Raw genomic sequence first — 222371 nt, 5'->3', positions numbered from 1 at the left:
TCAGTGCCAGCACCGTGAGCAGCACGTTGAACGGGTTTTTGTAGCAGTGCCACAGGTGCAACCAGGCGGGCAGCGGCTTTTCGTGCTCCACCTCGTTGGGGCCGTGCTGGGCCAGGGCGGCAGCGGCCTGGGCGTCGCTCAGGCCTGCAGGGTCGGACTGCAGGCGCTCGATCAGTGCGGGCAGCTCATCGCTGGCGGCGCGCTGCAGTTCGCGGCTGAGCAGGTCGGGCGACGTGGCGGGGGTGGGCGCGCGGCCCAGCGTGAGCGTGTCCAGAATCAGCCGCCGCGCGAAGTGGCGGGTGACGTGGCGGGTGTGCAAAAAGCGGTCGAACAGGTGGTGCAGGAAGCTCATAGCGGTCTCCCTAGCAGCCAACGCTGACGGTATTGCGCGTCACGGGCTGTGGTGCCGTGTGCACAGAAATGTGGATGAAACGGAACATGGTGAGTCACTCCTTCTGGCCCGCAACGGCCAGAGGATGCGGCTCACGCGGTCACGCAAGCCATCGCCTCCGGCCCAGGGCCCGGTATGCAAAGTTCAAGGGGAATGTGGTGTGGGGTGGCGCTTCAGAGCGCCAGCGCGGGTCTGGATCCATGGGGCCTCCTGGGGGATGGTTGGGGTACAGGGCCGGTCGTGGCCGGGTTCAGAGGCTGAGGGTTTTTTGCCCGAGCCCGAAAGGTGCGTCAAAACGCCGCTGGTCGAGGCGCAAAGCACAGCCATAGCGCGGGCTATGGCGCGCATTTGCAACGATGGGCAGCGGTGTTTTGGCGTGCAAGGCGGGCATGGGCAAAAGACTCTCAGCCTCTCAGGACTGCCGCGCGCGGCGGTGCGATGCGCGCGCTGGCGGCTGGCTGTGCAGGTAGCAGCGAATGCGGTGCGTGGGCCACAGGGTGGCGCCATCCATGTCGGCCACGGTTTGCAGGCTGTCAGCCGCCGCACGGGCCGGGCCTTGTGCGCCAGGGGGCAGCTGTGCCCCCGCTTCAGCGCTGGCAGCGCCAGGCGCCACCGCACGCTGAAAAAGGCTGGGCAGATCTACAACAAAAAAACGCATGGCCGTCGTCCTTGGCAGGCAGGACGGAGCACACAGACGCAAACGAGTGCCAAGTGGCGCCGTCACGGCACGCGGGCAACGCCCCAGGGAAAGGGGGCATGGCCTGTGCGGACGGCACAGATGCAACGAAACGGCAAGACGGAAGAGCCACCCACACCACCACGGCCAAAAAGGCCAAAGCTGCCCCAATGGGCACACAGGTACAACAGGGGCTGGGAGGGACGAGGCCGGGGCTTGCACGAGGCAACCCACGGCCCGGGAGCGGGCGTCAGGAGGCCTGGCAGGCAGCAGCCGTCACGGCTTGCTGGGTTTCACTGCAACAACTGGCACTTTCCACGCTGGGGCTCCGGAAATGAAGGTGCGCGATTATTGCGCTGCAACATTGGTTGGTCAACGTGTTTTTTGGGCATCCTCGGCGATGAAGTCGCGGTCAGCCCTCAAACTGGGGATGCAGCTGCCGGATACGGTTCATGGCCATGGCGGCCGCTGCGGTGCGGGTTTCCACGCCCAGCTTGGCAAACACGCGTTCCAGGTGCTTTTTGACCGTGGCGGGGCTGGCCCCCAGGATGTCGCCGATGTCGCGGTTGATCTTGCCCTTGACCACCCAGTACAGCACCTCGGCCTCGCGCGCTGTGAGCTTGAAGGACAGACTCATGGATTCGATGATCTTCGCGTCGGACACCTCGCGCATCACGATGAGCCAGTCGCCACCGCCTGCGCTGTCGCCCGCCTGCTGGTGCAAGCGAAAGGTGAGGCGGCGTGCGCCCTGCTCCACCGCCAGGCGCGGCGGCTCGGCCAGCGAAGCCTCCAGCAGCTCGGCCGCGTTGTCGGCCAATACATGGCGGCGCAGCCAGGCCTGCACGGGCTCGGGTGCCCACTGGCCAAACGGGGTGGGCATACCATCGGGGCCGACCTCGCCAAAGTAGCTTTGCAGCAGCTCGCGCGCCAGCGGGGTCTGCCACACGATGCGCCCGTCCGATGCGCGCACGGTGATGCTGGCGTAGCCAAACGCATCGAGCGCGTTGCGCGCCTCGCGCGCCTGGCGCGCGTCCTGCCGGGCCTTGCGGGCTGCGCCCAGGTGCACGCCCATGCGGGCCATCACCTCGCGCGGCTTGATGGGCTTGGTCACGTAGTCCACGCCGCCCGCCTCCAGCGCGGCGACCAGGTGCTCGGTCTCGGTGAGGCCTGTCATGAAGATGATGGGGATGTGCGCCGTGGCAGGTGATGCCTTGAGGCGCCGGGCGACTTCAAAGCCGTCCATGCCCGGCATCATGGCGTCGAGCAACACAATGTCGGGCAGGGCCTGGGCCGCACGCTGCAGCGCCGCCTCGCCGTGCATGGCCACCAGCACGGTGTATCCCGATTCATCCAGCGCGTCGTGCAGTACGGCCAGGTTGTCGGGCACGTCGTCCACGATCAGCACCACGTCGCTGTCGCTGCGGTCCAGCGCGCTGGCGGGTGCTGTGGGCGGGGGAGAGGGAAAGGGGTTGGCAGTGGTCATCACGAAGGTGCCTGCTCGAGGATCTGACCCATGGCATCGAACTGGAATTGCTTGGCCAGTTGCCGCATGGTGCCGACAAAAGCGCTGTGCGCGGGCTGGCTGCGTTCAATGTCGTCCAGCGTGTTGAGAATGCCCCGGTAGTAGCCCAAGGACACCGCCTGCGCCAGAGCCAGCAGCGCAGCGGCATCGGGGTATGTGAGGGGTGCGGGCGCCGCAGACGCCACGGCGGGTTCAGCACCCGCGGGCGCTGTAGTGGCCTCGTCGTATTGCCACTGCAGGCCCAGGCGGCGCTCCAGCCAGTCCAGCAGCTCGCTGTGGCGCACGGGTTTGACGATGAAGTCTTCGGGGCGGATGTCCACGTCGTTGTCGAGCGCCTTGTCGAAAGCATTGGCGGAAACAATTGCACATTGCACATTGGGCAGGTGCATCTGCCGCACGCGCCGCAGCGTTTCCCAGCCATCGATCCCTGGCATGGCCAGGTCCATGAATATCACGTGCGGACGGTAGCCGGTGGCCAGCAGGTCCAGCGCGTCGTGGCCGCTGGCGGCCTGGCGCAGTTCAAAGCCCAGAGGCTCCAGCAGCTGCACCAGCAGCTCCCGGTCGGGCTCTTCGTTGTCCACCACCAGAATGCGGCGGCGCTCGCCCGCATAGCCCTTGCGCTGGCGCTGACCATGGGCAGCCAGTGCCGCCGGCGCGGCGGCCTTGCCCAGCGCATCGCCATGCACCTCGGGCAAGAACAGCTTGACATGGAATACCGAGCCCACGCCCGGGGTGCTGCTCACCGTCAGCTCACCGCCCATGAGCGCAGTGAGCATCTTGGCGATGGTCAGGCCCAGCCCTGCACCCGGCGCGGCAGCGGTGCTACCACCGCCCGATCCGCCGCGCGCAAAGGGCTCGAAGATGCGCTCGATCTCCTCGGCCGTGAGTCCCGGGCCCGTGTCCTGCACCTCGATACGGGCCATTTCGCGCGCGTAGCGCACGCGCAGGGTGACGGTGCCCTGCGCCGTGAACTTGACGGCATTGCCCAGCAGGTTGATGAGGATCTGGCGCAGCCGCTTGTCGTCCGCGCGCACCACCTCCGGAATCACCCCTTGCACGTCGAACGTGAACGCCAGGCCCTTGGCGGCGGCCTGCAGCTCGAACAGGCTGGCCATCTCGTGCAGACCGTCGGCAAAGCGCATGGGCGCTACATCCAGCGTGAGCTTGCCCGACTCGATGCGCGCGATGTCCAGCGTGCCCTCGATGAGCGACAACAAATGTTCACCCCCGCGCCGGATCACGTGCACTGCCTGCTTGCGGTGCGGCGGCACGCCCGCGTCTTCGCCCATGAGCTGCGCGTAGCCCAGGATGGAGTTGAGCGGCGTGCGGATCTCGTGGCTGATGGCGCTGATGTAGCGGCTCTTGGCCTGGTTGGCCTGGTCGGCCCGCAAGCGGGCTTCCTCAGCCTGTTGCTGGGCGGCCTCGGCCACGCTGCGCGCGGTCTGCAACGCTTCGTCGGTCTGGCGGTGCAGCTCGATCTCGCGCACCAGCAGGCCCGTCTGGCGGTTGGATTCTTCCTGCGCCACCTGGCGGCTCTTGTGCGCCAGCACCAGCCACCACGCCACGATGCCCGAGATGACCAGCAGCGCCAGATAGGCCTTGAGCAGACCCGAGCGCAGCGCCACTTCGGGCGCCGCCATCACCTCGGTGTCGGTGGCGGCCTGGGCAATGGTGTTGAGCTCCTGGTGGTACAGCAGCCCCATCACCGACGCCAGCAGCGGCGCAATCACCAGCATCAGCAGCAGGAAGTGGCCCAGGCCCGTGTCCAGATAGCGCCAGATGGCACGCGGCAGCACCCAGCGCAATGCCGCCGACCACTGCACCGCCATGCTCGCATGGGGCTTGCACAGGTCGCCGCAGCGCGCATCGAGCGTGCAGCACAGCGAGCAGATGGCGCCCCGGTAGGCGGGGCACTGGGCCATGTCGGGCGCTTCGTATTCGCGTTCGCAGATCACGCAACGCTGCACGGTGAAGCGCTGGTAGCTGCCCATGTCGGAAGCCCGCGCGCCGGGCACAGGTCCCACCACAGGCACAGCCACCGGCTCGCTCTGCCGTGCGATGTAGTACTTGCCGTGCGTGGCCCAGGCGATCAACGGCGCCGTCACAAAGGCCACGGCCATCGCAATGACGGCCGAGAACGCCTGCGGCAGCGGGCCGAACAACCCCAGGTGCGCACTGATGGACAGCACCGACGCCAGCGCCATCGATCCCACGCCCACCGGGTTGATGTCGTACAGGTGCGCACGCTTGAACTCGATGCCCTTGGGCGACAGGCCCAGCGGCTTGTTGATGACGAGGTCCGCCACCACCGACATGATCCAGGCGATGGCGATGTTGGAGTACAGCCCCAGCACCTCGCCCATGGCGCGGAACACGTTCATCTCCATCAGCATGAAGGCGATCAGCGTGTTGAACACCACCCACACCACACGCCCCGGGTGGCTGTGCGTGAGGCGCGAGAAGAAGTTGGACCACGCGAGCGACCCCGCATAGGCGTTGGTCACATTGATCTTCATCTGTGAGACGACCACAAACAGCGCCGTCGCGGCCACCGCCCACCCATAGTGCGGGAAGACGTATTCGTAGGCCACCAGGTACATCTGGTTCGGATCCACCGCGCGCTCGGCGGGCACCATGTGCGTGAGCGCCAGCCAGGCCAGCAGCGCGCCGCCCAGCATCTTGAGCACGCCCAGCACCACCCAGCCCGGCCCACCCACCAGCACCCCCAGCCACCAGCGGCCACGCGTGGTGGCGGTGCGGGCGGGCATGAAGCGCAGGTAGTCGGCCTGCTCCCCCATCTGGGTAATGAGCGCAATGCCCACGGTGAGCGCCGCACCAAACAAGGGCAGCTGGAACGTAGCACCCCGCGCCAATTCACCACCGTAGTGCACAACCCCAGAAAACGCACCAGGATCGCGCACCAGCACGTACACAAACGGCACCACCAGCATCAACAGCCACAGCGGCTGCGTCCACACCTGCAGGCGGCTGATGGCCGACACGCCGTGCGTGACCAGCGGAATCACCACAATGGCGCAGATCAGGTACCCCCAGGTGGGCGGAATGTCGAGCGCCAGCTCCAGCGCATAGGCCATCACGGCGGCTTCGAGCGCGAAGAAGATGAAAGTGAAGCTCGCGTAGATCAGCGAGGTGAGCGTGGAGCCGATGTAGCCAAAGCCTGCGCCGCGCGTGAGCAGGTCCATGTCCACCCCGTAGCGCGCCGCATACACGCTGATGGGCAGGCCTGCCAGAAAGATGATGAGCCCCGTGGCCACGATGGCCCAGAAGGCGTTGATGAAGCCGTACTGCACCAGCAGCGTGGCGCCCACGGCTTCAAGGATCAGGAAGGATGCCGCGCCGAAGGCCGTGTTGGCCACCCGCCATTCGGACCACTTGCGAAATCGCTGGGGCGTGTAGCGCAGCGCGTAGTCCTCCATGGTCTCGGTGGCCACCCAGCTGTTGTAGTCGCGCCGGACCTTGACCACCTGCTGCGGCGCCTGCGCGTCGGCATCCGGCCCCGATGCGGGGGGCGGGGCCGCGTCGGGCGGGGCAAAGGGGGTGTTGAAGGGAGGCATGGGCAAAGGGCGGCGACAGCCCCTGCAAGTGCAGTTTCCATGCCACGGGTTGCCTTTGTATGCGGTGCACCTTCGCCCTCTGGCGTATGGCGGGCACGGGGCTTGCTGCCTATGATGAATCCACTGCCCTTCGAACCACATGGCCATCGATGACGATTGCCCCGTGTGTCCGGCCTGAACAACCCGCTACACGAGCCCACCTCTCCTTACATTGAGCAGAACGACATGGAACTGACCCCTCGTGAGAAAGACAAGCTACTGATCTTCACCGCCGCCCTGCTGGCCGAGCGCCGCAAGGCTCGGGGGCTGAAGCTCAACTACCCCGAGGCGGTGGCCCTGATCAGCGCCGCCGTGATGGAAGGCGCGCGCGACGGCAAGACTGTGGCCCAGCTCATGAGCGAAGGCCGCACCGTGCTGACCCGCGCCGATGTGATGGAAGGCATCCCCGAGATGATTCCGGACATCCAGGTCGAGGCCACGTTCCCCGACGGCACCAAGCTGGTCACCGTGCACCAGCCGATCGTCTGAACCCCCTTCTACTTTCTATTCCCCCTCTTCTCTCTGTGGAGCCCCCATGCGCATCGCCCTCTCACACCGCCACACAGCCGCTCTTCTTTTCATAGCTGCCAGCGCAATTGGTACTAGCGCTAGCGCCCATACCGGCGCTGAGTCGCACATCCACAACAGTTTTCTGAGCGGCTTTGCCCACCCCCTGTTCGGTCTGGACCACCTGGCCGCCATGGTGGCCGTGGGCCTGTGGAGCGCCCTGGCCGCCCGCAACGCCGGGCGCGACCTGCTGTGGGGCCCCGTGGGCTTTGCGGCCATGCTGCTGGTGGGCGCCGTGCTTGGCCTGCAGGGTGTGGCGCTGCCAGCGGTGGAGCCCATGATTGCCGCGTCGCTGCTGGTCACCGGCCTGCTGGTCGTGTCGCGCCTGCGCGTGCCCGGGCTGGTGGCGGCGCTGGGTGTGGGCGTGTTTGCCGTCTTCCACGGCGTGGCCCATGGCTATGAGCTGGCAGGCAGCGACAGCGCCTGGTTGACCCTGGCAGGCATGCTCACGGCTACCGTGCTGCTGCACAGCGCAGGCCTGGCCGCTGGCTGGGCACTGCGCCACCGCCATGTGTGGCTGGCCCGCGCTGCAGGTGCTGGCGTGGCTGCGTTCGGTGGCGCGCTGCTGGCGCAGATGGCCTGAGCATTCCCTGCAAGGAGCTTTCATGATCCCCGGCGAACTTCTCACCGAACCCGGTGAACACCTGCTCAACACCGGCCGCCGCACCCTGACGCTGGTGGTGCGCAACACCGGCGACCGGCCCATCCAGGTCGGCTCGCACTACCACTTTGCCGAGACCAACAACGCCCTGGGCTTCGACAGGGCGGCCGCGCGCGGCATGCGGCTGAACATTGCCTCCGGCACCGCCGTGCGCTTTGAGCCCGGCCAGGAGCGCACTGTGGAGCTGGTGGACTACGCGGGCGAGCGCCGCGTGTTCGGCTTTCAGGGCCTGACGCAGGGCGCGCTGTAGCAATTTCAAGCCAAATTGGCAGATAGCGCAGGTATTTATTGCCCAAGCAGCTATCAAAAATAGAGTAAACCGTTCTCACGGAGCACCCCACCCATGGCAACCATTGGACGACGCGCCTACGCCGAGATGTTCGGCCCCACCGTTGGCGACCGCGTTCGGCTGGCCGACACCGAACTCCTCCTCGAAGTCGAGGCCGACTACACCCTGCGCGCGGGCAGCTACGGCGAAGAGGTGAAGTTTGGCGGCGGCAAGACCATCCGCGACGGCATGGCGCAAAGCCAGCGCAGCAATGCCCAGGGTGCGGTGGACACGGTGCTGACCAATGCGCTTGTTGTCGATCACACCGGCATCTTCAAGGCCGACATCGGCCTGCGCGCGGGCCGCATCGCCGCCATCGGCAAGGCGGGCAACCCCGACACGCAACCGGGTGTAGACATCATCATCGGCCCCGGCACCGAGGTCATCAGCTGCGAAGGCAACATCGTCACTGCAGGCGGCATCGACAGCCACATCCACTTCATCTGCCCGCAGCAGGTCGAAGAAGCCCTGGCCAGCGGTGTGACCACCATGCTGGGCGGCGGCACCGGCCCCGCCACCGGCACGCTGGCCACCACCTGCACGTCCGGCCCGTTCAACATGGAGCGCATGCTGCAGGCGGCCGACGCGTTCCCCATGAACCTGGGCTTCCTCGGCAAGGGCAACGCCAGCCTGCCCGATGCACTGCATGAGCAGATCAATGCGGGCGCCATTGGCCTCAAGCTGCACGAAGACTGGGGCACCACGCCCTCGGCCATCAGCAACTGCCTGGACGTGGCGGACGAGACCGACACGCAAGTCGCCATCCACAGCGATACGCTCAACGAATCGGGCTTTGTGGAGAACACCATCGCCGCCGTGGGCGGGCGCGGCATTTGCGCCTTCCACACCGAAGGCGCGGGCGGCGGGCACGCACCCGACATCCTGCGCGTGGTGGGCGAAGACAACTTCCTGCCCTCGTCCACCAACCCCACCATGCCCTACACCCAGAACACACTGGACGAGCATGTGGACATGCTCATGGTGTGCCACCACCTGGACGCCAGCATTGCCGAAGACCTGGCCTTTGCCGAAAGCCGCATCCGCAAAGAGACCATCGCCGCCGAAGACATCCTGCACGACCTGGGCGCGATCAGCATGATGAGCAGCGACAGCCAGGCCATGGGCCGCGTGGGCGAGGTCATCCTGCGCACCTGGCAGACGGCGCACAAGATGAAGGTGCAGCGCGGCTGGCTGGCCCCCACTGCAGGCCGCGATGAGCTGGCCGAAATCCTGCAGCGCAACGACAACTTCCGCATCAAGCGCTACGTGGCCAAGTACACCATCAACCCCGCCATTGCGCACGGCATTGCCCACGAGGTGGGCTCGCTGGAGGTGGGTAAGTGGGCCGACATCGTGATCTGGAAGCCCGCGTTCTTTGGCGTCAAACCTGCGCTCATCCTCAAGGGCGGGCTGATCGCCATGGCCGCCATGGGCGACCCCAATGCCTCCATCCCCACGCCCCAGCCCGTGCACTACCGGCCCATGTTCGGCGCGTTTGGCGGGGCCATTGCCAAGACCTCGCTCACCTTTGTGTCGCAGGCCGGGTTGAATGCAGGCGTTGGCGAACGCTTTGGTTTGCGCAAGCAGCTCAGCGCCGTGCGCAACATCCGTGGCGTGCGCAAGCAGCACATGGTGCACAACAGCTACACGCCCAAGATGGAGGTGGACGCGCAGACCTACACCGTGCGCGCCGACGGCCAGCTGCTCACCTGCGAGCCCGCCACCCTGCTGCCCATGGCGCAGCGCTACTTTTTGTTCTGACACTCCCCCACGATGAGCAGCTTGCTGGACAGCCTCTCCCTGCGCCTGGACGACCTGAGCGACCCGCGCATTGCCACCTTCATGGAAGAGCATCTGCAGGACATGCGCGCTACCTCGCCGCCCGAGAGCGTGCATGCGCTGGACATGGACCAGCTGCGCCGCCCCGATATCCGCTTCTGGACGGCATGGCTGCCGGACGCCACCGAACCCGCGCCCGGTCGGCTGGTGGGCACCGGCGCCCTCAAACACCTGAGCGCCGACCACGTCGAGCTCAAATCCATGCGTGCCGCAGAGTCCCTGCGCGGCCTCGGCGTGGGCCGAGCAATCCTTGAACACATCCTGGGCCAGGCCGTGGATCTGGGCTACCAGCGCATCAGCCTGGAAACGGGCACCCTGCCCTTCTTTGAACCCGCTCACCAGCTCTACCTGCGCTACGGCTTTACTGACTGCGCGCCGTTCGGCAGCTACCAGCTTGACCCCCACAGCCGGTACATGAGCCGCACGCTGTAGAGCCACCCGTGCCACCCCGCAGCCAAGGCCACAATGTGGACCTCGCCTTGCCGGCACCGAAATCCTCTCGCACCATGATCCAGGTCTCCAAACTCCTCCCCCAAGGCCAGGGCCTCGCGCCCGTCCTGCTCAAACGCGCCACCACCGTTGAACTGGACTGGGACGTGCGCCAGAAAAGCCGCTTTGCCGCTACCGACTCCGCCGGGCGCGAACTGGGCATCTTCCTGCCACGCGGCACGCTGGTGCGCGGTGGCGACGTGCTGGTGGCCGAAGACGGCTCCATGGTCCGCGTGATCGCTGCGCCGCAGCCTGTGCTGGTCATCACCCACTGCCAACACCACGGTACGCCGTTCGACCTGACCCGCGCCGCCTACCACCTGGGCAACCGCCATGTGCCCATCGAGCTGCAGCCCGACCACCTCAAGATCGAACCCGACCATGTGCTGGCCGACATGCTGCGCGCTATGCACCTGATCGTGACGGAACAGAACCTGGCGTTTGAGCCCGAAGGCGGCGCTTATGCCGCTGGGCATGGCGGCGGGCACAGCCATGGGGAACATGGACATGGAAAGGGGCACGACCATCACCATGGTCACGACCACTCCCATGACCATTCACATGGCCATACCCACGAACATGGGCATAGCCACGATCACAACCATGCAGTTGCCCCCGTTGCCCCCAGCGCAGTCCCTGCCCGTAGGCGCACCGTGTCCATCCCCGTGGTCGCCCAAGAGCATGTGCACGGCCCCGACTGCAACCACGACCACTGACTCCCCGCTCCATGCGCCTGGACCGCCCCACGCCCCTGCCCGCCGCCAGCTTCTTGCAGCTGATGTGGCTGGCCTCCCCCGCGCTGCCCGTGGGCGGGTTCTCGTATTCCGAAGGGCTGGAAAGCGCCATTGAAAACGCGAGCCTCGCCAGCGAAGCCGCCGTGGGCGACTGGCTGCTGGACCAGCTCCACATCACCCAGGCGCGTGGCGACATGGCCCTCATCGCCAAGGCCGTGGGTGCCTGGCGGCGCGGCGACATGGAGCATGTGAAAGAACTCAACGACTGGGTGCTGCACACCCGCGAGACGAGCGAGCTGCGCCTGCAGACCGAGCAAATGGGCCGCTCGCTGGCCGAATGGCTGCGCAACCAGTACCAGGGCGACGAAGCCCTGATGCCCGCCGTGCGCCACCTGGCCGCTCTGCCCCCCACCTACCCTGTGGCCTTCGCACTGGCCGCGTCGCCCACCCAGGCCAGCGTGCGCGAGGTGCTGCTGGCCTACGCCTTTGGCTGGGCCGAGAACATGGTGCAGGCCGCACTCAAATCCATGCAATTGGGCCAAAGCGCAGGCCAGCGCATCCTGGCCCGGCTGGCCGCCGCCATCCCGCTCGCCGCAGACCACGCCGCCAGCCTGATGGACAGCGAGCGCCAGGCGTTCTCGCCCATGCTCGCCATCCTCAGCGCGCAGCACGAAGTGCAATATTCAAGACTTTTCCGCTCCTAGCGCAAGCAATACAAGCGCAGGTAGCTATTTATTTAGTAGCAAATGACGCCACCACTAGCACCATGACCAACGCCCTGCACCACATCCCCAACCGCACCAAAAACCTGCCCCCCCTGCGCGTAGGCATCGGCGGCCCCGTAGGCTCCGGCAAAACCACGCTGCTGGAGATGCTGTGCAAGACCATGCGCGATGACTACGACCTCATCGCCATCACCAACGACATCTACACCAAGGAAGACCAGCGCCTGCTCACCGTCAGCGGCGCCCTGCCCGCCGAGCGCATCCTGGGCGTGGAAACCGGCGGCTGCCCCCACACCGCCATCCGCGAAGACTGCTCCATCAACCTCGAAGCCATCGACCGCATGCTGGGCGAGTTCCCCAACGCCGACATCGTGTTTGTGGAAAGCGGCGGCGACAACCTGGCCGCCACCTTCAGCCCCGAGCTGAGCGACCTCACCATCTACGTCATCGACGTGGCCGCTGGCGAAAAAATCCCCCGCAAGGGCGGCCCCGGCATCACCAAAAGCGACCTGTTCATCATCAACAAGACCGACCTGGCCCCCCACGTGGGCGCCAACCTGGATGTGATGCACGCCGACACCACCCGCATGCGCACCACCCCCCAGGGCCTCAAGCCGTTCGTGATGACCAACCTCAAGACCCTGACGGGCGTGGCCGACGTGGTGAAGTTCATCGAGACCCGGGGCATGCTGGAAAAGAAATCAGCCTCCGCAGTCAGCTAGAATTCGCGCCTTCCCTCCCGGAGACTTGGGTGAGTGGTTTAAACCAGCAGTCTTGAAAACTGCCGACGGGCAACCGTCCGTGAGTTCGAATCTCACAGTCTCCGCCATGCCTTGACGCGGCTTTTCAGCCGTGCAAGCAGCTCGCTTTCCTTCTCAGCCTCCATGGCCGCAATGGCCATCCAATGCTCGGGCTCTTCTCCCAATTCGATAGCAAAGTTTCCCGCAAGCACAGGGCTTAGACGGCCTTGCTTCTTAGCCTGCGAGAACGCGCTTGGCGTGATGTTGAACGTTCTTGCCCACGCTGCAGCGTTCTGACGTTCAAGTGCTTTCTCAAACAATTCCATGGTCTGGTTCATGTTCATAACCCCTCAACATTGAGAGGGTTTTAACAGATTCACATTGCCAGAGGGTTAACAGGGTCTCAACATTCAGACCGTCTCAACATTGAGTACTGAAGTTGGAGCCGCCATGACCTCAACCCCCCCAGTTTGTCCACCCCCAGCCACCAAAGGCGCTGCACGCGCTGTGGCGGCTCCTGCAGCGTCTGCGCTGGGGGTGTGCACCACCTACACCATCGACTGCCCTCCGGGCATGCTCCACGCCAGCAAGACCCGCAAGCGCTTCGCCAGCGTTTCCGCCTTCGATGGCTACATCGGTGAACTGCGGCGCGTCGGTCGGGTTGTTAATTTCCTTTCGCCTACTCACGCTGTCCTCGCACCTCTTGACTTCCCGAATGGCTCCGGGGTGCTGTTCATGTTCGCTGATGCAACGCCCACGGTGGGCGGCAAGCGAAGCGCCGCCGCCGGGGGTGTTGCATGAGCGATTTCATGGCCCCCCGTCCTGTAACACGGGGGGAAAGCCCGAAGGGCCAGCAGATGGCAAACATCGACTGGCTGAACTGCACATTTGCAGAGCCTGCAATGTCTGTCGAAGGCTTTGTGGCCTTGCTGGGCCGCATGCTGGGACGTCCAGTCTCTGGCATCGCTGATCGCGGCATGCTTGGGTTTGATAGCTCCGTAAAGCTGTTTGCGCGCCATGGCTCCCTGACCAGTCCCATCGGCTGCATTGCCTTCGGCGGTGAATCACAGCGCGGTCGCTGGCTGTTCCAGTTGACTGGCGGCGGCTGTCAATTCGTGCGCGATTGGGCGGGCCTTCGTGACTTGCTCGAAAGCCTCGATGCAAAGTTAACCCGCGTCGATTTGGCTGTCGATTTTCTCGAAGGCGAACACACCGTAGAGGAAGCCGTGACCCTGTATCAGACGGGCGGTTTTCAGCTGAGCGGGCGCCCACCGTCAAGCCGCCTTGATGGCGACTGGATCAACGGTTTGCAGGGGCGCACGCTGTACATCGGCAAAGCCCAAAACGGCAAGATGCTGCGCGTTTACGAAAAGGGCCGACAGCTTGGCGACCCCGATAGCCAATGGACCCGCTTTGAAGTCCAGCTAGGCAGCAGGGACCGCGTTATCCCCTTCGACGTTCTCACTGATCGAGACGCCTTTTTTGCTGGCTGCTATCCCGCCCTCGCCTCCTTCATTGATGAAGCTGCAGAGGTCATCCCAACGCTCACCAAGGGCGGCGAAGTCACTCTAGCCCATCTCGTCTATCACGCGAAGCGCTGCTACGGCAAGTTGTTTGGAACTCTGCTGGAACAGACCAACGCAACCAACGCCGATCTGGTCGAGGAAGTCCGCATTGTCGGTATCCCGCGCCGGGTCAATCTTTCCAGTCTGGCGGCTGGCGTTACGTGGGCCGACGTTCAGGCCCAACACCAAAGGGTATCGCTATGAGCAAAATGCAAATCGTAGGTTTCGAGGGTTCTTCTGGCGTTGGCAAGACCAGCGGCAAAGCCTATGCAATGGGCCAGATTCACACTCTGGCAACACTGGCCGAACCGTTCAGCGAGAACGGCATTTCCAAGGGTCAGATGGGCACCACCTACCGCTGCCCTCTCCCATTGGTCGAGAAGATCAAGCATCTGCAGCCACCCTTCGCCGCTGATGTGGACGTGCGCCCCGTCATGCGCTTTGGCAAGCGTGAAGACGAGGTCTTCGACATCCTGCCGCTCTCGACTGCTAAAGCCGCTGCGTGATGCCGCTCGATCTTTCAGCTATCAGCGATGTGCAGTTGCATCACTTCATGCTCGCAATTGCCACCATCGCGTTTCTCGCTGGCCTTGTTGGCGCATTCGTCCTGCACATCGCTCTAACCGCTGGCGAGTGGGTTGCCGCTCGCTTCATGGCCTGGGAGCAACGCGCAGAACGCATTGCCACTGCCCGCGCTCGCGCAGCGGCTCTTTCCAAGGCCATGCCACGTGGCTGACCCAACAGTCATCGAATGCACCACCGCCTGCACGGTCACGGTGGTGCATCAGATATCAGTCCCTCCCTTCAACCTCACGCTTGAAGAGGGGGCATCAATCGCCATTGCCATCGTGGCGGTATGGGCCGTTGGTCTTGCATTCCGCGAGTTCCACCGGGTCATCTTTGTCGATGGTTCTTCAACGAAAGAAAGTGAGTAACCCATGTCTCTGTTCCTCCGCGCAAAACAAGCCGGTGCCCGCTACGTCAAGAACAGCAAGCGCGTCGCTGCTGGTGCCGCAGTCATGGCGCTGGCGTCCGCGCCAGCCTTCGCGCAAACCGCACCCACTCAGCCCGATGTGACCGAAGCCGTGGCCTACATCCTCGGCACCATGGCCACGATCGCGCTGATCGGTAATGCCCGCCTGCTGGTCTCCGTGACCGTCAGCGTGTTCCGCTGGATTCGCGGCGCTGCGCGCTAACCGGCCTGTTCCGGTTCCCGGGGCTGCAGACCCGGGGCCTTTGCCAATAGGCGCGCGGTGTGCCTATCGTCAAGGGGTCTATATGGGCTTGTGGGTCATCGTCGCTGTGTTGGGGGCCGCATGGCTAATTTTTGCCGCCTGATCTTTGCGTTCCTTCTGGCGTTTCTCTCGTCCATGTCGCATGCGGCCTTCCCGATTCCTGCGGGTAGCACGGTCTACTATTTCCCGCCCCAGCAGACGACCGCTCAAGCGGGCACCCTTGCCGCAACGTGCCCCGCGTGGGTGGCCGTCATGGGCTCCAAGTATGTGTACGTGAACATCAGTCCGCCGGCTGGTTGCCTGTACACGCTTGAGGGTCGCGGCCCCTACACGCAGACGGCCTCCAGCTTCTATCAAGCAGGCACATGCCCCACTGGTTCTACGGCTCAGGGTGGGCAGTGTGTGTGCTCATCTGGATACGTGCAGTCTGGTAACTCATGCGTACCCTACGAGCCCGACAAAGACGCCTGCTTTAACTTCTCCGTCACTGGCACTCTCCCCGGTGGTGATTTGGTCATTGACTATCGCTATTCCGGTAACGTCCCTCACGGCAAACAGTTCTGTCTTCCTGTATCGGGCATGTCCAGCCCCAACAAAGGCTGCAAGGTCACATTTGATCGCGTCTTGTTTATGGACTATGGCAACGGCGTGTCTGTGTCCGAAGGGACGCTCTCAATGTCGCCAGATTCGAACCTCGTAGATCAAAGTTGCGACCTGTCGCCGTCCACAAATCCGCCACCCATAGAAAAATGCCCGAACGGGTACACCGGCAGCGTTAACGGCGTCGAGGTCTGCATAAACAAGGTGCCCGACTCCGGTGTCGGCGGCGAGACGGATTCCACCGAGGAAAACGACGGAACACAAACCCGTCGTGTAGAACGTGACAGCCGCACTGAGTGCAAGAACGGCAATTGCACCACCACGATAACGACCACCACCACCATCACCAACAACAGCACCGGGGCCAGCACCAGCAGCACAACGACCACCACCAGCACGAAACCCCAGGCAGGTTTCTGCCAGGAAAACCCTGGCTCCAAGCTCTGCAGCGATGGCAAAGATAAGGGTTCCTCGTTCGGTGGCACTTGTGCCAACGGCTTTACCTGCGAGGGCGACGCTATTCAGTGCGCCATGGCCCAAGAACAGCACCGCAGAGCCTGCAAGCTCTTTGACGATCAGACGCCAGAGTCACAGCTTTACAACGCGGAAAAGGGCAAAACAGGCAAGCGCACTGGCGATCTTCCCGGTAATGAGACTGTCGCGTTCGGTTCCAGCATGTACGACGCATCGAACATTCTCGGCCCTGGCACCTGCATATCTGATTTGCCGGTTGACGTTCTCGGCCAGACCGTTTCTCTGCCAATCAGTCAGATATGCCCACACCTTGCAACGCTTCGCCTCGCGCTGCTTGCTTTCGGTGCGCTCCTGTGGGTTCTCATCGTCTTTAGGGGGTAGGTCATGCCAGCATTTATCGCGGCGCTCATGGGAGCGCTCATCAACATCGCGGGCACGCTTGTAGGCCGCGTTCTGATCGCTCTTGGTATGAGCGTAGTAACGTTTACTGGCGTGTCCACAACGCTCGATTGGGCGAAGGGCAACGCAGTATCAGCGCTCTCTGCTCTTCCCGTTGAGGTCGTTGGCATGTTGTCGAGCATGGGCGTCGGTGAGTTCCTTTCCATCCTGCTGAGTGCTCTTGCCGCACGTATGACGCTGCAGGGCCTGACCGGTGGTACCGTCAAACGGTGGGTGCTCAAATGATGCGCTCCCTTCGTTTCCAGCGTGGCTACCTGTACCTGACGACAGGCGGTAACGGCGCGGGCAAAACGCTGATGACCATTTGGGATGTTCGTCAGCTCCAGGTGAAGACCGGACGGCCTGTGTTCTTCTGGGGCTTCGCTGCAAAGCAACCCCTACTCGATTTCGGTTGGAAGGAATTCGAACCAAGTGAGTGGGAGGCGTTGCCCGATGGCTCCATCTGTATCGTCGATGAGTGCCAAAAGGTCATGCCCACTCGGGCCACTGGTCAGCCCCCCGCTTGGATCGGAGCCCTGGCGCAGGACAACCGCAAACGCGGGTTTGACTTCTTCTTTATCACACAGCACCCGCTCAACATCGATAGCTTCGTCCGTCGCTTGATCGCTGCGCCTGCTTGGCATCGTCACTTCAAGGCGTCGATGCTGGGCGACGCGAGCAACGAATTGAAGTGGTCTGCGGTGAACGACCAGCCGCAAAAAGACGGCTCAGGCAAGAACGGCGAAGTAACCAGCCGCAAGTGGCCTCGCGAGGCTTTCGATTGGTACACCTCGACCAGCATGGATACCCGCAAAACCGGCATACCGCTCAAGGTCTGGAAGGGTGTCGGCGCGCTTGTGCTGGCGCTTGGCTGCGTTGGCTTCGTGGGCCATCAGCTCTACAGCATGACTACGAAGGGCGGCGGCTCTGGTGTCGCTTCGTCGCTCCCGTCCGTGCCTTCGGCCGCCGCACCCGCAAAGCAGGCCCCCAGTTCCAGCGGCCGCAACAGCGCAGAGCCTGCAAGCGTGGACGAATACCTAGCGGCTCGCACACCTCGCCTGAAAGACTTCCCGCACACTGCACCCGCCTACGATCAAGTCACTGCGCCCACTGTCGCGCCATATCCCGCCGCGTGTGTGCACATGGGCCCGCGATGTGAGTGCTACACCCAGCAGGCCACGCTGATGCAGGTCAGCATGCAAACCTGCCTGCAGGTGGTTAAGCGTGGCTTCTTCATGGACTGGAAGTCCGCACCACCTGCGGACACACAGCAGCCGCGCAACCCGCCCCAGATGGCCCAGCAAGTGGCACAAGCAGAGCCTGTTCGCACCGTGCCAGTGCCGATGCCTGCCGCTCCTACTGAGCCTCCGCAAAGCCAATACCTGCAGGGCCTGGCTGCCCGTAATGCTCAGGTGCGCTCCAGCTTGATGCAGTGAAGCCGCCTCTTCACTGTGAGACAACGGGGACCCAAACCGTAGACCTTGTGTCGCAGGTTTGGGGCGGGGGTATGGGGCCGCAGGGCACCATGGCAAACGGTCACATAACCCGTGCCCCTTGCCACTGCACACAGATACACTCATCGTAAGGAGGGAGAACATGAGCAGGCGTCCGTTTCAACCAGACGACGAAGACACCGGAACATTTTTGGTTGATGTATTCAAGATCGCCCTTGGCGTATTTATTGGCGGGCTTGCTGCTGCCTTCACCTACGAAGCAATACTGGCGTACCGTGCTGAGGAAGCAATCCGCAAAGCCTCTGCAGAGATAAAGGCCCAGAACGCACGCACCAACGCCGAAATCGCCAAGCAGAACGAACTTAACCAGCAGGCCAGAGAAGAACAGCGCCAGCGCGCCGAGAGTCTGCGCGCTGCTCAGGCCATGGAGGCTCGTCTAGAGTCCGAACGACGACAGCGGAAAGAAGACGCATGGGCCAAATTCCATCAGCCTTCTCCTAACTGCAAACTGGACTCAGGCACCGCCGCGTGCGCCAATGAATACATGGCCGCTCGCAAGCGCTTTGAGAGCCAGTACGTAGACCGTTGACCGTCTACGGATACGCGCGCGTTTCCACCACCGAGCAGAACACCGCTGTACAGCTCGCGGCATTCAAACGCGCAGGAATCAAACACGTTGTACAGGAAAAGCGCAGCGGCGTAGCGCGGCGCCCTGAGCTGCTGGCCCTTCTCGCAAAGCTCCGCCCAGGTGACGTGCTGGTGGTCTACAAGCTGGACCGCCTATCCCGCAGCCTGCGGGATCTACTGCGACTCTGCGAGTCCTTAGAACATGCCGGTGTCTCGTTCCGCAGCCTCACGGAATCAATCGACACCAGCTCTCCCGCAGGCCGCATGTTCTTCCACATGCTGGGCGCTTTCGCAGAGTTCGAAAGAGCCATGATCCGCGAGCGTTGCGCCGCAGGATTTGAGGCCGCAAGGGCCAGAGGTCAGAAGTTCGGGAGGGCACGCTCCATGCCCGAAAAAACCGAAGCGAAGCTGGTCCGCATGTACCTGTCAGGCAACTACACCATGCAGGCCCTTGCGGACCACTTCGATGTCCACACCTCCAGCGTAAAGCGCGCAATTTATCGCGTCACTAAGCCCGCTCACAGTAGCCTCAAGTAACTAGCTTATTTGGGCAAGCATGCCTGCCACAAGACCGATAACAAGGAATCCAATAAACGCTATTAATTGAGCTTTACCCCACACCAATTGATTCACTACATTGATAGCAGCATTTTTATAACTAGCACCGTTAACACTCTCGTTTTCCACAAAAGCTTTCCTCATAGATCGAGGAAAGATCGCCGCCATTTCTTTTACTATCCTTGACCTATCCGGGCGCATGTCGACAGCTATTCCGTATTTTTCGGAAAGCCTTTGGAGTTCTTGTTTTTCAGATTCATACTTTTCTTTCAGCTCTTTGCCTTTGGCAAACGCTTCAGAACCCGTCGCGTGTCCCGATCTCGCTGAGACACCATAAATTTTTGCCACGGCACCACAACAGACTGACAAAATTAGCGCTGCACTGCATCCCAGATATCCATTCACGCCTGTGTAGGGGACTATCTTCTCTGCATTCGTGACCATAAAGGCACCCGTCGCAGCCGTTCCTAAGAGAAGCCAAGTACTGAAGACATCAAAGGGTTCAGACGCTTTCACCACGGTCGAGAACATAGCTTCGACCGCATCCAATTCGATTCTTGATTTGAGCTCCTCGCTCAGCTTCTGCATTTCCTTTGTTACGTTCCAGTTTGTCATCGTCCGACCGCCTGTAAGTCATATTTTGCGGACTATAGCGAGAAGACCTTCTTTTTCCACGTCATCACACTGCACAACGCGCTTTTTTGTTGCTGGGTTTTTTGGTTCGAAAACCACAGTCTCCGCCAGTTCTTGGCCCGGCACAGTTCTAACCGCGAGATGTGCGCCCAGGCCCACACGGCAACATGTCTGTTGCCGAAAGCCCTCCCCCAACTCGGTTCACAAGAACACGTCTGCCCCCTAGACTGTGTTTCGCTGGGCATTGCCGCATCCATGGGCAGGATGGAGGAGTTGGTGTGAGCCAGCTGCCTGAAGTGGTCGGCTATTTCGAGGAGTGAAAGATGTTGTCGTCCGCCCTCTACGCCTCGTTCTTCTTCACGGTGGCGCTGCTGGTCACCACCGCCTACTTCTTGATGGGTGGCCTGCCGCTTCTCACGCTGAAACATGACACCCCACTGGACGCGCGTTTCGTTCGGGGGTTCTTCAACGTGTACTACCGTGCAGCGTTCTGGACGTCACTGGGGGCGTTTGTCAGCTACGCGCTTTGGGGCAGGTATCCCTTTGCCCTCGGCGTGGCGGCCAATGCCTGCGTCGTCTCGCTGCTGCGCAAGCACTTGCTGCAGGCCATGCAGCAGCTCGGCGCAAAGATCGAGGCCAGCAGCGACGGGGCGATTCAGCACTTTCGTCGTGTGCATACGGCAGCGCTCTGCGTCAATCTGGTTCAGCTGGTGGCCATCGTCTGGGGGCTGCTGTGGCTGTCCCGGCAGCTCAGATAAAAGTCTCGGTAGCGAGCCAGGCCACCCCTGCGCTCTGCGTGCAGCCTTCTTTCTACCTCGCCAGTCCCGCTCCCTGCGGTGCAATCGGGGTCAAATCTTCTGGGCGGCACACCTCTTCGCTGTGCGCCAACCGAATCCACAGACCGGTGCGTTTGATGATGACGTAGTCCACGCTCACCGTTCTGCCTTTGTAGAGAAATTGCGTGCCGGGTTTGTACAGAATCATTCTTGTGATGTAGCGCGCTGGGATGGCTGGGTGATGACGGCATCGCCCGTACCGCAATGGTGCCGACAGATGGACACGGAGGCTTTGCGGCTCGGCAAAAGGCCTACGGCGCAGTCGCTTTTTCATCCCTGTGTTGATGCCTTAGGGCGGGCAAAAAAAAGCCCGCAAATTGCGGGCTGAACACTTGCGCGATGCAAGCGGGAGGGATGTCGAGGGGATCGACGGACCAATGTTAGGACGGTGACTACTGAGGCCATGTAGGACAGGACCCATTCCTCCAAGCTCTGTCGATCAGCAGAAGGGAGGGGTATGGATTCAGTACCCGAGCTATCGGCGCTTATGTTCCGTAAATCCTTGCGCAGCCCCGCCCCGTGGCCTTGGCCAGGTACATCGCGGAATCGGCCTTGCGCAGGAGTTCTTCGGCCTCGGTGCCGTCGCCGGGCGACAGGACAATGCCGATGGACGCGCCGATTTGCAGCGCGTGCGCTTCGATCTCGGTGGGCTGGCCCAGGGCTTGCACCAGACGGTCGGCCAGGCGGTACGCGCTGTCACCGTCCGATACCCCCCGCTGCAGCAGCGCGAACTCATCACCGCCCAGGCGCGCCACCACATCGTCCTCGCGCGCGGCCTGCGTCAGTTGCCGGGCCACCCACACCAGCAACTGGTCACCCACGGCGTGCCCGTAGCGGTCATTGACGGGTTTGAACCCATCCAGATCCACGTACAAGACTGCGAAACCACGGCCCGACCGGTGCACGTCGGTGGCTGCGGCCTGCAATGCTTGCAAAAAGGCGGTGCGGTTGAGCAAGCCCGTCAGGCCGTCGTGCTCTGCCACATGGCGGATCTGCTGCTCGGCCTGCTTGCGCTGGGTGACGTCGGTGAAGGTGCGCAGCGCGCCGCCGCCTTTGATCGGCACGGTCTGGACCTCCAGGATGCGGCCGTCGGGCCGGGGACGGTCATACACCTGGGGCTGATCGACCCCGCCATTGCTGTGCCGCAGCAGGTCCTGCACTTCTTGCGATGCGCCCTGGAACTCGCCACGAGCCCGCAGGTAGGCCAGCACATTCACCAGCGTGGGCTTGGACGCCATCAGCTCGGCTGGCAGGTCCAGCAGTTCCATGGCCCGCCGGTTGCACAGCTCGACCACCCCCGTGGCGCTGATCTTCGCCACGCCCTGGTCCATGTGCTCCAGCGTGGCTTCGAGCAGGATGGATTTCTCCCGCAATTGCGCCTCGCTGTCGCGGGCGCTGCGTTCGGCCTGCGCCAGCAAGCGCTGCTGGCGCTTGAGCTCGGTGATGTCCACATGGGCGTAGAACACGGTGCCGTCGCTGCCCTGCTTGGCGATGACGCGGCTCCAGCGGCTGCGTGGCAAGGGCACTTCAAACGGTGCCCCCGCAAAACGCATGTGCTCCTGCAGGGTCGATAGCCCGTCGTAAAACGGTGCCATGTCGCCCTCGCCCCCGACGGACCATGCATGGCGGTACACCTCGTCAAACGCCAGGCCCACTGCGGCAGCGCGGTCCGGCAGGTGGTACATCTGCATGAAAGGCTGGTTGACCCACTGGATGCGCTGGTCTTCAGCGCAGATCATCAGCCCATCGGGAATGCGGTCAAACAGCTCGGTGCTTTCGATCAGTGGACTGCGCAGGTAGCCGGGTTCGTGGATGTCGCCGCTAGACTGCGCAGCCATGTCAGTGGATGCGCTCTGAGCCGTTAGCGCCTCGGCACGCCACACACGCACCCGCCCCACGCCATCGATGGGCAACGACGACACATGGACGCGCAGCCCCCGGTGCTCAAAGCTGTAAGGCCGGGTCTGTGCCCGGTGCCGCTCGACCCCGGCCGTGATGTAGCGCTCGATGTTGGGCAGCTCCTGGGCATCCAGCCGCTGGGTGTAGAAGCGGCGCAGATTGGCCTCGTAGGGCTCGCCTACGTACACATGCCCCGCGTGCTCTGGAAAGAACTTGAAGAAGGTGCTGTTCCAGGCCAGCGTGCGGTCGCTGTCGTCAAACGCACAGAGCGCCACGTCCAGACCATCCAGGGTGTCGCCCAGGGCACGGATGAGGCGAAGGCGGGAATCGTCAGGCATGGTCAGAAGGTTCGGTACGGCGACGTCGACACAGGCCCGCGCATCACGCAGCCCCAGATGGCACGGGCCCGCCGCTGCCAACACACAATGGCGGACGCTCCATTGTGCGGAACCGTACTTACGGCAACCCGTCGAGGAGTGGTGGCCCCGCGACCAGTTGGTGAGCATGTTGCCCTTACGCAACACATCTTGATACAAGTCCAGAATCCGCTACATGGAGGCGGATGCAGGCAACAGCCCGTTACGGCTGGAAACCGGCCCATGTTGCTACGGAAACCCCATGGCACCTGCATTCCGCTATGGTGGGTGTTTTGAACTCAGGAGCCCGCTGCCATGATGAAGAAGACCCGCACCCCTTTTGCCGTCGCCTGCTGCCTGGCCCTGGGAGCGGCCGTCACCGGTTGCGCGGGTTATGGGCAGACACCCGCGCTGTCGGCAGGCTCCGCTCCCGCAGGGTCTGGGTCACCCCCCGCCAGCGTGTGCAACGCCCAGCCCGCACAGTTCGTCGTGGGGCAAAACAGTACCGCATCGGTCGTAGAGTCTGCACGCCAGCGCTCCGGCGCGCAGACGGCGCGCATCCTGCGCCCCGGGCAGATCATCACCAAGGAATACGACACTCAGCGGCTGAACCTCGAAGTGGACGGCACCGGCCGCATCCTCGCTGCAAAGTGCGGCTGAGCGGAGGTTGCGCTGCCGATGAGGGGTGACTGAAACCCGCGCGGTCAGTCCGCCAGAAACAGTTCCTGCAGATCGCTCAGAAAGTCAAAACCCCGCTCGGTAGGCCGCACGCGCGCCATGTCGCGTTCGATCAGGCCCTTGCGCTCGGCTGCTTCGAGCCCCTTGGCGATCGCGGTCAGCGGCAGGCCTGTGCGGGCCATGAAGTCCTGCAGCGCAAAGCCCTCGCGCAGGCGCAGGGCGTTGAGCATGTACTCAAACGGCAGATCGGCGCGGCGCACCTCGTCGTCCTGGGCCACGGCATGGCCCGCCAGGGCGTTGTCCATGTAGCGCGCCGGGTCCCGAAAGCGCACCTGCCGTACCACGCGGTGGGCAAAGCTCAGCTTGCTGTGCGCGCCCGCGCCGATGCCCAGATAGTCGCCAAACTGCCAGTAGTTGGTGTTGTGAAAACACTGGTGGCCCGGCTGCGCGTAGGCCGAGATTTCGTAGCGGGTCATGCCCGCCTGGCCCGTCATCTCGGTGATGCGGTCGAGCATGGCGTAGGCCTGATCGTCCTCGGGGATGGCCGGGGGGAACTTGGCGAAGTAGGTGTTGGGCTCGATGGTGAGGTGGTAGATGGAGATGTGCGGCGGCTTGAAGGCCAGCGCGGTCTGCAGGTCCTGCTCCAGTTCTGGCAGCGTCTGGCCCGGCAGCGCATACATGATGTCGAGGTTGAAGGTGTCGAAGGCCGCAGCAGCCTCCTCCACCGCCGCCATCGCCTGGGCGCGGTCGTGCACGCGGCCCAGGGCCTTCAGGTGCTGGTCGTTGAAGCTCTGCACCCCCACCGACAGGCGGGTAACGCCCGCCGCACGGAAGGCGCGAAACCGGTCTGTCTCGAACGTGCCGGGGTTGGCCTCCATCGTGATCTCGCAATCGGGCTCCAGCCGCAGGCGGGCGCGGATGTCGCCGATCAGCCGGTCGATGGCTGCGGGCGAGAACAGGCTGGGCGTGCCGCCACCGATGAAGATGCTGTGCACGGACCGCCCCCAGACCAGGGGCAGCCCCGCCTCCAGGTCGGCCATCAGGGCGTCGATGTAGCGCTGCTCGGGCACCTCGCCGCCGGTGCTGGCACCCGCGCGGAATTCATGCGAGTTGAAGTCGCAGTACGGGCATTTTTTGAGGCACCAGGGCAGGTGCACGTACAGCGACAACGGTGGCAGGCTGGGCAGCTGCAGCAGGCCCGGGCGCATGTAGTGCTGGATGTCGCGCACCACCGCTGGCTCTGTGTCACCCTGGGGCGTGATCGGGATATGAACCACGGTCAGCGCCCTTCTACAACCAGCGCTCGCGCATCAATGCCAGCATCTGCGCGGCCGAGCGGCCCCGGTGGCTGTGTGCGTTTTTCACCTCCACGGGCAGCTCGGCAAAGGTCTTCCCGAACTCGGGGATGAACATCACGGGATCGAAGCCAAAGCCGTTGCTACCCCGGGGTTCGGTGGTGATCTCGCCCACCACGCGGCCCACGGCGATCAGCGGCTCGGGATCTTGCGGGCTGCGCACGGCGACCAGGGTGCTGACCATGGCGGCGCGGCGGTTGGTCACACCTTGCAGCTGCTCCAGCAAGGCACGCACGTTGTTGTCATCGCTTTTCTCGTAGCCGAACTGGGTGCAGTAATACGCCGTGTCCACACCGGGCAGGCCGCCAAAGGCATCCACGCACATGCCGGCATCGTCGGCCAGCGCGGGCAGGCCTGTGTGCTCCGACGCAAACCGTGCCTTGGCCAGGGCGTTTTCGACAAAGGTGCGGAAGGGCTCCTCGGCCTCGCCCACGCCCAGATCGGCTTGGCGCACCAGCTCCACGCCCAGGGGCGCAAACATGGCCTGCAACTCGGCCAGTTTGCCGCGGTTGTTGGATGCTAGAACAATTTTCATGGTCAAAATGGCCACAAGCGATAGTGGAATAAGCGCCAGCAGCTATCAATTAAGGAGTATTTTGCAACGCCTGCTGTTGCAGCTGCACCAGTTGGGCAATGCCCTGTTCGGCCAGGCCCAGCAGCTGGTCCATCTCGGCGCGGGTAAAGGCCACGCCCTCGGCCGTGCCCTGCACCTCCACATAGTGGCCCGCGCCGGTCATCACCACGTTCATGTCGGTGTCGCAATCCACGTCTTCCACATATTCCAGGTCCAGCAGCGGTGTGCCCTGCACGATGCCGACAGAGATCGCCGCCACGGGTTGCAGCAGGGGCGACTGGGTGATCTTGCCGCTGCCCAGCAGCTGGTTGACCGCATCCTGCGCAGCCACCCAAGCGCCGGTGATGGCGGCGGTGCGCGTGCCACCATCGGCCTGGATCACATCACAGTCGAGCTGGATGGTGCGCTCGCCCAGCAGCTTCAGATCAAACACGGCGCGCAGGCTGCGGCCAATCAGGCGCTGAATCTCTTGCGTGCGGCCTGTCTGCTTGCCCCGCGCGGCCTCGCGGTCGCTGCGGGTGTGGGTGGCGCGGGGCAGCATGCCGTATTCGGCCGTGACCCAGCCTTCGCCACTGCCGCGCTTGTGCGGGGGCACGCGCTCTTCCACCGAGGCGGTGCAAAGCACCTTGGTGTTGCCAAACTCGATCAGCACCGAACCCTCGGCGTGCATGGTGTAGTGGCGGGTGATGCGCACAGGACGCAGTTGGTTGGCGGCGCGGTTGCCGGTGCGAATGAAAGTGGTCATGGTTCGTGGGTGTTCAGAAAATGCCTTCCAAGCGTCGCCCAATGCGCACGCCAGAAAACGGAACGGTTCAACTGACAGGCATCAGCCCAATGCACGAGGCTGCGCAGCCTCAGCCGGGCCTATCACGTCCCTCAGGCTTTGCGGGCCGCAGAGCGGCGAATCGCCTCGTTGATTTCGGCAATCGAGCGCTCGATGGCCGCATCGTCCAGGTCATCCACCAGCCCATCGAGCGGACCGGCCTGGATGGTGGAGGCGAACACGTCGTCGCTGATGCTGTCGGTGGAAACGCCTTGGGTGGACTCGAACGCATCCGGCGTCTCCCACTCCAGGGCCACCACCGTCACGTTGTCGCTGCTGTCCCCGGCTTTGCGCAAGGCGTCTTCCACCAGCTCGGGCACGGCATGCGATACGGTGTTGCGGCCCAGCTGCTTGGCGATTTCGTCGTCGCTGAGCGTGCCCCAGAGGCCGTCAGAGCACAACAGGATGCGGTCGCCCTGCTCCAGGTACACCGGGCCAGTGATGTCGTAGATGGGCTTGGTGGGCGAGCCCAGGCAGGTGAACAACACATTGCGGTTGATGCGCTCCAGCCCGGGCGGCGGCGTGTTGCGCAGTTCCATGTACGAGTGGTCCCGCGTGCGGGTCAGCAGGTCGCCATCGCGCACCATGTACAGGCGCGAATCGCCGCAGTGGATCCAGGTGGCGGTACCGGCCTGCAACACCGCCGCAACCAGGGTGGTGCGCGGGGTGTCGAGCATGCCTTTCTCTGTGGCGTAGCGCAGGATCTGGTGGTGCGCCGCGAGCAGCGCACCGGACAGGAACTCCTGCACATCCTTGAGCTGGGGCTTGGCCTGGCGCTGGAACAACGCCGAGATGGTCTGCAGCGCGATCTGCGCAGCCACTTCGCCCTCGGGGTGGCCGCCCATGCCGTCGGCCAACACAAACAGACCCGATTCGCGCGTGTAGCAATAGCCCATGCGGTCTTCGTTCTTCTCGCGGCCGCCGCGGCGGCTGATCTGGAATACCGAGAACTTCATAAGGACTCACGCAAACAAGGATGCACCGGGGCGCCATCCATGGACACATGCCTCGCCCGAACCTGCATTGCGTGTGCCTGGTTCATTTGGGCTTGGCTCCGATTCCGGTGGCTTCACCCACCTTCTGCACATTCTTCTTGGTGTCAGACACCAGGGTGTCGAGCTGCAGCCGCATCTTCTCGGCCACGGTGAGCTTGGTGTAGCGGCGCTCCCCTTCGCGGCTGAGCTCCTTTTGCAAGGCAAACACCGACTGGGGGCGGGACAGAGGGTCGAGCGCCATGCACCACTCGACGACCTCGATCAGGTTGTCGGAATACACACCGCGCAGCTTGGTCAAGGCCAGCGACAGACGGTCCTTGTCCACCCGCTGCGGTGCCTCGTTGGGCGGGAAGCCCTGCATGCAGGCATAGATGCAGGCGCCGATGGCGTAGATATCCGTCCACGGCCCCATCTGCGAATCGCGCCGGTACATCTCGGGCGCTGCAAAGCCGGGGGTGTACATGGGGCGGATGAAATTGCCTTCCTTGCTCAGCACTTCACGCGCCGCGCCGAAGTCGATCATCACGGCCTTGTTGTCGTCGGTGATGAAGATGTTGGCGGGTTTGATGTCCAGGTGCAGCATCTTGTGCTGGTGCACGATGCGCAAACCGCGCAGCACCTCGTCGAACAGCGAGCGGATGGTGGACTCGCGGAACACCTTCTGGGTCTTGAGGTCGCGGGCGGTGATGATGAAGTCCTGCAGGGTCGCGCCCTCCAGGTAGTTCATCACCATGTAGACGGTTTCGTTCTCGCGGAAGAAATTGAGCACGCTCACCACCGAGGCGTGCGAGATCTGCGCCAGCGAGCGGCCCTCTTCAAAAAAGCTCTTGAGCCCCAGGCGGTACAGCGAGAGCTTTTCGGGCGGCACCTTGGGCAGAAGCTCGCCGGGAGCGCGGGTCGCGAGGGATGAGGGAAGGTATTCCTTGATGGCGACCTGCTGGCCTTCGGCGTCGAGGGCCAGATAGACCACTCCAAAACCACCGGAGGACAACCGGCGCACCACACGGTAGCCGCCAATTGCGGTATCGGGCGGCAAGGGGGCCGGTTTGATTTTTGACATATTTTGCGAAGATGATTCGGGGGTAAGGCGGAACCCGGATAATCGCCGGATCGCAAGCAACCATCAAAAAGTCCAATGGCAGTTTACAGCATGACCGGATACGCCAGCGCACAGCATGGCGCATCTGCCACTGGCGCTGAAACCGACGCCCGCGCCCCCCAGACGCGCAGGCTGGGACTGGAAATCCGATCCGTCAACAGCCGCTTTCTGGACCTGTCATTCCGTCTGCCCGACGAGCTGCGCGCCCTGGAGCCCACGCTGCGCGCCCTGCTCACAGCGCGCCTGAAGCGCGGCAAGGTCGAAGTGCGGGCGGCCCTCGACAGCGACGATGGCAACAGCCTGCAAGACCCACCCGCCAGGCTGCTGCAGCGCCTGAACTCTCTGCAAGACTCCGTGCGGGCCTGGCTGCCCAGCGCGGCGCCCCTCACTGTGGCGGACGCCTTGCGCCTGTGCGCCAACGCACACTCGGGCAGCGAAGACTGGAGCGAGGCCGTTCCAGCCCTGGCCGAAGAAGCCCTGACCGCCTTGCTGGCCGCACGGGAGCGCGAAGGCAAGCGCCTCGCGACCATGCTGCTGGATCGCGTCAAGCAGTTGCGGGCCTTGGCCGCACAGGCCGTCCCCATGGTTCCGCTGCTGGTGGAGCAGCAACGCCAGCGCTTCATGGAGCGCTGGAAAGAGGCGATGGCCCTCACCGATGGATCCACGCTGCCCGAGGCCGCCCGTGACCGCGCGTTGACCGAAGCCACCGCCTTTGCCATCCGCATCGACGTGGCCGAAGAGATCACGCGGCTGGATTCGCACCTGGACGAAATTGAGCGCCTGCTGAAAAAAGGCGGCGAAGTGGGCAAGCGCCTCGACTTCCTGATCCAGGAGCTGCACCGCGAAGCCAACACGCTGGGCTCCAAATCTGCCGCGCTCGACCTTACCCGCATCAGCGTGGACATGAAGGTGCTGATCGAGCAGATGCGCGAGCAAGTGCAAAATATCGAATAACACTCATTTTTTGATAGCGCCTGGCGCACATCAACCATGGACTATCCTGGAAATCTCATCGTAGTGGCAGCCCCCAGTGGTGCCGGCAAGTCCAGCCTGGTCAAGGCACTGCTGGAGCTGGATTCGCACGTTCACCTCTCGGTCTCACACACCACCCGCGCCCCGCGCGGCCAGGAGAAACACGGCCGCGACTACTACTTCGCGTCGCAATCTGAGTTTGACGCGATGGTGCAGAGCAATGCCTTCGTGGAGTGGGCGCATGTGCACGGCAACCGCTACGGCACCTCCAAGAAGGCCATCGAAGAGCGCATTGCCCAGGGCTCGGATGTGATCCTGGAAATCGACTTCCAGGGTGCACTGCAGATCAGGGAAGCCTTCGCCAACGCCGTGCTGGTCTTCATCCTGCCGCCCAGCTGGGAAGAGCTGCGCTCTCGCCTGGAGCGGCGCGGTGAGGACACGCCAGAGGTGATCGAAGTCCGCCTCAAGAATGCAGCCGAAGAGATGGCGCAGGTCAGCAAATTCGACTTCGTTATAATCAATGAATTGTTTGAGCGCGCGCTTTTCGACCTGAAAGCCGTAGTTCACGCCCAGCGACTCAAGTACGCCGCCCAGCGCCGCGCCCGTGCTGACACCTTCCAGTCGCTCAATATCACCTGAATCCCCGGAGTAAACGATGGCACGCATCACCGTAGAAGACTGTCTGGAAAAGATCCCCAACCGCTTCCAGCTCGTGCTGGCCGCCACGTACCGCGCTCGCATGCTGAGCCAGGGCCACGCTCCCCGCATTGAAAGCCGCAACAAGCCGGCGGTGACCGCCCTGCGTGAGATCGCCGAAGGCAAAGTGGGCCTGGAGATGCTCAAGAAGGTTCCCGGTTGAACGTTTTTCAGGGCAAAGCCCATCCAAAAGCACCGCGCCAGCGGTGCTTTTTTTTGCCCAAAAGTCCTCTGGCGCTGTCCCGCGCTACATTTAAGGCATGAACGCGGTGCTCAACTCACCTTCTGCAACGCAGCCCCGGCCCGGTGAACCGGCCCCGACAGGCAATCTTTCGGCAGCCGCTGCGGCCGCCAATGCGGCTGCGGCCAGCTTCGCCGCGCTGACCGACAGCCTGGACTACCTGGACGCCACCAGCATCGAACAGGTGCGCCAGGCGTACCGCTTCGCCGACGAAGCCCACCTGGGGCAATTGCGTAACAGTGGCGAGCCCTACATCACCCACCCCATTGCGGTCGCCGCACAGTGCGCGGCGTGGAAACTTGATGCCCAGGCGCTGATGGCGGCGCTGTTGCACGACGCCATGGAAGACTGCGGTGTGACCAAGGCCGACCTGATCGACCGGTTTGGTGCCCCCGTGGCCGAGCTGGTGGACGGCCTCACCAAGCTGGACAAGCTCCAGTTCAACACCCGCGAAGAGAACCAGGCCGAGTCGTTTCGCAAAATGCTGCTGGCCATGGCGCGGGATGTGCGCGTCATCCTCATCAAACTGGCCGACCGCACCCACAACATGCGTACGCTGTCGGACATGCCGCGCAGCAAATGGGGCCGCATCTCGTCCGAGACGTTGGAAATCTATGCCCCCATCGCCCACCGCCTCGGCCTGAACCAGACCTACCGCGAACTTCAGGACCTGGCCTTCCGGCACCTGCACCCCTGGCGCTACGCCACCCTGGCCAAAGCGGTCAACAAATCCCGCAACCGCCGGCGCGATCTGGTTCAAAAAGTGCAGGCGGAAGTGGATGCCGCCTTTTCCAAGATCGGTATGAAGGTGCGCTTGGCTGGGCGCGAGAAAACGCTGTACGCCATCTATCAAAAGATGGACCTCAAGCACCTGAGCTTTGCCCAGGTGACGGACATCTACGGCTTTCGGGTCATTGTGCCCACCGTGACCGATTGCTACACGGCCCTGGGTGTTTTGCACCAGATGTACAAGCCGGTGCCCGGCAAGTTCAAAGACCACATCGCGATTGCCAAGCTCAACGGCTACCAGTCGCTGCACACCACGCTGGTTGGCCCCTCGGGCGTGAACATCGAGTTTCAGATGCGCACCGACGAGATGCATGTGATTGCCGAAGCTGGCGTGGCAGCGCACTGGCTGTACAAGGCCCAGGACGGAGAAGGCACTGCCGCAGAACGCTTGGGAACCAAGTGGCTGCAGTCCTTGCTGGACATCCAGAACGAAACGCGGGATGCGGCGGAGTTCTGGGACCACGTCAAGGTGGACCTGTTTCCCGATGCGGTGTATGTCTTCACGCCCAAGAGCCAGATCATGGCCTTGCCGCGTGGTGCCACGGTCGTGGATTTCGCGTACGCGATTCACAGCAATGTGGGCGACCGTACCACCGCTGCAAAAATCAACAATGAGCAGGTTCCGCTGCGCACGGAACTGAAAAACGGTGATGTGGTCGAGATCATTACTGCCCCGGTCTCCACACCTAACCCTGCGTGGCTGGGTTTTGTGCGTACGGGCCGTGCGCGGTCTAAGATCCGTCACTACCTCAAGACCTTGGCCCAAACCGAGTCCGAAGGGCTGGGCGAAAAACTGTTGACCCAGGCGATTCGCGCGGAGGGCCTCGAACAACTGCCCCCCGTCAACGCCGAGACCCAACCGCTGTGGGACAAACTGCTGCGCTTTACCGGCAACCGCACGCGCAGCGAGCTGATGACCGATCTGGGTCTGGGCAAACGCATTGCCAGCATCGTCGCCAAACGGCTCATGGTGTTGATGTCAGAGCATGGCCACCGTCCGGACGCCCTGCTCATGACCCGTGAGCGCTACACATCCCACGAGAACCTGTCGCAAGGAGCCGTCACGCTGGACGGTAGCGAGAATGCTTCCGTGCAATACGCCACCTGCTGCCGCCCCGTGCCAGGCGACAGCATCGTCGGTTATCTGGGCCGCGGTGAGGGGCTGGTCGTGCACAACGCACATTGCAGTGTTGCCAAACGGCTTCAGCATAAAGACAGCGAACGGTTCATTGCCGTGGACTGGTCGGACGAGCCCACTCGCATGTTCGAAACGGGCGTGGTCGTCACTGTGAACAACGGCAAGGGGGTGCTGGCGCGCGTGGCGGCAGAGCTTGCCAATTCAGAGGCAGACATCACCCATGTGGATATGGACGATGAGGCAGCCCTGGACACCACGGATTTGCGGTTCATCGTGGCGGTTCGTGACCAAGCCCACCTTGAGCTGGCATTGCGCAACCTGCGGCGTACGCAGGCGGTGCTGCGGGCGGCAAGAATCACGCCGCAGCCCTGACACCGCAACACGGAGCATCAAGCTCCAAGTTCTCTGGAATTGGCACACGGACTGCCGCTTGTGCGCAAACAGGCTATGTGGCGGCGCTCCGAGGTGGGTACTGCACCTCCACCACCTCCAAATGGCGCACCCCGCCCGGCGTAGGCAGTTGCACCTCATCCCCAACGCGAGCCTTCAACAGAGCCCGCGCCACAGGCGAAATCCAGCTGACTTGACCCATACGACTGTCAGCCTCGTCGATGCCCATGATGGTGATCGTGCGCTCACCGTCCTCATCGTCGGAGTATGTGACGGTGGCCCCAAAGAACACCTGTTCACTGCCCGCATGCAACCTGGGGTCCACTACTTCGGCGATCTCGAGCCGCTTGGTCAAAAAACGGATGCGCCGATCAATTTCGCGCAGACGCTTCTTGCCATAGAGGTAGTCGCCGTTTTCAGACCGGTCTCCGTTGCTGGCCGCCCAGTGCACCACATCCACGATCTTCGGCCGCTCGTTGTCGATGAGATCCAAAAGCTCTGCCCTCAGGCGTGCATAGCCTGAAGGGGTGATGTAGTTTTTGCCACCCGGCGGCAAAGGAGGCAGTGCCAATCCTTCGTCATCGTCAGCGCTATCGGTTTCCTTGGTAAAAGCCTTGCTCATCGCCAGAACTCTCCAATCAGCGCAAAGCGCTTGGGCAAATGAAAAAGCCTGCAATCTTGCGATTGCAGGCTTTAAACATTGGTGCGGCTGGCAGGAATCGAACCCACGACCCCTTGGTTCGTAGCCAAGTACTCTATCCAGCTGAGCTACAGCCGCTAAGCTTTGAATTATAGCATGATTTCTTGGTGACCCTTGAAATTTGCTTTTTTCCGATTGCTTTCCTGAGTCAGGCACCGCAAACAGACAGTCAATTCAACGCAAGCCGAGATTGTAATGCACGATGAAGGCTCCAAAAACAAACTGAGCGATTTGGATCACAAAACACGTCATTTGTTGATGGGCCCGCCCTGCAAGCGAGGGTGGTAGGGCGTGTTGGACTTGAACCAACGACCAAAGGATTATGAGTCCTCTGCTCTAACCAACTGAGCTAACGCCCCCAGCCATGCTCCAGCGCTATACAACGGGGCAAGCGCCATATTGTAGGGGCTTACTTGCGGTGACTGAGTGCGTTGGACACCAGCTTGGAGGTAATGTCCACGATCTGGATCATGCGGTCGTATGGCATGCGCGTAGGACCAATCACACCCAAAGTCCCCACCACCTTGCCGTCCACCTCATAAGGGGAGCTGACGATCGAGAGCTCTTCAAAAGGCACGACCTGGCTCTCGCCGCCGATGTAGATGCGCACCCCTTCCGCTTGGCTTGAGATATCCAGAAGGCGAAGGATCTGCGTCTTCTGCTCGAACAAGTCGAATGCCCTGCGCAGGTTACCCATGTCGCTGGAGAAATCACTGACGGAGAGCAGGTTGCGCTCGCCAGAAATTACCACCTCGTCCTGCGCCTCGGAGAGTGCTTCCGAACCTACGTTGACTGCTGCTTGCATGAGCGATGCGATCTCTCCGCGCAGCACATCGACCTCGGACTTCAAACGCTCTCGCACCTGCTCCATTGCGAGCCCGGCGTAATGTGCATTCAGAAAGTTGGAGGCTTCGACCAGTTGCGACTGAGAGTGATCCACCTCGGTGAAGATCACACGATTCTGTACGTCACCTTCCGGCGACACGATGATGACGAGAAAGCGCTTTTCAGAGAGTCGCAGGAACTCTATGTGACGAAATACGGAAGTACGCCGAGGAGCCATCACCACACCGACGAACTGGGAGAGGTTGGACAGCAGCTGTGCGGCGTTGGCGATGACCTTTTGGGGCTGCTCCGGAGCCAACTGCGCTGGCATGACCGACTCACGCTGCACCGTCAGCATCGTGTCCACAAACAAACGGTATCCACGCGCGGTGGGAATGCGGCCTGCGGAGGTATGTGGACTCGCAATCAGGCCCAGTTCTTCCAGGTCCGCCATGACGTTCCGAATCGTAGCAGGCGACAAATCCAGGCCAGACGCACGAGAAAGCGTCCGCGATCCCACGGGTTGCCCATCAGCGATGTAACGCTCGACCAGGGCTTTCAGCAACAACTTGGCACGGTCATCGAGCATGGAATGATTTTAATGATGTAATTTCGTGATGACGTCCAATTTCCGCCATGTCGCACTTATAGGCAAGTACCAGACTTCAGCTACAGGCGCCTCTGGTGACGGCTCGCGCAGGGCTTTGGAAGACATTGCACATTTCTTGGAGCGTCAGGGATGTGAGGTTGCACTCGAAGCGGAAACCGCCAGCAATACCGGACTGACACACTATCCATCTTTGAATGTAGACCAGATCGGTGCGCGATGCGATCTGGGCCTGGTGGTCGGGGGTGATGGGACGATGCTGGGGATTGGTCGCCGCCTGGCCCGTTTTGGAACGCCATTGATCGGCATCAACCAGGGCCGACTGGGTTTCATCACCGACATTCCTTTCGACACCTATCAGACCACATTGCCGCCCATGCTGCGAGGGGCCTACGAAGAAGACCAGCGGCCACTGATGCACGCAACCGTGGTTCGCGATGAGCGTGTGGTGTTTGAAGCCCTGGCCATGAACGATGTGGTCGTCAACCGTGGGGCGACCTCGGGCATGGTGGAACTGCGCGTCGAAGTGGGTGGCCAGTTTGTGGCCAACCAAAGGGCCGACGGTCTCATCATTGCATCGCCTACCGGATCGACGGCCTATTCGCTGTCCGCAGGAGGTCCGATGCTGCATCCCTCCATCCCAGGCTGGGTGCTGGTTCCTATCGCACCGCATACGCTGTCCAACCGCCCCATCGTGCTTTCCGATGCGACGGAAGTAGCCGTTGAAGTGGTGAGCGGGCGCGATGTCAGCGCAAACTTCGACATGCAGTCTCTCGCATCCCTGCTGCATGGCGACCGCATCCTCGTCAAACGGTCGGAACACCGTGTACGTTTTCTACATCCGCAGGGCTGGAACTACTTCGCGACACTGCGCAAGAAGCTGCGCTGGAATGAAGGGGGCTCCTGACCATGGCGTTGCGGCAGATTACCCTGCGTGATTTCGTGATCGTACAAACCCTGGAACTGGATTTGCGCAATGGCTTCACCGTGTTAACCGGAGAGACCGGTGCAGGAAAGTCCATTCTGATCGACGCATTGCAACTGGCCTTGGGGGCACGTGCAGATGCAGGAGTGGTGCGAGAGGGATGCAGCAAGACCGACATTTGCGCGGAATTTGACTGCCCCGCACACGCCCGACCTTGGCTGGATGAGGGAGGGTTTGAAGCCGATGACCGGCTGTTGCTACGCCGTACTGTCGACGCGCAGGGCAAGAGCCGTGCGTGGATCAATGGCACCCCTGCTACGGCCTCCCAGTTGCGCTCGCTGGGCGAGATGCTTGTCGACATCCACGGTCAGCACGCGTGGCAAAGCCTGACCCGACCAGAATCGGTGCGAGGCTTGCTTGACGCTTTCGCCGGTGTGAACACCCGAGATACGGCATCTCGCTGGGCACAATGGCGCGCGGACCTCAAGGCATTGCAACAGGCGCGCGCCGCGCAAGCCACACTGCAGCAAGAGCGCGAGCGCCTGCAGTGGCAAATCAGCGAAGTGGACAAGCTGGGGCCCGGTGATGACGAGTGGGAGGAACTCGACGCCCAACACAAACGCCTGTCCCATGCACAGGCCCTGCTGGATGGAGCGCAGGGGACGCTTCAGGCCTTGCAGGAAGACGAAGGTGGAGCTGTTTCCGCACTGACCCGCGCGCATGCCCTTCTTCAAGCCCAGGAACATATTGAGCCAGAGTTCGCCAATCTGGCCGATATCTTGGCGTCGAGCCTGGCGCAGACGACCGATGTAGTGCACTCGCTGCACAGCTACCTGCGCCATGCAGACATCGACCCGCAACGGCTGACGGAGCTGGACGAGCGCATGTCCCAGTGGATGGGACTGGCACGCCGATACAAACGCCCTCCTGCAGAGCTACCTGCGCTACTCAAGGACTGGAAAGCATCCCTGCACGAGCTTGATGCTGCAACCGATCTTGACAGACTGCAAGCCAGCGAGTCGGCCAGCGCCAAGGCATACCAGGCAGCGGCACGCACGCTATCCATGGCCCGAGCCAAAGCGGCCCCCAAACTCTCCGCCTCCATCTCTCAGGCCATGCAGGGACTCGGCATGGAGGGTGGCAAATTTGAGGTATCGGTGGGCAAGGCGGCAGAGCCCTCACCCGATGGTATCGACGATGTCGTGTTCTTGGTCGCAGGGCACCCAGGCATGACACCCAAGCCCGTCGGCAAGGTCGCATCGGGTGGCGAGCTGTCTCGCATTTCGCTCGCCATTGCGGTCACAACCAGTGAATTGGGTGCCGCCCCTACGCTCATTTTTGACGAGGTGGACTCCGGGGTGGGTGGAGCAGTCGCCGAAACCGTAGGAAGGCTGATGCAACAGCTGGGGCGCGATCGGCAAGTGCTGGCAGTGACCCACCTGCCGCAAGTGGCGGCCTGTGCGCATCACCACCTCAAAGTGGCTAAAAACAAGAGCGCTCAAGGCACAACCAGCACGGTTCTGGTTGTGCAGCAAGATGAACGAGTGGCAGAAATCGCTCGCATGCTGGGTGGCGAGCGCTCTACCGAGACCACGCTGGCGCACGCGCGCGAAATGTTGGGCACTGCTGTGCCGGCGTTGGCCGAAGCGACTACCCCACCTTCGGATTCCTCTATCTCCTCCACTGCCGCTAGGAAACGCTGATGGCTCTTGAGATCGTTGTCATCACAGGCATGTCAGGGTCTGGAAAATCCGTCGCCTTGCATGCGCTGGAAGATGCTGGCTACTACTGCGTAGACAACCTGCCACCCGAACTGCTGCCAGCCTTCGTAGCGCTGGAACACAAACACCATGGCAACCGTGTAGCCATTGCAGTGGATGTTCGCAGCGCCACCTCGCTGCACCAAGTCCCTCAGGAATTGAGCCGTTTGCGCAGCCAGGGCGTGGCCGTGAAATCCCTTTTTCTGGACGCCACTATTGATACCCTGGTGCGGCGTTTCTCCGAAACGCGCCGCCGCCATCCCTTGTCGCACGACGATCTTCAACAAGGGCGCAGGGCGTTGGTCCAGATCATTGAGCTGGAGCGGGAGTTGCTGGCAGAGCTGCGCGAACAATCGCACGTGATCGACACCAGCACCATCCGCGCCTCCCAATTGCAAAGTTATGTCAAAGGTCTGATGTCCACGGCGCAAGGGCAATTGACCTTGGTATTCCAGTCCTTTGCGTTCAAACGCGGCATTCCCATGGATGCCGACTACGTCTTCGACGTGCGCATGCTGCCCAACCCGCACTATGAGGCGGCCCTTCGGGATCTCACAGGACTGGACCAGCCTGTGGCCGACTTTCTGAACCTGCAACCGGACGTGGCTCTGATGCGTGCGCACATTGAACAGTTTCTGGCGCACTGGCTGGATATGCTGGACCGCAACCACCGAAGCTACGTCACGGTAGCCATCGGTTGCACGGGCGGGCAACATCGCTCTGTCTATCTGGTCGAGAGACTGGCCCAGGCTTTCAGCGACCGGTGGACCGCGCTGAAGCGCCACCGCGAACTGGACGGGCGCTGACTCTTACGCTGGCGCCTGATTGCTACGCGCTAACCTGCGCGCAGCATGAGTAACGGGATCTCGGCGCTGGCGAAGGCGGCACAGACATTCGCTGGAGCGACATGCGCACCTACCAAAGGGTAGATTGCGTGGTGTCCAGCAACTTGCGAATAGGCGCCGGCAACCCCACCGAAGACCATTGGTCTGGCCCCAGCCACTCCCCCTCTTCTGCTAGGGCAATCATCCCGTTAGCCTGTATCAACAGGGGATGAAGGTGCAGGTCCCGGTGCGTCAGCACATGTACGAAGGGCTGCAGCTCTTGCTGCACCAATTGCTCATTGCCACCCAAGCTATTCACAAAAGTATCTCGGGACTCCAGGTCAGGGAAGACGGGTACGCAGTGCATTCCCGCCCAGATCCCTGTCGATGGGCGCCGTTGCAGCCAGATACGGCCTTGGCCATCACGCAAGATCACCAATTGCCAGGATTCGGCCCGGCGTGAGAGTGTCCGGGTTCTGACGGGATAGCGTTCAGGATTGCCTTCCTTGAAAGCGACGCAATCCGCCGCCAAAGGGCAATCGGAGCATTTTGGAGCGCGAGGCGTGCACAGGGATGCCCCCAAGTCCATCAAGCCCTGGGTGTAACGGGGCATCGCCACATCGAGATCGCGCACAGGCAACAGCGCATCGGCATGCTCCCATAGAAGGCGCTCGTTCTTGGCAGAGGCCAGATCTTTGTCGAAGCCCAGCAGACGCGTCAGGACCCTCCGCACATTGGCATCCAGAATGGGTACGCGCTCTGAAAAACAGAACGATGCAATGGCGCCGGCGGTCGAACGCCCGATGCCCGGCAAAGACGCTAGCACCGACGCCGTTCGCGGGAAGGCACCATCATGGTCAGTCATGATCTGCTGGGCGCAGCGATGGAGATTGCGTGCACGGCTGTAGTAACCCAAACCACTCCACAATCCCAGAACTTCGTCCTGAGGGGCTGCCGCCAGGGCGCTCACATCAGGAAACCGACCCAGAAAGCGCGTGTAGTAGTCCAGCACGGTGGCGACCTGGGTTTGCTGCAGCATGATCTCCGACAGCCACACCCGGTACGGGTCTCGGGTCTGCTGCCAGGGCAGATGGTTACGCCCGTGTACCGCCTGCCAAGCGACTACCCGCTCGGCCACACCCTCTCGGGATTCAGCACTCATGCAGAAACCGGATGCGCTTCAGTCACGGCCGGCAGAGCCACCAACTTGGAGGTGAGCTCGTGGAGCTTGCGCTCCAGCTGTCCCAACTCCTCTTCGCCAGCCTCGATTTCGGAGATTCTTTCCACCAACCCACTGGCAGCCTGTTGAATGCGATCTACCGCCTCCATGCGACGAGCGAAGCTGCGCCGCCGCTCCCGCAGCTGCGCGTCCAATTGCGCGGTGGCGGATTTGCTCCACAGTTCCAGGTCGTTGGCGGCCGACTCATAGACCGTACGCAAACGCATCGCCAAAGCGCGCACCAGACGCTCGGCAAACTCGGGTTGCGCCAGCTTGAGCGCATTGCTCATGCCCAGGTACTGCAAATGGCTCTGCTCGATTTGGTGCAGGTCTTGCGCAAAATGCTCCAGCTGTGGCGGCGTAGGCACCTGCAAGGAAAAACCGAACTCGGCATTGAGCTGCCGGAAGGTCCCGCTCAGCATGGCCTGGATCTCGGTTCCAGAGGCTTGCGCTTTGTCCAAGGTGCCTCGCAGCTTGTCAAAGGTCTGGACGTATATCTTCTTGACGCCGAGCTTGAGCCCTTTTTGCTGCAGCGTCTGGGCCAGCTCGGCCAGCTCTGCCTTGAGAGCCTTGGCGCCCAGCTGTTGGAACACATCACGCAGCAACTTGAGATGAACCGCGCGAACCGCCTGAATCTTGGCGGTACTGAGGTCGAATTCACGCTGCTCTTGCTCAATGCGATGGCGCATGGATTCGATCACTGATGCATTCTTGCCCCGCAGGCTGCGAAGCTCTGCCATCTGGTCATCGAGGTCCCGCCGCCGAATGTTGATGACCCGCGACGTTTCGGTGCGCAGGCTCGCCACGCCTGTAGCCACAGCAGCGCGCAATATGGACTGGCGCCTGCCCATGATGCCTTTGGCCAGGGCCTCTTCCAGCGCGGGGAGTCCACTGGTTTCCAGCAATACGTCATCCGCGGTGATCTTGGCGACCAAGCCCTTTTGGGCCGATACCGGCACCACACGATCCAGAGACACACCAAGCATCTCCGCCGAGGTAGCGCACTGCCGCTCCATCTGCGACTGGACTTGCTCGGCGGTGTTGAGCGTGTCCCAGAGCGTATCGATCTTGTTCAACACCACCAAACGCGCTTCCACGCTCTCTGGTGAGATGGCCAGGTGCTCACGCCAGATCGAGAGGTCCGAGCGCGTCACACCGGTATCAGCGCTCAGGATGAACACTACCGCGTGTGCCTGGGGAATGAGGTTGACGGTCAACTCCGGCTCCGCACCCACGGCGTTCAGGCCGGGCGTGTCCAGAATCACCAGCCCTTGCTTCAAAAGAGGGTGAGGGATATTGATGATGGCGTGGCGCCACATGGGCACCTCCACCATGCCCTGCGCATCGGGCACAGGATTCTCGTCCGTCAGATCGTCATGCCAGAAACCCAGCGCACGCGCATTGTCCAAACTGACCTTGCGCACCTCCGCCACTTTTTCGAGGGCTTTGGCAATCTGGTCCGCGTTGCCGACGTCCAGGGGAATCTCGTGCCAGCGGTCTGCCTTGACGCGCCACTCCGCCAGACTCTGCATCTGAAGCCGGGTTTCAATCGGTAGCAGCCGCAAGCTGGGCGCCACATTGGCGTCGTAACCCAGCTCGGTGGGGCACATGGTCGTGCGGCCAGCGCTGGCAGGCATGATGCGGCGGCCGTAGTCAGCAAAAAAGATCGCATTGATCAGCTCTGACTTGCCGCGCGAAAACTCCGCCACAAACGCCACCATGACCTTGTCGCTGCGCACCTGATCCTCCAGCCGCTGCAGGCGCTCTTGCACCGCTGCATCCATGAGGTCGTGCGTGGCCATCCAATCGGCCAGCCGCTTGAGCTGCTGGGCGAACTCCCGTCGCCAGACGCCATGCTGGTCAAACTGTTCGTTGAATGAAGGTCCCACTTTGCTCCCAGAGATCTATGGATGGCCCGCGAGGCAGGTATATACAAAATATAGCATCGACCGTCCGCCAGCTGTCACAAACCGCCGATCGGACTGTCGGCACCTAGGGGCGCTGACACTGCCGGCAGAAGTAAGTGCTTCTTTGTCCCTGGCGAATCAACTCGATGGCTGTACCACAGGCGTGGCATGGCTGACCATCGCGGCCATACACATTCGCGGCCGTCTGAAAGTGGCCCGCCATTCCATCGGCATTCGAAAAGTCGCGCAGTGTGCTCCCCCCCATTTCTACAGCGCGGGCCAGCACGGAACGAATGGCCTGATGCAACTTCTGGACCCGGGCAGCGCCGATGCGGGAAGCCACAGTAGTGGGACGGATGCCAGACAAGAAAAGCACCTCGGAGGCATAGATATTCCCCACTCCTACCACCAAGCGTCCCGCCAGAAGCAATTGCTTGATGGGCATCCGGCTTTTCTTGAGTCCCGCCTGAAAAGTCGGGAGCAGAAACTCTTCTGACAAGGGCTCCATGCCCAACCCACCCAGCAGCTTCGCGGCCACGGGTGAGTCCTCCGATGCCGCATAGACCACTGCCCCAAATCGGCGCGGATCATGCAGGCGCAGCGTGCCACGGTTGGTGACGAGGTCAAAATGGTCATGCGGGCCCGCTTCCGGCATATCAGTAGCAAACCTCAGGCTGCCGGACATGCCCAGATGCAGAAGAAGCAGGCCTTGCTCCATATCCAGCAACAGGTACTTGCCCCGCCGACGCAATCCGACCACTTGCTGACCCACCAGCAATTGCGGGTCGCAACCCAGAGGCCATCGCAAGGGCTTGCCCATCACCACCGCCTCGATCCGGGCTCCAGTGATCGCGTTAGCAAAACTGCGCCGCGTCACTTCCACTTCAGGCAACTCAGGCATACAAACAACCGGGCAACGGCTTAACAGGCATGGATTATTATGGCCCGATGGTGTTATCCCACAGCTTTCGTACCGTCGCCTTGGCCACTGTGATTGCGGCCGCCGCCCACTCTGCCTGGGCCCAAAAGCCCGCCGGCGAAAGCCCTCCCCCGAGCGAGTCCTCCTCTCCAGTGGCGTCCAACCCCGCGCTGGACGCAGAGCTGTTCTACGAAATCTTCCTGGGCGAGATCAGTGCGCGCACCGGGGACCCCGGTGCCGGCTACGCATTCATGCTGGAGGCCGCGCGCCGTAGTGCGGATGGTCAGCTTTACCAACGCGCCGCTGACATTGCCTTGCAGTCACGATCGGGCGAATACGCCCTGGCTGCCGCCAGAGCCTGGAAGGAAGCCTTGCCCCAGTCGCGCGAGGCCAATCAATATGTGCTGCAAATTCTGATCGCGTTGAACCGCATCGCCGAAACACCGGAATTGCTGCGCCAGGAACTCGCACAGGCCTCTCCCCGGTCCAAGGCTTCGGCGCTGGCCTCCCTGCCACAACTGTATGGACGTGCGAGCGACAAAGCGCTGGCCGCCAAAGTGGTGGAACAAGCCCTGGTCAACGAACTCACCAATCCGGCGACTGGGCCCGAGGCCTGGGTATCGCTGGGCCGCTTGAGGCTTGCTGCGGGTGACAAGGCCGGCGCGCTGGACGCGGCACGCAGGGCGCAGGGCTTGGACAATGCCAGTGAAAGTGCCGCCCGGCTGGCGCTGGAGCTGATGGACGAAGGTCTGCTGGACGCGGAGCCCATCGTGACGCAAACACTGTCCAAGCAGCCCATCCCAGACCTGCGCATGGCATATGCACGGGTATTGCTGGGCCTGCAGCGCTACCCAGAGGCCAGTCGCCAACTGGAAACCGTCACGAAGGAAAAGCCTGATCTGACGGAGGCCTGGCTGGTGGCGGCCACTCTGCAATACCAAGACAATCGGCTGCCCGCTGCTGAGGCGTCACTGCAGCGGTTCATGGAGCTTGCCTCTGCGTCCGCCGATGCCGACCTGCGGCGAAAGAGTCTCACGCAGGCGTACTTGCTGCACGCACAGATTGCCGAGAAAAAGAAAGACTTTGCGGGCGCAGAAGCCTGGCTTGCACGCATCGACAACGCAGAGGAAGTCTTTGGTGCACAGACGCGTCGCGCATCATTGCTGGCACGCCAGGGCAAGCTCGCCCAGGCACGTGCCTTGTTGCGCAGCTTGCCAGGCAATTCCCCAGAGAGCCACCGCCTGAAACTCATGGCCGAAGTACAGCTACTGCGCGACCAACGCCTGTACCAGGAAGCCTACAAAGTGCAAACGGAACTGGTGGCCATAGCTCCGGACGATGCGGAATTGGTCTACGACCAGGCCATGCTCGCCGAAAAGGCTGGCCAGCCCGACACCATGGAACAGCTGCTGCGCCAGGTGATCGCGCGCCAGCCCGACTACCACCACGCCTACAACGCCCTCGGCTATTCGCTCGCGGACCGGGGTGTGCGGCTGGATGAGGCCAAACAGCTCATCCTGAAGGCCCTGCAGTTTGCCCCGAACGACCCCTTCATCATGGACAGCCTGGGATGGGTGGAATTTCGCCTGGGCAACAAGGCCGATGCACGCAAGCACCTCGAAGCGGCCTTCAAGGCACGGCCCGATGTGGAGATAGCCGCACATCTGGGTGAGGTTCTCTGGAGCATGGGCGACAAGGACGGCGCAACGCGCGTCTGGAAAGAAGGACAGCGCGCCAGCCCCGACAACGACACCCTCAAAGAGACCCTGAAACGCCTCGGAGCCTCCCTCTGATGCCAGGCCTGTTTGGCAACATCGTCAGCCCACTGACCGGAACGCTTCGCCATCGATGGAGGGGCTGGCTGGTGTTGTGCGCCTTGTGGCTTGCGGGCTGTGCGCAGCCAATGCCATCAGCCCCTGCGGAGGAAAACAGCTGGAACGGTCGCATCGCACTTCAGATTGACGGGCAGGCTTCGCAGTCTTTTTCCGCCATGTTTGAGCTGCGCGGCACCGCACAGGCCGGCGGACTCGTTTTGCTCAGCCCTTTCGGCAATCGCATTGCGCAACTCGACTGGAAGGATGGGCATGCGCAACTGGTCAGCGGCCAGGACACCCGCACCTCTGATTCCCTCGACACGCTGATCCAGGATGTGACCGGTACGCGCATTCCTGTGACCGCCCTGTTTAGCTGGCTCAAGGGCACCCAGGCCAGTGCGACGGGGTGGCAAGCTGACCTCACCGGCATTGCCGACGGACGGCTGACGGCACGCCGTGACGATCCACAGCCCACCGCCACGCTGCGCATTGCACTGACTCCCTGACGGCCTGCCCTCTGCGACGGCCAGCAGCACCGTTCGCACGGCACCACCTCGTACCACCTCCCCATGCAAGCCTTGTATGACGTGCCGGCCCCGGCCAAGCTCAATCTCTTTCTGCACATTACCGGGCACCGTGCGGATGGCTACCACTTGCTGCAGTCCGTGTTCATGCTTGTGGACTGGTGCGACACCTTGCACTTCGAGCGCCGAGCCGATGGGTTAATTTCGCGGGAAGACCTGTCGATGGCACTGCCCGAAGTGGATCTCTCGGTTCGTGCAGCTCGCGCGCTGCAAGCCGCCACGGGCTGCAGCGAGGGTGCGCACATCAGCATCCTGAAACGCGTGCCCGCACAAGCGGGCATGGGAGGAGGCTCGTCTGATGCCGCAACCACGCTGCTCGCATTGAACCGGTTGTGGGGACTCAACCTGCCAAGACATGCGTTGGCCAAGATCGGTTTGCAACTGGGTGCAGATGTTCCGTTTTTTTTATGCGGTCACAACGCTTGGGTGGAGGGAATTGGTGAGACAATCATGCCGCTTGAGAAAGCGCACCAGCTGCCGCAAGCGAGCTTTGTGATCGTGAAGCCCGCTGCAGGTTTGGAGACAAAAGAAATTTTTTCGTCACCAAGTTTGAAACGCGATTCAGATAGTGCTACAATCTTAGGCTTTGCTGCAGCACACTTTGACTTCGGTCGAAACGACTTGCAGCCGGTTGCTCAGGCTCTTTGCCCGGATGTTTCGCAAGCCATTGAATGGCTCAACGATCGCGGTCTCAAAGGCAGAATGACAGGCTCAGGCAGTGCAGTGTTTGCGCAGATGTCACATGCAGTCGACCTGCGCGGAGCTCCAGAGGGCTGGCAAGTGAAGGCATGTGAAAATCTGATGATTCATCCTCTGGCAGGTTGGGCATCAAGAGAAATTTAAGGTTGGTTGCCTTCGGCAATTGACCTGTGTAGGGGAGTCGCCAAGCTGGTTAAGGCACCGGATTTTGATTCCGGCATGCGAAGGTTCGAATCCTTCTTCCCCTGCCAAACGCTTTCCGCGTACGGGCTTTTATTTCAGACTGCTGGGACGCTCATGCAAGCCAACCACCCCGACTTCATGGTTTTCACCGGCAATGCCAATCCTGGCATGGCAGCTGAAATTGCCCAACACCTCGGCACCACCCTCGGTGCGGCTGACGTGGGTCGCTTCTCTGACGGTGAAGTCACCGTCGAAATCAAGCAAAACGTGCGTGCACGTGACGTTTTCGTGGTGCAGTCTACCTGCGCGCCCACCAACGAAAACCTCATGGAACTGCTGATCATGGTCGATGCGCTCAAGCGTGCATCGGCTGAACGCATCAGCGCTGTGATTCCCTATTTCGGTTACGCCCGTCAAGACCGTCGCCCCCGCTCGACCCGTGTGCCCATCACGGCCAAGGTGGTGGCCAACATGCTGCAAGCCGTGGGCGTGGCCCGCGTGCTGACCATGGACCTGCACGCTGACCAGATCCAGGGTTTCTTCGATATCCCCGTGGACAACATCTACGCCTCCCCCGTTCTGCTGGGCGATCTGCGCCAGAAGAACTACGAAGACCTGATCGTTGTCTCCCCCGACGTGGGTGGCGTGGTGCGAGCCCGTGCACTGGCCAAGCAACTGGGTTGTGACCTGGCCATCATCGACAAGCGTCGCCCCAAGGCCAACGTGTCGGAAGTCATGCACGTGATCGGCGAAATCGAAGGCCGCAACTGCGTGATCATGGACGACATGATCGACACCGCCGGCACGCTGGTGAAGGCTGCCGAAGTGCTCAAGGAGCGCGGCGCCAAGAGCGTGTACGCCTACTGTACACACCCCATTTTTTCCGGTCCTGCCATCGAACGCATCGCCAAGGGCACAGCCCTCGATGAAGTCGTGGTGACCAACACCATTCCGCTGAGCGACAACGCCAAGGGATGTTCCAAGATTCGCCAACTCTCCGTGGCCCCGCTGATCGCCGAAACGATCCAGCGCATTGCCAAGGGTGAGTCGGTCATGAGTCTGTTCTCGGACCAGGACAACCTGTTCTGACGCGCTCCCCCGGGAGCGTTGCAGTCGGATTGCACGCAGGCCTCCTTCGGGAGGCTTGTCTGTTCGAGAGCAATGCGCAGGCCTGCCGCCACAGTGGCGTAACAGGTCTTTTTTAATCGGGATATGACTGGTCGCGGTCTGTCCTTTTCAGGAGCTAACTATGAACTTCGTCGCTTTTGAGCGCGCCAAGCAGGGTACGGGTGCGAGCCGCCGTCTGCGTAATTCGGGCAAGACGCCTGGCATCGTGTACGGTGGTGCTGCAGAGCCCCAACTGATCGAGGTGGACCACAACGCTCTGTGGCACGCCCTCAAGAAGGAAGCGTTCCACTCCAGCGTGCTGGACATGGAAGTGGCTGGCACTACGTCCAAGGTCGTGCTGCGTGACGTGCAATACCACCCCTACAAGCAACTGGTGCTGCACATCGACTTCCAGCGCGTGGATGACAAGACCAAGCTGCACCTGAAGGTGCCACTGCACTACAGCGGTGCTGAAGAGTCCAACGCCGTCAAGGTGGACAAGTGCATGGTCAACCCCGTCGTGAACGAACTGGACGTGACCTGCATGCCTTCGGACCTGCCCGAATTCATCGCTGTGGACCTGTCCAAGCTGGAAAAGGGTGCTTCCCTGCACCTGAAGGACATCAAGCTGCCCAAGGGCGTGGTGGCCAAGGTCCGTGGCGGCCAGAACAACAACCCCGTGCTGGTGTCTGTTGTGCCTCCCGTCGTGGTCGTTGAGACCCCTGCTGACGCCGCTCCTGCAGCCGATGCCAAGGGCAAGGGCAAGGGCAAGAAGTAATTCGTCGGTCCACGACCCCGATCACTTCGCCCGGTCAACCCGCGTTGCGGTGGTGACCACGAAACGGCCCACCTTGCGTGGGCCGTTTTCATTGGTGTAGCGCACTTTTCACGCCGCACCTCTATCTCGCCAACTGCATCCTCAGGCAGCCACAGCCCTCCCGACGGCCTGCCCCCCATCCCAGCCACCGATAATCCCGCACATGATCAAGCTGTTTGTAGGCCTGGGAAACCCCGGGCCGGACTACGAAGACACACGGCACAACGCCGGCTTCTGGTGGATTGATGCCCTGGCGCGCGAGCTCAAGACCACGTTGGTGCCCGAGCGCAGCTACCACGGGCTGGTGGCGCGCACCACGGTGCACGGCCAGAACGTGTGGCTGCTTGAGCCGCAGACCTTCATGAACCTCTCGGGCAAGTCCGTGGCCTCGCTGGCGCGCTTCTTCAAGATCCTGCCCGAGGAAATCCTGGTGGTGCACGATGAGCTGGACATTGCCCCCGGCCAGGTCAAGCTCAAGCGCGGCGGAAGCCATGCCGGGCACAACGGCCTGCGCGACATCCACGGACAATTGGGCTCGCCCGACTACTGGCGCCTGCGCATCGGCATCGGCCATCCGGGCGTCAAGAGCGAAGTGGCCAACTGGGTGCTCAAGAAACCGTCGCCAGACCAGCGCACGCTGATCGAGGACAGCATCGCCCACTCGCTCAAGGCCTATCCCGCTTTGTTGGCGGGCGACATGGAAAAGGCCACGCTGCTCATCCACACCACCAAACCGCCCCGCCCCAAGCCCCCTCGGCCCGTAGAGGACTGATGGGCGACCGGCACGCTCAGCCGTTACGCAGCGGAATTTGCTACTTATTCAATAGCGTTCCAGGCATGATCCACTAGCGCAAGCGGCCGATTGGATTCAAATTACGTTGACGCAGACGCCTGCAGCCGCTGGAACTTCTGCCACAGGGTTTCGCGGCTTTCCACGTGCTGCGGGTTCACGGGAATGCAGGCCACAGGGCAGACCTGCACACATTGGGGCTCGTCGAAATGCCCCACACATTCTGTGCACTTGTTCGGGTCGATTTCGTAGATCTCCTGCCCCAGGTAGATCGCCTGGTTGGGGCACTCGGGCTCGCACACATCGCAGTTGATGCACTCGTCCGTGATCATCAGCGCCATACAGCCTCCCAGTGCACAGGGCCAAAAACAGGGGCAACGGAGCGAGCGGCGCGATTCATGCTCCGTATTATCCCGCGCCGGTGGCATGTGCCTTGCGTGCCACACTGCAACCCACCACCGCTGACGGGGACGTTTTTACCGTTATGCTGTGTATACACATTAATTTTGACGCCCCTGCGTCTGACCCACCTGCCAACGCACCCGACCCATGGGCCTGTTTTTTCTCAAGCGGTTTGTCACCCTCCTGGCCACGTTGATTGGCGCCTCCATCGTCGTGTTTCTGGTGCTGGAAATCCTGCCGGGCAATGCCGCGCAGATCCTCATGGGCCCCGATGCCTCTCCCGATGCGGTCGCAGCTCTGGCCACCAAGCTGGGTCTGGACCAGCCCGCCACCCTGCGCTACTGGCAATGGGTGAGCGGCCTGGTGGTGGGCAACATGGGCGACAGCTACGCCTACAGCTCGCCTGTGCTCGACCTGGTGCTGGAGCGCCTGGCGCTCACCGTGCCGCTGGCCCTGATGGCGATGGTGATCACCACAGTGCTGGCCCTGGCCGCGGGTGTGTATGCCGCGGCGCGCCACAACAAACTGGGTGACGTGGGCGTGATGGGCCTGGCGCAGATCGGCATTGCCATCCCCAACTTCTGGTTTGCCATCCTGCTGATCCTGCTGTTCTCGGTGAAGTTGCAGTGGTTCTCGGCCGGTGGCTTTCCGGGCTGGACGGAAGACGCTGGCGGCAGCCCGCTCGAAGCCCTCAAGGCCCTGCTGCTGCCCGCCATTGCGCTGGCCGTGGTGCAGGCGGCCATCCTGGCGCGCATCACCCGCTCGGCCGTGCTGGAGGTGCTGCGTGAGGACTTTGTGCGCACCGCGCGTGCCAAGGGCCTGACGCAGCGCGCCGCGCTGTGGGGCCATGTGCTGCGCAACGCCATGATTCCGGTGGTCACGGTGATGGGGCTGCAATTCGCCAACCTGCTGGCAGGCACCATCGTGGTGGAAAACGTGTTTTACCTGCCGGGCCTTGGGCGCCTTATCTTCCAGTCCATCTCCAACCGCGACCTGATCGTGGTGCGCAACTGCGTGATGCTGCTCGCCGCCATGGTGGTCATCGTGAACTTCGTCGTGGACATCCTCTACGCCGTGATCGACCCCCGCGTAAAGGCTTCCGACATCTGATCCCCATGAGCGCTGCTGTGTCCCCCCCCTCCTCTTCCACGCCCTCCGCCCCCGGCTGGCTGCACCGCGCTCTGCGCCACCGCAGTTTTGTCATCGGCGCCGTGTTGTCGGCGCTGCTGATCCTGGCTGCTCTGCTCTCCTTCGTCTGGACGCCCTGGTCGCCCTACGAGATGGACTTGGCCAACAAGCTGGCGAGTCCATCCGGCACCCACTGGCTGGGCACCGATGCCTTTGGCCGTGACGTGGCCTCGCTGCTGCTGGTGGGCGCCCGCAACTCCATCCTGGTAGGCGTGATCGCGGTGGGCATTGGCCTCACCATCGGCACGGCCCTGGGCCTGCTGGCCGCCGCCAAGCGCGGCTGGGTGGAAGAACTCATCATGCGGCTGGCGGACTTTACCTTCGCCTTCCCCGCCATCCTCTCGGCCATCATGATGACGGCGGTGTTTGGCGCGGGCATCGTCAACTCCATCATCGCCATCGGCATCTTCAACATCCCGACGTTCGCACGCGTCACCCGTGCCTCGGCCAACGCCGTGTGGTCGCGCGAATACATCCTGGCCTCACGCGCCTGCGGCAAGGGCAGCTGGCGCATCACGCTGGAACACGTGCTGCCCAACATCCTGTCGGTGCTCATCGTGCAGGCCACCATCCAGTTCGCCATCGCCATCCTGGCTGAAGCCGCCCTTTCGTACCTGGGCCTGGGCACCCAGCCGCCCCAGCCCTCCTGGGGCCGCATGCTGAGCGAGGCGCAGACGCTGATGTTCCAGGCCCCGCTGCTGGCCGTGTGGCCCGGCGTGGCGATTGCGCTGGCCGTGCTGGGGCTGAACCTGCTGGGCGACGGGCTGCGCGATTTGCTCGACCCCCGCCTCTCTCGCAAGCGCTGATAGCCCGCACCGAAGACCACCAGCACTCCACGATGTCTCTGTTAGAAGTCTCCAACCTCCGCATCCGCCTCCAGACGCACCGGGGCCCCGCCGATGCCGTGCGCGGCGTGAGCTTTTCGCTGGCGCGCGGTGAAACCCTGGGCCTGATCGGTGAATCGGGCTGTGGCAAATCCATCACGGCCATGTCGCTCATGGGCCTGCTGCCCGAGAGTGCACAGGTCACTGGCAGCATCCGCTTTGACGGGCAAGAGCTGGTGGGCCGCACCGATGCACAGATGTGCAAGATGCGCGGCAACCGCATTGGCATGGTGTTCCAGGAGCCCATGACGGCCCTGAACCCCGTGCACACCATTGGCCGCCAGGTGGCCGAGCCGCTGCGCCTGCACCGGGGCATGAATTCAGCAGCCGCACGCACCGAAGCGATTGCCCTGCTGGACCGCGTGGGCATCCCCAATGCCGCGCAGCGTTTTGATGCCTACCCGCACCAGTTCTCGGGCGGGCAGCGCCAGCGCATCACCATTGCGATGGCGCTGGCCTGCGGGCCCGACCTGCTGATTGCCGACGAGCCCACCACGGCGCTGGACGTGACCATCCAGCAGCAGATCCTGGACCTCATCAGCGACCTGGTGGCCGAGCGCAACATGGCGCTGATCCTGATCTCGCACGACCTGGGCGTGATCTCTCAGAACGTGGACCGCATGATGGTGATGTACGGCGGCAGCGTGGTGGAAAGCGGCTCCACTGCGTCGGTCTTCTCGGCCATGGCACACCCCTACACACGCGGCCTGTTCGCCGCCCGGCCCCACCTGGGTGCCGTGCACGCGCCCGGGCAACGTCCTCGCCTGTCCACCATTCCGGGCACGGTGCCCGAGCTGGTGGACCTGCCCGCAGGCTGCCCCTTTGCGGGGCGCTGCAGCTACACGATGGATGACTGCCACCACAAACAACCCGAAGCCACCCTGGTGGCCACCGATGCCGACGGCGACCACTTGGTGCGCTGCCTGCGGCGCGAGGCCATTGCCGAGGCGCAGAGTGCGAACCTGGTGAACATCGTCGAAGTGGCTGCATGACCCACGCCGATCACACCGCCGTCGCCCCAACCGCCGCGCCGCTGCTCCAGGTGACCGACCTGGTACGCGAATACACCCTGCCCCGCGAGCACCTGTTCCGCCCGCCGGGGAAGGTGCATGCGCTCAACGGCGTGAACTTCTCGATTGCCGCAGGCCGCAGCCTGGGCATCGTCGGCGAATCAGGCTCGGGCAAGTCCACCCTGGCACGGCTGGTGATGGCGCTCGATGCGCCCACCTCCGGCACGGTGGAACTGCTGGGCCGCAACCTGCACCAGCTGCCCGCCGAACAGCTGCGCCAGGCGCGGCGCGACTTCCAGATGGTGTTCCAGGACCCTTACGGGTCGCTGGACCCGCGCCAGACCGTGGAGCGCATCGTGACCGAGCCGCTGCAGGCGCAAGGCCAGACCACGCGCGCCGAGCAGCGCGAGCAGGCCGCCCAGGTGCTATCGCAAGTGGGCCTGCGCACCAACGACCTGGGCAAGTACCCGCACGAATTTTCTGGCGGCCAGCGCCAGCGCATCGCCATTGCACGCGCCCTCATCACCCGGCCCCGCCTCATCGTGGCCGACGAACCCGTGAGTGCGCTTGATGTGTCGGTGCAGGCCCAGGTGCTGAACCTGATGCAGGACCTGCAGCAGCAGTTCGGCATCACCTACATGCTCATCAGCCATGACCTCGCGGTGGTCAACCACCTGTGCGACGAGGTGGTGGTGCTGTACCAGGGGCGCATCGTGGAGCGGGGATCGCCGGGCGAGCTGTTCCGCAACGCGCAGCACCCTTACACGCAGTCGCTGGTGGGCGCCGTGCCGCAGGTGCTGCCCGGCCGGGCACGGGCACGCCGTGCAGCTGCCGCCGCTGCAGCGACTGCGGCAACGGCAAAAACCGCATAACCACATGCAGGTGTGATGGTGTAAAAAGCTTCTTTCCTCCCCGGTAACAAATTGCACCGGGGTCTCTATGGTTGTTGTCTGGTTTTTTGTCTGGAGAGTCCGAACATGCTGAACCGCCGTACCGTCCTTGCCACTGGCGCCATCGCCGCTGTGCCCTTGACCACCTCGCTTGGCGCCCTGGCGCAAGGCCGCAAAGATGCGGTGACGCTGGCGATGACGCTGGAGCCCCCAGGCCTGGACCCCACCGCCGGTGCGGCATCTGCCATCGCCGAAATCGTTCAGTACAACATCTTCGAGACGCTCACCAAGATCAACCCCGACGGCAGCGTGTCGCCCCTGCTGGCCGAAAGCTGGGAGGTCTCGCCCGACCTCAAGACCTACACCTTCAAGCTGCGCCGTGGCGTGAAGTTCCAGAATGGCGAGCCCTTCACCGCTGCGGCCGTGAAGTTCTCGTACGACCGCGCAGGCGGCGAGAAGAGCACCAACAAGGACAAGCGCACCTTTGCCGGCATCACCACCCAGGTGGTGGACGACTACACCGTGGTGCTGCTCAACAAGGAGATCGACCCCGACCTGCTGTTCGTGCTGGGCCAGGCCACCTCCATCATCGTGGAGCCCAAGAGCGCCGACACCAACGCCAACAAGCCCGTGGGCACCGGCCCCTACCAGCTGCAGGCCTGGAACAAGGGCTCGTCGGTCGTGCTGACCGCCTGGGACGGCTACCGCGACGCCAAGGCCATCAAGATCAAGCGCGCGACCTTCCGCTTCATCTCCGACCCCGCAGCCCAGGTGGCTGCCCTGCTGGCGGGCGACGTGGACGCATTCCCCCGCGTCACGCCGCGCAGCGTGGCGCAGTTCAAGGCCAACCCCAAGTTCCAGGTGGTGGTCAGCGGCTCGCGCGCCAAAACCATCGTGGCCATCAACAACGGCAAGAAGCCGCTGGACGACGTGCGCGTGCGCCGCGCCATTGCCGCAGCCATTGACCGCAAGGCCGTGATCGAAGGCGCGGGCGACGGCTACGGCGCACCCATCGGCAGCCACTACGTGCCCGGCGCGTTTGGCTACGTGGACACCACGGGCGTGAACCCCTACGACCCTGAAAAGGCCAAGAAGCTGCTGGCCGAGGCCGGCATCAAGACACCGCTGGAGCTGACCATGACGCTGCCCCCCACGCCTTACGCCCGCCAGGGCGGCGAGGTGGTGGCTGCCCAGCTGGCCAAGGTCGGCATCATCGCCAAGATCCAGAACGTGGAATGGGCGCAGTGGCTCAGCGGCACCTACGGCAGCAAGAACTACGACCTGACCATCATCAGCCACGTGGAGCCCTTTGACCTGGGCAACTTTGCCAAGCCCGACTACTACTGGGCCTACAACTCGCCCAAGTTCAACGACCTGTTCACCCAGATCAAGAACGCCGCCCGCCCCGCCGACCGCGCCAAGCTGCTGGGCGATGCGCAGCGCCTGCTGGCCAACGATGCGGTACACGCCTTCCTGTACTCCAACCAGTGGATCACGGTGGCCAACAAGAACCTCAAGGGCCTGTGGAAAGACATGCCCGTGTTCGTGAACGACATCTCCGCGCTGTCCTGGTCCTGACCGCCACGCGCCGCAACGCGGCGCGTGCAGGAGCCAAGACTCCTAAAACAATAGCTGCCAGCGCTTGATCCACTAGCGCTTGCAGCCTTTTTTATTGATAAACGCCGCTACGGTGACCATCCACTCCACCATGACCGAACTGCACGACCTGCCCGCCCACGACCTGATTGCCGCCTACCGCCAGCGCAAGCTGTCACCGGTTGAGGTCACGCAGGCCGTGCTGGCCCACATCGAACGGTGGGAGCCCCACATCCAGGCCACCTACCTGCTGCGCCCCGAGGCCGCCCTGGCCCAGGCGCGTGCCTCCGAGGCCCGCTGGCTGCGCGGCGAGCCCAAGGGCGCGCTCGACGGCGTGCCCAGCACCATCAAGGAAAACATTGCCACCGAGGGCGACCCCACCCCGCTGGGCACGGCCGCCGTCGAGCTGGTGCCCGCTGCCGCCGACGCCCCCCCTGCCGCCCGCATGCGCGAGGCCGGTGCCGTCATCGTCGCCAAGACCACCATGCCCGACTACGGCATGTTGTCATCCGGCCTGTCCACCTTTCACCCGCTGTCGCGCAACCCCTGGGACCTGAGCAAGGGCCCCGGCGGCTCCAGCGCCGGTGGTGGCGCGGCCGCCGCTGCGGGCTACGGCCCACTGCACATCGGCACCGACATCGGTGGCTCGCTGCGGCTGCCCGCCAGCTGGTGCGGCATCTTCAGCCTCAAGCCCAGCCTGGGCCGCATTCCGATTGACCCGCCCTACACCGGGCGCGCCGCAGGGCCCATGACCCGCACCGTGGCAGACGCCGCGCTGATGATGCAGGTGCTGAGCCTGCCCGACGCACGCGACAGCATGAGCCTGCCCTACCAGGACATCGCGTGGAGCCAGTTCAACCAACTGGCCGAGCGCCCGCGCGGCCTGCAAGGTTTGAAGATAGGCCTGCTGCTGGATGCAGGCTGCGGCCTGCCCGTGGAGCCCGAAGTGAAGGCCGCCGTGGAGCGCGCCGCAAAACTCATGGAAGCCGCCGGCGCCACCATCGTGCCCATGGCGCCCTTCATGACGCAGGCCATGCTCGACGGCATGGACCACTTCTGGCGCATGCGTTCGCACATCGACCTGCAGGCCCTGCCCGCCGCCCGGCGCGACAAGGTGCTGCCCTACATCCGCACCTGGGCCGACAGTGCGGCCAGCATGAGCGGCACCGAAGTCTTCAACGCCAGCCACCAGTTCCACCTGACCCGGGTGAACACGGTCAAGGCCTGCAGTGCCTTCGACTACGTGATCTCGCCCGTGGCGCCCAACGTCGCCTTCCAGGCCGAGCTGCCCTCGCCCACCAACGACCCGCTGCGCCCACTGGAACACATCGGCTTTACCGTGCCGTTCAACATGTCCGAGCAGCCTGCGGCCTCGGTCAACTGCGGCTACACCCGCGCGGGTCTGCCCATCGGCCTGCAGATTGCGGGTGCGCGTTTTGACGACCTGGGCGTGCTGCAGGTCGCGCATGCCTTCGAGCTCATCCGCGAGCCCCAGCGCGCATGGCCCCAGCCGCCTGCGGCATAACCCTGCGTCTGTCGTGCGCTGTTGTTGGTAACCTTGGGGGAATACGCTCTGACGCTGACACCACCGCTGGAGCCCCCCGCCCTACCAACCACCACCCCACACCGCATGGATATCATCATCCTGGCGATCCTCATCGCCACCGGCACCTTCATGCTCAACGCCAAAGAGCAGCGCAAGCGCATTGCACTGCTGGGCAAACACCTGGCCAACTACCAGATCGAAAAGCTGATGGAGGCGCTGACCGACGGCTACCTGCGCGCCCTGGGTGAAAGCACCGACGAGCGCCGCAGCCAGATCTGGAGCCTGCTGAGCACCACCGAATCGCAGTTGAGCGAGCAGTTCAGCCGCTTTGCCGCCGACTTTGCCAAGGTGGACGAAGCCCACGCGCGCGTCAGCCGGCTCTCCGTGCCGATACCGTTTGCCGACAAGCTGCTGCCCGCCATGACCTTTGACGTGCGCCGAGCCCTGGCCATCCACGCGCGCGGCATTGCCCATGTGGTGCAGAACACCAGCCACCTGTCACCCAAGGACCGCGCCTACATGATGACAGCCGAGCTGTTTCTGATGCAGCACACCTGCCACTGGTACTGCAAGTCCAAAACCGTGGCCAGCGCCCGCATGCTGGCGCGGCACCAGACGCCGCACGAACAACTCGTGGCATCGGTGTCCGCCGAAACCCGCAACGCCTACCTGACCTTGATCAACGGCGGCTGAGCCCAGCGACCCAACAATGCCCCATGCCATCCTCCACGCACACCCGCATGACCGACAGCCTGGGCAACCCCATCACGCTGCACGACGCCACCAGCGCGACGGCGCTGAATGACTTTGTAGAAGGCTTCATCGCCTGCGAAGCCCGCGCGGTGAACGTGCTGAACGCGGCGGCCGACACCAGCCCCATCGTTCAGGCCAGTTGCGCCGCGCTGCACATGTTTGCCGAGTCGGCCGATGCCCCGCGCAACGCCCGCCCCTTCATCGACCAGGCCCTGGCCCGTGCCGCAGAGGCCAGCGAGCGCGAACAACGTTTTGTGGCCGCCATCGCCGCCTGGGTGGATGGCGACCTGCCCCGCGCCATTGCACTGCACGAGGAGCAAGCCCGCCTGCACCCGCGCGACCTCGCCTCCCTCAAGCTCGGCCAGTACCATCTGTTCAACCGCGGCGACTCGCCCGGCATGCTGCGCCTGGCGCTCCAGGCCCTGCCCGCAGCGGCCGAGGTGCCCTACCTGCACGGCATGCTGGCCTTTGGCTGGGAGCAATGCCACCGCCTGCCAGAGGCCGAAAGCGCCGCCCGCCACGCCATCGGCCTGTGCCGCAAAGAGCCCTGGGCCCATCACGCGCTGGCCCACGTCATGCTGACCCAGGGCCGCATCCGGGAAGGCACCGACTTCATGGCCAGCGTGAACGACACCTGGACGGGCCTGAACTCCTTCATGGTCACGCACAACTGGTGGCACCAGGCGCTGTTCCTTCTGGAACAAGACCGGCACGCCGAGGTGCTGGCACTCTACGACCAACAGGTCTGGGGCGTGGTCAAGGAATACACGCAAGACCAGATCAACGCCGTATCACTGCTCGCCCGGCTGGAGCTGGCGGGCGTAGAGGTGGGCGACCGCTGGACCGACGTGGCCGACCACCTGGCACTGCGCCTGGCCGACCACGTGCTGCCCTTCCTGGACCTGCAATACCTCTACGGCCTGGCCCGCGCAGGCCGCATGGAGGCCGCGCGCACGCTGCAAAACAACATCGCAGCCCACGCTGCCTCCCGCACCGAGGCGCATGAACGCACCGTGTGGCAGCAGGTGTGCGTGCCTGCCGCCCACGGCCTGCTGGCGCATGCGCAGGGCGACTGGGCCACGGCGGTGGAGAAGCTGGGCGTGGCCCTGCCCCGGCTGGTAGAGATTGGCGGCAGCCACGCGCAGCGGGATCTGTTCCACCAGATCTGGCTGGATGCGCTGCAGCGCAACGGGCAGTGGGCGGCGGTGCAGAACGTAGTGCAGCCGATGGTGAATGGGCAGCCGGAGTCGGTGCGGTTGGCAAGGCAGATCAGGGCGATAAACAGCGTGTTAGGGCTACCGTCGGCGACATAGCGGACTCAGCACCAAGACAGCCGAGCGGTCCTCCACAGAAGCCACCGACATTTTCATGACACAGGAATCTCAAATGAAGCGATTTGCACCAGCGATATTGATCATCCTTTCAGGCCTCGCAGCACAAGCGCATGCCATTGACTTCTGGCATTCCAACACGGTGTGGGCTGGTCAAGGTCAATGCTCTGCTGTGTTTTCTTTTGACAGCGGGATGGAAGAAGTCAAAAACCTGCAGGTAGCGGTGACCGTCTTGAACAAAGCAAGTAAACGGGTGGCGTCAGGTGTTCTGGAGATTCCTCGATTCGGGCAATCTGCTGCCGATCGGTATGCTGACGCGTTTCTGGAGAGCGAGGAACTCTGCTCGGATGATCTCGTCATTGTGGTGAACAAGGCGACTGCCGCTATCGATGGCAAACGGACTGACCTCTTAAAGTCAAAAGCACTCGTCATCCGCGACTTCAAGCCATTCAAGATTCGCATCGGCAAATAGCGCCACCCGCCTTCAGGCTGACCATCTAGCAAGTGACCTGCCTCTGCTCTATCGCGTGACCCCGGCACGGCGTATCACGGGTAGGTGGTGCAAGCCCAAGCTGCTGGCATTTCATTGCCAACAACAGATGCCACTGCCACTCACCGCACCACCAACTTCGTCTGGTCGTACACCGGCTGCTCCGGCAAATCCGCCAGGTGCCGCACATCGGCCCAGTCCAGCACTTCCACCGCTTCTCCACTCACCCGCACGCGGTTGAGACCCGCGTTGGGAATGTCGCTCTGGCGCGGGCCGTCCAGCCCCGTGCCGCGTGCAGTGCGCCAGATCATGTCGAGCACGCCGCCGTGGGTGACCACCATCACGGTCTGGCCGCTGTGCTGCTGGGCGATGCGGTAGACGGCGTCCATCACGCGGGTGTGGAACTGGCGGGTGGTCTCGCCGCCGGGCATGCCGTAGTCGGCTTCAAAGCGCAGCCACTGGTTCCATGCGTCGGCGTGTTCCAACTTGACGTCGTCCACGCGCTTGCCGTCCACCACGCCAAAGTTTTGCTCGCGCAGGGCGCTGTCGGTGAGGGTGTCGATGCGGGCATGAGGGAACAGCACCTGCAGGCTGGGAGTGGCGGTCTGCTGGGTGCGGATGAGGTCGCTGCAAATGAGGTGATGCACCACGGGGCGCTCTGCGGCCAGGCGCTCGGCCAAGCGGCGGGCCTGTTCGTGGCCGGTGGCGTTGAGGGGCACATCCACGTGGCCCTGGAAGCGCAGTTCGCGGTTCCAGTCGGTCTCGCCGTGGCGGATCAGGATGAGTTCGGTCATGCGTGCCATTATCGAATGCATGCACATGATTGCAAGCATTTTTGGCTGCTAGCGCTTATGCAATAAGCGCTGATAGCTATGTTTTTTATAACAACCGCAATCCACCGTCCACCGTGCGGCCTGTCACCGCATGGGCACGATGAGCACCTTGCGGCGCGGCTGGCAGCCAGGGCCTTCGTAGGCGGCGCTGTCCTGCTCCCAGCCCGCGCCGGGCGAGGTTTGCGCGCATACACGCTGGCCGTCGACCAGGCTGCGCCAGTAGTACCAGGGCGCGGGGGCGGCCTGCAGCAGCAGCGGGGTCAGCAACACCAGCGCGAACAGCGCGCACAGCACGCACGAAAGGCGGGGGGCGATAGGCATGGACAAACAAAGCATCCAACGTGTCCCGCCCATGCTACGCAGCCTGCGGCGGGCCGATGCCCGGAAAAGCGGCGGGATCGTCAGTCAGGGCTCAGGGCTTGTCAGCCGTGACGATCCAGCCTTCCAGCGGGTCGAGCCCCGGCGGCAGGCCATAGAGCGCGTCGCCCTCGGCATGGCGCTGCTCCGCCCAGGCGGCTTGCAGCAGGCACAGCACGGCGTCCAGGCTGTCGCCGCTGGCGTCTTGCACCAGCGCGTCGCGCTGGGCGTGGCTGAGCTTGAGGCGCAGGCCCAGGCGGGTCTGGCCCAGCTCCAGCGCGTTGACCAGGTCTTTGCGGGCGATGAGGCGGTCGGGCGTTTGCTTGGCGCGGTCGTCGCTTTTGTAGCTGCGGCGTTGCAGCACCTCGCGCGCGAGCAGGCCGGGATACGCCTCCAGCGCCACGCGGCGGGGGTCGCCAGCGTGCAGGCCGGGCAGGTGCACGCCCGCGTCCAGCAGCAGCGGCAGGCCCGCGTGCAGCATGTAGGCCACGGGCGGGTTCACCCATTTCATCGACGGGCTGGAGCCTGCGGGCCCGTCGGTGGCACGGTGGGCAAACTTGCCGCCCACGGGGCGGGCGTCGCAGAACGCCGCAAACTGCGCGCGGATCTGCTCGCGGCTGAGGCTGTGGTAGTGCTTGATGCAGGCGTGCCAGTCGGTGGGCCAGCCCAGCGCCTGCACCAGTTCGCGCGGCAGGCCAAAGGGCAGATCAAAGCCGCCCACCCAGTCGCCGGGCTGCGCCAGCCACTGGCCGAACGCAGCCAGGGTGTCGAACGGCTGCAGCGCGGTGAGCACCACGCGCGCGCCCTGGCGCTGGCCCAGCGCCAGCACGATGGGTTTGCGCCGCGTGGGGCTGCTGGAGAAGTCGCAGCCCAGCAGTAGGGGTGCGGGGGCCATGGCCGTCATCCCAGTGCCAACGCCGTGACACCGGCCGCAATGCACAGCGCGCCACAGATGCGCGCCACACGGTCACCCTCGCCCAGCAGGTGCCCGCCAATCAGCGCCGCAAACAGCATGGACACCTCGCGCGCCGGGGCCACGTGCGACAGGGGCGCCTGCTGCATGGCGTAAAGCACCAGCACATAGGCCACGGGGCTCACCACCGCCACGGCCAGCGCAAAACGCCACTGGGCCAGCCACAGCGTGCGGGCCGTGGGCAGGTCGCGCAGCACCACGGGCGCCAGCAGACCCACGCGCACAAAGTTGCCCATGTAGTCCACCAAGATGGGCGACATGAGCAGGAACTTGACCGCGTAGCCATCAACCACCGTGTAGCTGGCAATGAAAGCCCCCGTCAGAACCCCGTAGGCCATCCCCTTGTGCACCCGTGCCCGTGCGGCAGGGTCATGCGCGGCGCGCAGCAGGCCCGGGCCGCCCGCGATCAAAAAGACGCCACCGACCACGCCCACAATGCCCAGGGCGCCCAGCGCCGAGATCTGCTCACCCAGCAGCGTGATGGCCACCAGCGACGACAAGAGCGGCCCCGAGCCCCGCGCCAGCGGGTAGACCACGGTGAGGTCCGCCACGCGGTAGCCGCGCAGCAGGATGACGAAGTACGCCACATGCAGCAGCCCGCTGGCGACCACGAAGCTCCATTCCACCGCACCCCACAGCGGCACCGCGTCGCGCCCCAGATACCAGCCCAGCGGCGCCCAGACCACCATCATGATCACCGAGGTGAAGAACGCAAACCGCGAGTCCCCCCCGGCCTTCTTGGCCACGATGTTCCAGCACGCATGGATGAGGCCGGCGAGGATGATGAGCGCGAAAGCGGTGAAGGTCACAGGTCAGAAAGAGAGAGGGCTTGAATGCAAAAAGCCGCAGCCCCTGTGGGCTGCGGCTGCAATGACGAGTTCAGTACAACGACGAAAAGTGGGGTGATTGGCGTAGCGAGCGGCCTCAGCCTGGGTGGAGGAACGCAGCCGCACTCCCGTGCGGCGAGTACCGCAGGCCCGGGATCAGGCCGCGCAGTAGCCAAGCGCCCCGCTTTTCAGGCTCTTCCGATGATGGAGGCGGTGGCCATCAACTCTTCGAGCAGCGCAAACGACACCTTGCCCGACACGGAGTACGGGTCCAGCTCAGGCTTCTCGGAGTATTTCAGCAGGATGGAGTGGTTGATCTTGGACAGGTTGACCTGGCCCATGGTCCAGCCGCCAAAACGGCGCTCGGCGATCTCTTCGTAGTGCAACAGCACCACGTCCTTGTGGCGCGAGTCCTTCTGGATGTGGCCATACAGCTCGCTCACCGCAGAGCGGCCGCCCTCGATGGCTTGCAGGAACACGCCACCGCCGTAGCACAGCACGCCGGTGATGCCGGAGCCCGGGTTGTGCTGGCGCGACTGCGTCAGGATGGCTTCGATGGCGGCGGGCGAGGTATCGACCGCGCGACTGGCGTAAAGCAGGCGTACCAGCATGGTCAGTTCTTTCCAGGAATGAGGGACAAAAATTCACGGCGCAGGGCGCTGTCCTTGAGGAACACGCCACGCATGACCGAGTTGATCATGCGGCTGTCGTTGTCGCGCACGCCGCGCCAGGACATGCAGAAGTGGCTGGCTTCCATGACGATGGCGAGGCCGTCGGGCTGGGTCTTTTCCATGATCAGGTCGGCCAGCTGCACCACGGCTTCTTCCTGGATCTGGGGGCGGCCCATGATCCAGTCCACCAGGCGCGCGTATTTGGACAGGCCGATCACGTTGGTGTGCTCGTTGGGCATCACGCCGATCCAGATCTTGCCGATGACGGGGCAGAAGTGGTGGCTGCAGGCACTGCGCACGGTGAGCGGGCCCACGATCATCAGCTCGTTGAGGTGCTCGGCGTTCGGGAATTCGGTGATGGGCGGCTGCGCTACGTAGCGGCCACGGAACACCTCATTGAGGTACATCTTGGCCACGCGGCGCGCGGTGTTGTTGGTGTTGTGGTCGCCTTCGGTGTTGATCACCAGGCTGTCGAGCACGCCTTGCATCTTGACCTCAACCTCGTCGAGCAGCTTCTCCAGCTCGCCGGGCTCGATGAATTCGGCAATGTTGTCGTTGGCGTGAAAGCGCTTGCGCGCGGCGGCAAGGCGTTCTCGGATCTTGACGGAAACGGGCGTGCCTTCGTCCGGTGGGATGGGCGTCATATCGGCGGCAGGTTGGCTGGACATGGGTGGCATCGTACCAGCGAACACAGTTTGATCGATTACAAGGGTTTTAGGCAGCAAGCGCTAGTGCAATATGCCTGAGCAGCTATCAATAAAGTAGCGCACTCGACAAAGATGCCCTCAGTACCGCTTGCCCGTCACCCACAGCGCCAGGCGCATGAGACCAAACGCCACGCGGTCCAGCACCCGCTGGCGCAGCGGGCGGCCGGCATAGCGCGCAGGGTCCATGCGGCGGCCCGCGTGCTGCATGGCGTGCACCAGGCGCTGGCGCAGGTCGATGGCAAAGGCGGCGTCTTCCACCACCACATTGGCCTCGCGCGCCAGCAGCAGCGAGAGCGGGTCAAGGTTGGACGAACCCACCGTGGCCCAGGGCCGGTCGCCCTGCGCGTCGATGACAGCCACCTTGGCATGCAGAAAGCTGGGGGCGTACTCGTAGATCTCGACCCCGGCCTCCAGCAGCGCGCCATACACCGGGCGGGCCGCGTGGTACTGCATGAAGTATTCGTACCGCCCCTGCAGCAGCAGCCGCACGCGAACGCCCCGGCGCGCGGCCATCACCAGCGCGCGGCGCAGCTTGCCGCCGGGCATGAAGTAGGCGTTGGCGATGATGACCTCGTGCCGCGCCGCGCCGATGGCCTTGCGGTATGCCTTCTCGATGCGGCTGCGGTTGCGCACGTTGTCGCGCAGCACCAGGGTGGCGCGCACGGGGGGGCCAGCATCGGGGTCGCCGCCCTGCTCCGCGTGCCGTGCGGCGCTGGCCGCGCGCAGGGCCCGCAGGGCCTCCGGCAGGCGGCGCTGGCGCGCGTCGCGCACGGCCTGCATGCGCCACCAGAGCTGGTCCATGGTGTCGCTGGCCGAGGCCACCAGGCTGCCGGTGGCCCGCACCGCAAAGTCAAAACGGGGCGCATCCAGCGTGCCGTGATTAGGGTCGTGAAAGTCATCCAGCACGTTGATGCCGCCGCAGAACAGCACCCGCCCATCCACCACGCACAGCTTGCGGTGCAGGCGCCGCCAGCGGTGCGGCAGCAGCAGCCCCAGCGGCCCCAGCGGCGAATACACGCTGCACAGCACGCCGGCGGCCTGCAACTGCTCGGCCCAGGCCTTGGGCAGGGCACCGGTGCCCACGCCATCGACCACCAGATGGGTGCGCACGCCGCGCGCTGCAGCGCGCATCAGTGCCTGGGCCACCGAGGCTCCGGCGCCGGTGAAGTCAAAGATATAGGTCTCGAACTGGATGTCCGCCATGGCAGCATCCATGGCCTCGATGAGCGCCGGGAAGAACTCCTCGGCACCTTGCAGCAGGCGCACCTGGTGGTCGTCGGCGGGCCCGGTGCCCGGAGCCTGTGCAAAGGGCTTGCGCCTCATCCGGTCACCCCACCGCGCACACCATGGCGGTGCCTCACAGCCGGAACTCCGCAATCAAGGGCAGATGGTCCGACATGCGCCACCAGATACGGCCACGGGGCACCTGCAGCGACAGCGGCGTGAGCCCGCGCGCGTACACATGGTCCAGCTGCGCCAAGGGCAGGCGTGCGGGGTAGGTGAAAGTGCGGGGCGCATCCCATTCATACAGGCCAAAGCCCGCCAGCATGCGCTTGAGCAATTGCCCCCAGTCATTGAAATCGCCCGCCACGACCAGCGGCGTGCCGGGCGGCACCTCGCGCTCGATGAAGGCCTGCAGGCGCTCGATCTGGCGGATGCGGCTGCCCGGGATGAGGCCAAGGTGCACCACGATCACGTGCACATTGCGGCCCTGCACATCCACCTCTACATGCAGCAGGCCGCGCTGCTCGAAGCGGTGGTCCGAGATGTCTTCGTGCTGGTGCCCGATCACCGGCCAGCGGGTCAGCAGCGCATTGCCATGTTCGCCGTGTTTGGTGATGGCGTTGGTGCGGTACACCGCCTCGTAGCCTTCCGGCGCCAGAAACTCGGCCTGCGGCAGCTCAGGCCAGCGCTGGAAATACGCCGCCTCGCGCCGGTGCAGCTTGCGCACCTCCTGCAGGCAGACGATGTCGGCATCGAGCTGCTCCACCGCCAGACCCAGGTTGTGAATCTCCAGCCGCCGCGCGGGCCCGATGCCTTGCACCCCCTTGTGGATGTTGTAGGTGGCTACGCGCAGGATGTCGTCGTGTTGCATGGTCCTAGGAGGGGTAGTTGAACGCGCTCGCCAGCGCCGCGATGGGTGCGATAGGCAAGGCGCGAGGACGCGGCGGGCTCATGCCCGCAAGGAGGAGCAACGCCGCATGGCGCTCCCAGCGCGGTGCTGGCGAATGCGTAGCGTGCCCACTCGACAAGCGAACGTCAACGAAGCAGCGAGAGTCAGTATCCATGAGGCGCCCTTGAAAACGGCAAGCGGTCAATTGCCGCTCCTAGGACTGGAGATTGTGTCGCAAGCCGTGGTAGCAAGGGGTTTGCCCGACGCAGGCCGGGTGCTGCAGCGGCTTACACTGGGGGCTCCAACATTTTGAGCACGCAGGGACGGCCCCGACCCCCATGGCTACCGAGAGCGGCCCCAATCCCGCCCCACAGACACAGGCGCTGATCGTGGACAGCAATGCCACATCGCGCAGCATCCTGGTGGGACAGTTGCGCGAATACGGCGTGACCCGCATCGTGCAATGCTCCCGTGTGCAGGATGCGCGCGCCCGGCTGGAGCACACGGTGTTCGACTACGTGTTGTGCGACCAGTTTTTTGGTGAGTCCAACTACTCGGGCCAGACCCTGCTGGACGACCTGCGGCGCGCGCAGCTGCTGCCGTTTTCCACGGTGTTCTTCATGGTCACGGCCGAGGCGTCGTATGCCGCCGTGGCCGAGGCTGCCGAGTCGGCCCTGGACGGCTACCTGCTCAAGCCCTTCACGCCCAGCGCGCTGTTCGAGCGCCTGAGCCTGGCGCGCCTGCGCAAGATCCATCTCAAACCCATTTTCGACGCCATCGAGGCCGAGGACTTCGAGCAGGCCGCTGCGCTGTGCGTGGAGCGTTTCGAGGCCCGCAAACCCTACTGGCTCTACGCCGCCCGCATTGGGTCCGAGCTGCTGCTGCGCCTGGGCCGGCACGACGAGGCGCGCACCCTGTTCGAGGCCGTGATCGCCGCGCGTGCCCTCCCCTGGGCCAAGCTCGGCGTGGCCCGTGCGCAGATCGAATCAGGACATGCCGCGCGCGCCATCACCACCTTGCAGGAGCTGATTGGCGAGGACGCCTCGTTTGCCGACGCCTACGACGTGCTGGGCCGCGCGCAGGTGGAGATGGGCAACTTTGCGCAGGCCATCGAGACCTACCGAACGGCCAGCACCCTCACGCCCGACTCGGTCGTGCGGCTGCAGAAGCTGGGGATGATGTCGTATTACATGGGCGACCGCGCCACCGCCACCAAGGTGCTGGCGCGCGCCACGGTGCTGGGCATTGATTCCAAGCTGTTCGACTACCAGTCGCTGGTGCTGCTGACGTTTGCCTATTACGCCGAAAACGACCGCAAGGGCATTGAGCGTTGCATGGCCGACTTTGCCCGCATCCTGGAGCGCCATCACAGCAGCGCACGCATCCGTCGGTTTGCCGAGGTGGCGCGTGCGCTGCAGCTCATCCAGCAGCGGCAGTTCTCGCAAGCAGTCGAATCGGTGCGTGGCATGGCCCGCGAGATCACGTCCAGCACCTTTGACTTTGAAGCCGCCTGCAACCTGGGCAGCCTGCTGGCCGTGTTGGCTGTCACATCCATTGAACTGCCCGAGGGCGACAGCTGGGTGCGCGCCCTGGGCATGCGCTATGCCAACACACGGGGTCTGACCGAGCTGATGGCCAATGCCTGCAACCTGCATGAGCCCTACAGCGAGCTGGTGCGCGACTGCCTGCAACGGGTCAACAAGACGGCCGAAGTCGCGATGGCGCAGAGCCTGGGTGGCGACCCGGGCGGGGCTGTGCAAAACCTGCTGGCCGAGGCTGAGCGCACCCTCAACTCCAAACTGCTCGATATGGCCCAGCAAGTGCTGCTGCGCCACAGCGCGCGCATGGCCGCGCCCGAGCCGCTGCAGGCAGCCATCGACGCACTGCGCACCCGCATGGGTACGGCCCCGGCAAGGGCCATCCTGGGACAAGACAGCGAGCGACACCCCGGCGGCGTGGCACTGCGGGTGCGCAGCAGCGGCGACAACGCACCGGCACGCATCCCACCGCCTCCGCAAGACAGCCTGGCACTGAACCCAGCACCCACTGACGAGGCCGACGACCCTGCGGCAGCCCTGCGCCTGCGGCCGCCAGACTCTCCTTGAGACAACGGCGCCTGGCCCGAGGCCGTCCTCGACAACTGGCCAGCGGCCAGTGGCTCGCCGGATTTTCAGGGGCTCACGAACCGGGGCAGCAACAGGCAAGCCTCGGCATTGGAGGCAGAAAAACACCGGTCTGCTGCCTGCTGCCAGGGCAGCCATTCATAGGCATCGTGCTCGCGCGGGCTCAGCACCACGGGTGTCCCGGGGGGTACACGCAGACCAAACACGCGCTCGCGGTTGCGCACCACGCCAGGGGCATAACGGTGCAGCCATTGGGGCCAGATGTCGTACACGTTCTCCAGCGCCCAGTCGGTCAGCAGGCAACCCGGTGCCTGGGTGTCTATGCCGGTTTCTTCGGCAACTTCACGGCGGGCCGTCTCGGCAAAGGGCTCGTCCAGCGTGTCCTTGCTACCGGTGACCGACTGCCAATGCCCATCGCCCCCGGTGCGGCGGATCAGCAGCACGTCCAGCGCAGGCGTGTGGATCACAACCAGCACCGACTCCGGAAGCTTGTACGGCCGCTGCGGCCCGGCGGTTGCCATGGCTCGGCGCCCTTTGCCTTCAACCGCCCTTGGGGCGCTGGGCTGCCGTGGTGGTGGGCACGGGCGGGGGCAGCTCCTTGGCCTGCAACGCGCGCGCCTGCACCACCAGCTGGTTGTGCGCGTCCAGAAACGCCGCGGCGATGACCTTGCCCTCGTTGGTGTTGCTCCAGCCAGCGCCTGCAGCGCCGCCCAGCTTGCCGAACACCAGGCCGCCCACCCCGAGGTCGGTGGTGCGTGCGGAGCCGGTGGCCGCTGCCACCTGCTCGGTGGTTTCGTTGTCGGACAGCAGCAAGGCCGTCTGCGCTTCCTTGAACTTGACCTGCTCCACCAGCCCGGCCAGGCCTGCGATGTCGCGCAGCACCGGGATCATGGCGATCACCCCGGCCAGGCCCCGGCCCGCATCCTGCTCGCTGAACGTGAGGCTGGGCGTGAGCGTGTACTGCGCCTCGTAGCCCTTGCCCTTGGCCACGGTGGAGTTGTTCTTGCGCAGCACACCTGCGTCCTTCAGTTCCTGCTCCTGAATCGTCCCCTTCAGGCCGGCCGCCCGGTCCACCACCCGGAAGCACCCGCTCTGCTGAGCCAGCAGCTTGACCAGCGGCACCGGTGACGAAGGCAGCTGGTAGCCCGAACCCATGATGTAGCCGTTGGGGTTCTCGGCCAGCGCCAGGGTGGCCACGGGCGCATCACAACGCACCAGTTCGCGGGCCGCGTTCTGCGCGCCCTGCGGTCCGGCCGATCCCGTGACCACCGAGCCGCCCTGCCCCAGTTCGGTCTTCTTCTCGCCACATCCGGCCAGGGCGATGCAGGCGGCCGCTGCCAGCAGCCAATGGGAGCGTGTCAACAAACGCATGGAGGTACCTCTTTCAGTCCGTGCCCGGCGGTCAGTGCCTTGATGCGCCGCGCATGAAAAAAGCGGCCCGGGCACCAGGCCCGAGCCGCTTGTTGTGCGATGCATGGCTGCATACGCGAAGGACGTGATGCGTCCGAAATCAGGCCGCAGTCTTGACCGCGTCGGGGTTGCGCAGGCGGATGTGCAGCTCGCGCAGCTGCTTTTCGTCCACAGGGCTGGGTGCCTGCGTGAGCAGACACTGGGCGCGCTGGGTCTTGGGAAAGGCGATCACGTCGCGGATCGACTCGGCACCGGTCATCAGCGTCACGATGCGGTCCAGGCCAAAGGCCAGGCCACCGTGCGGGGGCGCGCCGTACTGCAGCGCGTCCAGCAGGAAGCCGAACTTGAGCTGGGCTTCTTCGGGCGTGATGTTGAGGGCGTCGAACACCTTCTGCTGCACATCGGCGCGGTGGATACGGACGGAGCCGCCACCCATTTCCCAGCCGTTGAGCACCATGTCGTAGCCCTTGGAGATGCACTTCTCGGGCGCGGTGACCATCCAGTCTTCGTGGCCGTCCTTGGGGCTGGTGAAGGGGTGGTGCACCGAGTTCCAGCGCTGGTTTTCCTCGTCGTACTCGAACATCGGGAAGTCCACCACCCACAGCGGCGCCCAGCGGTCTTCAAACAGGCCGTTCTTCTTGCCGAACTCGCTGTGGCCGATCTTGATGCGCAGCGCGCCAATGGCGTCGTTGACGATCTTTTCCTTGTCGGCGCCGAAGAAGATCAGGTCGCCGTCTTGTGCACCGGTGCGCTCCAGCACCGCTTGCAGGGCGGTGTCGTGGATGTTCTTCACGATGGGCGACTGCAGGCCGTCACGGCCCTTGGCCAGCTCGTTCACGCGGATGTAGGCCAGGCCCTTGGCGCCGTAGATCTTGACGAACTCGGTGTAGGCGTCGATCTCGCCGCGGCTGATGCCGCCGTTTTCCTTGGAGCCGCCGGGAATGCGCAGGGCCACGACGCGGCCGTTCTTCATGTTGGCGGCACCCGAGAACACCTTGAAGTCCACGTCCTTCATCACGTCGGTCAGCTCGGTGAATTCGAGCTTCACACGCAGGTCGGGCTTGTCGGAGCCATACAGGCGCGCAGCGTCCTGGTAGGTCATGACGGGGAACTCGCCCAGGTCCACGCCCAGCGTGTTCTGGAACACCGTCTTGATCATGCCCTGGAACATGTCGCGGATGTCCTGCTCTTCCATGAACGATGTTTCGATATCGATCTGGGTGAATTCAGGCTGGCGGTCAGCGCGCAGGTCTTCGTCGCGGAAGCACTTGGTGATCTGGTAATAACGGTCGAAGCCCGCCACCATCAGCAGCTGCTTGAACAGCTGGGGCGACTGGGGCAGCGCGAAGAACTGGCCGTCATGCACGCGGCTGGGCACGAGGTAGTCGCGCGCGCCTTCGGGCGTGCTCTTGGTGAGCATGGGGGTTTCGATGTCGATGAAGCCGTTGGCATCGAGGAACTTGCGCACCTCCATGGCCACCTTGTAGCGCAGCATCAGGTTGTTCTGCATGTACGGGCGGCGCAGGTCCAGCACGCGGTGCGTGAGGCGCGTGGTTTCGGACAGGTTGTCCTCGTCGATCTGGAACGGAGGCGTAACCGAAGGGTTGAGCACGTTCAGCTCATGGCACAGCACTTCGATCTGGCCGGTCTTGAGCTTGTCGTTGGTGGTGCCGGCGGGGCGAGCACGCACCACACCCTTGACCTGCACGCAGAACTCGTTGCGCACGTCTTCGGCGATCTTGAACATCTCGGCGCGGTCGGGGTCGCACACCACCTGCACGTAGCCTTCGCGGTCACGCAGGTCGATAAAGATCACGCCACCATGGTCACGGCGGCGGTTCACCCAGCCCGACAGGGTAACGGTTTGGCCCAACAGGGCTTCGGTCACAAGACCGCAATAGTGGGAACGCATGGCCATGACAAAACTTCCGGCGCCGCAGGGCGCGTTGACGTTGAAAGAGATTGCTTTTTTTTCTTACTTGGGCGGGGGCAGCGTGGGGTCCGCCGGAGCCACCACACCCATGGAGACGATGTACTTGAGGGCACTGTCCACGCTCATTTCGAGCTCGACACAGTCGCTCTTGCGCACCATCACAAAATACCCACCGGTGGGATTCGGGGTGGTGGGCACGTATACGCTGACGAACTCGTCGCGCAGGTAGGCAGCCACTTCACCATTGGGAGCACCCGTGACGAACGCCACGGTCCACACCCCTTCGCGGGGCCACTGCACGAGCACGGCCTTGCGAAAGGCATTGCCGCTCTCGGAAAACAGCGTGTCCGACACCTGCTTGACGCTGGAGTAGATGGACCGCACCACGGGAATGCGGTGCACCAGCGCATCGCCCCACTCCACAAGCTTGCGGCCCGCAAAATTGCTGGCAATGGCACCCACCACCAGCAAGATGGCCAGCGTGAGCACCACACCGAAGCCCGGGACATGCACCCCGAGCAGCTTGTCGGGCTGCCACGCGCCCGGCAGGATCTGCAGGGTCTGGTCGAGCGTGCTCACAATCCAGTTGAGCACCCAGGCCGTGATGACACCGGGCACGATGACCAGAAGGCCTGTCAACAGCCATTTGCGCAAGGCAGCCATGCAGGTCCTCAGCTCGAAGAGGAAGAAGTGCCGCCGGCACTTCCAGCGCTAGTGGTACTTGCGCTGGATGCTTCTTTTTTAGGCGCATCACCACCACTGGCAGATGCAGAAGACTCGGTCTTGGATTCCGACTTGGCTTCAGTTGCGGGAGCGGAGCTGCCCCCGCTGCCCCCCCGGAAATCCGTCACATACCAGCCCGAACCTTTGAGCTGGAATCCCGCCGCAGTGACCTGCTTGGAGAAGGCTTCAGCGCCGCAGGCGGGGCACACCGTCAGGGGTGCATCGGAGATTTTTTGCAGCACATCCTTGGCATGGCCGCAGGAGCCGCATTTGTAGGCGTAAATAGGCATGTCAGTGTGTTGAGGGAAAGTGCAAAACCCTCAATTATAGGCGGCATGCCCCTTCACCCCTGCGTTACTCGACCCCAACCATCTTATGGTGGGAGGCGTGGCTGTTGCGGATAGCCTGAGGGCCCAGAGAGCCGATCAGCATGCCCGCCAGTGCGGCCAGCAAGCCAGCAAGCTGCGCCGGGAAGGTTGCGCCGGCGGGCGTGGCCAGGAACAGCAGCCAGGTGACCAGACCCAGCACGATGGCGAAGATGGCACCCTGGGTGGTGGCACGCTTCCAGTACAGGCCAAACACCAGCGGCACAAAAGCCCCCACCAATGGCACCTGGTAGGCGCCCGAGACCAGCTCATAGATGGAAGTGCCCTGCATGTAGATGGCGTAGGCCAGCACACAGGCACTGAAAATGAGGGTGGTGATGCGCATGGTGCGCAGGTGCTGCTTGTCGGAGCTGTGCGGGCGGAACTGGCGCCAGATGTTCTCGGTGAAGGTGACGCTCGGCGCCAGCAGCGTGGCCGAGGCCGTGGACTTGAGCGCCGACAGCAGGGCCCCAAAGAACAGCACCTGCATCACGAAGGGCATCTTCTCCAGCACCAGCGTGGGCAGCACCTTTTGCGGGTCGTCCTTGAGCAGCGCCGCCGTTTCCGTGGGCATGATGATGAGCGCGCTGGCCACCAGGAACATGGGCACGAAGGCGAACAGGATGTAGCAGATGCCGCCGATCACGGGCCCCCGCGTGGCGGCCTGGATGTTGTTGGCCGACATCACGCGCTGAAACACGTCCTGCTGCGGGATGGAGCCGAACATCATGGTCAGGCCCGCCGCAATGAAGAACACCACGTCGTGGAACTTCGGCTCCGGCAAGAACCGGAACAGTTCACGGTTCGATGCGAACTCGATCACCTTGTCAGCGCCGCCGGCCATGTTGCCCGCAAACATGGCGATGACCGCCAGCCCCACCACCAGAATGATCATCTGGATGAAATCCGTGACCGCCACCGACCACATGCCGCCGAACAGCGTGTACGCCAGGATCGACACCACGCCAATCGTCATGCCCACCGGGATGCTGATGGCGCCACCGGACAGCAGGTTGAACACCAGGCCAAGCGCCGTGACCTGCGCGGAGACCCAGCCGAGGTAGCTCAGCATGATGATCAGCGAACAGACGATTTCCACCGTGCGGCCATAGCGTTCGCGGTAGTAGTCGCTGATGGTGAGCAACGTCATGCGGTACAGCTTGCCTGCAAAGAACAGGCCCACCAGGATCAGGCAGAAGCCCGCGCCGAAGGGGTCTTCCACCACATTGCCCAGACCTCCCTCGATGAACTTGGCGGGAATGCCCAGCACGGTCTCTGACCCGAACCACGTCGCGAACGTGGTGGTGATGATCATGTACAGCGGCAGGTGGCGCCCGGCGATGGCGAAGTCCGCAGCGTTCTTGACGCGCCGGGCTGCCAACAGGCCGATGCCGATGGTGATCAGCAGGTAAACGATAACCAGGGTCAGCAGCACAGCGCGCTCCTCTCTCTTTTTGTCTCGGTCGGTTGTGGTGAAGGAATCCGATCTGCGCTCCCGGCATTCCTCCCCAACGGGATGCCGGGCCTGCAGATCGTCAGAAAAGCCGGATTCTGATCAGCAGTTGGATGAGCAGCAAGCCCAGCACAAACCCCACCCCAGCAAAAATGATGCCTTGCAGCAGCCGGTTGGTGCGTTTTTGCGCCTCCAGCAGCTCGCGCAAGGCAGGCTGGTGGTCTGCGGGGCGCTGGCGCAGCGCGTCGTAGATCAGGCGCGGCAGCTCGGGCAGCAGCTTGGCGTAGTGCGGCGCTTCGGCGCGCAACTCGCGCCACAAGCGCTGGGGGCCCATCTGTTCCAGCATCCACTTTTCGAGGAACGGCTTGGCCGTGCTCCACAGGTCCAGGTCCGGGTCCAGCTCGCGGCCTAGGCCCTCGATATTGAGCAAGGTTTTTTGCAGCAGCACCAGCTGGGGCTGGATCTCGACGTGAAAGCGGCGCGAGGTCTGGAACAGGCGCATCAGCACCAGCCCGAGCGAGATTTCCTTGAGCGGGCGGTCAAAGTACGGCTCGCACACGGCGCGGATGGCCGATTCGAGATCGTTGACCCGCGTTTCGGGCGGTACCCAGCCGCTTTCGATGTGCAGCTCGGCCACGCGCTTGTAGTCGCGCCGGAAGAACGCCACAAAGTTCTGCGCCAGGTATTCCTTGTCCACTTCGGTCAGCGTGCCCACGATGCCGAAGTCCAGCGAGATGTAGCGGCCGAACGTAGCGGGCTCCAGGCTCACCTGGATGTTGCCCGGGTGCATGTCGGCGTGGAAGAACCCGTCGCGGAACACCTGGGTGAAGAAGATGGTCACGCCGTCGCGCGCCAGCTTGGGGATGTCCACCCCCGCCTCACGCAAGCGGTCGATCTGGCTGATGGGCACGCCCTTCATGCGCTGCATCACCATGACCTCGGGGTGGCAGAAGTCCCAGAAGATCTCGGGGATCAGCACCAGATCCAGCCCGGTCATGTTGCGGCGCAGTTGGGCCGCGTTGGAAGCCTCGCGCACCAGGTCCAGCTCGTCGTGCAGGTAGTTGTCGAACTCGGCCACCACCTCGCGGGGCTTGAGGCGCTTGCCGTCGGCCGACAGGCTCTCCACCCAGCCCGCCATCATGCGCATGAGGCTCAGGTCCTTCTCGATCACCGGCAGCATGCCGGGGCGCAGCACCTTGACGGCCACCTCGCGCTCAATGCCCTGGCGGTCACGCAGCGTAGCGAAATGCACCTGGGCGATGGACGCGCTGGCCACCGGTATGCGGTCGAAGGAGGTGAACACCTCGTCCACCGGGCGGCGGAACGCACGCTCGATAGTGGCGATGGCAATATCGGGGTCGAACGGCGGCACGCGGTCCTGCAGGCGGGCCAGTTCGTCGGCAATGTCGGGCGGCAACAGGTCGCGGCGGGTGGACAGCACCTGGCCGAACTTGACGAAGATGGGGCCCAGGCTCTCCAGTGCCTCCCGCAGGCGCTGGCCACGCGGCGCATCCAGATTGCGCCCGATGGACACGATGCGCGAAATCATGCGCAGCCAGGGCTTGTTGAAGCTGTCGAGCAGCAAGCCATCCAGGCCGAACCGGAACACCACCCACAGGATGGCAGCCCCCCGCAAGAAGCGCTTCATGCGTCGGCCCGGTCCGAACCACCCGAGGGTGACAGCGGTGCGGCCGCCGGAGCGCCGGGCGCCACCGGTGCCGTCGCAACCACCACCGAGGAAGACGCCGCGCTGGCGGCGGCCATGCGCGAACCCACAAACTGGCGCAATGTCTGTGCCGCCCGGCTGGCAAACTGCGCCAGCGTGTGTGCAGGGGCATCGCCGATCACGCGGGCCAGGTCTTCTTCCACATCCCAGCGCACATGGTCCACCAGCCAGTTGATCTCGGCCGCCAGTTGCACGTCACCTTCAATGCGGATGGACGGCTTATCGCCCCGCAACGCGGCCTGGGCCAGAGTGAAAGGAGAGGTGTCGGTCACTTCCAGCCGCAGGTCGGGCACCGCGGATTCGGGCGCCAGATTGAGCAGGCCGGCCGGGGTAATAACCAGCGACAGGGAATAGGCCCGCCACTGCACCCGCGCGATGCGGCCTTTTTGGCGCACCAGCCGGTCCGTGGCCTCTTTTTCCTGCATCAGCACATGGTTGAGAAACAGCACCAGGCGTTGCTGCACTTCGTGGACCAGCCATTGCGGGGGCTGCGGGCCAGCGGCCAGGCGCTCGAAGAGGCCGTCCAGAAAAGGAAAAGGGGACTGTGGTGTTGCCATAGTCCCCGATTATTCCCTGAACTGGAATGCCCCTGAACCGCAGGGGCCCCATGGGCTGCGTTTACTGCAGCGCTTGCACGCCAGCCACCAGCCAGCCGGTGTTGCCGGTCTTGGGCTTGGTCATGTTCCAGACCTCCCGGAACGGGCTGGGCCCGGCCGAGGGCTCCTCACGGATCATGCCGGAGAACTCGACGCTGGCCATGTAGCCATCGCCCAGGTCTTCGATGCCCAGCAGCTGCGCCTCGATCATCACCACATCGGTGTGGTTCGGCTGCGTGCCCCGGTGGGCTTCGCGCTCGGCCAGCTGGGTGCGGATTTCATCGAGCATGTTGTCCGTCATCATGGACCGCAGGGTTGCGATGTCCGACCGGTCCCACGCGCCTTGCAGGGTCACAAAGTTGCGCTTGGCGGCCGACAGGAAACCCTCGGTGTCGAAGTCTGCGGGCACACCCCAGTTCTGCGAGCCCGACAGGCCCGAGCCGATCACCACACCCGAGCCCACGCCCCCCTGACCAGCACGCGAGGCGTCAAACGCCATGCTGCTGCGCTCCCAGGGGCGGGCCGATGCGTCGTTGCCCACGTTGTTGGGGCTGTACTGCGGAGGCACCTGCGCAGCGGCAGGCATTGCGGCCCCCGCGCCCTGGAATGCGAACGGAGCACCACCCGCCGCGTTGCCTGAGCCATTTCCGCCACCGTTGCGCGACCGCATGACCATCTTGAAGATGGCAAACGCCGCCAGCGCCAGCAGCGCAATCATCAGGATGTTGGCAAAGCCTGCGCCCAGACCCAGCGAGTGCGCCAGCCAGGCCAGACCCAGCCCCGCTGCCAGGCCGCCCAGCATGGCGCCCCAGGGCTTCTTGGCCGGAGCGGCCGGGGCTGCTGCCGGCGTAGCGGTGGCAGGCTTGGCGGCCGCCGCCGTGTTGGTCGCACTCTGTGCGGGTGCGCCCGGTGCAGCGGGCGGCGTGGCCGCCTCGCGCTGCGTCACGTTGCTGGACTGCTTGCCCACCGATTTGCCACCACCCAGTCGCCGCGCGGCGTCGGCATCGGCGTGTGCAAACGCCAGCATCGCGACCAACACCACAGACCACAGTTTCATCATGACTTCTCCGTCTCCGTTATCGACCGAGCAAACCGCTCAGCACTTGATTCCAACATGGAGGGCGACAATTCCCCCCGTCATGTTGTGATAGTCCACATGCCCAAAACCATTTTTTTGCATGAGGCTTTTGAGTTCTTCCTGCCCCGGGTGCATGCGGATGGACTCGGCCAGGTAGCGGTAGCTGGCGTCGTCGCCCGCCACCAGCTTGCCCAGCTGGGGCAACACCTTGAACGAGTACCAGTCGTACACCTTCTCCAGAGGCTTGGCCACCTTGGAAAATTCCAGCACCAGCAGCTTGCCGCCGGGCTTGAGCACGCGGCACATCTCGGCAATCGCCTGGTCCTTGTGGGTCATGTTGCGCAGGCCAAAGGCCACGCTCACCACATCGAAATGCGCGTCGGGGAACGGCAGCTTTTCGGCGTCACAGACCAGCGTGGGCAGCACCACGCCCTCGTTGATGAGCCGGTCACGGCCCACGCGCAGCATGGCTTCGTTGATGTCGGTGTGCACCACACGGCCCGAGGCGCCCACCTTCTTGGAAAACGCCAGCGCCAGGTCACCCGTGCCACCGGCAATGTCCAGCACCTGGCTGCCTTCGCGTAGGTTGGCCACCATCACGGTGTAAGCCTTCCAGGCGCGGTGCAGGCCCGCCGACATGAGGTCGTTCATCACGTCGTATTTGGAGGCCACGGAATCGAACACACCGCGCACGCGGCGTGCCTTTTCCTGCTCGTCCACCGACTGAAAACCGAAATGCGTGGTGCTCATAAGAATCATGCTAGGCGCGTGAACGCCAGAGGTACAGCGACAACCCCGCACTGAATTGGGGCATCTGTCGCAATTTGGAGAACGCTATTGAAACAAAACCAGCCGCTAGCGCAAGCAAATATTGCGCTGACAGCTATATTTTCAATAGCACCTTGATGAACAGGGGCTTGTGCAGCTGAAGGTGCCTGGCACCCCGGCGCTTCTGCGCGCAGCTTCAGTGGCCGCCGCAGGCATGGCCCCCTGCACCACCCTTGGGCGCCATGGGCGCGTCGCGATCGGCCCCGGCCGCAGCCAGCCGCTCGGTGTACTGCGCCCACAGTGCGTCCTGCTTCTGGCCCAGCTCGTAGAGGTAGTCCCAGGTGAAGATGCCGCTGTCGTGCCCGTCAGAGAACGTGGGCTTGACGGCGTAGTTGCCCACGGGCTCCAGGTTGACCAGCGCCACATTGCGCTTGCCCGTCTGCAACACCTCTTGCCCCGGGCCGTGGCCCTGCACTTCGGCCGAGGGCGAGTACACGCGCATCAGCTCGAACGGAATGCGGAACGTGGCGCCATCCGAAAAGCCCACTTCCAGCACGCGCGACTGTTCATGCACCGTCAGGGCCTGCGGCGTGGGAGCGCCCGCTTTCAAACCTGCCATGGAATCACCTTGAGAAAACTGTTGTCAGAAACGACGGCTGCCATTGTCCCACCCGCCCCGGCACAAGCTGCCAGCAAGGTTACCGGGCGGCCCACTGCGCCAGCTGAGACTGCAGCTGAGCCTCCAGCGCGGGCAACAGGGCCCGCACGGCGGCCTCTTGCTCGGCCGGGCTGGGCCGCTGCGCAGCGGCCCATACCGGGGCCGGGAAGTGGCTGTCCCAGTCAAACCGCGCAATCACGTGCCAGTGCAGGTGCGGCACCATGTTGCCCAGGGCCGCGATGTTGACCTTGGTGGGCGCCAGGTGCTGGCGCAGGGCTTGCTCCACCAGCGTCACCGCCTCCATGCAGTGCACGCGGTCGGCGGCAGTCAGGTCCGAGAACTCAGCCACGTGCACGTTCCACACCACGCGGTAGAAGGCGGGGAAACCCACCTCCTGCGCGCGGATGACACGCAGGCGCTCGCCACGCCAGACCAATGCGCCGCCGTCTTCAGCGCACAAGGGGCAGGCCATCAGACCAGCACCCGCTCAATGCCGCCGTTGTTGGCACGGTGTACGTACTCGGGCATCCAGTTCTCGCCCAGAATCTCGCGCGCCATCTCGACCACGATGTAGTCGGCTTCGAGCAGGCCGTTGTTCAGGTCGCCTTCGTAGCGGTTCAGGCCCTGCAGGCAGCTAGGGCAGCTGGTGAGGATCTTCACGTTGTCCTGGGCACCCACTGCACCGCTCTCGCGCAGCTTGGCCTCGCCTTTGCGGATTTCTTCTTCCTTGCGGAAGCGCACCTGCGTGGACACGTCGGGCCGAGTCACACCCAGCGTGCCCGACTCGCCGCAGCAGCGGTCGCTCTTGAGCACCTGTTCACCCACCAGCGCCTTCACCGTCTTCATCGAGTCCTGCTGCTTCATGGGGTTGTGGCAGGGCTCGTGGTACAGGTAGGCGCCCTTGCCTTGCAGCTGGATGCCCTTTTCGAGCAGGTACTCGTGGATGTCGATGATGCGGCTGCCCGGGAAGATCTTGTCGAACTCGTAGCCCTGCAGCTGGTCGTAGCAGGTGCCGCAGCTCACCACCACGGTCTTGATGTCCAGGTAGTTGAGTGTGTTGGCCACGCGGTGGAAGAGCACGCGGTTGTCCGTGATCATCTTCTCGGCCTTGTCGAACTGGCCGGAGCCGCGCTGGGGGTAGCCGCAGCACAGGTAGCCCGGCGGCAACACCGTCTGCACGCCCGCGTGCCACAACATGGCCTGGGTTGCCAGGCCCACCTGCGAGAACAGGCGCTCTGACCCGCAGCCCGGGAAGTAGAACACCGCCTCCGTCTCGGCCGTGGTGGCCTGCGGGTTGCGGATGATCGGCACGTAGTCCTTGTCTTCGATGTCGAGCAGCGCACGCGCCGTCTTCTTGGGCAGGCCGCCGGGCAGCTTCTTGTTGATGAAGTGGATCACCTGCTCCTTGATCGGAGCCGTGCCCACCGTGGCCGGCGGCTTGGCCGTCTGCTTGCGGCCCACCTTGCGCAGCAGGTCCACCGCCATGCGCTGGACCTTGAAGCCCACGTCCACCATGGCCGAGCGCATCAGCTTGATGGTGTCGGGGTTGGTGGCGTTGAGCATGGTCATCGCCAACGCGTTGCCGGGGCGGAAGGTCTTCTTGCCCATCTTGCGCAGCAGGTTGCGCATGTTCATGGTGACGTCGCCGAAGTCGATCTTCACCGGGCAAGGGCTCTCGCACTTGTGGCACACCGTGCAGTGGTCGGCCACGTCCTCAAACTCCTGCCAGTGCTTGATGCTCACGCCCCGGCGGGTCTGCTCTTCGTACAAAAAAGCCTCGACCAGCAGCGAGGTGGCCAGGATCTTGTTGCGCGGGCTGTAGAGCAAATTGGCGCGCGGCACGTGCGTGGAGCACACGGGCTTGCACTTGCCGCAGCGCAGGCAGTCCTTGACCGAATCGGCAATGGCGCCGATGTCGCTCTGCTGCATGATCAGCGACTCGTGGCCCATCAGCCCGAAGCTGGGCGTGTAGGCGTTGGTCAGATCAGCATGCAGCGCAGGTTCTGAGGCCAAATCGGCACCAAGCGCCAGTGAAACATGCCCTGATTGCTCCTGATTTCGGAGCAATTTACCTTTATTGAAGCGGCCTTCCGGGTCCACCTTGCGCTTGTATTCGGCAAAGGGACGCAACTCGTCGTCGGTTAAGAACTCCAGCTTGGTGATGCCAATGCCGTGTTCGCCCGAGATCACGCCGTTGAGACTGCGCGCCAGCACCATGATGCGCGCCACGGCCTCGTGCGCCGTCTGCAGCATCTCGTAGTCGTCGCTGTTGACGGGGATGTTGGTGTGCACGTTGCCGTCGCCCGCATGCATGTGCAACGCCACCCACACGCGGCCCTTGAGCACGCGCTTGTGGATGGCCACGGCCTCGTCCAGGATGGGCTTGAACGCCGCACCGGTGAAGATGCCTTGCAGCGGCGCACGCAGCTGGGTCTTCCAGCTGGCACGCAGCGTGTGGTCCTGCAGCTGGGGGAACAGGGTTTCCACATCGTGCAGCCAGCCCTGCCACAGGGCGCGCACCTCTTCGACCAGGGCGATGGCCTGGGCCACGCGGTCTTGCAGAAGCTCGGGCGAAGGCACCTCGTCGTCGGCGTCGTGCTTGCCCAGGGGCAGGTTGCCACGCTCGAAGAACTCGGTCAGCGCGTCGCACAGCTTGAGCTTGTTGCGCAGGCTCAGTTCGATGTTGATGCGCTCGATGCCGTCGGTGTACTCGGCCATGCGTGGCAGCGGGATCACCACGTCTTCGTTGATCTTGAAGGCGTTGGTGTGGCGGCTGATGGCCGCCGTCTTCTTGCGGTCGGCCCAGAACTTCTTGCGCGCATCGGCTGTGATGGCCACGAAGCCTTCGCCGCTGCGGGTGTTGGCCAGGCGCACGACCTCGCTGGTCACGCGGGCCACGTCATCGGCGTTGTCACCGGCAATGTCGCCAATCAGCACCATCTTGGGCAGGCCGCCGTTGCCCTTCTTGCTCTTGGTGGCGTAGCCCACAGCCTTCAGGTAGCGGTCATCCAGATGCTCCAGGCCCGCCAGCAGCACGCCACTGCGCTTTTGCTCGGCGAACATGAAGTCCTTGATCTCGACGATGCTGGGCACGGCGTCCTTGGCGTTGCCGAAGAACTCCAGGCATACGGTGCGCGTGTGCTCGGGCATGCGGTGCACCACCCAGCGCGCGCTGGTGATGAGGCCGTCGCAGCCTTCCTTCTGGATGCCGGGCAGGCCCGCCAGGAACTTGTCCGTCACGTCCTTGCCCAGGCCTTCCTTGCGGAAGGTGCGGCCCGGAATTTCAAGCCGCTCGGTGCGCACGGGCGTCTTGCCATCGGCCTCGAAGTACTGCAGCTCGAAGGTGGCGACCTCTACGTCATGGATCTTGCCCATGTTGTGGTCCAGGCGGGTCACCTCCAGCCACTGGGCGTCGGGCGTGACCATGCGCCAACTGGCCAGGTTGTCCAGCGCAGTGCCCCACAGCACGGCCTTTTTGCCGCCTGCGTTCATGGCGATGTTGCCGCCAATGCACGATGCCTCGGCACTGGTCGGGTCCACCGCAAACACAAAGCCCGCGCGCTCAGCCGCATCGGCCACGCGCTGGGTGACCACACCGGCTTCAGTCCACACCGTGCCCACCTCGCGGTCCAGGCCCGGCAGGCGGCGCATCTCCACCTCGGTCATGGCTTCGAGCTTTTCGGTGTTGATGACCACGCTCTTCCACGTCAGCGGGATCGCGCCGCCGGTGTAGCCGGTGCCGCCCCCACGGGGAATGATGGTCAGGCCCAGTTCGATACAGCCCTTGACCAGGCCCGCCATCTCTGCCTCGGTGTCGGGCGTGAGCACCACAAAGGGGTACTCGACGCGCCAGTCGGTCGCATCGGTCACGTGGGACACGCGCGAGAGGCCGTCGAACTTGATGTTGTCCTTGGCCGTGAGGCGGCCCAGGGTTTTCTGGATCTGGCGGCGCAGCTGCGCGGCCTGCTCGAAGGTGGCGTTGAACTCGGCCACCGCACGGCGCGCGGCGACGACCAGCTCGCCCACGAGGCGGTCGCGGTCGGCGTCGTCGGCGGGGGTGCGGCGCTTTTCAATCTCGGCCAGCCGATGGTTCAGCGCATCGACCAGCAGCTTGCGGCGGCCGGGGTTGTCCAGCAGGTCGTCCTGCAGGTAGGGGTTGCGTTGCACCACCCAGATATCGCCCAGCACCTCATACAGCATGCGAGCCGAGCGGCCCGTGCGGCGCTCTTTGCGCAGTTGGTCCAGCACCTCCCAGGAGGCGGAGCCCAGCAGCCGGATCACGATCTCCCGGTCGGAGAACGAGGTGTAGTTATAGGGAATTTCTCGCAGTCGGGCAGGCTCAGCGGCCTGCGTCTGCAAGGCCGCCAGCGCGATCGGTACATTCATGGGGGTCTACCTGGGGTGGGGGCGCGATTTTAAGCCACCGGCCTATGGCTTGCCGTGCCAGGGCTGCCCGGCCGAGCCGAAGCAGCCCTGCCAGAGCCTCAGAACAGCACGCGGCTGCGCAGGGTGCCACTCACCCGGGCCAGCTTGTCCAGCGCCAGGTCGGACGAGGCAGCGTCGATGTCGATCACCACATAGCCGATCTTCTCGTTGGTCTGCAGGTACTGGGCCGAGACATTGATGGCGTTGTCCGAGAAGATGCGGTTGATCTCGGACAGCACGCCCGGCACGTTGCGGTGGATGTGCAGCAAACGGTGCTTGCCGGGGTGGGCCGGCAGCGCCACCTCGGGGAAGTTGACCGACGAGGTGCTGGTGCCGTTGTCGCTGTACTTCACCAGCTTCTCGGCCACTTCCAGGCCGATGTTGGCCTGCGCCTCCATGGTGGAGCCACCGATGTGCGGGGTCAGGATCACGTTGTCCAGCCCGCGCAGGGGCGATACAAACTCATCCTTGTTGGTGCGCGGCTCGACCGGGAATACGTCGATGGCAGCGCCCAGCAGCTTCTTGGCCTGGAGGGCCGCAGCCAGCGCCTCAATATCCACCACCGTGCCGCGCGCGGCGTTGATGAGGATGCCGCCGGGTTTCATGGCAGCGATCTCGGCGGCGCCGATCATGCCCTCGGTGGACGGCAGCTCGGGCACGTGCAGGCTCACGATGTCGCTCTGGCCCAGCAGGTCGTGCAGGTGCTGCACCTGCCGCGCATTGCCCAGGGGCAGCTTGTTGACCACATCAAAGAAGGCCACGTGCATGCCCAGCGCCTCGGCCAGCACCGACAGCTGCGTGCCAATGGAGCCATAACCCACGATGCCCAGGGTCTTGCCGCGGATCTCGTAGGCGTTGTCGGCGCTCTTGAGCCAGCCGCCCCGATGCGCCACGGCGTTCTTCTCGGGCACCCCGCGCAGCAGCAGGATGGCCTCGGCCAGCACCAGCTCGGCCACAGAGCGGGTGTTGGAGTAAGGCGCGTTGAACACCGCAATGCCCCGCTCACGCGCGGCGTTCAGGTCCACCTGATTGGTGCCAATACAAAAGCAGCCCACAGCCACCAGCTTGTGGGCCTGGGCCAACACCTCTTCCGTGAGCTGGGTGCGCGAACGGATGCCCACAAAGTGCACATCGGCGATCTTGCGCTTGAGTTCCTCGTCCGGCAGCGCACCGGACACCGTCTCGATCTGCGTATAGCCCGCCGCCCGGATCACATCCACTGCGGAGGAGTGGATGCCTTCGAGCAGCAGAAACTTGATCTTGTTCTTGTCGAGCGAATTGGTGGCCATGGCGATGAAGGAGAAGGGGTGAAAGAAGGAAACGTCCGGCGCGCGACGGCGCGAACGAACCGAGGGTGCCCACGCAGGTGAACAGTCACCAGCATGGTGCATTGCACAAAACCTTGCAAGCCTCGGCAAATGCGCCACACCTTGTCACAAAAAGGTCACAATCGCACCCCTCACGGGTAACCCAAGGGGTTTCCCCGGTTGATGCATGCCGCGAGGTCATGCGACAACGACATATCAATGTCACAAAGGCTGCATAGCATCCGGCCCTTGTGCTTTTCGTCATCCTCGGAGGAAATATTCATGAAAACGAAGCTTCTGGCGGTCTGTGCTGCTGTTGCCATGTCGGTCTGCGTGCCTGCACAAGCGCAGGCTCCCATTGAGATCCAATGGTGGCACTCGATGAGTGCAGCGCTGGGCGACTGGGTCAATGACCTGGCCAAGCAATACAACGCCAGCCAGACCCAGTACAAGGTGGTTCCCACGTACAAGGGCCAGTATGACGAATCGATGACCGGCGCCATCGCCGCCTTCCGCGCCGGCAATGCCCCCCACATCCTGCAGGTGTTTGAAGTGGGCACCGCCACCATGATGGCCAGCAAGGGCGCCATCGTGCCTGCGGCCAAGGTGCTGAACGACGCAGGCTTCAAGTTTGAGCCCACCGAATACGTGTCCGCAGTGGCCGGTTACTACACCGCCCCCAACGGCCAGATGCTGAGCTACCCGCTCAACAGCTCCACCACCATCTTCTATTACAACAAGGACGCCTTCAAGAAGGCCGGCCTGGACGCCGACAAGCCGCCCAAGACCTGGCCCGAAGTGTTCGCTGCTGCCTCCAAGCTGAAGGCCAGCGGCCACAGCTGCCCCTTCACCACCAGCTGGGTGAGCTGGACGCAGCTGGAGAGCTTCTCGCTGTGGCACAACACTCTGTTCGCATCGAAGAACAACGGCTTTGATGGCAACGACGCCCAGCTGCAGATCAACACCCCCCTGCACGTGCGCCACTTCGAGAACCTGGCCAAGGCCTCCAAGGAAGGCAGCTTCGTCTACAAGGGCCGCAACAACACCGCCGATGCATCCTTCCCCTCCGGTGAATGCGCCATGATCACCGGCTCGTCGGGCCTGTACGCCCGCGTGGCCAAGGAAGCCAAGTTTGCCTACGGCATCTCCACCCTGCCCTACTACCCTGACGTGAAGGGTGCCCCCCAGAACACCGCCATCGGTGGTGCCAGCCTGTGGGTGATGGCCGGCAAGAAGCCCGAGGAATACAAGGGCGTGGCCAGCTTCCTGAACTTCCTGAACGACACCAAGGTGCAGGCCGCCAGCCACCAGCGCACGGGCTACCTGCCTGTGACCATGGGCGCGTACAAGCTCACCGAAGCCTCCGGTTTCTATGACAAGAACCCCGGCACCGATGTGGCCGTGACGCAGATGATCCGCAAGGCCACCGACAAGTCGCGCGGCATCCGCCTGGGCAACTTCGTGCAGATCCGCACGATCATCGACGAGGAAACCGAACAAATTTGGTCGGGCAAGAAGTCGCCCAAGGAAGCCCTGGACACCGCTGTGACCCGTGGCAACGAACAACTGGCCCGCTTCGCACGCGCCAACAAGTAAGTACGGTCCACCATCTGTCGGTGTTACCCCGCCCCACAGCAGGGTGACATCGAAAGCCCGCCGCCCCGTCAACCAGCATGGTTCACGGGGCGGCGGGGTTTTCTTTTTGAGAGTTTCGTCATGGAAAAACGCGTACTTTTCCGCTCTGCATGGCTGCCCTGGGTGCTTCTGGCGCCGCAGCTTGTCATCATCAGCGTGTTCTTCTTCTGGCCCGCAGGCCAAGCCCTGGTGCAGTCGTTCCAGATGCAGGACAGCTTTGGCATGTCCACCGAATGGGTGGGGCTGGACAACTTCAAGGCCCTGTTCGAGGACCCAGGCTACCTGGCATCCTTCAAGACCACGGCCTTCTTTTCGATCCTGGTGGCAGTGGTGGGCATTGGCCTGTCGCTGATCCTCGCGATCTTTGCCGACCGCATCATCAAGGGCGCCATCGTCTACAAGACCGCCCTGCTGCTGCCCTACGCCGTGGCCCCTGCAGTGGCCGGTGTGCTGTGGATGTTCATGTTCTCCCCCTCGCTGGGTGTGGTGGCGTACATGCTGCGCCAGTCGGGCTTTGACTGGAACCACATGCTCAACTCCGACCACGCGATGACGCTGATCGTGATTGCTGCAGTGTGGAAGCAGATCTCCTACAACTTCCAGTTTTTCCTCGCAGGCCTGCAGTCCATCCCCAAGTCGCTGATCGAAGCTGCCGCCATCGACGGCGCCGGCCCCTGGCGCCGGTTCTGGAGCATCCAGTTCCCGCTGCTTTCGCCCACGACGTTCTTCCTGCTGGTGATCAACGTCGTGTATGCGTTCTTCGACACCTTTGCCATCGTGGACTCCACCACGCAAGGCGGCCCCGGGCGCGACACCTCCATCCTGGTCTACAAGGTCTACCACGACGGTTTCAAGGCCATGGACATGGGCGGCTCGGCCGCGCAGTCGGTGGTGCTGATGGCCATCGTCGTGGTGCTGACGGTCATCCAATTCCGCTACGTCGAGAAGAAAGTGCAGTACTGAAATGGTTGAACGCAGTCCCTACCTCACCGCGTTCTCGCACCTCATCATGGTGCTGGGCGTGATCATCGTCGGCTTCCCGCTGTACCTGGCCTTCGTGGCCTCCACGCACACGGCGCAGGACATCGTGCAGGTGCCCATGCCCATGGTGCCCGGCAGCAACTTCTGGCAGACCTACCACGATGCGCTGTTTGGCGGCGGCTCAGGCCCAGGCTCCAGCGCCCCCGTGGCCCGCATGATGTGGGTGAGTTTCATCACCGCCATCGTCATCACCCTGGGCAAGATCGCCATCTCGCTGCTGTCGGCGTTTGCCATCGTGTACTTCCGCTTCCCCTTCAAGGGCATATGCTTCTGGCTGATCTTCATCACACTGATGCTGCCGGTGGAAGTGCGCATCGGGCCCACCTACCAGGTCGTTTCCAACCTGGGCATGCTCAACACCTACGCGGGCCTGACCGTGCCGCTGATCGCCTCGGCCACTGCCACCTTCCTGTTCCGGCAGTTCTTCCTGACGGTGCCCGATGAGCTGGTGGAGGCCGCGCGGGTGGACGGCGCCGGCCCCATGCGCTTCTTCAAGGACATCCTGGTGCCGCTGTCGCGCACCTCGATTGCCGCGCTGTTCGTGATCCAGTTCATCTACGGCTGGAACCAGTATCTCTGGCCCCTGCTGGTGACCACCTCCGAGGACATGTACCCCGTGGTGATCGGCATCAAGCGCATGCTGGCCGGCGGCGACGCGGGCAACGAGTGGAACATCGTGATGGCCACGGCCCTGCTGGCCATGCTGCCGCCCGCCTTTGTGGTAGTGGTGATGCAGCGCTGGTTCGTCAAAGGCCTGGTGGATACCGAAAAATAAGAGAAAACCCCTGCAAGCGCTTGTTCAATAAGCCCCTGTAGCTATCAAATTCATTGCACATATGGCATCCCTCTCTCTTCGCAACATCGTCAAGCGCTACGGCGTGGGCCCCAAGGCCAACCAGGTCATCCACGGCGTGAACGCCGAGATCAAGGACGGCGAATTCGTCGTCATCGTCGGTCCCTCGGGCTGCGGCAAGTCCACCCTGCTGCGCATGGTGGCGGGCCTGGAAGAAATCTCCGGCGGCGAACTGCGCATCGGCGACCGCGTGGTCAACGACCTGGAACCCGCCCAGCGCGACATCGCCATGGTGTTCCAGAACTACGCGCTGTACCCGCACATGACGAACTACGAGAACATGGCCTACGGCCTGAAGATCGCCAAGGTGCCCAAGGAAGAAATCCAGCGCCGCGTGGACAAGGCCGCCAAGATCCTCGAACTCTCGCACCTGCTGGAGCGCAAGCCGCGCGAACTGTCGGGCGGCCAGCGCCAGCGCGTGGCCATGGGCCGCGCCATCGTGCGCCAGCCGCAAGTCTTCTTGTTTGACGAGCCGCTGTCCAACCTGGACGCCAAGCTGCGCGCCCAGACCCGCCTGGAGATCCAGAAGCTGCACCGCGAGCTGGGCATCACCAGCCTGTTCGTGACGCACGACCAGGTCGAGGCCATGACGTTGGCCCAGCGCATGATCGTGATGAACGCGGGCAACATGGAACAGTTCGGCACGCCCGAAGAGGTCTACCACACGCCCGCCTCCACCTTCGTGGCCAGCTTCATCGGCTCGCCTCCCATGAACCTGCTCAAGAACGCCCCGGGCGCCAAGCCGGGCACCATCCTCGGCATCCGCCCCGAGCATCTGGACGTGGGCAGCGAGGGCTGGGCGGTCACGGTCGAAACCGTGGAGCTGCTGGGCGCCGAGCGCCTGATCTACGGCCGCCTCAACGGCGAGCAGATCATCGTGCGCGTGGAGGAAGGCACCCACGCGCCGCAGCCCGACGCGGTGATCCATGTGCTGCCGCGCCCCGACCGCCTGCATGCGTTCGATGCCACCACGGGCAAACGCATCCCCGGCTGAGCCTGTGCAGCCGGGTGAAGCCGTCCGCGCCGGGCAAGGCATTCTCGCCACCGTGCCGGTGCTGGCCTCGCTGCACCTGGCGGAAACCCGGCAGTTCTACGTCGAACGGCTGGGCTTCACCGCGCTGCTGGAGATGGACCACTACCTGATCCTGCAGCGCGACGGGTGCGAACTGCACTTCTGGCACTGCACCGAGCGCCACATTGCAGAAAACACCTCGTGCTACGTGCGTGCAGACACTGACTTGCTGCACGCGGATTTCACGGCACGGGGCCTGCAACTGGCGCCCCCTACCGTCCAGCCCTGGGGCATGAAGGAGATGTTCGTCATCGACCCCCACGGCAACCTGCTGAAATTTGGTGAACCCGCATGAGCGCACCCTCGTCCCCCCTCGTCCCGTGGCCCTACCCCCGCTGGATCGCCCACCGCGGCGCTGGCAAGCTGGCCCCTGAAAACACCCTGGCCGCGTTCCGGCTGGGCGCCCAGTACGGCTACCGCATGTTCGAGTGCGACGCCAAGCTGAGTGCCGACGGCGTGCCCTTTCTGATGCACGACGCCACGCTGGAGCGCACGACCAACCGCCACGGCACCGGCGGCGACCGGCCCTGGGCCGAGCTCGCCCAGCTGGACGCCGGCGGCTGGCACTCTCGCAGCTACGCGGGCGAACCCCTGCCCACGCTGGAGAACCTGGCGCGCTACTGCATCGCCAACGGTTTTTTCCTGAACATCGAGATCAAGCCCACGCCGGGGCAGGAAGAAGTGACTGGCCGCGTGGTAGGTGAATACGCCGCACGGCTGTGGCAAGGCCAGCCTGTGCCGCCCCTGTTCTCGTCATTCAAGCCCGAGGCACTGGCCGGTGCCATGGCCACCGCCCCACAGATACCCCGCGCGCTGCTCATCGACGCGCTGTGGGACGGGTGTTTTGACAAAGCCCAGGCGCTCGGCTGCGTGGCCATCGTGTGCAACCACGCGCTGTGGGATCAGGCCCTGGTAGCCCAAGTGCACGGCATGGGCATGCGTACGCTGAGCTATACGGTGAATGACGACTGGGCAGCGCAGCGCCTCATCGCGCTGGGGACTGACGGCATCATCACCGACCGAGTGGATTTTTTCTCGCCTGCCAAGCCATAGGGCACCACTTCAGCAAAACACCCCCCCTCCCAATCCAGCGGCCACCGTGGGCCGGCCTCACCGGGCCACCGGTGGCGTCCCCCTTCAGGGGGAAGGCGCTTAGCGCCTCAGGGGGTCAATCCATCTTCGCGCCGGACTTCTTGACGGCATCCGCCCAGCGCGGCATCTCGGCGGCCAGGAACTTGGCAAAGTCGTCCGCGCCCAGAAACGCCGGGTCTGCGCCCTGGCTCACCATGCGGTTGCGCACGTCGGGCATCTGCAGCACCTGGCCAAAGGCGTCACTGAGCTTGTTGACCACGTCCTTGGGCGTGCCTGCAGGCGCCAGAAAACCGTAGAAGCCCACCACCTCAAAGCCTTTGATACCGCTCTCGATCACCGTGGGCACCTCGGGCAGCGCGGGGTTGCGCTCCTTGCTGGTCACGGCCAGGGCGCGCACCTTGCCTTGCTTGTGGTACGACGCAGCCTGCGGAATGCTCTCGGCCATGAACTGCACCTGCCCGCCCATGAGGTCGGTGAACGCGGGCGCGCTGCCCCGGTAGGGGATGTGCACCATGAATAGGCCCGTGGCCGTCTTGAACATCTCAGGCACCAGGTGGCTGATGCCGCCATTGCCCGCCGAGCCAAAGTTGACCTGACCGGGCCGCGACTTGGCATAGGCCATGAACTCCTGCAGGTTCTTCGCGGGCACGCTGGGGTTGACCAGCAAGGCCAGCGGCTGCATGGCCGTGCGCGCCACGGGCACAAAGTCCTTCAGGGTCGCGTAGGGCAGGCGGCTGTACAGGGCGGGGTTGATGACCATCACCCCCGTGTTGGCGAGCATGATGGTGTGGCCGTCCGGGGGCGCTCTCATGACCTCCTGTGCGCCTACGGTGCCACCGGCACCGGCCTTGTAATCCATCACCACGGGTTGGCCCAGCACGGTCTGCAGCTTGTCGGACAGTAGGCGCGCATGCTGGTCCAGCGGCCCGCCGGCGGGGAAGCCCACCACGATACGAACCGGCTTGGACGGAAACGCCTGCGCATGCACGGCGGCAGACAAGGCCAGGCCTGCGGCCAGGGTGATGCAGGTACGCAGCAGCTTCATGGGGTTGTCTCCAGCTTTGGTTATGGGTGTGAGGGATGCTTGCCGCCTCCGCCGACGCGGACCATGGCGGCCGCATGGGAAGATGCAAAGAGGCTATCAGACGCCAGGGCGCGGCAGCCCTCCAGAGCACCCCTCGAAAACCCTCAAAACATGTGAAGGCTTGCTGAAAGCTTCAGGCCTTCCAGCCCCGCACCAGCACCCACTGGCAGGTGGCGCAGGCCACGACCAGCGCGGCATAGGTGAGCATCTTGCCGTCGCGCCCCCACAGCACCAGCCCTGCAGCGAGCACCGCCACCCCCACGGCAAACAGAATCGCCCCACGCAGCCACACCGACATCGCAGAGGCGCTGCGCGAGCCCACCAGGCGGCCCGAAAGCACCAGCACGAGCGCCACAGCGGCAGCGGGTGCAACAAAGTTGAGGAGGTGGTTGGCGATGTCCAGCGGACCCATGGAATTGACCCAAATCAAGGCTTGAACAAGCAAGGCCGCCTGTTCGGGCCAACAATTTTATAATTGCAGCTTATGGCAGTCTGGGCCCTCGGCATCAACCACACCACCGCGCCGCTCGATCTGCGTGGCCGGTTTGCGTTTGCGCTCGACCAGATTGCGCCCACATTGCAGGGTTTGCGCCAGTCGCTGGGCAGTAACACCCGGCACCCCGGCGTGGAAACCGCCATCATTTCCACCTGCAACCGCACCGAGATTTACTGCGCGGCCGAGGCGCCGGCCATGGACCACACACTGGGCTGGTTGGCCCAAAGCGGTGGCGTGAGCCCCGCGCTACTGCGCTCGCACTCCTACACGCTGGAAGACAGCCTCGTCGCACGCCACGCATTCCGCGTGGCCAGCGGCCTCGATTCCATGGTGCTGGGCGAGGCCCAGATTCTGGGGCAGATGAAAGACGCGGTGCGCGCTGCGGAGACAGCTGGCGCCCTGGGCACCACGCTCAACCAGCTGTTCCAGCGCAGCTTTGCCGTGGCCAAGGAGGTGCGTACCAGCACCGAGATTGGCGCACACAGCATCAGCATGGCCGCCGCCGCCGTGCGCCTGGCCAGCCAGCTGTTTGAAGACCTCTCCAAGATCCGTGTGCTGTTTGTGGGCGCGGGCGAGATGATCCAGCTGTGCGCCACGCACTTCGCCGCCAAGAACCCCAAGGCCATCGCCATTGCCAACCGCACGCTGGAGCGTGGCGAAAAGCTCGCCACCCGCTTTGGCGGCGAAGTGATGCGCCTGGCCGATCTGCCCGAGCGCCTGCACGAGTTCGACGCCGTCATCAGCTGCACCGCCAGCAGCCTGCCCATCATCGGCCTGGGCGCTGTGGAGCGCGCGCTTAAGAAGCGCCGCCACCGCCCCATCTTCATGGTGGACCTGGCTGTGCCGCGTGACATCGAGCCCGAGGTGAAAGCCCTGGGCGACGTCTACCTGTACACCGTGGACGACCTGGCCACCGTAGTGCAGACCGCGCAGGCCAACCGTCAGGCCGCCGTGGCGCAGGCCGAGGCCATCATCGATGCCGGTGTGCAGAGCTTCATGCACTGGATGGAGTTGCGCAGCCCCGCGGCTGCCGAGGGCGGCGTGGTGCCGCTGATCCAGCAGCTCAACGCCCAGACGGACGAATGGCGCGCGCTGGAAATCGCCCGCGCCAAGAAGCTGCTGGCCAAGGGCGAGGACGTGGACGCCGTACTCGAAGCCCTCTCGCGCGGCCTCACACAAAAGATGCTGCACGGCACCCTGGCCGAGCTGCGCGCGGGCGATGCCGAGATGCGCGCCCAGACGGCCCAGACCGTCTCGCGCCTTTTCCTGCGCTCGCAAAGCAAGACCCCCCACAACAACGGCCTGTAGCGGCACTCGCCCGCTCCACAGCCGTTCCGATTTGAGTCAAATCGGCACCAAGCGCATGACATATATGCGCAACCAGCTACTAAATCTGTAGCGAATCATTTTCCCAGAATTCCATGAAACCCTTTCTCCGAAGCCAGCTGGAGCGCTACGCACAACGCCTGGGCGAACTCGACTTTCTGCTCTCGCGCGAAGACATCATGAGCGACATGGCGCAGTACCGGCGCATCTCCGTCGAACATGCCGAAGTCACGCAGGTCGCAGGCCGCTACGCCCGCTACCAGCAGCGCGAGGCCGACCTGGCGGGCGCGCGCGAGATGCTGGCCGACCCCGACATGGCCGAGATGGCACAGGAAGAAATCACCAGCGCCGAGGCCGAGCTGGTGCAGCTGGAGGATGAACTGCAGCGCCTGCTGCTGCCCAAGGACCCCGACGACGCGCGCAATGCCTTCGTCGAAATCCGCGCGGGCACGGGCGGTGACGAATCCGCCCTGTTCGCCGCCGACCTGACCCGCATGTACACCCGCTATGCCGCCACCCAGGGCTGGAAGGTGGAGGTGATGAGCGCCAACGAAAGCGAGCTGGGCGGCTACAAGGAAATCGTGCTGCGCGTGGAGGGCGACCACGTGTACGGCGCACTCAAGTTCGAATCCGGCGGCCACCGCGTGCAGCGTGTGCCCGCCACCGAAACGCAAGGCCGCATCCACACCAGCGCCTGCACCGTGGCCGTGATGCCCGAGCCCGACGAGCACCAGGCCATCACGCTGAACCCGGCGGACCTGCGCATCGACACCTTCCGCGCCAGCGGCGCGGGCGGCCAGCACATCAACAAGACCGACTCTGCCGTGCGCGTGGTGCACTTGCCCACCGGCATCGTGGCCGAATGCCAGGACGGCCGCAGCCAGCACAGCAACAAGGCCAAGGCGCTGCAGGTGCTGCAGGCCCGCATCCAGGAGAAAGAGCGCAGCGAACGCGCCGCCAAAGAAGCCGCGCTGCGCAAGGGCCTGATCGGCAGCGGCGACCGCAGCGACCGCATCCGCACCTACAACTTCCCGCAGGGGCGCCTGACCGACCACCGCATCAACCTCACGCTGTACAAGCTGCTGGCCGTGATGGAAGGCGACCTGGGCGATGTGCTGCAGGCCCTGCAGCATGCCCGCGAGGCCGAGCAGCTGGAAGAGCTGGAGATGGGCGCCACCGGGTGAGCCAGGCCAGAATTTGAGAAAAATTGGCTGGTAGCGCTAGATTCATATGCCTGAACAGCTATCAAAACAATAGTGAACCATACCACCTCTCCCACCCTCGCCCAGGCTTTGGCGCAGGCCCACACCCTGGGCCTGGCGCGCATCGACGCGCAACTGCTGCTGCTGCACGCCGTGGGTCGCCCGGACGCAGGCCGCGCCTGGCTGCTGGCGCACGACACCGACGCCATGGACGAAGCCGTGCACGCCCAGTTCATCGCCCTGTGTCAGCGCCGTTTGGCGGGCGAGCCGGTGGCCTACCTCACGGGCCTCAAGGAGTTCTACGGCCTGCCGCTGCAGGTGGACGCGCGCGTGCTGGACCCGCGCCCGGACACCGAAACCCTGGTGGACTGGGCGCTGGAGGTGATCGCCCCGCTGGCATCGCCCCGCGTGGTGGACCTGGGCACCGGCAGCGGTGCCATTGCCCTGGCGCTGCAAAGCCAGCGCACCGACGCCCAGGTGCTGGCGGTGGATGCCAGTACCGATGCGCTGGCCGTGGCGCAGGCGAATGCCGAGCGACTGGGCCTGCCCGTGCAGTTCCAGCCAGCCAACTGGCTGGCGGCCGTGGAGGGCCCCTTCGATGCCATCGTCTCCAACCCGCCCTACATCCCCAGCGCCGACCCGCACCTGGCCGCGCTGACGCACGAGCCACTGCAGGCCCTGGCCAGCGGCGCAGACGGCCTCGACGACATCCGCACCATCGTTGCCCAGGCGCCCGCCCACCTGCAGCACGGCGGCTGGCTGCTGCTGGAGCATGGCTATGACCAGGCACAAGCCGTGCAGGCGCTGCTGGCCGCCCAGGGCTTTGCCCAGGTACAAAGCCGCAATGACCTCGCTGGCATTGCGCGTTGCACGGGCGGGCAGTGGCCTGCGGCACAGACAGTGAAATAATCCCACCCATCGCGGGCTCCTAGCCTCTCCCTGCCCGCCAGCCCCTTTACCAGGAGTTTTCCCATGAGCGACACCCAACAACGCATCGACGCCCTCGTCAAATCCAGCGACATCTTGCTGTTCATGAAGGGCAGCGCCAGCTTCCCCATGTGCGGTTTCTCCGGCCGCGCCATCCAGATCCTGAAGGCCTGCGGCGTGGACCCCAAGAGCGTGGTCACCGTCAACGTGCTGGAAGACGACGCAATCCGCCAGGGCATCAAGGAATACAGCAACTGGCCCACCATCCCGCAGCTGTACGTGAAGGGCGAGTTCATCGGCGGCTCGGACATCATGATGGAGATGTACGAATCGGGCGAACTCAAGCAGGTGCTGGGCACCGAGGGCTGATCGACGCAGCCGTTGCGCCACCCGCCATCAGGCCGCCTTCGGGCGGCCTTTTTGTTTGCCCGCAACAGAGGCACCAATCAGGGGCTTTTCCGATGGAGCAGCGGGCATGTTGTGTGCTTGAATGATTGCGTGACGTAATCCTCACAGGAGCATGCAATGACCAGCCATAGCCTTGTTCCCCAGTCCCCCGCCCTGCGCCTGCCGGTGGCCCAGATGCGCAACGTGTTCCATCCGGGTGATGTGGAACGCAAGCTGGCCCGGTTGCAAGAGTCGGGCAACCAGCGCGAATACGAAACCCTGCGCACCGTGTACGAACGCATGCTGGAGCGTGGCCCGGAGCGTTTTCAGGTCAAGCCCTCGGGCGTGCCCGACATGGCCAGCCTGTACGAGCAGTTGCCCAACTTCACCGAGGTGCTGGACGACGTGAAGCGCCACGTGGCGCTGGCGCAGGACAGCAGCGACGGCCTGGAAGTCACGCCCATGCTGCTGCTGGGCCCGCCCGGCATCGGCAAGACCCACTTTGCACGCCATCTGGCCGAGCTGCTGGGCACGGGCATGAACCTGCTGCCGATGAGTTCCATGACCGCTGGCTGGCTGCTGTCGGGCTCGTCCGCACAATGGAAGGGCGCGCGGCCTGGCAAAGTGTTTGAAGCGCTTGTGGAGGGCGAATACGCCAACCCGGTCATCGTGGTGGACGAGATCGACAAGGCCAGCAGCGATGCGCAGTACGACCCACTGGGCGCGCTGTACAGCCTGCTCGAATACGACACTGCGCAGAGCTTTACCGACGAGTTTGCCGAGGTGGCCATCGACGCGAGCCAGGTGATCTGGATCACCACAGCCAACGACACACGCGGCATTCCCGACCCCATCCTGAACCGCATGAACGTGTTCGAGGTGGAGGCGCCCACGCTGGATCAGGCCCGCACCATCGCCCGCAACCTGTACCAGGGCATCCGCGCGGGGCATGACTGGGGCCGCCTGATCGACCCCGAACCGCTGGACGACGTGCTGGACCACCTGGCCCAGATGCCCCCGCGCGAGATGCGGCGGGCGCTGATGACCGGCTTTGGCAACGCGCGGCTGGACCGCCGGTCTACCGTGGAGATCACCGATCTGCCCAAGGCGGCCACGGGGCGCAGCCGCATCGGCTTTGTGCAGTAAGTAGCGCGGTCGCCTGCTGGTGTCGCCTCCCCCGCCACGCCAAGCAAAGGCCTGGCGCGGGGTTAGCACTATCCACCCAGGCAGCATCAGCAGGCCGGCGCACAAGGTGCGCAGATACACTTGGTGGCCCGTGGCACACACACCGTGCACCGGCTCCACCCTCGTCCCATGACCCTGTCCCAAAGCCTCTTCGTGATCGGGCTGCTGATTGCAGCCAGCGCCTTTTTCTCCATGGCCGAGATTTCGCTCGCGGCCGCCCGCCGCCTGCGCCTGCGCCAGATGGCCGACGAAGGCGACGCGCGCGCGGACCGGGTACTGCGCATGCAAGAGCAGCCAGGAGACTATTTCACGGTGGTGCAGGTGGGGCAAAACGCCGTGGCCATCCTGGGCGGTATCGTGGGCGAAGGGGCGCTGAGCCCGCATTTCAGCGAACTGTTTGCGCTGTGGATGTCAGGGCCCACGGCCGAGCGGGCGGGGTTTCTGGCGTCTTTCCTCATCATCACCTCGCTGTTCATCCTGTTTGCCGACCTGTTCCCCAAACGCCTGGGCATGGCCGAGCCCGAACGGCTGGTGATACGGCTGGCACAGCCCATGGCGTGGTGCATGACGCTGCTGCGGCCGCTGGTATGGTTCTACAGCCGGGGGGCGGATGCGCTGTTCCGCCTGTTGGGCTTGTCGTCACTGCGGGACGACCGCATCACATCCGACGACATCCTTGCCATGATGGAGGCCGGTGCCCGCGCCGGGGTGCTGGCAGCGCGCGAGCAACAGGTCATCACCAACGTGTTTGAGCTGGACACGCGCACTGTGTCCAGCGCCATGTCGCCGCGCGACCGGGTGGCGTTCTTCCTGCGCGACGAGCCCGACTCGGTGATCCGCCTGCGCATTGCGGCCGAGCCGTTTTCGACCTACCCGGTCTGCGAGGGCGACATCGACCATGTGGTCGGCTATGTGGATGCCAAGGACCTGTTTCAGCGCGTGCTGAACAACCAGCCGATTTCACTGGCCGACGACAGCTTGGTGCGCAAGGTGCTGATCGTGCCCGACCGGCTCACCTTGTCGGAAGTGCTGGAGCAGTTCCGCCAAGTGCACGAGGACTTTGCGGTCATCGTGAACGAATACAGCCTGGTGGTGGGCGTGGTCACGCTGAACGACGTGATGAGCACCGTGATGGGTGACCTGGTGGGCCCGGTGGATGAGGAGCAGATCGTGCGGCGGGACGAAAACTCCTGGCTCATCGACGGTGTGACGCCCATCGAGGATGTGCTGCACGCACTGTCGCTGGACGAGTTGCCGCACACCGGCGAATACGAAACCCTGGCGGGCTTTCTGATGGTGATGCTGCGCCGCGTGCCGCGCCGCACCGACAGCGTGAGCTGGGGCGGCTACAAGTTTGAGGTGCTGGACGTGGACAGCTACCGCATCGACCAGGTCATGGTGTCCCGGCTGGGCGCGGCCTCTGTCGGCACTGCGGCGAACCCGTCAGCCCCCGCAGCAACCACCGCGCAGTGACCGGGGCCCGGCCGGTGTCATGCCCAGTCCACTAATTTAAGCGGCGGGCGACTGCGGCCGGTCGGCAAACAGCCACTTGCGCTGGGCCGCAAACACGGCATCCGGGTAGGGCGACCGGCCTCGGCTCCCGTTGTAGCGGCCCAGGGCCATGAACAGGTCGCCCTGCTCTCGGTCAATGTAGTGACGCAGGATGACGCAGCCAAAACGCAGATTGGTCTGCATGTGAAACAGCTTGCCCGGGTCGCCGTCGCCAATCACGCGCGTCCAGAACGGCATGACCTGCATGTAGCCCCGCGCTCCGACGCTGGACACCGCAAACTTGCGGAATCCGCTTTCCACCTGGATCAGCCCCAGAACCAGGGACACATCCAGCCCCGCGCGCTTGGATTCGTACCAGACCGTCTGCAGGAAGTCGCGACGCACCTCCAGGTCCGGCTTGCGCGGGCGCAACCGATCGCTCTGCGTGCCCAGCCACCGCAGGTAGTGCAGGCGCGCTTCGGTGGTGAAAAACTCCGGCTCAGGCGGTGCCTGGTTGGCAATGGCCGAACTCAGTGCGGTACGCACCGAATCCATCAGGGGCTCCTCCAGCTGCCCGCCGGCGTGCGCCACCTGCGGAGCACCCAGCCAGGCAGCGGGCGCTGCCAGTGACGCCAGCGACACCAGGCAGCCGCGGCGCGACAGCCCCCCGGGGCCGCCAGCGGCAGCAACCCACGGAGCGTTCAAGGGGGCGCCGCTCTTGCTCATACGGCCATGCGGCCCTTCACGTGGGCCAGGATGTCGGCCACGGCCACCTTGGTGGCTGCGGTGTCACGGCGGTGCTGGTACTCGACCACACCTTCCTTCAGGCTCTTGTCGCCGATGGTCACGCGGTGGGGCACGCCGATCAGTTCCCAGTCGGCAAACATGGCGCCGGGACGCTCGCCACGGTCGTCCAGGATCACGTCCACGCCTGCGGCCAGCAGGTCGGCATACAGCTGCTCGGCCGTGGCCTTGACGGCCTCGCTGCGGTCCATGCCCACGGGGCAAACCACCACCGTGAACGGTGCAATGGCGTCCGGCCAAATGATGCCGCGCTCATCGTGGTTTTGCTCAATAGCGGCAGCGGGCAGGCGCGTCACGCCAATGCCGTAGCAACCCATCTCGAAGAACGCCGGCTTACCATCGTCGCCCAGGAAGGTTGCGTTCATGCCCTTGCTGTATTTGGTGCCCAGGTAGAACACATGGCCCACTTCGATGCCGCGCTCGATCGCCAGCTCGCCCTTGCCGTCCGGGGAGCGGTCGCCCGCTACTACGTTGCGCAGGTCAGCCACCATGTCGGGCTCGGGCAGGTCACGACCCCAGTTGACGCCGGTGATGTGAAAGTCCACTTCGTTGGCGCCGCAAATCCAGTCCGCCATCACAGCAACTTCGCGGTCCACCACGATCTTCAAAGGTTTCTTGAGGCCAATGGGGCCCAGGTACCCCGGCTTGCAGCCAAAGTGGTCCTCGATTTCGCCCAGCGTCGCAAAGCGGAAGCCCGCCAGTCCGGGCACCTTGCCCACCTTGATCTCGTTCATGTCATGATCGCCGCGCAGCAGCAGCAGCCAGACCTGGGTCTTGACAATCTCGCCGGCTTCGTTGGTTTCGTCCGTGGCCAGCACCAGCGACTTCACGGTGGTGTTGAGTGGAACACCCAGCAGTTCCGCCACATCGGCGCAGGTGCTCTTGCCCGGGGTCGCCGTCTTGGTCAGCGCCTGCGTGGCAGCGCCGCGTGGTCCGGCGGGGGCCAGGGCTTCGGCCTTTTCCATATTGGCGGCGTAGTCGCTCTGCGGACAGTAGACGATAGCGTCTTCACCGGTTGCAGCAATTACCTGAAACTCTTCCGACAGGTCGCCCCCGATGGCGCCACTGTCGGCGGCCACGGCGCGGTAGGTCAGGCCGAAGCGGTCAAAGATCCGCCGGTAGGCCTGCGCCATCACCTGGTAGCTGGCCTTGGCGGCAGCCTGGTCTCGGTCAAAGCTGTAGGCGTCCTTCATGATGAACTCTCGGCCGCGCATGAGGCCAAAGCGGGGACGGCGCTCGTCGCGGAACTTGGTCTGGATCTGGTAGAAGTTCTTCGGCAACTGCTTGTAGCTCTTGAGCTCCTGGCGTGCGATGTCAGTGATCACTTCTTCGCTGGTCGGCTGCACCACAAAGTCGCGCCCATGGCGGTCCTGGATGCGCAGCAGCTCAGGGCCCATTTTCTCAAAGCGGCCCGTTTCCTGCCAGAGCTCGGCGGGCTGCACTACCGGCATGGTCAGCTCCACGGCGCCAGCGCGGTTCATTTCTTCGCGCACGATGGCTTCCACCTTGCGGATCACGCGCAGGCCCAAGGGCATGTAGTTATAGATGCCAGCGCCCAGCTTCTTGATCAGCCCGGCCCGCGTCATGAGTTTGTGGCTGACCACTTCGGCATCCGCCGGAGCTTCCTTGAGGGTGGAAATGAAGAATTGGGAGGCTTTCATCGGGAATCGATTGCAGGCAGAACGGGGCCGTCCACTTGCTGCGCGCTAGGCGCCGTGCATAATGGACACAGTTTAAAAATTTGGGGTTTGATTATGCTTGACCGGGACGGCTTTCGGCCGAACGTCGGCATCATCCTGCTCAACCAGAAAAACCAGGTGTTTTGGGGCAAGCGCATACGCACCCACAGCTGGCAGTTCCCGCAGGGTGGCATTGACCGGGGCGAAACCCCCGAGCAGGCCATGTTCCGCGAGCTGCATGAGGAGGTGGGATTATTGCCCAACCACGTTCGCGTGGTGGCCCGCACCCGGGACTGGTTGCGTTATGAGGTGCCTGACCGGTACATCCGCCGCGATGCACGCGGCCACTACAAGGGCCAGAAGCAGATCTGGTACCTGCTGCAATTGATGGGGCACGACTGGGACCTGAACCTGCGCGCCACCAACCACCCGGAGTTTGACGCTTGGCGGTGGAACGACTACTGGGTTCCACTCGATGTGGTGGTCGAGTTCAAACGTGGCGTTTACGAGATGGCGCTCACCGAGCTGGCCCGCTATCTCCCGCGCCACGAGCAGCGCAACCGCTATTTGCGCAGTGGCTTGCGCACCAGAGAGGGCGAACACACCGGCGCGGCGAACATGTTTCGCACGGGCTCCATGCTCGTCAATCCGGGCATGGAACTCCCGCCAGGGGCCAGCTTCGACCCCGATCCGCAAAACAGCATGCCGGGGGAGCTTGACGGTATCCCATCGGTATCAGACACACCGCGCTGACCCAGGACCACTCCATGCAAAACGCCTGCAAATGCAGGCGTTTTGTTTTGGTAGATGGATCGTCCCTCAGCCCAGAACCGATGCACAAGCTGATCGATGCACGCTGTGAATCTCTAGGCGCCCTGCGCCAGGACGAGATTGTCGCGGTGAACCATCTCCGGCTCCGCCATGTAGCCCAGCAGTTTCTCAAACTCCGTTGAAGGCTTGCGGCACAGCAGGCGTGCTTCGGCAGCCGCATAGTTGGCCAAGCCACGTGCAATCTCGGCTCCCGACCCGTCGCGCACGGCAATGACATCGCCACGCGAGAAGTCGCCCTCCACCGCCGTCATGCCGATGGGCAGCAGGCTTTTGCCCTCATCGCGCACCTTGGCCGCCGCGCCCGCATCCACCACCACGGAGCCGCGCAGCTGCAGGTGGTCGGCCATCCACTGCTTGCGGGCCTGCTTTTTCTGTGTCTGGGCGACCAGGAGGGTGCCCAGTGCCTCGCCATTCACGAGACGAACCAGCACATCGGGCTCGCGCCCCCAGGCGATCACGGTCGATGCGCCAGAGCCCGCCGCACGCTTGGCCGCCAGGATCTTGGTGATCATGCCACCCTTGCCGATGCTGGAGCCCGCGCCGCCCGCCATCGCTTCCAGCGCCAGATCACCTGCCTTGGCCTCGTGCACAAATTGTGCGGATGGATCACGGCGCGGGTCAGCGGTGTACAGCCCCTTCTGGTCCGTGAGGATGATCAGGGCGTCGGCTTCCACGAGGTTGGCCACCAGCGCACCCAGCGTGTCGTTGTCGCCAAACTTGATCTCGTCATTGACCACCGTGTCGTTTTCGTTGATCACCGGCACCACACCTAAACGCAGCAGCGTGAGCAAGGTGGAACGTGCATTGAGATAACGCTCGCGGTCGGCCAGGTCGGCATGGGTGAGCAGCACCTGCGCGCTGCCCATGCCCTGCTCGCGCAGCTTGGTTTCGTACATCTGCGCCAGCCCCATCTGCCCCACCGCTGCAGCAGCCTGCAACTCGTGGACTTCCTGGGGTCGCGTGGTCCAGCCCAGACGCTTCATGCCTTCGGCAATGGCGCCACTGGACACCATCACCACCTCGCGCGGTGCGCCCCCGTCGCCGCGTACCAGAGCGGCCAGTTGGCGACTCCACTCGCCGATGGCAGTTTCATCCAGTCCACGCCCTTCATTGGTCACAAGGCTGGAGCCCACCTTCACCACGATGCGGCGGGCATCTCTCAATACGCTGGAAACCATTTTAATGTCTTTGATGCCGATAGCGCTACTGCTTCATACCTGAGTAGCTATTAAAAATATAGCAAATCTTTGCTCCGGACCTCAAGGCGTCAAGCCGGCGCGTCACCCGCAAAGCGAGGATCCACCTCCACCGGCTCGTTCTCCGTGCGCTGCTCGGACTGCACGTGGCGGAAGATGGCGTGGATCAGCGGCTCGCAGCCTTCACGGGTCAATGCGGAGATCTCGAACACCGGCCCCTTCCATTTGAAGCGTTTCACAAAGTCCTTCACACGCGCCTCGCGCTCCTCGGCGGGCACCATGTCCAGCTTGTTCAAAACCAGCCAGCGCGGCTTGTTGTAGAGCTGCTGGTCGTATTTCTTGAGCTCGTTCACGATAGCTTTGGCCTGGGCTACTGGGTCCACCGCCTCATCGAACGGCGCCACGTCAACGATATGCAGCAACAAGCGCGTGCGCTGCAGATGGCGCAGGAACTGGTGACCCAAACCGGCGCCTTCGGACGCACCCTCGATCAGACCGGGAATGTCGGCCACCACAAAACTCTGCTCAGGCCCCACCCGCACAACGCCCAGATTGGGATGCAATGTGGTGAACGGGTAGTCCGCAATCTTCGGCCGCGCGTTAGACACCGCAGTGATGAAGGTGGACTTGCCCGCGTTGGGCATGCCCAGCAGGCCCACATCGGCCAGCACCTTCAATTCCAGCTTCAGATTCTTTTTCTCTCCGGGCCAGCCGGGCGTTTTTTGGCGCGGAGCGCGGTTGATAGCGCTCTTGAAACGCAAGTTGCCAAAGCCGCCATCGCCGCCCTTGGCAATGGTGATGACCTCGCCCGGTGTCAGCAGCTCATATAGCACCTCACCCGTCTCGGCATCGCTGATGATGGTGCCAACCGGCATCTTGAGTGTGATGTCGGTACCTGCAGCACCGAACATGTCGGAGCCCATGCCATGCTCACCGCGTTTGGCCTCATGGCGGCGCGAGTAGCGATAGTCCACCAAGGTATTCAGATTGGGGTCAGCCACGGCGAACACATGCCCACCGCGCCCCCCATCGCCACCATTGGGGCCGCCGAACTCCTTGTATTTTTCGTGCCGGAACGACACGCAGCCATTGCCACCATCACCAGCGGCAATGTCAATAAAGGCTTCATCGACGAACTTCATGGGGTATCCAGTTTACAAAAGGGTCCGCAGCATCCGCTGGCAATCCATTGTGGCGGAATGGCGACACGTACTCCAGCCACCACACACCAACAACACATCAGTAACGCGTACAGACCAAACAACAAAGCCCCGACAAAGCGGGGCTTCGATGAGTGCCAGAGGAAAAATCCTCAGGCGGGTGTCACATTGACCGTGGACTTGGACAATGCACCCTTGGTACCAAATGACACGTGGCCGTCCACCAAGGCAAACAGCGTGTGATCCTTGCCCACGCCGACATTGGTGCCGGGGTGGAAGCGCGTGCCACGCTGGCGCACGATGATCGAACCTGCGCTGATCAATTCACCACCGAACGCCTTGACACCCAGCATCTTTGGCTTGGAGTCGCGCCCGTTTCGCGTAGAGCCGCCGCCTTTTTTCTGTGCCATGACTAGCTCCTTCGATTAAGCAGCAATCGCACCGATTTGCAGCTCAGTGAACTGCTGGCGATGGCCTTGGCGTTTTTGATAGTGCTTGCGACGGCGCATCTTGAAGATGTGCACTTTGTCGTGCTTGCCGTGGGCCACGACTGTGGCTTTCACGGTTGCGCCGGACACCAGGGGTGTACCAACCTTCAGCTCAGCGCCGTTGCCGACTGCCAGAACTTGGTCGATCACAATTTCCTGGCCTACGTCCGCAGCAATCTGTTCTACTTTAATTTTTTCGCCGGAAGCAACGCGATACTGCTTGCCGCCGGTTTTTATGACCGCGTACATGTTGACCTCTTGATTTGAGTTCTGCAGACGAATTTCCGCAGAGCCCGCGATTATAGCGCTTCTCCCGACGTTTGACCAGCCCTCGCCGCACCAGTCGGCAAGGCGGGCGCCAAATACCGACGGGCGTCCAGCCCGCACGGCGCGCCTTCCTATAATTCCGGCACTTTCTGTGACCACCATCTTGACTGACCATACCGCCCCCGCTGCTTCCCCCCTCGCGCTCGTTGCACAAGACATGCACGAGGTTGACAAGGTCATCGGTCAGCGCCTGACATCCAGCGTCCCCCTGGTGGCCCAGATTTCACAGTACATCATCGCCGCCGGTGGCAAACGCCTGCGCCCTGCCCTGTTACTGATGGTATGCGGAGCCCTGGGCTACCGCGGCACACATCGGCACAGCCTGGCTGCGGTGGTCGAGTTGATTCACACAGCAACCTTGCTGCATGACGATGTGGTGGATGCATCCACCTTGCGCCGCGGCCGCCCCACAGCGAACGAAACCTTCGGCAACCCTGCCAGCGTACTGGTGGGGGACTTTCTGCACACCCGGTCATTCCAGATGATGGTCGAGGCCGGAAGCATGCGCATCATGGAAATCCTCTCCGAAGCCACGAACGTGATTGCCGAAGGCGAAGTGCTCCAGCTCATGAACATGCACGATGCATCGCTGGACGAAGCAGGCTACCTGCGCGTCATCCGATCCAAAACGGCCAAGCTGTTCGAAGCCAGCGCCCGTCTGGGCGCCATCCTTGCCAACAGCCCACCCGACGTGGAAGAAGCATGTGCAACTTACGGACAGGCACTGGGCACCGCGTTCCAGATCATTGACGACGTGCTGGATTACGACGGCGACGCCGCAGAAATGGGCAAAAATCTCGGGGATGACTTGCGCGAAGGCAAATCCACACTCCCGCTGATCGCCGCCATGGAGCGGGGGACCCCTAGTCAAGCGGAAGTGGTTCGCAACGCCATCGAACAAGGCTCGACCGAACAACTGGCAGAGATCGTGAGCATTGTCCGCCAGACCGGCGCCTTGGACGTTACGCGCGCCGCAGCGTTCGCCGAAGCACGCCGCGCCATGGCCGCCGCCCGACGATTACCAGCCAATGCCCACTCGGAGGGTTTGTTAGAATTGGCCTCGCAATTGCTTGAGCGGCGGAATTGAAATAAGTATTCAATCCATTTGCAAACGCGACTGCAATATGCGGGGTGTAGCTTAGCCTGGTAGAGCGCTACGTTCGGGACGTAGAGGCCGGAGGTTCGAATCCTCTCACCCCGACCAAAAAAACACTGCGCGTTCACGAGCCCAAGCCTTGGTTTGTGGCGCCGTTGCCAATATGCGCCGCTGTACAGCCTGTGGTTGATCGGTGATGATAGGATGGTTTCTTTTCCACACCTAACTCATTTCCGGTTACATGGCCGCTGTTGATACTGCCCTCAAAGAAGCTTCCGCAGTCGCTCTGCCTGGGCTTGGCCGTGCCCTGATGTCTGCTGGCAAACTGACCCAGAAGTCAGCGGAAGACATTTACAAAAAATCACAAATCAGCCGGACCAGTTTCATTGCTGAACTGACGGGTTCGGGCGCTGTTTCTGCAGCGGATCTCGCGCATACGGTGTCGGCAGTCTTTGGCGCACCTTTGCTCGATCTGGACGCCATTGATCCGTTGCGCTTGCCAAAGGAACTGCTGGATAACAAGATATGCCAGGCATATCGCGTGGTGGTTCTGAGCAAACGAAATAACCGACTAATCGTTGCAACGGCCGACCCGACGGACCAAGAAGCCGCAGAAAAAATCAAGTTCACCACTCAAATGGGGGTGGACTGGATTATTGCGGAGTATGACAAGCTCAGCCGACTAGTAGAAGCGACCACTAAATCCACGAGCGAGTCTATGGACACGCTAATTAGTGGAGGAGGCGATTTCGCTTTTGATGACGTTACCATCGAAGACGCTCCCGAGGAAGCTGACACGGGGACAACGGAAGTAGAAGATGCACCGATTGTCAAGTTTCTGCACAAAATGCTGCTTGATGCGTTTAATATGCGCGCATCAGATTTGCATTTCGAACCTTACGAACACCAATACCGCGTTCGATTTCGCATTGATGGAGAACTTCGCGAAATAGCCTCCCCTCCGATTGCCATCAAGGATAAGCTGGCGTCGCGTATCAAAGTGATTTCGCGACTGGATATTTCTGAGAAGCGCGTGCCTCAAGATGGCCGCATGAAGCTCAAGGTTGGGCCGGATCGAGTGATCGACTTTCGGGTGAGTACTTTACCAACCTTGTTTGGCGAAAAAATCGTTATCCGTATTTTGGATCCTAGTAGTGCCAAACTTGGTATCGATGCCCTGGGCTACGAGCCCGTAGAAAAAGAGCGACTACTCCAAGCCATCGGCCGCCCTTATGGGATGATTTTGGTCACGGGCCCTACTGGTTCAGGTAAAACAGTGTCTCTCTACACTTGCTTGAATTTGTTGAACAAGCCTGGCGTCAATATCGCAACAGCCGAAGATCCTTCCGAAATCAACTTGCCTGGTGTTAACCAGGTCAATGTAAATGAGAAGGCCGGATTGACTTTTGCCGTAGCATTGAAATCATTTCTGCGCCAAGACCCCGACATCATCATGGTGGGTGAAATTCGAGATCTGGAGACTGCAGACATTTCCATCAAAGCAGCGCAGACCGGCCACTTGGTGCTTTCTACTCTGCATACCAATGACGCCCCTACCACGCTCACGCGCATGCGCAACATGGGGATAGCGCCATTCAATATCGCATCCAGCGTGATCCTCATTACCGCGCAGCGACTGGCCCGTCGGTTGTGTCCGGTGTGCAAGGTTCCTGCCGACATCCCGCACGAAGCTTTAGTGGACGCGGGGTACCAAGAGCATGAGATTGATGGTTCATGGGTTACCTACCGTCCCGTCGGTTGTTCGGCCTGTAATAACGGCTACAAAGGGCGACTCGGTATCTATCAGGTAATGCCAGTTTCCGAAGAGATTCAACGCATCATCCTTCGTGATGGGAGTGCATTGGAGATCGCGGAGCAGGCTCGCGCCGAGGGTGTTCGGTCTCTGCGCGAATCGGGGCTCTACAAGGCCAAATTAGGCCTCACTTCGCTGGAAGAAGTGCTGGCTGTGACCAACGAATAATATTCGAGGACGATGGCACTATGGCTACCGCAGCATCAGCTAAAGATATTAAAGATTTTGTCTTCGAGTGGGAGGGCAAGGATCGCAACGGAAAGATAGTGCGAGGAGAAATCCGCGCACTCGGAGAAAACCAAGTACAAGCGACCTTACGTCGGCAAGGGGTTTTCCCCACTAAAATTAAAAAACGACGCATGCGCTCGGGCAAAAAAATCAAGCCCAAAGATATTGCACTTTTTACGCGTCAGTTAGCGACCATGATGAAGGCCGGTGTGCCACTTTTGCAGGCTTTCGATATTGTAGGTCGTGGCAATACCAATGCCAGCGTCACCAAGCTATTGAACGACATTCGCTCCGATATTGAGACAGGGACATCGCTCAACGGGGCTTTCAGAAAGTACCCAATGTACTTTGACAGCCTCTATTGCAATCTGGTAGAGGCCGGCGAAGCTGCGGGTATTTTGGAAGCCCTCCTAGACCGACTTGCCACTTACATGGAAAAGACTGAAGCGATCAAATCGAAGATCAAATCGGCTCTTATGTATCCTATTTCTGTGGTCATCGTTGCCTTCGTGGTGGTAACAGTTATCATGATTTTCGTGATTCCTGCATTCAAGGAGGTTTTTACCTCTTTTGGCGCCGATCTTCCTGCGCCCACTTTGTTCGTTATGGCTATAAGTGAAATATTTGTCAAATGGTGGTGGCTCATTTTTGGTGTTATCGGTGGTGGCCTTTTCTTTTTTATGCAGGCATGGCGTCGCAATGAGAAAATGCAGATGTTCATGGACCGACTTTTGCTACGCCTCCCCGTGTTTGGTGCCTTGATTGACAAATCATGCGTCGCGCGCTGGACTCGGACTTTGTCCACCATGTTTGCCGCTGGTGTACCACTCGTAGAGGCCCTCGATTCGGTGGGGGGAGCTGCTGGCAATTCGGTCTACTCCATGGCCACGGACAAAATTCAACAAGAAGTCTCCACAGGCACTAGCCTCACCGCAGCCATGGGAAATGCAAATATTTTCCCGTCCATGGTGCTACAGATGTGCGCTATCGGTGAGGAATCCGGCTCCATCGACCACATGCTCGGCAAGGCCGCAGACTTCTACGAAGCCGAAGTGGACGACATGGTCGCAGGCCTCTCCAGCCTGATGGAACCCATCATCATCGTGTTTCTGGGCACACTCATCGGCGGTATCGTGGTGTCGATGTACCTCCCCATCTTCAAGCTCGGTCAGGTTGTGTAATGGTGCTGGAAGCATGGTTGGATGCCGCTATCGGCGGTGTGATTGGTTTGCTTTTCGGCAGTTTTCTCAATGTAGTCATCTACCGCCTTCCCAAAATGATGGAAAGGCAATGGGCGGCAGAGCTGGCGCAGGTCGAGGCATCCAACCAGGGCAAAGAGCCGCCAGAGGACACAGAGCCCACCTTCAATCTCATGACGCCACGGTCCCGCTGTCCGGCTTGCGGGCATGTGGTTCGGTGGCATGAAAACATTCCGGTTGTGAGTTACCTGTTCTTGCGTGGGCGCTGCTCGTCCTGCAAGACACGCATCAGCCCCCGCTACCCGCTTGTCGAGCTGGCGACGGGGGCGCTGTTCTTTTTCTGTATGCACCGCTGGGGTGCGACACCCACAGGGTTGGCATGGTGCGGCTTTTCGGCCGCCCTGGTGGCTTTGGCGTTCATTGACTGGGACACCACACTCTTGCCAGATGACATTACCTTGCCCTTGCTCTGGGCGGGACTGCTGGCGTCGGCCCTGCAATGGACGAATGTGCCGTTGTTTGCCTCGGTCATGGGTGCAGCAGCAGGATACCTATCGCTCTGGCTGGTGTATTGGGGATTCAAGCTAGCCACCGGCAAGGAAGGGATGGGCTACGGAGACTTCAAGCTGTTTGCGGCTTTGGGGGCCTGGTTCGGCTGGCAGGCCCTGGTGCCCATCATTCTGATGTCTTCGGTCATTGGCGCCATCATCGGGATCGCCATGAAGATTTTCAGTAGCTTGCGTGAAGGTGGCTACATCCCATTCGGCCCCTTTCTCGTCGGCGCAGGGCTCACCGCGATGGCGTTTGGGCCCAACGCCATTCTGGGCACGGTGCTCGGGCTTTTGGGACTCTGACAGACCTCCATGGCAACCTCCCGACAGCCCTTGCGCGTGGGACTGACAGGCGGCATTGGCAGTGGCAAGAGTACCGTGGGCCAGATGCTGGCAGCCCTTGGCGCTGTCCTGATTGATGCCGACCAGATTTCCCGGGAAGTGACCGGGCCCGGAGGCGCAGCCATGTCAGCCATCCAAAGTACCTTTGGTGACGCGTATGTCGATGCATCGGGCGCGTTGGACCGCGCGCGCATGCGGCAACTGGCCTTCAGCCAACCGGAGGCCCGCAGCCAGCTGGAGGCCATCGTGCACCCTTTGGTGGCCCTGCACAGCGAGCAACGGATTGAGCAGGCCTTGCAGGCTGGCGCCGGATTGATCGTGCACGACATTCCTCTGCTCACAGAGTCCGGGCGGTGGGCTCGCCAGCTTGACGCCGTGGTGGTGGTGGACTGCACAGAGCAGACCCAGATCGCGCGGGTCATGCAGCGCAGCGGCCTGTCCGCCGAAGCTGTACAGGGCATCATGGCCTCACAAGCCACGCGCTCAGTGCGCAGGGCAGTGGCCGATGTGGTGATTGCCAACGAAGCACACTGCACACTGGAGCAGTTGCAGGCCGAGGTACGGCAAGTGGCCGCACTGTTCGGGCTATGATGCGTACGAAACCGTTTGTGCTTTCGCCCCATGCCGTGCGCCACCGGCGTCAGAATACTGCCTGAGCCTCCAGGAACCCGCCAGCGTGATCCTTTACGAATACCCCTTTAACGAGCGTCTCAGAACCTACCTGCGGCTGGAGCAGCTGTTCCGCCGCTTGGGGGAATTGATCCCCCGGCCCCACGCGCTGGATCACCACTTCGCCCTGGTCACGATCTTCGAGATCATGGACGTGGCCGCCCGGGCCGATCTGAAGTCGGATGTGCTCAAGGACATTGAAAAGCACAAGCACCAGCTCGACGCCTACCGGGGCAACCCCTCCATTTCGGAAGCTGCGCTCGACGCAGTCATCAGCCAACTGGACCGGTGCTTCGTGGCGCTCAACACCCAAAGCGGCAAGTCGGGCCACGCGCTGACGGAAAACGACTGGCTGATGAGCATTCGCAGCCGCATCGGCATTCCGGGTGGGACCTGCGGCTTTGACCTGCCCGCCTATTACGCGTGGCAGCACCATACTCCCGCAGTGCGCCAGCAGGCGCTGGAAGAGTGGGCCTCCACCCTGGCCCCCCTTGCCGAGTCGATCTATGTGTTGCTCAAGCTCCTGCGCGATTCAGGCGTGCCCCAAAAGGTGGCTGCCGAACGTGGGCAGTTTCAGCAAAACCTGCCCCAGGGCCGCACGTTCCAGCTGCTGCGACTTCGCATCGACCCGGCGCTGAACCTGATCCCGGAAATCAGTGGCAACCGTTTGATTGTCTCGGTGCGGCTCATGCGGTTGGAAGCTGATGGGCGTTTGCACGCCTGCAACGAAGACGCGGCGTTTGAACTGACCCTGTGCGCATAGGCCTCAGCAACCCCAAGCCCAGAGACTGCATAGCGCCGAGGCCCGCAGAAGATCGGGCCGGCCAATTTGAGCAAGAGGATCACCCCAGGATGCCCCACTCCCCAGCCCCCTCCTCGCAGGCGCGCATCGTCACCTGCCCCAGCTGCGGCGGCGATAGCGTGTACAGCCCCGCGAACGTGTACCGCCCTTTCTGCAGTGAGCGCTGCAAACAGATAGACCTTGGTGCATGGGCCAGCGAAAGCTTTCGCATGCCCACCGAAGCACCGCCAGACGACGCTCCCCATGGCGACCCGCGCCAGCAGCATTGACCAAGATTACAGGCTCCGTTCAAGAGCCATCTCGTCCAAAACCAGCGGTAGCGCTAGTACTGCATGCCTGAGCAGCTACCAATTCAATAGCACATCAGTCCCATACAGGCGGAGATTTCACTCCACCGCAGACTGCAAACCCCGTTCCTCGGCCAGCCAGTGCAGCACCGGATAGGCACCGGGCAGCACGGGAGACACCGTGATCGGCATCTGCTGCCAAGCCATGGCCTGGCCTTCGCGCATCTCGAACTCGCCGGTCCATTCCCAGACCTTGCACCAGTGCAGGCGAACCAGCGCGTGGGGGTAATCGTGTTCGGTCACTTTCCAGACGCTGGCCGGGCCGATGGTCACGCCCAGCTCCTCGATCAGCTCGCGTCGCAGGGCCTGCTCCACCGTCTCACCCGCTTCGAGCTTGCCGCCCGGAAATTCCCAGTACCCTGCGTAGGGCTTGCCCGGCGGGCGGGTGGACAACAGCATCGCGCCATCAGCGCGCAGCAGGATGCCCACAGCCACTTCGGTGTGTTTGCGTTCGGTAACGGCTGGCGTGCCATTGGGGGCGATATTTTCAGCCACCATGACGCCCCGCATAGTCGCGCGCAAACTGGTACGCCACGCGGCCGCTGCGCGAGCCCCGCTCCAGCGCCCAGACCAACGCCTCAGGCCGCGCCTCCTCAATGGCCTGCGCGGGCACACCGAACGACGACAGCCACTGCCCCACGATGGTCAGGTACTCTTGTTGGCTGAACGGGTAGAAGCTGACCCACAGGCCGAAACGCTCAGACAGCGAAATCTTCTCTTCCACCACCTCGCCCGGGTGCACCTCACCGTCTTCGGTGTGGGTGTAGGTGAGGTTATCGGCCATGTACTCCGGCAGCAGGTGGCGCCGGTTGCTTGTGGCGTAGATCAGCACGTTGGGAGTGGCCGCCGCCACCGAGCCGTCCAAGATCGACTTGAGCGCCTTGTAGCCTGGCTCGCCGTCCTCAAAGCTCAGGTCGTCGCAGAAGACGATGAATTTCTCGGGCCGGTCAGACACTACATCCACGATGTCCGGCAGGTCGGTCAGGTCGGCCTTGTCCACCTCGATCAGGCGCAGGCCTTCGGCCGCATAGGCGTTCAGGCAGGCCTTGATGAGCGACGACTTGCCGGTGCCACGCGCGCCAGTCAGCAGCACGTTGTTGGCGGGCTTACCCTGCACAAACTGCTGGGTGTTGCGCTCAATCTTTTCCTTTTGCGGATCGATTTCCTTGAGGTCCGCCAGCCGCATCGCGCCCACGTGGCGCACGGGTTCCAGCGTGCCATGCCCACTGCTGCGCTTGCGGTAGCGCCAGGCAATAGATGTGGACCAGTCGGGAGCCCCCAGCGGCTGGGGCAGTACCGACTCGATGCGGGCGATGAGCTGCTCGGCACGCTCGACCAAGCGTTCAAATTTTTCGTTCATTGTGGCGAAATGCGCTAGTGGAATGTGCCTTAGCAGCTATCACAAAGATAGCAAACCCAGCTCACGAGCGGTAGTCTGCGTTGATGGTCACGTACTCGTGGCTGAAGTCGCAGGTCCACACCGTGTCTGCGGCGGTTCCCCGCCCCAGCAGCACCCTCACGGTGATCTCGCTCTGCTTCATCACGCGCTGGCCGTCTTCTTCGCGATAGGCGGGGTTGCGCCCTCCTTGCAGCGCCACATGCACATCGTCCAGGTACAGGTCTATGCCGGTCTGGTCCAGGTCATCAATACCAGCGTAGCCGACGGCGGCCAGGATGCGGCCCAGGTTGGGGTCGCTGGCAAAAAAGGCCGTCTTGACCAACGGCGAATGGGCAATGGCGTAGGCCACCTTGCGGCATTCCTCACCGGTCTTGCCGCCCTCAACCCGCACCGTGATGAACTTGGTCGCCCCCTCGCCGTCGCGCACGATGGCCTGCGCCAGCTTTTGCGACACCGAGAGCATTGCCGCCTTGAGGGCTTGGCCGTCCGCACTGTCCAGCGAGGTCACGGGCGCATGCGCTGCCTTGTTGGTGGCAACAACCACAAAGGAGTCATTCGTCGATGTGTCGCCGTCGATGGTGACGCGGTTGAAGGAGCCGTCAGCCAGTTCACGCGCCAGTTGCTGCATGACGGCTGGGACCACACAGGCGTCCGTGGCCAGGAAGCCCAGCATGGTGGCCATGTTGGGGCGGATCATGCCCGCGCCCTTGCTGATACCCGTGATGGACACCGTGGCGCCACCGATCTGCACCTGCGCAGAGAATGCCTTGGGCAGTGTGTCGGTGGTCATGATGCCCTCGGCGGCACGCGCCCAGTGGCCGGGCTGCGCGTCGGCGATGGCGGCGGGCAGTCCCGCTTCGATGCGGTCGTTGGGCAGCGGCTCCATGATCACGCCGGTCGAGAACGGCAGGATCTGCTCGGGCGCCACGCTCAGCTGGCGGGCGAGCGCAATGCAGGTGGAGCGCGCACGCGCCAGGCCGTCTGCCCCCGTGCCCGCATTGGCATTACCGGTGTTGATGACCATGGCGCGGATGGGCTGGCCGCTGGCCAGATGCTCGCGGCTGATCTGCACCGGCGCTGCGCAAAAGCGGTTCTGCGTGAACACGCCGGCCACGCTGGCGCCCTCGTCCAGCAGGAACACGGTGAGGTCCTTGCGGTGGGCCTTGCGGACACCGGCTTCGGCAACACCGATGCGCAGACCCGCGATGGGGTGCAGATCGGCAGCAACGGGGGCGACTAGATTGACGGGCATGGGGGTCTTTCTCAAAAAACTGCGGCCGATTATCCGGAAAACCGTGGCGCGCCAATGAAAACACGGGCCGAAGCCCGTGTTGTCTGGATCAGGAAATCAAGCCAGTTTGCCGTGGCACTGCTTGTACTTCTTGCCACTTCCACAAGGGCAGGGGTCGTTGCGGCCCACGCGCATGCCTTCAGGCACCGCTTGCTGGGCCACGGTCTGTGCATCCACCGTAGTTTCCACCTCGCCGGTTTCGGTGGGTGCGGTGTAGGTCACGTTGGCAATGCTTTCGGCGCGCTGCTCCATGTCCTGCGCAGCCTGGTCGAGTTGCGCCTGCGACTGCACCTGCACGGTCATAAGGATCTTGGTGACCTCGTTCTTGACCTGGTCGATCAGCTGGCGGAACAGCTCGAAGGCCTCGCGCTTGTACTCCTGTTTGGGCTGCTTTTGCGCGTAGCCGCGCAGGTGGATGCCCTGGCGCAGATAGTCGAGTGCGCTCAGGTGATCACGCCAGTTGGAGTCAAAGTTCTGCAGGAGCACCACACGCTCAAACTGCGTGAAGTTCTCGCGGCCGACCTGCTCGACCTTGGCATTGAAGGCCGCATGTGCTGCCTGCAAGACCTTGTCCAGGATTTCATCGTCGGTGATCGCATTGGCGCCCTGCACTTCCTGCTGCAGCGCAATCGATACCTGCCATTCTTCTGCAAGCGCCTTCTCCAGCGCGGCCAGATCCCACTGCTCCTCTACCGATTCGGCAGGCACATACTGGCGCACCAGATCGGTCATGCAGTCTTCGCGCATGGCAGCGATCACGTCCGAAAGGTCCGTCGCGTCCAGGATGTCGTTGCGCTGCTGGTAGATCACCTTGCGCTGGTCGTTGGCCACATCGTCGTATTCCAGCAATTGCTTGCGGATGTCGAAGTTGCGGGCCTCCACCTTGCGCTGGGCCGACTCGATGCTGCGGGTCACGATGCCCGCTTCAATGGCTTCGCCATCGGGCATCTTCAGGCGGTCCATGATCGCTTTCACGCGGTCGCCCGCGAAGATGCGCATCAGCGAGTCGTCCAGGCTCAGGTAGAAACGCGAGGAACCAGGGTCGCCCTGGCGGCCCGAACGGCCACGCAGCTGGTTGTCGATGCGGCGAGACTCATGGCGCTCGGTGGCGATGATGCGCAGGCCACCCAAGGCCTTGACCTTCTCGTGGTCCACCTTCCACTGCTCGCGCAGCGCGGCCACCTTGGCGGCGCGCTCGGACTCGGACAGGGATTCATCGGCCTCGATGGCCGCCACATCCTTCTCGATGTTGCCGCCCAGCACGATGTCGGTACCACGACCAGCCATGTTGGTGGCGATGGTGATCATGCCCTCGCGCCCCGCCTGGGCCACGATATCGGCCTCACGGGCGTGCTGCTTGGCGTTGAGCACCTGGTGGGGCAGACCTTCCTTGTTCAGCAGCTGGTCGATGATTTCGGAGTTCTCGATCGACGTGGTGCCCACCAGCACGGGCTGGCCGCGCTCGTGGCATTCGCGAATGTCCTTGATCGCGGCTTCATACTTCTCACGCGTGGTCTTGTACACGCGGTCTAGCTGGTCGTCGCGCTTGCTGGGGCGGTTGGGCGGGATGACCATGGTTTCCAGGCCATAGATTTCCTGGAACTCATAGGCCTCGGTATCGGCCGTGCCCGTCATACCGGCAAGCTTGTTGTACAGGCGGAAATAGTTCTGGAAGGTGATGGAGGCCAGCGTCTGGTTCTCGGCCTGGATGTTCACGCCTTCCTTGGCTTCCACAGCCTGGTGCAGACCTTCACTCCAGCGGCGGCCCGACATGAGGCGGCCGGTGAACTCGTCCACGATCACGATCTCGCCGTTTTGCACCACATAGTGCTGATCGCGGTGGTACAGGTGGTTGGCCCGCAGCGCCGCATACAGGTGGTGCATCAGCGTGATGTTGGCCGGGTCATACACCGATGCGCCTTCGGCGATCAGGCCATGCGAGGCCAGAATGCGTTCGGCCGTCTCGTGGCCTTGCTCGGTCAGGAACACCTGGTGGGTTTTTTCGTCCAGCGTGAAATCGCCGGGCTTGGTCACGCCTTCACCCGTGCGGGGGTCGGCTTCGCCCTCTTGGCGCACCAACAGGGGCACCACCTTGTTCATGGCGATGTACATCGCCGTGTGGTCTTCCGCCTGGCCGCTGATGATGAGCGGCGTGCGGGCCTCATCGATCAGGATGGAGTCCACCTCGTCCACGATGGCGAAGTTCAGGCCCTGCTGCACGCGGTCCTGCGCCTCGTAGACCATGTTGTCACGCAGGTAGTCAAAGCCGTATTCGTTGTTGGTGCCGTAGGTGATGTCGGCCCGGTACGCCGCCTGCTTTTCTTCACGGGGCATGTTGGGCAGGTTGATGCCCACCGTGAGGCCCAGGAAGTTGTACAGGCGCCCCATCCACTGCGCGTCGCGGTTGGCGAGATAGTCATTCACCGTCACCACGTGCACGCCCTTGCCCGAGAGGGCATTCAGATACACCGGCAGCGTGGCCGTCAGGGTCTTGCCTTCGCCGGTGCGCATTTCGGCGATCTTGCCGAAGTGCAGCGCCATGCCGCCCAGCAACTGCACATCAAAGTGCCGCATCTTCATGATGCGCTTGGAGCCCTCGCGCACCACGGCAAACGCTTCGGGAAGGATGCTGTCCAGAGACTCGCCTTTGGCCACGCGGTCCTTGAACTCCTGCGTCTTGGCCCGGAGCTGCTCGTCCGACAGCTTCTCGTACTCGGGCTCCATCGCATTGATGCGGTTCACCGTCTTGCGGTACTGCTTGAGAAGCCGGTCATTGCGGCTGCCGAATATTTTGGTGAGGAAGTTGGTGGCCATGCGAACAGGACCGCCTGTCCCGCTGCCATCAGCGCGCCAGGCGACCGAAATCCCTAAGATGAATTGAGTTCAGATGGGTCCTGCGACCGGTATTGCAAGCATTGCAACGGCGGGCAGAGAACGCCGGACCCGCGATTTTACCTGCCCGTTGCCGGGGCAGCCGACTGTCCCGCCAGCGGTGAGGGCTGAACGGCGGCGACCTGCGCCCCGGTGGCCGTACCCCCTGCGTTCAGAAACTTCTGTGGGTCCTGGAAAACCCCCTGCACCAGCACCTCAAAATGCAGATGGGGGCCCGTGGAGCGACCGGTGGTGCCAATCTCTGCAATCTTTTGCCCGCGACGCACGATATCGCCTTGTTTGACCAGGACGCGCGAGGCATGGGCATAGCGTGTCACCAGCTGGTTGCCATGGTCCACCTCGACCATGTTGCCGTAGGCGGGGTGGTATTCCTGGGTCACGACCACGCCCCCGGCGGCCGCCAAGATGGGCGTGCCGGTATCCGCCTGGAAATCCAGCCCCGTGTGCAAGGCCGACTGCCCCGTAATGGGGTCGACGCGCCAGCCAAATCCCGAACCTGCCACGCGCCCCGTGACGGGCGCATGGGTCGGGATCATCTTCTTGCGAATGTGCTGGTCAAACAGGCGGGACTCCAGCACCGTCATCAGATCCACACGCTGATTCGTCAGGCGCTCCAGATCATCCAGCGTGGCCTGCAGCTCTTCCATCGAGAGGTTGCGAGCGCTCACCAAGGCACCGCCGCGCGCATCCTGTTTCGGGAGGTCCGCAGGCGCCATGCCTGCCAAGCCCAGCACACGATCCCCCAGGGACTCCAGCTGCACCATGCGCGCCTGCATTTCACCCACACGCCGGGCCATGGCGTCCAGGTTGGCGCGCATGAAACGGTCACGCTCCGCGAACTCGTCCTTCACCACCAAACGCACCAGCGAGCCCACAATGGGCCAGCCCTCACGCGCGCCCTTCAGAAACACCCAGTGGTATAGCCCTGCCGCTACCACCATCAAGCACAGCGATACCGCAAGCCCGACCAGCACCAGGCGTGTGCCAGACAAATGAATGGCCCGGCTGCGCGCCAGCCTGGCGTCCGTGATAATCAAATGCACTGTCCATACTCCACGCCCGAAGACGCTACGCCATGAATCGCCGCCACTACGCCGTCACCCTGCAGCAGGCCAGCGAGGAATCCCCCACGCTGGCCAGGCTCACAGCGCTGACACGCGACTCCAGTGATCGGCTCAAGGCCATTGAATTGCTGATCCCCGCCGCGCTGCGCCCCGCAGTTCAGGCGGGTCCCATCGACGGGGACAGCTGGTGCCTGCTGGTGAAGAGCAACGCTGCGGCGGCAAAAATACGCCAGCTGCTGCCTGCTTTGCAGGCGCATCTGCGCAGTCGGGGGTGGGAGGTTAACGCGATTCGCCTGAAAGTTCAAACCTGACGGCAAGCGTCGGGGCCAGGGAATGCGAAAAAAAGAGAGATGGTGCCGGTTGTCGGAATCGAACTGACGACCTACCGCTTACAAGGCGGGTGCTCTACCAACTGAGCTAAACCGGCGAAGGCAGTATTTTATCCTGTAAAAACCGCCCAAAATTTGAAAACGCGTTATTTGATGCGCTTCAGCGAGGGACGCGCGCCACCCTGAGAAGGCGGAGGCCGGGGCGCATCGCCCCCATCGTCCTTGTGGCCGTCTTCCACACCCACCAGTTGCACAACGCGATCTTCAGCGGCACCGGCAGGCGCCTCCTCCGCCGGCATGGCAGCAGGAGCGCCCGCCGCAGACAGTGCTGCCGGGGCCCCTTCGGCAGAGGGCAGCAGATCCACCGGGGGCGGAAACGCCATGCCTTGACCGTTCTCGCGGGCATAGATGGCAATCACACGGCCCACGGGCACCAGGATTTCGCGGGGCTTGCCGCCAAATCGGGCTTTGAATTCGATGAATTCATTGCCCAGCTGCAACGCGCTGGTGGCATCAAAGCTGATGTTCAGAACGATTTCACCGTCCTTCACGTACTCGCGCGGAACCTGCACGGAATCGTCCACACGCACCGCCACATAAGGCGTCAGCCCGTTGTCGGTGCACCATTCGTAGAGTGCACGAATGAGATAGGGGCGCGTGGAGGTCGATTCCTGTGCGATCATGGATGGCGTTGTTACGGCTGCGATGGAAGAAGTGAAGTCTGCAGGCCGCTGCTTACTTGCGCATGACCTTTTCGGACGGCGTCAGCGCTTCGATGTAGGCCGGGCGCGAGAAGATGCGCTCTGCGTACTTGAGCAGCGGAGCCGCATTCTTGGACAGGTCAATGCCGTAGTAGTCGAGGCGCCACAGCAGTGGGGCAATGGCCACGTCCAGCATCGAGAAGTTGTCGCCCAGCATGTACTTGTTCTTGAGGAACACGGGGGCCAGCTGCGTCAGGCGGTCGCGAATGTGCGCGCGGGCCTTTTCCAGCGCCTTTTCATTGCCCTTGGTGGCGCGCGACTCGAGCGTGTTCACATGCACGAACAGTTCCTTCTCGAAGTTGAGCAGGAACAGGCGCACGCGGGCGCGATCCACCGGGTCACCAGGCATCAGTTGGGGGTGAGGAAAACGCTCATCGATGTACTCATTGATGATGTTCGACTCGTACAGGATCAGGTCGCGCTCGACCAGGATGGGCACCTGGCCGTACGGGTTCATCACGCTGATGTCTTCGGGCTTGTTGTACAGGTCCACATCGCGGATTTCAAAGTCCATGCCCTTTTCAAACAGGACAAAACGGCAGCGGTGGGAGAAGGGACAGGTCGTACCCGAATAAAGCACCATCATGGTGGGAGGCTCCTAAAAATCAAAAGAGTGGGACGCCAAAAGCGCCCACTCTGCAATAAATCCAATGGCACCCCGCAGGGTGCTGGGGATGGATCTGGCGTTTACTTCACGTCCTTCCAGAACGCGGCGTTCAGGCGCCAAGCGATGACGGTGAACACGCCCAGGAAAATCAGCACCCAGACGCCGACGCGCCACCGGATGTTTTGCGCGGGCTCACCCATCCACTGCAGGTAGTTCACCAAGTCGCCAATGTTCTGATCGAACTGCAGCGGCGTCATCGTGCCGGGAGTGATCTGCTCCCAGCCCTTGAACACCTGGGACTTGTGGCCATGGCTCTCGTGCTCTTCAAACACGGGACGACGCTCGCCCTGCATTTGCCACAGCACATGGGGCATGCCCACGCTGGGGAAAGCCAAGTTGTTCCAGCCCGTGGCCTTGGTGTCGTCGCGGTAGAAGGTACGCAGGAAGGTGTACAGATAGTCAGCCCCTGTACCGCCGTGGCCTGCACGCGAACGTGCGATCACGGTGAGGTCGGGCGGGTTGGCGCCAAACCATTCCTTGGCCTGCTTGGGGTCGATGGACGCCTTCATGGTTTCGCCCACCTTGTCGGTGGTGAACAGCAGGTTGTCCTTGATCTGCTGCTCCGTCAGGCCAATGTCGCGCAGGCGGTTGAACCGCATGAACGCAGCGGAGTGGCAGCTGAGGCAGTAGTTGACGAAGATCTTGGCGCCGTTTTGCAGCGAGGCCAGGTCGTTGGTCTTGTTGGGCGCCTTGTCCCAGGCGATGGTGTCAGCGCCTGCCGCATGGGCAGCACCAGTGACCAGACCCACAGCGGCGATCAACGTGAGGATGATTTTCTTCATTGTTGTTATCTCCAGGCTCAGTGCGCCACAAAGGTCACGCGGTCAGGCACGGGCTTGGTTTCACCGATGCGACTCCACCAGGGCATCAGCAGGAAGAAGCCGAAGTAGAACAGCGTTCCGACTTGCGACACCCGCTCGCCGATCGGCGATGGTGGCTGCACACCCAGGTAGCCCAGGATCAGGAAGATGATCACGAACACGCCGTAGAGGTACTTGTGCCAGTCAGGGCGGTAGCGGATCGACTTGACGGGGCTGTGATCCAGCCAGGGCAGGAAGAACAGGATGATCACAGCGCCACCCATCACCACCACACCCCAGAACTTGGCATCGATGGACAGCATCATGGCGATGACCACCACGGCCGCACCGGCGATACCCGCCTTCACAAAGCTGGGCAGCTTGGCCTTGAGAACGCCAAAACCGGCGCCAGCGACCACGCACAGCACGAGCACGTACATCATCTCGGTGGTGATGGCACGCAGCATCGAATAGAACGGCGTGAAGTACCAGACCGGGGCAATGTGGGCCGGGGTCTTGAGCGGATCCGCAGGGATGAAGTTGTTGTATTCGAGGAAGTAACCACCGAACTCGGGAGCAAAGAACACCACGGCTGTGAATGCCATCAGGAACATGCTCAGCGCGAAGATGTCGTGCACCGTGTAGTAAGGGTGGAAGGGCACGCCATCGAGCGGCTTGCCGTTGGCATCCTTGGGAGCTTTGGGGCCCTTGATTTCCACACCGTCGGGGTTGTTGGAGCCCACGTCGTGCAGCGCCAGCAAGTGCGCCACCACCAGGCCCAGCAGCACCAGGGGCACGGCAATCACGTGGAAGCTGAAGAAGCGGTTCAGCGTCGCGTCGCCCACGACGTAGTCGCCACGGATCAGCAGAGCCAGGTCCGGACCGATGAAGGGAATGGCGGCAAACAGGTTCACGATCACCTGGGCGCCCCAGTAGGACATTTGGCCCCAGGGCAGCAGGTAGCCCATGAAGGCTTCAGCCATGAGGCACAGGAAGATCGCGCAGCCGAAGATCCAGACCAGCTCGCGCGGCTTGCGGTAGCTGCCGTAGATGAGGCCACGGAACATGTGCAGATACACCACCACAAAGAACGCCGAGGCGCCTGTGGAGTGCATGTAGCGGATCAGCCAGCCCCAGGGCACATCGCGCATGATGTACTCGACCGAGGCAAACGCCAGGTTGGCGTCCGGCTTGTAGTGCATGACCAGGAAGATGCCGGTCACGATCTGGATCACCAGCACGACCAGCGCGAGCGAGCCGAAGATGTACCAGAAGTTGAAGTTCTTCGGAGCGTAGTACTCCGACATGTGAACCTTGTAGGCGTCAAAGGCCGTCGGGAACCGGTTCTCGAACCAGTTGGTGACCTTGGCGCCTGCGGAGGCGTTCGGCGAGATTTCTTTGAATTCGTGGGCCATGTCGTTCTCCGTCAAGCCTTCTTGTCTTCACCGATCAGCAGGCGCGTATCGGACAGGTACATGTGCGGAGGCACCTCGAGGTTGTCGGGTGCTGGCTTGTTCTTGAAGACGCGGCCCGCCATGTCGAACGTGGAGCCATGGCAGGGGCACAGGAAGCCGCCCTTCCAGTCATCGGGCAGCGAAGGCTGCGCACCGGGCTGGAACTTGTCGGAGGGCGAGCAACCCAAGTGCGAGCAGATACCCACACCCACAAAAATTTCTGGCTTGATCGAACGCGCCTCGTTGCGGGCGTACTCGGGCGTGAGTTCGGAGGGCTTGCGCTCCGACTTGGGATCGGCGAGCTGGCCGTCGAGCTTGGGCAGTTCTGCCAGTTGCTCGGGCGTGCGCTTGATGATCCAGACGGGCTTGCCGCGCCACTCCACAGTGACCTTTTCTCCAGGTTTGAGGGCGGAGATATCCACCTCGACTGCAGCACCAGCGGCCTTGGCACGCTCTGAGGGCTGGAAAGTACTCACGAAAGGAACGGCGGTTGCCACGCCGCCCACCGCACCAGCACATGCTGACGTGATGATCCACGTCCGCTTGCTGGAGTCGATTGGAGTGTCACTCATGGGGATCCTCGATGAACATCGCTAGATTGGGGTCAACCGCGAATTGTAGCGGAGTGAAAATGGTTATTTCCAAGTGGTTTGCTGCCTTGACAGAGGGGCGAACCGGGCAATACTCGCCTATCACCGTTTTACAAGGAGAAACTACATGGGGATGATGCAAGAGTTCAGGGAGTTCGCGGTCAAGGGCAACGTGATTGACCTCGCGGTGGGCGTCATCATTGGCGGTGCCTTTGGCAAGATCGTGGATTCGGTGGTAGCGGACCTGATCATGCCCGTGGTGGGGCTGGTCTTTGGCAAGCTCGATTTCTCCAACCTGTTCATCGTGCTGGGCAACGTGCCCCCGGGCACGGGCACCACGCTCGATGCCCTGAAAAAAGCGGGCGTACCCGTGTTTGCCTATGGCAACTTCCTGACTGTGGCGGTCAACTTTGTGATCCTGGCGTTCATCATCTTCATGATGATCAAGCAGATCAACCGCCTCAAGCGCGAAGTCCCTCCCGCCCCCGCCGCACCGGTGGCGCCCCCCGAAGACATCGTGCTGCTGCGCGAAATCCGCGACAGCCTGAAGAAGTAGACCCTTGGGCAAGCGGCCCTTGCGGCCGCACACCACGCCACCGCTGCGCTGTCACGACCAGCCACCGGTGGCGTTGGTTTTTCCGGATAGCTTGAGGCACTGCCGCGCCCGGGCAGGCACCCACTTTTTCAGCCGTTCGTTTGATTTCGATCAGCGCCGGGCTGAAAGGCCTCGGCGGCTGACATCACCCGCACAGCGCCCGCGCCATGCGCACCGCCTCGATCAGGCTGGAGGCGTCTGCAATGCCCTGCCCCGCAATATCAAACGCCGTGCCATGGTCGGGGCTGGTGCGCACCAGGGGCAGGCCCAGCGTCACGTTCACGCCCTTTTCCACCCCCAGGTACTTCACCGGGATCAGACCCTGGTCGTGGTACATGGCAATCACCACATCGAACTCACCCGCGCGCAGCGGCGTGCTGCGAGCGCGCATGAACACCGTGTCGGGCGCAAAGGGGCCGTGCACGTCCAGCCCCTCGCCACGAGCGGCTGCAATGGCCGGAGCGATCACCTCCAGCTCTTCGCGACCGAACAGCCCGCCCTCGCCCGCATGGGGATTGAGCCCCGCCACGCCGATGCGCGGCACGCGGCCCAGGCTGCGCTGCAGGGCCGCGTGGGTGATGCGCAGCGTCTGCAGCACGTTGTCCTGTGTCACGGCCGCAATCGCGTCGCGCAGCGACACATGGATGCTGACAAGCACGGTGCGCAGCTCGTCATTGGCCAGCATCATGCGCACGGGCATCTGGGCCAGCGGTACGCCCTGGTACGCGGCGGCCTCTGCCTGCAACAGCTCCGTGTGCCCCGGAAAATCCACCCCGGCTGCGGACAGCGCCTCCTTGTGCAACGGTGCCGTCACCAGCGCCCCCACCTCTCCACGCAGTGCGGCACGCGCGGCCCAGACCACGCTGTCCGCCGCAGCACGGCCGGCGGCGGCGCTGATCTCGCCCCAGGGCTGGGGCCCAGGGATACCGGGCAGTTGCAGCACAGGGATGCAGCGGGGCGGAGCGTCCGCCGCTTCGCCCGGCGCCGCGATCTGCGCCACGGGCACACCGGGCACGCCAGGGCGCGTGATGACACCTGCAGCGCGGCGCACAGTGGCCAGGTCACCGACGACAAAACAATGGCGCAGCGCATCGGGCGCATCCCGAAAAGCCTTGGCCACGATCTCGGGACCGATGCCGGCGGGGTCTCCCTGGGTGATGGCGATGGGTTGCATGGGTTTGAAGCCAAAAGTGCCTGTAGCGCTATTTGATCATGCGCTATTAGCTATTAATAAGTGAGCAAAAGAACCACTCAAACGGACGATGGGATGCCTGGTTTCGCGGTGTCTTGCCGTGGGCTAGGCGGGGTTGTCGATCTCGATGAACTGGTGGCTGAACCCGCACTGTTCTGCCACATGGGCCGCCACAGCGGGGGCGCCGTAGCGCTCCGTGGCATGGTGCCCGGCGGCTATGAAGCCCACGCCCATCTCGCGCGCCAGATGCGCCTGGGGCTCGGAGATTTCGCCGGTGATGAAAACATCCGCCCCTGCGGCAATGGCCGACTCGAAATACCCCTGAGCGCCGCCCGTGCACCACGCCACGCGGCGCACGGGGCGCAGCGGAGCGGCATCACCACCCACATCGCCCGGACACGCCAGGGTGACTGGTCGGCCGAGCGCCTGGGCCACATGGTCGGCCACAGCCTGGATATTTTCAAAGGCCGCGGGCGCCGCAAAGCCCAGGTCCTGCTCGCCAAACCGCGCATCGGCGGCAAAACCGAGCACCCGGCCCAGCTGTGCGTTGTTGCCCAGTTCGGCATGGGCATCGAGCGGCAGGTGGTAGGCAAACAGGTTGATGTCGTGTGCCAGCAGCAGCTGCAGCCGCTGCTTCATCCAGCCCGTGATGCGGCCATCCTGCCCGCGCCAGAACAGGCCGTGGTGCACAAAGATGGCGTCCGCGCGGGCAGCGATGGCGGCCTCGATCAGGGCACGGCTGGCGGTGACGCCGCTCACCACGCGGTGAATCTCGGCCTTGCCCTCGACCTGCAGGCCGTTGGGGCCGTAGTCCTTGAAGCGCTCGGGTTGCAGCAGGCGGTCAAACGCCTGCAAAAGTTGACTGCGATGAATGCTCATGCCGCTATTGTGGCGCGCCGTCTGCACCCCACATTGGGAGACAATCCCCCACTGGAGCAAGACACCGGGCCGCCGAGGCGAATCTGCGGCGCCCGCCTCCATCGCCCACCCTGTACCACCACCGGTAAGCACCTTTCATGAAGCGACTCTGGCTGCTGTTTTCCCAGTCCGTGACGGTCCTCGTTGCGGCCTACTTTGTTGTCGCCACGCTCCAGCCTGAATGGCTGGGCCGGGGCACCACGCGCTCCGGGGCGGGCATTGCGCTGCTGGAGGCTCCCGCCACGCCACCTTCCCAGCCGGCAGCGGGCAGCTTCAGCGGTGCGGCGCGCAAGGCGGCACCGGCCGTGGTCAGCATCAACACCAGCAAGGAAGTGCGCCACCCGCGCAGCAACGACCCCTGGTTCCAGTTCTTCTTTGGCGACCAGGGCAGCCAGGCGCAGGCGGGCCTGGGCAGCGGCGTGATCGTGAGCCCCGAGGGCTACATCCTCACCAACAACCATGTGGTGGAAGGCGCAGACGAGATCGAGGTCACCCTCACCGACAGCCGCCGCGCCCGTGCGCGCGTGATCGGCACCGACCCCGACACCGACCTGGCCATCCTCAAGATCGAACTCGACAAGCTGCCAGTCATCGTGCTGGGCAACTCCGACGCCCTGGACGTGGGCGACCAGGTGCTGGCCATCGGCAACCCCTTCGGCGTGGGGCAGACAGTGACCAGCGGCATCGTGAGCGCGCTGGGCCGCAGCCAGCTGGGCATCAACACCTTCGAGAACTTCATCCAGACCGACGCGGCCATCAACCCCGGCAATTCGGGCGGTGCACTGGTCGATGTGAACGGCAACCTCATGGGCATCAATACCGCGATCTACTCGCGCTCGGGCGGCAGCATGGGCATCGGCTTTGCCATCCCCGTGTCCACAGCGCGCATGGTGCTCGACGGCATCGTGAAGGACGGCCAGGTCACGCGCGGCTGGATCGGCGTGGAGCCCAACGAACTCTCGCCCGAACTGGCAGAAACCTTTGGCGTCAAAAAGGCCACCGAGGGCGTGATCATCACCGGCGTGCTGCAGGATGGCCCCGCCGCCCAGGCCGGCATGCGGCCCGGCGACGTGATCGTGCAGGTGGATGGCAAGGCTGTGAGCAACGTGTCGCAGCTGCTGACCGCTGTGGCAGCGCTCAAGCCCGGCCAGGCGGCGGCGTTTGATGTGCAGCGGGCCGACAAGCGGGTGGAGCTGAGCATCAACCCGGGCGTGCGCCCCCGGCCCCAGCGCAATGTGAGGCGCTGACGTCCTCGCAGGCCCAGATAGGAATCACCAACGCCGGGTACGGCCCGTCAACGCAGCGGAGCGTGGGACTGGGTCGGCGAAGGGCGACAGCCTCGATGGCCCTGGTGCAAGCTCAGGCGGGAATGAAGCACGGGCCGGCAGGAAGGGATTGGATGGCGCATGTCACGCCAACGCGTGTGCAGCCAACTCCACGCAGCACTATGAAAATGATAGCCACAAGCGCATATAGCACTGGCGCTTGCAGCTGTTTTTATTGAATATTCGCTTTCACAGCCTGGGCGAAGCCCCAGAGACGTGATCTGCGCATACCTTCGTCACGGCCCCGCCCCTTGCGAGGCCAGAGGGTCAGGATGCGGAAGCGGATTCGCCAGGCTCTTCGGGCGCCTGGGTGTGCTTGATGAAGATCTGCGCGGCCCAGATGCCCACTTCGTACAGCAGGCACATCGGCACGGCCAGCGACAGCTGCGACACCACATCGGGCGGGGTCACGACGGCGGCCACCACAAAGGCCAGCACGATGAAATAGCCGCGAAACTCGCGCAGCTTCTGCACGCTCACGATGCCCATGCGCGCCAGCACCACCACGGCAATCGGCACCTCAAAGGCCATGCCGAACGCCAGGAACATGGACAACACAAAACTCAGGTAGGCCTCGATATCAGGTGCGGCCGTTATGCTCTTGGGGGCAAAGCTCTGGATGAACGCGAACACCTGGCCAAACACCAGGTAGTAGCAGAACGCCACTCCCACGAAAAACAGCAGCGTGCTGGAAATCACCAGCGGCAGCACCAGCTTCTTCTCGTGCGAATACAGGCCGGGCGCCACAAAAGCCCAGATCTGCCACAGCACAAAGGGCAGCGCCAGCAGGAATGCCGACATCAGCAAGATCTTGAGCGGCACCATGAAGGGCGAGATCACCGAGGTGGCGATCAGCGTGGCTCCCTTGGGCAGATGGGCCACCAGGGGGGCGGCCAGAAAGTCGTACAGCGCGCCGGGGCCCGGGAAGAAGAACAGGATCGCTGCCGCGATGGCGATAGCGATCATGGCCTTGACCAGGCGGTCGCGCAGCTCCATGAGGTGCTGTACGAACGGCTGCTCGGTGCCGGCCAGTTCGTCTTCTTTGGAGGGGGTTTCGGACATGGTGGGTTTTCGTGGGCGTCAAGGCCGCCCATGCAGCGCAGGGGGCGCGGCAGGCTGCGTCAGTGGAATTTTTGGGGGCGGTAGCGTGCTACGCGGGCTGCGCCAGACTGTGCCTTGGTGCGCACACCGCTGCGCGCCTTGTACCACTGGGGCACCGCGCCGCGCTTGAGGCGCCAGTTCTTGCCAGGGTGCTTGTAGGCAGGCACCACGGCCGCCTGCTCGCGCAGATCAGCGTTGCTGCTCGAATCGATGGCCTCGTTCCAGTCCTTCTCGAACTCGCTGGCGCTGGTCTGGATGGTGTTGTGCACGTCGCGCGCGGCGTTCTCCACCGTGTCCTTCATCTTCTTGAGCTCATCGAGCTCCATGGACCGGTTGACCTCCGCCTTCACGTCGGAGACGTAGCGCTGCGCCTTGCCCAGCAAGGTGCCGACGGTGCGGGCCACGCGGGGCAGCTTCTCGGGGCCGATGACGATCAACGCCACGGCACCGATCAGCGCCATTTTGGACAGACCAATATCAATCATGGATCAAGCGCCCGTGCAAGGCAGGCAAAGGCTGCAGGTCAAAGGCACCCGCTCAGCTCTTTTGCTTGGCTTCGACATCGATGGTGGTCTTGTCGGCAGCCTGGCTGTTGGCCACCTGGCCAGCGGGGGGCGTGGCGGCAGCGGGAGCGTCCGAAGCGCCGTCCTTCATGCCGTCCTTGAAGCCCTTGACGGCGCCGCCCAGATCGGAGCCCATGTTCTTGAGCTTCTTGGTACCGAACACCATCACAACGATCAACAGCACGATCAGCCAGTGCCAGATGGAAAAAGAGCCCATGAAATATCTCCTAACGAATTGCAATCATTTTAGACGGGGGGCGTGACAGGAGTTCAATGCCGGAACATGCCGGCACCTCTGTATCTGCCCCGATCGTCAGCCTGGTTCAGCCTTTGAGCCACGGGCGGGGTCCGCCCATCACGTGGATATGCAGGTGGTGGATTTCCTGCCCACCTTCAAGCCCCGTGTTTACCACGACGCGAAAGCCACCATCCGGGTACGGGTTGCAGCCCTGCTCCAGCGCCAGCTTCGGCGCCAGCGCCATCATGCGCCCCAGCACGCCAGCGTGCTCCGGGGTGACCTGTGCCATGGAAGGGATATGCAGCTTGGGCACCATCAAAAAGTGCACTGGCGCCCACGGGTGGATGTCATGGAAGGCGAAGATTTCTTCGTCCTCATAGACCTTTTTGGAAGGAATCTGGCCCGCGATGATTTTGCAGAAAAGGCAGTTCGGATCGTGCATGGGAGGGATCGGAGCAAAGGGAATCAGGGGTACAGGCGCGGATCAACCCTGAGGGCGCCTCGCGCGCAAGCGAGGGATGTCCTGCATAACCCTCGCGAGTCGGTGTAGTGCGGATCGGGATGGGCCGCAAGGCGTCTTTTTGCAGCCAATAGCTGTGCTATTGGCCAAAAAAGCAACGCAGCGGACCGCCCGAGACCGCGCTATCACAGACCGCAGGGAGTTATGCAGGACATCCCTAGGCATTGTCAGCGATCTTGATGCTGGGGCGCACGCCCACATCCTTGCGGTGTGCGTGCAGCCACTCCTGTCCTGCTGTGCGGCCCAGCGCAAACAGCTTGCGCACAAAGGCCAGGTCCGCGCGCAGCTTGCTGTCGGCGCCGAAGGGCGCCAGCACCGAACCGCCATCGATGCGGTGCATGCGCACGCTTTTATAGCGGCGGGCATCGAGCTTGCCCTCGGCGAGCAGGCGGCGCACGAACTCGATGGCGCGCAGCTCGGCCAGCAGGCTGGCGTTGAAGGTGACTTCGTTCATGCGCTCCATGATCTCGGAGGCGCTGCTGGGCACGTCCAGGTGCTCCACGGGGTTGATCTGCACCAGCAGGATGTCCGAGGTATCGGTCTGGTAGATCAGCGGGTGCAGCGCGGGGTTGCCGGAATAGCCGCCGTCCCAGTACGCCTCGCCCTCGATCTCGACCGCCTTGAACAGCATGGGCAGGCAGGCCGATGCCATCACCGCATCGGCACTGAGCCGGGGCCCAAAAAAAATCTCGCCCCGGCCGGTGCGCACATTGGTGGCACACACAAACACCTTGGGGCCGACCACGCCGGTGCGGGTGGAGCACAGCAGGCTGAAGTCCACTTCGCGCTCCAGCAGCTTGCGCAGGGGGTTGATGCCCAGCGGATTGGTCTGGTAAGGCGAGAACCACTGCGACATCATGCCCACCAGCGGGTTGGCGGCGGACAGCGGCGTTCCCCAGGTCAGGCTGCCCAGCGCCCCAACCCCTTCCCACAGGCGGGTGAGCGATTCTCGCGCCAGGGCGCAGCCTGCGAGGTGGGCGTCTTCGGGGTCCTTGTGCTGCTGCGCGGCCTGCGCAAATCCGTGCGCCAGGGCCACCGCGTTCATGGCGCCTGCGCTGGTGCCACTGACACCATCAAACTGCCACTGGCCGTCCTCCAGCAACGCATCCAGCACGCCCCAGGTGAGCGCGCCGTGCGAGCCGCCGCCCTGCAGCGCCAGGTTCAGACGCGGGCGGGGACGAGCGGCCTCATGCATCCACGGCCTGGCTCTTGTTCATGGCGACCATGCCGCGCACGATGCGGTACAGGAACCAGATGGAGATCAGGCCCCAGGCGATCCAGCCGGGCAGGAAGAACAGCAGCCACAGCGGCGCCGTGACGATGTAGAGCACGCCGGCCCAGATCACGGTGCGGATGCGCCATGAGAAATGGTTGGCCTGCCAGGTGCCTTCGGCATCGCCTTTTTTCACCAGGTCGATCACCAGCGCCACGATCAGCAGCGCAGCGCCGGGCTGCGCGCCCGGGATGACCGCCCCCAGCGCCACGATCAGGTGCAGCACGTAGCTGACCCAGCCGATGGCCTTGAGGTCTTCGGCCTTCTGGTCGTTGGTCTGCACGTCGATGATGTCGCTCACGGTGTGCCTTCTTCGGCAGCGCGTTCCGCCACCTTGCGCAGGGCCTTTTCCTCGATGCCGCTGGTGCCTTCGCGGCGCTCCAGCTCGGCAACCACGTCGGCGGGCGTGAGGCCGTAGTGGGCCAGCGCCACCATGGTGTGGAACCACAGGTCGGCCACTTCGTAGACGATCTTGGACTTGTCGGCACCGTGGTCTACGTCCTTGGCGGCCATGACCACCTCGGTGGCTTCTTCACCGATCTTCTTCAGGAAGGAATCCGGCCCCTTGTGCAGCAGGCGCGACACGTAGCTGGTGGCCGGGTCGCCGCCGTTGGCGGGTTTGCGGCTTTCGATGACGGCGGCCAGGCGCGCCAGGGAATCATGGGAACTCATGGTCTTGTCGTCCATTGCCATTACTTGTAGATGGATTCGGGGTCTTTCAAGACCGGATCGACCGCATGCCAGACACCGTCCTTGAGCACGCTGAAAAAACAGCTGTGGCGGCCCGTATGGCAGGCAATGCCGGGCTCGTGGCCCTGCTGGGTGACCTTGAGCAGCACCACGTCGTTGTCGCAGTCCAGGCGGATTTCGTGCACGGTCTGCACGTGGCCGGACTCTTCGCCCTTGAACCACAGCTTCTTGCGCGAGCGGCTGAAGTACACGGCGCGGCCCAGTTCCGCGGTCCTCGCCAGGGCCTCGCGGTTCATCCACGCAAACATCAGCACGTCGCCCGTGCCCTGCTCTTGCGCAATCACGGGCACCAAGCCCTGCGCATCCCATTTCACTTCATTGAGCCAGTTCATGGGAGCCATTGTCGGTGATCCGGATGGCGCGCCCGTGCCCGCCAGGGCGTGCATCCACACTTTTCAGGTGTTTTTGGCCGCAAGCGCAGGTATTACATGCGCCAGAAGCTATCAAATCAGGAGTGAATAGTAATCACATCCGCACGGGGATGCCCCGCTCGGCCATGCGCTGCTTGGCCTGGCCCACGGTGTATTCGCCGTAGTGGAAGATGCTGGCGGCCAGCACCGCGTCGGCACCGCCGGTCTGGATGCCGTCGGCTAGGTGGTCGAGGTTGCCCACACCGCCCGAGGCGATCACAGGCACGCTGACCGCGTCGCTAACGGCGCGGGTCAGCTCCAGGTCAAAGCCCGCCTTGGTGCCGTCGCGGTCCATGCTGGTCAGCAGGATCTCGCCCGCACCGCGCTGCGCCATCTCCGTCGCCCAGGCGATGGCGTCCAGGCCCGTGTTCTTGCGGCCGCCGTGGCTGTAGACGTCCCAGCCCGCCCCCACGGGCTGGCCGTTGGCGCCCAGGCGTTGCGCGTCCTCGGCCGAGCGGCGCTTGGCGTCGATGGCCACCACGATGCACTGCGCGCCGTACTTGGCCGACACGGCGTTGATCACGTCGGGATTGGCAATGGCGGCCGAGTTGAAGCTGGTCTTGTCCGCACCGGCATTGAGCAGGCGGCGAACGTCGTCCACGGTGCGCACGCCCCCCCCCACGGTGAGCGGAATGAACACCTGGCTGGCCACGGCCTCGATGATGTGCAGGATGAGGTCACGGCCATCGCTGGTGGCCGTGATGTCCAGGAAGGTGAGCTCGTCAGCGCCCTGCGCGTTGTAGCGCGCGGCAATTTCGACCGGGTCGCCGGCGTCGCGCAGCTCGACGAAATTGACGCCCTTGACCACACGGCCTCCGGTGACGTCAAGACAAGGAATGATTCGTTTTGCGAGCATGTCAGTGAGCGATTCGTTGATTTGACGCTACCGAGGCCAGCAGACGCCGTGGAACTGGCTTCGCCAGGCCACTGGCGTCGTCCCCTGGGGGAAGCGGCGAAGCCGCTCAGGGGGTGATCGGTTTCAGCCGTTGAGTTCGTCGGCACGCGCCTGCGCCGCCGCAAAGTCCAGGTCGCCGCTGTAGATGGCGCGGCCGCAGATCACGCCTTCCACGCCCTCGTCTTCCACCGCGCACAGCTGCTCGATGTCGGCCATGTTGGACAGGCCGCCCGAGGCGATCACGGGAATGGTCAGCGCCTGGGCCAGTTTGACGGTGGCGTCGATGTTGATGCCCGACAGCATGCCGTCGCGGCCGATGTCGGTGTAGATGATGGATTCGACGCCCCAGTCCTCGAACTTCTTGGCCAGGTCCACGACCTCGTGGCCGGTGAGCTTGCTCCAGCCGTCGGTGGCCACCTTGCCGTCCTTGGCGTCGAGCCCCACGATGATGTGGCCGCCGAAGGCGCTGCAGGCGTCTTTGAGGAAGCCGGGGTTCTTCACGGCTGCCGTGCCGATGATCACGTAGCGCAGGCCGCCGTCGATGTATTTTTCGATGGTGTCCAGGTCGCGGATGCCGCCGCCCAGCTGCACGGGGATGTCATCGCCCACCTCTTTCAGGATGGACTTGATGGCGCTGTAGTTCTTCGGCACGCCCGCAAACGCACCGTTCAGGTCCACCAGGTGCAGGCGGCGTGCGCCAGCATCCACCCACTTGCGCGCCATGGCGGCGGGGTCTTCACCAAAGGTGGTGGATTGGTCCATATCGCCTTGCTTGAGGCGTACGCAGTGGCCGTCTTTGAGGTCGATGGCGGGAATGAGCAGCATGGTGGTGAAGTTCGGGTGAAAAAGGGCGAGACGCAGCTCGGCCCGAACGGGTGGGGGTTAAGGGATCAGGGATTCCAGTGCAGAAAATTGCGGTACAGGGCCAAGCCGTGCTCCGCGCTCTTCTCCGGGTGAAACTGGGTGGCAAAAATATTATCGCGCGCCACGGCGGCAGCAAACAAACCGCCGTAGTCGGCCTGCCCGGCGCAATGGGCGGGATTTTGCGGCACCGCGTAGAAACTGTGCACGAAGTAGAAATAACTGTTGTCCGGCACGCCCGCCCACACCGGGTGCACGCCGCCCCCGTGGTGCGCGTGGGGCATCTGCCGCACCTGGTTCCAGCCCATCTGGGGCACCTTGAAGCGGCTGCCGTCGGGCTGGGTGCGGCCTGCCAGGTCGAACTTGAGCACGTCGCCAGGGATCAGGCCCAGCCCAGGGGTGTCACCCTCGGCGCTGTGGTCCAGCAGCATCTGCATGCCCACGCACACGCCAAACATCGGTTTGGAGGCAGCGGCTTCGAGCACCGATTCCTGCAGGCCGGACTCGCGCAACTCGCGCATGCAGTCGGGCATGGCGCCCTGCCCTGGCAGCACGATGCGCTGGGCGGCGCGCACGTCTTCGGGGCGCTGGGTGACGACCACGGTCCAGCCCGTGCCCTCGGCGGCGGCCTGCACGGCCTGCGACACGGAGCGCAGGTTGCCCATGCCGTAGTCCACGACCGCCACTGTTTTTGCTTCCATATTCATAGCTGCTAGCGCATACAAATCAAGCGCTTACGCCCGATTTGACTGAAAAATTCACAGAGAGCCCTTGGTGGAGGGGATGACACCGGCCGAGCGCGGATCGCGCTCCAGCGCCGCACGCAGCGTGCGCCCGAACGCCTTGAAGATGGTCTCGCACTGGTGGTGTGCGTTGACGCCCTTGAGGTTGTCGATGTGCAGCGTCACGCCCGCGTGGTTCACAAAGCCCTGGAAGAATTCGAACACCAGTTGCGTGTCGAGCTGGCCGATGCTCCCGGCCGTGAACTTCACGTCCATGTGCAGCCCAGGGCGGCCCGAAAAATCGACCACGACGCGCGACAGCGCTTCATCCAGCGGCACGTAGGTATGGCCGTAGCGGCGAATGCCCTTCTTGTCGCCCACGGCACGCGCGAAGGCCTGGCCCAGGGTGATGCCCACGTCTTCCACCGTGTGGTGGCCGTCGATGTGCAGGTCGCCTTCGCAGTCGATGTCGAGGTCGATCAGCCCGTGGCGGGCGATCTGGTCGAGCATGTGGTCGAAGAAGCCGATGCCGGTGTGCAGCTTGGCCTGGCCGGTGCCGTCGAGGTTGATGCGCACGCTGATGCGAGTCTCGGCGGTGTTGCGGCTGACCTCGGCAATGCGGTCGGCCATCGGGTCGGCCGATGGGGCGGAGGGTACGAGTGCGGAGGAAGTCATAGGGAGGCTTGGAGTGCGGCCAGCATCTGCGCGTTGTCTTCGGCATTTCCTACCGTCAGGCGCAGGCAGTTGGCCAGCAATGGGTGCATTGTAGAAACGTTCTTGACCAGCACCTTGCGGTTTTTCATGCCCTCGTAGGCCTTGGCGGAATCCGCCACACGCAGGAGCACCATGTTGGCCTCGCTGTCCCAGCACTTTTCGACCCCGGGCATCTGGCGCAGCGCGGCGATGAGTGTGGTGCGCTCGGCACGGATTTCAGCGGCCTGGGCAGCGAAAACCTCGGCATGTTCCAGTGCAAACAGGGCCGCTTCGCAGTTGAGCACGCTCACGTTGTAGGGCGGGCGCACCTTGTCGATCTCGCTCACCAATGCGGCGGGCCCGATGAGGTAGCCCAGGCGCACACCCGCGAGGCCAAACTTGCTGAGCGTGCGCATGAGCAGCACGTGCGCATTGCGCGCGGGCTCGGCGCGCATGCGGTCGATCCAGGTGCGGCTGGCAAAGGGCTGGTAGGCCTCGTCCATCACCACAATGCCGCCCTGCGCGCCTGCGGCGTCGATGATGCGCTGCACCGCGCCCTCGTCCCACAGCGTGGCCGTGGGGTTGTTGGGGTAGGCGATGTAGGTGATGGCGGGCTGGTGCTGCGCGATGGCGGCCAGCATGGCGGGCTCGTCCAGTTCAAAGTCGGGCGTGAGCGGCACGCCGACAAAGTCCAGGCCCTGCAGCTGCGCCGACAGCGGGTACATCACAAAGCCGGGCATGGGCGCCAGCATGGTGGCGCGCTGGCCCGTGCCTGGCTGTGCGCAGGCCAGCGCCAGCAGGGTGATGAGCTCGTCCGAGCCATTGCCCAGCACGATGCCGTAGCCCTCGGGCATGCCCGCGTACTGGGCCAGGGCCGCCTTCAGGTCGGCAATGCGGTCGCCGGGGTAGCGGTTGAGTGCCACCGCGCCCAGGCGCTGGCCCAGCGCGGCCTGCAAATGTGCGGGCAGGCGGAAGGGGTTCTCCATCGCGTCCATCTTGAGCATGCCGGTAGAGGGCTGCACGACATAGGAGTGCATGGCACGCACGTCGGGGCGGATGCGGGCCAGGGCCTGGAGGGGAGACGACGCGGGAGTAGTCATTCGGTGGTGTCCAGTTCGTTGGGGGTGACAAGGAAAGGGTTGATGGGGCGCACGGCGTCCATGGGCTGGTCGTGCGGCAGCGCCTCGGTCAGCAGGTAGCGGCAGCCCTGCTGGTGGGCGGACGAGAGGATGAGTGCATCCCAGTAGCCCAGGCGGTAGCGGTCCTGCAGGTCCCAGGCGCCGTCCACCGTGTAGGAGTCCAGGTGCGGCGGCAGCCACACGCGCAGGCGGCGCACCTGGGCGCGCACCTGCTGCAGCACGTGGGGGCCGTCGAACCGCTGGATGGCCTGGTTGTACAGCTCGTTGAGCACTTGCGAGCTGATGCGGCCGCTGCGCGTTTGCCAGCAAAAGCTGATCCATTCACGCGCCCGCGCCTGGCGCTCGGCATCGCGGTCGTCCACGCTGGCGAGCAGGATTTCGGTATCGACAAAGATGGGGACGGTGGCCATGTGGTCTGCCCCGTTCAGCGCAGAAACAGGGTTTCGCGCGGCACATAGGGCCCGCTGGACGCCCCCCAGGATTCAAACCCCAGCGCCTCGCGCATGGCCTGGGCGTAGGCGTCTTCCTGGCGCATCTTTTCGGCCAGCCATTCACCGAGCAGGCGCGACACGCTGCTGCCGCGCTTGGCGGCTTCCACGCGCACCCATTCGGCAACGGTGTCGTCCATGGTCACGGTGATGTTTTTCATGGGTCAAATATTACACGAACTTCGTGCTCCACGAACTTCGTGTTGCTTTTGAATTCAGGCCGCCTTGCGCGGCGCCCCGCTCTGCAGCATCTGGCACGCCATGTCACCCACGGTGCGCAGCGCCTCCAGGTGGGCAGGCGTCCAGTCGCCTCCCACGCCGATGCGCAGGCAGTTGCGAAACCGTCCGCTGGCACTGAACACCGTGCCGGGTGCGATCAGGATCTGCCGGGCCAGGCAGGCCTCATGCAGTTGCACGGAATCGAGCGCGCGCGGCAGCTCCAGCCACAGCAGCAGGCCGCCGGGCGGGTCACTCACGCGCGTGCCCTGCGGGAAGTGCGCGGCAATCACATGGCGCACCTCGTCCATGCGCGCTGCCACGGCCGTGCGCAGCTGGCGCATGGCGGCGGCGTGGCCCGCCTGGGTGATGAGGTCGGCCAGGGCCAGTTCCAGTACGGCCGACTGGCCGCCAGCCTGCAGGTCCTTGATGGCGCGCAGCTTCTCGGCCCAGCGACCGGCCTCCAGCCACCCCAGGCGCAGGCCCGGCGCCAGCGTCTTGGAGAACGAGTCGCACAGCATCACATGGCCGGTGGTGTCGTACGACTTGACGGTGCGGCGCATATCGTCCACCTCGACCAGGTCGTTGTAGATCGCATCCTCGATCACCGCCATGTCGTGCCGCGTCGCCATCTGCGCCAGGCGCTTGCGCTCGGCCTGGGGCATGCAGCTGCCCAGCGGGTTGCTGAGCGTGGGCACCACCATCACCGCCTTGACGGGCTGGGTGTCCAACGCCAATTGCAGCGCATCGAGCGACAGGCCGTTGCGCGGGTGGGTGGGAATCTCCAGCGCCTTGAGGTGCAGGCCCTGCAGCACCTCCAGAAACGAAAAATGCGTGGGAGACTCCAGCGCCACCACGTCGCCCGGCTGCGTCACCGCGCGCAGGCACAGCGCAATGCTGTCCATGCAGCCGCCGGTGATCACGATGTTCTCGGGGTCCAGGCTGCACCCCAGGCTGACGGCATAGCGCGCCAGGGCGCGGCGCGCGTCCTCATGGCCCGACGAACCGGGGTAGGTGCAAAGCAGGTTGCGGTGGCGCTGCGCGGCGCGGACCACGGCGCGGCGCACGCGGTCGGGGTTGAACAGCTCGGGGCCAGGCGTGCCGCTGCTGTACGAAATGATGTCCACCGGCTGGTTGCGCCCCAGGATGCGCTGGCCCAGCCAGTCCACCGACACCTCGCGGGGGCGGCGCATCGGGCGCGGCGTGCTGGGCTCGGGCAGGCTCACCGGCCGCGCCGCCACAAAAAAGCCGGAGCGCGGGCGCGCGGTGATCAGGCGCGCATCTTCGAGCCAGTGGTAGGCCTGCACCACCGTGGTCTGCGCCACGCCGTGCTGGCGCGCCAGCTCACGCACCGAGGGCAGCTTTTCGCCGCGCGCCAGGGTGCCGTTGCGGATCAGCTGCGCAAGCTGTTCGGCGATTTGAAGGTACAGCGGGGGTGCGTCATCGGTGGCCATGCTGCATTCTGTACTGGCACTTTGGCCGGCAGACAGTACAGAGACTGCCCAGTGCGTACAGTACAGATGGGCCTGTTCGCTGTTCTGTACTGGGCCAGATCGTACGCGCCTGTGGCTGGTGGCCCACGGCAGCTGGCCGCACAGTGAAGGCATGAACACGCTGCACACCCCCACCCCACCGTCGCCCACGCTGCCCACCCAGCCTGCGGTGCCCCTCACCCTGCAATGGAAGCGCCAGCCCCTGCCGCCGCTGCAGGCCGTCCAGGTGCTGGACTTCCGCGCGGGCGAGATCGCCCTGCTTGAAGTCGAACAGGGCCGCGTCTGGGTGACCTGTGATGGTCTGCTGGAGGATTATTTTCTGGAGGCTGGACAGCGCCTGTCGTTCACCGGACCTGTGCGGCTGCGCGTCAGCGCCGAAGGCCACCGGCCTGCACGGCTCAACTGGGCGCAGCACCGGGCCGTGGAAGGCGCCGCGTATCCGCCAGCGCCCTCTACAACCGCAGCGCCGGCCGCAACCCCTCAGCCCAGGACAGCAGCCCCCACGCAGGGCGCCCTGCCCCGGGGTGCCATCAGCGCGGCTTGACGGGCGTTGTCAGCCGCATCTCTGCGGCTTGTGCGTGGGCCTGCAGGCCCTCGCCATAGGCCAGCTCGGCGGCAATGGTACCCAGCACCTGGGCGCCGGCCTCGCTCACCTCGATGAGGCTGCTGCGTTTCTGGAAGTCGTACACGCCCAGCGGCGACGAGAAGCGCGCCGTGCCGCTGGTGGGCAGCACGTGGTTGGGGCCTGCGCAGTAGTCGCCCAGGCTTTCGGAGGTGTAGGCCCCCAGGAAGATCGCGCCCGCGTGGCGCAGCAACGGCTCCCAGCGGTGTGGGTCGGTGCTGCTCACTTCCAGGTGTTCCGGTGCGATGCGGTTGCTGATCGCGCAGGCTTCTTCCATGTCCTTGGTGAGGATCAGCGCGCCGCGGCCGGTGAGGCTCTTGGCGATGATCTCGGCGCGCGGCATGGTAGGCAGCAGGCGGTCGATCTCGCGCTGCACGGCGTCGAGGTAGGCGGCGTCAGGGCACAGCAGGATGCTCTGCGCCAGCTCGTCATGCTCGGCCTGGCTGAAGAGATCCATCGCCACCCAATCGGGCGGCGTGGTGCCATCGGCCAGCACCAGGATTTCGCTCGGGCCCGCGATCATGTCGATGCCCACGGTGCCGAACACGCGCTTCTTGGCGCTGGCCACATAGGCGTTGCCGGGGCCGGTGATCTTGTCCACCTTGGGCACGGTCTCAGTTCCATACGCCAGCGCGGCCACGGCCTGGGCGCCGCCGATGGTGAAGGCGCGGGTCACACCGGCCACGTAAGCGGCTGCCAGCACCAGCTCGTTGCGCTCGCCCTTCGTCGAGGTGCCCTCGCCCGTTCCACCGGTTGCCACGCTGCCGCGCACGGGCGTGGGCACAACCATGATGATTTCCTGCACGCCCGCCACATGGGCCGGGATTGCGTTCATCAGCAGGCTCGACGGGTAGGCGGCCTTGCCGCCGGGCACGTAGATGCCCACACGGTCCAGCGGCGTGACCTTCTGGCCCAGCAGCGTGCCGTCTTCGTCGCGGTAGCTCCAGCTCTCGCCCGAGGCTTTTTTCTGCGCCTCGTGGTAGCTGCGCACGCGCTTCGCTGCAGCCTGCAGGGCGTCGCGCTGAGCCTGTGGAATGGCGTCGAACGCGGCCTTGAAGTCGGCCTGGGTCAGCTCCAGCGCGGCCATGTTGGGGGCGCTGAGGCCGTCGAAGCGGGCGGTGTACTCCAGCACCGCCGCGTCGCCGCGCTTTTGCACGTCGGCCAGGATGTCAGCCACGCGCTGCTCAATGGCCGCGTCGGTGTCGGCAGACCAATGCAGGCGGGCTGCAAAATCAGCCTCAAAAGTGGCCGCAGCGGTGGACAGACGGGCGGGAGCAGCTACCAAAGTCATAGTGTCAGTCGTTGGGTGGAGGTCAGTTCTTTTCGGCCGGTATGGCCGAGGCAAACGCATCGATGATGCGGCGCAGTGGCGCCTGCTTGAGCTTGAGCGCCGCCTGGTTCACGACCAGGTAGGAGCTGATGTCCATGATGCGCTCCACTTCGATGAGGTTGTTGGCCTTGAGGGTGTTGCCGGTGGAGACCAGGTCCACGATCGCATCGGCCAGGCCGGTGAGCGGCGCCAATTCCATGCTGCCGTAGAGCTTGACCATGTCCACGTGCACGCCCTTGCTGGCAAAGAAGTCGCGCGCAATGCCGGTGTACTTGGTGGCGACCTTGAGGCGCGAGCCCTGCTTGACGGCCTGGGCGTAGTCGAAGTCATTGCGCACGGCCACGCTCACGCGGCACTTGGCAATGCGCAGGTCCAGCGGCTGGTAGAGGCCCTGCCCACCGTGCTCGATCAGGGTGTCCTTGCCGGTCACGCCAATGTCGGCGCCGCCGTATTCCACATAAGTGGGCACGTCGGTGGCGCGCACCAGCACCACGCGCACGTTGGGCTGGTTGGTGGGCAGGATGAGCTTGCGCGATTTTTCGGGGTCTTCGAGCACCTCGATGCCTGCGGCGGCCAGCAGCGGCAGGGTTTCGTCAAAGATGCGGCCCTTGGAAAGCGCCAGGGTGATCATGTTGCTGCTCATGCTTTTACTCGTTCGATGTCGGCGCCAATGCCGCGCAGTTTGGCTTCCATGCAGTCGTAGCCGCGGTCCAGGTGGTAGATGCGGTCCACCACGGTTTCGCCGTCGGCCACCAGGCCCGCGATGACCAAGCTGGCCGAGGCGCGCAGGTCGGTGGCCATGACGGTGGCGCCGGACAGGCGGGGCACACCCTCAATCACCGCCACCTTGCCATCCACCTGGATTTTGGCTCCCAGGCGAACCAGCTCGTTGACGTGCATGAAACGGTTTTCAAAAATCGTCTCAGTCACCGTGGCCGTGCCCTGGGCAATGCAGTTGAGCGCCATGAACTGGGCCTGCATGTCGGTGGGGAAACCGGGGTACTCGGTGGTGCGAAAGCCCTGGGCCTTGAGCGTGGCGCCGCCCGCGCTTTGCACTCGGATGCCGCCGTCCACCGCTTGCACGGTGGCACCGGCTTCGCGCAGCTTTTCGATCACCGCATCCAGGTGGTCGGCACGGCCATGGCGCAGCAGCACATCACCGCCCGTGGCCGCCACGGCACACAGGAAGGTGCCGGCCTCGATGCGGTCGGCCACCACACGGTGGGTGCAGCCGTGCAGCTTGTCCACACCCTGGATGCGGATGCGGCTGGTGCCGTGGCCTTCGATCTGTGCGCCCATGGCGATCAGCATCTCGGCCAGGTCCGAAATCTCGGGTTCTTGGGCGGCGTTTTCGAGTACCGTTTCGCCCTCGGCCAGCGCGGCGGCCATGAGGAAGTTCTCGGTGCCTGTCACCGTGACCATGTCGGTGGTGATGCGCGCACCCTTCAGGCGCTTCCAGCCAGCGGGCAGCTTGGCGATCATGTAGCCGTGCTCGACCACGATCTCAGCGCCCATGGCGGCCAGGCCCTTGATGTGCTGGTCCACCGGGCGCGAACCGATGGCGCAGCCGCCGGGAAGAGACACCGTGGCCTCGCCAAAGCGCGCGAGCAGCGGGCCCAGCGCCAGCACCGAGGCACGCATGGTCTTGACCAGTTCGTACGGGGCTTCGGGCGTACTCAGCGCGCTGGCGTCGATGCGCACCGTGCCGTCGTCGGCGCGCTCGGCGGCCACGCCCATGTTGCGGATGAGCTTGAGCATGGTGCTCACATCCTGCAGCTGGGGCACGTTGAGCAGGGTCACGGGTTCGGCCGTGAGCAGGGCGGCGCACAACTCCGGCAAGGCGGCGTTCTTGGCGCCGGAGACCAGCACCTCGCCTTGCAAGCTGCGTCCGCCGCGAATCAGGAGTTTGTCCATCTCAAATCACCAAAATAGGGGTCAAAAGTGCTGCATGCGCTAGTGGAACATGCGCCAGCAGCTATCAAAAAGTGAGTTCTAGTGGCTGTGCAGGCGCTACTGCGCCTGGGCGGCCCATTCGGCCGGGGTGAATGTCTTCATCGACAGCGCATGCACCTCGTCGGTGTGCATTTTCGCGCCCAGCGTGGCGTACACGCGCTGGTGGCGCTGGATGGCGCGCTTGCCCTCGAACTCGGCCGAGACAATGGTCGCGTACCAGTGGCGGCCGTCGCCTTCGAGCGTGATGTGTTCGCAGGCAAGGCCAGCGGTGATGAGGTCTTTGAGTTGATCAGCGGTCATGTCAATTCCGAATTTTGTAGCCCGTGCGCAAGAGGTGCACGGCCAGCGCGCTCACGGCCAGCCAGGCGATGCCCACGATGCCCAGGCTGAGCCAGGGCGAGGTGTCGCTCTGGCCGAAGAAGCCGTAGCGAAAGCCGTCGATCATGTAGAAGAACGGGTTGAGGTGGCTCACGGCCTGCCAGAACGGAGGCAGCGACTGGATCGAATAGAACACGCCCGACAGGAAGGTCATCGGCACGATGATGAAGTTCTGGAACGCAGCCATCTGGTCGAACTTGTCGGCCCAGAGCCCCGCGATCAACCCCAGCGTGGCCAGCAGCGCCGCGCCCAGCAGCGCAAAGGCCAGAATCCACAGCGGCGCCGCAAACTCGGGCCGCGCAAACGCCAGCGTGACGATGAACACACCCAGGCCCACCACCAGCCCGCGCACGATGGACGAGCCCACGTACGCACAGAACCAAGCCCAGTGCGACAGCGGCGTGAGCAGCACAAACACCAGGCTGCCCATGATCTTGCTCTGGATGATGCTGGACGAGCTGTTGGCAAATGCGTTCTGCAGCACGCTCATCATCACCAGGCCCGGCACGAGGAACGCCGTGTAGCTGATGCGGTCGTAGACCTTGACGTGGTCTTCGAGCACGTGGCCAAAGATCAGCAGGTACAACACCGCCGTGAGCACGGGAGCTGCGACAGTCTGGAAGCTGACTTTCCAGAAGCGCAGAACCTCTTTGTAGAACAGGGTCTGCCAGCCGGTCATCGTTGTGCCCCCACGCTCGGCACTGCCGTGTCCTCGCTGCCCCCCAAGGGGGCCGCGCCTTGCTTGGGGCGGCCCGGCGCTGCGGCGGACGCGCCCCCCTCCAGCGGAATGTTCGACGCCGAAGTGCCGGACATCACCTGCAGGAACACATCCTCCAGATCGGGCCGGCGAATCTCCATGTCCTGCACCTCGACCCCGGCCACGCGCAAGGCAGCCAGGTGGCTTTCAATCTCGGCCGCGTCGTGGGCGGGCAACTGGACGATGCGACCGGTGACCCGCGCCACGGCAGCCAGCGCGAGCGGCAGGGCCGTGTCGGTCTTGAACTGCAGCACGCTGCCCGAGGCGGCCTTGAGCAGCTCGCTGGTGCGGTTGAGCGCCACCACCTGCCCGGCCTTGAGCATGGCGATGCGGCCGCACAGGGCCTCGGCTTCTTCCAGGTAGTGGGTGGTGAGCAGCACGGTGTGCCCTTCCTTGTTCAGGCGGGCGATAAAGTGCCACAGGGTCTGGCGCAGTTCCACATCCACGCCGGCCGTAGGCTCGTCGAGAACGATGATGGGCGGCTTGTGCACCAGGGCTTGTGCCACGAGCACGCGGCGCTTCATGCCGCCCGACAGCTGGCGCATGTTGGCGTTGGCCTTGTCGGCCAGGCCCAGGTTTTCGAGCAGCTCGTCGATCCACGCGTCGTCATTCTTCACGCCAAAGTAGCCCGACTGGATACGCAGCGCCTCGCGCACGTTGAAAAAGGGGTCGAACACCAGCTCTTGCGGCACGATGCCCAGCTTGCGGCGGGCGTCGGCGTACTGGGCCTGCACGTCGCTGCCCTGAACCAGCACGCGGCCGCTGGTGGCACGCGCCAGGCCGGCCAGGATGCTGATCAGGGTGGTTTTGCCGGCACCGTTGGGGCCGAGGAGCCCAAAGAACTCGCCCTCCTCAATGTCCAGGTTGACCTGGTTCAGTGCCTGAAAAGGGCCTTTGGGCGTGGCAAAGGTCTTGGAGATGGCTTGGAAGGAGACTGCGGGCATGAAGCCTTCGATTTTAAGGCCTCAGCCCTCTGCAGGCAGGGCGACCGCTTCAATGGCCCCTGTCGGGCGCTGTGGGCCCTCAGTTTCATGGCTTGGGTGGGCAAAGCCACCCGGGACCATGAAAGTTATTTCGTATCAAGGTGCGGCGACCAGCAGCGCATCCACCCCGTACAACCCCGCCATGCCCGCCAGACCAGTTGGCATGCCTTGCACGGCAAACTGCTTGCCCTCGGACAAGGCTTCGCGCCGGCATTCGAGCAGCACGGCGAGGGCCGAGGTATCGAACACCGTCAGCGCATGGGCATCCACCACCACCGTGCTGTCGCGGTGCACCCGCAGGCCCTGCTTGAGCATGTGCAGGCAGGCGGTGGCCTGACGGTGGGTGAGTTCGGGAGGCAGCACCAGCATGGCGAGGGGGCTGTCAGCCCTTGGCAGTGCCCGCATTGGTCTTGTTGCGGGCGGCCAGGGTGTCGATCAGGCCTTCAATGCCCTTGGCATTGATCTCCTGCGCGAACTGGCCACGGTAGGTTTCGACCAGCCAGACGCCCAGCACATTCAGGTTGTAGATCTTCCAGCCTGCACCATCGCCCGGGGTCTTTTCGAGGCGGTAGTCGAGCTGGATGGGGTCGCCGCGGCCCACGATTTCGGTGCGGACCAGCACGTCCTTGTCTTCGGCGGCTGCACGCAGGGGCTTGACCTGGATGGTCTGGTCATTGACCTGGGCCAGCGCCCCGGCATAGGTGCGCACCAGCAGGATCTTGAACTCGTCCTGCAGGCGCTTTTGCTGCTCGGGCGTGGCCTGGCGCCAGCCGGGGCCGACGGCGGCGGCCGTCATGCGGCGGAAGTTGACGTTGGGCATCACCGTTTTATCGACCAAGGCGATCACCTTGCTCAGGTCTCCGGCCTGGATGGCCTTGTCGGACTTCACCGTGTTGAGCACATCGGCGGACAGCCGCTTGATCAGCGCATCGGGTGCCTCATCGGCCGCCAAAGCGGACAGCGGCAGGCTGAACGCGGCACTGGCTGCAATGCAAAGGGCGGCACGGCCCAGGGAACGTCGATTCATCATCTTCTCGGCTTTCATCGGTGCGGGCTTGTGCCCGTCAAATCATTGTGGAGGTGCTGACCCACCAGCATGCGTCGCAGCGGTTGCGGGTTGCAAGCAAGTGCAACAGGGCCAGGCCCAGGGCGGAGCATGGTGCCCCGCCCGGCAGGCCATCAGCGGGGAGGCTCTTCCGGCAGTACGCCGTTGCTGGCGCCGCCGTCGTCCTTGCCGTCGGCATTCTGCGCCTCACCGGCATGGCTGCGCACTTGCAGGTACACGTCACGCGTAAAGCTGTACTTGTCCAGAGCAGCGCTGTCGAGCACCGAGCTGGCGCGCAGCAGGTTGGCCCGCGTGTCCACCACGCGCAGGGCATACAACGAGTTGCGGGCAGAGACCGGGTCCACGTAGCTCACCACATTGCCCTTCATGTCCACCGGCAGAGCGAACGTGTCGCGGATGGTGGAAGGCCCCAGGATGGGCAGCACCAGATACGGCCCCGTGCCCACGCCCCAGCGCCCCAGGGTCAGGCCAAAGTCCTGCTTGTAGCGGTCAATGCCCAGCTCGCTGGCGATGTCCAGCAAGCCACCCAGGCCCATGAAGGTGTTCACATTGACCCGCATGAAGCTGGACGCAGCGGCTTCGCCGCGCAGCTGCAGCACGTTGTTCACAAAGGACCAGACATCGCCCAGGTTTGCAAAGAAGTTGCTGACCCCGGTGCGCACGGGCGCGGGCGTGACCTCCTTATACGCCGTCGCCACGGGCTTGAGCACCATGGCATCGACCTGTTCATTGAAGTTGGTCATGCTGCGGTTGTAAGACTCCAGCGGGTCGCGGGGGTCAGGGTTGGCCACCGTGGCGCACCCGGTGAGCAGCACGCCCCCCAGCAGCAGCGCCAGGCCTGTCGCCAGGCGGGAAATCGACCACCTGTCACCAGCGATGCTGGCGCGGAATGTAAGAAGTGAATGCATCATTTTTTGCCACCTGTCCCTGCAGGTTTTGCGCCGTCTTCGGCTTTGCTGTAAAGAAATTGTCCGATAAGGTTCTCAAGCACCACTGCCGACTGGGTGGACGTGATTGTGTCGCCCGCTGCCAAGTTTTTTTCGTCGGCACCGGCCTCGATCCCGATGTACTGCTCGCCCAGCAGGCCGCTGGTCAGGATCTTGAGGGAGCTGTCCTTGGGGAACGCGTAGCGGTCTTCCATGGCCAGCGTGACGCGCGCCTGGAAGGTCTTGTCGTCAAAAGTGATGGACTCCACGCGCCCCACCACCACTCCGGCGCTGCGCACTGCTGCCTGGGGCTTGAGGCCACCGATGTTGTCGAACTTGGCAGTGATGCGGTAGCCCGAATGGAATTGCAGGCTCAGCAGATTGGCCGACTGCAGCGCCAGAAACACCAGTGCCACCGCGCCCAGCATCACGAAGAGCCCTACCCACAGATCGTTTTTGGAACGTTGCATACCTTTGATTCCTAGAACTGCCAGCACCGCCAGCGTCAGATACTGAACATCAGCGCAGTGAGCACGAAGTCCAGTGCCAGCACCGCCAAAGACGCCATGACCACGGTGCGCGTGGTGGCGCGCGACACCCCTTCGGGGGTGGGTTTGGCGGCGTAGCCCTGCAGCAGCGCCACAAAAGTTACCGTGAAGCCAAAGACCACACTTTTGAGCACGCCGTTGCCCAGGTCCTTCCAGACATCCACCCCGCCCTGCATCTGGCTCCAGAACGCGCCGGGGTCGATGCCGATCATGAGCACCCCGACGATCCAGCCGCCGATGATGCCCACCGCACTGAACACCGCCGCCAGCAGCGGCATGGTGATCACACCGGCCCAGAATCGTGGAGCCAGGATGCGCTGCACCGGGTCCACCGCCATCATCTCCATGGCGCTGAGCTGCTCACCCGCGCGCATCAGGCCGATTTCGGCCGTGAGCGATGTGCCAGCGCGTCCCGCAAACAACAGCGCCGTGACCACAGGCCCCAGCTCGCGCACCAGGCTCAAGGCCACCAGCAGGCCCAGCGCCTCGGACGAGCCGTAGCGCTGCAGCGTGTAGTAGCCCTGCAAGCCCAGCACAAACCCAACGAACAGGCCCGACACAGCGATGATGGCCAACGAATAGTTGCCCAGAAAATGCACTTGGTCGCGCACCAGCGCGGGCCGCAGAAACGTGGCACCCAGCAACCGCACCAGCCGCCCGAACAGCCGTGCGCCCATACCGATATCGGCGAGCTTGTGGCGCACCGCAAAACCAACGTCGGAGGGCTTGTACCAGCTCACAGCGCACGCCCTCCCACGGGTCCAAAATCCTCCGCCACGGCAGGGCCGGGGTAATGGAACGGCACAGGCCCTGCAGGCAGGGCATTCACAAACTGGTGCACCAGCGGATCACGGCTGGCAAGCACCTCTTCGGGCGTGCCTTGGGCTGCCACCACACCTTCGCCCAGGATGATCACGTGGTCCGCCAGGCGGAAGGTCTCTTCCAGGTCATGCGACACGACGATGCTGGTGAGCCCCATGGCGTCGTTGAGCTGGCGAATCAGCTGCGCCGCCGTGCCCAGTGAAATCGGGTCGAGGCCCGCAAAGGGCTCGTCGTACATGACCAGCTCCGGGTCCAGCACGATCGCACGGGCCAGCGCCACGCGGCGCGCCATGCCGCCCGAGATCTGGCTGGGCATTAGGTCACGGGCTCCACGCAGACCCACCGCGTGCAGCTTCATCAGCACGACATCGCGAATCAGGTCTTCGGACAAATCGGTGTGCTCACGCAGCGGAAACGCCACGTTCTCGAACACGCTGAGGTCGGTAAACAGCGCGCCGAACTGGAACAGCATGCCCATGCGCCGGCGCGCGGCATACAAAGCCTGCACGTCCATGCGCCCCACGTCCTGGCCGTTGACCAGCACCTGGCCGCTCTGGGCCTTGTGCTGCCCTCCGATCAAGCGCAGCACGGTGGTTTTGCCCCCCCCCGATGCCCCCATCAGCGCCGTGACCTTGCCGCGCGGAACCGCCAGCGTCACGTCGCGCAGGATCACGCGGTCACCGTACGAAAAGGTGACGTTGCGCAACTCGGCAAGAAAGGAGGACTCAGCCATGCAAGAAGGAGTGATCGGAATTCGGGCCTGCCAAAACACCACCCGCCCCCGAAAAACGGAGCGCAGATGGTAGCTGAAGACACAAACATACATTCACGTATGTTTGTAAAGAAAAGCACAACAGGCAGAGCCCCACCCCGTGGGACCGAGGCAAGCCCGGATTGACAGAACCCCTGATTGTGCCAACAAAGCCTCCAGAAGGCTGACGCCCGGTCATTGCCACAGCTTGAAGCCAAGCCCCACCAATACAAACGGCGCCCGAAGGCGCCGTGACCGTGAGGGCGCGCAATGCGCAGGATCAGCGTGGCAGGTCCGAGTAACCCATGAGGAACTCGTCCACGGCGCGCGCAGCCTGGCGGCCTTCGCGGATGGCCCAGACCACCAGAGACTGGCCGCGACGGATGTCGCCGGCCGCAAAGACCTTGGGCACGTTGGTGGCGTAGCCACCGTCAAAGTCGGTCGTGGCGCGGGCATTGCCGCGGGCGTCCTTCTCCACGCCAAACGCGTCCAGCACTGGGGCCACCGGGCTCACGAAGCCCATGGCCAGCAGCACCAGGTCGGCCTGGTAGTGCTTCTCGGTGCCGGGGATCTCGACCAGCTTGCCGTCCTTGAACTCGACCTGCACGGTGGTCAGGCCCTTGACCTTGCCCTTTTCGCCCGTGAACTCCTTGGTGGAGATCGCAAACTCACGCACGCAGCCTTCTTCGTGGCTGGAGCTGGTGCGCAGCTTCAGTGGCCAGTATGGCCAGGTCAGGGGGCGGTTTTCCACTTCGGGGGGCTGGGGCATCACCTCGAACTGGGTGACGCTGGCCGCACCATGGCGGTTGCTGGTGCCCACGCAGTCGCTGCCGGTGTCGCCGCCACCGATCACGATGACATGCTTACCCGTCGCCGTGATCTGGCCCTTGAGCTTGTCGCCCGCGTTGACCTTGTTCTGCTGGGGCAGGAACTCCATGGCGAAGTGAATGCCATCGAGCTCGCGGCCAGGCACGGGTAGATCGCGCGATTGCTCGGCGCCACCGGTCAGCAGCACGGCGTCGAACTCTTTGTTCAACTGCTCGGGCGTGATGGTTTCCTTGGCCCAGTTGGTGACCTTGGAGTCCTTGCCCAGACCGTCCTTGGCAGCGCCCACGAACACGCTGGTGCGGATGACTACGCCTTCGGCTTCGAGCTGCTTCACGCGGCGGTCAATGTGCGACTTCTCCATCTTGAAGTCGGGGATGCCGTAGCGCAGCAAGCCGCCCACGCGGTCGTTCTTTTCAAACAGCGTGACGCTGTGGCCTGCGCGGGCCAGTTGCTGGGCAGCGGCCAGGCCTGCGGGGCCAGAGCCCACCACGGCAACCTTCTTGCCCGTTTGGTGCTTGGCGGGACGGGGCTTCACCCAGCCCTCTTCCCAGGCGCGGTCGATGATCGCGTGCTCGATGGACTTGATGCCCACGGCGTCGTCGTTCACATTGAGCACGCAGGCTGCCTCGCAAGGCGCGGGGCAGATGCGGCCGGTGAACTCGGGGAAGTTGTTGGTGCTGTGCAGCACCTCGATCGCGCTCTTCCAGTCCGCGTGGTACACGAGGTCGTTGAAGTCCGGAATGATGTTGTTCACCGGGCAGCCGTTGTTGCAGAACGGCGTGCCGCAGTCCATGCAGCGCGCGCCTTGCACCTTGGCCTGGCTTTCGTCGAGGCCGATGACAAATTCCTTGTAGTGCTTCAGGCGCTCGGGCACGGGCTTGTAGCCCTCTTCGATGCGCTCGTATTCCATGAAGCCGGTAGTTTTTCCCATGACGATGTCCTTGTCTATGAATGCTGTGCGAAGGGGGATGGCGCCGCCTTACTTGGCGGGAGCCACTTCTTTTTTGGTAGCAGCTACCGCTGGTGTAGCGGACTCCTCCAGCACTTTTCGTTCATAAATTTCAGCCAACGCACGCTTGTACTCGGTCGGGAAGACCTTGACGAACTTGCTGCGCGAAGCGGCCCAGTTGTCCAGCAGCTCGCGGGCGCGCTTGCTGCCCGTCCAGCGGTTGTGGTCTTCCAACAGCTTCTTGAGCTGAGCCTCGTCCGTCTGGCCGTTGTGCCAGATCGAGCGGGGCACGGTGGCCTCCTGCTCAGTGGCGGGCAGGATGCGCTCCAGCGTCACCATCGACAGGTTGCAGCGCGTGTCGAACTGGCCATCTTCGTCATAGACGTAGGCCACGCCGCCGCTCATACCGGCCGCGAAGTTGCGGCCTGTCTTGCCGAGCACGACGACGGTACCGCCGGTCATGTACTCGCAGCCATGGTCGCCTGTGCCTTCAACAACAGCCGTGGCGCCCGACAGACGCACGGCAAAGCGCTCGCCCGCCACGCCACTGAAGAAGGCCTCACCGGTGGTGGCACCGTACATCACCGTGTTGCCCACGATGGTGTTGCGCACGGCCTCACCCCGGAAGTCGATGCTGGGGCGCACGATCACGCGGCCGCCCGACAGGCCCTTGCCGGTGTAGTCGTTGGCATCGCCAATCAGGTACAGCGTGATGCCGCGCGTCAGGAACGCACCGAACGACTGGCCGCCCGTACCTTCCAACTGGATGCGGATGGTGTCATCAGGCAAGCCCTCGGGGTGCACACGGGTGACCGCGCCGGACAGCATCGCGCCGACCGAACGGTTCACGTTGCGCGCCACCTCGATGAACTGCACGCGCTCGCCCTTTTCGATGGCGGGCTTGCTTCGCTCGATGAGCTTGCGGTCCAGCGTGTGCTCGATGTTGTGGTCCTGCACGTCCACGTGGAAGCGCGGCACGTCGGCAGGCACGTTGGGCTGAGCGAACAGGCGGCTGAAGTCCAGCCCGCGTGCCTTCCAGTGTTCCAGGCCCTGGCGCATGTCGAGCAGGTCGGTGCGGCCGATCAGGTCGTCGAACTTGCGGATGCCCAACTGGGCCATGATCTGGCGCACTTCTTCCGCGATGAAGAAGAAGTAGTTGACCACGTGCTCAGGCTTGCCCGAGAACTTCTTGCGCAGCTCGGGGTCTTGCGTGGCCACGCCCACGGGGCAAGTGTTCAGGTGGCACTTGCGCATCATGATGCAGCCCTCGACCACCAGCGGCGCGGTGGCGAAGCCAAATTCGTCCGCGCCCAGCAGCGCGCCGATGGCGACGTCACGGCCCGTCTTCATCTGGCCGTCGGCCTGCACGCGGATGCGGCCGCGCAGGCGGTTCAGCACCAGGGTCTGCTGGGTTTCAGCCAGGCCGATTTCCCACGGGCCGCCCGCGTGCTTGATTGACGACCAAGGCGATGCGCCCGTGCCGCCGTCATGGCCGGCGATCACGACGTGGTCGCTCTTGCACTTGGCCACGCCTGCGGCGATGGTGCCCACGCCCACTTCGGACACCAGCTTGACGCTGATACCGGCATGGGGTGCCACGTTCTTCAGGTCGTGGATCAGCTGGGCCAAGTCCTCGATGGAGTAGATGTCGTGGTGTGGTGGGGGCGAAATCAGGCCCACACCCGGCACGCTGTGGCGCAGCTTGCCGATGTAGTTGGAGACCTTGCCACCGGGCAGCTGACCACCTTCGCCGGGCTTGGCGCCCTGGGCCATCTTGATCTGGATCTGATCGGCCGACGAGAGGTATTCCGCCGTCACACCAAAGCGGCCGGAAGCCACTTGCTTGATACGGCTGCGCAGCGAGTCGCCGTCTTGCAAAGGCAGATCGACCTCGACGTTCTCGGCACCGATCACGCTCTTGAGGCTGTCGCCCTTCTTGATCGGGATGCCCTTGAGTTCGTTGCGGTAACGCGCGGCGTCCTCACCACCTTCACCCGTATTGCTCTTGCCGCCAATGCGGTTCATGGCCACGGCCAGCGTGGCGTGCGCCTCGGTGGAGATGGAGCCGAGCGACATGGCGCCCGTAGCGAAGCGCTTGACGATTTCCTTGGCGGGCTCGACCTCGTCGATCGAGATCGCCTTGGACGGGTCGATCTTGAACTCGAACAGGCCGCGCAGCGTCATGTGGCGCTTGCTCTGGTCGTTGATGATCTGGGCGTATTCCTTGTACGTGTTCCAGTTGTTGGCACGCGTGCTGTGCTGCAGCTTGGCAATGGCGTCAGGCGTCCACATGTGGTCTTCACCACGGGCGCGCCAGGCGTATTCGCCACCGGCATCCAGCATGGTTTCGAGCACGGGGTCATCACCAAATGCGGCCTTGTGCATGCGGATGGCTTCTTCAGCGATCTCGAACACGCCGATGCCTTCCACACGGCTGGCGGTGCCGGTGAAGTACTTGCTCACGGTCTCCGTGTTCAGGCCGATGGCCTCGAACAGCTGGGCGCCGCAGTAGCTCATGTAGGTGCTCACGCCCATCTTGGACATGATCTTGGACAGGCCCTTGCCAATCGCCTTGACGTAGTTGTAAATGGCCTTGTCGGCAGACAAGTCGCCACCCAGGTCCTTGTGCATCTCGGCCAGGGTTTCCATGGCCAGATAGGGGTGCACGGCCTCTGCACCGTAGCCTGCCAGCACGGCAAAGTGGTGCACTTCGCGCGCGGTGCCCGTCTCGACTACCAGGCCGGCGGTGGTGCGCAGCCCCGTCACCACCAGATGCTGGTGGATGGCCGACAGCGCCAGCAGCGCGGGGATGGCCACTTGCGTGGCGCTCACGGCGCGGTCGCTGATGATGAGGATGTTGGCACCGCCCTTGATGGCGTCCACCGCCTGCGCGCACAGCGAAGCGAGCTTGGCTTCCACGCCCTCACGGTCCCAGCTCAGGGGGTAAGTGATGTCGATGGTGACGCTCTTGAACTTGCCGTTGGTGTACTGCTCGATATTGCGCAGCTTGGCCATGTCGGCAAAGTCGAGCACGGGCTGGCTCACTTCGAGCCGCATCGGTGGGTTGACCTGGTTGATGTCCAGCAGGTTGGGCTTGGGGCCGATGAAGCTGTTGAGCGACATCACGATGGCCTCGCGGATCGGGTCGATCGGCGGGTTCGTCACCTGGGCGAACAGCTGCTTGAAATAGTTGTACAGCGGCTTGTTCTTGCCCGACAGCACGGCCAGCGGGCTGTCGTTGCCCATGGAGCCGATGCCTTCCTCGCCATTTTTGGCCATGGGCGCCATCAGGAACTTGATGTCTTCCTGGGTGTAGCCAAAGGCTTGCTGGCGGTCCAGCAGGGGCAGGTCAGCGGCCTGAGGCGCGGCAGCCTGGGCACCGGTTTCGATGCTGTCGAGCTTGATGCGAAGGTTTTCGATCCACTGCTTGTAGGGCTTGGTGTTGACGATGTTGGCTTTCAACTCGTCGTCGTCGATCATGCGGCCTTGTTCCAGGTCGATCAGGAACATCTTGCCGGGCTGCAGGCGCCACTTGCGCACGATCTTGTTCTCAGGCACGGGCAGCACGCCCGACTCGGACCCCATGATGACCAGGTCGTCGTCGGTGATGCAATAACGCGAAGGGCGCAGGCCATTGCGGTCCAGCGTGGCGCCGATCTGGCGGCCGTCGGTGAACACGATGGAGGCCGGACCGTCCCAGGGCTCCAACATGGCGGCGTGGTACTCATAGAAGGCGCGGCGGCGCTCGTCCATGGTGGTGTGCTGCTCCCAGGGCTCGGGGATCATCATCATCACGGCCTGGCTGATGGGGTAGCCGGCCATGGTCAGCAGTTCCAGGCAGTTGTCGAACGTGGCGGTGTCGGACTGGTCGGCAAAGCTGATCGGGTAGAGCTTTTGCAGGTCGGCCGCGAGCACAGGCGATGCCATCACGCCTTCGCGGGCCTTCATCCAGTTGTAGTTGCCCTTGACGGTGTTGATTTCACCGTTGTGCGCCACGTAGCGGTATGGGTGGGCCAGCGGCCACTCGGGGAAGGTGTTGGTGGAGAAACGCTGGTGCACCAGGCCGATGGCCGAGACGCAGCGCTCGTCCGACAGATCCTTGTAGTACACGCCCACCTGGTCGGCCAGCAGCAGGCCCTTGTACACCACCGTGCGGCTGGACATGGACGGAACGTAGTATTCCTTGCTGTGCTTGAGCTTGAGGGCCTGGATGTTGGCACTGGCCGTCTTGCGGATCACGTACAGCTTGCGCTCCAGCGCGTCCTGCACGATCACGTCGTTGCCACGGCCGATGAAGACCTGGCGCAGGATGGGCTCCTTCTTGCGCACGGTGGGGGACATGGGCATGTCCACATTCACCGGCACATCGCGCCAGCCCAGCAACACCTGGCCTTCGGCCTTGATGGCGCGCTCCATCTCCTGCTCGCAGGCCAAGCGGGAAGCGTGCTCCTTGGGCAGGAAGATCATGCCCACGCCGTATTCGCCAGCCGCCGGCAAGGTCACGCCTTGCTTGGCCATTTCTTCCCGGTACAGCGCGTCAGGGATCTGGATCAGGATGCCGGCGCCGTCGCCCATCAGCGGGTCGGCACCCACCGCACCACGGTGGTCGATGTTTTCCAGAATCTTCAGGGCCTGCGTCACGATGTCGTGGCGCTTGATGCCCTTGATGTGAGCCACAAAACCGAGGCCACAGGCGTCGTGTTCGTTACCCGATGAATACAAACCGTGTTGTTGCAGATGCTGGATCTCGGCAGCCGTGGTCATGGCGCACTCCTATATTTTTCGCAGGGGAGCCGAGATTAGTGCATTGCAGCATATGTTGGCAAGCAAATTAAATGGGGTCAGATTCTTATTTACAAAAACCCATGCGCCGCGGGACAATTATTGGGGACATATCAAAAATAATAGCAAATAAACCATATAGCACCTTCGCATCAACCTTCTTTAGCTATGTTTTTGATACTTCGTGGCCTGCCAGGCGCCCCCCGGGTGACACGGCGCGGCGTTTGCTGCTGAAGCCCTTCCAGGAACTCCGCATCACCCAAGGCCCACCCGCTGAGTGCCGAATCGGTCAGCGACGTTTGCATCGCCGCCCCTAAACCAGCCTGAACCAGCGCTGCGTACGCCGCCTCCCTAGCAAACGGGGTGTTGCCCAAAGCCCAGTACAGCGCATGGGGTGCCAGCCACCGGTCGTTTCGCAAGCCCACCCAGTGCGCATGGCTGGACCAGGCGTAGTCCGCAGCTTGCTGCACCAACCCGGCCCGCACAGGGTTGAGATCCAGATACACCATGCATGCCAGCAAATACCGTTCCGGCTGCAATACGGTGGACCGGTACCGCCCCTCCCAGAGGGTGCCCGTACGGGCGTGTCGGCGATTGAAATACTGCACATACCGCCGGCCCACCGCCTGCATCATCCGGGGCAGGCCGTCTTGCGTCGCCGGAGTGACGAGCAAGTGGAAATGGTTGTCCATCAGCACATAGGCATGGACCGCCACGGTCTCTTTGGGTGCGCCGTCTTTCAACAGCGTCAGCAGTGCCTCAAAATCTTCAGCGCCGTGGAAGATGGGTTGGCGGTTGTTACCCCTCAGGATGACGTGGTGCAGATGACCTGGCAGGGTCAGGCGTGGCAGACGAGCCATGGTTTTGAGTCAGAAATAGGATGCCTGCGATCATAGACCTGTCCCTTATTTGAATGGGATGTGGCAACACACAGCATCCACACTTGCCCAAGGAAAGCACCCGCCTGCCGCAGAACCGGGCGGGCTCGCTGTGTGGGTGCTGTCAGAGGGAGGTCGGGTGGATTTCCAGGCCTGTCACCGCATCCACGCCAAAGCGTGCGCCCATGACTTTCTCCAAACCAAATTCCGCAAGGAGCGCCCGCAAGCGCTCGGCCGCACTGCGCTTTTTCTGGCCGGTGTAACGCGCAATGATGAGTTCGTTTTTCATGCTGTGCTCCCAGCCCACCAGCTCGGTCACGGTAACTTGGTAACCGCTCGCCTCCAGATACAGGCAGCGCAGCACATTGGTCACTTGGCTGCCCAGTTCGCGGGTGTGCAGCGGGTGGCGCCACAGCTCCGCAAGTGGGGTACGCGCCAACTGAAGGGCCTTACCCTGACGCAGGCAGGCCGCCATTTCGGCTTGGCAGCAAGGCACCAGAACCATGGCCTGGGCCTTCTTTTGCAGCCCAAATGCGATGGCGTCGTCGGTAGCGGTATCGCAGGCGTGCAAGGCCGTGACCACATCGATCTGGTCGGGCAACTCCCGGGCATCGGCGGATTCAGCCACGGACAGATTCAGGAACGACATACGCTCGAAATGAAGCCGTTGCGCGAGCGCGCGCGACTTCTCTACCAACTCCGCCCGTGTCTCCACCCCATAGATATGCCCGTGACCCAGCGCATTGAAATACAGGTCGTACAGGATGAAACCCAAATAGGATTTGCCCGCGCCGTGGTCCGCCAGCGTGGGCCCATTTCCCTGCACAGATAGCTCTGTCAGCAAGGGCTCGATGAAATTGAACAGGTGGTACACCTGCTTGAGCTTGCGGCGCGAGTCCTGATTGAGACGGCCATCCCGGGTAAGGATGTGCAGTTCTTTGAGCAGTTCTACCGATTGGCCTGGACGCAATTCCTGCAGCTCAGCACTCTCGCTCTTGGGTTTGCTCAGGTCGCGGACGGGCTTACCGGTCGTCACTGCAGATGTTTTCTTTTTACTCATACCCCAGGGCCTCGTGTTGGCGAAATGTCATCGGTAGCGACAGTGGCTACGATGCTCTTGCCGCCGTTGCCATGAGGGCCCACGTCCAGCGCCAGCCAACCGGCCATGCCCATCTCTTCCAGCACTTCCATGTTGCGCTCGAAGATGGTTTCCGCCTCGGGGAAGACTGAAACCGCTCGGTCAATACTGGCCTCGCGCAGCAAATGCAGCGTAGGGTAAGGAGCTCGGTTGGTGCAATTGGTCACGTCGTCCGCATCGGTGCCCGCGAACTGAAACTGCGGATGAAAGCTTGCGACCTGCAGCGTACCCTCCAACCCCATGTCGTGCACCACGTCCTCCACATCACCCAGAAAGTCATTGAAGTCCAAGAAGTCCTGCAAGGAATGCGGGACCACCACCAACGTAGTGTCTCTGACTTCAGCGGGTGTGTTTGCAAGCGCCTGGAGTTCTTCGCGCAGCACCGCCAGCACATCCTCCCCGGTCGTTGCCAACGTCACCGCATAGTGAATCTGCCTTTTGACATGCACCGACTTGGCAAAGGGACAGAGATTCAACCCAATGACGGCCCTCTCCAACCACCGGACGGTGTCCTGGACGTAGGTATCTGTAGATTCAGAATAGGGAAGCGCCTTTGCGGCGTTGGTGGCGGAGGATGTCATGGGCGCGCGCAAAAGCGCAAGGGTAGAGGTGGGATTTTATCGGTGTGAGTTATTAGCGGATCTCGCGATAGCGGCGGCCCACCGTAGAGCCCGATCGCTCCGTCGGGAGACGCTCAACCCGGATAAGACACGGCAGTAGTAACGAATGCACATGCACGCGCAAGGCATGGTCCAAGCGGCAGTGGCTACCGCAACCTGAATATTGCGCAACGCCAGCGACGAGCGGCATTCAAACCAACTGCAACTCACCCCTTACTACGATCCTGACCGGGTGCTATTCCTGCAACAAGCGACGCCCTGTAAGGCGCTCATGTTCCCGTACCGCAAAGCGATCCGTCATTCCGGCAATAAAGTCGGCCACCACCCGAGCTCGCCCGTACCTGTCGCCCTCTAAGGCCCGCGCGGTAAAGGCAGCTTTCATTTCTTCAGGCCGCGCCATGTATGCATCGAACAAGTCACGCACGATTTCTTGGGCATGACCAGTAGTCTCCATCACCCTGGGATGCCGGTAGAGATGCTTGAAGAGGAATCGCTTGAGTGTAGTGGAGCGTTCACGCATCTCGCCACCAAAGCTCACAAGAACCGGGAGCCTCCGCACCTCATTGGGATGAGCCGGCGCATGCTCTTGCAGCGCGGCTTTTGTGGTGTCAATGACGTCGTACACCTGCGCGCTGAGCATCCGCCGGATGGCCTCATACAACAAGCGACGTTGCATTGATGGCGCGCTGAGGTCAGGATGTTCCCTCTGGGCTGACCAACGGTATGCGTCAAACAAAGGTACTTCTTGCAACTGCGCCAAGGTAATCAACCCGGAGCGCACACCATCATCAACATCGTGCGCGTTGTACGCAATCTCGTCTGCCAGATTGCACAACTGCGCCTCCAAGCTTGGCCGCTCATTGCGCAAAAAGCGCGCACCGACTCCGTTGGGCTCCACGGCCTCCAACTGCAAAGCATGAGTACGTGAGCAGTGTTTGAGAATCCCCTCCCGGGTCTCGAACGTGAGGTTGAGTCCGTCGTAAATTGGGTAACGCTCTTCCAGCTGGTCCACTACCCGCAAACTCTGCAAGTTGTGCTCAAAGCCCCCGAAGTCAGCCATGCAGCCATTCAAGGCGTCTTGACCCGCATGCCCAAACGGGGTGTGCCCCAAATCATGGGCCAGAGAGATAGCCTCTACCAAGTCTTCGTTGATCTGCAACGAACGCGCAATAGACCGCCCGAGTTGCGCGACCTCCAAAGAATGGGTCAACCGTGTCCGAAACAGATCCCCCTCGTGGTTCAGGAAGACTTGCGTCTTATAGACAAGCCGGCGAAATGCTGTGGAATGGACGATTCGATCGCGGTCGCGCTGGTATTCGGTCCGGGTCGGTGCTGAAGGCTCCAAATAACGCCGCCCACGGCTTTGTGTCGGATCAGATGCGCCAAGTAACAAATTTGCACGCCCAATCACCCTTGCCGCCTTTCACCGCACAACATACAAGATCTGTCGAAATAGTTATCTAGCCATTTACTAATATTCATTCACAGCAGGCATCAATGACTTCGCGAACCAGGGAATCTGGTGCGGTTCGCACTACAGCCTTTCCGGGGCCATCAATCAAGACAAAACGTATTTCACCCGCCTCGGCCTTTTTATCAATCCGCATCAATTCTAAATAGCGGCCAGCGTTGTCGCCAACATCTATTACAGGTCCTTTTGCAGGCAAACCGGCACGCTGAATCAATGTGATTAGTCGCTGTACAAATTCGGAATCTATCAGCCCCAACCGTCGGGAGAGTTCTGCAGCCATCACCATGCCGGCCGAAACTCCCTCTCCATGGAGCCACACACCATAACCCATTCCAGCTTCAATAGCATGACCAAAAGTATGACCGAAATTCAATATCGCGCGTAGGCCTGACTCCTTTTCGTCTTGGCCTACCACCCAAGCTTTGATTTCACAGCTACGCTGCACCACATGGGCTAATGCCGCCGTCTCTTTGGCCAAAACAGCGTTCAAGTTTTGCTCCAGCCATTCCATGAAAGCGACATCGGCAATGGGACCATACTTAATCACCTCAGCCAAACCCGCGCGCAGTTCGCGATCAGGCAAGGTACTCAATGTGTTTAAGTCACAAACAACCAGTTGGGGCTGATAAAAAGCCCCGATCATGTTTTTTCCGAGCGGGTGATTAATTGCAGTCTTCCCCCCCACTGAAGAATCAACTTGAGCGAGTAATGTAGTAGGAAGTTGCACAAAAGGTATGCCGCGCATATATGTTGCAGCAGCAAACCCCGTTAAATCTCCAATCACCCCACCGCCAAGGGCAAACAACGTCGTCTTTCGATCACACTGCCAACCCAAAAGCGAATTGAATATACTATTTAGCGAATCCCAACTTTTATATTTTTCTCCATCCGGCAACTCGATAACATGCACACCCTCGAAGATGCGAGCAAGCAAACCTACAACTCGATTCAAATGCAAACCACCAACAGTAGTATTTGTGACAATCACAGCCACTCGATATTTATAAGAAACACCTTCAAGGTGTTGAATCAAATCTATATTCCGATCAATCAGTATTCGATAAGCCCTATCACCCAGATCAATATTAACAATATTCATAATCAATCACCCATCTCAAATTACAGCTCAAAAATAAAAAAGGCCAACTCGAGATTGGCCTTTTTTTCAGATTGCAGAAACCTTATGGGCAAGCCACAGCACCGCCGTCTTTGATAGTAACTGATACAGTTTGTTTGACAAGTTTTGAGTCATAAACATCAATCGGAATCACCTTATCGGCAGTCACACACCTAGGACCTGTGGCGGAATCCGGCAGAGTCGCGGTAAGCGCGTTCGCAGTAATAGATAGCGCGGTAAAAAATGCTTTATCAGCTGGACTTACCAGAGGCGTATATGGAGGCGTCCCACCTGCGATCAAATAAGTAAGCGTAGTGGATGTCAAGCTCTTTTCGTCTACAGTTTGGTTGGCCGGCGAAACTTGCAAAACGCTGGTATTTACAGTAACGGAGACAACAACGGAGGTTCCAGCGGCGTCTGTTATCTTGATGTCTGCAGAGCCCTGGGCAACCAGTGAGACCGACACCGAAGAGCCTGAAACCGATGCGGTAGCTACAGCGGTGTTAGTTGAGCTTACGGTGTACGGCCCCACTCCGCCATTGATCGTTATAGTATTGCTGGTAGCGGCTGGACCAGTAATAGAAGCAGGCGACACGCTCATTGTGCTCACCTGAACTGTAGCTGTGATGGTCAATGTAGCGCCGGCGGCATCAGTAACCAAAATAGTCGCATTCCCTGCTTTCGGAAGACCTGATAGTGTCACAGTGGATCCCGAAATAGATGCACTCACAATACTTGTGTCAGAACTGTTCACAGAATAAGGCGCAGCCCCGCCTCTAACGTTAAATTGCAACGATTGATTTGGACGCAATGTAATTGATGTGCCTGCGCTACTTACCAGGGGGACAGCCTTAGCCGTCACAGTAATTTTCACTTGCTGAACAGGCAAACTTTCATCATATACCGTTAAGGTTGATGTGCCGTCACTATTCCCCGCAATAAACAATATGCCATCTGCCGACAACGTTGCACTTACGGATGCATCGGAACTAATCACTCCGTAGGGAGCTTTACCCCCGCGGACTTCAATGCCCGTAGAACCTGCAGCGCCGACGGGCAAACTAACGGTATCTACAGGGGGGTAGACTCGTAACGTTGCAGATGGACCGTTGGGGGTTCCACCGCCCCCACCGCCACCGCCGCATGCAACCACCATAACACTCGTCACAACAACAAGTATAGATTTGATAATATTTTTCATAATCAATTATAAAGGTATTAACTATTTTCTAGGGCTATTATCGGAAATGACCTTCGGCGTTATGAATACAAGCATTTCACGCTTTGATGACTCTTTGGTTCTACTCTTAAAAAGATTACCAACAACAGGAACATCACCCAGCAGGGGAATCTTATTCTCCTGATTTGTTTCTTCCATCTCAAAAATACCACCAATCACAACCGTTCCACCATTTTCAATCAAAATTTGAGTCTTTACATGCTTAGTATCAATTGCTACGCCTTGAGTGGTAGTCTCACCTCGACTATCCTTATTAACATCCAAATCTAGAATAATGTTGCCCTCAGGGGTAATCTGAGGCGTCACCTCCAATTTAAGCACCGCCTTCTTGAAAGCCAGCGTAGTAGCACCGTTGGGGGCAGTTACCGCATACGGGTATTCGGTACCCTGCTCAATCAGAGCCTTTGTTTGGTCTGCCGTAATAATACGCGGACTTGAAACAATACGCCCTTTGCCGTCCGCCTCCATGGCGGATAGTTCGAGTGTCAGGAATCTATTCGCAGCCGAATTAAAAATCGAAAGGGCAAAGCTTCCAACACTAGCAACATTAGACAAGCTTGCTGGCAAATTAACAAAATTGCCGCTTGTATTTGTAGTACCCCCGGCACCGCTAGAAGCAACTGCATTGTTGTAGGATGTGCCGAACGCTACACGGTTGTCGCCACCAATGCCGTAACCGCCATCACCACCACGATTAGCACGGAGATCAGTACCTCCTAACCGAACTCCAAGCGAACGGCCAAATGTATCTCTAGCTTCTACAATTCTTGCTTCGATGAGCACTTGGCGTACAGCAACATCCAAACTCGCCAATAATAACCGAACCTCCTCCAGCTTAGCAGGGGTATCCGTCACAAATAGCTGATTAGTCCTAGGCTCTGAAATAGCACTTCCCCGCTCCGATAAAAAACGCGTCACGTTAGCGCCGCCTGCTGAGCTTGTGTTTGTAGTGAGCTGGGTAAGAATGTCAGCTGCTTTTGCATAGTTCAATTGAAAAGCTTGGGTCTTCAAGGGCTCGAGCTTCTGAATTGCCTGCGCAGCTTCAAAGTCTTTTTTAGTACGCGCATCAATTTCATCTTTTGGCGCTATCCAAAGCACGGACCCTGTCTTTTTCATGCCTAGGCCCTTAGCATCCATGATTATCTGGAGAGCCTGATCCCATGGAACATCCTTCAACCGCAGCGTCAATGCACCAGTGACCGTATCGGAAGTCACAATATTGAAATTAGTAAAATCAGCGATAACCTGCAACAAGGATCTGACTTCAATATTCTGGAAATTTAACGAGAGCTTTTCCCCAGAATAACCAGGGCCTTGAGTTAGCTTTGTGAGATCAACTTTCTTCTGACGGACCTCAACCACGAACTGATTATCAGTTTGATATGCACTATGTTCCCACTCACCAGCAGATTCGATCAACATGCGGACTCGTTCGCCGGATTCAACCGTCGTTATCTTCTGCACAGGTGTCCCAAAGTCCGTAACATCCAACCGTCGACGTAATCCTTCAGGTAGCGAAGAGCGCATGAACTCAACAGAAATTCCTTTGGATTGCTGCTGGAGATCAACACCAACTTGATTACTGGAAAGATTCACTACCACTCTTCCGGATCCATCAGCTCCGCGGCGAAAATCAATATCTTTTAGTGGAAGAATCTCTCGATTTTGGGCTTCCGAAAATACCGAAGAACGAGTCGAACTAACCTGTGCCTCAGACTGACCGGACTCCATGGCAAGCAGGAGTGAGTTGCCTTGTAACTCTGTTCTGTATGCTGTGGGGGTTTTAAGATTAAGTACTATACGAGCACGATCGCCTGCCTGAACGACATTTACCGATTTCAAATTCCCGAGATTAATCTCATAGACCGACTTGCCGGAAGCATTCACGATACCCTGGAAATCCAACGCAATTCTTGGTGGCGACTGTGTCGCGAAACCTGTGGGCACTCCTGCTATGGGCTCAGAAAAATCGATTTTAAGCGTTTCGACCCCAGCCTGGACGCTCGCGGAAATTGCGCTTATCGCACCTTGAGCTGCAGCTCCCAAAGAGATACAAAGAGCTGAAACGCCAATAGCAGCTCCGCGGCAATAATTAAGAAAATCGCTACTATATCGTTTCATTTTTTACCCTCTTGCAGATCAAGCGAAGCTGAACGCTCTATCCAATCGCCGGTTGCATCCTGAGCTATTTCACGCAACTGAATCGAATTTTCAGTTATTTTTATTATCTTTCCATAGTTTTGGCCAAGATAATTTCCCACTTTAACTTGATAAATTAAATTATCGGCTTTCACAAGGGCCGTAGGAGCACCCGCCTTATTCAGACTACCAACCATTGCCATTGAATCCAAGGGAAAAGATTCAAGAGGCTCTTTTCGGCGAGTCGTCTCAGGAGCAATAAGAGCAGCATTCGCAGCTACCTGATTGGAGTCACGCCTCAATGCTTGGGTTAGCTTGGCTTGATTGAATGGCTCTATAAATCCTTCTTCCGAATAAGCCTCGGGCACAAATTTTTTCGGCTCCGTCAATGGTTGAATACTAGGCTTTGTACTTGCCCGTTGCTCAGCCATCCAAGCCCTTAGCTCTTCTTCACCCGAGGGCGCACACCCCCCAAGAAGCAGCAAAACCAGGGTGTACAAAGATCTTTTTTTACCCCTCATTTCTTACTTCCCCCGGCTTTCTTTTGTGCCTGAATTTCTTCAGGATCCAAATACCTGAAGGTACGCGCCGTGGCATCCATTACCAGCGCATCCCGAGCCCCAGGGGTAATAGTCATATTATTGAGGGTGACAATCCGAGAGAGATGCGCAACATCAGATGCAAACGCCCCAATATCGTGATACTTACCAGTCACACGAATGGAAATTGGCAATTCTGCATAATAATCTCTTACTACAATTTGGCCAGGTCGAAAAAGTTCGAACTGGAGACTCCGCCCCAGCCCTGACTGATTGATATCAGAAAGCAATGCTGCCATCTCAGCCTTACTAGGGAGCTGCTTCTCCAATTGGGTAACATACTGTTGAATTTGCTCTCGCTGCTTTTTCAGAGCATCCAAACTAACAGCTTTAACAAGTTTTTTCTGATAATCCGTTCGCAGAGCCAACTCCTTTGCCCGCTCCTCATTCAACTGGACTTCATAATCCTGTAAAAAAGCGAACCAAGACACTATCGCTACCGCTCCCACAATGAAAAAGCAAAGTAGCAGTTTCGGCAACAAGGGCCAAATGGAAGGGTCTCGCGTGTCTAAATTTTTGAATTGCCGCTGCAGTGTGCCCAGATGATCAGCAAAACTCACAGTATTGATTTTTGGTTTCGCCATATCATTTCCCCCCCGGCGAAGAAGTCGTAGCACCTGCAGCTGCTATAGTTTTTTGAGCCTCGCTCGCACGCACGAGTTGAAATCTCAAGTTGAATGAAGAAACTCGACGCTGATCGCGTGGAGTCACTGATATTGTACTTGCCGTAATTTCCACCAACTCAGGTTTGGCCAACCACGGAGTATTGCTTGCCAAATTGCGCAACAACTCAGAAACCCGCTCGTTTGACTGAGCCATTCCTTGCATAGTAATGGTTTGCCCAGCTTGTCTGATCGCCGTGACATAAACTCCATCGGGTAATTGTTTAACCAATTCAGTGAGCAGGTGAACAGGCAGATTTCGATCAGACTGCAAATCTTCTACTGCCTTTTGGCGCGCACTTAGAGAAGCAATCTCATCTTCGATGGATGCGATTTCTTTAATCTGCCCCTCCAGAACTTTAATCTCCTGCTGAAGAAAGGTGTTTTTTCCTTGCTGGTCGGCGATCATTATCTGAAACCACCAATAGATAGCTCCGGCAATAACAAGACCCAGCAGAACAGACGCAAACATCGTCGCTTGGAATGCCTCCTTGCGACGCTTACGCGCCTCCTCACGATGCGGTAATAGATTGATGAGAATCACTGCAAAAACCTCCGCATAGCGAGACCGCAAGAGGTCAGGTAGGACGGCGCTTCACGCACCATTTTTTTCAGTCGCACGGAACTTCCGATTTCCATGCCATCAAAAGGATTGACAGCGCTGCATGCAAAGCCAGTTTGCTGGGTGACAGCCTCTGTAAGACCTGGCAGCGGGGCTGAGCCCCCCGCCAACATGATGTGGTCAACACGGTTGTGCGGCGTGCTGGTGAAGAAGAACTGCAGGGCACGTCCAATCTCTTGGGCCATGCTGTCGACAAAAGGACGAAGGACCGCTGATTGATAGTCTTCTGGCAAATCCCCACTGCGTTTTTTGCTCTCGGCTTCTTCAACCGAGAAGCCATATTGACGAACAATCAACTGAGTAAGCTGGGCGCCGCCAAAGGCTTGATCACGGTCATACAGAACCTCTTCGTTCCGGATCACCTGCATGCTGGTCGTCAGTGCTCCCACCTCGAAAAGGGCCACCATCGCATCCACGCCTTTATTAGGCAGCGCTTCAATGAGGCGCCCAGCAGCCAGTCGTGATGCATGGGATTCAATATCGACCACCACGGGCTTCAGCCCGGCGGCCTCCGCCAAGCCCTGTCGGTCTTGGACTTTTTCACGCCGGGACGCGGCAATCAGAACGTCAACATCCCCTGGGGCGTTTTTGCTGGGACCGATAACGCAAAAATCCAAGCTCACCTCGTCGAGCGAAAACGGGATGTACTGGTTGGCCTCCGATTCCACCTGGACCTCGAGCTCCTGCTCGGTCATACCACCTGGCAGCGTGATCTTCTTGGTGATCACTGCGGAAGGGGGCAGCGCAAGCGCGACGTTTTTGGTTCGAGTACCGCTTTTCTTGACCAAGCGACGCAATGCGTCCGCCACTTCGTCAAACTTTTCGATGTTGCCATCGGTGATCCAGCCCCGCTCCAGTGGCTCGATCGCGCAACGCTCTAGGACCAGACTACCCGCCTTATCGCGCCCCAACTCCACCAGCTTGACACTGGAGGAGCTGATGTCGATTCCCAGCAGCGGAGCAGACTGGCGATTGAACAAAGACCCCATTGAGATCAAGATTGGTCCCCTGTAACTTGCCAAAATGAGGCAACAAAACTTAACACTTCACATGAATGCTATCAGTAAGATAGTTCTCCAGCAAAGATTTTTCCCCCTGTAACGTCCGAGGAGCGTTGCCAAAAGCAGACGAAATTTCTGGGCACTGCAATACCACTCGGCCACTACCGGAAGCCTTTCGGCGGCACCTTGCCAAGTACGAAATTGGATTTCGAGCCCCAGCGGTGGACATTTTTATAATGGGCGGTCTTACCCCATCGGAGCGATATGCCGCCCTCCCCTTCGAAGTCCTCCGACAAGTCGGACTCCTCTCTTGTTCGCACCCGCCCCAGTTGGCTTCGCTGGTTGGTTCGCATCACCCTCTGGATCACAGGACTGGCGGCAGCCGCAGCCGTGGGCCTGGCGCTCACAATCGCCGTGGCTCTGTCGGTGGCCTACCCCAACCTGCCGGACATCTCTGACTTGGCGGACTACCGCCCCAAATTGCCACTGCGGGTGTACTCAGCGGAAGGGGCGCTGCTGGGCGAGTTTGGCGAAGAGCGTCGCAACCTCACACCCATCGGCGAGATTCCGCAGGTCATGAAAGACGCCGTTTTGGCGATTGAAGATGCCCGGTTCTTCCAGCACGGCGGGGTGGACTACAAAGGCGTTCTGCGTGCGGGTCTCGCCAATCTGGGCCGGGTAAAAAGCCAAGGCGCTTCTACGATCACCATGCAGGTGGCACGCAATGTTTATCTGTCTTCAGAAAAAACATTTACTCGCAAAATTTACGAAATCTTACTAACCTTCAAATTGGAGCATTTGCTGACCAAAGATCAGATTCTTGAGATTTACATGAATCAGATTTTCCTCGGCAATCGTGCTTACGGTTTTGCAGCCGCCTCCGAAGCTTATTTTGGTAAACCGCTCAAATCCGTTTCGATCGCAGAAGCTGCGATGCTTGCCGGTTTGCCCAAGGCTCCATCTGCCTACAATCCCATCAGCAATCCGAAACGTGCCCGCGCTCGTCAGCAGTACATCATCGAGCGGATGGAAGAAAACGGCTTCATCACTGCACAACAAGCAGAGCAAGCCAAGAAAGAAGAACTGAAAATCCGCACGGGGCCCGACAACACCCGCATCCACGCTGAATACGTGGCGGAAATGGCCCGCCAGCTGATCTTTGCCCAGTACGGCAACGAGGCCTACACACGCGGTCTCAATGTGTACACCACCCTCAATGCTGCAGAACAAGAGGCGGCCTATGTCGCCTTGCGGCGTGGGATCATGGACTACGAACGGCGCCAGCAGTACCGGGGGCCCGAAAAGTTTGTGGCGCTGCCTGCCAGCGCCCAGGAGGTGGAAGACGCCATTGATGACGCACTGGCCAACCACCCGGACAACGGCGACGTGCTCTCCGCGGTGGTGCTGGAGGCATCCGCCAAACGCATCCTGGCCGCCCGTGCCAACGGGGATTCGGTCGAGATCACAGGCGATGGACTGAAGCCTGCTCAATCAGGTCTCAGCGACAAGGCCCCTCCCAATATCAAGATACGGCGTGGGGCTGTGATCCGTGTGGTCAAGACACCCAAGGGCGCCTGGGAAATTACACAGCTGCCCGAAGTGGAAGGCGCTTTTGTGGCTCTGGACCCGCGTAACGGCTCCATTCGTGCACTGGTGGGTGGCTTCGACTTCGACAAAAACAAGTTCAACCACGCGGCGCAGGCCTGGCGCCAGCCGGGCTCTAGCTTCAAGCCCTTCATTTACTCGGCGGCGCTCGAAAAAGGCTTCACCCCCGCCACTGTGATCAACGACGCCCCGCTGTTCTTCGATGCGGGTGTCACCGGCGGCCAACCCTGGGAGCCCAAGAACTACGACGGCAAGTACGACGGCCCCATGAGCATGCGCACCGGCTTGGCGAAGTCCAAGAACATGATCTCCATCCGGATCCTGCAGGCCGTAGGCCCCAAGACGGCACAGGAATGGGTGGGACGGTTTGGATTCGACCCCGAGAAACACCCCGCCTACCTGACCATGGCGCTGGGTGCAGGCTCAGTGACGCCTCTGCAAATGGCCTCTGCGTATTCGGTGTTCGCCAACGGCGGGTACCGCATCAACCCTTGGCTGATCGCCAAGGTCACCGACCACAAGGGCCGGGTGATTTCAGAGATCACACCTCCCGCGTTGAGTGAACAGCCACGTGCCATTGATGCGCGCAACGCCTTTGTCATGAGCAGCCTGTTGCAGGAAGTGACCCGCACCGGTACTGCAGCACGCGCTCAGGCGACCCTGAAGCGACCCGATCTTTATGGCAAAACCGGCACCACCAATGATTCGGTGGACGCGTGGTTTGCCGGGTTCCAGCCGACCATCGCAGCCGTGACCTGGATTGGCTATGACACGCCGCGCAATCTGGGCAGCAGGGAAACCGGGGGCGGGCTGAGCCTGCCGGTGTGGATCAGCTTCATGGAGCGCGCGCTCAAGGGTGTGCCGGTGATGGAGCCCACGGTGCCGCCCGGTGTCGTGAATGTGGGCGGCGAGTGGTTCTACGAGGAATACGCGCGCAACGCGGGTGTTTCGAGCGTGGGTGTGGAAGACCGATCCGTATCTCCGGCGGTAGCCCCCCAGGCGCCTCCTCCTTCTGAAGAGCGCAGTCGCATCCTGGACTTGTTCCGTAACTGATCGCCCTGACGCCCCTAGGCCACCCCTCAGGCTGGCGGGGCGGAAACCGTCACGCAGAAAACTGCAGCAACATCCCGGACTGTTGTGATGCGTCACGCGTGAGGCACGCAAAAAACTCCCCTGCGCCTTTGGTGTCCTGCCAGTGGCTGCCATCAAAACGGTAGTGGTAGCCACCCGATCGGGCCGCCATCCACACCTCGTGCAGCGGCTTTTGCAGATTGATCACGATCTGGCTGCGATTGGGAAAGGTCAAGGTCACCATGCCCCCCGAGCGCTGGCTGTCCACATCGGCATCCGAGGTGTCGTTGATGCGATCACAACTGCGCTCGACGGCAAGCAGCAGTTGTTCGGCGTGGTCCATGAATTCGAGGTCGGTCATTACAATTTGCGCATGTTGAAAGCTCCCCAAATTCTAGTCAGGACGCTTGTCCTTGCTGCCAGTGCGGCAGCCCTCTTCGGTTGTGGCCAGCGGGGGCCGTTGTATCTGCCGACCGGCCCTGCTGCGAGCCAGCGTGCCACGCTGCCGCAAACACTCACGCCGGGCAACGACACCAGCACTGCGCCGCCGCCTGCAGCCAGCGCCTCGCAGCCACGCTGAAACATTCGGCCGCCTGCGCAGGATGGCCAGGCAATGCGGTTTCGCTTGATTTCCATCAAGCACAAAGCTTAGGGGTACTCGTACAGTCTGCGCTTTATTGCACCGCAGGATGGCCATGGCCCTGGAACTCTACCGCGACAAAAATCATGCTTGCCTGATGTTCACCGACCTCATTGAGGAAGATGGACAGGCCGTGCAGGCCAATCAGTTCCTGATCGTGGACGACGACACTGGCGCCATCATCGACCCGGGCGGCAACCTCGCTTTCAACGAGCTGTTCATGGGGATGACCAAACATTTCCCGCCGCACAAGCTGTCGTACCTGATCGCCTCGCACGCAGACCCGGACATCATCGCCTCGCTGGACCGCTGGATGACCAGCACCAAGGCCAACCTGGTGATCTCACGTGTGTGGGAGCGCTTTGCACCGCACTTCACCAAGGTGGGTAAAACCGAAAACCGCGTGATCGGTGTGCCAGACGGTGGCGGCCACCTGCCCCTGGGACGCCATGAACTGGTGCTGCTGCCTGCGCACTTCATGCACTCCGAGGGCAACTTCCACTTCTACGACCCGGTCAGCCGCATTCTGTTCACAGGCGACTTGGGCGTGTCGATGATGTCGGGGGCTGAGGCCCGTGTGCCGGTGACTGACCTCAAGGCGCACATTCCGCGCATGGAGGGGTTCCACCGCCGCTACATGGTGTCCAACAAAATCCTGCGCCTGTGGGCACGCATGGCACGGCAGCTCGACATTGCCATGATCGTGCCGCAGCATGGTGCCCCGATCATGGGCAAGGAAGCCATTAGCGACTTCTTTGAATGGATCGAGAACCTGATGTGCGGTATCGACCTGTTCGATGACCGCGCCTACCAGATTCCCACCGCGTACATCGACCCTGTGACCCGACAGATGCGCCCTGCGCTGCGGGCAGTCAATGGGTAAATGTTGGTCAAATCGACTGCTAGCGCTACAACTATATGCCCAATAAGCTATAAATTTAATAGCAATCAACGTCCCGGAGATCCAGCGGCTGTCCGTCTTGCCGCTGCACCGGCCGGTGCAGCCGACCGCTTTTGCAGTCGGTGCCAAAGTCGCCAGCCCAGCAGCGCGCCGAGGATGGCGGCATAGATGGCCACTTCACCAAAATTGTTCTTGCCCGCACGCATCCAGAAGAAATGCAGCACCGCCAACCCGGCCACTGCATACACGGTACGGTGCAGCGCTTGCCAACGTTTGCCGCCCAGGGCCTTGATCGCGCGGTTGAACGACGTCACAGCCAACAGGGCCAGCAACACCAGGGCCAATGTGCCCACCAGGATGAATGGCCGCTTGGCAATGTCGTGCAGGATGTCCGGGATGTCGAAACCCATGTCGAACCAGCTGTAGCTCAGCAGGTGCAGCACGCCGTAAAAGAACACGAACAACCCCAGCATGCGCCGAAACCGCGCCAGCTGCGGGGTGGCGGTGATGACGCGCAGTGGAGTGATCGCCAGCACCAGGCAAAGCGCCCGCAGCGTCCAGTCACCAGTGGCGCGGATCAACGCCTCTGCAGGGTTGGCGCCCAGCTGGTTCGCCACCGCTGCATAGACCAGCCATGCCAGCGGCAACAGGCACAACACAAACACCACCGGTTTGGCGGCGGGGTGGAGCAATAATTTTCGCATCGCGATTAAAGAACCCCCGTGGCCTCGCACAATGCCCAGCAAGGCAGCGAGGCCCGGGCGCTCAGTAGAACTTCTTGAGGTCCATGCCCGCGTAGAGCTGGCCGACCTGGGCTTCGTAGCCGTTGAACATCAACGTCTTGCGCTTCTTGGCAAACAAGCCATCTTCACCAATGCGCCGCTCGGTCGCCTGGCTCCAGCGGGGGTGGTCCACATTGGGGTTCACGTTGGAATAGAACCCGTACTCCTGCTGGGCCGCCTTGTTCCACGCGGTGCCTGGCTCCTTTTCGACAAAGCGGATCTTCACGATGCTCTTGGCGCTCTTGAAGCCGTATTTCCATGGCACCACCAGGCGCACGGGTGCACCGTTCTGGTTGGGCAGCACTTCGCCGTACATGCCGAAGGCCAGCAAGGTCAGCGGGTGCATGGCTTCGTCCATGCGCAGGCCTTCCACATAAGGCCAGTCCAGCACGCGCGAGCCCACGAAGGGCATGGTGGCCTTGTCGGCCAGGGTCACGAATTCGACGTACTTGGCGCTGCCCTGCGGCTCCACTCGCTTGATGAGCTCGGCTAGAGAGTACCCCACCCACGGGATGACCATGGACCATCCTTCCACGCAGCGCAGTCTGTAAATGCGTTCTTCCTGCGCGCTGAGTTTGATCAGGTCTTCAATGCCGTACTTGCCGGGCTTCTTGACCAGGCCCTCAACTTCCACCGTCCACGGGCTGGTCTTGAGGGTGTGCGCATTGCGGGCGGGGTCGGCCTTGTCGGTGCCAAATTCGTAGAAGTTGTTGTAAGTGCTCGCGTCCTTGTAGTCCGTGAGCTTCTCCATGGAGACCGCACCCGCTACTGCCGACTTGGCGCCCGCCAGAGGCGCCAGCTTGCCGGGCCGCGTGACTGCTACCTGCTGCGCCAGGGCCTCCCGGCCCGCCCAGGCGGCCATGGCGGCGCCGGCAGCACCGCCCGCCATCAGCTTGAGCATCTGGCGGCGGTCTTCGTAGACCGAGCGGGGGGTGATTTCGGAGGAGTACGGGTGGTTGAAACCCGAATCGCGTGAGGGGATCAGCATGGTGGCTCCGGTCATGTAAGGGGAAACAGCTGCAGCGGTAGAGCAGAACAACTGTTAGTTCGTTCCCTGGACCGCTCAGGTTACACCGAAGACGCAATGGTTGCTGTGCGCCTGCGAATGCCCGACATGCCCGCCGCGCCCGTTGACGATCTGGCAGGGATCGTCAACAGCGCTCGCCCTCTCAGAGCGTGCCGTAGCTGTGCAGGCCGCTCAGGAACATGTTGACGCCCAGAAACGCGAAGGTCGTCACTGCCAGCCCCACCAGCGCCCACCAGGCAGACACTGTGCCGCGCAGGCCCTTCATGAGCCGCATGTGCAGCCAGGCCGCGTAGTTGAGCCAGACGATCAGCGCCCAGGTCTCCTTGGGGTCCCAGCTCCAGTAGCCGCCCCAGGCCTCGGCCGCCCACAGGGCGCCCAGCACCGTGGCGATGGTGAAGAACGCAAAGCCCACCGCGATGGACTTGTACATCACGTCGTCCAGGATCTCGAACGAGGGCAGGCGCGCCGCGATGCGCTTGCGCCCCAGCAGAATGCCCGCAACGATGAAGGCCGAAACGCCGAAGTACACCATCCAGTAGCTGCCGCCGTTTTCCGTCGCCCCCTGGCGGAACACGATGGGCTCGAAACACAGCACCACGCCCAGCAGCCACAGCGGCGCCAGCTTGTACCAGCGGGTTTCGGTGGCCTGCTGCTTGATGAGGTAGGCAAACGCCACCATGGCCGAAAGGGCAAACGTGCCATAGCCGATGAAATTGGCAGGCACGTGCAGCTTCATCCACCAGCTCTTGAGCGCGGGGACCAGCGGCTGGATCTCATGCGCCTCGCGCACCACGGTGTACCAAAGCAAAAAGCCCACGGCAGCACTGACCACCAACATCACAAAACCACCCAGCGCGCGCGTGTCGTACTGCTGCTCGTAGTACAGATAGAACGCGGCCGTCATCCAGCAAAACAGAACGAACACTTCGTACAGGTTGCTGACCGGGATGTGGCCGATGTCCGGGCCAATCAGGTAGCTTTCGTACCAGCGCACCAGCGTGCCGATGAGCGCCATCGCCACCGCCACCCAGGCAATGCGCGAGCCCAGCATGTTCATCGTCTTGCCTTCACCGCGCGCAAACATGCCCACCCAGTAAAACGCCGTGCTGATGAAAAACAGCATGCTCATCCACAGGATGGCCGACTGGCTGGACAGGAAATACTTGAGGCCGAACACCGTGTCCGCCCGCGCCAGGCTGCCCGCCCCGTCTTGCTGGTACAGGCCAATGGCCATGAGTGCCACGGCCGCCACCACCAGCATCAGCACGCGCAGCGGGCGCCAGAACCAGCCCAGCCAGATGGTGCACGGGATGGCTCCCAGCAAAATGCCCTTTTCATAGACATCCATGAAGGCGCCGTAGCGCTGCAGCGCATACAGCCCGCCCACGGCCACGATGGCGGCAAACAGCCAGTCCAACCAGTTGCGGCGCGAGAAGAACCCCTCGTTCAGGGTGATCGTGGTAGCGGTCGAGGTAGAAGTCGCGGTGTTCATGCGGTGCCTTCGCGGGGCGACGCCCCGATCAGTTTTTGTGCGAGCTGGACAAACTCCTGGTCGCCGTCCATGGTCTTGCGGTTGGTGGACAGGGCCATGGTGGCGTGGGTGCGGCCATCCTGCGGGGCCACCCAGACCCACACGCGCCGCTCGCGAACGTAGAGCATGGCAAAAACGCCCAGGATCAGCAAGGCGCAGCCCAGATAGACAACATTCTTGCCAGGGGCTCGCGCCACCTGGAACACGCTGGCCTGGACCTGGGTGAAGTCCTTGAGTTCAAACGCCAGGGGCGCAGGGTAGATCTGCGCATCGCTGAGCGAGAGCACGGCCTGGGTCATGAAACCCCGGGTCTGATCGTCCTGCGGCAGCGGCGGCAGGCCCTCGCGCTGGCGGGTCAACTGGGCCAGCTCGAACAGCGTGCCGTTCAGGATGCGCACCAGCACCTCGCCTGCGCGCGCACGCTCCGCCTCGGGCACATTGGCTTCCATGAAGTCCGAGATGGCCTGCAGCCCGCCCGTGGGCTTGCCATCGACCACACCACGCCCTGCGAACAACGCCAGCGCGCGCACGGCAGACTGCTGCAGTTGCTCAGCTAGGTCGGGGCGCGAAGCATCCATGGCCTGCGACACGTAGCGGCGCACCGCCTGCTCCCGGGCCTGGGGGTCGGCCAGGGCGGCCTTCATGCGCATGAAACCGTCCATGCTGCCCTTGTCATCCGCCGGTACCCGCAGGTAGCGGAAGGGCTCTGCCGGGGACTCGCGCACCCCCAGCAGGAACACCGGCACGCCGTCGCCGGTGTCCACTGGCAGCATGTAGTTGTGGAACTCGCGTGCTTGGCCGGCCGCATCACGCAGCTTGTAGCTCACGCTGGGGCCGACGTTGCGCAGTTCTTTCTTGGTGACGGTCTTGTTGGCGGCGCCCAGGCGCGACTCCACCGATTCGCGCAGGTCCACCTTGCGAACATCTGCGCCACTGCCACCCGGGCCAGCGCCGCCAAAGTTCTCGACGTTGATGGTGCGCAGCGCCGTGAACTCCAGCGTCAGCGTATCGCTGCCAGGGCCACCGCCCTTGTTGGTGAGCTGCGTGGAGTTGCCCACCACCCCTTCGACATCGAAAGGCTTGGCCCCCGCCAACATGGGTACGGCGCGCAGCTTGAGGTGCGAGCCGCCGTCGTCAAAGCTCGACTGGTAGATCTCGATGCCCTTGTAGCTGGCCGGGTGGTTCACCTCCACACGGGCGGGCGTTTTCTCGCCCGTGGCCTTGTCGTGGATGATGATTTCGCTGGCGAACAGCTTGGGCATGCCGGTGGAGTAGTGCTCCACGATGAACTTCTTGAGCTCGATCGCGAACGGCAGGTCCTGCAGCAGCACGCCGTCGGACTGGCTCAGGATGGCGGTGCTCGACTGCGTGCCCTCAGCCACCAGCAGGTTGCCCCGGAAGGTGGGGTTGCGCTCGGACAGGCGGTGCTCGGGCTTCACATCGGCGATCAGCCCGCCCCCGGTGTAGACCGACTTGCCGCCCAGCAGCATCTGCGCCCGCACGATGAGGTCGCCATCCAGCAGGCCCCCCACACACACCAGCACGATGGCGCTGTGCGCCGCGATGTAGCCGATCTTGTTGGCCGCACCCGCCTTGGCCGCCACCATCCAGCCGGTGCCTGGGCCAGCGGCGGTATCGCGCTGCTGCAGACGCACCTTCCATCCGCCACCCGCCAGCAGCGTGCCAATGCGGCGTGCCTCGGCCTCGGCAGAGTCGCTGAGCGCAGCCTCGGCCTTGTGGTGAAACGCTTTCAGGCTTTGCTCGCGGATGTTCTCTTTGTAGACCTTGAGGTCGGTGAGGATCTTGGGCGTGTTGCGAGCAATGCACAGCGAGGTGCTGATCACTAGGAACGCCAGGATCAGCAGGAACCACCAGGCGCTGTACACCGCGTTGAGCTGGATGGCGCCAAACAACTCGGCCCAGAACGGTCCGAACTGGTTGACGTAGTTGGCCGAAGGTTCGTGCTGCTTGAGCACCGTGCCGATGACCGAGGCGATGCAGATCACCGTCAGCAGCGAGATGGCGAACCGCATCGAAGACAGCAGCTCGACCCCGGCGCGCAGGGCCTGGGAGCCGGACTTCATGCGAAGGCCCTTGGTGTTGTCGGACATGGGTGGGAGCGGTGTCTGCGAAGCGCGAAAGAAAAAGGGCGGGACCATCGCTGCGATGGACCCGCCCTTTTTGGGGTTGTTATTGGCGGTAGGTTCCGTGCCGCCCGGTCAATCAGGCCGGGCCATGACAAATATCAAGCAATCAATCAACGCAGGCCGGCGATGTAGTCCGCCACGGCCTTGATTTCCTTGTCATTGAGCTTGGCGGCGACCTGGGTCATCTGGATGCTGTTGGCGCGCGAGCCGTCGCGGAACATGTTCAGCTGCGACACCGTGTAGTCGGCGTGCTGGCCCGACAGGCGGGGGTACTGCGCAGGGATGCCAGCGCCATTGGGGCTGTGGCAGCCAGCGCACGCGGCGATCTGGCGGTCGGCAATGCCGCCGCGGTAGATGCGTTCGCCCATGGCCACCAGGTCCTTGTCCTTGGCAAAGCCGGGCTTGGCGGGCTTGGACGTGAGCCAGTAGGCGATATTGCGCATGTCGTCGTCCGACAGGGCCGTGGCAAAGCCCTTCATGACGGCGTTGTTGCGCTTGCCGGACTTGAATTCCTGCAGCTGCTTGACCAGGTATTCGGGGTGTTGCTGCGACAGCTTGGGGTTGGCCGCGATGGCCGAATTGCCGTCTGCGCCGTGGCAGGCCGCACACACCGCAGTGAAGCTGGCCTCGCCCTTGACGAGATCCGGCTTGGCCGCTTTGGGTGCATCACCCGCTGCAAAGGCCGAAAAAACAGGTGCTGCCAGTGCGGCAGCCGTCAGCAATGAGGCGAGCAACTTCATATCGAGGGTGTGTGTTTATGTGCGCAAAACCTCGCGATTCTACAATGATGGTTCTTTCTCTCCCAACTCCCCATGACGACACCCCCCTCTGCGCCAGTTGCTGGCTCTCTCCCGCCCGCACCTGACGCCAAAATCGCCATGGGCTGGATGCACACCGCCAGGTTCCTCACCACGGCGGCGCAGCTGCACCACCTGCCGCCCATCGACGTACCCGAAATCGCTTTCGTGGGCCGTTCCAACGCGGGCAAATCCACCTGCATCAACACCCTCACCCAGCAAAAGCAGCTGGCGTTTGCGTCCAAAAAGCCAGGGCGCACCCAGCACATCAATTTGTTCTCGCTGGGCAAACAGGGGGTGATGGACGCGGTGCTGGCCGACTTGCCCGGCTACGGCTACGCCGCCGTGTCGCGCTCGGACAAGGTGCGCTGGCAACAGGTAATGGTGAACTACCTGGTCAGTCGCCCTGGTCTCACCGGCATCGTGCTGCTGTGCGACCCCCGCCTGGGCCTGACCGAGCTGGACGAGGCGTTGCTCGAAGTGGTGCGCCCCCGCGTGGAAGAAGGACTCAAGTTCCTCATCGTGCTGACCAAGGCCGACAAGCTCACGCGCGCCGAACAGGCCAAGGTGCTGTCGATTACGCGACTGCACGCCGGGGGTGGCGAGGTGAAGATGTTCTCGGCCCTCAAAAAGCAAGGGGTGGATGAAGTGGCCCAGTTGCTGTGGCAGTGGGCGCACCCGGTGAAGCCCCTCGTCGAAGAGCCCCCTGCGGCTGCGGACAGCAGCAGCCCCGCCGAGCCTTCGCCCACCAGCGAATCCGAAACCAACTAGCCGCAAGCGCAATTGCATCATGCGCTGGCAGCTACAGAATGCATAGCGTCATGATCCAAGATTGCCTTGTTGACCTCCCCCACGGAATCACCCTGCACTGCCGCGTGAGCGGCATCCCCGGTCGCCCGGTGCTGTTGTTCCTGCACGGATTCCCCGAAGGGGCTTTCATCTGGGATGAACTGCTGCTGCACTTTGCCCGCCCCGAGAACGGCGGCTACCGCTGCGTGGCGCCCTACCTGCGGGGGTTTGGCCCGTCCAGCAGCCCGCAGGCGGTGGATGCGTACCGCGCCAAGCACCTGGTGCAGGACCTGGTCGCGCTGATCGCCCACGAATGCCCCGGCAGTGCGCTGGAATGCCTGGTGGCCCATGACTGGGGCGGCGCCGTGGCATGGAACCTGGCCAACCAGCAGCCACAACTGATGAAGCGCCTGGCCATCATCAACTCGCCCCACCCCGGCGCCTTTGTGCGCGAGCTGTCGCACAACGCCGCCCAGCAGGCGGGCAGCCAGTACATGCATTTCTTGTGCAGACCGGATGCTGAAGCCCTGCTGGCCGAAGACGACTTCCGCCGCCTGTTCGCCTTTTTCAACGCCCCGGACGGCAGCGCCCCCGCATGGCTGACCGACGAGGTGCGTGCCCAGTACCGGGCCCTGTGGCAGCAAGGCCTGCAGGGTGCCTGCAACTACTACCGCGCCAGCCCCATCCGCCCGCCGCGCGAGGGCGACCCCGGCGCCCAGGCCATCACCCTGCCCGAGTCGATGTTGACAGTGGACGTGCCCACGCTGGTGCTCTGGGGCATGGACGACCCGGCCCTGCTGCCTGGCCTGCTGGACGGCCTGCCCGGCTGGATTCCCCAGCTGCAGGTGCAGCAGGTGGAGCAGGCATCACACTGGGTCGTGCACGAGCACCCCGAGCGCGTGGTCGCGGAGCTCCAGCGTTTTTTGCTATCCAAACAATAGCTATCAGCGCATGATGCACTAGCGCATCAGGCTGTTTTTGCTGATATTTCAGCGGGAATACACCGAGGGCTCGCCATCCGGGCGGGTCTTGAAGCGCTTGTGCACCCAGTAGTACTGCTCGGGCATGGTGTCGATCACGGCCTGCAGTTCGCGGTTCATGCGTGCCGTATCGGCCTCCGCATCGTCGGTGGGGTAGTTGGCCCAAGCGGGCGAGACCTCGGCCACGTACCCGGTGGGCGTCATGCGCGAATACACACCCACCACCTTGGCCCGGCCCAGTCGCGCAAACCGCGACAGCGACGGAATGGTGGCCGCCGTCACACCATAAAACGGCACAAACACCGAGTCATTGCGGCCGTAGTCCATGTCGGGTAGCAGGTACAGCAGTCCGCCCTTGCGCAGGCTGGCGATGATGGGTTTGACGCCGTCCGAACGATTGAGCATGCGCACATCGCCAAACCGCTGGCGCCCCGCCATGAACCAGGCATCCACCGCTGGATCGGGGTGGGTGGCAAAGATGGAGGTGAACGCACGGCTGCTGCGCAGCGGCAAGGCCAGCCCCCCCGCGTCCATGCCGTAGAAATGCGGCGCAAACAAAATGGTGGGCGTGTCGCCCTCCAGCTCGTGCACCGCGCCCGTCAGGCGCACACGCTGCTCCACCACTGAACGCGGCGCGGCCCAGAGCCAGCTGCGGTCCAGCCAGGTCTGGCAAAACGCGACAAAGCTGGCCCGCGCCACGGCGCTGCGGCGCGCTTCGGTCCAGTCAGGAAAACACAGCGCCAGATTGCGCAAAGCCACCTTGCGGCGGGGCGCCACCAGCACAAAGGCCACCTGTCCCAGCAGCCAGCCCATGCCGCGCAACACCGGCAGCGGCAGCAGCGCCAGCACCCGCATGAACCCCACGCCCAAACGCCCTGTGAGGCCCTTCATACTGCGCCCCCTGCGGCAGGCTCCGCCGGAGCAGCCTCGCCACGCGGCTGCTTGTAGCGGCCATAGCCCCACAGGTATTGCTCGGGGCATTGGCGGATGAGATGTTCCATGGCCTGGTTGATCTGCAGCACGGCCTGGTCCATGTCGGCGGACAGTGGCGCGGAAAGTGGTTCGAAATGCGTGACATAGCCACGCCCCCAGGGCAGGCGCTCGCAGCGCGCCAGCACCACGGCCGCTCCGGTCTGCTGCGCCAAGCGCACGGCCAGGGTCATGGTGTAGGCGTCGCGCCCAAAAAATGGCGCCCACTGGCCCTGCCCTCCGGGCGGCACCTGGTCAGGCAGCAGGCCCACGGCCTCACCCCGGCGCAGGGCCTTGATCATCTGACGCACACCCGCCAGCGTGGTAGGCACGGCCAGCATGCCGGGGCGGTTGCGGGCGGTCTCCATCACCTTGGCCAGCCAGGCCTGGCGTGCTGGACGGTACAACACGGTGATGGGGCCCCGCTCCGCGCTCCAGCGGCGCGCTGCGGCCTGGGCCGACAGCTCGAAGCACCCCTGGTGTGGGGTCAGAAACACAATGCCGCGACCGGCGGCGTAGGCCTGCTCCACACAAGCCTCGCCCGTGAGTGCGCAGGGCATGGTCGCGCCCATCCACAGGCGCGGCAGTTCGGCCACCATGCGGCCCGCATGCGCCACGGCGGCCCGCACCGCACCGAACGAATAACCCGCCAGCGCCGAGTTGGCGAGAAACCGGCGCCGATAGGTAGGAGACGCCACAAACGCCACCCAGCCCATGGCCGCGCCCATGATGTGCAGCAACCACAGTGGAAATACGGAAAAGAATCGGAAGACGACTGGCATTAAAATGACGGGGTCGCTGAGTTAAATGAGCAACTTGCAGGGCGACGTTAAAAAAATCTGCTAAAGCGTTCGCCAGATCTCCTTCGGGGTGAGGGCAACGCCCCAAATGCCGGAACACAGGAGTTTATTCAAATGGCGAACGACTTTCTCTTTACCTCGGAATCCGTCTCTGAAGGCCACCCCGACAAGGTGGCCGACCAGATCTCGGACGCGATTCTCGACGCGATCTTCAAACAGGACCCCCGCAGCCGTGTCGCCGCTGAAACGCTGACCAACACCGGCCTCGTGGTGCTGGCGGGCGAAATCACCACCAATGCCCATGTGGACTACATCCAGGTGGCGCGCGACACCATCAAGCGTATCGGCTACGACAACACCGACTACGGCATCGACTACAAGGGTTGCGCCGTGCTCGTGGCGTACGACAAGCAGTCCAACGACATCGCCCAGGGCGTGGACCACGCGTCCGACGACCACCTGAACACCGGCGCTGGCGACCAGGGCCTGATGTTCGGCTACGCCTGCGACGAGACGCCCGAGCTGATGCCCGCGCCCATCTACTACGCGCACCGCCTCGTCGAGCGCCAGGCCCAGCTGCGCAAGGACGGCCGCCTGCCGTTCCTGCGCCCGGACGCCAAGTCGCAAGTGACGATGCGCTATGTGGATGGCAAGCCCCACAGCATCGACACCGTGGTGCTCTCCACCCAGCACCACCCCGACCAGAGCGAAACGCAAACCAAGATGAAGGCCTCGTTCACCGAAGCCATCATTGAAGAGATCATCAAGCCCGTGCTGCCCAAGGAATGGATCCAGGACACGCGCTACCTGATCAACCCCACCGGCCGTTTTGTCATCGGCGGCCCACAAGGCGACTGCGGTCTCACGGGCCGCAAGATCATCGTGGACACCTACGGCGGTGCCTGCCCGCACGGCGGCGGCGCGTTCAGCGGCAAGGACCCAACGAAGGTGGACCGCTCGGCCGCCTACGCTGCCCGCTACGTGGCCAAGAACGTGGTGGCCGCTGGCCTGGCGCGCCAGTGCCAGATCCAGGTGGCCTACGCGATTGGCGTGGCCGAGCCGATGAACATCACGGTCTACACCGAAGGCACGGGCGTGATCCCCGACGACCAGATCGCCAAGCTGGTACGCGCACACTTCGACCTACGCCCCAAGGGCATCATCCAGATGCTGGACCTGCTGCGCCCAATCTACGAAAAGACCGCCGCCTACGGCCACTTCGGCCGCGAGGAACCCGAGTTCAGCTGGGAAAAGACGGACAAGGCGGCTGCGCTGCGCGCAGCAGCGGGCCTGTAAAGGCCCCGAGCGAAGCGAGCTTGTCCGGCTTTCGGCGCAGGCTCATATCGCGCAGCGATGTGAAGGGCCGCAAGGCCCGTGCCGCAGCCAACGTACGGGCAAGGCTGTAAAGCCCGCCGCGCGAGTAGCGCGGTATCGGTCTTCGGGCGGAGTTCATATCGCGCAAGCGATGTGAGCGCAGACCAAAACACCATCAGAGCCACCCCACCTCCCAAGCCGCAACGCCCCGCGTTGCGGCTTTTCTTTTGGCGCTTCACCGTAGCACGCCAGCGGCACTCTCCTACACCTGCCGCCCGCCTGCGCTGACGGCGCACCTCACCGCCCACCGGTATCGTGCCTGCACACCTTCCGCAGCCCCGAGCTGCCTCAACATCCACTGCAAGGAGCGACCACCATGCTGAAGTACGCCATCATTTTTGCCCTGATTTCCCTCGTGGCCGGGGCCCTGGGTTTCAGCGGGGTGGCCGCAGGCGCGGCGGGCATCGCCAAGGTGCTGTTTGTGCTGTTCCTGGTGGTTGCCGTGGTGTTTGTGGTGCTCGCCGCCATTGGCGTGGGCGCAGCACGCAAGGTGCTCAAGTAAGGCCACGCGCCGCCCTCCACACCACTGCACAGCCCACCATGACTGATACCACCAACATCTTCGAAGCCCTGCGCGAAAGCCACGAGCGCCAGCGCGCGCTGTACAGCGCACTCACCAACACCAGCGGCGACACGCCAGAGCGGCGCGATCTGTTCGATCAGCTCAAGAAGGAACTCGCCGCCCACGCCCAGGCAGAGGACCGCCACTTCTACATCCCGCTGATGGCGCACGACGCAGGCATTGATCTGTCGCGCCACGCCATTTCCGAGCACCACGAGATCGATGAGCTGGTGGAGTCGCTCGAAGACACCGAGCCCTCCAGCCCTGCATGGCTACCCCTGGCCAAGAAGCTGGCCGAGAAGGTAGAGCACCACCTCAAAGAAGAAGAACACCGCTTCTTCCAGATGGCGGGCAAGCTGCTGACGGAAAAGCAGAAAACCGCGCTGGCTGCTGACTACCGGGCGGATTACGAAGAAGCCCTGGCCGCGACGGCCTGACGCCTAACGTCCAGCGCCCGCCAATCAGGCAGCGTCTTCGGCCTGGACCACGCAATTGCGACCGCTGGACTTGGCCTTGTACAGCGCCGTGTCCGCGCGCTTGATGAGGGCGTGACTGTCTTCCTTGTGGTCCCAGGTGGCCACGCCAAAGCTGGCGCTCACATGGCCCACTGCGTCGAACGGCACACCGGCAATGCGCGCGCGCACCGCCTCGGCCATGGCCATGGCGGCATCCACCGGGGTTTCCTTGAGCAGGATGATGAACTCCTCGCCCCCGAAGCGCGCGGCGCAGTCGGACGAGCGCAGCAGTTCGCGCACGCGCAGCGCCGTGTTCTTCAGCACCACATCGCCCGAGTCATGCCCGAAGGTGTCATTGATGCGCTTGAAGAAGTCGATGTCGAACATGACGACCGACAGCTGGCTCTTCTTGACCCGCGTCTCGGCCATGTCGGCCTCAAGCCGTTCGAAGAACCGGCGGCGGTTGACCAGGTCGGTGAGGAAGTCCTTGGTGGCCAGGTCTTCCAGCTTGCTGTTCAGCCGCGCCATGGGCTCAATCACCAGCGACGACAGCGAGAGGTTCAGGCCGACAAACAACAGCACAAAGCTGCCCACCAGCGCTGCCATCACGGTGTTGAAGGTCTGGCGCGCTTTCTCCAGCGGGAAGTACATCGGCACCTTCACCACCTGGATGCCCACGGTTTCGTTCATGCCCCAGCCAAAACCGTTCTTGTCGCCATAGACCTTGAGCATGGTGGGGGGCGCCACGGCGGGCGTGCTGTGGCAGGCCATGCACTGGGGCTGCTTGATGGTGATGGGGCGGGCCACGTACATCGCACGGTGCATGCCCTCGCCCACCTCGCCCGTCACTTCTTTCTTGAGGTCAGCGCGGCCTTCGCGGAAGTCGCTGATGATGCGCTCTTCCCATTCGTTGGCCCGGTCGCGCAGGTTGGTGGGGTTGAGCACCGCTTCCTTGTACTCGTAGCCCGGAAACCGGTTCTGCAGCCGGCGCAGCGTTTCGGTGGCGGCGTAGGCGGGCACGGTCTGCGGCAGGAATTTCTCGGCCAGCGTCACATCCAGGTGCGGCTTGACCAGTTCGGTGGTGTAGTCGCGGATGGCCATCGCGGCGTGCATCATGATCTGAGAGTTGTGCTGCACCTCCTCGATGGCGGATTGCTGCAGGAAGCGGTGCACATAGGCGCCCGCGCCCAGCACCGCCAGCAGCAGCACGCCCGCCAGCACCAGGTTGAATTTGAGCCGCAAAGACATGGTTCTCCCTCAGGTCCGGCACAGGGCCGGTATTTCAATGAGGCAGTCCTGGCGCCGGAGCACCCGACCGCGCGCGACCACCGTTCGTGGAACACAAAGTTTGCGTTTGTGCCAGATTTGGGCGCGGCGGTCCAATGTTTTGTGCGCGAGGAGGCCGCGCTACAACCCTCGGGCACTGAGCGACAGCTGCCGCCGATAGGCCGGGCGCACCCGGTACAGCTGCGCGGGCCGGTGGGCGCCGCCCGTCTGCAGCGCGCCGGGCACGGGCTCCAGCATGGCCAGCTCGTCCACCTTGCGGCGAAAACTCACCTTGTTCACCGGCTCGCCCAGCACCGCTTCGTACACCGCCTGCAGCTGCGGCAGCGTGAAGGGCTCGGCGCACAGGTGCACGGGCAGCGACGAATACTGGCTTTTGCTGCGCACGCGCAATACGGCGGCGTCGATGATCTGCCGGTGGTCAAAGGGCAACGGCGGCAGCTCATCGACCGCGACCAGTTCTACCCGCCCCGCAGCCTGCGCCAGCACGGTGGCGGGCACCAGGGCGCAATAGGCCACGGCCACCGACCAGCCGCGCGGGTCGCGCACCGCACCGGTGAAGGTGGCCAATTGCTCCAGGTACGGGCTTTCGAGCCCGGCCTTGTCCCGCAGCACCCGCGCGGCACTGGCCTGGGCGTCCACATCGTCCTGTGCATGGATGTAGCCGCCGGGCAGCGCCAGCGCCTGGGCAAAGGGCTCGCGCTCGCGCCGCACCAGGGCCACCTTCAGCGTGGATTGCTCCAGGGTCAGCAGCACCACGTCTACGGTGCAGATCACGGCGGGAATGTTTTCGGTGGTCACGGGGCTTTAGTTCATTGCAACTTTGAACGAACAAGGCTACCACCAAGCCAGTCGACAGGAAAGCAGCTCGATTCAGCCATTACCGTTCTCATCTGAAACATTGGCTTGCAAATTACTTAGTTGCAAAACTAATCTAACAAACCTAAACTGCAGTCACAGCGAAGGAGAAAGACCATGGCCACGTGTACCACCCAGCTTCTGGTGATCGACCCCCAAAACGATTTCTGCGACCTGCCCGCCAGCGACCGCCCCGCAGGCAGCGCGCCCAGCCTGCCCGTGGCGGGGGCCCACGCCGACATGCAGCGCCTGGCGGACTTCATCCGAGCACGGGGCGGCCAGATCGACGCCATCACCGTCACGCTCGATTCGCACCAGCGCTTCGACATCGCCCACCCCGGCTTCTGGCAGACCGGCGCGGGGGCAGAGGTGGCGCCCTTCACTCCCATCACCGCCGCCCAGGTGCGTGCAGGCGACTTCATGCCGCGCGATGTGGCCGCCCTGCCCCGCACACTGGCCTACCTGGACGCACTCGAAGCCCAGGGCCGCTACACGCTCATGGTCTGGCCCGTGCACTGCGAGATCGGCAGCTGGGGCCACTGCATCCACGCCGATGTGCTGGCCGCCTGTGGCGACTGGCAACTGCAGCGCCAGCGCGCGGTGCGCAATGTGTTCAAGGGCACCAACCCCTGGACGGAGCACTACAGCGCCATCGAGGCCGAGGTGCCCGACGCGGACGACGCCAGCACCGCGCTCAACACCGCCCTGCTGCAGTCGCTGGGCCAGGCCGATCAGCTGCTGATCGCGGGCGAGGCCAGCAGCCACTGCGTGCGCTCGACCACCGAGCACATCGTGCAGCACCTGCCACGCCTGGTGCCCGGCTGGCAGGCCAGCCGCATCGTGCTGCTGACAGACGGCATGAGCCCCGTGGCGGGATTCGAAGCGCAGCACCAGGCGTTTCTGGACGGGATGCGCACGGCCGGTGCGCAACTGGCATCCATGAGCGAAATCAGCCTGTAGCGCTTTTACTTCTTACCCTGGCAGCTATCCATTCAGGAGCAAATCATGGCCCCCGTCATCACCAGCCTGCTCGACACCGACCTCTACAAGTTCACCATGTGGCAAGCGCTGCTGCACCGGCATCCACAGACGCAGAGCGAATACCGCTTTGTCTGCCGCAACCAGCCGATTTACCCGCTGGCAGAGCTGCTGCCCGAGGTGAACGCCGCGCTGGACCACCTGTGCACCCTGCGCTTCAGCGAAGACGAGCTGGCCTACCTGCGCGGCCTGCGGTTCATCAAGAGCGACTTCATCGACTTTCTGCGCATCTTCCAGTTCCAGCGCAACTTCATCCGCGCCTGGGCCGAGGGCGATCAGTTGCACATCGTGGCACAGGGCCCGCAGGTGCATGTGATGGGCTTTGAGATCTTTGTGCTGGCCATCGTGAACGAGCTGTACTTTCGCCGCTTCGATGCTACTGCCGCTCTGGCCAGCGGCTGCGAGCGATTGGCGGCCAAGGTGCAGCAGCTGCAGGACCTGGCGCAGCAAGCCACACTGCGCCACCCCTTCGAGCTGTTCGACTTTGGCCTGCGCCGCCGCTACAGCGGAGCCTGGCAGCGCGAGGTGGTGCAGACCTTTGTCACGCAGACGCCGCAGTGGTTCAAGGGCACCAGCAACGTGCTGCTGGCGCGCGACCTGGGCCTGGTGCCCATCGGCACCATGGCGCATGAATACCTGCAAAGCTACCAGGCACTGGGCGTGCGCCTGCGCGACTTTCAAAAGGCGGCGCTCGAAGACTGGGTGCAGGAGTACCGGGGTGACCTGGGCATTGCGCTGACCGACACCGTGGGCATGGACGCCTTCCTGGCCGACTTTGACTTGTACTTCGCCAAGCTGTTCGACGGCCTGCGGCACGACTCGGGCGACCCGGTGGCCTGGGGCGAGAAGGCGCTGGCGCACTACGCCAAACTGCGCATCGACGCGCACACCAAGCGGCTGGTGTTCTCCGACGGCCTCACACTGACCAAGGCGCTGGCGCTGTACCGCCACTTTGGCGACCGCACGCAGCTGGGCTTTGGCATTGGCACCCACCTCACCAACGACATGGGGGATGCCCCGGAGATGAAGCCGCTCAACATCGTGATGAAGCTGGTGCGCGCCAACGGGCAGCCGGTGGCCAAGCTGTCGGACACACCGGGCAAGACGCTGTGTGACGATGAAACCTACCTCGCTTACTTGCGCCAAGTCTTCAACGTGAAGGACTGACACCATGCTCCGTATCACCATCGCCCAGCTCAACCTCACCGTCGGCGACATCGAGGGCAACGTGGCCCGCATGGTGGCCGCCGCGCAGCAGGCCGCCCGCGAGCAGTCCGACCTCATCGTGTTCAGCGAACTCGCGCTGTGCGGCTACTACCCCGGTGACATGCTGGACGAGCCGCCCTTCCTGCAACGCGTGCAGGACGGCCTGGCGGCGTTGCAGAAGGCATCGGCCGAGCTGCCCGCGCTGCACTGGGTAGTGGGCGCGCCCACGCCCGCCACAGGCCCGGGCAAGCGCCTGCACAACAGCCTGCTGGTGCTGCAGGGCGGCACCGTGCGCCTGCAATACGCCAAGCAGCTGCTGCCCACCTACAACATCTTTGACGAACGCCGCCACTTCGAGCCTGGGCCAGACGTGGCCAAGGTGCTGCGCATTGGCGGCACACAGGTGGGCCTGCTGGTGTGCGAGGACGGCTGGAACGACCACGGCGCCGACTACGCCACCAACCCCTTCGAGCGCCTGCGCGACGCTGCGCCCGACCTGGTCATCAGCATCAACGCCAGCCCGAGCCACGTGGGCAAGCGCGAGCAGCGGCACCAGATCTTCGGGGGTTCGTCGCGCCGCCACGGCCTGCCCATCCTGTACGTGAACCAGGTCGGCGGGCACGATCAGGTGGTGTACGACGGCGCATCGTTCGCGGCCGAGCCCGAGGCAGGCATCGTGTTCGAGGCGCCGCGTTTTGTGGAGGACTTGCGCACGCTGCGGTTTGACAACGGCCACTTCCTTACCGCCGATGGCAACGCGCCAGTGCGTGTTCCCGCCGAAGGCCTGCCCACCATGGAGTTTTACCGCCAGCAGATCCTGCTGGGCCTCAAGGACTACGCACGGCGCTGCGGCTTCAAGCAGGTGGTGGTAGGCAGCTCGGGTGGCATCGACAGCGCACTCACGCTGGCACTGGCCGCGCAGGCACTCGGCCCCGAGAACGTGGTGGGCGTGACCATGCCCTCGCGCTACTCCAGCAGTGGCTCGGTCGATGACTCGGTGGCGCTGTGCCAGAACCTGGACGTGCAGCTGCACACGCACCCGATTGCCGAGCTGGTAGCAGGCTACGCAAAGCAGTTCGAGGGCAGCTTCGGCCAGCCGCTCTCTGGCCTGCCGCTCGAAAACCTGCAGGCCCGCATCCGTGGCACGGTGCTGATGGAATACTCCAACGCTTTCGGCCACCTGCTGCTGACCACGGGCAACAAGAGCGAAATCTCGGTGGGCTACTGCACGCTGTATGGCGACACCAACGGCGGCCTGGGGCTGATTGGCGACCTGTACAAGACCGAGGTATTTGCACTGTCGCGCCATGTCAACGAACAAGCGGGGCGCGAGCTGATCCCGCAGGCCATCATCGACAAGGAGCCATCGGCAGAACTGGCCCCGGGCCAACGCGACGTGGACAGCCTACCGCCCTACCCCGTGCTGGACGAAGTGCTCAAGCTGCTCATCGAAGGCGAGCGCCTGTCGCCCCCCGAACTGGCCGCCGCACAGGCGTTCGTGGCACAGCTGCAGACCGACGATGCCGGCCGCGCCCTGGTGCAGCGCGTGCGCATGATGGTGGCGCGCAATGAATACAAACGCCGCCAGGCCCCGCCCATCCTGCGCGTGCGGCCGCGCGCATTTGGCAGCGGTCGGCAGATGCCCATCGCCGCAAGGTATGTGTGACAACCCCCTGAGCCGCTTCGCGGCTTCCCCCTTCTCTCACGCTGCGCGTGGGAAGGGGGACGACGCCAGCGCGGCGGGGCGGCCCTTGCGCGGCGTCCGCTGGCGGGGGCCGCGCCGGTACCCAGCGGCGCGGCCCATTCCCCAAAGGGAATCACTACTAAAATCGTAGCTATAAGCGCATGATGGACGAGCGCAAGAGGCCAAAAACCTCAAAATTTTGGAGACCCATGTACGACACCGCCCTCCTCATCGGCCGCTTTGAACCCGTGCACAGCGGCCACCTCGCCCTGCTGCACGAGGCCCTGCGCATGGCGCCCCAGGTCATCGTGGTGGTGGGCTCGGCCTGGCAGGCCCGCTCGCCCAAGAACCCCTTCACCTGGGCAGAGCGCGAGGCCATGCTGCGTGATGCACTGCCCCCATCCGACCGCAACCGTGTGCGCGTGCTTCCCGTGCGCGACTACTACAACGAAGCCGTGTGGGTGCAGGCCGTGCGCCGCAGCGTGGCGCGGCACACGCAGCCCGGCGACCGCATCGCGCTGGTGGGCCATTTCAAGGACGCGACCAGCAGCTACCTGCGCGCCTTCCCCGGCTGGGCGCTGATCGACCTGCCCCGCCAGGGCAGCATGGACGCCACCACCATCCGTGACGCCTACTTTGGCGCCAAGGCTGCCACGGTGGGCGAAGCCCTGGCGCCACTGGCCGCGCAGATTCCGGCGAGCACGATGGCCCAGCTGCAGGCCTTTGTGCACACACCGCACTACGCCGCGCTGCAGGAGGAGTGGCGCATGCTGCGCGGCTACCGCCAGGCCTGGTCTGCCGCGCCCTACCCGCCCGTTTTCGTGACCGTGGACGCCCTGCTGCGCTGCCAGGACCAAATGCTGCTGATCCGCCGCGCCCACGCGCCCGGCAAGGGCCAGCTGGCCGTGCCCGGCGGCTTCATCGAACAGCGCGAAACCGTGTGGCAATCGTGCCTGCGCGAACTGGTGGAAGAAACGCACTGCGACCTGCCCGAGGCCACCATGCGCGCCGCACTGCAGTCGGTGGCCGTGTTCGACCACCCCGACCGCAGCCAGCGTGGCCGCACCATCACACATGCGCACTACTTCGACCTGGGCGATGCGCCGTTCCCGGTGGTGCAGGCCGACGACGATGCGGCGCTGGTGCAGTGGACACGCATTGACCAGCTGGCAGGCATGGAAGAGGAGTTCTTCGAAGACCACTTCCACATGCTGGACCACTTTCTGGGGCTGACGAAGCTGGACTGATCCGTTCCACCCGTTTTTGCATCCAAACGTGCTCAAGCGCTACAGAATCATGCCTAAAAAGCTATATTTTCTATAGCACTAAATCCCTGCGCGCTCCAGCATGGCATGCAGCAGCACGTTGCACCCGGCCTCGATGTGCTCGGGTTTCGCGTCCTCGATCTCGTTGTGGCTGATGCCGTCCTTGCAGGGGATGAAGATCATGCCGCTGGGCGCGAGCTTGGCCATGTAGACGGCGTCGTGCCCGGCGCCTGACACGGCGGGCATGTGGCTGTAGCCCAGCTTGGCAGCGGCGCGGCCCACGGCCTCCACGCACTCGGGCTGAAAGAGCTGTGCGGGGTAGCTGGACACCATCTCAATGTGCACCTGCACACCATGCTCCTTGGCCACCTGGTCGGCAAAGGCCTTGACCTCGGCAGCCATGGCGTCCACCAGTGCGTCCGTGCTGTTGCGCAGGTCGATGCTGAACTTGACCCGGCCGGGGATGACGTTGCGGCTGTTGGGAAACACCTGCACCATGCCCACGGTGCCCCGGCCATGCGGCGGGTGGCGGTGGGCGGCTGCCACCACGTCTTGCATGATGCGTGTGGCGGCCAGCATGGCGTCCTTGCGCAGGGCCATGGGCGTGGGGCCGGCGTGGGCCTCCATGCCGGTGACGGTGCAGTCAAACCAGCGGATGCCCAGCACGCCACTGACGACGCCAATGGTCTTGTCGTTGTCTTCCAGCACCGGGCCTTGCTCGATGTGGGTCTCGAAGTACGCGCCGATGGGGTGGTCGCCCGGCTCCTGGTCGCCGATGTAGCCGATGCGTTCCAACTCGCCCTTCACGGTCTTGCCTTCGGTGTCGGTGGCGGCATAGGCGTGCTCCAGCGTGAAGGCCTTGGCGAACACGCCCGATCCCATCATCACAGGCACAAAGCGGCTGCCTTCTTCGTTGGTCCAAAACGCGACTTCGATGGGGGCTTCGGTTTCGATGCCGTGGTCATTCAGCGTGCGCACCACCTCGATGCCCGCGAGCACGCCGTAGTTGCCGTCGAACTTGCCGCCCGTGGGCTGGGTGTCGATGTGGCTGCCGGTCATGATGGGCGGCAGGCTGTTGTTGCGGCCGGGGCGGCGCATGAAGCCGTTGCCGATCTTGTCGATGGTGACGGTCATGCCCGCTTCACGCGCCCAGCGGGTGACAAGGTCACGGCCCTGTTTGTCCAGGTCGGTGAGGGTGAGGCGGCACACGCCACCCTTGGGCGTGGCGCCGATCTGCGCCAGCTCCATGAGCGAATCCCACAGGCGCTGGCCGTTGATGCGCAGGTTTTCGATGTTGGGTTTGACTTTCGTGTCCATGGTGTTCTCCAGATGCATTGCAGCGGTCAGCGCGCCACCGCCGTGGGGGCCAGGTCCTGAGCACGTTTCTGCACGGCCTGGAAGTTGGCGCCAAACGCCGGGCGCTTGATGTAACGGCCCTTGCCTTGCTCGGCGCGCAGGTCGCCGTTGGCAAACGCCACGCGGCCCTGGCTCACGGTGTGGCTGGGGATGCCGCGCACAGTGCGGCCTTCAAAGATGTTGAAGTCGCCCTTGCTGAACTGGGTCTTGGCAGAGAAGGTCTTGGTGCCTTGCGGGTCCCACAGCACCAGGTCCGCATCGGCACCTTCACCGATGTAGCCCTTGCGGGGGTAAATGTTGAACAGCTTGGCTGCGTTGGCCGAGGTGATGGCCACGAACTCGCTGGGCGTGAGGCGGCCGGTGTTCACACCTCCATCCCACAGCGCGGCCATGCGCTCTTCCACGCCGCCCGTGCCGTTGGGGATCTTGGCGAAGTTTTCTTTGCCCATGGCCTTTTGCGCGGCGCAGAAGGTGCAGTGGTCCGTCGCCGTGGTGTGCAGCTGGCCCGACTGCAGGCCGCGCCACAGCGCCTCCTGGTGGCCCTTGGGGCGGAAAGGTGGGCTCATCACATAGGCGGCGGCCTTGGCAAAGTCGGGGTCGCGGTACACGCTGTCGTCCACCAGCAGGTGGCCCGCCAGCACCTCGCCGTACACACGCTGGCCACGTGCGCGGGCACGGGCAATGGCGTCGGCGGACTCCATGCAGCTCACGTGCACCACGTAGATGGGCACGCCCAGTACATCGGCAATCGCGATGGCGCGGTTGGCGGCCTCGGCCTCGACCATGGGCGGGCGCGAGAGCGGGTGGCCCTCGGGGCCGGTGATACCCATCTTGGCGACCTCCTGCTGCAGCAGGTACACCAGCTCACCGTTCTCGGCGTGCACCGTGGGCATGGCCCCGAGTTCGAGGGCTCGCTTGAAGCTGTTCACCAGCGTTTCGTCGTCGCACATGATGGCGTTCTTGTAGGCCATGAAGTGCTTGAAGCTGTTCACGCCCTCTTCCTGCACCAGCGTGCCCATGTCGGCGCGCACCTGCTCGCTCCACCAGGTGACGGCGACGTGGAAGGAATAGTCGGCCGCCGACTTCTCCGCCCAGCCGCGCCATTTGCGGTAGGCGTCCATCAGCGGCTCCTGCGGGTCGGGGATCACGAAGTCGATGATGCTCGTGGTGCCGCCCGCCAGCGCGGCGGCCGTGCCGGTGAAGAAGTCGTCCATGGTGACGGTGCCCATGAACGGCAATTGCATGTGCGTGTGCGGGTCAATGCCGCCGGGCAGCACGTACTGGCCGCTGGCATCCAGCGTCTCTGCGCCCGCAGGGGCCTGGGCCGCAGCGTCCTCCCCCACGGCCACGATGCGGCCATCGACGCACAACACATCGGCGCGCTGTTCACGGTCGGCGTTGACCACGGTGCCACCGCGGATCACAAGGGCTTGGCTCATGGGGGGTCTCCTTCAGGGATACGGATCAATTCAAAAAAACGGAACCTGCACTGGCACCAGGCCCAGGCAGGGTCCAGGGCATCACTTCTTCTTGGCCGTCAGGTAGTAGTAGGTGCCGGCCACCGCCAGGCTGAAGAACCAGCCCGAGTCGAACAACGACAGCCAGATGGGAGGCATGCCCGCCTTGTCCACCACACCCGACACGGCCAGGTAGCCCGGCAGGCAGGGCAGCACGCCCAGTGCAAACGCGATCAGGGCCTGCAGGTTCCAGCCGTTGCTGTACTCGTATTCACCGCCACGGCGGTACAGGTCGTCCACCTTCAGTTCGCTCTTGCGCACCAGGTAGTAGTCCACCAGCAGGATGCCCGCGATGGCGCCCAGCAGCGTGCCGTAGCCGCCCAGCCAAGTGAACAGGTAGCCGCCCGATGTAGCCAGCAGCTTCCAGGGCATGAACAGCAGGCCGATGCCCGCAGCGATCAGGCCGCCCATGCGGAAGCTGATCTTGGACGGCGCGCACTGGCTGAAGTCATACGACGGCGACACCAGATTGGCGGCCACGTTGGTCGTGAGGTTGGCGAGCAAGATCACCAGCAGACCCAGGCCTGCGGCCACGCTGCCCATCTGCGTGAGCAGACCATCAGGGAACAGCTGGGCCTTGCCGTACAGGATGGCCGAGGCAGAGAAGCCGATAACGCCCACCATGGAGAACAGCGCCATGGGAATGGGCAGGCCGATGGCCTGGCCCACCACCTGGTCCTTCTGCGATTTGGCAAAGCGGGTGAAGTCCGGGATGTTGAGCGCCAGCGTGGCCCAGAAGCCCACCAGGCCCGTGAGCGCCGCCCAGGTCTTGGGGCCACCCTCGACCACCTTGGCGGGCAGATTGAAGAGCTGGCCCGAGGGCACCTTCATCATCAGCACGACAACCAGTGCGATGGACGCAATGATCATCAGCGGCGCCGCAATAACCTCCAGCATGCGGATCGATTCAGGCCCTTTCCAGATGAACCAGATGTGCACCGCCCAGAACGCCAGGAAGCACATGAACTGCGAGGTGCTGATGGTCTGCCCATCGGCCGGTCCAGCCAGGTTCATGCCCAGAATGTTGAGGAAGCCATGGAGCGCCAACGCTCCAAAGTAGCAGTTGATGGAGAACCAGCCACACGCAACCAGGCCGCGCAGCACAGCGGGCAGGTTGGCACCTTTCACGCCAAACGATGCACGCGCCAGCACCGGGAACGGCACGCCGTACCGGGGCCCCACGCGCCCGATGAGTACCATGGGCACCAGCACGATGCAGTTGGCCAGGAACACCAGCCACACCGCCATCTGCCAGGTAAAGCCCTGGTCCAGCATGGAGCTGGCCATGGTGTAGGTGGGCACACACACGACCATGCCCACCCAGAGTGCGGCAAAGTCCTTCCACGTCCAGTGTCGCTGCGCGGCGGTGGTGGGGAGCAGATCTTCATTGGCGAGCGTGTTGGATGCATCGCCGGGCATCAGCCCCGCCACATGGGCCGCGCTGCCGGTACTGTTGGTCATGCCTGTACTCCTGTCAAAGACGTCGTTGGGGTTGCACACAACCCGCTGTCTGTTCCAGCGCCCTCACGCTGGCAGATGGCGGGCAAAGGGAAGCGAGCGATGCTAGAGATCACGCAAGAACTGCACCAGATGCAGTGCAGCATGCGTTGCAAATCGGCACCACGACGGGTGCTGCCGCAACGTCTTGCGAGGTCCGTGGCGCACGCGCGCAGGGGCACATATCAAGCGGCTGCAGACACGCGCTGCGGGTTGTTGGGGTGCGTGGTCCAGTTGGCGTATTCGCCCGTCACCGTCTTGCCGGTGCGCACATCCACCTCGCCCGGCTCCAGCGCGCGCATGGTGATGCACTCGGGCACGGGGCAGATCGACACGCACAGGTTGCAGCCCACGCACTCGGCCTCGTTGATCTCGAACTTCCGCACGCCGCCTTCCTTGGTGAAGGTGATGGCCTGGTGCGAGGTGTCTTCGCAGACCACATGGCAGCGGCCGCACTGGATGCAGGCGTCCTGGTTGATGACGGCTTTTTCGATGTGGTTGAGGTTGAGGTTCTTCCAGTCCTTCACCGTGGGCACGGCCTGGCCCTTGAAATCGTCGAGCGTGGCGTAGCCGTGCTCGTCCATGAAGTTGGACAGCCCATCGCACATGTCCTGCACGATCTTGAAGCCGTAGACCATGGCGGCAGTGCACACCTGCACCGTGCCGCAGCCCAGCGCGATGTACTCGGCCGCATCGCGCCAGGTGGTGATGCCGCCAATGCCGCTGATGGGCAGGCCGGCGGTCTGCGCATCGCGCGCAATCTCCGCCACCATATTCAGCGCAATAGGCTTGACGGCCGGGCCGCAGTAGCCGCCGTGCGAGCCCCAGCCGTCGGTGCTCGGGCTCATCACCATGCGGTCCAGGTCCACACCCATGATGGAGTTGATGGTGTTGATGAGCGACACAGCATCGGCCCCGCCCGCCTTGGCCGCGCGCGCCGGGTGGCGCACGTCGGTGATGTTGGGCGTGAGCTTCACGATAACGGGCAGCTTGCTGTAGTGCTTACACCAGGCCGTGACCATCTGGATGTATTCAGGCACCTGGCCTACAGCCGCGCCCATACCGCGCTCGCTCATGCCGTGCGGGCAGCCGAAGTTGAGTTCGATGCCATCAGCACCGGTGTCTTCCACCAGCGGCAAGATGTTCTTCCAGCGCTCTTCCACGCAGGGCACCATGAGCGAGACGATCATGGCCCGGTCCGGCCAGTTGCGTTTGACGCGCTTGATCTCTTCCAGGTTGGTGTGCAGCGGCCGGTCGGTGATCAGCTCGATGTTGTTCAGGCCGATCACGCGGCGGTCTTGCGACATGAGCGTGGAATAGCGCGGGCCGTTGACGTTGACCACCGGTGGGTCTTCGCCCAGCGTCTTCCACACCACGCCGCCCCAGCCCGCCTCGAAGGCGCGGGTGACGTTGATCTCTTTGTCGGTGGGTGGTGCGGAGGCCAGCCAGAAGGGGTTGGGACTTTGAATGCCCAGAAAATTGCTGCGGATGTCTGCCATGGGGTGCTCCCGTGAAAACTGGGGGGAAGGGGTCTGGCCGCTTCAGGCCATCTCAAGCCATCAGTGCGGCGTGGATGGAGACAGCGGCCACCTTGCCGTGCTCCACCGCCTCCACCGTGAGGTCGCGGCCGCCCACGCGGCAGTCGCCACCGGCCCACACACGTGGCAGGCTGGTCTGGCCTTCGGCATCGGTGGCGATGCGCCCGCCCTCCAGCGCAATGCGGCTGCCCACGGGCTCGGCCACAAAGGTCTGGCCGATGGCCTTGAGCACCATGTCGGCATCGAGCGTAAAGGTCTCGCCGGTTTCCACCAGCTTGCCGCCACTCAGCGCCGTGGCGGCAAAGCGCACGCCCTTCACCGCGCCGCCTTCGCTCAGCACCTCTTTCGGTGCGGCCCAGTGGCGAATGGTCACGCCATTCGTCTGCGCCCATTGCTGCTCCACGGACGATGCAGACATGGCCTCGGCGCCCCGGCGGTAGACGATGGTCACTTCTTCCGCGCCCAGCTTGCGCGACTGCACGGCGGCGTCCACCGCCGTCATGCCGCCGCCAATCACCACCACGCGGCGGCCCACGGGCAGGGTCGAGAGGTCGGTGCTCTGGCGCAGCTCGGCGATGAAGTCCACCGCATTGCGCAGGCCGGTGGCCGTGGGCTCGGCCACGCCCAGCGCGTTCACGCCCTGCAGGCCCAGGCCCAGGAACACGGCGTCGTAGGCGCCTAGCAGGCTGTCGAGCGTGATGTCGCGGCCCAGTTGCTGGCCGGTGCGCACCTCGATGCCGCCGATGGACAGCAGCCACTCCACTTCCTTCTGCGCGAAGTTGTTGGTGGTCTTGTAGCTGGCCAGGCCATATTCATTGAGGCCGCCGAGCTTGGGTCGCGCCTCGAACAGCACCACGTCATGCCCGCGCACGGCCAGGCCATGCGCACAGGCCAGGCCCGCAGGCCCGGCGCCCACCACGGCCACGCGCTTGCCGGTGGCGGCTGCACGCTGGAACAGCGGAGCACCGGGCTGGGCAAAGAAGGCGTCGGTGGCGTAGCGCTGCAGCGAGCCAATCTCCACGGGCTTGTCTTCGTTGGTGTTGCGCACGCAGGCCTGCTCGCACAGCACCTCGGTGGGGCAAACGCGGGCGCACATGCCGCCCAGGGGGTTGGCCTCCAGGATGGCGCGGGCGGCGCCCCGGTTGTTGTCCTGCGCAATGCGGTGGATGAACGACGGAATGTCGATGCCCGTGGGGCAGGCCGTGGCGCAGGGGGCGTCGTGGCAGTAGTAGCAGCGCTCGGCCTCGATCAGCGCCTGCGCCCGGGTGAGCGGCGGGTGGGCGTCGCCGAAGTTGACGGCGTAGTCGGCCAGGTTCAGGCGTGCGGCATGAATGCCGCAGGCACGGCTTGCGGGTGTGTCCATCAGGTTTCCTCCGAGAGGGTGAGGGTGGGGGTCTGGGCGCCTATAGGGCGTGCAGGCGCACGCCGCGCAGCGCTGGAGCGCCAGCCAGTGGCGCCAACCAATGCGGCACCAGCGTGAAGGCTGGTACCCGCAAACTTCGGAGGTTTCATCGTGGTCCTCGCTGTGGGTTGCAGGTGCCCGCTGCTTTGGTGCGGCGGTGCCCTGCGTTGTGGGTCAATTTACCAACCCGTAAAAATTTACCAATTGGTAAAATCCCTACAGCAAACCGCGTGCCAGCCTCCAGCCAGCCAATTGCCAGTTTTCAGGCCCCGGCTTGTTCCACAATGGTGCAATGACTGCAGCCCGCCCGTCCCCTGCCAACCCCGCCCCCCGCCCCCGCAAGGTGGCCCGCCCGCCCGCTCTTGACGAGTCCGCGCCCCGCGCACCCACGGCGTCGCGCTTGCTCAAGGAGCAGGGCATCCTCACCGAGGCGGAGAACCAGTTTGCGCAATTTGGCTTTGAAGGCGCCTCGCTGGAGAGCATTGCCGCCGCCATTGGCATCAGCCGCCACAACCTGCTGTATTACTTCCCAAGCAAGGAAGCGCTGTACCAGCGCGTGCTGGACGACGTGCTCACTCAGTGGCTGGCGGGCATGGAAGATCTGTCGCACAGCGACGACCCGCAGCAGGCGCTGCGGCGTTACATCCGCGCCAAGCTGCACTATTCGCGCACCCGCCCTCAGGGCGCCAAGGTGTTCACCAAAGAGGTGATTGCGGGTGCACCACGGTATGGCACAGCCATCACCGAACGCGTGGCGCCGCTGCTCAAGACCGAGGTGCGCACCTTCGAGCGCTGGGCGCGCGAGGGGCGCATTGCAAAGGTCAACTTCACGCACCTCATGTTCATCATCTGGTCGGTCACCCAGGCCTATGCGGAGCAGGAGGCCCAGTTCGCCCTGCTGCTGGGCAAGCCCGCCCTGACCGAGCGCGACTACGAAAAGGCCGAAGAGCTGATCGTGCGCATGGTGCTGAGCGCGCTGGCGCCCGATGCGGTGGCGTAAGCAAGCAAGGCGCACAAAACGCTATACAAAAGATAGCTAAAAGCATAATAAAAATATGCACTTGAGGCCAATTTCTTCACTTTTTGGTGTCAAGCACCCAATGTTTTCAGCCGCCGGTACAGCGATCGCTCGCTGATGCCCAGCCGCCGCGCCAGCGCTGCACGGCTGCCCTGGTGGGCAGCCAGAGCCTGTTGCAAGGCCTCGTCGTCAATCAAGCGTCGTTGGCGTGACAACCCGGCCAACGCCGCCGATGCACGCGGCTCCGCTGCGCCCCCCTCCGCCCCACTCACGAGCGGCGGCAGACCACAGGCAAGCGCTTGCTGCACATGCTCCACGCCGATGGTGTCGCCATCGCACAGCAGGGCGGTGCGATCCAGCAGGTTGCGCAGTTCCCGCACATTGCCAGGGTAAGGCTGCGCCTCCAGCAAGGCCAGCGCAGCGCCAGACAGCTGCAGTGCCCGGGGCGGGGGCGCCACACGCTCCAGCAGCGCACGTGCCAGCAGGGCGATGTCGCCCTGGCGTTCGTGCAGCGGTGGCAGGTGGATGGGGAAGGTGCTCAGGCGGTAATACAGGTCCTCACGAAAGCGCCCTACGGCGACCATGTGCTGCAGGTCGCGGTGCGTGGCAGACACCACGCGCAGGTCGGCATGCCGCAGCTCGGTGCTGCCCACGCGGCGGTAGGTGCCGGTCTCCAGCAGACGCAGCAGCTTGACCTGCAGTGGCAGGGGGATGTCGCCCACTTCGTCCAGAAACAGCGTGCCACCGTCTGCCGCCTCCACCAGCCCCGGCCGGGCCTGGGCCGCGCCGGTGAAAGCACCTTTCTCATGCCCGAACAGCTCGGACTCGAACAGCGTCTCGGGCATGCTGGAGCAGTCCACGGGCACCAGCGCCCGCCGTGCGCGCAGGCTGCCTTGGTGCACGGCATGGGCCACCAGCTCCTTGCCCGTGCCCGACTCTCCCAGAAGCAACACCGCAGCCCGCGAAGGCGCCACCCGCGCCACCAGCCCCAGCATCTTCTGGAACGCGGGCGACCGCCCGATGAGCCCCTGCGTTGATGGCACCGGCCGCGCAGCAGCCGGCAAAGGCACCATCTTTTCGACAAAGAACCCCGTGGTGCCGTCCGCCCCCGCCACCGGCGTCAGCTCGATCTGCACATATTCCTCGCCCTGGGCCGTGTGGTGCACATGCAGCACCCGTTCGCGTTGCCCCGAGGCGCGCGCCTGCGCAAGCGGACAGGACTCGCCCGCCTGGTCACAGGGCACGCTGGCGTGGTGGGACACGGCGTGGCAGGTGCGCCCCACCACACTGCCCTCCGCACCGCCTTCGATACCGCCCGATGCACCGAACTGGCGGCGATAGGCCCCATTGGCCGCCAGGATGCGATAGCGGTCGTCCAGCAGGATGTGTGGATCGGGCAGGCCCTCCAGAAAGGACACCAGTTCGGCAGGCGGCGCGGGGAGACGGGGCATGGCAACACCTCGGTGCAGGCAAAGGCCCTGACGGTGCACCGGTTTCGCCGACGGGCCTTTGATCTATGCCATGCGGACTGCAATGGATGGCAGTTGGCAGTTAATTTGGCAGACGGAGTGGCAGTCCATCCGGCTGGGGCCGGGCCTGCGGCGCGCCCGCTCACACGATATGCGCGCGCAACCTGTTGAATTCAAAGGCTTTTCATGCGGGACGCGTCATGGCAGGCCGGTCTTGCGGGTGATGGCACGTCGTTTGCGGTAGAGCATTGCCGCCCACAGCGTTGCGGGCGGTGGCCGTCACCCCGTCGAGCCCTCTCTCGGTCTCGGCGCCACGGCCAGTCCTACCTCTCTCTGAAAGCACCCCATGTCCCTCCACCCCGCTACTCCCCATGGCCCCCTTCCAGGCACCGACGGCGATCCCTCCGCAGAGCGTCGGCAGCTGGTGCTGCTGACAGCGGCCACGGGCTGCGTGGCGGCGGCAGGGGTCGCCGTGCCCCTGGTGTCCAGCCTGGCCCCCAGCGAACGCGCACGGGCCATGGGCGCCGGTGTGGAGGTGGATATCAGCGACCTGGCGCCCGGTGGCGTGAAGACGGTGGAATGGCGCGGCAAGCCCGTGTGGGTCATGCGGCGTACGCCCGAAATGCTGGCCGCCCTGCCCCAGCAAGACGCCGCGCTGGCCGACCCGGCCTCGCGCAAGGACCAGCAACCCGAGTACGCCCGCAACCCGCAACGCTCCATCCGCCCTGAGGTGTTTGTCACGGTGGGTATCTGCACGCACCTCGGCTGCTCCCCCACCGCCGTGCATGCAGGCACCAGCAACCCCAGCGTGGGAGACCAATGGCAGGGTGGTTTCTTTTGCCCCTGCCACGGCTCCACCTTCGACCTGGCGGGCCGCGTCTTCAAGAACAAGCCCGCGCCCACCAACCTGGAGGTACCGCCGCACCGCTATGTGTCTGACACCCGGTTGCTCATCGGGGACGACGCGGCCTGAGCGATGGCAGCCGACTGGGGCGGCACATTCCCGGCTCCGCTTCGCGTCAGACCTGCTTCTGCCGCCACAGCACATCCAGCACATGCTGGGTGGCGCGCTCCACCGGGCCCGCGCGGTGGGCAATGCCCAGGGGGCGCCACAGCCGGGGCTGCACCGGCAGCATGCGGATGCGCGGGTCCAGCGGCGTGGCGGTGGAGGCCTCGTGCGGAAGCAGCGTGGCTCCGTAGCCCGCAGCCACCAGGCTCTTGATGGCATCGTTGTAGTTGAGCTGGATGCGCGCCTTGGGTTGCTCGCCCGCCAGGGCCAGCCATTCGCTCGTCAGGCGCGACAGGCTGGTGCCATCGTCATTCAGGATCAACGGCTGCCCCGCCAGCCACTGGGGCGTGACCCTGCGGGGCGCCGTCCAGGCCGAGGGGACAAACGCCATCACCGGGTCGCGCCGCCAGGGCATCACCGTCACCCCGCGCACCGCGGCCATGGGCAAGGCCACCAGGCCCACGTCCAGCGTGCCCAGGGCCAGCCGCGACACGGTCTCCAGCGACGTGAGCACCACCACCTGCACATCGATGCCGGGGTGGTGCTGGCCGAGCACCTCCAGCGCCTGGGGCAGCAGGTGCGCGATGGCGCCGGTGGACGCGCCCAGGCGCACCCGCCCCTCCAGCCCCTGCACCTGGCGCCGCACCAGGTCCATGGCCTCGTCGGCATCGGCCAGCAGGCGCCGGGCCCGCTCCACCAGCACCTCGCCCGCGCCGGACGGCCGCACCTCGCCCCGCTTGCGCACCAGCAACGGCGCCCCAATCAACGCCTCCAGGTCGGCAATGTGCAGGCTGACGGTGGGAGGTGCCAGATGCAGCGTGCGGGCCGCTTCGGCAAAAGACCCGAGATCAGCGATGGTGACCAGGGTGCGCAGCCGGTCGAGATTGAGTTCGCGCATGACGTTCAGCAGAACTGATCTTGAAGTTTGTGAAATTCAACTTTTCAAAGTTTAGACCGGCGCCGAAGATTCCACATCCCCCCATGCCAGGAATCCACACCATGACCCACCAGCCCCTTGTTTTTATCGACGGCGACCAAGGCACCACCGGCCTGCAAATCCACCAGCGCCTGCACGGCCGCACCGACCTGCAGGTGCTGACACTGCCCGAAGCCGACCGCAAGAACCCCACCCGCCGCGCCGACGCCATCAACAGCTGCGACATCGCCATCCTGTGCCTGCCCGACGCCGCCGCCCGCGAAGCAGTCGCCGCCATCCACAATCCCGCCGTGCGCGTGATCGACGCCAGCTCGGCCCACCGCACGGACGCGCAATGGGTCTATGGCTTTCCGGAAATGGATGCGGCGCAGGCCGCGCGCATCGCCAGCGCGCAACGCGTCAGCAACCCCGGCTGTTACCCCACAGGCGCTATCGCACTGCTGCGGCCCCTGGTGCAGGCCGGCTTGTTGCCTGCCGACCATGCACTCAACATCCATGCAGTGTCGGGATACTCCGGGGGTGGGCGCGCCCGCGTGCAAGCGCACGAAGGCCCCGAGGCAGCCCATGCGCCCGCCTTCCAGGTCTACGGGCTGCAGCTGGAACACAAACACACGCCCGAAATCGCGCAACACGCCGGGCTGTCGCAGCGCCCGTTTTTCTTGCCCTCGTACGGCGCCTTCCGCCAGGGCATCGTGCTGACCGTCGGGTTGCATCTGCGGCAGCTCGCGCCGGGCACACAAGGCGAACTCCTGCACGCCTGCCTGCAGCAGCACTATGCCGACGCCCCCTTTGTCGAGGTGATGCCTCCCGCCGCTACCGAAGTAGCCGAACACCTGGACCCACAGGCCCTGAACGGCACCAACCAGTTGCGGCTGGGGGTGTTCAGCAACGCCCGCCACGGCCAGGTGTTGCTGACCGCCGTGTTTGACAACCTGGGCAAGGGCGCCTCGGGGGCGGCAGTGCAGAACCTGGATCTGATGCTGAGCGGCGCGGCCTGACGGACGCGGGCAGAGCTGGAGAGGCAAAGCCTTCACCCTAATGTTCTGGGGGGGTGTCTTGAAATGGCCACAAATGCCCGTATCATTAGCACTCACCGCAGACGAGTGCTAACACTGCGCTCCCTGCTGGCAGTTTGGTGGCCCCGGATGGCCGGGGCTGATTGAATCCATCAGCTTTTTTTACTGAAAACAGGAGCAATGCAATGAACCTTCGCCCTCTGCACGATCGCGTGATCGTCAAGCGTATTGAAAGCGAAACCACGACGGCCTCCGGCATCGTGATCCCTGACAACGCCGCCGAAAAGCCCGATCAAGGTGAAGTGTTGGCCGTGGGCCCTGGCAAGAAGAACGACAAGGGTGAAGTGATCGCCCTGAACGTGAAGGTCGGCGACCGCGTTCTGTTCGGCAAGTACTCGGGCCAGACCGTCAAGGTCAACGGCGACGAGCTGCTGGTCATGAAAGAAGACGACCTGTTTGCCGTGGTCGAGAAGTAATTCCTCACCCCTGCGTTACTCATCTTTTCATAGCTGCTCGCGCCGATTGATCAAGCGCTAGCAGCCAATTTGAACCCAATTTTCAGGAGCTCCAAAATGGCAGCAAAAGACGTAGTTTTCGGCGGCGAAGCCCGCGCACGCATGGTTGAAGGCGTGAACATCCTGGCCAACGCGGTCAAGGTCACGCTGGGCCCCAAGGGCCGCAACGTGGTGCTGGAGCGCTCGTTCGGCGCCCCCACCGTGACCAAGGACGGTGTGTCCGTGGCCAAGGAAATCGAACTCAAGGACAAGCTGCAGAACATGGGCGCCCAGCTTGTGAAGGAAGTGGCTTCGAAGACCAGCGACAACGCTGGTGACGGCACCACCACCGCCACCGTGCTGGCCCAAGCCATCGTGCGCGAAGGCTCCAAGTACGTGGCCGCTGGCCTGAACCCCATGGACCTGAAGCGCGGTATCGACAAGGCCGTGCTGGCCCTGACCGAAGAGCTGAAGAAGGCTTCCAAGCCCACCACCACCTCCAAGGAAATCGCCCAAGTGGGTTCGATCTCCGCCAACTCCGACGAATCCATCGGCAAGATCATTGCTGACGCCATGGACAAGGTCGGCAAGGAAGGCGTGATCACCGTGGAAGACGGCAAGTCGCTGCAAAACGAGCTGGATGTCGTGGAAGGCATGCAGTTTGACCGCGGCTACCTGTCGCCCTACTTCATCAACAACCCAGAAAAGCAAGCCGCTCTGCTGGACAACCCCTTCGTGCTGCTGTTCGACAAGAAGATCAGCAACATCCGCGACCTGCTGCCCACGCTGGAGCAAGTTGCCAAGGCTGGCCGTCCCCTGCTGATCATTGCCGAAGAAGTCGAAGGCGAAGCCCTGGCTACGCTGGTGGTCAACACCATCCGCGGCATCCTGAAGGTTGTGGCTGTCAAGGCTCCTGGCTTCGGCGACCGTCGCAAGGCCATGCTGGAAGACATCGCCATCCTGACGGGCGGCAAGGTCATCGCTGAAGAAGTGGGCCTGAGCCTGGAGAAGGTGACCCTGGCCGACCTGGGCCAAGCCAAGCGCATCGAAGTGGGCAAGGAAAACACCATCATCATCGATGGTGCTGGTGCCGCTGCCGACATCGAAGCCCGCGTGAAGCAAATCCGCATTCAGATCGAAGAAGCGACCAGCGACTACGACCGTGAAAAGCTGCAAGAGCGCGTGGCCAAGCTGGCTGGCGGCGTGGCAGTGATCAAGGTCGGCGCTGCGACCGAAGTCGAAATGAAGGAAAAGAAGGCCCGCGTGGAAGACGCCCTGCACGCTACTCGCGCTGCGGTGGAAGAAGGCATCGTGGCCGGTGGTGGCGTGGCCCTGCTGCGCGCACGCCAAGCGGCTGGCGAGATCAAGGGTGACAACCCTGACCAGGACGCTGGCGTGAAGCTGATCCTGAAGGCCATCGAAGCCCCTCTGCGCGAGATCGTTTACAACGCTGGTGGCGAGCCATCGGTGGTGGTGAACGCCGTGCTGAACGGCAAGGGCAACTACGGCTTCAACGCTGCCAACGACACCTACGGCGACATGATCGAAATGGGTATCCTGGACCCCACGAAGGTGACCCGTACCGCTCTGCAGAACGCCGCTTCCGTGGCATCACTGCTGCTGACGACCGAAGCCATGGTGGCTGAGGCTCCAAAGGACGACGCACCTGCTGCTGGCATGCCCGACATGGGCGGCATGGGTGGCATGGGCGGCATGGGCATGTAATTGCCCGGCCCCTGCGCAGCAGCCCAGTGCTCGCTGCGCAGTCCGCAATATAAAAGCCCGCAGGCCTTACGGTCTGTGGGCTTTTTTCATGGGCGCCAACGCGGGGCGTCAGCTTGCGGCGGCTTTACTCCCCGCTGGGCTGCACCCACCAGTAAATCAGCACCAGGGTACCAATACCGGTGAGCGACAGCAGCTGCCACCAGCCGGAGCGCCCAATGTCATGCAAGCGGCGTGCGCCCACCGCCAGCGCGGGCAGCAGCAGGGCCAAGGCAGCGATGCCGTAGAGCACCTGGCTGATCAGGGTGGCAATCACCAGCACGCCGAGCTGGAACAGCGCGAACCACCAGAACTCGGAGCGTGGCGCACGGCCCGAAAACCCGGCGTACTGCGCGAAGCAGCTTTTGACAGCCGAAACAAAATCCATAGCGAACTCCCTCTCTTGAACAATCGTTGCTCGGTCACGGGGTATCCCCGCGTGGCCATGATAGAGGGGCGTTGCGACAAGTCCAGCCGGCTCGACACACACAGCGGCCACGCTGTGCCGCCAGCGCCACGGATTTTTGAAGTCAGACGCTATTATTTTTATAGCAACCAGCGCTTATTGCACTAGCGCATGGGGCACTTTCGGCAGCAAACCCAGCGCTAGCGATCCCTCAGGCCGCCTTGCGCAGCGCCTGGGTGTCGCGCGCCAGTTGCGTGATGCGCGCCCAGTCGCCCGCACGCACCGCGTCGGTGGGCGTGAGCCACGAGCCCCCCACGCAGCGCACATTGGGCAGCGCCAGGTAGTTGGAAGCGGTGGCGTTGGTGATGCCGCCGGTAGGGCAAAAGCTCACCTGGCCAAACGGGCTGGCCCAGGACTTGAGCAGCGGGATGCCACCCACGGCCTCGGCCGGGAACAGTTTGAGGAACGAGAACCCATCGGCCAGCGCCGCCATGATCTCGCTCGACGTGGCCACGCCGGGCAGCAGCGGCAGGTTCAGGCCCTTGCAGGCGCTGCCCACGGCCGAGGTGTAGCCGGGGCTCACGGCAAAACGCGCACCGGCTTCGCTCGCACGACGGGCGTCATCGGCGTTGAGCACCGTGCCCACACCCACCACGGCCTCGGGCAGATGGCAGGCGATGGCTTCGATGGCAGGCAGACCCGCAGCGGTGCGCAACGTCACCTCCAGCACCTTCACGCCACCGGCCAGCAATGCCTCGGCCAGGGGCAGAGCGTCTTCCACGCGATCGATCACGATGACGGGGATGACCGGACCATGGCTGGCGATGTCGAGGGGATTCATGGGGGTGGAAGCAGGGGTTACAGCCATGTGCAGGCTCCTTGTTCGGCACCGCCTGCGTGGCGGCGAAAGTTGGTGAAGAGTTCACGGCCAAAGCCGATGGGTGATGGGGCGTTGAAGGGTGCCGGGGCGCGCGCGGCCCACTCGGCATCGTCCACCAACACATCGAGCGTGCCAGCGACTGCATCCACCCGCACGATGTCGCCATCGCGCACCTTGGCCAGCGGACCACCGGCCAGTGCCTCGGGCGTGACGTGGATGGCAGCAGGCACACGGCCCGATGCGCCGCTCATGCGACCGTCAGTCACCAGCGCCACCTGGAAGCCTTGGTTCTGCAGCACCGCCAGCGGGGGCGTGAGCTTGTGCAGCTCGGGCATGCCGTTGGCCTGCGGCCCCTGAAAACGCACCACGGCCACCATGTCCTGGTTGACCTCGCCCGCGCTGAAGGCGGCGAGCAGGGCTTCTTGCGAATCGAAAACACGCGCCGGGGCCTGGACAACGTGGCGGTCTTCGGGCACAGCCGAGACCTTGATCACCGCACGGCCCAGGCGGCCTTGCAGAAGGCGCAGGCCGCCCGTGGGCGAGAAGGGTTCGCTCACAGGCCGCAGCACCGAGGTGTCGCCCGATACGGCGGGTGCGCTCTTGCCGCCATCGGCAATGCCGCCCGCGTTCACGCTCAATACATCGGGGTGCATGAAGCCGCCCGCCAGCAGCTCGCGCAGGATCCACGGCGGGCCGCCTGCGGCCTGGAACTGGTTCACATCGGCATCGCCGTTCGGATACACGCGGGCCAGCAGGGGCACCACGGACGAGAGCTCGTCAAAGTCCGTCCAGTCGATCAGGATGCCCGCGCTGCGTGCAATGGCTACCCAATGGATCAGGTGGTTGGTGGAGCCTCCCGTGGCCAGCAAGGCCACCATGGCGTTGACGATGCAGCGCTCGTCCACCAGCTTGCCGATGGGGGTGAAACGCGATCCGCGCTTGCCGATGTCGAGCAAGGTGCGCAGCGCCTGGCGGGTGAAGGCCTCGCGCGCCTCGGTGCCGGGGGACTCGAACGCCGCGCCGGGCACATGCAGGCCCATGGCTTCGAGCAGCATCTGGTTGCTGTTGGCCGTGCCGTAAAAGGTGCAGGTGCCGGGGCTGTGGTACGCGGCGGACTCGGCCTTGAGCAGTTCGTCACGCCCCACCAGACCTTGTGCGTACTGCTCGCGCACCTTGGATTTGTCCTTGTTCGACAGGCCCGTGCCCATGGGGCCTGCGGGCACGAACACGCAGGGCAAGTGGCCGTAGTGCAGCGCACCGATCAGCAAGCCCGGCACGATCTTGTCGCACACGCCCAGCAGCAGCGCGCCATCAAACACATCATGGGACAGCGCTACCGCAGTGGCCATGGCAATGGCATCGCGGGAGAACAGCGACAGCTCCATGCCGGGCGTGCCCTGCGTCACACCGTCGCACATCGCGGGTACACCGCCCGCCACTTGCACGGTGGCGCCCAACTTGGCGGCTTCGTCACGCAGGATGGCAGGGTAGCCTTGGTACGGCTGGTGGGCCGAGAGCATGTCGTTGTAGGCCGTGACGATGCCGATGTTGGGCGCCTTCTCGACCGTGACCTTGAACTTGTCAGAACCCGGCAGCGCCGCGTAGGCATGGGCCAGGTTGGCGCAGCCCATGCGGTCTTGGGCGGGCTTGCGGGCGATCATGGCGTCAACGCCGGCAAGGTAGGCGCTGCGGGTGTCTGCGCTGCGCTGGACAATGCGCTCGGTCACGCGCGCTACAACTGGGTGCATGGAAGTCTCCATCGGTGGGTGGCAAGGCCCCATGCATGGTGCCGGGGCTCAGTATCTGAGGCCCTAGAATGTAACTCGATAACCACCCCGCTTCAACCCATGTCCCTGCAAACCTTGCCCTTGCCGCCATCCGAACTGGGCGAATCGCCCTTCTGGCACCCCACGGAAAAATCCCTTTACTGGTGTGACATTCAGGGACAAGCGGTGCATGCATGGCATCCCGAAAGCGGCCGCCACCGGCAATGGCGCATGCCCAGCGAGCCCGGCTGTTGCGCGCCGGCGCCCGACGGACGTTTGGTAATCGGGTTACGAAACGGTTTCTATCTTCTGGACACGGCTAAGGACAGCGCAGACCCCACCGCCCTCACCTGCCTGGCCCTGCTGCCGCCGGAGCAGCACGACACCGCGGTCCTGCGCTTGAACGACGGCCGCTGCGATACCGCAGGCCGCTTCTGGGCGGGCTCGGTCATCACACCCCGCACAGCACCGAATGCCGCGCTGTGGCGCCTGCAGGCCGATGCCAGCAGCGCCACCGGCTACAGCGTGCGCCAGATGGCAGGCGACAACTTCACCGCCAACGGCCTGGCCTTCAGCCCCGACAACTGCACGATGTACTGGTCCAACACACCCGAACACCGCGTTGACCAGTTCGACTTTGATGTGTCTACCGGCGAGATCACCAACCGCCGCCCCTGGGTGCAGTTCGACCGCAAGGTGGACGGCCGACCCTACGACGGCCGACCCGATGGCGCGGCGGTGGATGTGGAGGGGAATTACTGGGTCGCTATGTATGAGGGGGCATGCGTGTTGCAACTCTCGCCAGCGGGTGAGGTGCTGCAGCGCATTGCGGTGCCGGTGCAGTGCCCGACCATGGTGTGTTTTGGGGGGGAGCATTTGCGGACATTGTTCATTACGTCGGCGCGGGCGGGGAGGCCTGTAGAAGAGCAGCAGGCGGCGATTCCGGCGGGGTCGCTGTTCAGCGTGCGGATGGAGGTGGCAGGACTGCCAGTCAACGCATTCCAATGTGCATAAGAAGGAGCGATCCAGCGTGCCCAGCGGCAATGCTTGCAGGCCCGTTTTCCCGGCTTACTGATTGGCCGTGTATCGCAGCCAGCCAGCAATCGTTCCGCTGCGTCCACCAGCATCCTTGGGATGCATCCGCCCTTCGCTGACGGGCACCTCTTCGAAGTCGAAAGGGCTCATTCCTTCAATACAGGCGACATTGATCCCGTATTGATGAGGAGAGGACCGGCGTTGATGAAACGTGTAGATGCCGCAGCGGGAACAAAAGTAGTGTTTGGCCTCACGCGTGTTGAACTGGTACAGGGTCAGTACATCCGCGCCTTGCAATACCTTCATATCGCTCAAGTTGGCAGAAACAGCCACCGCGCCACGCATGCGGCAGTAGGAGCAGTTGCATCTACGGGCACTGCGCAAGCCGTCTGCGAGCTGTATCTCAAACCGAACTGCACCGCAATGACAGGCCGCTTGGTACATGGGCCGACTTTCTGTGGCGATTTCGCTCATACACAAACCTCGTCCTTGGAAATGGCAGTAGCCGCCATTCTCCGCGCTCAAGTCCCCGCTGCCACCACTCCCAGCACGTCATAACACGCCCCCATGTTGTGATAATCCACCTTCCCCGCATTGCTCTTTTCGCGGGTGGTGTTGCGGTTGTCGCGGTGCAGGATGCGAAACCATGCGCCGTGTTCGTGGTCCACAAAATGCGCCCAGCAGTATGCCCAGATGCGGTCGTACCACTGCCAGTAACGCTCGTCGCCCGTGCACCCGGCTAGCACCGCAGCAGCGGCTAGGCTCTCAGCTTGCACCCAGTGGTATTTGCCGTCGTCGCAGATGCTGCCATCGGGCGCCATGCCGTAGTACAGGCCGCCGTGCTCAGCGTCCCAGCCGCGCTCCATGGCGGTATCAAACAGGCGCTGTGCACAGGGCAGGTGCCAATCAGCGGGTAGCAAAGCATCGAGTTGCAGCAGCAGTTTGGCCCATTCGGTCTGGTGGCCGATCTGGTAGCCCCAGGGGCGGAAGATGTTGCTGCGGTCGTGGCGGTTGTAGTCCCAGTCCACGGACCAGTCGGCGTGGAAGTGTTCCCACAACCACCCTTCAGCGGCGGGAGCAAGGGCGGCGGTGGACAGCGCGGCCTGCCGCTGGCAGATGCCTTGTGCGAGTTGCTCCGCACGCTCGATGTAGCGATGCTCGCCCGTGGCGCGGAAGGCCGAGATCATGGCCTCGCAGGCGTGCATGTTGGCGTTCTGGCCCCGGTAGCTGGTCAGCTGCCACTCGGGGCTGGCCTCGTCGGCATACAGGCCTGCGGCGGGTTGCCAGAAATGCTGTTCGGCGATATCAAAGGCCTCAGCCAGCCACGCGCGGGCTTCGGGCACTCCGGCCTCGTAAGCGCGGGCATAGGCCAGCATCACAAAGGCCATGCCGTAGCAGTGGCGCGTGGCGTCTTGCACGGTGGTGCGGCCATCCTGCCAGTCGATCAGCCAGGCGTAGCCGCCCGTGGCAGGGTCGAGGAACGCGGTGCGCAGGAACGTGAGCGCGTGCCGCATGCCCGCCTGATAACGCGCCTCCCCCGTGGTGCGGTAGAGCATGGCGTGCGTGACCACAAAACGGGTGGCGCTGACGAGGTGGCGGGTGTGCGTGTCGTAAACCGTGCCGTCGTCCAGAAAGAAGTGGAACTGCCCGCCGCTCGGGTCGGTGGCCACGGGGTCGTAGAACGCCATGGTGTCGCGCAGATGCTGGCGCAAAAAGGCAGCGGAGCGGAAGTCTGGCAGGGGCGGGATCGCCATGGCGTGTGTCTCCTGGTCTGTGGCTATGGGCAAGAAACCGCGCTAGTTTCTGCCGGTGGGGCGCCTGGTCTCGCGCCAGCGCTACCCCAAGGACGGTGCAGTGCCGTGAGAGTCAGGCCGCGTTGCGCAACAAGCCCAGCAGGCCCGCCGTGGAGCCATCGAGTCCGGCCACATCACCGCTCTCCAGGCGCGCCTCAATGTCCTTGGCCAGCACCTTGCCCAGCTCCACGCCCCATTGGTCAAAGCTGTTGATCCCCCACAGGCTGCCGCTCACAAACACGCGGTGCTCCTGCAGCGCAATCAATGCGCCCAACGAAGTGGGGGTGAGTGATTCGAGCAGCATCAGGGTGCTGGGGCGGTTGCCCGGAAAGTGCCGGTGGCCGTCGTCGCTGGCCTTGCCCACCATCAGCGCCTGCGTTTGCGCCAGCGCGTTGGCCAGCAGCTTTTGCTGGTGGCCCGGCAGCGGGTGTGATGCCTTGCGCACGGCCACGATCTCCAGCGGCAGCACGTCGGCGCCCTGGTGCAGCATCTGGAAGAACGCATGCTGGCCGTTGGTGCCGGGCTCGCCCCACAGCACGGGCGACGTCACGCACGCCAGCGTGCTGCCGTCCTGCGCCACACGCTTGCCATTGCTTTCCATCTCCAGCTGCTGCAGGTAGGCCGAGTACCGGCCCAGCGCCGCGTGATAGGGCGCGATGCAGCGGCTGGTAAAGCCGTGGAAGTTGCGGTACCAGACATCGAGCAGGCCCAGGCGCACGGGCAAGTTCTGCGCCAGCGGCGCGGTGCGGAAATGCTCGTCCATGGCATGCGCGCCCGCGAGGAAGTCGCGGAAGCCCTGCGCACCAATCGCGATGGCGATGGGCAGGCCAATGGCCGACCACAGCGAGTAACGGCCGCCCACCCAGTCCCAGAAACCGAAGGTGGTGGTAATGCCCAAGGCGCCAGCGGCTTCGATGTTGGTGGTGAGCGCTGCAAAGTGGCGGGCCACATCGCGACCGCCCTGGGCAGCAAACCACGCGAGCGCCGAGCGCGCGTTGGTCATGGTCTCTGCCGTGGTGAAGGTTTTGGACGCGATGAGGAACAGCGTGCTCTCGGGCCGCAAACCCTTGAGCACATGGTGCAGCTCGTGCCCATCCACGTTGGAGACAAAGTGAAAGCGCTTGCCGGGGATGCGGAACTCTTCGAGCGCACGCACGGCCATGTGCGGGCCCAGGTCCGACCCGCCGATGCCGATGTTCACCACGTCGGTGATGGCGGCATCGCTGCGCACCCGCTCGGCGTACTGCAGCATGGCGTCAAGCGTGTGGTGCACATCGGCCAGGCGCTGCGCGGTCTCGGGCACATCACCGGGCAGGGCCACGCCTGCAGGGCGGCGCAGCAGCGTGTGCAGCACGGCGCGGTTTTCGGTGGTGTTGATGGCCTCGCCAGCAAACATCGCATCGCGGTGTTGCACCAGGCCGCAGTCGCGGGCCAGGTCCAGCAGCAACGCTTCGGTATCGCGGTCCCACAGGTTCTTGGACAGGTCGGCAAACACATGCGGGGCCGACTGGCTGAAGGCGGCAAACCGCTGGGCGTCCTGCGCAAACGCCTGGCGCATGTCCAGGTGCTGGCCGTGGGAGGCGTAGTGGGCGGCCAACTGGGGCCACAGCGCAGACTGGTCGCAACGGAGAGGCATGGTCATCAAACAGGTAGGGTGAAAAGCGCGGAGATAGTAACTTGATTACACAATCAAATGGCTTATTGGCAGGTTCTTTTGAGTTACACGCAGTAGTAACAAGGCAGCATTCTTTGGAAAATCATGTAACGTGATTACAATCCCACACAACAAAACGAACCACCCCATCACGGAGACACCATGAGTTTTGACCTCGTCCTGTTCGGCGGCACCGGCGACCTTGCCTGGCGCAAGCTCATGCCCGCATTGTTTCAGGCCTTTCGGCATGGCACGCTGCCTGAGGGGGGGCGCATCATTGCGGTCGCACGCGACGACCTGAGCGACGAACAATACCGCAGCCTGATCCAGTCGCGGTTCGACAGCGTGGAACTGGCCAAGCGCCCCAGCCCGGACGAGTTTGCACGCTTCGCGGCACTGCTGCATTACCTGCGCATGGACCTGTCCAAAACCCAGGACTACGAACGCCTGGCAGAGACCCTGAAGGCGCGCGGCGCCCACTCGGTGGTGATGTACGTGGCGACCGCGCCCAGCCTGTTCACCAACGTGTGCGAGCAGATCGCCGCCGTGGGCCTGAACGGCCCCACCACCCGCGTGGTGCTGGAAAAGCCCCTGGGCCACGACCTGCAGTCCAACCAGGCCATCAACGACACGCTGCGTCGCGTGCTCAAGGAAGAACAGGTCTTCCGCATCGACCATTACCTGGGCAAGCCGTCGGTGCAGAACCTGTTTGCGCTGCGCTTTGGCAACGCGCTGTTCGAGCCCCTGTGGCGCCGCGAGACCATCGCCAACATCCAGATCACGATTGCCGAAGAGCTGGGCGTGGAATCGCGCGGTGCCTTCTACGACCAGACCGGTGCGCTGCGTGACATGGTGCAAAACCACGCCTTGCAACTGCTGTGCGCCATCGGCATGGAGCCGCCCATCAACTCCAGCGCCAACGCCATCCGCGACGAAAAGCTCAAGGTGCTGCAGTCGCTCAAGCCCTGGACGCTGGAGACCATCGGCCAGCACGTGATCCGTGGGCAGTACGCGGCCGGCAACCACCAGGGCCAGCCCGTGCCCGGCTACGCGCAAGAGAAAGGCGTGGCCGCCAGCAGCACCACCGAGACCTTTGTGGCGCTGCGCACCGAGATCAGCAACTGGCGCTGGGCGGGCGTGCCGTTTTACATCCGCACCGGCAAGCGGCTGGCGGGGCGCGACGCGCACATCGTCATCAACTTCCGGCCCGTGCCCCACCCCATCTTCAAGACCCCTGCGGGCGCCGCCAACCGCCTGGTGATCAACCTGCAACCCAAGGACGGGCTGGAACTGCACCTGATGGCGCAGGGCGCCGCCCAGCACCAGACCGAACCCGCGCTGTCGCAGGTGCACCTGAACCTGGACTTTGACCAGCGCTTTGGCACCGAGCGCGTGGGCGCCTACGAACGCTTGCTGCTCGACGTGATTGCGGGTCGCCTGAACCTGTTTGTGCGCAGCGACGAGCAGGAAGAAGCCTGGCGCTGGGTAGAGCCCATCCTGCAGTACTGGAAGAACGACCCGGCAGGCCCACGCCCCTACCCCGCCGGCAGTTGGGGGCCGCGTGCCGCCAGCGCGATGATTGCGCGCGACGGGTATTGCTGGAGCGAGGAGATGTGAGAGCCTCGCCACCGGTGGCTGCAGACATTCGCAGCCCCGGTCGCTGGGCCTTGTTTTCTTCAGGTCTGCGCAGCCTCGCTGTGCAGCCACGACAAAAAGGCCTCCACCGCCGGGCGCTTGGCGTGCCGCTCGGGGTACACCGCAAAATGCGCCTTCACCCGCACGGCCTGGTCCATGCCGAACGGGGCCTTCAGTCGGCCATCGGCCAGGTGCCCGCCTGCGTTGACGGCGCTCTCCAGGGCCACGCCCAGGCCTTGTGTAGCGGCATCCAGCGACATCTGTGCTCGGTCAAACCGCAGGGAGAAACGGTCGGGCGCCCGCAATTTGGTGAACCGGCCAAACCAGTCCGACCACTGCACGATGCTCACATTGCTCTGGATCAGCGGCAGGTCCAGCAACTGCTCCGCGCGCTTGAGCTTGTGCGCCTTGATGAAGGCCGGACTGGCGAGCGGCACGATCGCTTCCTCGAACAGCGGCTCCACCACCAGATCGCCCCATTGCGGAATGCCGTAGCGGATGTCGATGTCGGCCTGGCCGAGCGCGAAATCGCTGGGCGTGTGGGCGGCTGAGAGGTTGAGCGATATCTCCGGGTAGGCCTGCGCAAAGCGGTGCAGGCGCGGCATGAGCCACAGGCTGGCGATGCTGGGTGCCGTGTGCACATACAGGCTGTTGCGGATGCCATGCCGCAAATCGTCGGTGGCCGTGGCAATGGCGTTGAGCGCAGCCCCCACATGCATCAGGTAATGCTCGCCCGCAGGGCTCAGGCGCACCCCATGGGCGCTGCGCTCGAACAGGCGAATGTCCAGTTGCGCCTCCAGCCGCGAAACCTGGTGGCTGATGGCCGAGGCCGTGAGGTTCAGCTCCGCCGCGGCCAGCGCGAAGCTGCGGCGGCGTGCCACGGCCTCAAAGGCCTGCAGATTGGCAATGGGCGGCAAGGTGGGCATGGGGTGAACCCTGACGTTAGATGACGGAATGTCATCTTACGCTGATGATTCATCGCTTGTCATCATCTTGAGCGGCTTTGAGAATCGGCTCCCAGAACAGGAGACACCGCTTTGACAGCCGCCCTCACGGGCAGCGCGCAAGTCTCCTGCACCTTCACACCACAGGAGACAAGACACATGCTGCTCAAGGACCAGGTTGCCATCATTACCGGCGGGGCGGGACTCAACGGCCTCGGGTTTGCCACCGCCCGCCTGATGGCCGAGCAAGGCGCCAAAGTCGCCATCCTCGACCTCGAAGCCGCCGACCCTGCAGGCGCCGCCGCGCGGCTGGGCGAGGGCCACCTGGGCCTGGTGGCCGATGTGACCGACAAGACATCGTGCGAAGCCGCCGCCGCCCAGGTGCGTGCGCATCTCGGCCGTATCGACACGCTGGTCAACAACGCGGGCATCACCCAGCCCGTCAAGACGCTGGAGATCACCGGCGCCGACTACGACCGCATTCTTAACGTCAGCCTGCGCGGCACGCTGTACATGTCCCAGGCCGTGCTGCCCACACTGCGCGCGCAGCAAAGCGGCTCCATCATCTGCATCTCGTCGGTGTCAGCCCAGCGCGGCGGCGGCATTCTGGGCGGGCCCCACTACTCGGCCGCCAAGGCGGGCGTGCTGGGCCTGGCCCGAGCCATGGCCCGCGAGTTCGGCCCCGAGAACATCCGCGTCAACTGCATCACACCCGGACTGATCGGCACGGACATCATCAAGGGCAAGCTGACCGAAGAGAAGAAGGCCGAGATCGCGGAGACCATTCCACTGGCACGCCTGGGCCGGGCCGATGACATTGCCGGCGCCTGCGTGTTCCTGGCCAGCCCGCTGTCGACCTACTGCACCGGCATCACGCTCGATGTGAACGGCGGCATGCTGATCCACTGACCGCCTGCACTACATCTCAACAAACATAAACCAGGAGACAAACCATGCAACGCAAAACCTTCACCCGCACCTTGTTGGCAGCCGCCGCCTTGGCAGTGGCACTGCCCGGGCTCGCCCAGGCACAGACCATGAAGCTCACGCTGGGCCATGGCGCGGCCCCCGGCAATCCTCGCCACGAGGCCGCTGTCAAATTCGCCGAAACCCTCAAGGCCAAGACCGCAGGCCGCATCGAGGTGCAGGTGGCGCCCTCCGCCCAGCTGGGCGACGACGCTGCCATGGTCACGGCCGTGCGCACCGGCGCGCTGGACATGACGGCGAACTCGCAAGGCGCCGTGTCGGTGGCCGTGCCCGAGTACGCCGCCTACGGCATGCCGTTCATGTTCTCGACCCCCGCGCAGGCCTTCAAGCTGCTGGACGGCCCGCTGGGCCAGGAGCTGGCACAGAAGTCGGCCGACAAGGGCATGGTGGTGCTGGGCTATTGGGACAACGGCATCCGTCACATGACCAACAGCAAACGCCCCATCACCAAGGTCGAAGACATGAAGGGCTTAAAGATGCGCACCCCGCCTGACGCAGTGCTGGTGGACATCATGCAGGCGCTGGGTGCCGAGGCGCAGCAGATCAAGTTTGCCGAGCTGTACGTGGCGCTGCAGCAGGGCGTGGTCGATGGGCAGGAGAACCCGCTGGTCAACATCCACGCCAGCAAGCTGTACGAAGTGCAAAAGCACCTGGCACTGACGAGCCACATGTTCCAGATGACGCCGTTCCTCATGAGCAAGCGCACCTGGGACCGCCTGTCCGACGCGGACCGCAAGGCCGTGACCGAAGCGGCTGCCGAGGCCACGGCACTGCAGCGCAAGATGTCGCAAGAGGCCGACGACAAGCTGCTGGACGACCTCAAGGCCAAGGGCGTGCAAGTGACCACGGTGGACAAGGCCGCGTTTGCCAAGGCCACGGCTGCGGTGGACGCCAAGTGGCTGACCACGCCCATCGGGCCGTACCTCAAGAAAGTCATCGCCGCCGCGCGCTGACCGTTCGGGGCGCTGCGGCGCCTGTCCTCATTTTCCCGAAGCCGCTGCACGGGCCCCGGCCCTGCAGCCCAAGGAGTCTCCCGATGAACCTCATCGAATGGGCCGTTGTCGGCGTATGCCGAGTGCTGCTGTGGATCAGCACGTCCGTCATCTTCATCATCCTGGTGGCCAACACCGTGTTGCGCTACGCCACCGGCACCAGCCTGCAATGGGCCAATGAGGTGCCGGAGCTGCTGTTTCCGTGGCTGGTCATGTCTGGCGTGGTGCTGGCGGCAGCGCACGGTGCCCACATCACCACCAGCTTTCTGATGGACGCCGTACCGCCCGCGCTGCGCCGCTGGGCGGCCATCGGCAGCTGGCTGGTGGTGGCAGCGCTGTACGGCACGCTCGCTCGCGCCACCTTTCAGATGCTGGAGATCGTGCACGACGAGAAGTCGCCCATCCTGCAGGTGCCCGGGTCGCTCACCTATGGCTGCGTGATGGGTGGGCTGGTGATGCTGGCGCTGCTGGCGCTCAAGTCGGCCTGGAACGCGTGGGCCACGCCACCGGTGCCCAGCGCCCCCGATGCCGAGACCGCCGTGCCCGAGGCGCACTGGTAAGCCCCGCCACCCCTGCCAAGGATCTCACCATGAGCGCCCTCATTCTTTTTGTCTTTCTCGGCGCGGCCGTGCTGGCCATGCCCATTGCCCATGCGCTGCTGGTCGCGGCCATGGCGGCCGCCGCCACCTCCGACCGCGTGCCGCTCGATCTGCTGGTACAGCAGATGGTGGCGCAGGTGCAGAGTTTTCCGCTGATCGCGATCCCGTTCTTCATGCTCACCGGCTCGCTCATGATGGGCGGCCGCCTGGGGGCAGCGCTGGTGGGCGTGCTCAGCACGTTGATCGGCCGCTTTCACGGCGGACCCGCGCAGGTGGGCGTGCTGTCGTCCACGCTGTTCGGCGGCGTGTCGGGCTCGGCCGTGGCCGATGCCTCGGCCATCGGCTCACTGCTGATTCCCTGGCACAAGCGCCTGGGCTATCCACCCGCTTTTTCTGCCGCCACGCTGGCTGCAGCGGCCACCATCGACATCCTGATCCCGCCCTCGATCCCGATGATTCTGTTCGCCCTGACGGCCAATGCCTCCATCGCGGCACTTTTTGTCGCAGGCATCCTGCCTGGCATCCTGATGTGCGTGGGCTTCATGTTCATGTGCTGGTGGGTTGGCAAGCGCCGCAACTTCCCACGCGACACCACGCCCATCAACTGGAGTGAATTCCGCGTGCACCTGCTGTACTCGTCACCCGCGCTGCTGCTGCCGGTGCTGATCGTGTTGTTCCTGCGCTTTGGCATTGCCACACCCACCGAGGTGGCCGTGTTGTCCACGCTGTACGCTGCTGCGGTGTCGGTGGTGGTGTACCGCGACCTGTCGCTCAAGCGCCTGAACGATGCCGTGGTGCATGCGGGCCTGGCGACCGGCGTGGTGCTGCTGGTGATCATGGCCTCTGCCGCCATCGGCTGGCTGCTGACCTATGACCAGATGCCCACGGGAGTGGCCCACTGGATCCAGCAGAACGTGAGCCAGGGCTGGATCGTGATCCTGATCATGAACCTGCTGATGCTGTTCATCGGCATGTTCATCGACCTGCCCGCCGCCGTGTTGCTGCTGACCCCGGTGTTCCTGCCCCTGGCCGAAAGCATCGGCATGGACCCGGTGCAGCTGGGAATCATGATGGTGGTGAACCTGGCTGTGGGCCTCTACACCCCGCCCGTGGGCACCACGCTGTTCATCACCAGCGCGCTGGCCAAGGTCAAGGTGGGCCAGACGGTGCGCGAGCTGGGGCCGTTTTACTTCGTGGCCTTCCTAGTGCTGGCGCTGGTGTCTTACGTGCCGGCTTCGATCCTTCGCTGACCGCTTTTCTTCCCCCGCTTTCACACAGGAGAACTCCATGACTTCCGCCGCAGACAAACTGCAGGCGCTGGCCCGGTGCGCCCATCGCATCCGCCGCTACGCCGTTCGCATGGGTGAGGTTCAGGGCCAGGGCTACATCGGCCAGGCCCTGGGCTGGGCCGACGTGCTGGCCGTGGCCTACGGCCACGCACTGAACCTGCAACCCCAAGACCCCACCTGGGAGGGCCGTGACCGCTTTCTGCTCTCGCACGGCCACTACGCCATCGCCCACTACGCAGCGCTGATCGAAGCCGGCGTGATTCCGCAGGAGGAGCTGGAAACCTACGGCAGCGACGACAGCCGCCTGCCCATGAGCGGTATGGCCACGTACACACCGGGCATGGAAATCTCGGGCGGCTCGCTGGGCCAGGGCCTGGTGATCGGTGTGGGCATGGCACTGGGCCTGAAGCAGAAGAAGAACCCTGCCTTCGTCTACAACTCCATGAGCGACGGCGAGCTGGACGAAGGCTCGACCTGGGAGGCCGCGATGTCAGCCGCCCACCACCAGCTCGACAACCTGATCTGCCTGGTGGACATCAACAACCAGCAGGCCGACGGCCCCAGCAGCCAGGTGCTGGGCTTCGAGCCGCTGGCCGACAAGTGGCTGGCCTTTGGCTGGCATGTGCAGCGTGTTGATGGCAATGACCTGGCTGCCGTGCTGGCGGCCTTTGATACCGCGCGCAACCTCAAAGAGCCCAAGCCGCGCGTGATCCTGTTCAACACGCTGATGGGCAAGGGCGTGCCCTTCCTGGAGACGCGCGACAAGAACCACTTCATCCGCGTCGATCCGCCCGAGTGGCGGCAGGCCCTCGCCATCCTCGACCAGAACGCCCCCGAAGGAGCCGCCGCATGAACACCGTTGCCGAGAAAAAACCGCGCCTGACCACCTCCGCCATGATCGCCTCCATCGCGGGCGAAGGGCAGCGCGTCAAGGCCGCACCGTTTGGCAAGGCCCTGGTCGAACTGGCCGCCACCCGCCCCGAGATCGTGGGCATGACCGCCGACCTGGCCAAGTACACCGACCTGCACTTGTTTGCGCAGGCCTACCCCGAGCGCTTCTACCAGATGGGCATGGCCGAACAGCTGCTGATGGGCGCGGCGGGCGGGATGGCCAAGGAAGGCCTGATTCCTTTTGCCACCACCTACGCCGTGTTCGGTACACGCCGTGCTTACGACTTCATCCACCAGGTGATCGCCGAAGAAAACCTGAACGTGAAGATGTGCTGCGCGCTGCCCGGCCTGACCACCGGCTATGGCCCCAGCCACCAGGCCACCGAAGACCTGGCCATGATGCGCGGCATCCCCGGCCTGACCATCATCGACCCCTGCGATGCGCTCGACATCGAACAGGCCGTGCCGCAGATGGCGGCACACAACGGCCCCGTCTACATGCGCCTGCTGCGCGGCAACGTGCCGCTGGTGCTGGACGAGTACGACTACCAGTTCGAGCTGGGCAAGGCCAAGCGCCTGGTGGATGGCGACGAGGTGCTCATCATCTCCAGCGGCTTCATGACCATGCGCGCGCTGGAGGTGGCCCAGGCGCTGCAGGCCGACCGCATCGGCGTGAGCGTGCTGCATTGCCCCACCATCAAGCCACTCGATGTAGCAACGATCCTGGCCGAGGTGCAGCGCAAGCCGCGCCTGGTGGTGGTGGCGGAGAACCACTCGGTGGTCGGCGGCCTGGGCGAGGCCGTGGCCAGCGCACTGCTGCAAAACGGCATCCAGCCCGCGCGCTTCCGCCTGGCGGGGCTGCCCGATGCCTACCTGGATGCGGGGGCTTTGCCCACACTGCACGACCGCTACGGCATCAGCACCGATGCGTTGTCGGTGCGCGTCAAGGCGTGGTTGACATAGGGGCGTACCGAGGGGGGCAGGTCCGCGCTCTCTGCGCCAGCGCAATGGCCACTCCGTGTTGCTGTGGCGTTGCAGCGATGTGCAGGTTACCGCGCCCTGCCCTCTTCCACCAGCTCAATCGGCAACCCATCCGGGTCGGCAAAAAAGGTGAACAGTGCGCCCGTGAACGGGTCCACCCGCACCGGCTCCACCGCCACGCCATGGGCGGCCAAGGCGGCCACGCTGGCCCGCATGTCGGCCACGCGCAGGGCCAGGTGGCGCAGACCGCAGGCCTCGGGGTAAGACGGGCGAGACGGGGGATTGGGAAAAGAAAACAGCTCCACCTGCGTGCCATCGGGCAGTTGCAGGTCCAGCTTGTACGACTGCCGCTCGGCGCGGTAGTGCTCGTGCACCACCTGCAGGCCCAGCACCTCGGTGTAGAAGCGGCGGGAGCGCGCATAGTCGCTGGCAATGACGGCCACATGGTGCACGCCGGTGGGCCGGAGCATGGGCGGTGGTGCGCTGTTGCTGCTCATGCATCCGAGCCCGCAATGTCCAGCGCACGCGATGCGCCAAACAGCGCGGGTGTGGCGCTGGGGTCAATCACCCAGCAGGGAATCGTCGCCAGGTAAGACTGGAACCGCCCCTTGGATTCAAACCGCGCACGGAACGGCGACTGGTCAAACCACGTGCCCAGGCGCGGCACCATGCCGCCGCCGATGAACACGCCGCCGCGCGCGCCGAGCGTGAGCGCAAGATTGCCCGCCACGCTGCCCAGAAAGCCGCAGAACAGCTCCAGCGCCTCCAGCGCCAGCGGGTCGTTGGCTTGCAGGGCCAGCTCGGTCACCTGCGCGGCGGAGCTGACTTCCTTGCCGCCGCGCTGGGCCAGCCGGCGCAGCGCGTGGTACAGGTCCACCAGCCCGGCGCCACACACGGCGCGTTCGGCCGACACGTGGCCGTAGCGCTCTTGCAGGATGCCCAGCACATCGAATTCGCGCTGGGTCTGCGCGGCCAGCGTGACATGGCCGCCCTCGCCCGACAGCGGCATCCCCAGGCTGGAGCCGGGCGGAAACACCAGGCCCGACACGCCCAGGCCCGTGCCCGGGCCCAGCAGCGCAATCGCGGCTCCCGGCACGGCCTCGCCACCGCCGACGGGGCGCAGCTGCTCGGGCGTGAGCAGGGGCAGCGCCAGTGCGAGTGCAGTGAAGTCGTTGATGACCACCAGCCGCTCAAAACCAAACGCCTCGCGCACGGCGCGCTGCGAGAAGCTCCAGCTGTGGTTGGTCATGCGGATGGCGTCGCCCGTGACCGGGTTGGCGATGCCAAACGCCGCCTCGCGGGGCGTGGCGATGTTCACCTCGGCCAGGTAGGCCGACAGGGCAGCATCCACCGTGGGGAACTGAGCACAGGACAACACACGGGTGTCGTGCAGGGGGCCATCGGGCTGGTCTTGCCAGGCCAGGCGAATGTTGGTGCCGCCGATGTCGGCCAGCAGGCGCAGGGGTGTCATGTGGTGTTTTTAAGCAAAAACAGCTGCCAGCGCTAGTAGGACATGCGCTAGCAGCTATTGTTTCAATAGCAACCAGTGTGCTGTCCCGCAAATAGCTGCACGAAATGAAATCGATGGCATCGCGCCCAGGGCAAGGCGCAAACCGCAGTGATAGCAGTCGCTATCGCGAGGATTTGCAACGCAGCCCTGGGGGTGAGGACGCGATTTCATGTGCAGCTATTTGCGGGACAGCACACTACATGCAACGACCGGGCGGCGCATTCGCCGCGCGGCTCACGCCAGCCGATTCTCGCTGCTGGCGTCAAACCAGTGGGCGTTGGCGGGCTCTACCGCCAGGCCCACGGCGTCGCCGGGCTGCACGCGGGTCTGGGCATCGGTGCGCAGCGTGACGCTGCCTGCGGCCGTGTCCACCATCACATAGGTGTCAGGTCCCGTGGGCTCCACCACGCTGACGCGGCCGCGCCAGGGGGCGGTCTCCTGGATCACCAGGTGCTCGGGACGCACACCCAGCAGCACCTCGTTGGCGCTGACGGGGGCTGCCAGGTTCAGCGCCGCGCCCTGGATGCCAAACTGCCCCCCCGTGGCCGCGCCGCGCAGC

222 protein-coding genes and 6 tRNA genes (2 of these 228 cut by a window edge) are annotated in these 222371 nt (G+C 63.4%); 96 read left to right on the top strand and 132 right to left on the bottom strand.

The window, feature by feature from the left end:
* From mgtA to ACOYR4_RS05555, 5 genes are all read right to left on the bottom strand, one after another.
* Positions 1 to 352, bottom strand: the beginning of a protein-coding gene (gene mgtA / locus ACOYR4_RS05575) for a magnesium-translocating P-type ATPase (protein ID WP_422848893.1). Its footprint begins 2375 nt before the window's first position; only the first 352 of its 2727 coding nucleotides appear in the window; the start codon lies at positions 350 to 352; its stop codon lies beyond the left edge, outside the window.
* A 289-nt stretch (positions 353 to 641) separates the two neighbouring features.
* On the bottom strand, positions 642 to 782 hold the full coding sequence (locus ACOYR4_RS05570; RefSeq protein WP_422848892.1) for a hypothetical protein: 141 nt from the start codon (positions 780 to 782) through the stop codon (positions 642 to 644).
* A gap of 21 nt (positions 783 to 803) precedes the next feature.
* Entirely contained in the window at positions 804 to 1049 is a 246-nt protein-coding gene (locus tag ACOYR4_RS05565; protein WP_422848891.1) for a hypothetical protein, read from the bottom strand.
* A gap of 430 nt (positions 1050 to 1479) precedes the next feature.
* Positions 1480 to 2550: a response regulator gene (locus tag ACOYR4_RS05560; protein WP_422848890.1), complete on the bottom strand. Its 1071-nt coding sequence runs from the start codon at positions 2548 to 2550 to the stop codon at positions 1480 to 1482.
* Positions 2550 to 6164: an ATP-binding protein gene (locus ACOYR4_RS05555; RefSeq protein WP_422848889.1), complete on the bottom strand. Its 3615-nt coding sequence runs from the start codon at positions 6162 to 6164 to the stop codon at positions 2550 to 2552. The genes ACOYR4_RS05560 and ACOYR4_RS05555 overlap by 1 nt, the downstream gene beginning before the upstream one ends.
* A gap of 225 nt (positions 6165 to 6389) precedes the next feature.
* On the opposite strand from ACOYR4_RS05555, the gene ACOYR4_RS05550 reads away from it, so the two are divergent.
* The 9 genes from ACOYR4_RS05550 to ACOYR4_RS05510 all read left to right on the top strand — a co-directional run bounded on the left by ACOYR4_RS05550 (position 6390) and on the right by ACOYR4_RS05510 (position 12375).
* Complete coding sequence (locus ACOYR4_RS05550) at positions 6390 to 6692, top strand: urease subunit gamma (RefSeq protein ID WP_015012806.1); 303 nt, start codon at positions 6390 to 6392, stop codon at positions 6690 to 6692.
* A gap of 46 nt (positions 6693 to 6738) precedes the next feature.
* Positions 6739 to 7353, top strand: coding sequence for a HupE/UreJ family protein (locus tag ACOYR4_RS05545; RefSeq protein ID WP_422848888.1), 615 nt, complete (start codon positions 6739 to 6741; stop codon positions 7351 to 7353).
* A 22-nt stretch (positions 7354 to 7375) separates the two neighbouring features.
* Positions 7376 to 7681, top strand: coding sequence for an urease subunit beta (locus ACOYR4_RS05540; RefSeq protein WP_015012804.1), 306 nt, complete (start codon positions 7376 to 7378; stop codon positions 7679 to 7681).
* A gap of 93 nt (positions 7682 to 7774) precedes the next feature.
* Positions 7775 to 9520 (top strand): urease subunit alpha, encoded by a 1746-nt coding sequence (ureC, locus tag ACOYR4_RS05535; protein ID WP_422848887.1) that lies wholly within the window; start codon positions 7775 to 7777, stop codon positions 9518 to 9520.
* A 12-nt stretch (positions 9521 to 9532) separates the two neighbouring features.
* Positions 9533 to 10030: a GNAT family N-acetyltransferase gene (locus tag ACOYR4_RS05530; RefSeq protein ID WP_209817452.1), complete on the top strand. Its 498-nt coding sequence runs from the start codon at positions 9533 to 9535 to the stop codon at positions 10028 to 10030.
* A gap of 74 nt (positions 10031 to 10104) precedes the next feature.
* A complete protein-coding gene (gene ureE, locus ACOYR4_RS05525) occupies positions 10105 to 10803 on the top strand; it encodes an urease accessory protein UreE (protein ID WP_422848886.1) in 699 nt (232 codons plus the stop codon).
* Positions 10804 to 10814: 11 nt separating this feature from the next.
* Positions 10815 to 11525 carry an urease accessory protein UreF gene (locus ACOYR4_RS05520; protein ID WP_422848885.1) on the top strand — a complete coding sequence of 237 codons (711 nt, stop codon included), beginning with the start codon at positions 10815 to 10817 and terminating at the stop codon, positions 11523 to 11525.
* 62 nt (positions 11526 to 11587) lie between these two features.
* A complete protein-coding gene (gene ureG / locus ACOYR4_RS05515) occupies positions 11588 to 12268 on the top strand; it encodes an urease accessory protein UreG (protein ID WP_209817458.1) in 681 nt (226 codons plus the stop codon).
* Positions 12269 to 12287: 19 nt separating this feature from the next.
* Positions 12288 to 12375: transfer RNA gene (locus ACOYR4_RS05510), tRNA-Ser, on the top strand.
* Here the strand turns inward: ACOYR4_RS05510 and ACOYR4_RS05505 are convergent.
* The gene (locus ACOYR4_RS05505; RefSeq protein ID WP_422848884.1) at positions 12361 to 12624 is read right to left on the bottom strand and encodes a hypothetical protein; all 264 of its coding nucleotides are present in this window, start codon (positions 12622 to 12624) and stop codon (positions 12361 to 12363) included. The two genes, ACOYR4_RS05510 and ACOYR4_RS05505, sit on opposite strands and share 15 nt — an antisense overlap.
* A gap of 235 nt (positions 12625 to 12859) precedes the next feature.
* Between ACOYR4_RS05505 and ACOYR4_RS05500 the strand changes: the two genes are divergently transcribed.
* The 11 genes from ACOYR4_RS05500 (at position 12860) to ACOYR4_RS05450 (ending at position 19216) form a co-directional block, all read left to right on the top strand.
* On the top strand, positions 12860 to 13087 hold the full coding sequence (locus ACOYR4_RS05500; RefSeq protein WP_422848883.1) for a hypothetical protein: 228 nt from the start codon (positions 12860 to 12862) through the stop codon (positions 13085 to 13087).
* 56 nt (positions 13088 to 13143) lie between these two features.
* Positions 13144 to 14055 (top strand): replication initiation factor domain-containing protein, encoded by a 912-nt coding sequence (locus tag ACOYR4_RS05495; RefSeq protein WP_422848882.1) that lies wholly within the window; start codon positions 13144 to 13146, stop codon positions 14053 to 14055.
* Positions 14052 to 14357, top strand: coding sequence for a hypothetical protein (locus tag ACOYR4_RS05490; RefSeq protein WP_146186009.1), 306 nt, complete (start codon positions 14052 to 14054; stop codon positions 14355 to 14357). Before ACOYR4_RS05495 ends, ACOYR4_RS05490 begins: the two co-directional genes overlap by 4 nt.
* Positions 14357 to 14587, top strand: a complete 231-nt coding sequence (locus ACOYR4_RS05485; protein ID WP_422848881.1) for a hypothetical protein — start codon at positions 14357 to 14359, stop codon at positions 14585 to 14587. The genes ACOYR4_RS05490 and ACOYR4_RS05485 overlap by 1 nt, the downstream gene beginning before the upstream one ends.
* Positions 14580 to 14786, top strand: coding sequence for a hypothetical protein (locus ACOYR4_RS05480; RefSeq protein ID WP_422848880.1), 207 nt, complete (start codon positions 14580 to 14582; stop codon positions 14784 to 14786). Before ACOYR4_RS05485 ends, ACOYR4_RS05480 begins: the two co-directional genes overlap by 8 nt.
* A 3-nt stretch (positions 14787 to 14789) precedes the next feature.
* Positions 14790 to 15047 carry a major capsid protein gene (locus tag ACOYR4_RS05475; protein ID WP_422848879.1) on the top strand — a complete coding sequence of 86 codons (258 nt, stop codon included), beginning with the start codon at positions 14790 to 14792 and terminating at the stop codon, positions 15045 to 15047.
* Positions 15048 to 15665: 618 nt separating this feature from the next.
* Positions 15666 to 16541: a hypothetical protein gene (locus ACOYR4_RS05470; RefSeq protein ID WP_422848878.1), complete on the top strand. Its 876-nt coding sequence runs from the start codon at positions 15666 to 15668 to the stop codon at positions 16539 to 16541.
* Between the two features lie 3 nt (positions 16542 to 16544).
* On the top strand, positions 16545 to 16844 hold the full coding sequence (locus ACOYR4_RS05465) for a DUF2523 domain-containing protein (RefSeq protein WP_422848877.1): 300 nt from the start codon (positions 16545 to 16547) through the stop codon (positions 16842 to 16844).
* Positions 16841 to 18034 (top strand): zonular occludens toxin domain-containing protein, encoded by a 1194-nt coding sequence (locus ACOYR4_RS05460; protein WP_422848876.1) that lies wholly within the window; start codon positions 16841 to 16843, stop codon positions 18032 to 18034. The genes ACOYR4_RS05465 and ACOYR4_RS05460 overlap by 4 nt, the downstream gene beginning before the upstream one ends.
* 160 nt (positions 18035 to 18194) lie before the next feature.
* A complete protein-coding gene (locus tag ACOYR4_RS05455; RefSeq protein ID WP_422848875.1) occupies positions 18195 to 18641 on the top strand; it encodes a hypothetical protein in 447 nt (148 codons plus the stop codon).
* On the top strand, positions 18638 to 19216 hold the full coding sequence (locus ACOYR4_RS05450) for a recombinase family protein (RefSeq protein WP_422848874.1): 579 nt from the start codon (positions 18638 to 18640) through the stop codon (positions 19214 to 19216). The genes ACOYR4_RS05455 and ACOYR4_RS05450 overlap by 4 nt, the downstream gene beginning before the upstream one ends.
* Here ACOYR4_RS05450 and ACOYR4_RS05445 read toward each other — a convergent pair whose 3' ends face one another.
* Entirely contained in the window at positions 19217 to 19852 is a 636-nt protein-coding gene (locus tag ACOYR4_RS05445) for a hypothetical protein (protein ID WP_422848873.1), read from the bottom strand. It lies immediately after the preceding gene.
* A gap of 341 nt (positions 19853 to 20193) precedes the next feature.
* Here ACOYR4_RS05445 and ACOYR4_RS05440 point away from each other — a divergent pair, with 341 nt between their 5' ends.
* A complete protein-coding gene (locus ACOYR4_RS05440) occupies positions 20194 to 20628 on the top strand; it encodes a hypothetical protein (RefSeq protein WP_422848872.1) in 435 nt (144 codons plus the stop codon).
* Positions 20629 to 21191: 563 nt separating this feature from the next.
* Here the strand turns inward: ACOYR4_RS05440 and ACOYR4_RS05435 are convergent.
* Positions 21192 to 22943, bottom strand: coding sequence for a diguanylate cyclase domain-containing protein (locus ACOYR4_RS05435; protein ID WP_422848871.1), 1752 nt, complete (start codon positions 22941 to 22943; stop codon positions 21192 to 21194).
* Between the two features lie 333 nt (positions 22944 to 23276).
* On the opposite strand from ACOYR4_RS05435, the gene ACOYR4_RS05430 reads away from it, so the two are divergent.
* Positions 23277 to 23621, top strand: coding sequence for an I78 family peptidase inhibitor (locus tag ACOYR4_RS05430; protein WP_422848870.1), 345 nt, complete (start codon positions 23277 to 23279; stop codon positions 23619 to 23621).
* Positions 23622 to 23665: 44 nt separating this feature from the next.
* On the opposite strand, the gene hemW is transcribed toward ACOYR4_RS05430, so the two are convergent.
* From hemW to ACOYR4_RS05405, 5 genes are all read right to left on the bottom strand, one after another.
* On the bottom strand, positions 23666 to 24916 hold the full coding sequence (gene hemW, locus ACOYR4_RS05425) for a radical SAM family heme chaperone HemW (RefSeq protein WP_422848869.1): 1251 nt from the start codon (positions 24914 to 24916) through the stop codon (positions 23666 to 23668).
* 13 nt (positions 24917 to 24929) lie between these two features.
* On the bottom strand, positions 24930 to 25529 hold the full coding sequence (gene rdgB, locus ACOYR4_RS05420) for an RdgB/HAM1 family non-canonical purine NTP pyrophosphatase (protein WP_056641312.1): 600 nt from the start codon (positions 25527 to 25529) through the stop codon (positions 24930 to 24932).
* Between the two features lie 49 nt (positions 25530 to 25578).
* Complete coding sequence (gene rph / locus ACOYR4_RS05415; protein ID WP_110959658.1) at positions 25579 to 26313, bottom strand: ribonuclease PH; 735 nt, start codon at positions 26311 to 26313, stop codon at positions 25579 to 25581.
* A gap of 131 nt (positions 26314 to 26444) precedes the next feature.
* Entirely contained in the window at positions 26445 to 27347 is a 903-nt protein-coding gene (locus ACOYR4_RS05410) for a PP2C family protein-serine/threonine phosphatase (protein WP_015012788.1), read from the bottom strand.
* A gap of 82 nt (positions 27348 to 27429) precedes the next feature.
* A complete protein-coding gene (locus tag ACOYR4_RS05405) occupies positions 27430 to 28446 on the bottom strand; it encodes a serine/threonine protein kinase (protein WP_015012787.1) in 1017 nt (338 codons plus the stop codon).
* Between the two features lie 90 nt (positions 28447 to 28536).
* Here ACOYR4_RS05405 and ACOYR4_RS05400 point away from each other — a divergent pair, with 90 nt between their 5' ends.
* The 4 genes from ACOYR4_RS05400 (at position 28537) to ACOYR4_RS05385 (ending at position 32693) form a co-directional block, all read left to right on the top strand.
* Positions 28537 to 29439 (top strand): YicC/YloC family endoribonuclease, encoded by a 903-nt coding sequence (locus tag ACOYR4_RS05400; RefSeq protein WP_422848868.1) that lies wholly within the window; start codon positions 28537 to 28539, stop codon positions 29437 to 29439.
* 36 nt (positions 29440 to 29475) lie between these two features.
* The gene (gene gmk / locus ACOYR4_RS05395; RefSeq protein WP_015012785.1) at positions 29476 to 30096 is read left to right on the top strand and encodes a guanylate kinase; all 621 of its coding nucleotides are present in this window, start codon (positions 29476 to 29478) and stop codon (positions 30094 to 30096) included.
* A 16-nt stretch (positions 30097 to 30112) separates the two neighbouring features.
* Positions 30113 to 30316: a DNA-directed RNA polymerase subunit omega gene (gene rpoZ / locus ACOYR4_RS05390; RefSeq protein WP_005794722.1), complete on the top strand. Its 204-nt coding sequence runs from the start codon at positions 30113 to 30115 to the stop codon at positions 30314 to 30316.
* A gap of 97 nt (positions 30317 to 30413) precedes the next feature.
* A complete protein-coding gene (locus ACOYR4_RS05385) occupies positions 30414 to 32693 on the top strand; it encodes a RelA/SpoT family protein (RefSeq protein WP_015012784.1) in 2280 nt (759 codons plus the stop codon).
* 73 nt (positions 32694 to 32766) lie between these two features.
* Here ACOYR4_RS05385 and greB read toward each other — a convergent pair whose 3' ends face one another.
* The 4 genes from greB to hrcA all read right to left on the bottom strand — a co-directional run bounded on the left by greB (position 32767) and on the right by hrcA (position 34825).
* Positions 32767 to 33333, bottom strand: coding sequence for a transcription elongation factor GreB (gene greB / locus ACOYR4_RS05380; RefSeq protein WP_422848867.1), 567 nt, complete (start codon positions 33331 to 33333; stop codon positions 32767 to 32769).
* A gap of 79 nt (positions 33334 to 33412) precedes the next feature.
* A tRNA-Arg gene (locus tag ACOYR4_RS05375) sits at positions 33413 to 33489 on the bottom strand.
* Between the two features lie 204 nt (positions 33490 to 33693).
* Positions 33694 to 33770: transfer RNA gene (locus ACOYR4_RS05370), tRNA-Ile, on the bottom strand.
* A 50-nt stretch (positions 33771 to 33820) separates the two neighbouring features.
* Positions 33821 to 34825, bottom strand: a complete 1005-nt coding sequence (gene hrcA, locus ACOYR4_RS05365; RefSeq protein ID WP_015012782.1) for a heat-inducible transcriptional repressor HrcA — start codon at positions 34823 to 34825, stop codon at positions 33821 to 33823.
* Between the two features lie 28 nt (positions 34826 to 34853).
* Here hrcA and ACOYR4_RS05360 point away from each other — a divergent pair, with 28 nt between their 5' ends.
* Genes ACOYR4_RS05360 through rapZ form a run of 3 tightly spaced genes read left to right on the top strand, consistent with a single transcriptional unit; the run spans position 34854 to position 38334 of the window.
* Positions 34854 to 35750 carry an NAD kinase gene (locus tag ACOYR4_RS05360; protein WP_422848866.1) on the top strand — a complete coding sequence of 299 codons (897 nt, stop codon included), beginning with the start codon at positions 34854 to 34856 and terminating at the stop codon, positions 35748 to 35750.
* 2 nt (positions 35751 to 35752) lie between these two features.
* Positions 35753 to 37471: a DNA repair protein RecN gene (gene recN / locus ACOYR4_RS05355; protein ID WP_422848865.1), complete on the top strand. Its 1719-nt coding sequence runs from the start codon at positions 35753 to 35755 to the stop codon at positions 37469 to 37471.
* Entirely contained in the window at positions 37471 to 38334 is an 864-nt protein-coding gene (gene rapZ / locus ACOYR4_RS05350; RefSeq protein WP_422848864.1) for an RNase adapter RapZ, read from the top strand. Before recN ends, rapZ begins: the two co-directional genes overlap by 1 nt.
* Positions 38335 to 38443: 109 nt before the next feature.
* Here the strand turns inward: rapZ and mutY are convergent, their stop codons facing one another.
* From mutY to mutM, 3 genes are all read right to left on the bottom strand, one after another.
* Positions 38444 to 39514, bottom strand: a complete 1071-nt coding sequence (gene mutY, locus ACOYR4_RS05345) for an A/G-specific adenine glycosylase (protein WP_422848863.1) — start codon at positions 39512 to 39514, stop codon at positions 38444 to 38446.
* Entirely contained in the window at positions 39511 to 41460 is a 1950-nt protein-coding gene (locus ACOYR4_RS05340; RefSeq protein ID WP_422848862.1) for a dynamin family protein, read from the bottom strand. The genes mutY and ACOYR4_RS05340 overlap by 4 nt, the downstream gene beginning before the upstream one ends.
* A 103-nt stretch (positions 41461 to 41563) precedes the next feature.
* The gene (gene mutM / locus ACOYR4_RS05335) at positions 41564 to 42379 is read right to left on the bottom strand and encodes a bifunctional DNA-formamidopyrimidine glycosylase/DNA-(apurinic or apyrimidinic site) lyase (RefSeq protein ID WP_209817523.1); all 816 of its coding nucleotides are present in this window, start codon (positions 42377 to 42379) and stop codon (positions 41564 to 41566) included.
* 29 nt (positions 42380 to 42408) lie between these two features.
* On the opposite strand from mutM, the gene ACOYR4_RS05330 reads away from it, so the two are divergent.
* From ACOYR4_RS05330 to pth, 7 genes are all read left to right on the top strand, one after another.
* Positions 42409 to 44190, top strand: a complete 1782-nt coding sequence (locus tag ACOYR4_RS05330; protein ID WP_209817525.1) for a tetratricopeptide repeat protein — start codon at positions 42409 to 42411, stop codon at positions 44188 to 44190.
* Positions 44190 to 44717, top strand: a complete 528-nt coding sequence (locus ACOYR4_RS05325; protein ID WP_422848861.1) for a lipoprotein insertase outer membrane protein LolB — start codon at positions 44190 to 44192, stop codon at positions 44715 to 44717. The genes ACOYR4_RS05330 and ACOYR4_RS05325 overlap by 1 nt, the downstream gene beginning before the upstream one ends.
* 63 nt (positions 44718 to 44780) lie before the next feature.
* Positions 44781 to 45638: a 4-(cytidine 5'-diphospho)-2-C-methyl-D-erythritol kinase gene (gene ispE / locus ACOYR4_RS05320; RefSeq protein WP_422848860.1), complete on the top strand. Its 858-nt coding sequence runs from the start codon at positions 44781 to 44783 to the stop codon at positions 45636 to 45638.
* 30 nt (positions 45639 to 45668) lie between these two features.
* Positions 45669 to 45745: transfer RNA gene (locus tag ACOYR4_RS05315), tRNA-Gln, on the top strand.
* A 46-nt stretch (positions 45746 to 45791) separates the two neighbouring features.
* Positions 45792 to 46766, top strand: a complete 975-nt coding sequence (locus ACOYR4_RS05310) for a ribose-phosphate pyrophosphokinase (RefSeq protein WP_015012772.1) — start codon at positions 45792 to 45794, stop codon at positions 46764 to 46766.
* 160 nt (positions 46767 to 46926) lie between these two features.
* Positions 46927 to 47562, top strand: coding sequence for a 50S ribosomal protein L25/general stress protein Ctc (locus ACOYR4_RS05305; protein ID WP_015012771.1), 636 nt, complete (start codon positions 46927 to 46929; stop codon positions 47560 to 47562).
* Positions 47563 to 47764: 202 nt separating this feature from the next.
* Positions 47765 to 48373, top strand: a complete 609-nt coding sequence (gene pth, locus ACOYR4_RS05300; protein WP_056747313.1) for an aminoacyl-tRNA hydrolase — start codon at positions 47765 to 47767, stop codon at positions 48371 to 48373.
* 101 nt (positions 48374 to 48474) lie between these two features.
* On the opposite strand, the gene ACOYR4_RS05295 is transcribed toward pth, so the two are convergent.
* Positions 48475 to 48732 carry a YfhL family 4Fe-4S dicluster ferredoxin gene (locus ACOYR4_RS05295; protein ID WP_015012769.1) on the bottom strand — a complete coding sequence of 86 codons (258 nt, stop codon included), beginning with the start codon at positions 48730 to 48732 and terminating at the stop codon, positions 48475 to 48477.
* A gap of 208 nt (positions 48733 to 48940) precedes the next feature.
* On the opposite strand from ACOYR4_RS05295, the gene ACOYR4_RS05290 reads away from it, so the two are divergent.
* From ACOYR4_RS05290 to ACOYR4_RS05250, 9 genes are all read left to right on the top strand, one after another.
* Positions 48941 to 49903: an ABC transporter permease gene (locus ACOYR4_RS05290; protein ID WP_060984784.1), complete on the top strand. Its 963-nt coding sequence runs from the start codon at positions 48941 to 48943 to the stop codon at positions 49901 to 49903.
* 5 nt (positions 49904 to 49908) lie between these two features.
* Positions 49909 to 50787 (top strand): ABC transporter permease, encoded by an 879-nt coding sequence (locus ACOYR4_RS05285; RefSeq protein WP_309826335.1) that lies wholly within the window; start codon positions 49909 to 49911, stop codon positions 50785 to 50787.
* Between the two features lie 32 nt (positions 50788 to 50819).
* The gene (locus ACOYR4_RS05280; RefSeq protein WP_422848859.1) at positions 50820 to 51857 is read left to right on the top strand and encodes an ABC transporter ATP-binding protein; all 1038 of its coding nucleotides are present in this window, start codon (positions 50820 to 50822) and stop codon (positions 51855 to 51857) included.
* Positions 51854 to 52747: an ATP-binding cassette domain-containing protein gene (locus tag ACOYR4_RS05275; RefSeq protein WP_422848858.1), complete on the top strand. Its 894-nt coding sequence runs from the start codon at positions 51854 to 51856 to the stop codon at positions 52745 to 52747. The genes ACOYR4_RS05280 and ACOYR4_RS05275 overlap by 4 nt, the downstream gene beginning before the upstream one ends.
* Before the next feature lie 105 nt (positions 52748 to 52852).
* The gene (locus ACOYR4_RS05270) at positions 52853 to 54343 is read left to right on the top strand and encodes an ABC transporter substrate-binding protein (RefSeq protein ID WP_056060456.1); all 1491 of its coding nucleotides are present in this window, start codon (positions 52853 to 52855) and stop codon (positions 54341 to 54343) included.
* 130 nt (positions 54344 to 54473) lie between these two features.
* Positions 54474 to 55886: an amidase gene (locus ACOYR4_RS05265; RefSeq protein ID WP_422848857.1), complete on the top strand. Its 1413-nt coding sequence runs from the start codon at positions 54474 to 54476 to the stop codon at positions 55884 to 55886.
* Between the two features lie 105 nt (positions 55887 to 55991).
* Positions 55992 to 56600, top strand: a complete 609-nt coding sequence (locus ACOYR4_RS05260; protein ID WP_015012762.1) for a hypothetical protein — start codon at positions 55992 to 55994, stop codon at positions 56598 to 56600.
* 23 nt (positions 56601 to 56623) lie between these two features.
* A complete protein-coding gene (locus tag ACOYR4_RS05255; RefSeq protein WP_422848856.1) occupies positions 56624 to 57973 on the top strand; it encodes a tetratricopeptide repeat protein in 1350 nt (449 codons plus the stop codon).
* Positions 57974 to 58046: 73 nt separating this feature from the next.
* Positions 58047 to 58463, top strand: coding sequence for an IrmA family protein (locus tag ACOYR4_RS05250; protein WP_422848855.1), 417 nt, complete (start codon positions 58047 to 58049; stop codon positions 58461 to 58463).
* Between the two features lie 140 nt (positions 58464 to 58603).
* Here ACOYR4_RS05250 and ACOYR4_RS05245 read toward each other — a convergent pair whose 3' ends face one another.
* From ACOYR4_RS05245 to ACOYR4_RS05210, 8 genes are all read right to left on the bottom strand, one after another.
* Positions 58604 to 59275, bottom strand: coding sequence for a histidine phosphatase family protein (locus tag ACOYR4_RS05245; RefSeq protein WP_422848854.1), 672 nt, complete (start codon positions 59273 to 59275; stop codon positions 58604 to 58606).
* 123 nt (positions 59276 to 59398) lie between these two features.
* Positions 59399 to 59635, bottom strand: a complete 237-nt coding sequence (locus tag ACOYR4_RS05240; RefSeq protein ID WP_422848853.1) for a hypothetical protein — start codon at positions 59633 to 59635, stop codon at positions 59399 to 59401.
* Between the two features lie 91 nt (positions 59636 to 59726).
* Positions 59727 to 60575, bottom strand: coding sequence for a DUF429 domain-containing protein (locus tag ACOYR4_RS05235; protein WP_422848852.1), 849 nt, complete (start codon positions 60573 to 60575; stop codon positions 59727 to 59729).
* Positions 60572 to 61453 (bottom strand): EamA family transporter, encoded by an 882-nt coding sequence (locus ACOYR4_RS05230; protein WP_422848851.1) that lies wholly within the window; start codon positions 61451 to 61453, stop codon positions 60572 to 60574. The genes ACOYR4_RS05235 and ACOYR4_RS05230 overlap by 4 nt, the downstream gene beginning before the upstream one ends.
* Before the next feature lie 206 nt (positions 61454 to 61659).
* Positions 61660 to 62082, bottom strand: a complete 423-nt coding sequence (locus tag ACOYR4_RS05225; RefSeq protein ID WP_060986749.1) for a BLUF domain-containing protein — start codon at positions 62080 to 62082, stop codon at positions 61660 to 61662.
* Positions 62083 to 62084: 2 nt separating this feature from the next.
* Positions 62085 to 62810 carry a GTP cyclohydrolase I gene (gene folE / locus ACOYR4_RS05220; RefSeq protein ID WP_015012754.1) on the bottom strand — a complete coding sequence of 242 codons (726 nt, stop codon included), beginning with the start codon at positions 62808 to 62810 and terminating at the stop codon, positions 62085 to 62087.
* A gap of 117 nt (positions 62811 to 62927) precedes the next feature.
* Entirely contained in the window at positions 62928 to 64172 is a 1245-nt protein-coding gene (gene clsB / locus ACOYR4_RS05215) for a cardiolipin synthase ClsB (protein WP_422848850.1), read from the bottom strand.
* A 34-nt stretch (positions 64173 to 64206) separates the two neighbouring features.
* A complete protein-coding gene (locus ACOYR4_RS05210; protein ID WP_015012752.1) occupies positions 64207 to 64944 on the bottom strand; it encodes an endonuclease/exonuclease/phosphatase family protein in 738 nt (245 codons plus the stop codon).
* Between the two features lie 356 nt (positions 64945 to 65300).
* Between ACOYR4_RS05210 and ACOYR4_RS05205 the strand changes: the two genes are divergently transcribed.
* A complete protein-coding gene (locus ACOYR4_RS05205; protein WP_422848849.1) occupies positions 65301 to 67067 on the top strand; it encodes a response regulator in 1767 nt (588 codons plus the stop codon).
* Positions 67068 to 67132: 65 nt separating this feature from the next.
* On the opposite strand, the gene nudB is transcribed toward ACOYR4_RS05205, so the two are convergent.
* The 14 genes from nudB to serA form a co-directional block, all read right to left on the bottom strand.
* The gene (gene nudB, locus ACOYR4_RS05200) at positions 67133 to 67606 is read right to left on the bottom strand and encodes a dihydroneopterin triphosphate diphosphatase (protein WP_422848848.1); all 474 of its coding nucleotides are present in this window, start codon (positions 67604 to 67606) and stop codon (positions 67133 to 67135) included.
* Between the two features lie 19 nt (positions 67607 to 67625).
* Positions 67626 to 68456 carry a CsgG/HfaB family protein gene (locus tag ACOYR4_RS05195; protein ID WP_060986754.1) on the bottom strand — a complete coding sequence of 277 codons (831 nt, stop codon included), beginning with the start codon at positions 68454 to 68456 and terminating at the stop codon, positions 67626 to 67628.
* A 139-nt stretch (positions 68457 to 68595) separates the two neighbouring features.
* A complete protein-coding gene (gene aspS, locus ACOYR4_RS05190; protein ID WP_060986755.1) occupies positions 68596 to 70413 on the bottom strand; it encodes an aspartate--tRNA ligase in 1818 nt (605 codons plus the stop codon).
* A 57-nt stretch (positions 70414 to 70470) separates the two neighbouring features.
* A complete protein-coding gene (locus ACOYR4_RS05185) occupies positions 70471 to 71091 on the bottom strand; it encodes a DUF502 domain-containing protein (protein ID WP_015012747.1) in 621 nt (206 codons plus the stop codon).
* Positions 71092 to 71099: 8 nt separating this feature from the next.
* Complete coding sequence (locus ACOYR4_RS05180; RefSeq protein WP_015012746.1) at positions 71100 to 71441, bottom strand: FmdB family zinc ribbon protein; 342 nt, start codon at positions 71439 to 71441, stop codon at positions 71100 to 71102.
* A gap of 64 nt (positions 71442 to 71505) precedes the next feature.
* On the bottom strand, positions 71506 to 72951 hold the full coding sequence (locus ACOYR4_RS05175) for a sodium:solute symporter family protein (protein WP_060985625.1): 1446 nt from the start codon (positions 72949 to 72951) through the stop codon (positions 71506 to 71508).
* A gap of 100 nt (positions 72952 to 73051) precedes the next feature.
* A complete protein-coding gene (ubiB, locus tag ACOYR4_RS05170; RefSeq protein WP_422848847.1) occupies positions 73052 to 74617 on the bottom strand; it encodes a ubiquinone biosynthesis regulatory protein kinase UbiB in 1566 nt (521 codons plus the stop codon).
* On the bottom strand, positions 74614 to 75252 hold the full coding sequence (locus ACOYR4_RS05165; RefSeq protein ID WP_422848846.1) for a hypothetical protein: 639 nt from the start codon (positions 75250 to 75252) through the stop codon (positions 74614 to 74616). Before ACOYR4_RS05165 ends, ubiB begins: the two co-directional genes overlap by 4 nt.
* Positions 75253 to 75313: 61 nt before the next feature.
* Complete coding sequence (locus tag ACOYR4_RS05160) at positions 75314 to 76351, bottom strand: Tim44 domain-containing protein (protein WP_422848845.1); 1038 nt, start codon at positions 76349 to 76351, stop codon at positions 75314 to 75316.
* Positions 76352 to 76387: 36 nt separating this feature from the next.
* Entirely contained in the window at positions 76388 to 77119 is a 732-nt protein-coding gene (gene ubiE / locus ACOYR4_RS05155) for a bifunctional demethylmenaquinone methyltransferase/2-methoxy-6-polyprenyl-1,4-benzoquinol methylase UbiE (protein ID WP_015012742.1), read from the bottom strand.
* Positions 77120 to 77333: 214 nt separating this feature from the next.
* Positions 77334 to 77756: a gamma-butyrobetaine hydroxylase-like domain-containing protein gene (locus tag ACOYR4_RS05150; protein WP_015012741.1), complete on the bottom strand. Its 423-nt coding sequence runs from the start codon at positions 77754 to 77756 to the stop codon at positions 77334 to 77336.
* 79 nt (positions 77757 to 77835) lie between these two features.
* Complete coding sequence (locus ACOYR4_RS05145; RefSeq protein WP_422848844.1) at positions 77836 to 78267, bottom strand: HIT family protein; 432 nt, start codon at positions 78265 to 78267, stop codon at positions 77836 to 77838.
* On the bottom strand, positions 78267 to 82181 hold the full coding sequence (locus tag ACOYR4_RS05140; protein ID WP_422848843.1) for a DUF3683 domain-containing protein: 3915 nt from the start codon (positions 82179 to 82181) through the stop codon (positions 78267 to 78269). Before ACOYR4_RS05140 ends, ACOYR4_RS05145 begins: the two co-directional genes overlap by 1 nt.
* 98 nt (positions 82182 to 82279) lie before the next feature.
* Entirely contained in the window at positions 82280 to 83509 is a 1230-nt protein-coding gene (gene serA, locus ACOYR4_RS05135) for a phosphoglycerate dehydrogenase (protein WP_422848842.1), read from the bottom strand.
* Between the two features lie 300 nt (positions 83510 to 83809).
* On the opposite strand from serA, the gene ugpB reads away from it, so the two are divergent.
* The 6 genes from ugpB to ugpQ all read left to right on the top strand — a co-directional run bounded on the left by ugpB (position 83810) and on the right by ugpQ (position 89181).
* Entirely contained in the window at positions 83810 to 85123 is a 1314-nt protein-coding gene (ugpB, locus tag ACOYR4_RS05130; RefSeq protein ID WP_110959697.1) for a sn-glycerol-3-phosphate ABC transporter substrate-binding protein UgpB, read from the top strand.
* Between the two features lie 120 nt (positions 85124 to 85243).
* A complete protein-coding gene (ugpA, locus tag ACOYR4_RS05125) occupies positions 85244 to 86125 on the top strand; it encodes a sn-glycerol-3-phosphate ABC transporter permease UgpA (RefSeq protein WP_422848841.1) in 882 nt (293 codons plus the stop codon).
* Between the two features lies 1 nt (position 86126).
* Positions 86127 to 86978, top strand: coding sequence for a sn-glycerol-3-phosphate ABC transporter permease UgpE (gene ugpE, locus ACOYR4_RS05120; RefSeq protein ID WP_015012735.1), 852 nt, complete (start codon positions 86127 to 86129; stop codon positions 86976 to 86978).
* A gap of 61 nt (positions 86979 to 87039) precedes the next feature.
* On the top strand, positions 87040 to 88050 hold the full coding sequence (locus ACOYR4_RS05115; protein ID WP_015012734.1) for a sn-glycerol-3-phosphate import ATP-binding protein UgpC: 1011 nt from the start codon (positions 87040 to 87042) through the stop codon (positions 88048 to 88050).
* The gene (locus tag ACOYR4_RS05110; RefSeq protein WP_310227385.1) at positions 88019 to 88423 is read left to right on the top strand and encodes a VOC family protein; all 405 of its coding nucleotides are present in this window, start codon (positions 88019 to 88021) and stop codon (positions 88421 to 88423) included. The genes ACOYR4_RS05115 and ACOYR4_RS05110 overlap by 32 nt, the downstream gene beginning before the upstream one ends.
* Complete coding sequence (ugpQ, locus tag ACOYR4_RS05105) at positions 88420 to 89181, top strand: glycerophosphodiester phosphodiesterase (protein WP_422848840.1); 762 nt, start codon at positions 88420 to 88422, stop codon at positions 89179 to 89181. The genes ACOYR4_RS05110 and ugpQ overlap by 4 nt, the downstream gene beginning before the upstream one ends.
* A gap of 115 nt (positions 89182 to 89296) precedes the next feature.
* Here the strand turns inward: ugpQ and ACOYR4_RS05100 are convergent, their stop codons facing one another.
* Together ACOYR4_RS05100 and ACOYR4_RS05095 are read right to left on the bottom strand one after the other, a co-directional pair.
* Positions 89297 to 90265, bottom strand: a complete 969-nt coding sequence (locus ACOYR4_RS05100; protein ID WP_209817587.1) for a Bug family tripartite tricarboxylate transporter substrate binding protein — start codon at positions 90263 to 90265, stop codon at positions 89297 to 89299.
* A 172-nt stretch (positions 90266 to 90437) separates the two neighbouring features.
* Entirely contained in the window at positions 90438 to 90716 is a 279-nt protein-coding gene (locus ACOYR4_RS05095) for a hypothetical protein (RefSeq protein WP_309826357.1), read from the bottom strand.
* 72 nt (positions 90717 to 90788) lie between these two features.
* Here ACOYR4_RS05095 and hemA point away from each other — a divergent pair, with 72 nt between their 5' ends.
* The 6 genes from hemA to ACOYR4_RS05065 all read left to right on the top strand — a co-directional run bounded on the left by hemA (position 90789) and on the right by ACOYR4_RS05065 (position 97300).
* Positions 90789 to 92108, top strand: a complete 1320-nt coding sequence (hemA, locus tag ACOYR4_RS05090; RefSeq protein ID WP_422848839.1) for a glutamyl-tRNA reductase — start codon at positions 90789 to 90791, stop codon at positions 92106 to 92108.
* Positions 92109 to 92221: 113 nt separating this feature from the next.
* Entirely contained in the window at positions 92222 to 93310 is a 1089-nt protein-coding gene (gene prfA, locus ACOYR4_RS05085; RefSeq protein ID WP_422848838.1) for a peptide chain release factor 1, read from the top strand.
* Between the two features lie 72 nt (positions 93311 to 93382).
* Positions 93383 to 94237, top strand: coding sequence for a peptide chain release factor N(5)-glutamine methyltransferase (gene prmC, locus ACOYR4_RS05080; protein WP_422848837.1), 855 nt, complete (start codon positions 93383 to 93385; stop codon positions 94235 to 94237).
* Between the two features lie 63 nt (positions 94238 to 94300).
* Entirely contained in the window at positions 94301 to 94624 is a 324-nt protein-coding gene (gene grxD / locus ACOYR4_RS05075) for a Grx4 family monothiol glutaredoxin (protein WP_060984143.1), read from the top strand.
* A 156-nt stretch (positions 94625 to 94780) separates the two neighbouring features.
* Entirely contained in the window at positions 94781 to 95788 is a 1008-nt protein-coding gene (locus ACOYR4_RS05070) for an AAA family ATPase (RefSeq protein WP_015012725.1), read from the top strand.
* Positions 95789 to 95956: 168 nt separating this feature from the next.
* Positions 95957 to 97300, top strand: coding sequence for a hemolysin family protein (locus ACOYR4_RS05065; RefSeq protein ID WP_295937625.1), 1344 nt, complete (start codon positions 95957 to 95959; stop codon positions 97298 to 97300).
* A 36-nt stretch (positions 97301 to 97336) separates the two neighbouring features.
* Here ACOYR4_RS05065 and ACOYR4_RS05060 read toward each other — a convergent pair whose 3' ends face one another.
* On the bottom strand, positions 97337 to 98044 hold the full coding sequence (locus ACOYR4_RS05060) for a lytic transglycosylase domain-containing protein (protein WP_015012723.1): 708 nt from the start codon (positions 98042 to 98044) through the stop codon (positions 97337 to 97339).
* Positions 98041 to 99783, bottom strand: a complete 1743-nt coding sequence (locus ACOYR4_RS05055) for a proline--tRNA ligase (protein WP_295937630.1) — start codon at positions 99781 to 99783, stop codon at positions 98041 to 98043. Before ACOYR4_RS05055 ends, ACOYR4_RS05060 begins: the two co-directional genes overlap by 4 nt.
* A 93-nt stretch (positions 99784 to 99876) precedes the next feature.
* On the opposite strand from ACOYR4_RS05055, the gene ACOYR4_RS05050 reads away from it, so the two are divergent.
* Entirely contained in the window at positions 99877 to 100554 is a 678-nt protein-coding gene (locus tag ACOYR4_RS05050; protein WP_209817604.1) for an RNA pyrophosphohydrolase, read from the top strand.
* 113 nt (positions 100555 to 100667) lie between these two features.
* On the opposite strand, the gene proB is transcribed toward ACOYR4_RS05050, so the two are convergent.
* The 4 genes from proB to rplU all read right to left on the bottom strand — a co-directional run bounded on the left by proB (position 100668) and on the right by rplU (position 103725).
* On the bottom strand, positions 100668 to 101810 hold the full coding sequence (gene proB / locus ACOYR4_RS05045; RefSeq protein WP_343736465.1) for a glutamate 5-kinase: 1143 nt from the start codon (positions 101808 to 101810) through the stop codon (positions 100668 to 100670).
* Positions 101811 to 101899: 89 nt separating this feature from the next.
* Complete coding sequence (cgtA, locus tag ACOYR4_RS05040; protein WP_422848836.1) at positions 101900 to 102970, bottom strand: Obg family GTPase CgtA; 1071 nt, start codon at positions 102968 to 102970, stop codon at positions 101900 to 101902.
* A gap of 170 nt (positions 102971 to 103140) precedes the next feature.
* The gene (rpmA, locus tag ACOYR4_RS05035; RefSeq protein WP_005794180.1) at positions 103141 to 103398 is read right to left on the bottom strand and encodes a 50S ribosomal protein L27; all 258 of its coding nucleotides are present in this window, start codon (positions 103396 to 103398) and stop codon (positions 103141 to 103143) included.
* Between the two features lie 15 nt (positions 103399 to 103413).
* Positions 103414 to 103725 carry a 50S ribosomal protein L21 gene (gene rplU, locus ACOYR4_RS05030; protein ID WP_005794184.1) on the bottom strand — a complete coding sequence of 104 codons (312 nt, stop codon included), beginning with the start codon at positions 103723 to 103725 and terminating at the stop codon, positions 103414 to 103416.
* Between the two features lie 235 nt (positions 103726 to 103960).
* Between rplU and ACOYR4_RS05025 the strand changes: the two genes are divergently transcribed.
* From ACOYR4_RS05025 to ACOYR4_RS04990, 8 genes are all read left to right on the top strand, one after another.
* Positions 103961 to 104890, top strand: coding sequence for a polyprenyl synthetase family protein (locus tag ACOYR4_RS05025; RefSeq protein WP_422849624.1), 930 nt, complete (start codon positions 103961 to 103963; stop codon positions 104888 to 104890).
* Positions 104891 to 104930: 40 nt separating this feature from the next.
* Positions 104931 to 105007 (top strand) — tRNA-Pro (locus tag ACOYR4_RS05020).
* 133 nt (positions 105008 to 105140) lie between these two features.
* A complete protein-coding gene (gene pilB / locus ACOYR4_RS05015; protein ID WP_209817611.1) occupies positions 105141 to 106880 on the top strand; it encodes a type IV-A pilus assembly ATPase PilB in 1740 nt (579 codons plus the stop codon).
* 20 nt (positions 106881 to 106900) lie between these two features.
* A complete protein-coding gene (locus ACOYR4_RS05010) occupies positions 106901 to 108121 on the top strand; it encodes a type II secretion system F family protein (protein WP_422848835.1) in 1221 nt (406 codons plus the stop codon).
* Positions 108121 to 108993, top strand: a complete 873-nt coding sequence (locus tag ACOYR4_RS05005) for a prepilin peptidase (protein ID WP_422848834.1) — start codon at positions 108121 to 108123, stop codon at positions 108991 to 108993. The genes ACOYR4_RS05010 and ACOYR4_RS05005 overlap by 1 nt, the downstream gene beginning before the upstream one ends.
* A gap of 9 nt (positions 108994 to 109002) precedes the next feature.
* Positions 109003 to 109623 (top strand): dephospho-CoA kinase, encoded by a 621-nt coding sequence (gene coaE / locus ACOYR4_RS05000; protein WP_422848833.1) that lies wholly within the window; start codon positions 109003 to 109005, stop codon positions 109621 to 109623.
* Between the two features lie 85 nt (positions 109624 to 109708).
* Entirely contained in the window at positions 109709 to 110464 is a 756-nt protein-coding gene (zapD, locus tag ACOYR4_RS04995) for a cell division protein ZapD (RefSeq protein ID WP_060987282.1), read from the top strand.
* An 89-nt stretch (positions 110465 to 110553) separates the two neighbouring features.
* Complete coding sequence (locus ACOYR4_RS04990) at positions 110554 to 110772, top strand: DNA gyrase inhibitor YacG (RefSeq protein WP_291445553.1); 219 nt, start codon at positions 110554 to 110556, stop codon at positions 110770 to 110772.
* A gap of 117 nt (positions 110773 to 110889) precedes the next feature.
* On the opposite strand, the gene ACOYR4_RS04985 is transcribed toward ACOYR4_RS04990, so the two are convergent.
* The 5 genes from ACOYR4_RS04985 to ACOYR4_RS04965 form a co-directional block, all read right to left on the bottom strand.
* On the bottom strand, positions 110890 to 111360 hold the full coding sequence (locus ACOYR4_RS04985) for an NUDIX domain-containing protein (protein WP_422848832.1): 471 nt from the start codon (positions 111358 to 111360) through the stop codon (positions 110890 to 110892).
* Positions 111338 to 112210: an ATP-binding protein gene (locus ACOYR4_RS04980; protein WP_422848831.1), complete on the bottom strand. Its 873-nt coding sequence runs from the start codon at positions 112208 to 112210 to the stop codon at positions 111338 to 111340. Before ACOYR4_RS04980 ends, ACOYR4_RS04985 begins: the two co-directional genes overlap by 23 nt.
* Positions 112211 to 112271: 61 nt before the next feature.
* A complete protein-coding gene (argJ, locus tag ACOYR4_RS04975; RefSeq protein WP_422848830.1) occupies positions 112272 to 113501 on the bottom strand; it encodes a bifunctional glutamate N-acetyltransferase/amino-acid acetyltransferase ArgJ in 1230 nt (409 codons plus the stop codon).
* A gap of 96 nt (positions 113502 to 113597) precedes the next feature.
* Positions 113598 to 116354, bottom strand: coding sequence for a preprotein translocase subunit SecA (secA, locus tag ACOYR4_RS04970; RefSeq protein WP_422848829.1), 2757 nt, complete (start codon positions 116352 to 116354; stop codon positions 113598 to 113600).
* Between the two features lie 137 nt (positions 116355 to 116491).
* Complete coding sequence (locus tag ACOYR4_RS04965; RefSeq protein WP_422848828.1) at positions 116492 to 117475, bottom strand: M23 family metallopeptidase; 984 nt, start codon at positions 117473 to 117475, stop codon at positions 116492 to 116494.
* Between the two features lie 32 nt (positions 117476 to 117507).
* Here ACOYR4_RS04965 and ACOYR4_RS04960 point away from each other — a divergent pair, with 32 nt between their 5' ends.
* Positions 117508 to 117807 (top strand): hypothetical protein, encoded by a 300-nt coding sequence (locus tag ACOYR4_RS04960; RefSeq protein WP_015012705.1) that lies wholly within the window; start codon positions 117508 to 117510, stop codon positions 117805 to 117807.
* Between the two features lie 40 nt (positions 117808 to 117847).
* On the opposite strand, the gene ACOYR4_RS04955 is transcribed toward ACOYR4_RS04960, so the two are convergent.
* The 6 genes from ACOYR4_RS04955 to petA (ACOYR4_RS04930) all read right to left on the bottom strand — a co-directional run bounded on the left by ACOYR4_RS04955 (position 117848) and on the right by petA (ACOYR4_RS04930) (position 122079).
* A tRNA-Thr gene (locus tag ACOYR4_RS04955) sits at positions 117848 to 117923 on the bottom strand.
* A gap of 48 nt (positions 117924 to 117971) precedes the next feature.
* The gene (locus ACOYR4_RS04950; protein ID WP_422848827.1) at positions 117972 to 118508 is read right to left on the bottom strand and encodes a ClpXP protease specificity-enhancing factor; all 537 of its coding nucleotides are present in this window, start codon (positions 118506 to 118508) and stop codon (positions 117972 to 117974) included.
* 52 nt (positions 118509 to 118560) lie between these two features.
* Complete coding sequence (locus tag ACOYR4_RS04945) at positions 118561 to 119172, bottom strand: glutathione S-transferase N-terminal domain-containing protein (protein ID WP_005794209.1); 612 nt, start codon at positions 119170 to 119172, stop codon at positions 118561 to 118563.
* A 101-nt stretch (positions 119173 to 119273) separates the two neighbouring features.
* Complete coding sequence (locus ACOYR4_RS04940; RefSeq protein WP_422848826.1) at positions 119274 to 120035, bottom strand: cytochrome c1; 762 nt, start codon at positions 120033 to 120035, stop codon at positions 119274 to 119276.
* A gap of 17 nt (positions 120036 to 120052) precedes the next feature.
* Positions 120053 to 121468, bottom strand: a complete 1416-nt coding sequence (locus ACOYR4_RS04935; RefSeq protein WP_015012702.1) for a cytochrome b — start codon at positions 121466 to 121468, stop codon at positions 120053 to 120055.
* A gap of 11 nt (positions 121469 to 121479) precedes the next feature.
* Positions 121480 to 122079: a ubiquinol-cytochrome c reductase iron-sulfur subunit gene (petA, locus tag ACOYR4_RS04930; protein ID WP_015012701.1), complete on the bottom strand. Its 600-nt coding sequence runs from the start codon at positions 122077 to 122079 to the stop codon at positions 121480 to 121482.
* A 145-nt stretch (positions 122080 to 122224) separates the two neighbouring features.
* On the opposite strand from petA (ACOYR4_RS04930), the gene mscL reads away from it, so the two are divergent.
* Positions 122225 to 122653, top strand: a complete 429-nt coding sequence (mscL, locus tag ACOYR4_RS04925) for a large conductance mechanosensitive channel protein MscL (protein WP_422848825.1) — start codon at positions 122225 to 122227, stop codon at positions 122651 to 122653.
* 184 nt (positions 122654 to 122837) lie between these two features.
* On the opposite strand, the gene pdxA is transcribed toward mscL, so the two are convergent.
* On the bottom strand, positions 122838 to 123866 hold the full coding sequence (gene pdxA, locus ACOYR4_RS04920; protein ID WP_422848824.1) for a 4-hydroxythreonine-4-phosphate dehydrogenase PdxA: 1029 nt from the start codon (positions 123864 to 123866) through the stop codon (positions 122838 to 122840).
* A 123-nt stretch (positions 123867 to 123989) separates the two neighbouring features.
* On the bottom strand, positions 123990 to 124763 hold the full coding sequence (locus tag ACOYR4_RS04915) for a Nif3-like dinuclear metal center hexameric protein (protein ID WP_422848823.1): 774 nt from the start codon (positions 124761 to 124763) through the stop codon (positions 123990 to 123992).
* Positions 124764 to 124900: 137 nt separating this feature from the next.
* Here ACOYR4_RS04915 and ACOYR4_RS04910 point away from each other — a divergent pair, with 137 nt between their 5' ends.
* Positions 124901 to 126049, top strand: a complete 1149-nt coding sequence (locus ACOYR4_RS04910) for a Do family serine endopeptidase (protein WP_291445535.1) — start codon at positions 124901 to 124903, stop codon at positions 126047 to 126049.
* 345 nt (positions 126050 to 126394) lie between these two features.
* Here the strand turns inward: ACOYR4_RS04910 and tatC are convergent, their stop codons facing one another.
* The 16 genes from tatC to ACOYR4_RS04830 all read right to left on the bottom strand — a co-directional run bounded on the left by tatC (position 126395) and on the right by ACOYR4_RS04830 (position 137450).
* Positions 126395 to 127189, bottom strand: coding sequence for a twin-arginine translocase subunit TatC (tatC, locus tag ACOYR4_RS04905; RefSeq protein WP_110959728.1), 795 nt, complete (start codon positions 127187 to 127189; stop codon positions 126395 to 126397).
* A 59-nt stretch (positions 127190 to 127248) separates the two neighbouring features.
* A complete protein-coding gene (gene tatB / locus ACOYR4_RS04900) occupies positions 127249 to 127713 on the bottom strand; it encodes a Sec-independent protein translocase protein TatB (RefSeq protein WP_015012695.1) in 465 nt (154 codons plus the stop codon).
* Positions 127714 to 127765: 52 nt separating this feature from the next.
* Positions 127766 to 128008, bottom strand: a complete 243-nt coding sequence (gene tatA, locus ACOYR4_RS04895; RefSeq protein WP_015012694.1) for a Sec-independent protein translocase subunit TatA — start codon at positions 128006 to 128008, stop codon at positions 127766 to 127768.
* A gap of 106 nt (positions 128009 to 128114) precedes the next feature.
* On the bottom strand, positions 128115 to 128471 hold the full coding sequence (locus ACOYR4_RS04890; RefSeq protein ID WP_015012693.1) for a histidine triad nucleotide-binding protein: 357 nt from the start codon (positions 128469 to 128471) through the stop codon (positions 128115 to 128117).
* A gap of 235 nt (positions 128472 to 128706) precedes the next feature.
* Positions 128707 to 129744, bottom strand: coding sequence for a patatin-like phospholipase family protein (locus tag ACOYR4_RS04885; protein WP_422848822.1), 1038 nt, complete (start codon positions 129742 to 129744; stop codon positions 128707 to 128709).
* Positions 129737 to 130123 (bottom strand): DUF4870 family protein, encoded by a 387-nt coding sequence (locus ACOYR4_RS04880; protein ID WP_056060250.1) that lies wholly within the window; start codon positions 130121 to 130123, stop codon positions 129737 to 129739. Before ACOYR4_RS04880 ends, ACOYR4_RS04885 begins: the two co-directional genes overlap by 8 nt.
* Entirely contained in the window at positions 130120 to 130494 is a 375-nt protein-coding gene (locus ACOYR4_RS04875) for a phosphoribosyl-ATP diphosphatase (RefSeq protein WP_056062032.1), read from the bottom strand. Before ACOYR4_RS04875 ends, ACOYR4_RS04880 begins: the two co-directional genes overlap by 4 nt.
* Positions 130495 to 130514: 20 nt before the next feature.
* Positions 130515 to 130913 (bottom strand): phosphoribosyl-AMP cyclohydrolase, encoded by a 399-nt coding sequence (gene hisI, locus ACOYR4_RS04870; RefSeq protein ID WP_110959730.1) that lies wholly within the window; start codon positions 130911 to 130913, stop codon positions 130515 to 130517.
* Between the two features lie 124 nt (positions 130914 to 131037).
* Positions 131038 to 131838: an imidazole glycerol phosphate synthase subunit HisF gene (gene hisF / locus ACOYR4_RS04865; protein WP_060984276.1), complete on the bottom strand. Its 801-nt coding sequence runs from the start codon at positions 131836 to 131838 to the stop codon at positions 131038 to 131040.
* Positions 131839 to 131961: 123 nt separating this feature from the next.
* Positions 131962 to 132702 carry a 1-(5-phosphoribosyl)-5-[(5-phosphoribosylamino)methylideneamino]imidazole-4-carboxamide isomerase gene (hisA, locus tag ACOYR4_RS04860; RefSeq protein WP_015012687.1) on the bottom strand — a complete coding sequence of 247 codons (741 nt, stop codon included), beginning with the start codon at positions 132700 to 132702 and terminating at the stop codon, positions 131962 to 131964.
* Positions 132703 to 132767: 65 nt separating this feature from the next.
* Complete coding sequence (gene hisH / locus ACOYR4_RS04855; RefSeq protein ID WP_110959731.1) at positions 132768 to 133445, bottom strand: imidazole glycerol phosphate synthase subunit HisH; 678 nt, start codon at positions 133443 to 133445, stop codon at positions 132768 to 132770.
* A gap of 51 nt (positions 133446 to 133496) precedes the next feature.
* Positions 133497 to 134135, bottom strand: coding sequence for an imidazoleglycerol-phosphate dehydratase HisB (gene hisB / locus ACOYR4_RS04850; protein ID WP_422848821.1), 639 nt, complete (start codon positions 134133 to 134135; stop codon positions 133497 to 133499).
* Positions 134132 to 135253, bottom strand: coding sequence for a histidinol-phosphate transaminase (gene hisC / locus ACOYR4_RS04845; RefSeq protein WP_422848820.1), 1122 nt, complete (start codon positions 135251 to 135253; stop codon positions 134132 to 134134). Before hisC ends, hisB begins: the two co-directional genes overlap by 4 nt.
* Complete coding sequence (locus ACOYR4_RS04840; protein WP_056060234.1) at positions 135250 to 135702, bottom strand: PIN domain-containing protein; 453 nt, start codon at positions 135700 to 135702, stop codon at positions 135250 to 135252. The genes hisC and ACOYR4_RS04840 overlap by 4 nt, the downstream gene beginning before the upstream one ends.
* A 14-nt stretch (positions 135703 to 135716) precedes the next feature.
* Complete coding sequence (locus ACOYR4_RS04835) at positions 135717 to 135941, bottom strand: hypothetical protein (protein WP_015012682.1); 225 nt, start codon at positions 135939 to 135941, stop codon at positions 135717 to 135719.
* 54 nt (positions 135942 to 135995) lie between these two features.
* On the bottom strand, positions 135996 to 137450 hold the full coding sequence (locus tag ACOYR4_RS04830; RefSeq protein ID WP_422848819.1) for a PLP-dependent aminotransferase family protein: 1455 nt from the start codon (positions 137448 to 137450) through the stop codon (positions 135996 to 135998).
* A gap of 151 nt (positions 137451 to 137601) precedes the next feature.
* Between ACOYR4_RS04830 and ACOYR4_RS04825 the strand changes: the two genes are divergently transcribed.
* Positions 137602 to 138033: a DUF2917 domain-containing protein gene (locus ACOYR4_RS04825; protein WP_422848818.1), complete on the top strand. Its 432-nt coding sequence runs from the start codon at positions 137602 to 137604 to the stop codon at positions 138031 to 138033.
* Here ACOYR4_RS04825 and hisD read toward each other — a convergent pair.
* The 25 genes from hisD to ACOYR4_RS04700 all read right to left on the bottom strand — a co-directional run bounded on the left by hisD (position 138020) and on the right by ACOYR4_RS04700 (position 165668).
* A complete protein-coding gene (gene hisD, locus ACOYR4_RS04820; RefSeq protein WP_056060229.1) occupies positions 138020 to 139402 on the bottom strand; it encodes a histidinol dehydrogenase in 1383 nt (460 codons plus the stop codon). The two genes, ACOYR4_RS04825 and hisD, sit on opposite strands and share 14 nt — an antisense overlap.
* Positions 139403 to 139424: 22 nt before the next feature.
* Complete coding sequence (hisG, locus tag ACOYR4_RS04815) at positions 139425 to 140084, bottom strand: ATP phosphoribosyltransferase (protein ID WP_233584296.1); 660 nt, start codon at positions 140082 to 140084, stop codon at positions 139425 to 139427.
* Positions 140081 to 141355 (bottom strand): UDP-N-acetylglucosamine 1-carboxyvinyltransferase, encoded by a 1275-nt coding sequence (gene murA / locus ACOYR4_RS04810; protein WP_422848817.1) that lies wholly within the window; start codon positions 141353 to 141355, stop codon positions 140081 to 140083. The genes hisG and murA overlap by 4 nt, the downstream gene beginning before the upstream one ends.
* A 96-nt stretch (positions 141356 to 141451) precedes the next feature.
* Positions 141452 to 141694: a BolA family protein gene (locus ACOYR4_RS04805; protein WP_060986008.1), complete on the bottom strand. Its 243-nt coding sequence runs from the start codon at positions 141692 to 141694 to the stop codon at positions 141452 to 141454.
* A gap of 1 nt (position 141695) precedes the next feature.
* Positions 141696 to 142451: an ABC transporter permease gene (locus ACOYR4_RS04800; protein ID WP_056060224.1), complete on the bottom strand. Its 756-nt coding sequence runs from the start codon at positions 142449 to 142451 to the stop codon at positions 141696 to 141698.
* A complete protein-coding gene (locus ACOYR4_RS04795; protein ID WP_422848816.1) occupies positions 142448 to 143473 on the bottom strand; it encodes an ABC transporter ATP-binding protein in 1026 nt (341 codons plus the stop codon). The genes ACOYR4_RS04800 and ACOYR4_RS04795 overlap by 4 nt, the downstream gene beginning before the upstream one ends.
* A 135-nt stretch (positions 143474 to 143608) precedes the next feature.
* On the bottom strand, positions 143609 to 143881 hold the full coding sequence (locus tag ACOYR4_RS04790; RefSeq protein ID WP_309826443.1) for an STAS domain-containing protein: 273 nt from the start codon (positions 143879 to 143881) through the stop codon (positions 143609 to 143611).
* Positions 143882 to 143894: 13 nt separating this feature from the next.
* Positions 143895 to 144542, bottom strand: a complete 648-nt coding sequence (locus tag ACOYR4_RS04785; protein ID WP_295937785.1) for an MlaC/ttg2D family ABC transporter substrate-binding protein — start codon at positions 144540 to 144542, stop codon at positions 143895 to 143897.
* Between the two features lie 149 nt (positions 144543 to 144691).
* On the bottom strand, positions 144692 to 145489 hold the full coding sequence (locus ACOYR4_RS04780) for an MlaA family lipoprotein (RefSeq protein WP_015012672.1): 798 nt from the start codon (positions 145487 to 145489) through the stop codon (positions 144692 to 144694).
* Positions 145486 to 145974, bottom strand: a complete 489-nt coding sequence (mlaD, locus tag ACOYR4_RS04775) for an outer membrane lipid asymmetry maintenance protein MlaD (protein WP_015012671.1) — start codon at positions 145972 to 145974, stop codon at positions 145486 to 145488. The genes ACOYR4_RS04780 and mlaD overlap by 4 nt, the downstream gene beginning before the upstream one ends.
* Before the next feature lie 35 nt (positions 145975 to 146009).
* Positions 146010 to 146792, bottom strand: a complete 783-nt coding sequence (gene mlaE, locus ACOYR4_RS04770) for a lipid asymmetry maintenance ABC transporter permease subunit MlaE (protein WP_060986013.1) — start codon at positions 146790 to 146792, stop codon at positions 146010 to 146012.
* Positions 146789 to 147607: an ABC transporter ATP-binding protein gene (locus ACOYR4_RS04765; RefSeq protein ID WP_209817662.1), complete on the bottom strand. Its 819-nt coding sequence runs from the start codon at positions 147605 to 147607 to the stop codon at positions 146789 to 146791. The genes mlaE and ACOYR4_RS04765 overlap by 4 nt, the downstream gene beginning before the upstream one ends.
* A 298-nt stretch (positions 147608 to 147905) precedes the next feature.
* Positions 147906 to 149384, bottom strand: a complete 1479-nt coding sequence (locus ACOYR4_RS04760; protein WP_422848815.1) for a glutamate synthase subunit beta — start codon at positions 149382 to 149384, stop codon at positions 147906 to 147908.
* A 48-nt stretch (positions 149385 to 149432) separates the two neighbouring features.
* A complete protein-coding gene (locus ACOYR4_RS04755) occupies positions 149433 to 154166 on the bottom strand; it encodes a glutamate synthase-related protein (RefSeq protein WP_422848814.1) in 4734 nt (1577 codons plus the stop codon).
* Positions 154167 to 154336: 170 nt separating this feature from the next.
* Positions 154337 to 155044 (bottom strand): transposase, encoded by a 708-nt coding sequence (locus ACOYR4_RS04750; protein WP_422848813.1) that lies wholly within the window; start codon positions 155042 to 155044, stop codon positions 154337 to 154339.
* A gap of 142 nt (positions 155045 to 155186) precedes the next feature.
* On the bottom strand, positions 155187 to 156122 hold the full coding sequence (locus ACOYR4_RS04745; RefSeq protein WP_422848812.1) for a class I SAM-dependent methyltransferase: 936 nt from the start codon (positions 156120 to 156122) through the stop codon (positions 155187 to 155189).
* Positions 156119 to 156781: a DUF1415 domain-containing protein gene (locus ACOYR4_RS04740; protein ID WP_422848811.1), complete on the bottom strand. Its 663-nt coding sequence runs from the start codon at positions 156779 to 156781 to the stop codon at positions 156119 to 156121. Before ACOYR4_RS04740 ends, ACOYR4_RS04745 begins: the two co-directional genes overlap by 4 nt.
* 274 nt (positions 156782 to 157055) lie before the next feature.
* Positions 157056 to 158228 (bottom strand): deoxyguanosinetriphosphate triphosphohydrolase, encoded by a 1173-nt coding sequence (locus ACOYR4_RS04735; RefSeq protein ID WP_422849623.1) that lies wholly within the window; start codon positions 158226 to 158228, stop codon positions 157056 to 157058.
* A gap of 70 nt (positions 158229 to 158298) precedes the next feature.
* Entirely contained in the window at positions 158299 to 159390 is a 1092-nt protein-coding gene (gene aroB / locus ACOYR4_RS04730) for a 3-dehydroquinate synthase (protein WP_422848810.1), read from the bottom strand.
* 82 nt (positions 159391 to 159472) lie between these two features.
* On the bottom strand, positions 159473 to 160609 hold the full coding sequence (locus tag ACOYR4_RS04725; protein WP_422848809.1) for a hypothetical protein: 1137 nt from the start codon (positions 160607 to 160609) through the stop codon (positions 159473 to 159475).
* Positions 160610 to 160630: 21 nt separating this feature from the next.
* Positions 160631 to 162769 (bottom strand): type IV pilus secretin PilQ, encoded by a 2139-nt coding sequence (pilQ, locus tag ACOYR4_RS04720; protein WP_422848808.1) that lies wholly within the window; start codon positions 162767 to 162769, stop codon positions 160631 to 160633.
* Complete coding sequence (locus ACOYR4_RS04715) at positions 162766 to 163308, bottom strand: pilus assembly protein PilP (protein ID WP_422848807.1); 543 nt, start codon at positions 163306 to 163308, stop codon at positions 162766 to 162768. Before ACOYR4_RS04715 ends, pilQ begins: the two co-directional genes overlap by 4 nt.
* On the bottom strand, positions 163305 to 163970 hold the full coding sequence (locus tag ACOYR4_RS04710; RefSeq protein ID WP_422848806.1) for a type 4a pilus biogenesis protein PilO: 666 nt from the start codon (positions 163968 to 163970) through the stop codon (positions 163305 to 163307). Before ACOYR4_RS04710 ends, ACOYR4_RS04715 begins: the two co-directional genes overlap by 4 nt.
* 1 nt (position 163971) lies before the next feature.
* Positions 163972 to 164592, bottom strand: a complete 621-nt coding sequence (locus ACOYR4_RS04705) for a PilN domain-containing protein (protein WP_422848805.1) — start codon at positions 164590 to 164592, stop codon at positions 163972 to 163974.
* On the bottom strand, positions 164589 to 165668 hold the full coding sequence (locus ACOYR4_RS04700) for a pilus assembly protein PilM (protein WP_015012658.1): 1080 nt from the start codon (positions 165666 to 165668) through the stop codon (positions 164589 to 164591). The genes ACOYR4_RS04705 and ACOYR4_RS04700 overlap by 4 nt, the downstream gene beginning before the upstream one ends.
* A gap of 267 nt (positions 165669 to 165935) precedes the next feature.
* Between ACOYR4_RS04700 and ACOYR4_RS04695 the strand changes: the two genes are divergently transcribed.
* Complete coding sequence (locus tag ACOYR4_RS04695) at positions 165936 to 168329, top strand: penicillin-binding protein 1A (protein WP_422848804.1); 2394 nt, start codon at positions 165936 to 165938, stop codon at positions 168327 to 168329.
* 49 nt (positions 168330 to 168378) lie between these two features.
* Here ACOYR4_RS04695 and cyaY read toward each other — a convergent pair whose 3' ends face one another.
* Positions 168379 to 168708 (bottom strand): iron donor protein CyaY, encoded by a 330-nt coding sequence (gene cyaY, locus ACOYR4_RS04690; RefSeq protein ID WP_015012656.1) that lies wholly within the window; start codon positions 168706 to 168708, stop codon positions 168379 to 168381.
* Between the two features lie 12 nt (positions 168709 to 168720).
* Here cyaY and lptM point away from each other — a divergent pair, with 12 nt between their 5' ends.
* Both lptM and ACOYR4_RS04680 read left to right on the top strand, forming a co-directional pair.
* A complete protein-coding gene (gene lptM, locus ACOYR4_RS04685; RefSeq protein WP_422848803.1) occupies positions 168721 to 168927 on the top strand; it encodes an LPS translocon maturation chaperone LptM in 207 nt (68 codons plus the stop codon).
* Positions 168928 to 169042: 115 nt separating this feature from the next.
* Positions 169043 to 169870, top strand: a complete 828-nt coding sequence (locus ACOYR4_RS04680; protein WP_015012654.1) for an MBL fold metallo-hydrolase — start codon at positions 169043 to 169045, stop codon at positions 169868 to 169870.
* Between the two features lie 65 nt (positions 169871 to 169935).
* Here the strand turns inward: ACOYR4_RS04680 and ACOYR4_RS04675 are convergent, their stop codons facing one another.
* The 5 genes from ACOYR4_RS04675 to ACOYR4_RS04655 all read right to left on the bottom strand — a co-directional run bounded on the left by ACOYR4_RS04675 (position 169936) and on the right by ACOYR4_RS04655 (position 176115).
* Positions 169936 to 170592: a sulfite oxidase heme-binding subunit YedZ gene (locus ACOYR4_RS04675; RefSeq protein ID WP_422849622.1), complete on the bottom strand. Its 657-nt coding sequence runs from the start codon at positions 170590 to 170592 to the stop codon at positions 169936 to 169938.
* Positions 170593 to 170653: 61 nt separating this feature from the next.
* Complete coding sequence (gene msrP / locus ACOYR4_RS04670) at positions 170654 to 171658, bottom strand: protein-methionine-sulfoxide reductase catalytic subunit MsrP (protein ID WP_015012652.1); 1005 nt, start codon at positions 171656 to 171658, stop codon at positions 170654 to 170656.
* A gap of 181 nt (positions 171659 to 171839) precedes the next feature.
* Positions 171840 to 173189, bottom strand: a complete 1350-nt coding sequence (gene ccsB / locus ACOYR4_RS04665; protein ID WP_422848802.1) for a c-type cytochrome biogenesis protein CcsB — start codon at positions 173187 to 173189, stop codon at positions 171840 to 171842.
* The gene (locus tag ACOYR4_RS04660; RefSeq protein ID WP_422848801.1) at positions 173186 to 175339 is read right to left on the bottom strand and encodes a cytochrome c biogenesis protein ResB; all 2154 of its coding nucleotides are present in this window, start codon (positions 175337 to 175339) and stop codon (positions 173186 to 173188) included. The genes ccsB and ACOYR4_RS04660 overlap by 4 nt, the downstream gene beginning before the upstream one ends.
* A gap of 146 nt (positions 175340 to 175485) precedes the next feature.
* Complete coding sequence (locus tag ACOYR4_RS04655) at positions 175486 to 176115, bottom strand: c-type cytochrome (protein ID WP_422848800.1); 630 nt, start codon at positions 176113 to 176115, stop codon at positions 175486 to 175488.
* Between the two features lie 72 nt (positions 176116 to 176187).
* Here ACOYR4_RS04655 and yihA point away from each other — a divergent pair, with 72 nt between their 5' ends.
* The gene (yihA, locus tag ACOYR4_RS04650; protein WP_422848799.1) at positions 176188 to 176943 is read left to right on the top strand and encodes a ribosome biogenesis GTP-binding protein YihA/YsxC; all 756 of its coding nucleotides are present in this window, start codon (positions 176188 to 176190) and stop codon (positions 176941 to 176943) included.
* Between the two features lie 50 nt (positions 176944 to 176993).
* Positions 176994 to 177902 (top strand): alpha/beta fold hydrolase, encoded by a 909-nt coding sequence (locus tag ACOYR4_RS04645; RefSeq protein ID WP_422848798.1) that lies wholly within the window; start codon positions 176994 to 176996, stop codon positions 177900 to 177902.
* Between the two features lie 48 nt (positions 177903 to 177950).
* On the opposite strand, the gene ACOYR4_RS04640 is transcribed toward ACOYR4_RS04645, so the two are convergent.
* Positions 177951 to 178832: a lysophospholipid acyltransferase family protein gene (locus ACOYR4_RS04640; RefSeq protein ID WP_422848797.1), complete on the bottom strand. Its 882-nt coding sequence runs from the start codon at positions 178830 to 178832 to the stop codon at positions 177951 to 177953.
* Positions 178829 to 179692 carry a lysophospholipid acyltransferase family protein gene (locus tag ACOYR4_RS04635; protein WP_422848796.1) on the bottom strand — a complete coding sequence of 288 codons (864 nt, stop codon included), beginning with the start codon at positions 179690 to 179692 and terminating at the stop codon, positions 178829 to 178831. Before ACOYR4_RS04635 ends, ACOYR4_RS04640 begins: the two co-directional genes overlap by 4 nt.
* A gap of 132 nt (positions 179693 to 179824) precedes the next feature.
* Here ACOYR4_RS04635 and metK point away from each other — a divergent pair, with 132 nt between their 5' ends.
* From metK to ACOYR4_RS04620, 3 genes are all read left to right on the top strand, one after another.
* On the top strand, positions 179825 to 181006 hold the full coding sequence (metK, locus tag ACOYR4_RS04630) for a methionine adenosyltransferase (protein WP_291445459.1): 1182 nt from the start codon (positions 179825 to 179827) through the stop codon (positions 181004 to 181006).
* A 394-nt stretch (positions 181007 to 181400) separates the two neighbouring features.
* A complete protein-coding gene (locus ACOYR4_RS04625; RefSeq protein ID WP_056060124.1) occupies positions 181401 to 181586 on the top strand; it encodes a DUF1328 family protein in 186 nt (61 codons plus the stop codon).
* A 38-nt stretch (positions 181587 to 181624) separates the two neighbouring features.
* The gene (locus ACOYR4_RS04620; RefSeq protein ID WP_422848795.1) at positions 181625 to 182083 is read left to right on the top strand and encodes a hemerythrin domain-containing protein; all 459 of its coding nucleotides are present in this window, start codon (positions 181625 to 181627) and stop codon (positions 182081 to 182083) included.
* Positions 182084 to 182107: 24 nt separating this feature from the next.
* Here the strand turns inward: ACOYR4_RS04620 and ACOYR4_RS04615 are convergent, their stop codons facing one another.
* Entirely contained in the window at positions 182108 to 183349 is a 1242-nt protein-coding gene (locus ACOYR4_RS04615; RefSeq protein ID WP_015012641.1) for a diguanylate cyclase, read from the bottom strand.
* Positions 183350 to 183508: 159 nt separating this feature from the next.
* Positions 183509 to 184186, bottom strand: coding sequence for an NUDIX hydrolase (locus tag ACOYR4_RS04610; RefSeq protein WP_422848794.1), 678 nt, complete (start codon positions 184184 to 184186; stop codon positions 183509 to 183511).
* A 174-nt stretch (positions 184187 to 184360) separates the two neighbouring features.
* On the opposite strand from ACOYR4_RS04610, the gene ACOYR4_RS04605 reads away from it, so the two are divergent.
* From ACOYR4_RS04605 to ACOYR4_RS04590, 4 genes are all read left to right on the top strand, one after another.
* Positions 184361 to 185203, top strand: a complete 843-nt coding sequence (locus tag ACOYR4_RS04605) for a cysteine hydrolase (protein WP_422848793.1) — start codon at positions 184361 to 184363, stop codon at positions 185201 to 185203.
* Between the two features lie 45 nt (positions 185204 to 185248).
* Positions 185249 to 186448 (top strand): nicotinate phosphoribosyltransferase, encoded by a 1200-nt coding sequence (gene pncB / locus ACOYR4_RS04600; protein WP_422848792.1) that lies wholly within the window; start codon positions 185249 to 185251, stop codon positions 186446 to 186448.
* A gap of 4 nt (positions 186449 to 186452) precedes the next feature.
* Positions 186453 to 188153 (top strand): NAD+ synthase, encoded by a 1701-nt coding sequence (locus ACOYR4_RS04595; RefSeq protein WP_422848791.1) that lies wholly within the window; start codon positions 186453 to 186455, stop codon positions 188151 to 188153.
* 227 nt (positions 188154 to 188380) lie between these two features.
* Entirely contained in the window at positions 188381 to 189418 is a 1038-nt protein-coding gene (locus ACOYR4_RS04590) for a bifunctional nicotinamide-nucleotide adenylyltransferase/Nudix hydroxylase (protein WP_422848790.1), read from the top strand.
* A gap of 78 nt (positions 189419 to 189496) precedes the next feature.
* Here the strand turns inward: ACOYR4_RS04590 and ACOYR4_RS04585 are convergent, their stop codons facing one another.
* The 5 genes from ACOYR4_RS04585 to ACOYR4_RS04565 all read right to left on the bottom strand — a co-directional run bounded on the left by ACOYR4_RS04585 (position 189497) and on the right by ACOYR4_RS04565 (position 196707).
* Complete coding sequence (locus tag ACOYR4_RS04585) at positions 189497 to 190753, bottom strand: Zn-dependent hydrolase (RefSeq protein WP_422848789.1); 1257 nt, start codon at positions 190751 to 190753, stop codon at positions 189497 to 189499.
* A gap of 26 nt (positions 190754 to 190779) precedes the next feature.
* Positions 190780 to 192231, bottom strand: a complete 1452-nt coding sequence (hydA, locus tag ACOYR4_RS04580; protein WP_422848788.1) for a dihydropyrimidinase — start codon at positions 192229 to 192231, stop codon at positions 190780 to 190782.
* Positions 192232 to 192312: 81 nt separating this feature from the next.
* Positions 192313 to 193770 (bottom strand): NCS1 family nucleobase:cation symporter-1, encoded by a 1458-nt coding sequence (locus ACOYR4_RS04575; protein WP_422848787.1) that lies wholly within the window; start codon positions 193768 to 193770, stop codon positions 192313 to 192315.
* 221 nt (positions 193771 to 193991) lie between these two features.
* A complete protein-coding gene (gene preA / locus ACOYR4_RS04570; protein ID WP_422848786.1) occupies positions 193992 to 195305 on the bottom strand; it encodes an NAD-dependent dihydropyrimidine dehydrogenase subunit PreA in 1314 nt (437 codons plus the stop codon).
* Positions 195306 to 195357: 52 nt separating this feature from the next.
* On the bottom strand, positions 195358 to 196707 hold the full coding sequence (locus ACOYR4_RS04565) for an NAD(P)-dependent oxidoreductase (protein ID WP_309826528.1): 1350 nt from the start codon (positions 196705 to 196707) through the stop codon (positions 195358 to 195360).
* Positions 196708 to 197038: 331 nt separating this feature from the next.
* Here ACOYR4_RS04565 and ACOYR4_RS04560 point away from each other — a divergent pair, with 331 nt between their 5' ends.
* Complete coding sequence (locus tag ACOYR4_RS04560) at positions 197039 to 197746, top strand: TetR/AcrR family transcriptional regulator (RefSeq protein WP_422848785.1); 708 nt, start codon at positions 197039 to 197041, stop codon at positions 197744 to 197746.
* Positions 197747 to 197835: 89 nt separating this feature from the next.
* Here ACOYR4_RS04560 and ACOYR4_RS04555 read toward each other — a convergent pair whose 3' ends face one another.
* Positions 197836 to 199215 (bottom strand): sigma-54 interaction domain-containing protein, encoded by a 1380-nt coding sequence (locus ACOYR4_RS04555; protein WP_422848784.1) that lies wholly within the window; start codon positions 199213 to 199215, stop codon positions 197836 to 197838.
* Between the two features lie 364 nt (positions 199216 to 199579).
* Here ACOYR4_RS04555 and petA (ACOYR4_RS04550) point away from each other — a divergent pair, with 364 nt between their 5' ends.
* Positions 199580 to 200206 (top strand): ubiquinol-cytochrome c reductase iron-sulfur subunit, encoded by a 627-nt coding sequence (petA, locus tag ACOYR4_RS04550; RefSeq protein WP_422848783.1) that lies wholly within the window; start codon positions 199580 to 199582, stop codon positions 200204 to 200206.
* Between the two features lie 46 nt (positions 200207 to 200252).
* Here the strand turns inward: petA (ACOYR4_RS04550) and ACOYR4_RS04545 are convergent, their stop codons facing one another.
* Positions 200253 to 201140, bottom strand: a complete 888-nt coding sequence (locus ACOYR4_RS04545; protein ID WP_422848782.1) for a LysR family transcriptional regulator — start codon at positions 201138 to 201140, stop codon at positions 200253 to 200255.
* A gap of 101 nt (positions 201141 to 201241) precedes the next feature.
* Between ACOYR4_RS04545 and argC the strand changes: the two genes are divergently transcribed.
* The 3 genes from argC (at position 201242) to groL (ending at position 204414) form a co-directional block, all read left to right on the top strand.
* A complete protein-coding gene (argC, locus tag ACOYR4_RS04540) occupies positions 201242 to 202177 on the top strand; it encodes an N-acetyl-gamma-glutamyl-phosphate reductase (RefSeq protein WP_422848781.1) in 936 nt (311 codons plus the stop codon).
* A gap of 203 nt (positions 202178 to 202380) precedes the next feature.
* Complete coding sequence (locus ACOYR4_RS04535; RefSeq protein WP_015012625.1) at positions 202381 to 202671, top strand: co-chaperone GroES; 291 nt, start codon at positions 202381 to 202383, stop codon at positions 202669 to 202671.
* 96 nt (positions 202672 to 202767) lie between these two features.
* A complete protein-coding gene (groL, locus tag ACOYR4_RS04530) occupies positions 202768 to 204414 on the top strand; it encodes a chaperonin GroEL (protein ID WP_015012624.1) in 1647 nt (548 codons plus the stop codon).
* Positions 204415 to 204538: 124 nt separating this feature from the next.
* Here groL and ACOYR4_RS04525 read toward each other — a convergent pair whose 3' ends face one another.
* The 3 genes from ACOYR4_RS04525 to edd all read right to left on the bottom strand — a co-directional run bounded on the left by ACOYR4_RS04525 (position 204539) and on the right by edd (position 207484).
* Positions 204539 to 204838 carry a DUF805 domain-containing protein gene (locus ACOYR4_RS04525; protein WP_309826537.1) on the bottom strand — a complete coding sequence of 100 codons (300 nt, stop codon included), beginning with the start codon at positions 204836 to 204838 and terminating at the stop codon, positions 204539 to 204541.
* A 229-nt stretch (positions 204839 to 205067) separates the two neighbouring features.
* Positions 205068 to 205724, bottom strand: coding sequence for a bifunctional 4-hydroxy-2-oxoglutarate aldolase/2-dehydro-3-deoxy-phosphogluconate aldolase (gene eda, locus ACOYR4_RS04520; protein WP_422848780.1), 657 nt, complete (start codon positions 205722 to 205724; stop codon positions 205068 to 205070).
* Positions 205715 to 207484 (bottom strand): phosphogluconate dehydratase, encoded by a 1770-nt coding sequence (gene edd, locus ACOYR4_RS04515; protein WP_422848779.1) that lies wholly within the window; start codon positions 207482 to 207484, stop codon positions 205715 to 205717. The genes eda and edd overlap by 10 nt, the downstream gene beginning before the upstream one ends.
* Positions 207485 to 207583: 99 nt before the next feature.
* Between edd and ACOYR4_RS04510 the strand changes: the two genes are divergently transcribed.
* Complete coding sequence (locus ACOYR4_RS04510; protein WP_422848778.1) at positions 207584 to 208516, top strand: SMP-30/gluconolactonase/LRE family protein; 933 nt, start codon at positions 207584 to 207586, stop codon at positions 208514 to 208516.
* Positions 208517 to 208570: 54 nt separating this feature from the next.
* Here the strand turns inward: ACOYR4_RS04510 and ACOYR4_RS04505 are convergent, their stop codons facing one another.
* The 3 genes from ACOYR4_RS04505 to pgi form a co-directional block, all read right to left on the bottom strand.
* A complete protein-coding gene (locus tag ACOYR4_RS04505; RefSeq protein WP_422848777.1) occupies positions 208571 to 209011 on the bottom strand; it encodes a GFA family protein in 441 nt (146 codons plus the stop codon).
* Between the two features lie 47 nt (positions 209012 to 209058).
* Entirely contained in the window at positions 209059 to 210291 is a 1233-nt protein-coding gene (locus ACOYR4_RS04500; protein WP_422848776.1) for an AGE family epimerase/isomerase, read from the bottom strand.
* Between the two features lie 112 nt (positions 210292 to 210403).
* Positions 210404 to 211972: a glucose-6-phosphate isomerase gene (gene pgi / locus ACOYR4_RS04495; RefSeq protein ID WP_422848775.1), complete on the bottom strand. Its 1569-nt coding sequence runs from the start codon at positions 211970 to 211972 to the stop codon at positions 210404 to 210406.
* 174 nt (positions 211973 to 212146) lie between these two features.
* On the opposite strand from pgi, the gene zwf reads away from it, so the two are divergent.
* The gene (gene zwf / locus ACOYR4_RS04490) at positions 212147 to 213601 is read left to right on the top strand and encodes a glucose-6-phosphate dehydrogenase (protein WP_422848774.1); all 1455 of its coding nucleotides are present in this window, start codon (positions 212147 to 212149) and stop codon (positions 213599 to 213601) included.
* A 59-nt stretch (positions 213602 to 213660) separates the two neighbouring features.
* Here zwf and ACOYR4_RS04485 read toward each other — a convergent pair whose 3' ends face one another.
* Positions 213661 to 214545 carry a LysR substrate-binding domain-containing protein gene (locus tag ACOYR4_RS04485; RefSeq protein WP_056058464.1) on the bottom strand — a complete coding sequence of 295 codons (885 nt, stop codon included), beginning with the start codon at positions 214543 to 214545 and terminating at the stop codon, positions 213661 to 213663.
* Between the two features lie 177 nt (positions 214546 to 214722).
* On the opposite strand from ACOYR4_RS04485, the gene ACOYR4_RS04480 reads away from it, so the two are divergent.
* The 6 genes from ACOYR4_RS04480 to ACOYR4_RS04455 all read left to right on the top strand — a co-directional run bounded on the left by ACOYR4_RS04480 (position 214723) and on the right by ACOYR4_RS04455 (position 220284).
* Complete coding sequence (locus tag ACOYR4_RS04480; RefSeq protein ID WP_422848773.1) at positions 214723 to 215472, top strand: SDR family NAD(P)-dependent oxidoreductase; 750 nt, start codon at positions 214723 to 214725, stop codon at positions 215470 to 215472.
* Between the two features lie 44 nt (positions 215473 to 215516).
* A complete protein-coding gene (locus ACOYR4_RS04475) occupies positions 215517 to 216503 on the top strand; it encodes a TRAP transporter substrate-binding protein (protein ID WP_422848772.1) in 987 nt (328 codons plus the stop codon).
* An 83-nt stretch (positions 216504 to 216586) separates the two neighbouring features.
* Positions 216587 to 217102, top strand: coding sequence for a TRAP transporter small permease (locus tag ACOYR4_RS04470; protein ID WP_110959784.1), 516 nt, complete (start codon positions 216587 to 216589; stop codon positions 217100 to 217102).
* 29 nt (positions 217103 to 217131) lie between these two features.
* Positions 217132 to 218391, top strand: coding sequence for a TRAP transporter large permease (locus ACOYR4_RS04465; RefSeq protein WP_056058450.1), 1260 nt, complete (start codon positions 217132 to 217134; stop codon positions 218389 to 218391).
* 37 nt (positions 218392 to 218428) lie between these two features.
* Positions 218429 to 219283: a transketolase gene (locus tag ACOYR4_RS04460; RefSeq protein WP_422848771.1), complete on the top strand. Its 855-nt coding sequence runs from the start codon at positions 218429 to 218431 to the stop codon at positions 219281 to 219283.
* The gene (locus ACOYR4_RS04455) at positions 219280 to 220284 is read left to right on the top strand and encodes a transketolase family protein (protein ID WP_422848770.1); all 1005 of its coding nucleotides are present in this window, start codon (positions 219280 to 219282) and stop codon (positions 220282 to 220284) included. The genes ACOYR4_RS04460 and ACOYR4_RS04455 overlap by 4 nt, the downstream gene beginning before the upstream one ends.
* Positions 220285 to 220370: 86 nt before the next feature.
* Here ACOYR4_RS04455 and ACOYR4_RS04450 read toward each other — a convergent pair whose 3' ends face one another.
* From ACOYR4_RS04450 to ACOYR4_RS04440, 3 genes are all read right to left on the bottom strand, one after another.
* Positions 220371 to 220799 carry a VOC family protein gene (locus ACOYR4_RS04450; protein WP_422848769.1) on the bottom strand — a complete coding sequence of 143 codons (429 nt, stop codon included), beginning with the start codon at positions 220797 to 220799 and terminating at the stop codon, positions 220371 to 220373.
* Positions 220796 to 221773 (bottom strand): glucokinase, encoded by a 978-nt coding sequence (gene glk / locus ACOYR4_RS04445; RefSeq protein WP_422848768.1) that lies wholly within the window; start codon positions 221771 to 221773, stop codon positions 220796 to 220798. Before glk ends, ACOYR4_RS04450 begins: the two co-directional genes overlap by 4 nt.
* A gap of 273 nt (positions 221774 to 222046) precedes the next feature.
* Positions 222047 to 222371, bottom strand: partial view of an ABC transporter ATP-binding protein gene (locus ACOYR4_RS04440; protein WP_422848767.1) — the end only. It continues 737 nt past the right edge of the window; the window shows 325 of its 1062 coding nt (coding positions 738–1062); its start codon lies beyond the right edge, outside the window — the gene reads right to left on this strand; the stop codon is at positions 222047 to 222049.

Origin of the sequence: Acidovorax sp. M14 (genome assembly GCF_049331375.1) — a bacterium.
Classification (GTDB): domain Bacteria; phylum Pseudomonadota; class Gammaproteobacteria; order Burkholderiales; family Burkholderiaceae_C; genus Acidovorax.
This window is presented reverse-complemented; position numbering and strand designations above follow the sequence as displayed.

What these genes read in the sequence shown, in the direction of transcription:
- ACOYR4_RS04740 (WP_422848811.1), bottom strand. Translation starts at nt 156,781, where the DNA reads ATGACATCCTCCGCCACCAACGCCGCAAAGGCGCTTCCCTATTCTGAA.
- ACOYR4_RS05325 (WP_422848861.1), top strand. Translation starts at nt 44,190, where the DNA reads ATGCCAGGCCTGTTTGGCAACATCGTCAGCCCACTGACCGGAACGCTT.
- ACOYR4_RS05180 (WP_015012746.1), bottom strand. Translation starts at nt 71,441, where the DNA reads ATGCCTATTTACGCCTACAAATGCGGCTCCTGCGGCCATGCCAAGGAT.
- ispE (WP_422848860.1), top strand. Translation starts at nt 44,781, where the DNA reads ATGCAAGCCTTGTATGACGTGCCGGCCCCGGCCAAGCTCAATCTCTTT.
- ACOYR4_RS05475 (WP_422848879.1), top strand. Translation starts at nt 14,790, where the DNA reads ATGTCTCTGTTCCTCCGCGCAAAACAAGCCGGTGCCCGCTACGTCAAG.
- hydA (WP_422848788.1), bottom strand. Translation starts at nt 192,231, where the DNA reads ATGAGCCAAGCCCTTGTGATCCGCGGTGGCACCGTGGTCAACGCCGAC.
- ACOYR4_RS05225 (WP_060986749.1), bottom strand. Translation starts at nt 62,082, where the DNA reads ATGCTGGTACGCCTGCTTTACGCCAGTCGCGCGGTCGATACCTCGCCC.
- ACOYR4_RS05385 (WP_015012784.1), top strand. Translation starts at nt 30,414, where the DNA reads ATGAACGCGGTGCTCAACTCACCTTCTGCAACGCAGCCCCGGCCCGGT.
- pilQ (WP_422848808.1), bottom strand. Translation starts at nt 162,769, where the DNA reads ATGAAACGATATAGTAGCGATTTTCTTAATTATTGCCGCGGAGCTGCT.
- tatB (WP_015012695.1), bottom strand. Translation starts at nt 127,713, where the DNA reads ATGATTGATATTGGTCTGTCCAAAATGGCGCTGATCGGTGCCGTGGCG.
- ACOYR4_RS05435 (WP_422848871.1), bottom strand. Translation starts at nt 22,943, where the DNA reads ATGCCTGACGATTCCCGCCTTCGCCTCATCCGTGCCCTGGGCGACACC.
- ACOYR4_RS04465 (WP_056058450.1), top strand. Translation starts at nt 217,132, where the DNA reads ATGAGCGCCCTCATTCTTTTTGTCTTTCTCGGCGCGGCCGTGCTGGCC.
- pth (WP_056747313.1), top strand. Translation starts at nt 47,765, where the DNA reads ATGATCAAGCTGTTTGTAGGCCTGGGAAACCCCGGGCCGGACTACGAA.
- ACOYR4_RS04760 (WP_422848815.1), bottom strand. Translation starts at nt 149,384, where the DNA reads ATGGGAAAAACTACCGGCTTCATGGAATACGAGCGCATCGAAGAGGGC.
- lptM (WP_422848803.1), top strand. Translation starts at nt 168,721, where the DNA reads ATGTTGAAAGCTCCCCAAATTCTAGTCAGGACGCTTGTCCTTGCTGCC.
- aspS (WP_060986755.1), bottom strand. Translation starts at nt 70,413, where the DNA reads ATGGCCATGCGTTCCCACTATTGCGGTCTTGTGACCGAAGCCCTGTTG.
- ACOYR4_RS05440 (WP_422848872.1), top strand. Translation starts at nt 20,194, where the DNA reads ATGTTGTCGTCCGCCCTCTACGCCTCGTTCTTCTTCACGGTGGCGCTG.
- ACOYR4_RS05555 (WP_422848889.1), bottom strand. Translation starts at nt 6,164, where the DNA reads ATGCCTCCCTTCAACACCCCCTTTGCCCCGCCCGACGCGGCCCCGCCC.
- ACOYR4_RS05240 (WP_422848853.1), bottom strand. Translation starts at nt 59,635, where the DNA reads ATGCCTATCGCCCCCCGCCTTTCGTGCGTGCTGTGCGCGCTGTTCGCG.
- eda (WP_422848780.1), bottom strand. Translation starts at nt 205,724, where the DNA reads ATGGCTGTAACCCCTGCTTCCACCCCCATGAATCCCCTCGACATCGCC.
- ACOYR4_RS04725 (WP_422848809.1), bottom strand. Translation starts at nt 160,609, where the DNA reads ATGAAAAATATTATCAAATCTATACTTGTTGTTGTGACGAGTGTTATG.
- ACOYR4_RS05145 (WP_422848844.1), bottom strand. Translation starts at nt 78,267, where the DNA reads ATGGCCTGCCCCTTGTGCGCTGAAGACGGCGGCGCATTGGTCTGGCGT.
- cgtA (WP_422848836.1), bottom strand. Translation starts at nt 102,970, where the DNA reads ATGAAGTTCGTCGATGAAGCCTTTATTGACATTGCCGCTGGTGATGGT.
- ACOYR4_RS05115 (WP_015012734.1), top strand. Translation starts at nt 87,040, where the DNA reads ATGGCATCCCTCTCTCTTCGCAACATCGTCAAGCGCTACGGCGTGGGC.
- ubiB (WP_422848847.1), bottom strand. Translation starts at nt 74,617, where the DNA reads ATGAAGCGCTTCTTGCGGGGGGCTGCCATCCTGTGGGTGGTGTTCCGG.
- ACOYR4_RS04765 (WP_209817662.1), bottom strand. Translation starts at nt 147,607, where the DNA reads ATGGCTGAGTCCTCCTTTCTTGCCGAGTTGCGCAACGTCACCTTTTCG.
- ACOYR4_RS04535 (WP_015012625.1), top strand. Translation starts at nt 202,381, where the DNA reads ATGAACCTTCGCCCTCTGCACGATCGCGTGATCGTCAAGCGTATTGAA.
- ACOYR4_RS05410 (WP_015012788.1), bottom strand. Translation starts at nt 27,347, where the DNA reads ATGAAGTTCTCGGTATTCCAGATCAGCCGCCGCGGCGGCCGCGAGAAG.
- ACOYR4_RS04980 (WP_422848831.1), bottom strand. Translation starts at nt 112,210, where the DNA reads ATGAACGAAAAATTTGAACGCTTGGTCGAGCGTGCCGAGCAGCTCATC.
- argJ (WP_422848830.1), bottom strand. Translation starts at nt 113,501, where the DNA reads ATGCCCGTCAATCTAGTCGCCCCCGTTGCTGCCGATCTGCACCCCATC.
- ACOYR4_RS05185 (WP_015012747.1), bottom strand. Translation starts at nt 71,091, where the DNA reads ATGGCTGCCTTGCGCAAATGGCTGTTGACAGGCCTTCTGGTCATCGTG.
- ACOYR4_RS04575 (WP_422848787.1), bottom strand. Translation starts at nt 193,770, where the DNA reads ATGACCAACAGTACCGGCAGCGCGGCCCATGTGGCGGGGCTGATGCCC.
- ugpA (WP_422848841.1), top strand. Translation starts at nt 85,244, where the DNA reads ATGGAAAAACGCGTACTTTTCCGCTCTGCATGGCTGCCCTGGGTGCTT.
- ureG (WP_209817458.1), top strand. Translation starts at nt 11,588, where the DNA reads ATGACCAACGCCCTGCACCACATCCCCAACCGCACCAAAAACCTGCCC.
- ACOYR4_RS05570 (WP_422848892.1), bottom strand. Translation starts at nt 782, where the DNA reads ATGCCCGCCTTGCACGCCAAAACACCGCTGCCCATCGTTGCAAATGCG.
- ACOYR4_RS05025 (WP_422849624.1), top strand. Translation starts at nt 103,961, where the DNA reads ATGCACGAGGTTGACAAGGTCATCGGTCAGCGCCTGACATCCAGCGTC.
- hisG (WP_233584296.1), bottom strand. Translation starts at nt 140,084, where the DNA reads ATGAGCAGCAACATGATCACCCTGGCGCTTTCCAAGGGCCGCATCTTT.
- ACOYR4_RS04940 (WP_422848826.1), bottom strand. Translation starts at nt 120,035, where the DNA reads ATGAAGAAAATCATCCTCACGTTGATCGCCGCTGTGGGTCTGGTCACT.
- ACOYR4_RS05270 (WP_056060456.1), top strand. Translation starts at nt 52,853, where the DNA reads ATGCTGAACCGCCGTACCGTCCTTGCCACTGGCGCCATCGCCGCTGTG.
- ACOYR4_RS05055 (WP_295937630.1), bottom strand. Translation starts at nt 99,783, where the DNA reads ATGAAAGCCTCCCAATTCTTCATTTCCACCCTCAAGGAAGCTCCGGCG.
- hemA (WP_422848839.1), top strand. Translation starts at nt 90,789, where the DNA reads ATGGCAGTCTGGGCCCTCGGCATCAACCACACCACCGCGCCGCTCGAT.
- ACOYR4_RS05285 (WP_309826335.1), top strand. Translation starts at nt 49,909, where the DNA reads ATGAGCGCTGCTGTGTCCCCCCCCTCCTCTTCCACGCCCTCCGCCCCC.
- rph (WP_110959658.1), bottom strand. Translation starts at nt 26,313, where the DNA reads ATGACCACTTTCATTCGCACCGGCAACCGCGCCGCCAACCAACTGCGT.
- groL (WP_015012624.1), top strand. Translation starts at nt 202,768, where the DNA reads ATGGCAGCAAAAGACGTAGTTTTCGGCGGCGAAGCCCGCGCACGCATG.
- ACOYR4_RS05095 (WP_309826357.1), bottom strand. Translation starts at nt 90,716, where the DNA reads ATGGGTCCGCTGGACATCGCCAACCACCTCCTCAACTTTGTTGCACCC.
- ACOYR4_RS04545 (WP_422848782.1), bottom strand. Translation starts at nt 201,140, where the DNA reads ATGCGCGAACTCAATCTCGACCGGCTGCGCACCCTGGTCACCATCGCT.
- rapZ (WP_422848864.1), top strand. Translation starts at nt 37,471, where the DNA reads ATGGCTCTTGAGATCGTTGTCATCACAGGCATGTCAGGGTCTGGAAAA.
- preA (WP_422848786.1), bottom strand. Translation starts at nt 195,305, where the DNA reads ATGGCAGACATCCGCAGCAATTTTCTGGGCATTCAAAGTCCCAACCCC.
- ACOYR4_RS04660 (WP_422848801.1), bottom strand. Translation starts at nt 175,339, where the DNA reads ATGTCCGACAACACCAAGGGCCTTCGCATGAAGTCCGGCTCCCAGGCC.
- ACOYR4_RS05505 (WP_422848884.1), bottom strand. Translation starts at nt 12,624, where the DNA reads ATGAACCAGACCATGGAATTGTTTGAGAAAGCACTTGAACGTCAGAAC.
- ACOYR4_RS04830 (WP_422848819.1), bottom strand. Translation starts at nt 137,450, where the DNA reads ATGGCCACCGATGACGCACCCCCGCTGTACCTTCAAATCGCCGAACAG.
- ACOYR4_RS05245 (WP_422848854.1), bottom strand. Translation starts at nt 59,275, where the DNA reads ATGACCGAACTCATCCTGATCCGCCACGGCGAGACCGACTGGAACCGC.
- mutY (WP_422848863.1), bottom strand. Translation starts at nt 39,514, where the DNA reads ATGAGTGCTGAATCCCGAGAGGGTGTGGCCGAGCGGGTAGTCGCTTGG.
- proB (WP_343736465.1), bottom strand. Translation starts at nt 101,810, where the DNA reads ATGGTTTCCAGCGTATTGAGAGATGCCCGCCGCATCGTGGTGAAGGTG.
- ACOYR4_RS05305 (WP_015012771.1), top strand. Translation starts at nt 46,927, where the DNA reads ATGAACTTCGTCGCTTTTGAGCGCGCCAAGCAGGGTACGGGTGCGAGC.
- rpoZ (WP_005794722.1), top strand. Translation starts at nt 30,113, where the DNA reads ATGGCACGCATCACCGTAGAAGACTGTCTGGAAAAGATCCCCAACCGC.
- clsB (WP_422848850.1), bottom strand. Translation starts at nt 64,172, where the DNA reads ATGAGGCGCAAGCCCTTTGCACAGGCTCCGGGCACCGGGCCCGCCGAC.
- ACOYR4_RS04835 (WP_015012682.1), bottom strand. Translation starts at nt 135,941, where the DNA reads ATGAAAAACATCACCGTGACCATGGACGACACCGTTGCCGAATGGGTG.
- ACOYR4_RS04985 (WP_422848832.1), bottom strand. Translation starts at nt 111,360, where the DNA reads ATGCGGGGCGTCATGGTGGCTGAAAATATCGCCCCCAATGGCACGCCA.
- hisF (WP_060984276.1), bottom strand. Translation starts at nt 131,838, where the DNA reads ATGCTCGCAAAACGAATCATTCCTTGTCTTGACGTCACCGGAGGCCGT.
- ACOYR4_RS05520 (WP_422848885.1), top strand. Translation starts at nt 10,815, where the DNA reads ATGCGCCTGGACCGCCCCACGCCCCTGCCCGCCGCCAGCTTCTTGCAG.
- edd (WP_422848779.1), bottom strand. Translation starts at nt 207,484, where the DNA reads ATGCACCCAGTTGTAGCGCGCGTGACCGAGCGCATTGTCCAGCGCAGC.
- ACOYR4_RS05060 (WP_015012723.1), bottom strand. Translation starts at nt 98,044, where the DNA reads ATGAGCAAGAGCGGCGCCCCCTTGAACGCTCCGTGGGTTGCTGCCGCT.
- nudB (WP_422848848.1), bottom strand. Translation starts at nt 67,606, where the DNA reads ATGGCAACCGCCGGGCCGCAGCGGCCGTACAAGCTTCCGGAGTCGGTG.
- ACOYR4_RS05360 (WP_422848866.1), top strand. Translation starts at nt 34,854, where the DNA reads ATGACGTCCAATTTCCGCCATGTCGCACTTATAGGCAAGTACCAGACT.
- ACOYR4_RS05275 (WP_422848858.1), top strand. Translation starts at nt 51,854, where the DNA reads ATGACCCACGCCGATCACACCGCCGTCGCCCCAACCGCCGCGCCGCTG.
- ACOYR4_RS04915 (WP_422848823.1), bottom strand. Translation starts at nt 124,763, where the DNA reads ATGAGCATTCATCGCAGTCAACTTTTGCAGGCGTTTGACCGCCTGCTG.
- zwf (WP_422848774.1), top strand. Translation starts at nt 212,147, where the DNA reads ATGAGTTTTGACCTCGTCCTGTTCGGCGGCACCGGCGACCTTGCCTGG.
- ACOYR4_RS05545 (WP_422848888.1), top strand. Translation starts at nt 6,739, where the DNA reads ATGCGCATCGCCCTCTCACACCGCCACACAGCCGCTCTTCTTTTCATA.
- ugpB (WP_110959697.1), top strand. Translation starts at nt 83,810, where the DNA reads ATGAAAACGAAGCTTCTGGCGGTCTGTGCTGCTGTTGCCATGTCGGTC.
- ACOYR4_RS05560 (WP_422848890.1), bottom strand. Translation starts at nt 2,550, where the DNA reads ATGACCACTGCCAACCCCTTTCCCTCTCCCCCGCCCACAGCACCCGCC.
- ACOYR4_RS05470 (WP_422848878.1), top strand. Translation starts at nt 15,666, where the DNA reads ATGTCCAGCCCCAACAAAGGCTGCAAGGTCACATTTGATCGCGTCTTG.
- ACOYR4_RS04585 (WP_422848789.1), bottom strand. Translation starts at nt 190,753, where the DNA reads ATGGACACGAAAGTCAAACCCAACATCGAAAACCTGCGCATCAACGGC.
- ACOYR4_RS04485 (WP_056058464.1), bottom strand. Translation starts at nt 214,545, where the DNA reads ATGCCCACCTTGCCGCCCATTGCCAATCTGCAGGCCTTTGAGGCCGTG.
- ACOYR4_RS04510 (WP_422848778.1), top strand. Translation starts at nt 207,584, where the DNA reads ATGTCCCTGCAAACCTTGCCCTTGCCGCCATCCGAACTGGGCGAATCG.
- pncB (WP_422848792.1), top strand. Translation starts at nt 185,249, where the DNA reads ATGGCCCCCGTCATCACCAGCCTGCTCGACACCGACCTCTACAAGTTC.
- ACOYR4_RS04785 (WP_295937785.1), bottom strand. Translation starts at nt 144,542, where the DNA reads ATGATGAATCGACGTTCCCTGGGCCGTGCCGCCCTTTGCATTGCAGCC.
- ACOYR4_RS04795 (WP_422848816.1), bottom strand. Translation starts at nt 143,473, where the DNA reads ATGCCCGCAGTCTCCTTCCAAGCCATCTCCAAGACCTTTGCCACGCCC.
- ACOYR4_RS04890 (WP_015012693.1), bottom strand. Translation starts at nt 128,471, where the DNA reads ATGCACGATCCGAACTGCCTTTTCTGCAAAATCATCGCGGGCCAGATT.
- petA (WP_422848783.1), top strand. Translation starts at nt 199,580, where the DNA reads ATGTCCCTCCACCCCGCTACTCCCCATGGCCCCCTTCCAGGCACCGAC.
- ACOYR4_RS04455 (WP_422848770.1), top strand. Translation starts at nt 219,280, where the DNA reads ATGAACACCGTTGCCGAGAAAAAACCGCGCCTGACCACCTCCGCCATG.
- ACOYR4_RS04715 (WP_422848807.1), bottom strand. Translation starts at nt 163,308, where the DNA reads ATGAGGGGTAAAAAAAGATCTTTGTACACCCTGGTTTTGCTGCTTCTT.
- prfA (WP_422848838.1), top strand. Translation starts at nt 92,222, where the DNA reads ATGAAACCCTTTCTCCGAAGCCAGCTGGAGCGCTACGCACAACGCCTG.
- ureE (WP_422848886.1), top strand. Translation starts at nt 10,105, where the DNA reads ATGATCCAGGTCTCCAAACTCCTCCCCCAAGGCCAGGGCCTCGCGCCC.
- mutM (WP_209817523.1), bottom strand. Translation starts at nt 42,379, where the DNA reads ATGCCTGAGTTGCCTGAAGTGGAAGTGACGCGGCGCAGTTTTGCTAAC.
- ureC (WP_422848887.1), top strand. Translation starts at nt 7,775, where the DNA reads ATGGCAACCATTGGACGACGCGCCTACGCCGAGATGTTCGGCCCCACC.
- ACOYR4_RS04825 (WP_422848818.1), top strand. Translation starts at nt 137,602, where the DNA reads ATGAACACGCTGCACACCCCCACCCCACCGTCGCCCACGCTGCCCACC.
- ACOYR4_RS04625 (WP_056060124.1), top strand. Translation starts at nt 181,401, where the DNA reads ATGCTGAAGTACGCCATCATTTTTGCCCTGATTTCCCTCGTGGCCGGG.
- ACOYR4_RS05265 (WP_422848857.1), top strand. Translation starts at nt 54,474, where the DNA reads ATGACCGAACTGCACGACCTGCCCGCCCACGACCTGATTGCCGCCTAC.
- ACOYR4_RS05430 (WP_422848870.1), top strand. Translation starts at nt 23,277, where the DNA reads ATGATGAAGAAGACCCGCACCCCTTTTGCCGTCGCCTGCTGCCTGGCC.
- ACOYR4_RS04945 (WP_005794209.1), bottom strand. Translation starts at nt 119,172, where the DNA reads ATGATGGTGCTTTATTCGGGTACGACCTGTCCCTTCTCCCACCGCTGC.
- pgi (WP_422848775.1), bottom strand. Translation starts at nt 211,972, where the DNA reads ATGACCATGCCTCTCCGTTGCGACCAGTCTGCGCTGTGGCCCCAGTTG.
- mlaD (WP_015012671.1), bottom strand. Translation starts at nt 145,974, where the DNA reads ATGCAACGTTCCAAAAACGATCTGTGGGTAGGGCTCTTCGTGATGCTG.
- ACOYR4_RS04525 (WP_309826537.1), bottom strand. Translation starts at nt 204,838, where the DNA reads ATGGATTTTGTTTCGGCTGTCAAAAGCTGCTTCGCGCAGTACGCCGGG.
- ACOYR4_RS04710 (WP_422848806.1), bottom strand. Translation starts at nt 163,970, where the DNA reads ATGGCGAAACCAAAAATCAATACTGTGAGTTTTGCTGATCATCTGGGC.
- ACOYR4_RS04500 (WP_422848776.1), bottom strand. Translation starts at nt 210,291, where the DNA reads ATGGCGATCCCGCCCCTGCCAGACTTCCGCTCCGCTGCCTTTTTGCGC.
- coaE (WP_422848833.1), top strand. Translation starts at nt 109,003, where the DNA reads ATGGCAACCTCCCGACAGCCCTTGCGCGTGGGACTGACAGGCGGCATT.
- tatA (WP_015012694.1), bottom strand. Translation starts at nt 128,008, where the DNA reads ATGGGCTCTTTTTCCATCTGGCACTGGCTGATCGTGCTGTTGATCGTT.
- ACOYR4_RS04480 (WP_422848773.1), top strand. Translation starts at nt 214,723, where the DNA reads ATGCTGCTCAAGGACCAGGTTGCCATCATTACCGGCGGGGCGGGACTC.
- ubiE (WP_015012742.1), bottom strand. Translation starts at nt 77,119, where the DNA reads ATGAGCACCACGCATTTCGGTTTTCAGTCGGTGGACGAGCAGGAAAAG.
- ACOYR4_RS04805 (WP_060986008.1), bottom strand. Translation starts at nt 141,694, where the DNA reads ATGACCGCTGATCAACTCAAAGACCTCATCACCGCTGGCCTTGCCTGC.
- ACOYR4_RS04790 (WP_309826443.1), bottom strand. Translation starts at nt 143,881, where the DNA reads ATGCTGGTGCTGCCTCCCGAACTCACCCACCGTCAGGCCACCGCCTGC.
- ACOYR4_RS04910 (WP_291445535.1), top strand. Translation starts at nt 124,901, where the DNA reads ATGAAGCGACTCTGGCTGCTGTTTTCCCAGTCCGTGACGGTCCTCGTT.
- ACOYR4_RS04620 (WP_422848795.1), top strand. Translation starts at nt 181,625, where the DNA reads ATGACTGATACCACCAACATCTTCGAAGCCCTGCGCGAAAGCCACGAG.
- ACOYR4_RS05205 (WP_422848849.1), top strand. Translation starts at nt 65,301, where the DNA reads ATGGCTACCGAGAGCGGCCCCAATCCCGCCCCACAGACACAGGCGCTG.
- ACOYR4_RS04635 (WP_422848796.1), bottom strand. Translation starts at nt 179,692, where the DNA reads ATGCCAGTCGTCTTCCGATTCTTTTCCGTATTTCCACTGTGGTTGCTG.
- ACOYR4_RS05485 (WP_422848881.1), top strand. Translation starts at nt 14,357, where the DNA reads ATGCCGCTCGATCTTTCAGCTATCAGCGATGTGCAGTTGCATCACTTC.
- ACOYR4_RS04645 (WP_422848798.1), top strand. Translation starts at nt 176,994, where the DNA reads ATGATCCAAGATTGCCTTGTTGACCTCCCCCACGGAATCACCCTGCAC.
- ACOYR4_RS05150 (WP_015012741.1), bottom strand. Translation starts at nt 77,756, where the DNA reads ATGGCAGGTTTGAAAGCGGGCGCTCCCACGCCGCAGGCCCTGACGGTG.
- ACOYR4_RS05455 (WP_422848875.1), top strand. Translation starts at nt 18,195, where the DNA reads ATGAGCAGGCGTCCGTTTCAACCAGACGACGAAGACACCGGAACATTT.
- ACOYR4_RS04565 (WP_309826528.1), bottom strand. Translation starts at nt 196,707, where the DNA reads ATGGACACACCCGCAAGCCGTGCCTGCGGCATTCATGCCGCACGCCTG.
- ACOYR4_RS05110 (WP_310227385.1), top strand. Translation starts at nt 88,019, where the DNA reads ATGCCACCACGGGCAAACGCATCCCCGGCTGAGCCTGTGCAGCCGGGT.
- rpmA (WP_005794180.1), bottom strand. Translation starts at nt 103,398, where the DNA reads ATGGCACAGAAAAAAGGCGGCGGCTCTACGCGAAACGGGCGCGACTCC.
- ACOYR4_RS05140 (WP_422848843.1), bottom strand. Translation starts at nt 82,181, where the DNA reads ATGAATGTACCGATCGCGCTGGCGGCCTTGCAGACGCAGGCCGCTGAG.
- recN (WP_422848865.1), top strand. Translation starts at nt 35,753, where the DNA reads ATGGCGTTGCGGCAGATTACCCTGCGTGATTTCGTGATCGTACAAACC.
- murA (WP_422848817.1), bottom strand. Translation starts at nt 141,355, where the DNA reads ATGGACAAACTCCTGATTCGCGGCGGACGCAGCTTGCAAGGCGAGGTG.
- ACOYR4_RS05295 (WP_015012769.1), bottom strand. Translation starts at nt 48,732, where the DNA reads ATGGCGCTGATGATCACGGACGAGTGCATCAACTGCGATGTGTGCGAG.
- ACOYR4_RS04780 (WP_015012672.1), bottom strand. Translation starts at nt 145,489, where the DNA reads ATGATGCATTCACTTCTTACATTCCGCGCCAGCATCGCTGGTGACAGG.
- ACOYR4_RS04990 (WP_291445553.1), top strand. Translation starts at nt 110,554, where the DNA reads ATGCCCCACTCCCCAGCCCCCTCCTCGCAGGCGCGCATCGTCACCTGC.
- msrP (WP_015012652.1), bottom strand. Translation starts at nt 171,658, where the DNA reads ATGCTGATCCCCTCACGCGATTCGGGTTTCAACCACCCGTACTCCTCC.
- ACOYR4_RS05465 (WP_422848877.1), top strand. Translation starts at nt 16,545, where the DNA reads ATGCCAGCATTTATCGCGGCGCTCATGGGAGCGCTCATCAACATCGCG.
- ACOYR4_RS04460 (WP_422848771.1), top strand. Translation starts at nt 218,429, where the DNA reads ATGACTTCCGCCGCAGACAAACTGCAGGCGCTGGCCCGGTGCGCCCAT.
- rdgB (WP_056641312.1), bottom strand. Translation starts at nt 25,529, where the DNA reads ATGAAAATTGTTCTAGCATCCAACAACCGCGGCAAACTGGCCGAGTTG.
- serA (WP_422848842.1), bottom strand. Translation starts at nt 83,509, where the DNA reads ATGGCCACCAATTCGCTCGACAAGAACAAGATCAAGTTTCTGCTGCTC.
- ACOYR4_RS05010 (WP_422848835.1), top strand. Translation starts at nt 106,901, where the DNA reads ATGGCTACCGCAGCATCAGCTAAAGATATTAAAGATTTTGTCTTCGAG.
- ACOYR4_RS05250 (WP_422848855.1), top strand. Translation starts at nt 58,047, where the DNA reads ATGAAGCGATTTGCACCAGCGATATTGATCATCCTTTCAGGCCTCGCA.
- ACOYR4_RS05530 (WP_209817452.1), top strand. Translation starts at nt 9,533, where the DNA reads ATGAGCAGCTTGCTGGACAGCCTCTCCCTGCGCCTGGACGACCTGAGC.
- hisC (WP_422848820.1), bottom strand. Translation starts at nt 135,253, where the DNA reads ATGACTACTCCCGCGTCGTCTCCCCTCCAGGCCCTGGCCCGCATCCGC.
- ACOYR4_RS05290 (WP_060984784.1), top strand. Translation starts at nt 48,941, where the DNA reads ATGGGCCTGTTTTTTCTCAAGCGGTTTGTCACCCTCCTGGCCACGTTG.
- ACOYR4_RS05540 (WP_015012804.1), top strand. Translation starts at nt 7,376, where the DNA reads ATGATCCCCGGCGAACTTCTCACCGAACCCGGTGAACACCTGCTCAAC.
- argC (WP_422848781.1), top strand. Translation starts at nt 201,242, where the DNA reads ATGACCCACCAGCCCCTTGTTTTTATCGACGGCGACCAAGGCACCACC.
- ACOYR4_RS05550 (WP_015012806.1), top strand. Translation starts at nt 6,390, where the DNA reads ATGGAACTGACCCCTCGTGAGAAAGACAAGCTACTGATCTTCACCGCC.
- ACOYR4_RS04950 (WP_422848827.1), bottom strand. Translation starts at nt 118,508, where the DNA reads ATGATCGCACAGGAATCGACCTCCACGCGCCCCTATCTCATTCGTGCA.
- ACOYR4_RS05490 (WP_146186009.1), top strand. Translation starts at nt 14,052, where the DNA reads ATGAGCAAAATGCAAATCGTAGGTTTCGAGGGTTCTTCTGGCGTTGGC.
- ACOYR4_RS05495 (WP_422848882.1), top strand. Translation starts at nt 13,144, where the DNA reads ATGGCAAACATCGACTGGCTGAACTGCACATTTGCAGAGCCTGCAATG.
- metK (WP_291445459.1), top strand. Translation starts at nt 179,825, where the DNA reads ATGGCGAACGACTTTCTCTTTACCTCGGAATCCGTCTCTGAAGGCCAC.
- ACOYR4_RS04885 (WP_422848822.1), bottom strand. Translation starts at nt 129,744, where the DNA reads ATGCATGAGGCCGCTCGTCCCCGCCCGCGTCTGAACCTGGCGCTGCAG.
- ACOYR4_RS05500 (WP_422848883.1), top strand. Translation starts at nt 12,860, where the DNA reads ATGCTCCACGCCAGCAAGACCCGCAAGCGCTTCGCCAGCGTTTCCGCC.
- ACOYR4_RS05070 (WP_015012725.1), top strand. Translation starts at nt 94,781, where the DNA reads ATGACCAGCCATAGCCTTGTTCCCCAGTCCCCCGCCCTGCGCCTGCCG.
- pilB (WP_209817611.1), top strand. Translation starts at nt 105,141, where the DNA reads ATGGCCGCTGTTGATACTGCCCTCAAAGAAGCTTCCGCAGTCGCTCTG.
- ACOYR4_RS04505 (WP_422848777.1), bottom strand. Translation starts at nt 209,011, where the DNA reads ATGAGCGAAATCGCCACAGAAAGTCGGCCCATGTACCAAGCGGCCTGT.
- ACOYR4_RS04680 (WP_015012654.1), top strand. Translation starts at nt 169,043, where the DNA reads ATGGCCCTGGAACTCTACCGCGACAAAAATCATGCTTGCCTGATGTTC.
- ACOYR4_RS05160 (WP_422848845.1), bottom strand. Translation starts at nt 76,351, where the DNA reads ATGATGAAACTGTGGTCTGTGGTGTTGGTCGCGATGCTGGCGTTTGCA.
- ACOYR4_RS04615 (WP_015012641.1), bottom strand. Translation starts at nt 183,349, where the DNA reads ATGTCTTTGCGGCTCAAATTCAACCTGGTGCTGGCGGGCGTGCTGCTG.
- ACOYR4_RS05005 (WP_422848834.1), top strand. Translation starts at nt 108,121, where the DNA reads ATGGTGCTGGAAGCATGGTTGGATGCCGCTATCGGCGGTGTGATTGGT.
- ACOYR4_RS04800 (WP_056060224.1), bottom strand. Translation starts at nt 142,451, where the DNA reads ATGACCGGCTGGCAGACCCTGTTCTACAAAGAGGTTCTGCGCTTCTGG.
- grxD (WP_060984143.1), top strand. Translation starts at nt 94,301, where the DNA reads ATGAGCGACACCCAACAACGCATCGACGCCCTCGTCAAATCCAGCGAC.
- folE (WP_015012754.1), bottom strand. Translation starts at nt 62,810, where the DNA reads ATGTCCAGCCAACCTGCCGCCGATATGACGCCCATCCCACCGGACGAA.
- ACOYR4_RS04960 (WP_015012705.1), top strand. Translation starts at nt 117,508, where the DNA reads ATGAATCGCCGCCACTACGCCGTCACCCTGCAGCAGGCCAGCGAGGAA.
- cyaY (WP_015012656.1), bottom strand. Translation starts at nt 168,708, where the DNA reads ATGACCGACCTCGAATTCATGGACCACGCCGAACAACTGCTGCTTGCC.
- ugpE (WP_015012735.1), top strand. Translation starts at nt 86,127, where the DNA reads ATGGTTGAACGCAGTCCCTACCTCACCGCGTTCTCGCACCTCATCATG.
- ACOYR4_RS04745 (WP_422848812.1), bottom strand. Translation starts at nt 156,122, where the DNA reads ATGAGTAAAAAGAAAACATCTGCAGTGACGACCGGTAAGCCCGTCCGC.
- pdxA (WP_422848824.1), bottom strand. Translation starts at nt 123,866, where the DNA reads ATGCAACCCATCGCCATCACCCAGGGAGACCCCGCCGGCATCGGTCCC.
- greB (WP_422848867.1), bottom strand. Translation starts at nt 33,333, where the DNA reads ATGAGCAAGGCTTTTACCAAGGAAACCGATAGCGCTGACGATGACGAA.
- ACOYR4_RS04555 (WP_422848784.1), bottom strand. Translation starts at nt 199,215, where the DNA reads ATGCCCCGTCTCCCCGCGCCGCCTGCCGAACTGGTGTCCTTTCTGGAG.
- rplU (WP_005794184.1), bottom strand. Translation starts at nt 103,725, where the DNA reads ATGTACGCGGTCATAAAAACCGGCGGCAAGCAGTATCGCGTTGCTTCC.
- hisI (WP_110959730.1), bottom strand. Translation starts at nt 130,913, where the DNA reads ATGGCTCCCATGAACTGGCTCAATGAAGTGAAATGGGATGCGCAGGGC.
- ACOYR4_RS04590 (WP_422848790.1), top strand. Translation starts at nt 188,381, where the DNA reads ATGTACGACACCGCCCTCCTCATCGGCCGCTTTGAACCCGTGCACAGC.
- ACOYR4_RS05255 (WP_422848856.1), top strand. Translation starts at nt 56,624, where the DNA reads ATGCCATCCTCCACGCACACCCGCATGACCGACAGCCTGGGCAACCCC.
- ACOYR4_RS05460 (WP_422848876.1), top strand. Translation starts at nt 16,841, where the DNA reads ATGATGCGCTCCCTTCGTTTCCAGCGTGGCTACCTGTACCTGACGACA.
- ACOYR4_RS05235 (WP_422848852.1), bottom strand. Translation starts at nt 60,575, where the DNA reads ATGACGGCCATGGCCCCCGCACCCCTACTGCTGGGCTGCGACTTCTCC.
- ACOYR4_RS04675 (WP_422849622.1), bottom strand. Translation starts at nt 170,592, where the DNA reads ATGCGAAAATTATTGCTCCACCCCGCCGCCAAACCGGTGGTGTTTGTG.
- ccsB (WP_422848802.1), bottom strand. Translation starts at nt 173,189, where the DNA reads ATGAACACCGCGACTTCTACCTCGACCGCTACCACGATCACCCTGAAC.
- ACOYR4_RS04935 (WP_015012702.1), bottom strand. Translation starts at nt 121,468, where the DNA reads ATGGCCCACGAATTCAAAGAAATCTCGCCGAACGCCTCCGCAGGCGCC.
- secA (WP_422848829.1), bottom strand. Translation starts at nt 116,354, where the DNA reads ATGGCCACCAACTTCCTCACCAAAATATTCGGCAGCCGCAATGACCGG.
- hisH (WP_110959731.1), bottom strand. Translation starts at nt 133,445, where the DNA reads ATGAATATGGAAGCAAAAACAGTGGCGGTCGTGGACTACGGCATGGGC.
- ACOYR4_RS05400 (WP_422848868.1), top strand. Translation starts at nt 28,537, where the DNA reads ATGACCGGATACGCCAGCGCACAGCATGGCGCATCTGCCACTGGCGCT.
- ACOYR4_RS04605 (WP_422848793.1), top strand. Translation starts at nt 184,361, where the DNA reads ATGGCCACGTGTACCACCCAGCTTCTGGTGATCGACCCCCAAAACGAT.
- ACOYR4_RS05310 (WP_015012772.1), top strand. Translation starts at nt 45,792, where the DNA reads ATGCAAGCCAACCACCCCGACTTCATGGTTTTCACCGGCAATGCCAAT.
- ACOYR4_RS05330 (WP_209817525.1), top strand. Translation starts at nt 42,409, where the DNA reads ATGGATTATTATGGCCCGATGGTGTTATCCCACAGCTTTCGTACCGTC.
- ACOYR4_RS04840 (WP_056060234.1), bottom strand. Translation starts at nt 135,702, where the DNA reads ATGGCCACCGTCCCCATCTTTGTCGATACCGAAATCCTGCTCGCCAGC.
- hisB (WP_422848821.1), bottom strand. Translation starts at nt 134,135, where the DNA reads ATGACTTCCTCCGCACTCGTACCCTCCGCCCCATCGGCCGACCCGATG.
- hisD (WP_056060229.1), bottom strand. Translation starts at nt 139,402, where the DNA reads ATGACTTTGGTAGCTGCTCCCGCCCGTCTGTCCACCGCTGCGGCCACT.
- hrcA (WP_015012782.1), bottom strand. Translation starts at nt 34,825, where the DNA reads ATGCTCGATGACCGTGCCAAGTTGTTGCTGAAAGCCCTGGTCGAGCGT.
- yihA (WP_422848799.1), top strand. Translation starts at nt 176,188, where the DNA reads ATGACGACACCCCCCTCTGCGCCAGTTGCTGGCTCTCTCCCGCCCGCA.
- ACOYR4_RS04875 (WP_056062032.1), bottom strand. Translation starts at nt 130,494, where the DNA reads ATGAGTTCCCATGATTCCCTGGCGCGCCTGGCCGCCGTCATCGAAAGC.
- tatC (WP_110959728.1), bottom strand. Translation starts at nt 127,189, where the DNA reads ATGTCCGAAACCCCCTCCAAAGAAGACGAACTGGCCGGCACCGAGCAG.
- ACOYR4_RS04450 (WP_422848769.1), bottom strand. Translation starts at nt 220,799, where the DNA reads ATGAGCAGCAACAGCGCACCACCGCCCATGCTCCGGCCCACCGGCGTG.
- ACOYR4_RS05050 (WP_209817604.1), top strand. Translation starts at nt 99,877, where the DNA reads ATGCTTGACCGGGACGGCTTTCGGCCGAACGTCGGCATCATCCTGCTC.
- ACOYR4_RS04560 (WP_422848785.1), top strand. Translation starts at nt 197,039, where the DNA reads ATGACTGCAGCCCGCCCGTCCCCTGCCAACCCCGCCCCCCGCCCCCGC.
- glk (WP_422848768.1), bottom strand. Translation starts at nt 221,773, where the DNA reads ATGACACCCCTGCGCCTGCTGGCCGACATCGGCGGCACCAACATTCGC.
- ACOYR4_RS05100 (WP_209817587.1), bottom strand. Translation starts at nt 90,265, where the DNA reads ATGAAGCTGCTGCGTACCTGCATCACCCTGGCCGCAGGCCTGGCCTTG.
- petA (WP_015012701.1), bottom strand. Translation starts at nt 122,079, where the DNA reads ATGAGTGACACTCCAATCGACTCCAGCAAGCGGACGTGGATCATCACG.
- ACOYR4_RS05280 (WP_422848859.1), top strand. Translation starts at nt 50,820, where the DNA reads ATGTCTCTGTTAGAAGTCTCCAACCTCCGCATCCGCCTCCAGACGCAC.
- ACOYR4_RS05065 (WP_295937625.1), top strand. Translation starts at nt 95,957, where the DNA reads ATGACCCTGTCCCAAAGCCTCTTCGTGATCGGGCTGCTGATTGCAGCC.
- ACOYR4_RS05405 (WP_015012787.1), bottom strand. Translation starts at nt 28,446, where the DNA reads ATGTCAAAAATCAAACCGGCCCCCTTGCCGCCCGATACCGCAATTGGC.
- ACOYR4_RS05565 (WP_422848891.1), bottom strand. Translation starts at nt 1,049, where the DNA reads ATGCGTTTTTTTGTTGTAGATCTGCCCAGCCTTTTTCAGCGTGCGGTG.
- aroB (WP_422848810.1), bottom strand. Translation starts at nt 159,390, where the DNA reads ATGAATATTGTTAATATTGATCTGGGTGATAGGGCTTATCGAATACTG.
- gmk (WP_015012785.1), top strand. Translation starts at nt 29,476, where the DNA reads ATGGACTATCCTGGAAATCTCATCGTAGTGGCAGCCCCCAGTGGTGCC.
- ACOYR4_RS04695 (WP_422848804.1), top strand. Translation starts at nt 165,936, where the DNA reads ATGCCGCCCTCCCCTTCGAAGTCCTCCGACAAGTCGGACTCCTCTCTT.
- ACOYR4_RS04475 (WP_422848772.1), top strand. Translation starts at nt 215,517, where the DNA reads ATGCAACGCAAAACCTTCACCCGCACCTTGTTGGCAGCCGCCGCCTTG.
- ACOYR4_RS04595 (WP_422848791.1), top strand. Translation starts at nt 186,453, where the DNA reads ATGCTCCGTATCACCATCGCCCAGCTCAACCTCACCGTCGGCGACATC.
- ACOYR4_RS05260 (WP_015012762.1), top strand. Translation starts at nt 55,992, where the DNA reads ATGGATATCATCATCCTGGCGATCCTCATCGCCACCGGCACCTTCATG.
- mscL (WP_422848825.1), top strand. Translation starts at nt 122,225, where the DNA reads ATGGGGATGATGCAAGAGTTCAGGGAGTTCGCGGTCAAGGGCAACGTG.
- ugpQ (WP_422848840.1), top strand. Translation starts at nt 88,420, where the DNA reads ATGAGCGCACCCTCGTCCCCCCTCGTCCCGTGGCCCTACCCCCGCTGG.
- ACOYR4_RS05445 (WP_422848873.1), bottom strand. Translation starts at nt 19,852, where the DNA reads ATGACAAACTGGAACGTAACAAAGGAAATGCAGAAGCTGAGCGAGGAG.
- ACOYR4_RS04755 (WP_422848814.1), bottom strand. Translation starts at nt 154,166, where the DNA reads ATGACCACGGCTGCCGAGATCCAGCATCTGCAACAACACGGTTTGTAT.
- ACOYR4_RS04640 (WP_422848797.1), bottom strand. Translation starts at nt 178,832, where the DNA reads ATGAAGGGCCTCACAGGGCGTTTGGGCGTGGGGTTCATGCGGGTGCTG.
- hisA (WP_015012687.1), bottom strand. Translation starts at nt 132,702, where the DNA reads ATGCTGCTCATTCCCGCCATCGACCTCAAAGACGGCCACTGCGTACGC.
- ACOYR4_RS04750 (WP_422848813.1), bottom strand. Translation starts at nt 155,044, where the DNA reads ATGGCTCGTCTGCCACGCCTGACCCTGCCAGGTCATCTGCACCACGTC.
- ACOYR4_RS05165 (WP_422848846.1), bottom strand. Translation starts at nt 75,252, where the DNA reads ATGGCAACACCACAGTCCCCTTTTCCTTTTCTGGACGGCCTCTTCGAG.
- ACOYR4_RS05195 (WP_060986754.1), bottom strand. Translation starts at nt 68,456, where the DNA reads ATGCGTTTGTTGACACGCTCCCATTGGCTGCTGGCAGCGGCCGCCTGC.
- ACOYR4_RS04655 (WP_422848800.1), bottom strand. Translation starts at nt 176,115, where the DNA reads ATGAAGTTGCTCGCCTCATTGCTGACGGCTGCCGCACTGGCAGCACCT.
- ACOYR4_RS04470 (WP_110959784.1), top strand. Translation starts at nt 216,587, where the DNA reads ATGAACCTCATCGAATGGGCCGTTGTCGGCGTATGCCGAGTGCTGCTG.
- ACOYR4_RS05210 (WP_015012752.1), bottom strand. Translation starts at nt 64,944, where the DNA reads ATGCAACACGACGACATCCTGCGCGTAGCCACCTACAACATCCACAAG.